The following is a 177775-nucleotide window of genomic DNA, read 5'->3' as shown; positions in this document are numbered from 1 at the left end:
CACGGTGGTCGTCAGCGTCCCGGGATAGCCCATTTCGCCTGCGGGACTGACATATTCGAGCTTGAGGGCGACGCTGTCGCCACCGTTCTTTGGACTGGCCCGCCACACCTTCGTATCGAACCCCGCGGTGCCGCCATGCAGGCTGTTGCCGTTGTTGTTGGTCGGCACGTGATACTCGTTGCCGTTCAACGTGAACCCCCCCTTGGTGATCCGGTTGCCGTAGCGGCCGACGATCGCACCGAAATAGGTCTTGGCGGATCCCGTGTTGTTCACGTAACCGTCCAGGGTCGGAAAGCCCAGCACCACATTGCCGACGTTTCCGGTGCGATCGGGGACCTCGATGGACTGAATGATGCCGCCGTAGTTCAGGATTCGCACACGCATGCCGCGCCCACTGGTGAGCTCGTAGCGGGTCACCGGGTTGCCGTCCACCTGACCGAACGGCTCGCTGGTGATCGACGGCGGTCGGGCGGGGGTCGAGGCTTCGCCACTGTCCGTGGTGGAGCTGCTACACGCCGCCAAGCCCGCCACACCGGCGATGGCGATCGGTCGAAGTAATCGTCTGCCGCGCATCGGCTCTCCTCACACTCGTACCGAACATAGCGCCAGTAACGCGCGGATCGATTGATCGGAACACTGAGCCTTGCCGGCGTCGACCTGGCACGTCCTCGGTTACGCTCACCTGGTGGCCGGCGGATACATCAGGGCTACCGACAGTGACCGCGACGAGACAGGACGAGTGCTGGACGCGGCGCTCAGCGACGGCCAGCTCTCGATGGAGGAATATCGCCAACGGGTAAGCGCCGCGCGCCGTGCCGCCACTGTCGGCGAGCTCGAGTCGCTCGTGGAAGACCTGCAGATCCACAGCGCCCCTGCCCAGCCCCCGAAGCCGGCCAGTCGACGGGGCATCCTGGTAGCCGGCGTCGCGGTGTTGGCGCTCGCGGGCCTCGGTATCGGTTGGAAAGTGCTCGGCAACACCACTTCGTCGTCGCCATCCGCGCCACCTCCGAGCGCCACCAGCACCGTGGCGGTCACCCCGACCACGCCACCGCCACCACCGCTGCAACTGCAGACCGTCGACGGGCTGACGGGGCTATTGGCGCAAATGCGGAAAGAGATCGGTGACACCATGGGCTACCGGCTGGTGGTCTACGCCGATCACGCGGACCTCGACCGTCCCGACCCACAAGACACGCACGACTCGGTGATTTACCACTACACCGGCAGCGGCTGGGCCAAGCAGGGCGCCAGTGCCATCCCGCCCAGCTCGATCGCCGGTGACCTGAGCAAGTTCAACGTGCCGGAAGTGGTCAATGTAATGCGCGGGGCGCCGCAGGCCGTCCAGGTGCCCGGCGCCAACAACACCTTCTTGATGATCGAATCCGGCAAGGACGGCATCCTCGCCTTGTCGGTCTACGTATTCAGGGACCGCGACGGCGGCTATATCGAGCTCAACGCGGACGGCACCGTCCAGGCGATCAAACCTCTTACCAACTGATCCACCTTCTAGGATCTTCCCGTGGCCACCGCAAACACCCGGGCTACCGACAGCAACCGCGTCGACACCTGCCAGCTGCTCGATCTAGCGCTGAGCGACGGCCAGCTGTCGATGGAGGAGCACCGCCAGCGGGTGAGCGCTGCGACCAACGCCACCACCCTCGGCGAGCTGCAGTCGCTGGTGTCCGACCTGCAGATCCGCCGCGCCCCAGCCCAATTCCCGAACCTGAAATCGCTGGCCGGCCGCCGGGGGGTACGGATCGCCGTGCTCTTGGTGGTGGTGCTACTGGGCGTCGGCATCGCCTGGGGTCTGTACGCCGGCACGCGTGCCTCAACGCAAGATCGCGCCCAGCCGGCCGCCGCCAGCCCGGTGGTAGCCGCGCCGCAGCCACCGCCAACAGCGGCACCCACCGTGGCACCGCCGCAATCCTCGACACCGCCACCGGCGCCAGAACAACTGATGACGGTGGGAGGGCTGTCGAACGTAGTCGCACAAATTCGGACGAAGTTCGGGGACACGATGGGCTACGAGCTGCTTGTCTATCCGGAGCGCGCCGCCATCATTCGTCCCGACTCGGTCAACGCGCACAAGACCGTGGAATTCAGTTACGCGAATGGCCTCTGGGGCGCCAGCAGCAGCGCCAGCAAACCGATGGACACGACCGTTGGCGACATCGGCAAGTTCGACGTCCAGGCCGTCATCAGCGCGCTTCGCGCGGCGCCCCAGACCCTGCATGTCGACGGCGGCCACCCGGACTACATCTCCATTCAAGCTGCCGAAGACGGGACGCTGCGCATCGAGCTCTATGTCACCAACGGTTACACGGGGCGCTACCTCATGGTCAACGCCGACGGCAGCATCCGGCCGGACTTCTGATGGAGCCGACCACTTGTTGGCCAAGGTGTAGCTCGCACGTGACCTTCCCGCGACCGCGACCAAGGAGCCTCAATCTTCGTGACGGTTGTCGCGGTGATCTGTGCGCTCGCAACAGCGACATGCATCGGCTACTACGCCGGCCGGCGAGCCGGCTCGAAGCCGTCGACCTGGAAGATGCGAACGACTCGGATCGCGCTGGGTAAGCAGGCGATGAGCCTGCTCATACTGGTGGCAGTGCGCCGCGCCCGGCGACGTTTCGGGCTGAGAACCGTTGGACCGGTTGACTTCTTGCGGGCTGGGGTGGCGTGGATGCGGCCCTGACGAGGGCGCAATGTAGCCTGTGAAGCCCGTCGGCGCACCAAGAAGGGCCACTATGTCAGCACTGCAAGGCAAGGTCGCGTTCGTCACCGGTGCGTCGTCGGGCCTGGGCGCGGAAACGGCCCGGCTGTTTTCCCGCCAGGGCGCAACGGTTTTCGGCATCGGCCGCGACATCGGGCGCCTGTCCGCGGTATTCAAGGATGTGGAAAGCGGCTCGTATGCCTCGGTCGACGTTGCTTCGGCGCCGGCCTGCAAGGACGCGGTAGAGCAGTGCGTCAAGGAGTTCGGCGGACTGGACGTTCTGGTCAACGTCGCCGGCAAGCACCAGATGCGCCGAACCGAGTCGATGAGCGACGACGACTGGACCCAAGACCTCGCGGTCAACCTGAACGGACCGTTCTACCTCTGCCGGGCCGCGCTGCCCCATCTGCTGGAACGAGGCGGCAACATCGTCAACGTCGGCTCGATCGCCGGCGTCGAGGGCCAGGCGTACTCGGCCGGCTACTGCGCCGCCAAGCACGGGCTGATCGGGCTGACCCGCGCGCTGGCGGTCGAATACACCGCGGATCGCCTGCGCGTCAACGCCGTATGCCCGGGCGGCATGCTCACCCCGCAGATCGAACAGTTCAGCGCGCCGGAGAACCCGAACTACGACCTGATCCTGCGCACGGCCTCACCGCGCGGCATGATGCAGCCCCTCGACGTCGCCAACGTGATCGCGTTCCTCGCCAGCGACGCCGCGGCCGCCGTCCATGGCGCCGTTTACCGCGTCGACAACGGCAAAGGCGCGGGTTAGTACGCCAGGATCAGGGCATGGTTGTGTCCTTTCTTCTGGTGATGCGGCGTTGGCCCCTGCCCACCTCGGCGTGATCGAACGTTTCGACAAGCACGCATGCGGTCGCGCCGCTTGCGGAGCCGCCGTGAATGGTGGATGGGTCCACTGACTGGTACTGCTGAACCGGTTGGGCTATCCGTTGGGTGCTTCGAGCTCGGTCGCCAGCGTCTGTTGGGTGGCCGCCCACGACGCCAGAAGCGCTAAATTGTCAGCCGTCGGCGTGCCCGCGAGTGCGGTGTAGACGTTGAGGTGCAGGCCGGGCTCGGCGGGCAGTTCGAGGGACTCGACGTCCAAATCGAGCTGGCCCACGATCGGATGGTGCACCCGCTTGCGTCCGGACCGGCGCAGCCGCACGTCCTGAGATGCCCACCGCTGCCGGAATAGTTCACTGCACGTTGACAGTTCGCCGATTAGGGCGATCAGCTCCTCGTCGTGCGGATTGCGGCCAGCTTCCATGCGTAGCTTCGCGGCCGTGTCACGGGCAATTTGGTCGTAGTCGACAAAGAAATCTTTGGCCGCCTCGGCAGCTAGGTAGACGAACCGCGCTGTGTTCGCGGGCCGTCGGGGGTCGGCCAGCACCGGTGCATACAGCGCGCGGGCGAGTTGATTCGTGGCGAGCACGTCACATCGTCCGTTTAGGATCCAGGCCGGCGCATCGGAGATGGCGTCGAGCACCTGCTGCAGGGTCGAGCGCACCGTCAGGGCCGGCTTGTGCCGGCGTGGGCCGCTGGGCGCCCCGGATTGGCGTGCGAGGTGGAACAGGTGATCGCGCTCGGCCTCGTCGAGTTGTAAGGCAGAGGCGACCGCGTCGAGGACTCCATCGGAGGCACGGGCCAGGCTGCCGCGCTCCATGCGCACGTAGTAGTCGACTGATACCCCCGCCAGAAGCGCTACCTCCTCGCGACGCAGACCTTTGACCCGACGATTGCCGCCGTAAGCGGGCAGGCCCGCCTGCTTGGGCGTGATGCGGGCGCGACGCGAGCTGAGAAACTCCCGGATATCGGTACGCAGATTCATCGTGGCCATCCCCTCACGGTAAGCGCGTTTCGCGGTGTAAGGGAGGCACTGCGGGAACCCCGACGACCGCGTTGAGACCTGGCGTCCAGGTGTTCTCGAGGGGCCGTCGGCCGCCGGCAAAGCCTCGCGCCGACCCCTAGGGCGTACCCGTTGCGGTCGTCGCGATGCCGCCGTCGACCGGGATGATGGCGCCCGTGAGGTAGGACCCAGCCCGGCTGGCGAGAAACACGGCGATACCCGCCATGTCGTCGTCGCGGCCGAGCCGGCGCAGAGGGGCCGCCGCGGCGATCGTGTCGCCGATGGCATCGAGCGTGGACGCCATCATCTGCGACGGGAATGGTCCCGGTGCTACCGCGTTCACCGTGACGTGCTGTGGGCCCAGCTCTCTGGCAAGCACTCTGGTGAGTTGATGGAGTGCCGCTTTGCTGCTGGCGTATGAGTAATTGGGCGACTGGGCGACGTGGATGGCGGCGATACTGCCGATGTTGATGATCCGTGCGGGATCATCGGCTGTGCCCGCCCTGCGGAGCGCGGGGAGCAACGCCTGCACCAGCCAGAACGGCGACTTGAGGTTGAGGTCGATCACGGTGTCCCAGGCCTCGTCCGGGAACGTCGCTAGCGGCTCGCGCCACATTGCTCCCGCGTTGTTGACGAGGATGTCCAGGCGTTCCGAGGCGACCTTGACAAGATCAGCGAGGCGCTGACACTCGTCGTGCCTGGACAGGTCGGCGGGGATTGCTTGAACGTCACCGAATTCGGACAGTAAATGCTGTGCCTCTGCGCACCTGTCTGCCTTGCGCGAGCTGATGACGACGTGGGCGCCGGCCTGGAGAAGGCCGCGCGCTATCATCATCCCAATGCCGCTGGTGCCGCCAGTGACAACGGCGTACTTCCCACTCAGATCGAAAAGTTCTGTGTGAGTGGCGAATTGGTTGTCCGTCATTGGTCTCCGTCCCTTCTGTCGTGGAAGAATGCGTGCAGAACTACACAGCCGTTCCAGCGAGTCTCGTTACAGCTCCGCAAGCGTGGGTACCAACTGGGCTGCACGCTCGGTGAATTCCAGCGGATGACGGTCCGGTATGACATTGAGGTGCGAAATGCCGAGCGCCGCGTACCGCCGGGCGTCGGTGAGAAACTGTGCGGTGTTCTCGAGTACCTGTCCGAAGTTTAGATAAATGGCCGTCTTCCGAATGGCCTTGTAGTCTCGACCCTCGGCCTCGCAGTGCGCTCGCAGCACCGCCAGTTTATGGGCGATTTCGTCGACGTCCGTCGCGATCAGGTTGCACGCGTCGGCGTAGCGCGCAACCAACAGCAAGGTCTTGCGTTCCCCATTGCCGCCCAGCAGGATTGGTGGTCGAGATCCCGTCAAAGATGCCGGATTGCAAAGCGTTTCGTCGAGCTGGTAGTGGCTACCCCGGTATGGCCCGTTATTGTCGCTCCACATCTGCAGACAAATCTGCAGGGTCTCCTCCAGCCGTTCAAATCGCTCCTTCACCGATACGACCGGCACCCCGAGCCCACGTTGTTCGCGGTCGTGCCAGGAGGCTCCGAGTCCCTCAGCGGGGGCGACGTGCTCCGTCTGAAAGAAATGATCGACAACGCTGAACTCCGCAAACCCGTGCTCTTCAGCGAGTTCGGCCGTCGCCGCGAGGGTTGTGGCGATCATGGCTACATCGGGAGGCTCTGAAAAGTTCAAATAATGCAACCCCAGATCCATTACTTCTCCTCTGTGTAGCTGGGAGCCGACCCAACCAGGTTGACAGGCGTTTTAGATGTCCGGGAGATCCTGGTGATACAGGGACTGTGAGAGCCACCCTTTGGGCCAACTCAATCCGTTACAAGCACACCGGCGATTCGGCAAACGGGGGCCAGTCCCGGCCAACGGCACCTACGCTGCAATGACACGCCCGAGGAGGTATATGCGACCCGCGACCTATCTCATCGCCTCAACCCCCCGTTCGGGTAGTTCGCTGCTGGCCGCCGGCCTCGTCGCGACGGGAGTCGCCGGGCGGCCCGAAGAGTACTTCGCGGCGGACCATATCGCGGCCTACAAGGAAGATCTGGGGCTGCCGACGGACTGCTCGTGGGCCGAATACCTTACGAGGGTCATGGCGTTCGCGGCGACGGACAACGGCGTTTGGGGCGCCAAGATTCACTGGCGCGACGTCGTCTCGCTGGCGCAAGCGCTGGAGCACGGTGCAGACCCGGCCGCCGTTCTCGAGACGCTCTTTCCCACAGCGGTTTTCGTCAACATCATCCGCGCCGATCGGCGCGCACAGGCCATATCGCTGTTCCGCGCCGAGACCACCGGTGAATGGTTTCGTTCGCCCGGCCCGTCGGAGAAAGAACGCCCGTGGGGGCTGTATCTGGGCCGGCCGAGGCCCGACCGCCCCGCGCTGGATCTCACCGGCGCGACGCCGACGCGCGAGCAGATCGCCGAGATCGAACGCGGCCTCGCGGCCGAACAGGCGGCCTGGACCAACTACTTCACCACTCGGAGCCCCAAAGTTCTGACGGTCAGGTACGAGGAGCTCGACGCGGACTATCGCGGGGAGATTGCGCGTGTCCTAAAGTTTCTCGGCGCGGATCCCGCACAGGCCGGCAGCATTCCCACACCCCCGCTCGAGCGTCAGTCCGACCACATCAACGAACACTGGCGGCGACGAATCGAGGACGAGGGCCGCGGCTACCCGGTGCAGTGAACCTCGGCGACGCGGCCCGACGAGACCTTGGCCAGGGCGGCCGTCTGAGCGGCCGCCGCGGTCGAGCCCCAGTCGGCGCCCCAGCCGCCGGGGCCGAGAGCCAAAGCGGTGCAACCGTTTCGGGCCCATGACGCGACGGTGCAGCCCGTGCCGTGCCGCTGGCAGTTGCCCAGCGCGATGTGGGTGGCCTCCTCCATGGTGCTGGCGTTGTTGGCCCAGCCCGTCCAGCCGGTGACGGGGGAGTAGGCGATGACGGCGTAGCGGTCGACGGCGGCCGCCTGCGCGGCGGGCGACGCCACGAACGCGGCGCCGAAGAAGGCGAAGGCGGTTAAGGCGATCAGGGCGTAGATGCGGTGGCGTGTCATTGCGGAACCTCGTGAGTCGTTTTGGTGGACGAACTCACCATCCAAGGCGCCGCTTGGGGGATCCTCAAAAGATCCTTGGCGTTAGCGCGCCTTCCGCAGGTCGGCGAGCGAGTTGCGCAATCCACCGTCCAACCGGATCTGCACGGCGGCCACCGCGAGCATCACCGCCGCCGTCACCAAGTGCACCACCGCATCGGTGGTGTTGTTGGGGAAGGTGAAGACGAACGCGACCTGATGCGAGAAGAAGGCCCAAATGCCCGGCAGCGCACCGGCAATCGCAGCGGCGATCAGGTACAGCACGGCCCACGACTTGCGGAGCGCGAACACCAGGCCCGGGCCGAACAACGCCAGCCCGGCGACGGCATGCCAGCCGTTGTAGTCCATTCCTAGCAGTTGAACCGTTGGCGCACCCGGCCCGGTCGCGAAGCTGGGCTCCATGATGAACCCGACCACCGCCTGGATGACGTGCAGAACACAGATGATCAGCAGCCCGATCTGGGCAAGACTCCACCTCACATTGCACCTCCTTGTGCATGGTGGGATAGCCCAGATACTACGCTCGGTAGTAGATCCTGGCAACGACTCCGCGAGACCCCGGAGTCACTTCCGCCCGGGGAGCTTCATCATCGTGCGCACGACGGGCACCAGCGACTTCTGCCATAGCGTCGACGGAATGCCAAGGGGCGGATCGAGATTGAACACGCGCGCGGCCGCGATCGTCTGCGATTCGGTGTATTTCAGCAGGCCCTCGGCACCGTGGCGGCGGCCGACGCCCGACTGCCCCATCCCGCCCATCGGCGCGCCCAGGCTGCCCCACGCGAACGCGTAACCCTCGTCGACGTTGACCGTCCCCGACCGCAACCGGGCGGCGATCTCCTCGCCCTCGGCGGTGGACCCGGCCCACACGCTGGCGTTGAGCCCGTACTCGGTGTCGTTGGCCTTCTCGACGGCCTCGTCCACGTCGGCGACGGGGTAGATGGACACCAGCGGCCCGAACGTCTCGTTGGCCGCACACTCCATCTCCGGCGTGACGTCGGTGAGCACCGTCGGCTCGTAGAACAGCGGCCCGATGTCGGGGCGGGCCTTGCCGCCGGCAATCACCTTGGCGCCCTTTGCCTTCGCGTCGTCCACGTGGTCGGTCACGGTGTCCAGCTGGCTCGCTGAGATCAAGCTGCCCATGTCGACCGAGAAGTCATAGGCGCTGCCGAGCTTCATGTTTCGCACTTCCGCGCCGAACTTGCTGGTGAACTCGTCGGCGACGTCCTTTTCGACGTAGATCCGCTCGATGGAGATGCACAGCTGGCCCGCGTTGGAAAAGCACGCGCGGGTGGCCGCCTTGGCGGCCTTGTCCAGGTTGGCGCCCCGCGTGACGATCATCGCGTTCTTGCCACCGAGTTCGGCCGAGAACCCGATGAGCCGACGGCCCGCATGCTCGGCGAGCTGCCTGCCGGTGGCCGTCGAGCCGGTGAACATCAGGTAGTCGCAGTTCTCGATGATCGCGGTGCCGACCACCGAGCCCGGACCGGGCACGATCGCGTACAGCGCCTGGGGCAGGCCGGCTTGGTACAACAGCTCGGCGCACGCCAGTGCGCAGTACGGCGTCTGGCTGTCGGGCTTGAGCACGACCGCGTTGCCCGCCACCAGCGCGGGCACCGAGTCGGACGCGGTGAGCGTCATCGGGTAGTTCCACGGCGAGATGACGCCGACCACGCCCTTGGGTTGGTAGACAACCGTCGTCTTGCCGACCGCCGGGAGCAGCGCCTGCACCCTGCGCGGCTTCAGCAGGCCGGCGGCCACGTTCACGTAATAGTTCGCGTTCGCCATCAGGTCGACGATTTCCTCCTGCGCCGCCCATCGGGCCTTGCCCGCCTCGGCCTGCAGGAGGTCCATCAGGAACTGGCGGTTCTCGACGACCAGGTCGCGATAGCGGCGGATGACATCCACCCGCTCGGCGACCGGCCGCTTCGCCCAGTCGACCTGCGCGGCGCGGGCCTCGGCGAACGCGGCCTCGACGTCGGCGGCGGTGCCGATCGGGATCGTGGTCAGCGGTTTTCCGGTGAAAACTTCGTCGATCGTCTTGGTCTCGCGAGCGGTGATGTCCTTGATCGCGACCAGCTGGCGCAAACGGTCGAAGACCTCGGCTGACGGTGCGGGCATATCAGTACCTCCCCAAGAAGCGCAGGCGCCCAAACCACCAGCCTATGCCTGGCGGCCCCGGGTCGGTAACGGTTGGGGCACGGTCCGGTCGCCCCGCGGCACGTCATGCGGCACCTCGCCCTCGGTAATCGAGAATGCGGGACATGACGCAATCGCGGGAGGCCGACGATGGCGCGTGAGATCTCCCGCCAGGCGTTCCTGCGCGGGGCCGCCGGGGCGTTGGCCGCCGGCGCGGTATTGGGCCCGGCGCGCGCCGCCGCGGCCCCCAGTAATCCGTCCGGCTGGGACGGCCTCACCACCGCGATCGGCGGGAAGGTCGTCCTGCCGAAAGATCCCCAATTCGCCGGCGCGAAGCAGGTTTTCAACACCAACTACAACGGGTCCACGCCGGCGGCGATCGTCACCCCGACATCGGCGGCGGACGTGCAAAAGGCGATGGCCTTCGCCGCCGCCAACAACCTCAAGGTCGCCCCGCGCAGCGGCGGGCACTCCTACATCGGCGCGTCGACGGCGAACGGCGCCATGGTGTTCGACCTGCGTCAGCTGCCCGGCGGAATCAATTACGACGCCTCCACCGGTCAGGTCACCGTGACGCCCGCGACCAGTTTGTACGCGGTCCATGAGGCCCTGGCCGCGGCCGGCCGGGGCATCCCGACGGGTACCTGCCCGTCGGTGGGCGCCGCGGGGCACGCCCTGGGCGGGGGCCTGGGCGCCCAGTCGCGGCACGCGGGCCTGCTCTGCGACCAGCTGACGGCGGCGTCGGTGGTGCTACCAGGGGGTCAGGCCGTCACCGCGTCCGCGGCCAGTAACCCCGACCTGTTCTGGGCGCTGCGCGGCGGCGGGGGCGGCAACTTCGGCGTGACCACCTCGCTGACCTTCGCCACGTTCCCCACCCGCGACGTCGACGTCGTGAATCTCAACTTCCCGCCGCAGGCGTTCGCGCAGGTCCTCCTCGGGTGGCAGAACTGGCTGCGCACCGCCGACCAAAGCATGTGGGCGTTGGCCGACAACACCGTCGACGGGTTCGGCACACATCCCCGGATAATGGCGACCTGCCCGGCCGGATCGGGAAACAGCGTCGCGGCCGCGATCACCAAAGCCGTTGGGGTACAACCGACCGGAACCGACAACCACACGTTCAACTACATGGACCTGGTGCGCTACTTGGCCGTCGGCAACCTCAACCCGTCGCCGCTGGGATACGTCGGCGGATCCGACGTCTTCACGGCGATGACGCCGGCCGCCGCGCAGGGGATCGCCTCGGCGGTCGAAGCGTTTCCGCGTGGCGCCGGCCGCATGCTGGCGATCATGCATGCGCTCGACGGCGCGCTCGCCACGGTGGCTCCGGGGGCGACGGCCTTCCCGTGGCGCCGGCAGGCGTCGCTGGTGCAGTGGTACGTCGAAACGGGCGACCCGGCGGCGGCGACGAGCTGGCTCGCCACGGCACACCAAGCGGTGCAACCGTATTCGGTGGGCGGCTACGTGAACTACATCGAGGCGAACCAGCCGGCGTCGCGCTACTTCGGCCCGAACCTGTCCCGGCTCAGCGCCGTGCGGCAGAAGTACGACCCGGGCCGGGTCATGTTCTCGGGGCTCAATTTCTAGCCGACGGCGACGCGCTCCCGCAGCGGACGCGAACGCACCAGCGTCGGCCACCAGAACCACGGCCCGAGGATGCGCAGGATGCACGGCACGACGAACGACCGCACGATCAACGTGTCGAGCAGCAACCCGATGCAGACGGTGGAACCCACCTGGCCGACGGTGCGCAGATCGCTGGTGAGCATCGCCAGCATGGTGAACGCGAAAACCAAACCGGCGGAAGTCACTACACCACCGGTGCTGCCGAGCGCGCGGATCAGCCCGGTGTGGATTCCGGCGTGCAGCTCCTCTTTGACCCGGAGGATCAACAGCAGGTTGTAGTCCGAACCCACCGCCACCAGGATGATGAACGTCAGCGGCAACACCAGCCAGTGCAGCGGCAGGCCGATGAGGTGCTGCCAGACGAGGATGGAAAGCCCGAACGCCCCGGCATAGGAGAAGGCCACCGTGCCGGGGATGACAATCGCCGCCATCAGGCTTCTCGTGAGGAACAGCATGATCAAGAAGATCAGCACGAAGGCGGCGATCGCCACGATCAAAAGATCGGACGCGGCGTATTGCTTGATGTCCTTGTTCGTCGAGCCGGAACCGCCGATGTAGACCTTCGCGCCGGCCAGCGAGGTCTCCTTGAGGGCAACGGTTATCGCGTTGGGGAACTGCTCGACATGCTGCACGCCTTCCGGACCGTTGGCGTCGCCCTCGTGGGTGACGATGATCCGGGCGGCCTGGCCGTCGGGTGACATCAGCAGCTGCATGCCGGTCTTGACGTCCTCGTTGTCGAAACCCTCGTGCGGGATGTAGAAGAAGTCGTCGCTGCGGGCCTGGTCGAAGTCGAGCCCCACATTGATCTGGTCATCGAACGTCTGATTGGTCTGGGTGGTCTGCAGAGCCGACTGGCCGTAGGTGCTGACCAAAAGATTGGCCAGGGCCTCCGAGTCGTCCGCCGTGAGCTTCAGCTGCACGATGATCTGCGGCACGATCTTGTCCATCTCCTCGAGGGAGGCCTTGGCGTCGTTGATGTCAGCGGCCAGATGGTCGATGTTGTCTAGCGTGTCGAACAACGACCTGAACGCCCAGCACATGGGGATGTCGAAACAGTGCCGCTCCCAATAGAAGTAGCTCTTGATCGGTCGGAAGAAGTCGTCGAAGTTCGAGATTTCCTGATTCATCTCGTCGGTGACCCGTTGCAGATCCTCGACGGTGAGGACCGTCTTGTGCAGCTCGTCCGACAGGTTCTGGAAATAGTCGATCTCTTTGCGCGTGACCTCGACGGTGTGCTGCGTGATCTGCGCCTGCTGGTTGGTATTGGCGTTCTGCTGCTGGTTGAACGGCAGCTGCTGGCCGCTCCCGCTGCCCTGGGTGGTGAAGAGGTAAGGGATCGTGGCGTGTTCCAAAGCCCGGCCCATCGGCCGGGTGATGCTTTGCACCATCGCGACGCCGGGCAGGCGTTCGAGCGCCTTGGCCGCGCGGTCCAATGAGATGAAGTCACCCGAGTTCCGCATGTCGTGATCCGACTCGATCATCAGCATCTCGGAGAACAGCTTGCTCTTCGGGAAATGCCGATCCGCCGCCTGGAAGCCCAAATTGGCGGGCGCGTTGCGCGGCTGATACTGACGGTCGTCGTAGTTCTGCCGGTACGTCGGCACGAAGATTGCGCCGAGCAGCACGGCAGCGGCGCTGGCGAACAGGATCGGCACCGGCCACCGGACCACGCTCGCCCCGATCCGCCGATACAGGTGCGCCTTGGCCTTGCTCTTCGGGTCGAACAGCCCGAACAGGCTGCCCAGCGTCAAGAAGGCGGGCCCGAGCGTCAGCGCCGCCGCGATGGTGAACAGCATGGAGATGGCGACGGCCGGGCCCATCGTGTGGAAGTAGTTGAGCCGCGCGAACGTCAGGCAGTAACACGCCCCCGCGATCGTCAGCCCCGAGCCCAGGATGACCGGCGTGACGCTCTTGTACGCGGTGTAGAACGCCTCCTCCCGGCTTTCGCCGTCGTGCCGCGCCTCGTGATAGCGGCCCATCAGGAAGATGCCGTAGTCCGTCCCGGCCCCCAGGGTGAGCGCGACGACGATGTTCACGGCGAACGACGAGAGTTCGATGTACCCGAGATGCCCGAGGGTTGCGATGACCCCCTTCGCGACCAGCATCTCGAACAGCACCCCGGCGAGCGGCACGAACAAAGTGACGATGGAGCGGTACACCAGCAGCAGCATCCCGATGATGAGGAAGATCGTCACGATCGTGATGTCGTTCAAGCTCGAATTCGCAATCGCCACCGTGTCCGAGGCGAGCGGGGCCGCGCCGCTGACGTAGACCTTGAGCCCTGCCGGGGGCTTGTCCTTCGCGACGATGTCCCGAACGGCGGCAACGGATTCGTTCGCTTGCATCTGGCCGATATCGCCGGCGAGGCGCAACAGCACGTAGGCGCACTTGCCGCCGAGGCTCTGCGCGCCGGCCGCCGTGATCGGCTTACCCCAGAGGTCCATGGCGTACTGCACGTGTTTGGGGTCTTGCTTGAACCGGCGCATCAAGTCGTCGTAGTACTGATGGTCCGCGTCGCCGAGCGGCCGGTTGGCTTCCAGCACGATCATGGCCAGGCTGGTCGAATTGGACTCGCGGAACTTCGCGCCGATGGACAGCAGCGCCCGCTGGGACGGCGCGTAGTGCGGGACGACCGGCCCCGCGAGCTCTTCCGCGACCCGCTCCACCTGGGGCATGAAGGTGTTCGTCGACACGGCGAGCAGACCCCAGAAGGCGATGATCGGGATCGCAAGAGCGCGAACCATTCTGGGGACGAAGGGGCGCTTCGTCCGCGGCTCGCTCATGCGGATTTCACCAGGCAATAGACGTGCGCATCCTGATTGGTATCGGACTGTTCAGCGCGGACAACGCCATTCACCCGCAGTCGACAGCCGACTTGACCGCCACGAACCTGCGCCGAGATGCTGCCGGACACCACGGTGAGCGTCGTCGCCTCCGTGTGCGACCACGGCAAGGTCGTGAGATCAACCCGGTGCGGATGCCCGTTGATGTCCACCCAGACGAGCATCCCGCCTTCCCCGACGGAGCCGAACAGTTCGTACGTGAGCCGTTTGATGCTGAACTCCGGCGGTGCCGCCGGCTGATTGACGGTGATGACGGGCGGGGGCTCCGAGAACTGGTGCACCTTCCACATGGCCACCCCGCCGACACCGAGCGCGATGACGGCAACCAACGGCAACCAGACGCGCGCCAACACCCGCCTGCCCACCGGACGAGGGCTCATTCGATCACCTCTCGGAACTCGCTCGGGCCATCGTCTTCTCCCCCCGGCCCCACCCCTAGGCCAACTGCAAATAGTAGACGGTCATGTACCCAATTGACAGATGATCGTGCAAGAGTAGCGACCTTGCGGCCTGAACGCGACCGTAACGACCTGCGGGCACACCCACCGGTCGCTCACGGCAACACATGCCTCTAGGTGCTTCAGGACATCTTTTGCAGACGCCGCTTCAACCTTGCGCTGCGCAGGACTTGAGTCGTGAGATTTATGGACGCCAATATCGGAAACAACCCGAGAAACGTCCGCTCGGAGGGCGTCGCTCCGTGCAAGTGGTAGAGACTGCCGAACACGTAAAAGCAGCCCAGCGAGAACAAGGCGCCTGGGATGGCTAGCGTCAGCACCGAGCTGCGAGCGGCAAGGAGTTGCTTCGCGTAATCCAGCTCGTCCTGCGACATGGGTTCGCGCTTGCGCACCTTGCGCGTAACCGTTTTGGCGCTGCCGATTTCGTCGCTCAGCGGGGGAGGCGGCCGATCCTCCAGCCGTTTGACATGGACCGCCGCAATGGCGGCAAATACGAGCGCGAGCCCGAGCGCGAGCAGCGTCAGGAAACCGAACAGTCCCGAAGTCACCATCTCGCTCCTTCCCTCCCGGCGGTCGAAGGCCGCTCCAGACGCTACGCCACCCGCCCCGCGCGTACCGGCCGATCAAAGATAGCCGACCGGTCGGCTACTATTGTCGCCATGCCGCGCCCGCCGAACCCTGAGGTGCGCCGCCGCCTGCTCGCGGCGGGCCTGGAACTCGTGCATGCGCGCGGATTCGCCGCCAGCGGAGTCAAGGACATCACCGACGCAGCGGGTGTCCCGAAGGGTTCGTTCTATGCGTATTTCCCGAGCAAGGAGGCATTTGCCGCGGCGATCCTCGAGCATCACTGGGAAGACGTCGAGGCGCGGCTGCTGCCGATCCTGGGCGCGGACGGGCCGCCGCAGGAGCGAATCACTCGCTTCTTCCACGCGCTGGCCGACGAGCATGAGGCCGGCGACTTCGTGTTGGGCTGCCTGGTCGGCAACCTGTCGCTCGAACTCGGCGGGTCCAGCGAGCCGGTGCGCAAGGAGCTCGTGAGCATTCTCGACCGCTGGGGCGCGGCCCTCGGTCAGTGCCTGCGCTCCGGCGATCGCGGCGACCTCGAAGCGGGGGACCTGGCCTTTCGGCTGATCGAGGCGTGGGAGGGCGCGGCCCTGCGCGGGAAAGTCACCCGCAGCCGCGTCCCCTACGACCGGTTCGAGGCGGTCACCGTCCCGGCGCTGCTGCACTGATCTGGCGTCCTCGGGAATGCGCTCACCAGGACGCTTGTTAGATAGACGACTGGTCATTTATATTACGAGCCCAGGAGGCCGACCGCCATGACGTCAGACCAGAAGCTAAGCCAGCACAGATTCTCGTTGAACGACGGGAGCGGCGCGATTCCGGCGCTCGGCTTCGGCACGTCGCTTTCCGACCGCAGCGAGACGCGAAACGCGGTCAAGGCCGCGGTCGAGATCGGGTTCCGCCACCTCGACGCGGCCGAGCGGTACCGCAACGAAGCGGACGTCGGCGCGGCGCTCCAAGAGTTGTTCGCCGCCGGGACCGTGCGTCGTGACGAACTGTTCGTCACCACCAAGCTGTGGAACAACAACCACCGGCCCGAAAGGGTCAAGCCCGCGCTGCAGGCCAGCCTGGACAGGCTCGGCCTGGAGACGGTCGATCTGTACCTGGTGCACACGCCGTTCGCGTTCCGGCCCGGCGACGACCAAGACCCCCGCGACCCGCACGGAGCGGTCGTCTACGACCACGGCGTCACGTTGGAGGAAACCTGGGCCGCGATGGAAGCCCTTGTGGACGAGGAGCTTTCGCGGGCGATAGGTCTGTCCGACATCGACGCGGCGGGCGCCCGCAAGATCGTCGAAACCGCCCGAATCAAGCCGGCGGTCGTGGAGGTCGAGTCGCACCCGTATCACCCGCAATGGGAACTCCACGAGTTGTGCAAGGAGCACGGGATCGTCCTGCTGGCCTTCGCCTCGCTGGGGCACGCGCTGGAACCGCGATTGCTCGACGACCCGCTCATCGTCTCGATCGCTCGGCGCGTCGGAAAGACCCCCGCGCAAGTGCTTTTGGCGTGGGGCATCCAGCGCGGCTCGGCCGTCCTCACCTCGTCCGTCAACCCGGCACGCATCGCCGAGAACTTCGACGTCAGCGCGCTTCCCGAGAGCGCGATCCGGGAGATCAACGAAAGCCTCGAAACTCGATACCGGTTCAATTCCGTTGTCGACGCCGGACAACCGGGGTTTGCCGAGGTGCCGCGGTGACATCAAGCGTCGGTTTCCACAGCGGCGAGTTGGCCGTCCAACGACAAGCCGGCGTCGAGGCGGAGGCCGCGCGGCTCGCGGCGATGGTCGGCCGCGGGCAACTACGCGCCGGCATGGCCGCGTTCCTCTCCGAGGCGCCGTTCGCGGCCATCGCCGCGCGGGACGGGTCCGGACGGCTTTGGACCTCACCACTATTGGGACCACCCGGCTTTCTGGCGGCCGCTTCGCCGGCCACCCTGCAGATCCGCACGGAGCTGCCGAGCGCCGATCCGCTGCACGGCTTAGCTTCAGGGCAGCCGGTGGGCGTCATCGCCATGAACTTCCTGACCCGCAGGCGCGCTCGCATCAACGGTGTCCTCAGCTCGACCGATGCCGGCGCGCTGACCGTCGACGTGGACCAGGCGTACGGCAACTGCCCGCAATACATCAACCAGCGCCGCGTTCGGGTCGACGGGGCGCCCGGCGACAACCGGGCCCGGCTGTACTCCGGAAAGACGTTGCGATCGGAGGACATTCGGCTCATCGAGGCGGCCGACACATTCTTTTTGGGTACCACCCACGCCACGGCCGGCAGTGACGCCTCGCACCGCGGGGGCCCGCAGGGGTTCGTCCGCGTTGCCGACGGGCGACTGTGGTGGCCCGACTACCCGGGCAACAACCTGTTCAACAGCTTCGGAAACCTGGCCGCCGACCCGTCGGCGGGCCTGCTGTTCGTCGACTTCGGCGCCGGGATCACGCTCCAGCTCTCCGGCAGCGCGACCGTCTGCTGGGACGACCCGGACGCGGCGGGCACCGGTCGCCGCGTGCAATTCACTCCGGAGTGGGTAATCACCACAGCGATACCCGCCCTCGGTGGGGCCGACCGCCGAGCCGCTAACGGAAAACCGGAATTAGACAATTAGATTTGTACCTATGCGGGACAACGACCGAGACGACCCGCGGTCCCAGCTCAACGAGATGACGACGGCTCGCGACCAGATGGAACAACTGGTGCGGGTCATCGTCGAGGTCGGCTCCGACCTGGATCTGGATTCGACGTTGCATCGGATCGTCGATGGGGCGATGCAGCTGACCGACGCCCGGTACGCGGCGCTGGGCATGCGGGCGCCCGACGGCACCCTGGCATCGTTCGTCCAGAGGGGAATCGATGCCGGCGAGGCCCGGCGGCTCGGCGACCTGTCGGTGGGCGAGGGCCTGCGCGTCGATGACCTGAGCACCCATCCGCAGGCGGCCGCGCTGCAGGCGCACGACCCGCCGCTGCGGGCGCTGCTCGGCATACCGATCACCGTGCGGGCGGCCGACTTCGGCAGCCTCTACCTGGCCGACGACCGGCCGGGCCGGGCGTTCACCGACTTCCAGGAGGCGGCCGTACGCGCGTTGGCCACGGCGGCGGCGGCCGCGATCGACAACGCGCGACTGTTCGAGCGAGAACGCGAATCTTCGAAATGGACCAAGGCCAGCCGGGAGATCACGACCGCGCTGCTGTCCGGTGACCCGCAGATGGGGCCGTTGCAGCTCATCGTCAACCGGGCGCTGGAGTTGGCTGACGCCGAACAGGCGATCTTGTTGGTTCCCCGGGAGCCCGATCTGCCCGCCGATGAGGTCGACACCCTGGTCGTGGCCGCCACGGCCGGCCGGTACGCCTCAGAGGTGATCGGCCGGCAGGTCCCCATGGACGCCTCCACCACGGGCGGCGTCGCGCGTCGCGGCCTCCCGCTGATCACCGATTCTTTCCAGTACCCAATCGAGGGGTTCACCGATGTCGGTGAACGCTCGGCGATCGTTATCCCGCTGATCGCAGACGGCAGGGTGCTCGGGGTGATTGCCGTCGCGCGCCAGCCGCAGCAGCAGGCGTTCGGCAGCGACTACCTCGAGCTCGTCAGCGACTTCGCCAGGCACGCCGCCATCGCCCTGGCGCTGGCCGCGGGCCGCGAACACGCGCTCAACCAGGAACTCGCCCAAGCCGACACCGTCGAGGACGCGGTGCACGCCGCGGCCGAGGAACTGCGCCGGCTGTGGCGGGCGCGCCGCGTCCTCGCCGTTACCTTCCCGACTCACGGGTCCGCCACCGAATCCGCCTCTGGTGAACCGTGGGTGGAATCGGTCGGCGAGCCCGCGCGGTGGGCCGACCTGCCGTCGGAGACCCGGCAGATGCTCAGCTCGTTGCGCGACGGCGACCTGCTGAGCCCCAACGCATCCGAGCGCGGCACGGCGGGGATCGCGCTGCAGCACCCCGACGGGGTGCTGGTCGTCCGGATCGACCTGGCCGAGCGACGGCCGTTCACCCTCGAGGACCAGACGCTGCTGACGGTGCTGGCGGGCCGCCTCGGCCAGGGCCTGCAACGCGTGCACCAGGTCGACCAGCAGCGCGAAACGGCCCTCGCGCTCCAACACGCGATCCTCGGCCCCGCCGACCTCCCGCACGGGTTCGCGGTTCGCTATGAGGCCGCCAGCCGCCCCCTGCAGGTGGGCGGCGACTGGTACGACGTCTTCGACCTGGACGACGGGCGCATCGCGCTGATCGTCGGGGACTGCGTCGGTCATGGCCTGGCCGCCGCCACCGTGATGGGGCAGGTGCGCAGCGCCTGCCGCGCGCTGCTGTTCGAGAACCCCAGCCCCAGCGCCGCCCTGGCGGGCCTGGACCGCTTCGCCGCGCGACTGCCCGGCGCCCAGTGCGCCACCGCCGTGTGTGCGGTGCTCAACCCCGACACCGGCGAACTGGTCTACTCGAGTGCCGGGCACCCGCCGCCCGTCCTGGTCGACGCCGACGGCAGCACCCGAATGCTTGACGATGGCCACACCATCGCGCTGGGAGTGCGAGCCGACTGGCCGCGCCCCGAAGCACGCGTGACCATCCCGCCGCGCGCGACGTTGCTGCTCTATACCGATGGGCTGGTCGAACGTCGCCGACGTCTGCTGCAGCAAGGCATTTCGCGCGCCGCCGAGCTCGTGCGGGAGGGCCGCGATTCCACACTGGAGGATCTGGCCAACCAGATCATGTCCGGATTGGCGCCGAGCGACGGCTATCAGGACGACGTTGTCCTCCTGCTCTACCGTCATCCGGCCCCGCTGGAGTTGGAGTTTCCCGCCGACGTCAGCCAGCTCGCCCCGACGCGTACCGCACTGCGCCGGTGGTTGACCCGGGCCAGGCTCGACGCGGATCAGACGATGAACGTGCTCGTCGCCGCCGGCGAAGCCGTCGCCAACGCCATCGAGCACGGTCACCGCCACAGCCCGGGCGGCATGATCAGCCTGGGCGCCACCATTTTGGTTGACCAGGTACGCCTGACCATCACCGACACCGGCTCCTGGAAAACTCCGCAGCCGGCCGCCTCAACGAATCGCGGGCGCGGCATCGCTTTGATGCGGGGGCTCATGGAAGACGTCACCATCAACCCCGAGGCCGCCGGCACCACGGTTCACCTATGCGCGAGGATCACCTGATGGCCACGTCGCTCACCCTCGACACCGCGCGCCGCCAGGACGGGCAGCTCGTGCTGACCGCGACGGGGGAGATCGACCTGAGCAACATCGACGCATTCAACCAAGCGCTCAGCAGCGCCACCGCCGAGGCCGATAGCAACGGCGGCATGTTCACCGTCGACCTCAGCGCGGTGGAGTATCTGGACAGCTCCGCCATCAACGCCCTATTCGCCCGGGCCGGCCACATCGACGTCATCGCCCACCCCCTGGTGATGCCCGTCCTCACCGTGAGCGGCATCACGGAGCTCGTCACCGTCGAACCCGCGCCGCCGGCAGTCGAACGCTGACGCGATGCTCCGTGGAAAGTCGGTACTCGTAACGGGTTCCACGTCCGGCATCGGCATGGGCATCGCGCGCGCGTTCGCCGCCGAGGGCGCGAACGTGACCCTCAACGGCTTCGGTGACCCGGCGGCCATTGAGCGGCAACGGCGCGACATCGAGGAGACGTTCGGCGTGACCGCTGCCTATTCTGCGGCCGACGTGACCAAGCCGCGGGAGATCGCCGACATGATCGCCGGTGCCGAAAAGGCCTTCGGCGCAATCGATGTCCTCGTCAACAATGCGGGCATCCAGTACGTGGCGAAGGTGGAGGAATTCCCGGTCGAGAAGTGGGACGCCGTCCTCGCGACGAATTTGTCGGCCGCCTTCCACACTTGTCGGTGCGCATTGCCCGGGATGAAAAGCCGTGGCTGGGGCCGGATCATCAACATCGCTTCGGCGCACGGCCTCGTCGCCAGCGCCGAGAAGGCGGCATATGTCGCGGCCAAGCACGGGCTCGTCGGACTGACCAAGGTGGTGGCGATCGAGACCGCCGACCACGGCATCACGTGCAACGCGATCTGTCCGGGCTGGGTGATGACGCCCCTGATCGCCCAGCAGATCCAAGCTCGCGCCGACGCGGCGGGCAAGACGTTCGAAGAGACCAAGCCGGAATTCGTCGGCGAAAAGCAGCCGATGACGCGCTACACCCAACCGGAGGACATCGGCGCGCTCGCGGTGTTCCTGGCCGGCGATGCGGCCGCCACCATCACCGGCGCCAGCTATTCGATCGACGGCGGCTGGACAGCCCAATAGGCGAAATACGTCACGGCGCCGAGCGTTTCGCTGCCCGGCGCAATAAAAGCCGTTTGACGGCTGTCGCTCGGGGCGCCGCCCGCGGATGAGGCTATTCGGCCGGTGCCGTTGCTGAAAAACGGAGTTTTCATAGGCATTTCGGCAATATCCGATTAAGATCCTATTGCTCCGGTCAACGGGCGACCGTCGCGGTGCACCGGCGGGAGGCACATATGTCATATCTGGTGACGGCTCCAGAACAACTGCAGTCTGCGGCCGAAGGTTTGTCCGGTATCCGCACGTTACTGTCCGGGTCCGCCGCCTCGGCCGCGGCGCCCACGACGGCGGTGGCCGCTGCGGCCCAGGACGAGGTATCTGCTTTGGTCGCAACGCTATTCAGCGATTTCGGCCAGGACTTTCAAGCCATCAGCGCCCAGGCCAACGCGTTTCACGAGGAGTTCGTCGGCTTGATTAGCGCGGGTGCGGGCGCCTACCTCGGCACCGAGGCGGCCAACGCCGCGGCCGCCGCCGCGGCCGACCTGGACCTCTCGTCGTTCCTCGGCGGCAGCGCGAGCCTGAACCTGAACGGCGGCGTGGTGACCCTGCCGCCGATCCTCGGTGGTGGCGTGTTCAGCGTGCCATCGCTCATCACCGGGGGCGTGCTGGATCTGCCGCCGATCTTGGGCGGAGCAGAATTGACCGTGCCCCCGATCTCGGCCGTCGGGTCCTCGATCGCGACCGCCTTGAGCCCGATCGTCACCGGCGGCGTGGTGGCCCTGCCCGCGTTCCTGGGCGGTGGCGAGCTGACCGTGCCGTCGATCCTCGTCGGCGGCGTGATCGACCTGCCCGCAACCCTCGGCGGTGGCGTGCTGGGATTGCCGTCGATCATCACCGGTGGGCTGCTGAGCCTGCCCTCCAGCCTGGGCGGCGGCGTGTTCACCGTGCCCCCGATCACCACCGTGTTGACGCCAATCCTCGACGGTGGCGCGGTGACCGTGCCAACGTTCCTGGGCGGGGGGCAGCTGAGCATCCCGTCGATTCTGACCGGCGGCGTGCTGAGCCTGCCCCCGATTGCCGGCGGCGGGGACGTGAGCATCCCGTCGATCCTGACGGGCGGCGTGCTGAGCCTGCCCTCGAGTGTCGGCGGCGGGGACGTCGGGATCCCCTCGATCATCACCGGCGGCACGCTGACCCTGCCCCCGAGCCTCGGCGGCGATCAGCTGACGGTGCCCCCGATCACCGGTAGCCTGCTGGGCCTCCTTCTCGGCTGACCGCAATCTCGAAGGCGCCGTTGATCACTCGGACGGCGCGGGCGTCATCGACCCGATGAAGTACGTCTCGTGACCGGTCGGGTAGCCGCCGCCGTTGGTGGCGATGTGAACGTGGTCGTAGTGGTTCAGCGTTTCGTTGCCCAGGTTCGACATCCAGCTCGGCGCGCCGACGCCCGGGTAGATCTTCTGGCGCCAGATCACGTGGTTGATTCCCCACCGTTTCGCGTTCGCCAGGGCGTACCCGGCGATTTCGTTGCCGAGCTGGATGCCTTCCGGGCTGGCGTGGTTGGGGATCATCACGTCGATCGCGAGCCCGTTGGGGTGCCACGGCAGGGGATCCTCGCGATAGCCATAGATGGTGGTGATCTCCGGGAACAGCACGCTGATGGCGCGGGCCGCCCAGATCGTCTTGACCTGCAACCGCTGCTCCGACGCGACGCCGGGAGACAACGGGAACAGGAATTGCTGGGCGGCGGCGGGCGCGCCCGCGGCCAGCTTTTCCACCTCCGCGGGGCTGGCGATCTGCGGCGCCGGACCCGCCGGCGGCGGCGCGGCGACCGGGCCGGGGGCGGCCGCGGCGATCGGCGGCACGGACGGCGCGGCCGCCTGGGCCGCGGCCGGATTGCCGGGCGGCTTGGCGCCCTGGGCGTAGATGGGCTTGGTGCCCTGGGCGTAGATGATGGCGGCCGAGACCACCAGCGAGGCCGCCAACGCCAACCAGCGGCTCCTGCCAATGGCTAACACGCCTTTGCGCACGAACAGCAGCTTAGCGCCGTGAGTGACGTCCGCGGCAATCTTTTTCGAAGAATCAGGGCACCATCCAGGACAGCACCGAGGCCTGCAGCCCCGACAGCGCGCAAATGAAGACCAAGAACAACAGGCTCCAAATGAGGACCCGGCGGAAGATGTCGCCTTCCTTGCCGTGCACGCCGACTGCCGCCGCACCGATGGCGAGGTTTTGCGGCGAGATCATCTTGCCGAGCACACCGCCGGAGCTGTTGCCGGCGGCCATCAGCACCGGGGACAGTCCCGCCTTGGTGGCGGCGGTCACCTGCAGGGCGCCGAACAAGGGATTCGACGACGTGTCGGATCCCGTCACCGCCACACCGAGCCAGCCCAGGATGGGGGAGATCAGCGCGAAGGCGCCCCCCGCCCCGGCCATCCAGGTGCCAAGGGTGATGGTCTGCCCGGACGCGTTCATCACGAATGCCAGTGCCAGCACGGCCATTACGGTGACGATGGCCCATCGCAGCTGATGCAGTGTCGCCCCGTAGGCGCGGAGCGCCCTGCCCACCGACAGGCGAAGCGCGACCATGGTGAGCACGCCGGCCACCAGCATCTGGGTCCCCGGCGTAGTGAGCAGATTCAAGGTGAAGTTCGGCAGCGACGACGGGGCGCCCTTGGCGGTGTAGAGGTGCAGGCCCGGCCAGTGCACGACGAAGGTCGCCTTGTCGAGGAGCCGCTTCACGGCCGAGATTTGGCAAATCACGAACACGGCGATGACGATCGCGTAGGGCGCGTACGCGCGCAGTACCTGGGCCTGGGAGTCGGGAGTCACGCTGCGCTCGGCGAAGTCCGGGGTCGGCGTCTCGGCCGCGCCGCCGGCAATCACCGGCGCGCCAACGTGTTCTGCGCGGCGGGGCCTGATGCGCACCACCGCGACGACCGCGCCCGCCGACAGCAGGGACGCGATCACGTCGGCCAGCGGCACCGACACGAAGTTTGAGGTCGCGTATTGGCCCAGGCCGAAAACTACGCCGCCCGCCACCGCGGGGATCCATGTTTCGCGGACGCCGCGCCGGCCGTCGACGATGGCGACCAGCGCCAGGGGGACGAAGACCGCCAGGATCGGGGTTTGGCGCCCGACCATCGCGCCGAGCGTGTCGGTCGGCAGCCCTGACGTCTTGGCGAGCGTGATGATGGGCGTGGCCATCGCGCCGAATGCCACCGGCGCGGTATTGGCGACCAGCGCGAGCACCGCCGCCTTGATCGGCTTGAATCCCAGCGCCAGCAGCATCACCGAGGTGACCGCCACCGGCGTGCCGAACCCGGCCAGCGCTTCGAGCAACGCGCCGAACGAAAACGCGATGATGATCGCCTGGATCCGGTGATCGTCACTGACCGTCGCGAAGCTTCGGCGCAGCACATCGAAATGGCCTGTCTCCACCGTCATCTGGTACACCCAGATCGCGTTGATCACGATCCAGAGGATCGGAAAGAACCCGAACACCGCGCCCTCGGCGCCCGCGAGTGCCGCCTGCCCGACCGGCATGCCGTAGACCGCGGTCGCGATCGCGATCGCGACGGCCAGCGACACCGCCGATGCCAGCCAGGCCCGCAGCCGCAACACCCCGAGCATCACGAACAGCGCGGCCAGCGGCAGGGCGGCCACCAGGGAGCTCCAAGCCAGCGAGTGGGCGACGGGATCGAGTATCTGGCGATACATGGTGCGCACCTTCCGGACGGAAGGGTGTACGCGCTGTCCGGTAACCAAACCCCTTGAGCGGCAACGGGACTCGATGGCCGGCGTGGCACGCCACCGTGAGGGAAGTCGTTGTCGTAACTGTGCTCTACAAGGCACTCTATATCCGCGCGCGTCAATCGCAGCGTTGCGTTTTGGTGCGGAGGCCTTTCGCGACGTTGTTAGCCGCGGCGCCTTTCAGCGTTCACTTCGAATTTATCCGGGCGACAGGCTCTTTGCGCCGCCACAGGTAGATGCCGAGCGCGAGGACCAGCACGAACGGTATGTCGGTGAGGAACTTGCTCCAGTAGTGATCGAACTCGGTGGCCGCCTGGGCGGCCATCAACAACCCGTGAACGAGATTGGCCCACATGGTGAAACTGAGAAACGACGTGTAGCCGTTTGGGTTGCCGGCGGCGCGCAGCAGGAAGATCCCCCACACGACGTAGATCACCAGCAGCATCGGGGGAACGTGCAAATGTTCGCTCCCGCAACGCACGTCGTTCCAGATCGTCCAGTTCAACGCGCCGCCGTGCTCGGCCAGCAGCGGCGACTGCGCGACGAAGCCGACGAACAGCGGCACAAAGATCGCCAGCGTCAGCACGCCGTAGATACGCAGAAACACCCGGAAAGCCCTCGGGCCTCGCGGCGGGGCTTGTTTGTCGATTCCGGTCGCGCTCATTTTTGTTGTCCTTTCTTCTACGCCATCACCGGCAAGTCGAAACGTCCCAGCGACGCGACGTCCATGAACGCCACGACGTGGGAGATGCCCTGTGCGGCAACGGTGAGCACGTGCAACGAGTGCAGCCGCTGCCCGCCGGCCGGACCGGTGTACAACGCCGCCGTCGGCTGCCCGTTGGCCGAGGTCCGGATGACCGACGCCCCGCCCAACACGCGCATCCGTCCCCCGAGGAACCCCCCGACGTCGTGCACACCCCGAAACCAGGTGAGAAATGGCGGCATTTCGTACATCGCGTCCTCGGTCAGCACTGCCATGAGCCCGGCCACGTCGGCGTTTTCGAACGCGGCCACGTACCGGTCGAGCAGCTCTCGTTGCCGGGCCTCCGACGGCTCGAGCACGCTGTCGTGGTCGGCCGGCAGCCGCGAACGCGCCCGCTGCAGCGCGCTGTTGACCGCCGCGACACTGAGCTCCAGCACAGCCGCGACCTCGGCCGCGCTCAGGCTCAGCACGTCGCGCAAGATCAGCACCGCCCGTTGGCGGGGCGTAAGCGCCTGCAACGCTGCGACGAACGCCAACCGCATTGTGTGACGCCCGGCGACCACCGCGGCGGGATCCGCCAGGGAGCCGGTCAGCGCCGAATCGGGCGCCGGCTGCAACCAGGCCAGCTCCGCCGAGCCGGCCTGCACGGCGGCGAAGACATCCATCGCCGGACCGGTGAGGTCCGACGGCAGCGGGCGGCGGTTGTGTCGCTCTATCCCCTTGAGGAAGGCGCGGGTGGCGATGCGATACAGCCACGTGCGCAGCGACGAGCGTCCCTCGAAACGGTCATAGGCGCGCCACGCCTCGAGGTACACGTCCTGCACGATCTCCTCGGCGTCGTCCAGCGAGCCGAGCATTCGGTAGCCGTAGGCGATCAGCTCGCGCCGGAACGGCTCGGCCAGCCGGCCGAAGTCCTCGTTGGTGTCAGTGGTGGTGGGCATGGCCGTCCGATGCTCCGTAGGTGTCGTGCCACGGCCAGGCGTTGATGTAGCGCTGGCGGCCCAGCGGGGTCAGGTCCAGCAAGCGGTAGGTGCTGAGCATGACGTCGGCGCCCACCCCGTAGGCCGAATAGGTGTGGAAGACCGCGCCGTCGTCTTGAACGAAAACGCTGATGCCCTGGCCGTCGGCGCCGTCGGCGGCCGCGTAGTCCAGGCCCTCCCGCAGCAGCGTGGCCTTGTCCTTGTAGTTGTATTCGACCGGCGCGACCGACTCGTCGCTGGTGACGTGGAAGTCGTAGTTGAAGTCGCTGCCGTGCGATGAGTAGAACGGCAGCCGCCAGCCCATCCGCGCCTTGAACCGGCTCAGCCGCGGGTACGGAGCCCGCGATACGAGCGCCAGCGTGGTGTCCGCGCCTTCGGTGAGGTGGACGGGGTCGGGCATGTTGTCGACGGCAAAGGAACAACTAGGGCAGCCGTCGTCGATGTCGTGCAGCCACATGAAGTGGTAGACGATTAGCTGGCTGCGGCCGTCGAACAGGTCGATCAGCCGTGCGCGGCCGCCGGGGCCCTCGAAGACGTAGTCCTTGTCGACGGGCACCGCCGGCAGGTCGCGGCGTTTCTCGGCCAGGGCGGCCAGCTGCCGGCTCGCGGCCTTCTCCTCGGCCAACAGCTCCAGCCGCGCGGCACGCCACTCCTGCCGGGGAGCGATGCGCGAAATCTTCATCGAGATCTGCCTCCTTTCACCAGATATTGAGGATCGGCCGGGCCGAAACTCATCGCTTCCTGCCGAAGTAGGCGCCGATCAGCACGGCGCGGCTGATCACCGGCGGTGTCGCGAGGCGCTTGTCCAGCTCGCGGTGGAACTCCCGGTCGGCGGCGCAACCCGCGAAGGGGTCTGCGGTGCCGTCGAACACGGCGACGTGCAGGAAACCCGTTAAGTCCTCGAACTGGAACGCCTGGTAGTCCAGGCCGCCGGGATCGCGGCCCCTGAGCTCGTCGACGACCCGCTCGATCAACGCCCGGTTGTGCGCGGCCGAGTTTGCGTTGGTGTGGTACTGCACCACGGCGGCTCTGCGCATTCCGGTCACCCCAATCGGCCCGTCCGCGCCAGCCGGCGCGGCAGGTCCTCGACGTCGCCGGTCGCGCCGATGACGGTGACCGGTCCACTAGGCATCCCGGTGGGCCTCCTGCGCTACCCCGAACGCGGTTCGGTGTTGGCCAATGAACGCTTCCAGCGACTGCGGCGCGACGCCGCCAATGGTTTCGACGACGTCGGTCACCGCGTCGAAACCACCGCGTTGGTGACTCTCGGCCACCCGCGAGAGGTGCTCGATCAAATACGGAGTCATGACGTCGACCTGCGCCAGGGCCTGCCTCCAGGCCTCGCCCGGGATGTCGACGTATTCGACGGGGCGGCCCAGCACCCGGCTGAAGACGCCGGCCTGCTGCGTCATCGTCAACGACGCCGGTCCGGTGGGCAGATACGTCTTGCCACGGTGCTCGGCCGGATCGATCAAGATGCCGACGATCACGCGCGCGAGGTCTTCGCCCCCGATCGGGGCGTGGGCCCCGCCGCCGTACGGAAGATAAATCTTGCCCTGGGCGCGAACGGTCGGGGCCGCGACGTTGAAGAGATTCTCCAGAAAAAACGGGGGCCGCAGGTGCGTGACGCCGATTCCGGAGCGGTCCAGCACCCGCTCGGCCACCCAATGTGCGCGAGCCGCGGGGCTGCGATGATCGGGGCCCGCCGTGATTTGAGACATGTTCACCACGGATTGCAAGCCCGCCTCCGCGCCGGCCACGGCGAAGGTCGCGGTGGCCTCCAGCAGTCCTTCGGCCAGCGGATACGTGAAGTACGCGCGCTGGACCCCGTCCAGCGCGGCGCGCACGTCGCGGTAGTCGCGGAGATCGCCGACGGCGATCTCGGCCCCGAGCCGCCTGAGTTGGTCAGCCCGTTCATCGGAGCGACGAACGAACGCGCGCACCGGCAGCCCGCGTGCGAGCAGTTGTCGTGCCGTGTAATTGCCAGTAGCTCCGTGGCTTCCGCCCGCACCCGCAATCAGGTAGCGCGTGGGCGTCTCCTGCGCCATCTTTGTTTCCTTTCGTCGGCAAACACGCTGAACGCCTATACAGAGGCGGCGTGCCGCTCAAACTCATCGGCGCTGTCATTTCCGGTGCGCCCGTTTCGTCGTACGAGGCCGACGTCGGGGAAGGAAGCCGTCATGCCCAGCACCTGACGGCTAGGGTATGACGGCCGGTCGGTGCTGGTGTGGCTCCAGGGACCTGAACTGGAACGCTGTGGAGAAGGAGTGTCGTGCTGTCGAGAATCACCGGTCTCGCCATCGTCGCGCCGCGCCGCGTCATCGCCGCTGCCGTCTTCGTCATGATCGCCACCGCGATCTTCGGCATCCCGGTGAGCAAGTCCCTCCTGCCCGGCGGGTGGTTCGATCCCGGCGCGGAATCGTCGCGGGCGTCGGCATTGCTCTCCCAGAAGTTCGGCCAGGGCGACATGGTCATGCTGATCACGGTGACCTCCGACAGCGGCGCGCGGGCCCCCCGGGCGACGGCGGTCGGCACCGATCTCGTTCGGCGGCTGCAGAATTCGCCCCACATGGGGCAGGTGCAATCCGCGTGGACCGCGCCACCGGCCGCGGCGCCCGCGTTCGTCAGCAAGGACGGCAAGACGGGCCTGATCGTGGCCGCGATTTCCGGCGGCGAGGCCAACGCCCAGAAAAACGCCGAGCGCCTATCGCACGAACTCGCCCACGACCGCGACGGCGTCACGGTGCGCTTCGGCGGCGAGGCAACCGTCACCTGGGAGGTGGACGAGCAAACCCGGGACGACCTCTTGGTCATGGAATCGCTGGCGCTGCCGCTGAGTTTTGTGGTGCTGGTCTGGATCTTCGGGGGGTTGTTCGCCGCGGCGCTGCCGGTGGCCGTCGGCGGGTTCGCGATCCTCGGTGCGATGGCATCGTTGCGCGCGGTCTCGCTGTTCGCCAACGTGTCGATCTTCGCGCTGAATCTGACCGTCGCGATGGGCGCCGCGCTGGCAATCGATTACACGCTGCTTATCCTCAGCCGCTTTCGGGATGAGTTGGCGGACGGCCAAACTCGCGACGCGGCGCTGATCCGCACGATGGCGACGGCCGGCCGCACGGTGTTGTTCTCGGCGCTGACGGGGGCGCTGTCGATGCCACGATGGCGCTGTTCCCGCAATACTTCCTGAAATCGTTCGCCTATGCGGGTGTCGCGGTGGTCGCGTTCGCGGTGGCCGCCGCGGTCGTCGTGACGCCGGCGGCGATCGCGCTGCTGGGCGAGCGACTCGATTCGCTGGACGCACGCCGGCTCGCGCGGCGGCTCCTGCGGCGGCCCGCGCTCGAGCCGGCTCCGGTCGAGCGCCGCATTTGGTATCGATGGACGAGGTGCGTCACGCGCCACGCGGCGCCGATCGTGATCGCCATCGTCGCGCTGCTGTTGCTGCTCGGCTCACCCTTCCGCGAGGTGCGGTGGGGCGTCGTCGACGACCGGGTCCTGCCCACCTCGGCGTCGGCGCGCCAGATCGGCGACCAGTTACGCGCCGGCTTCCCGGGCAGCGGTGTCCCCGACGTTACCGTCGTGCTCCCGAACGCGACCGGACTCGGCCCGGCCGACCTCGACGCCTACGCCGCCGCGCTGTCGCGGGTCCCGGACGTGTCGTCGGTATCCGCGCCGGGCGGCACGTTCGTCGGCGGCCGGCCGGCGGGGCCGCCGACGGGGCCGTGCGCCGTCACAGACGGCGCCGCCTTCATGACCGTGGGCACGACGGCGCCGCTGTATTCCGCCGCCTCGAACGCGCAGCTGGACCGGCTGCACGCCGTCGCGACCCCGTCGGGGCGGCCGGTGCAGCTCGCGGGCGCCGCGCAGAGCAATCGCGACACCGTGCACGCGATCACGACGCACCTGCCGCTGGTGCTCACCATCATCGCCGTGATCACGCTGGTGCTGGTCTTCCTGATGACCGGGAGCGCGGTGCTGCCCTTCGAGGCGCTGGTGACGAACACCCTGTCGCTGGCCGCGGCATTCGGCGCGGTGGTGTGGGTGTTTCAGCAGGGGCACCTCGGCGGGCTCGGCACCGCGGCGACCGGCACGATCGGGGTCGACCTGCCGGTGTTGTTGTTCTGCATAACTTTTGGGCTTTCCATGGACTACGAGGTCTTCCTGATCGCGCGGATCCGCGAGTATTGGCTCGCCTCACACCGGGGCTGGGGCGCGAACGACCGGAGCATCGCGCTCGGCGTGGCCCACACCGGCCGGGTGACCACCGCCGCGGCGCTGATCATGGCGATCTCCTTCGTGGCGCTGATGGCCGCGCAGGTGTCGCTCATGCGGCTGTTCGGGTTCGGGCTCACGGTCGCGGTGCTGGTCGACGCGACGCTGGTGCGGATGCTGCTGGTGCCCGCGGTCATGTACGTCCTCGGCCGGGCCAACTGGTGGGCGCCCGAATGGTTGGCCCGGCTGCATGACCGGGTCGGGTTCAGCGAGAGCGGGACGGTTACTCAAACAACCGATTAGCGGGCGATCAGCCGCCGGATGTTGTTCGGCGTGCAAAGCGGGCCGCGGCGGGGCGAGCCCGTCTGATCAAACGGCGATGGCCTGATCGGCCGCCGGCTCGGAGAGCGGTCGGCGGCCGGTCAACAGGAGCAGCGCGAGTTCCTGCGCCGCGAACCGTTCGACGAGAAGGGGGACGTACTCGCGCACCGGCCTGCCCTCGAACCGGGCATGAACACCCCCCACGACCGCGGTCACGGTTTCGGCCGGGATGGTCGAATACTTGCTGGTCAACCGATCGGCCACCTGAGCGATGATCGTCTGTTCACTCAACTCGATCACCGCGCCAGATTCGCATGGGCTTCACGGCGAAGTCAAACACCGTTAACGACGCGCCCGCGGGCCCTTCGGCGCGCCATAGCTGAGTATTGTGTACTATACCGAGAATGGCGGAAAAACTCCCGGCCAAGCTGGCCGGCCACCCCACCGTGAAGAAGGTGAGCTCCCGCCAGAAGCGGAGCCCCGGCGTGCTCGACGCCGATTGGCTGAGCGAGCTGTGCCTGGCCGCCGGCGCCGACGACGTCGCGTTCGCCGGCGTGGACAACCCCGATCTGGCATCAGAGGTCGAGCATGTCCAGGCCGCGCTGCCGGGGGCCAGGAGCTACATCTCGCTGGTGGTCAAGATGAACCGCGACAATGTCCGCTCGACGGCCCGCAGCGTCGCGAACCAGGAGTTCCACCGCAGTGGCGAAATCCTCAACGAGTCGGCACACCGCATCGTGCGCCGGCTGCAGGACGCCGGTTATCGGGCCCTGAACCCGTCGGCGACGTTCCCGATGGAGATGGACAACTTCCCCGGCCGCATCTGGGTGGTGGCGCACAAGCCCGTCGCCGTCGCCGCGGGCCTTGGCGTTATGGGCATCCACCGCAACGTGATTCACCCCAGGTTCGGCAACTTCATCCTGCTCGGCACGATCTTGGTGGACGCGCCGATCAGCAGCTACGGCGAGCCGCTGGATTACAGCCCTTGCCTCGAGTGCAAGTTGTGCGTGGCGGCGTGTCCGGTCGGCGCGATCGGAAAGGACGGCGATTTCGACTTCGTCTCTTGCTCGGTGCACAACTACCGAGAGTTCATGGGTGGGTTCACCGACTGGGTGCAGACCATCGCGGACAGCGCCGACGCGGACGACTTCCGTTCGCGGGTCAGCGATTCGGAGAACGCGTCGATGTGGCAGAGCCTGTCGTTCAAGCCGAACTACAAAGCCGCCTACTGCCTGGCGGTGTGCCCGGCGGGGGAGGAGGTCATCGAGCCCTACCTCGAGAACCGAAAGGGTTTCATGGACTTGGTGCTGAAACCGCTTCAGGACAAGAAGGAAACCCTGTACGTGCTGCCGAACTCGCGGGCGAAGGCGCACGCCGAACGCCGCTATCCGCACAAGCCGGTGAAGGTCGTCGACAGCGGTATCCGGGGCCGCTAGGGATTGAGGGCGACAACGTCTACGTACGCGCCTCGAGTGCCGCCGGTTTCCAGCGAGGTGACGGAAGACCAGGTGGACCTGTGGTCCGCGTGACCGGCGCGCGCGCCTTACCCGGTGGTCGTCCGGTATTGCGGGCAGTACGCGGACGACGACAGCCCCAGGAAGAAGCCGGCCTGCCTGGCCGAGAGGTTCGCGTCCTTCATCAGCTTCATCACCAGCAGGGGGCGCGTCGTGCCCTGGTCGAGCAGGGCACACATGTTGCGGCCCAGCTGGATGGCCACGGTGTTGTCGGAGATCGGGATCGCCTGGCTCGCAAGGGCCGCGATGAAAGCGTCATCGTTCGGGTCGGCCGACGCCGGCGCGGCGGCGCACAGCACGGCCGCGATGAATGTCGACCACGTCGCAAGACCTACCCTCGCGTGGGCCACGGTTCCTCATTTATGCGGGCGAATTTGCGTCCAGTCAAAAATAACGCGGCCGCACCTCAGGGCGACAGCAGAAAGTCCTCAGACGCGAAGTCGGGCTCACATCATCGGCGGGAACGGGACCATCCAGTTCATCGAGTTGTCGGTCTTTCCCCGGTATTGGGGGCAGTAGGCGGCCACAGAAAGTCCGACGAAGTAGCCGGCTTGCTTCGGGTTGAGATCGGTGTCCTTCACTATCCGCATCGCCGCCGCGGTCGACGGCTCGCCCTTATCGAATGCGGCGCACACCGTGTGACCCATCGAAACGGCGGTGCCCCGGTCGGACATGGCGATCCCGTTTTTCGCGAGGGCCGCGACGAACGCGTCGTCGATCGGCTCCGCCGAGGCGGGCGCCGCGCCGAGCAGCGCGACCGCGGACAGTAGGACCCCGCAGGCCGTCGACCACGCGCTCGTGCCGGTCATGGCCTCCCTCGAAACGGGTGAATCGGCTCCAAGTCAAGAACGACTTGGTTGAACGGTAACCGAAATCTGCACATCCCTCTCGCCGAGCGGCCGCAAGAATTCCGCAAGAACTTCGCGACGAAGCGGCAAGCGCCCGGGAGCAACGTATGGGTTGCCGGTCACGGCCACCGGCCCGCACGAAAAGTTCGCGAGAAAAGTGTCCGACCGCGGGGGAGCGGTGGCTCTTACCAATGCGAGCGGCCCACCGGGCCCCGGTCGGAGATCTTGGGACCGGTAGCGGCCCGGTACGGGTCAACTTGCACACAACTACAGACCACTAAACCCGAGAGGAAACCCCGGTGAGCACCGACCTCGACAACGCGCCGACACAGCGCACGCGCGGCATCAGCACGCTGACCCCGGTGAGCGAGCCCCGCATCGCTCACCGCGGCTGCTACGCGTCGGGATCGCGCGCGCTCGCGGTGACCGAGACGTCGACGCTCCCCCGGATCAGGGTCGTCGCCCCCGCCGCCACTCCGGTGCCCGCGGCAACCAAGGCTCCGCGCAAGTGGCAGGGCCTCTACGCGCTGAAGCCGTGGTACACCCGCCGCTTGACCCCGATCGTGAACGTCGCGGTGCGCCGGAACATCTCACCGGACGTCTTCACCCTCGCCGGCGTGCTGGCGGCGGGCGTGGCCGGAGTGACGGTCGCGCTGGGATGGTGGCCCCTGACGGCCGTGTTCCTGGCGCTGCGGCTGGCCGGGGCCAACCTCGACGGCGCGGTCGCCCGCGCTCGCGGCGTGAGCCGGCCGTGGGGATTCGTCGTCAACGAGATCGGCGATCGCGCCTCGGACCTGTTGACCTTCGCGGGCCTCGCGGTGTGGGCGGCGCGGCAGCGCGGCCCGGGCCTGCACTGGCTGTCCTGGCCGGTGATCATGGTGCTGGTGGCCGCGCTGGCCGCGACGCTGCCCACTTTCGCCTCGCTGGCCGGAGCCGCCGCCGGCGCGCCGCGCCGCAACGGTGGCCCGCTCGGCAAGACCGAGCGCTGCCTGTTCGTTTTCTTGGCCACCGCCTTCCCGGTCATCCTGCCGGTGGTGTCGACCCAGCTGGTGAACGGCTCGCTGATCACCACCGCGCTGCGGCTGCGGGCCGCCCACCGGGAGCTGGCGGCCAAGCGCCAGGACGGGCCGGCCGCGCAGGCCGCGCAGGAATTGGCGGTGCTGGCATCATGACCGCGACCCGGATCAGCAGCGTGCTGCGACACCGGCTGTGGCGGGCGGTGTGCGCCGTGTCCGGCGGGCTGACCGTCACCGGCCGCTGGCGCGTGCCGGGCGGCTGCGTGGTGGTGGCCAACCACTCCTCGCACGCCGACACCGCGGTGCTGCTGGCCGCGCTGCCAGCCGGCACCCAGCCGGTGTTCGCCGCGGCGGCCGACTACTGGTTCGACGTGCCGGTGCGCCGGTTCGTTGCGTCCTCGCTGATCGGCATTCTGCCCGTGCGGCGGTCCGGGAAGGACACCTACGCCCAGCTGCTGGCCGCGGCCCGACCGGCGCTGAAGGCCGGACGCACCGTCGTCATCTACCCCGAGGGCACCCGGTCGACGGACGGGAACATCGCCGAATTCCGTTCCGGCGCTGTCCGGTTGGCGCGCGACTGCGGCGTGCCGATCGTCCCGGTCGCGGTGCTGGGCACCGCGGAGGTGCTGCCCAAGGGCGCGAGCTTCATCTCCCACGCGCCGATGCAGGTCCGCATCGGGGGGCCCGTCGACCCGGCGCTCACGTCCGCGGCGCAGCTGCGGGAGCAGGTCATCGGCTTGCGGGACGGCTTCTCTCCCCAGCCGCTCGATCTGCTGCACGCCGCGTGACGCGGCCGGTCAGCCGAGGAGATAGGCCAGCGGGAGGACCAGCAACAGCGAATCGATCCGGTCGAGCAGGCCGCCGAAGCCCGGCAGCCAGGTACCCGCGTCCTTGACCTGGGCCTGCCGCTTCACCATCGATTCGACGAGGTCGCCGAGCACCCCGCCGAACGCCACCGCCACCAGCAGGCCGAGGGTCATCGTGCCCAGCAAGGTCAGCACCAGAAACGCGCCCACCACCGCGCCGACCAACCCGCCGACAGTCTTGTTGGGGCTCAACGGGGACAACGGCTTTCGCGCCCACCGGAAGTAACGCAGCCCCTTCCCGCCACACCAGGCCGCGACGTCGGTGGCCGCCGCCGCGAAGCACACCAGATAGGCGTCGGACCACAACGTCACCAGGTGCGCCAAGGACCAACAGATCCACACCGAACCGAACGCGGTGAAGGTGGTCCGCCTGCTCCCGTGTTCGACATCGCCGCTGAACACCGAGGGCAACGCGCATGCCAGCACGATGATCGGCGCGAGCCGCAGCAGCGGCGGATGCAGCCAGGCCGCAAGCGGATACAGCACGGCCAGCGCCAGCAGCAGGTACGTGTCGACCTTGCCGAGTTTCACCAGGCGCGCGTACTCGAACACCGCGACCACGGCCAGCGCGGCCGCCAGCGTCGCGGTGGTGCCCCGCCCAATCCAGATCGGGATGCCGACCACCGGCGCGATCATCACCCACGTCGTCCACCGCCGGATCAGTTCACGCCGGCGCGACGCCAGCACCACGACGCCGGCGATCACCAGGATCACCACGGTGACCCACAGGAAGAACACCGACCGCGCGTACAGGTGCACGTGCAGCGGACCGATGTCGAAGTTGAGCGGCAACCGCCGATCGATGTGCAGGATCCGCAGGTAGTAGTCGACCAGCATCAGCGTGGACCGTCCACATCAGCCTCCCAGCAAACTGCGGTCCAGGAAACGATAAGCCGTCCTGGCCGATCCAGGAAATGAAATCGCGGTATCGGGCTCGGTGTCGGCTACCTACGGTCGGGGCCGGGGCGCGCGCGTGGGTACGGCTCGCGGTAGGGTCAAAGAAGTGTGTGGACTCACCGGTGAGGTTCGACTCGACGGCCGGGTTCCCGACCTAGCGGCGGTGTCAGCAATGGCTGCCGTCATGGCGCCCAGGGGGCCGGACGCGGCGGGGGCCTGGTCACAGGGCCGGGTCGCCCTGGGTCATCGCCGCCTCAAAATCATCGACCTGACCGAAGCCGGCGCACAGCCGATGGTCGACTCGGAGCTCGGCCTGGCTGTCGCCTGGAACGGCTGCATCTACAACTACAAGGAACTGCGGCGCGAGCTCACTGACCACGGCTACCGATTCTTCTCGCACAGCGACACCGAGGTTCTGCTCAAGGCCTACCACCGCTGGGGCGACGACTTCGTCAGCCATCTGTACGGGATGTTCGCCTTCGTCATCGTCGAACGCGACAGTGGGCGGGTGCTGCTCGGCCGGGACCGGCTCGGCATCAAACCGCTGTACCTGAGCGAGGACGGTCATCGGATCCGGTTCGCGTCGACGCTTCCCGCGCTCATGGCCGGTGGCGGCCTGGACACCCGGATCGATCCCGTTGCGCTGCACCACTACATGACGTTCCACTCGGTGGTGCCGCCGCCGCTGACGATTCTGCGCGGCGTGCGCAAGATCCCGCCCGCCTCGCTGCTCGCCATCGAGCCCGACGGCCGGCGCAGCACCACCACCTACTGGACGCCGGACTTCACCAGGCGCGCCGACCGCTCCGATTGGTCGGAACGCGACTGGGAGGACGCGGTGCTGTCCACGCTGCGGGTCGCGGTCGAGCGCCGGCTGGTGGCCGACGTCCCCGTCGGCTGCCTGCTGTCCGGCGGGGTCGACTCCAGCCTCATCGTCGGTCTGCTCGCCGAGGCGGGCCAGCACGGGCTGTCGACGTTCTCGATCGGCTTCGAGTCGGCGGGCGGCGTCGAGGGCGACGAGTTCCGCTGGTCGGACATCATCGCCCGGCGATTCGAAACCGACCACCACCAGATCCGCATCGGGACCGACCGGATGCTGCCCGCGCTGGACGGCGCGATCGCCGCCATGAGCGAGCCGATGGTCAGCCACGATTGCGTCGCGTTCTACCTGCTGAGCCAGGAGGTCGCGCGTCACGTGAAGGTGGTGCAGTCGGGTCAGGGCGCCGACGAGGTGTTCGCGGGCTACCACTGGTACCCGCCGATGGGTTCGCCGGCGGCCGCGACGCTGGACGGGGCGGTCGCCGAATACCGCGGCGCCTTCTTCGACCGCGATTCGGCCGAGCTGGCGGGCCTGCTGGGGTCGGGCAACCTCGCGCCGGGCGACCCCAGCCAGCGCTTTGTCTCCGAACACTTCGCGCGCGCCGGCGCCGAAACCGGCATCGACCGCGCGCTGCGGCTGGACACGACCGTGATGCTGGTGGACGACCCGGTGAAACGGGTGGACAACATGACCATGGCCTGGGGATTGGAGGGCCGGGTTCCGTTCCTCGATCACGAGCTGGTCGAGCTGGCGGCGACCTGCCCCCCGGAGCTCAAGATCGCCCACGACGGCAAGGGTGTCCTCAAACAGGCTGCGCGACGGGTGATCCCGTCGGAGGTCATCGACCGGCCCAAGGGCTACTTCCCGGTCCCCGCGTTGACTCACCTCGAAGGGCCCTACCTGGACATGGTTCGCGACGCGCTCTACGCGCCGGTCGCCAAGGAGCGCGGGCTGTTCAACTCCGAAGCGGTCGACGCCCTGCTGGCCGACCCGAACGGCAAGCTCACCCCGCTGCGCGGCAACGAACTCTGGCAGATCGCCCTCCTCGAGCTGTGGCTGCAGCGTCATGGCGTGACGGGCCCGGCCGCATGACCGCCGTCGACCCCTCCGAGGATCACACCGAGGCCATCACCATGGGCCTGCACGACGCCTCCCCGCCGGAGCTGGTCGACGCGATGGCCAAGGATGTCGAGCTCGAAATGGGTTGGGGCCGACTGATTTTCGGCCAGACCTTCGCGGACGCGGAGACCCTGGCCGAGACCCTGCGCCGCGAGGTCGCCGGGCGGCGCGACATCTGCATCTACGCGCGCGAGTCCCACGTGGTGGTCGCCGGGGCGCCGACCGAACTTTTCATCGACCCGAGCCACACCTACCGGCTGCGCTTCACGGGCCATCCAGACGAGGAACGGCTGGCGCCGTCGCCGGTCGGCATGACGGTGCGCACCCTGAACGACCCGGACGACGCCGATGCCATGAACCGGGTGTTCGTGCGGTGCGGCATGGTGCCCGCGCCGGTCGAGACGATCTGGGACAACCACCTGCACCAGGATGCGGTCACCTACCTGCTCGCGGTGCGCGACGACGACGGTGCCGTGGTGGGCACCGTGACCGGCGTCGACCACGAGTTGCTCTTCTCCGATCCCGAGGAGGGCTCGAGCCTGTGGACGCTGGCCGTCGATCCCGCCGCGGCGCTTCCCGGGGTGGGTGAGGCCCTGACCCGGGCGGTGGCCGATCACTTCCGGCGCGCGGGCCGGGCCTACATGGACCTGTCGGTGGCGCACGACAACGCCGCGGCCATCGGCCTTTACGAGAAGCTCGGCTTCGTCCGCGTTCCGGTGCTGGCCATCAAGCGGAAGAACGCGATCAACGAGCCGCTGTTCACCGCGCCCCCGGAGACCGTCGAGGACCTCAACCCCTACGCGCGGATCATCGCCGACGAGGCGATGCGCCGCGGAATCTGGGTCGAGGTCCTGGACGCCGAGACCGGCGAGATGCGGCTCACCCACGGCGGTCGCAGCGTGATCACCCGCGAATCGCTGTCCGAGTTCACCTCGGCGGTCGCGATGTGCCGTTGCGACGACAAACGTTTGACGCGGCGGCTGGTCTCGGAGGCGGGCATCACAGTGCCGCGCGCGCGCCTGGCCACCTTCGACGACGGCGACTTCGCCTTCCTGCAGGAGGTCGGCGAGGTCGTCGTGAAACCCACCCGCGGGGAGCAGGGCAAGGGGATCACCGTGGGGGTGTCGGCCGAACGGGGCCCCGACGAGCTCGCCGCGGCGGTGGCGCGGGCGCGCCAGCACTACCCGGAGGTCCTCATCGAGGAACGCGTCGACGGTGACGACCTCCGCCTGGTGGTGATCAACGGCCGGGTCGTCGCCGCCGCGCTGCGCAGGCCGCCCGAGATCATCGGCACGGGTGACCACACCGTGCGGGACCTGATCGCGGCCGAGAGCCGCCGCCGCTCGGCGGCCACCGGGGGCGAGTCCAAGATCCCGATCGACGACATCACCGAGGCGACCGTGGCCGAGGCCGGCTGGCAGCTGGACGACGTACTGCCGCAAGGGAATCGGCTGCGCGTGCGGCGCACCGCCAACCTGCATCAGGGCGGCACGATCCACGATGTCACCGCCCAGGTGAACCCGGAACTGTGCCGCGTCGCGGTGGCGGCGGCCGAGGCGATCGGCATCCCGGTGACGGGCATCGACCTGCTGGTGCCCGACGTCACCGGGGCCGACTATGCGTTCATCGAAGCCAACGAGCGACCGGGGCTCGCCAACCACGAACCCCAACCCACGGCCGCGGCATTCATCGACTACCTGTTCCCCGGTCAGCCGGGCCAGCCACCGGCGTGGACTCCCGAGGAGTCGCGCTCTGACCGGGACTGAGCTTGCGATACGCCTTGTTTGGGTAGTTCTCTGCTCACCCGGATAGGAGTCATATGAGCGCAGGCGTGCAAACCGGCACCATCACCACCCATATCCCGGCGCGGCTGGACCGGCTGCCCTGGTCGCGGTTTCACTGGCGCGTCGTCATCGGACTTGGCGGCGTCTGGATCCTCGACGGCCTCGAGGTCACCATGGTGGGCAACGTGTCGTCTCGCCTCACCGAGAAAGGCAGCGGCATCGGCCTCAACCCCGCGCAGATCGGTGTGGCGGCGGCGTTCTACATCGCCGGGGCCTGCCTGGGCGCGCTCGTGTTCGGTCACCTGACCGACCGGTTCGGGCGGCGCAACCTGTTCATCCTGACGCTCGTGGTGTATCTGACCGCCACCGTCGCGACCGCGTTCGCCTTCGCGCCTTGGTATTTCTTCATCGCCCGCTTCTTCACCGGCGCGGGCATAGGCGGCGAGTACGCCGCGATCAATTCGGCGATCGACGAATTGATCCCCGCCCGGGTGCGCGGTCGGGTGGACCTGGTGATCAACGGGACCTACTGGCTGGGCTCGGCCGCCGGCGCGGCCGGGGCGCTGGTCCTGCTGGACACGTCGAACTTCGCGCCGAACATCGGCTGGCGGCTGGCCTTCGGCGTCGGCGCCATCTTCGGCATCTTCGTCCTGCTGGTCCGGCGCAACGTTCCCGAGAGTCCGCGCTGGTTGTTCATCCACGGTCGCGCGGAGGAGGCCGAGCGGGTGGTCGGCGAGATCGAAGGCGAGGTGCGGCGGGGGAGCGACAAACCGCTGCCCGAACCGGCGGGCCGGCCCCTCAAAGTTCGTCAGCGCGAGACGATTTCGTTCCGGGAAATCGCGAGGGTGGCGTTCACGATGTATCCGCGTCGCGCGGTGCTGGGGCTTGCGCTGTTCATCGGGCAGGCATTCCTCTACAACGGCGTCACGTTCAACCTGGGCACGCTGTTGAGCGGCTTCTACGGTGTCCCGTCCGGCAAGGTGCCGGTGTTCTTCATCCTCTGGGCGGCAAGCAATTTCATCGGGCCCCTGGCGCTGGGGCACCTGTTCGACACCATCGGCCGCAAACCGATGATCACGGCGACCTACATCGGCTCCGCCGTGGTGGCCGTCGTCCTCGCGGTCGTGTTCGTCACCCAGACCGGCGGCGCCTGGACGTTCATCGCGATCCTGGCGGTGGCGTTCTTCCTGGCGTCGGCGGGCGCCAGCGCGGCGTACTTGACGGTGAGCGAGATCTTCCCGATGGAGACCCGGGCGCTGGCGATCGCGTTCTTCTACGCGGTGGGAACGGCGATCGGCGGCATCAGCGGCCCGTTGTTGTTCGGTCAGCTGATCGATTCCGGACAGCGCGGTCAGGTGGCCTGGTCGTTCCTCATCGGCGCGGCGGTAATGGCGATCGCGGGCCTGGTCGAGCTGTGGCTCGGCGTCGCGGCCGAACGGCGCCCGCTCGAGGAGCTGGCGATGCCCTTGACGGTGGCCGACGCCGAGCGCGAGGAATAGCCGCCGCCAGCGATAGCCGTTGCGTTGGGTGTGCATCGTGGGCGTTGCGTGTGAGCCCCGGGCGGGCAAATCGCCGAAATTCCGCCCCAGGCGCCCACTGAAAACCGCTGGTTCACACTCAAAACCCTCAGCTCACGTTCGACACGACGACGCGCAGGGAGATCCCCGCCACATGCTCCGTCCAGCCGCGGGCGACGGCCGTTTCGGGAGTGCCGGCAGGAATATAGAAAGCAATATAGAATATAGACATGGCGTTGAGCATCAAAGATCCGGAGGCCGATCGGCTCGCCAGGGAACTCGCGGCTCGAACAGGCGAGACTTTGACGGAGGCTGTCGTCGTGGCGTTGCGGGAACGACTCGCTCGCGAGACCGGGCGCACGAGGTCCATACCCCTGCGTGAAGAGTTGGCCGCCATCCGCCGTCGCTGCGCGGCGCTCCCGGTCCTCGACGGCCGAAGCGCGGATGAGATCCTCGGCTTCGACGAGCACGGTTTGCCCTCCTGATGGTGATCGACACTTCAGCGCTGGTTGCGATGCTGACCGATGAACTCGAGGCCGACCGGTTCGAGGCGGTTGTCGCGGCAGACCCCGTCCGGCTGATGTCGACAGCGTCGTACCTGGAGACGGCGATCGTGATCGAAACGCGATTCGGTGAGCCCGGAGGGCGCGAGTTGGATCTGTGGTTGCATCGGGCCGCCGTCGACCTTGTCGGCGTCGATGTCGATCAGGCCGATGCCGCCCGAGTCGCCTACCGAAGGTATGGCAAGGGGCGCCATCGCGCCGGCCTCAACTATGGTGACTGCTTCTCCTATGCGCTTGCCAAGATCAGCGGCGAGCCCCTCCTCTTCAAAGGCAACGACTTCAGGCACACCGACATCGGAGTGGCGCTCGCTGAGTGCTAGTCGACCGAGTCGAGCGTTGCGACTCCTCTGCGCCAAGCGTTCAACACGTCCTCGACGCGTGGGCGCACCCGATCTCGGGCTCTTGCGCGGTCAACGCCCGACATCAGCAGCTGGTCGTAGTTCGTGTCGAGGTGTCGGACGGATGCCGCGACCGCGAGGCGGAGGGCGGCCGGGTCGAATGCTCGCGCGGCGGCGCTTCGACCGACCCGACCGCTACCGCGCATCGCCGCATGCCGCGCTATGTCGTCGGCCCGGGCAGGAGGACAACCCGGAAACAGCTCACGGATCGCGGCGGCGAACTCGGCCTGCAACTCTAGATCCTCCGATGCGCGCCGTGCCTGGTCCCGCTCTCGGCGACGGGAGCGGGCTTCGGCATCCGATAGGCACTCGAGCTCGGCACGTTCGATTGCGTCGGCCTCTGCCAGAATGCCCTGCCGCTCATAGCGATTGCGCGCACGGCTCCACCGCACCACGACGGCCGACAGGCCGCTGCTTTTTTGGGCGCGTCTAGTCAGCGCGGCGTCACCGGACGGCAGGAAGACGAGGTGACCGAGGTCGGCGCAGTCAAGGCACAGGGGCCCGCCGTCTTCCATCTTCAGCAAGCCGCCGCTGCCCCTGCAGGAGATGCACGTCCACTTCTTGACGGGCGAGATCACCAGGAGATCCGGCGACCGGTCGTTCGGCTTGGTCATAAGGGCTTTCTCGCATTCGGGTGTGCACGGTGGACCCAGACACAGCCCGCGTCTCATGATCGAAACCATCGCGGAGCCACCGTTGACATCGGCGTAACAAGTTTGCCATCGAACGTTCCTACTGTTGGGCGGTCCACTTTCCGGCATGGAAATCGTGGGCCCCCCACAGCGATAGGAACTCAATTGAGCGGAAACGCGGTTCGCCTGCAGGCGATCAACAACGTCGAGGCGTATGTCCCCCCAGCCATCAGTTTCGTAGCTGGCGAAGCCCCCGGCGAGATCTTCGGCTCCAACGTCTTCACCAAGGCCGAGATGCAGGCGCGGCTGCCCAAGGCGGTGTACAAGTCCGTCGTGGCGACCATCGAGAAGGGCGCCAAGCTCGACCCCGCGGTCGCCGACACCGTCGCGGTGGCGATGAAGGACTGGGCGCTGGAAAAGGGCGCCACCCACTACGCCCACGTCTTCTATCCGATGACCGGCCTGACCGCCGAGAAGCACGACAGCTTCCTGGAGCCGGTCTCCGACGGGACGACGCTCGCCGAGTTCGCCGGCAAGACGCTGATCCAGGGTGAGCCGGACGCCTCGAGCTTCCCGTCGGGCGGACTGCGCAGCACGTTCGAGGCGCGCGGCTACACCGGCTGGGACGTGACCAGCCCCGCCTACATCCTGGAGAACCCGAACGGCAACACCCTTTGCATCCCAACGATTTTCGTCTCGATGACCGGCGAGGCGCTGGACTACAAGACGCCGCTGCTGCGCAGCCAGCAGGCCATGGGTGTGCACGCCGAGCGCATCCTGGCGCTGTTCGGTCACAAGGACCTGAACAAGGTGGTGTCGTTCTGTGGTCCCGAGCAGGAGTACTTCCTGGTCGATCGGCACTTCTTCTTGGCGCGACCCGACCTGGTGAACGCCGGTCGCACGCTGTTCGGCGCCAAGCCGCCGAAGGGCCAGGAGTTCGACGACCACTACTTCGGCGCGGTGCCCGAGCGTGTGCTGGGCTTCATGATGGACACCGAGCGGGAACTGTTCAAACTCGGCATCCCCGCCAAGACCCGGCACAACGAGGTGGCCCCCGGCCAGTTCGAGGTGGCGCCCATGTTCGAGCGGGCCAACATCGCCTCCGACCACCAGCAGCTGCTGATGACCGTCTTCAAGACGATCGCCAAGAAGCACGGCATGGAATGCCTCTTCCACGAGAAGCCGTTCGCGGGCGTCAACGGATCGGGCAAGCACGTCAACTTCTCGGTGGGCAACGCGGAGCTGGGCTCGCTGCTGGTTCCGGGCGACACCCCGCACGAGAACGCCCAGTTCCTGGTGTTCTGCGCCGCGGTGATCCGCGCCGTGCACAAGTTCGCCGGGCTGCTGCGTGTTTCGGTCGCGTCGGCCACCAACGACCACCGCTTGGGCGCCAACGAGGCGCCGCCGGCGATCATCTCGATCTTCCTCGGTGAACAGCTCGCCGACGTGTTCGAGCAGATCGCCAAGGGCGCGGCCACCTCCTCAAAGGGCAAGGGCACCATGATCATCGGTGTCGACACGCTGCCCCCGCTGCCGACCGACGCGGGTGACCGCAACCGCACCAGCCCGTTCGCGTTCACCGGCAACCGGTTCGAGTTCCGTGCCCCCGGCTCGGGCCAGACGGTTGCCGTGCCGATGATCATCCTGAACACGATCATGGCCGACTCGTTCGATTACATGGCCACGATCCTGGAAGAGGCCGTGGACAAGGGCGAGGACTTCGACAAGGCGGTCCAGAGACTGCTGACCGACGTCATCACCGAGCACGGCGCGGTGGTCTTCAACGGGGACGGGTATTCGGACAACTGGCAGATCGAGGCGGCCGAGCGCGGGTTGCCGAACCTCAAGACCTCGCTGGACGCCATTCCGGAGCTGATCAAGCCCGAAGCCGTTGAACTCTTCGGCAAATACGGCGTGTTCAACGAGCGCGAGCTGCACAGCCGCTACGAGGTCCGCTTGGAGCAGTACGCGTTGACCATCGGGGTCGAGGCGAAGCTGGCGTTGGAGCTGGGGACAACGGTGATCCTGCCCGCCGCGATCCGCTACCAGACCGAGCTCGCACAGAACGTGGCGAGCCTGAAGGCGGCCGGAATCGAGCCGAGTTTGGCTGCACTGGAATCGGTTTCGGGGCCGATCGCCGATCTCGAAGCCGCGCTCGGCGCGCTGAAGGCGGCGCTGGCGGACCACTCGGCATCGTCGGCGCTCGAGGAGGCGACGCAGGCCCAGAAAGAGCTGCTGCCCGCGATGGCGGCGGTGCGCACGGCGGCCGACACGCTGGAAAGCGTTGTCGCCGACGACCTGTGGCCGCTTCCCACCTACCAGGAGATGCTTTACATCCTGTGATAGACATCGTCGGGCGTGGGGGCCGGCCGCGCCAGCGGCGGTGATCCGCGGCCCCCACGCCCGACGATCCACGCGCGACGCGAGCGCAAGAATTTCGCAAGAAACTCGCCAACTTCTGCCAAGTGCTGTGCCGCAACCTTTCCGCTGACGGGCCTTGCCCCCGTAACAGACCGGAAAGGGACACAAAGTGCCGCAAAGCCGCGAAGACAAGACTTACGATTCGGCCATGTCGCTCGAAGTTGGCCAGGTATTCGCCGGGTATACGATCCTGCGGCTGCTGGGTTCGGGCGGCATGGGCCAGGTCTATTTGGCGGCGCACCCGCGACTGCCGCGCGAGGACGCGCTCAAAGTGCTGCCGCCCGACCTCACCGCCGACGCGGAGTTTCGCGCCCGGTTCGTGCGCGAGGCCGACCTGGCGGCGGGCTTGTCGCATCCGCACATCGTGCGGGTGCACGACCGCGGCGAAGAGGACGGCCATTTCTGGATTTCGATGGCCTACGTGCCCGGCACCGATGCGGGCCGGCTGTTGCGCGGAAGCTACCCCGGCGGAATGCCGCTCGACGAGGTGGTGCCGATCATCACCGCGGTCGCCGAGGCGCTGGATTACGCGCACCATCGCGGCCTGCTGCACCGCGACGTCAAGCCGGCCAACATCCTGCTGGCCGAACCCGACGGCCAGGAGCGACGGGTGTTTCTGGCCGACTTCGGGATCGCCCGGCGCATCGAGGACGCGACCGGGCTGACCGCGACCAACATGACGGTCGGCACGGCGGCCTACGCGGCGCCCGAGCAGCTCAAGGGCGAGCCGATCGACGGGCGCGCGGACCAATACGCCCTGGCCTGCACCGCATTTCACCTGCTGACCGGCGCGCAGCCGTATGTCGACTCCAATCCCGCCGTGGTGATCAGCCAGCACGTCAACGCCCCGCCGCCGTCGATCGGTGCGCAGCGACCGGAGTTGGCCCTGCTCGATCCGGTGTTCGCTACCGCGATGGCCAAGGAGCCGTCCGGCCGGTTCGCCAGCTGCGGGGAGTTCGCCGCCCACCTCGGCGGGCAGCCGCTGCCGAGCTTCGCCTATGCCGACGAGATCCCGGCCCGCCCGGACAGCGCAATCACCCAACCCTCGTTCGGCGTGGCCGCGCCGACCGTCCCGCTGCGGCCGAAGCCGGCAACCTGGAAACGTTGGAGCCGAAGGCCGGCGGTACTGATCCCCGCCCTGGCAGGCGTCGCGCTGCTGATCGCCGGCGGAGTCTTCGCCTCCCAGAAGCTCACCCAGTCCAACAAGCCGGCGAACACCGCGGCGCCCACGGCCAGCCCCGGTCCCAAGGCGCCGCCGCCCAACACGGGCCCCTTCACGGGCGTCTACCGGGCCGACTTCGCCCGGATCACCAGCATCGAAGGCATGCCACCCCCGGGCGCCGCGCCGTCGGGCGAAACCTGGGCCGTTAGTTCGGCGTGCCGCCCAACCGGTTGCGTGGCGACCGCGACGCGCCTGACCGGCGAGACCATGCAGGTGCCGACGATCGTGTTCGATCAGGTCGACGGAACGTGGCGGGCCGTCACCGCCGGCACGAGCACGTGCGGCGGTGGCAACGCCGAAGGCGAGATCTGGGAAACGTTCACGCTGCAACCCCGTCCCGACGGCACGCTCGCGGGGGAGGCCACCGAGATCATGGCCAAGGGCTGCGCCAACAAACGCAACGTGACCTTCACCCGCACCGGAGACGTCGACCTCGGCAGCGTGGCCGACCCGAACGCGCTGCCGCCGCGGGTGGCGTCACCGGCCGAAGCGGTGCACGGCCACTACCACGAATCCGATGTCACGCCAACCGGATTCAAAGGCCAGCAGGACTACGTCGTCCGCACGGACTGCCTGCGCACCGGCGATCGGTGCATGAGCTTCTTCCACGCACCCCCGGCGTCCGCCATGGCGTTGGTGTTCGGCGGCGGGGAGTGGATCTACGACCGCGAGTTCGACGGCCGCTGCTCGAAGGGCGGCACGGCGCACGTGCGGATCGTCGCGCATTTCCCGATGCCGCAACCGGCCCAGGACCCGATCGCGTTGCTCACCGGGCACGGCCACGAGGACGTGGCGAATTCCGCGGGGACCAACTGCGGCAGCACGGACGTCGACGCGAAGTTCGCGCGCACCGGCGACTAGCGGCCTCCGCGGCGTGAGGGTCTAGAGCCAAGGCGGGCAACGGTTTATCGGCCACGGGGCGGACCCATCATGCCGCCCGGTCCCATCATGCAGCCGCCCATCATCTGCTGCATCATGGCGGGCATTCCCTGCTCGACGAACCCGGTAACCTCGCGCGCGTGGGCGCGAATGGCGTCGGTGAGGGCGGGATCCTCGGAAGTCTCCTCGGCGGTCACACCCGTTGCGGTGAAGGTGAATTGGCGGCGATAGCCGTTCGCGCGGCGAAACAGCGTCGGCAGGCTCTGGCTCATGCATGTCACCTCCGTACCTTGATCGAGGTGGGCGTACATGCTCGAGACATGCGCCTGGAGTTGGGCGGCAAGTTCCGGCGAGCTCGATTGGGTGGTGGTGCGCACCCCGCCCGGGATCTCTTCCACCGTGCGGCTGATTTCCCGGTGCCGCATGAACATCTCCATATAGCGGCTCATGTCCACCGAACCCGCACCCATGAAACCGCATCCGTCGGCCAGCCGGATACCCGCGGACGGCGACGCGACGACGCTGCGGCGGGCCGCCTGCACGCCTAACACGCTGCCCGCACCCAGCGCACCGAGCGTGGCAAGCGCCGCCCGTCGGCTGAACTTGACCATGACGTTCCCTCCAAATCCGGAGTCGCTTCGCCAAGCTGACCAGATCCAGACCTCCCATACTAGGGCCAATAGTCCCTACCCCCGAGGGGTATATGTGTGCGATCCTTCGAACCATGACAGACACACCTGAACCCACGATCGAACCGACCCCCGTGAGCGAGCAACCCCGCTACGGCAACCGATACGGCGCGCCCAGCCGTCTAGGACAAGCCGCGGCGTGGGTTGTCATCGTCGCCGGCGTGGTCTTCATCGTCGGGTCGATCTTGTTCTGGGGCCTGTTCCTGGGCTGGTCCGCCGGCGCCCACTCCGGCTGGCACCGGGGCTATTACGGCGGCCATGAGGGCAGCTGCCCGATGATGGGCCAGGGCGGAATGGGCGGAATGATGGGCCCGGGCGGAATGATGGGTCCCGGCGGAATGATGGGTCCTGGCGGAATGATGGGTCCGTCGCAAACGCCTTCACCGGCGCCGTCCACGCCGCATCCCTAGCGAACGGGCGGACGTGCGGCGGAATCTCCCACCGCCGCAACCCCATTTCGTGGGTTACCCGAGCAGCTTGGTGAGCCAGGTCGGATCCTGGTAGTTGATCGACCTGGTGCCGTCCCACACGAACGGCGTGCCGGTGGCGTTGAGTCCGGTCAGCGTCGCGTCCCCGGCCGCGGCCTTGGCCTTCGCGGTGCCGACGTCATCGCCGCCCTTGATGCAGTCGATCACGCTGGCGTCGACGCCGACGGTCTTGGCCAGCTGGGCCAGTTCGCCGTCGGTGCGGTCCTCGGGGGCGTCCTCCGCGGGCTGGAAGTTGCTGGCGAACAGGCCCGAGTAGAAGTTCATGTAGAGCTTCGGATCGTTCTGCCCCGCAACGCAATACGTCGCGGCAACCGCGCGCGACGAGTAGTTCTTGCTGTGCGACTTGTCGTCGAGGAAGTTGAGCAGGTGATAGCGCACCGCGAGCTTCTTGTTGTTCACCGCGCTGTCGATGTCACCGGCGTTCGACCGGATGAAGCTGCCGCACGGCGGGCAGATCGGCTCGTTGAAGATGTCGATCGTCGTCGGGGCGGCCGAGCTGCCGATGGACACACCGTCGTCGAGCACCTTGAGCTCCACCGCGTCCGGCGGAGGCGCCGCCGACGTCGGCGTGGCGGGCCGGGTCGACGGGGACGCCGACTCCCAGGGATGGGCGGCGACGACCGCCAAGCCGACCACCACGGCGACCACCACCGCCACGGCGGCGCCGATCCACAGCAAGGGCTTCCGATTGCTCGGTGGCGGCTGCCCCCATAGCGGGGCGCCGACGCTGCCCATGTCGCCCGTGCCCCAGGTGGGAGTGCCGGGCCATCCCGTCGGCTGCGGCACCGGTCCACCGCCCACCGGTGTCCCCGGAGCCGATCCCGTGGGCCACGCCGGGGCCTGGGGCGGCGCGTGGTTCGCCATGACGGACGGGGGCATGGCTGCGAAACCGCTGGGCGGCTGGCCGGCGAACGAGGCCGGCAGCTTCGCCACCTGGCTGCGTTCGAGAATGTCGGTGGCCCGATCCTGATCGGGCGTGGCGAGCGCGGCGTACGCGGCCGCCGACAGGTCACCACAGGTGGCGTAGCGCGCCGCGGGATCCTTGGCCATGCCGCGCGCGATCACGCCGTCGAAGGCCACCGGAATGCTCGGGCGCGCGGCGCTGGGGCGCGGGATCGCCTGGTTGAGGTGGGCCCCCATCACGCTGATGGTGTCGCCCGTGTAGGGCGGGGCGCCGGTCAAGCACTCATACAAGACGCAGGCCAGCGCGTAGATGTCGGCCCGATAGGTGACTTCGGTTTCGCTGAACCGTTCCGGGGCCATGTATTTCACGGTGCCTACGGTGGTGCCGAACTGGGTCAGCTTTTCGTCGGACGTGGCGCTGGCGATCCCGAAATCGACGAGATACGCGAAATCGTCGGCGCTGACGAGGATGTTCTCCGGCTTCACGTCGCGATGCATCACCCCGGCCGCGTGCGCGGCGTCGAGCGCCGAGCCGATCTGGCGCACGATCGCCACCGCCCGTGGCGGGGACAGCGGTCCGAAACGGCTCAGCGTGGCGGCCAGGTTGTTGCCGTCGATCAGGCGCATGTCGACGTAGAGCTGCCCGTCGATTTCGCCGAAGTCGTGGATCGGCACGACGTGCGGTTCCTGCAGCCGCCCCGCGGTGCGGGCCTCGCGCTGCATTCGCGAGCGGAAGACGGGATCGCTGGACAGCGTCTGCGACATCAGCTTGAGCGCCACGATGCGTTCCCGCACCGTGTCCTCGGCCTCGTAGACGTCGCCCATGCCGCCGCGGCCGACCAGCCGCCGCAGCCGATACGGCCCGAACTGCGAGCCCTCCCGCGAATCCGCGGTCGTGTCACCCATCGCCGACTCCTCACCCGCCGCCACGCGCCGCAAAACCCACACCGAAGCGCGGCGTGCCAGGCATAAGGCTAATGGTTCGGGCAACCGCGGGGCACGCTGAATTGCCAGAAAGCCAGCTAATTCCCGGTCGGCTGGCTACGGACTCCGGGGTCGGGGATCACCGGCATTCCTCTTCGCCGGTCTTTTCGCTGAGCCCCTCCCGTGACAGCGCCCGGACGAAGCCGTAGGCCTGCATGCCCGCCGGGCCGGGATTTCTGACGATCCAGTCGTTGATCTTTCCCAGGGCGGAGGCCAAATCGTCACGCCTTACCCGGATCAGATAGGTCTTGCGGTCGTCCTGCGGATCGTCGATCGACTCGGCGACGGCGACGGGGTTGCGGAAAGCGTAGGCGATCCCGTGCACGGAATCGTTGTTCAGCGCCCATTGCAGCTCGCTGGGCCGCAGCCGGTTCACCGCCAGATTGCGGTATTCGTCCTCGCCGTTTGAATCCTTCACGTCGCCCGCCAACCTCCTCTCTGTGCCCGCGAGAAGAAGTCGGACGGCGATGGACTGAAGATTGTGTCGCGCAGGCAATTCGATGAAATTTTCCCCAAGCTCTCATCATAGGAAGCCCAGTGCGTCGCTGCATGCCGAGCGAGCGTCCAGCAATCGCGAAGGCACTGACGCCGACCGGCCGCGGCGACGTAGAGTAACCGGCGAGGCAAATCAGATTGTCTGCGCCGGCTGCGAGGACTCATGACCGAAGAACGCATCGAGACCCGCCGCACCATCGGAGCCCCGGCCGCCGACATCTTCGCGGTGTTGTGCGACCCGCAGGGCCACGTGTCCATCGATTCCTCGGGCATGCTCCAGGACGCCGAGGGTGACCCGGTGACGGGCATCGGCGACAGCTTCGTGGTGCACATGGACCGCGAGTCGCTCAACGACTATCCGCAGCTCGGCAAATACGACGTCACCGTCGACATCAAGGAGTTCGAGAAGGATCGGCTAATTTCGTGGACGATCCTCGGCCAGATCCGCCCCCAGATAGGCCACGTCTACGGCTACCGGCTCGAGCCGGCCGAAGGCGGCGCGTCCACCGTGGTCACCTCGTTCTACGACTGGTCGAACATCGACCCGCAGTGGCGCGACGCCGGGATTTTTCCGGTCCTCTCCGAGGGTGCGCTGCGGGCAACCCTGGGCATCCTCGACCGGACGGTCCGCCGAGGTTATCCCCGGGGCTGACCGCCCGCTCAGCGGCGATACTTCAGGAACACGTAGTCGTCGTAGGCCAAGGCGTGCTCGAGCCGCATCTCGACCGGCACGGACAGCCGTGCGGGCCGCCGGCTGCCGACGGGCTGGCTCCCCGCGAGCATGGGGGCCACCGTCACACAGATTTCGGTGACGGCGTCGGCCTCCACCAGCTCGTCGAGCAGGGTCGGCCCGCCCTCGCACAGGATGCGGTCCATGCCCTGGGAGCGCAGCAGGTCGACGGCCCGCGCCACATCGACGGAGTCCTCGCCGGCCACCAGGATCCGCCGGCGCGCGTCGTGGCGGGCGGCCGAGCGCGCACAGGTGACCAGGATCGGGGGCTGGTCGGGATCGCTGAACAGCCTGGCGGGCAGGTTCCCCGTGCGGGTGATCACGGCGATCGGCGGCGGGGCGCCCCGGTGCGCATCGACGAGCCGCACGGGGCCGTAGTTCTCGGCGCGCGCCGTGCCCGCGCCGACCAGAACCACGTCCGCGAAGCCGCGCAGGATCCTGAGCAGCCGTTGATCGGTGGGACAGGACAGCGGGCCGGCCCGACCGGTGAACGCCGCGGCGCCGTCGGCGCTGAAGATCATGTTGGCGCGCACGCCCGGTAGGGGATCGGCGTAGAACGACGCGAGTTCGGCGATGTCGCCGACGGCGCCCACCCGGGGCGTCACCTCAGGCCTCGTGGCCCGGTTCCAGATGGCGGACGTCGCCGAAGGACACCCACTGCTCGAGCTCTCGCGGAGGTTGGCCGTCCACCGGTTCGAGCAGGTGCCCGACGTGGTCACCCAGGGGGAAGCGGTCGAGGATCTTGCCGGCGAACCAGGCGGCCGCGTCGTCGAGAATGGGCAGCTGCGCCGGCCCGCGATGCCAGGAGCACCGGTCGAACTTGTTGATGTCGTCGCCGGTCTGGCTGCCGAACAACTCCGCGACACCGAGATGCTCGCGGTCGAACACGTGCACCGCCAGGTGGCTGGCGCCCGCGGCCACCCGGAACGTGTGGTTCTTCCTGGACAACCCGACCAGGAAACGCGGTGGATGGATGCTGGCCTGGCTGGCGAAACCGACCAGACAGCCGGCCGGCACACCGTCGGCCTGGGTGGTTACCACGAACATCGGATAGTTCAGCAGCGCCACCAGCTTTTCGAATGCGTCTGTCCCGGGCTCGGTCACCCGGTCAGTCTTCCCGTTCGGACCGCCCGGGAATCGCGTACGCCGCGGCGCCGATCCCCAGCACCGCCGTCCCGGACAGCACCGAAGACAGCGGCAGCGCGAATGCCAGCACCACGCACCCGACCAGCCCGACCACCGGGATCGCGCGCGGCGGGCGGCCCTCGTCGGGCCTCAGCGTGAACGCCGAGGCGTTGGCGACCGCGTAGTAGATGAGCACCGCGAACGAGGAAAACCCGATCGCCCCCCGCAGGTCGGCGGTCGCGGCCAACACCGCCACCACGACGCCGATCAGCAGCTCGGCGCGGTGGGGGACGCCGAACCTGGGGTGCACGGCGGTGAGAGCGTGGGGGAAGTGATGGTCGCGCGCCATAGCCAATGTGGTCCGCGAGACCCCCAGGATCAGCGCCAGCAGCGAGCCCAGCGCCGCGACCGCCGCGCCGACCTGCACGACCGGCGCCAGCCAGGCCATCCCCGCCATTCGCACCGCCTCGGACAGCGGCGCGGACGCCTCGGCCAGGCGCCGCGGCCCCAACGCGGCGAGCGCCGCGACGGCCACCAGCGCGTAGACGGCCAGCGCGATCGCCAGTGCCAGCGGGATGGCCCGGGGGATCGTGCGCGCCGGGTCGCGCACCTCCTCGCCCAGCGTGGCGATGCGCGCGTAACCGGCAAAGGCGAAAAACAGCAGTCCTGCCGCCTGGATCACGCCGCCGACCGTGACTCCCGCCATGTGCAGGCGCTCGGCGCTGACGCTGTGGGAGGTGAAGACGGCGACGACGACCGCGGCCAGCACCGCCAGGACCACCGCGACGATGATCCGGGTCAGCCACGCCGACTTCTGCACCCCGACGTAGTTCACCGCTGTCAGCGCGACCACCGCGGCGACGGCCACCGCATGCGCCTGCGCCGGCCAGGCGTAGGTGCCGACGGTCAGGGCCATCGCCGCGCACGAGGCGGTCTTGCCGACGACGAAGCCCCAACCCGCCAGATAGCCCCAGAAGTCGCCGAGCCGCTTGCGCCCGTACAGATAGGTGCCGCCGGAGGCCGGGTAGAGGGCGGCCAGCCGCGCGGAGGAAGTGGCGTTGCAGTAGGCCACGACCGCCGCCAACGCCAGCCCCAACAGCAGACCGGAGCCGGCGGCGCGTGCCGCCGGGCCGAGCGCCGCGAAGATGCCGGCGCCGATCATCGAGCCCAGCCCGATCACCACCGCGTCGAACACGCCCAGGGTCCGGCGCAGCTCGTTCACGGCGCCTAACCTATCAAATCAGTTTGATGTATTCTCCATGAGGTGGCGGCAACCAAGCGCGCGGACGTTCCCCCGCTGATGCAGATGGCGTCGCACCCGGTGCGGTGGGCGTTGCTCGCCGAGCTCGCCGCGGGCGACCACCGGGTACGGGAATTGGCCGCCGCCGTCGGCGAGCCGCAAAACCTGGTGTCGTATCACCTGCGGCTGTTGCGCTCGGCGGGGCTGATCGACGCGCGGCGCAGCAATTTCGATGCCCGCGACACCTACTACCACCTGAACCTGGCGGGGTGCACGGCGCAATTCGCCGGGGCGGCAAGCGCTTTGCATCCGGCGCTCGCACCCGCTGGCACCATCCGGCCGGCCGGGTCGGTGCTGTTCTTGTGTTCCGGCAACAGTGCGCGCTCGCCGATGGCCGAGGCGCTGCTGCGGAAGAAGGGCGCGGGCCGCGTCCGTGCCGCGAGCGCGGGCAGCCATCCCAAATCCCAGATTCACCCGAACGCGGTGCGGATCATGCGCGACCTGTACGACATCGACCTCGGGGGCGGCCGGCCCCGGCCGTTGGCCGCGGTCGCCCGTCGCCGCTTCGATTGCGTGATCACGCTGTGCGACAAGGTCCGCGAATACGCCGACGAGCACGGCGTGGCCACCACGATGCATTGGAGCCTGCCGGACCCATCCGCCCCGGGCCGGGCGAGCTACCCCGAATTCCGGCGCGTGGCAAGCGAACTGAACGACCGGATCGAATTCCTGCTGCCCACCCTCGCCCGGGAGCGGTGATGATGCCGTTCGACCGACGCCGCTTCCTCGGCGGGCTGGCGATGATCACGGCGAGCGGGGCCGCCGGCGTCGCGGCGGCCTGTTCACGAACGACGCCGCCCGGACCGTCCACCGGCAAGCCCGATTACACGCTGCGGATAGGCACCGGAAAGGTGGAGCTGGCGCCCGGCCACGCCGCGACGACCCTGACCTACAACGGCCAATTCCCCGGTCCCTTGCTGCGGTTCAAGGAGGGGCAACGGACATGGCTGGACATCTTCAACGACACCGACGCCCCCGAGCAGCTGCACTGGCACGGACAGCACGTGGGTGTCGACGTCGACGGCTCGGCCGAGGAGGGCACCCCCGACATCCCGGCACACGGCATGCGGCGCATTTCGTTTGTGCCCGGCCCGGCGGGCTTCCGCTTCTATCACACCCACGTCGTGCCGCGGGCCGATCTGTCCCGCGGCCAGTACAGCGGCCTCGTCGGCCCGGTCTATATCGAACCCAAGGAGAACCCCGGCGCCTACGACCAAGAGGTCTTCCTGACGCTCAAGGAGTTCGAGCCCAGTTTCAGCCACGGGGGCGACATGGCCAGCGAATTCCTGGCCGGCGAACCGGATGCCGACCTCAAGGAGAAGGGCGAGGCGTCGATGGCGGCCTCGCTGGCGCGCGGCGAGCCGAAGGGCTTCGAGGTCAGCTACGGTGCCTTCGCCGTCAACGGGCGCATGCTCGGCCACGGCGACCCCATCCGCGTCCGGCCCGGACAGCGGGTGCTGTTGCATGTCCTGAACGGCAGCGCCACCGAATCCCGCAGCCTGGCCCTGCCCGGGCACACCTTCAACGTCGTCGCGCTGGACGGCAACCCGGTGCCCAATCCGGCGCCGGTACCGGTGCTGTGGCTCGGTGCGGCCGAACGCATTTCGGCGGTCGTCAACATGACCAACCCGGGCGTGTGGGTGCTCGGTGACCTGTCCGACGACGACCGCGGCAACGGCATGGGGGTGGTGGTGGAATACGCCGGGCGCGGCGGCGATCCCCAATGGGCCGCGCCCGCGCCGTTCAAGTGGGATTACCGGCTGTTCGCGCCGCCGAGCCCCGCGCCGGCGCCGCCGCCGGAGCGCACCATCGAGATGCTGATCGAGAAGCGCAACGCGGCCGACAACGGCTTCAACGTCTGGATGTTCAACGGCACGGCGTTTTCCATGGAGACCAATCAGCCCGTGCTCGATCTGCAGCGCGACAAGCGCTATCGGATCCGGTTCCGCAACGCCACCGACGACCTGCACCCGATGCACCTGCACCGCCACACCTTCGAAATCACCCACATCGCCGGCACACCGACCGCCGGCGTGCGCAAGGACGTCGCGATGCTGGGCGGGTACCAAAGCATGGAGATCGATTTCGTCGCCGATCAGCCAGGGCTGTCGCTGCTGCACTGCCATCAGCAGATCCACATGGACTACGGGCTCATGCTGCTGCTCAACAGCCACTGATCCGCGCGGCGTGCATCTACGATTCGGCCATGGCGCTCGAGACGGGTCAGGTGTTTGCCGGATACACCATCCTGCGGCCGCTGGGCTCCGGTGGCATGGGGCAGGTGTATCTGGCCTCGCACCCGCGGTTACCGCGCCAGGACGCGCTGAAGGTGCTGCCGACCGAAGTCACCGCCGATCTCCAGTACCGAGAGCGATTCGAGCGGGAAGCGGAGCTGGCCGCGGGGCTGTCCCACCCACACATCGTGGGGATCCACGACCGCGGTGAATATCAGGGCCAATTCTGGATCTCGATGGAATACGTGCCCGGCACCGACGTGGCCCGGCTGTTGCGCGAGCAATTCCCGGGCGGGATGCCCGTCGACGACGCGATGGCGATCATCAACGCGGTCGCCTCGGCGCTCGATTACGCGCATCACCGGGGCCTGCTGCACCGCGACGTGAAGCCGGCCAACATTCTGGTGACCGACGCGGACGGACAGCCGCGGCGAATCTTCCTGGCCGACTTCGGGATAGCCCGGCGCGTCGACGACGCGGCGGGACTGACCACGACCAGGATGGCGGTGGGCACTGCGGCCTACGCGGCGCCCGAGCAGTTGATGGCCGGGTTGGTCGACGGCCGCGCCGATCAATACGCCTTGGCGTGCACCGCATTTCATCTGCTGGCCGGGTCGCCGCCGTTCGGCGGCCCCAACCTCGCGGTGGTGATCGGCCAACACGTCAGCGCCGCGGCGCCGTCGATCGGTGCCCACCGCCCGGAGCTGACCGGCGCGGATCCCGTCTTCGCCACCGCGCTGGCCAAGGACCCGGCCGGCCGGTTCAACAGCTGCGGGGAGTTCGCCCGGGAATTGGGCCGGCACCTCGAGATGGCCGACTTGGATGCCCAACAAGCGTCGGGCCCGACTGTGCTTGCGCCGCAATGGGTGAAACCCTCCGTCTGGAGGCGGGTGGGCCGCCGCCCCGCTGTCCTCGTCGCGGCCCTGGCCGGGATCGCGTTGCTGGTCGCGGCCGGCGTCGTCGCACTGCTGAAGTTCACCGGTCCGGGCAGCCCGGCCCCGCCGGCGAGCCCCTTCATCGGCACCTATCGGGCCGAGTTCGGGCCGAACATCGCCCTCGACGACGTTCCGGACGCGGGTTCCCCGCCGGCGCTGACGAGCACCTATGGCCTGCGCTCGGTGTGCCGCCCCGCCGGCTGCGTGATGACCGCGTCCCGCCTCGGCGGGGAAACCGTGGCGCAACCGACGATGGTGTTCGACCAGATCGGCGCGGCCTGGATCGCGGTCGCCGTCGCGCCCGACGCGTGCCGCGAGGCAACCGCGGAATTCTGGCAGGTTTTCACGCTGCGGCCCCGTCCCGACGGCGGCCTCGACGGCGAATACACCTCGACCGCCGCCAACGCCTGCGCCAACAAGCGCACCGTGTCCTTCACGCGTACCGGCGACGTCGACGTGAAAACCCTTCCCGACCCGGGCGCCCAGCCGCCGCGGGTGGCGTCACCGGCCCAGGGGCTGCGTGGCCGCTACCGCGTCACTCGAACCTTCGCGAACGGCCTGCCGCAGCAGCAGTTGAACACCGCGGTCAGGACCGACTGCCTGCGTACCGCCGATCGGTGCATGAGCTACTTCCACGAACCGTCGGCCGACCAGCCGCTGGTATTCGGAGACGGACGCTGGACCTGGAACGTCGACGCCGACGTCACCTGCCCGCACTCCGGCGGCACCGCGCGCATGAAATCCAACGGGGTGTATCCGCTGCCTCAACCGCCCGGGGACCCCATCGCCAAGCTCGCCGGCCGCGCTCACCAGGAACAGAGCGCGCCGTGCGAGCTCAACACGGACTTCGACGAAACCTTCACGCGCACCGGCGATTAAGGGGGAAGGGCGGCGCACCACGTTTGCCCGGACGGCGCGGTTCCGTATTCGTGGCGAATTTAGGTGCCGCTGGGGCTTGAGCATTTACGATTTGCCCATGTCGCTCGAGACGGGTCAGGTGTTTGCCGGGTACACGATCGTGCGGGTGCTGGGCGCGGGCGGGATGGGCCAGGTGTACCTGGCGGCGCATCCCCGACTGCCGCGCGAGGACGCGTTGAAGGTCCTGCCAGCCGACCTGACGGGCGACCCGGAGTTTCGGGGCCGCTTCATGCGTGAGGCCGAGTTGGCGGCCGGGTTGTCCCATCCGCACATCGTGACGATCCACGACCGCGGCGAAGAGGACGGTCAATTCTGGATCTCAATGGATTACGTGGCCGGCACGGATGCGGGCCGGCTGCTGCGCGACAACCCGGGCGGGATGCCGCTCGGAGACGTGGTGGCGATCATCACGGCGGTCGGGTCGGCGCTGGATTACGCGCATGGAAGGGGGTTGCTGCACCGTGACGTCAAGCCCGCCAACATCTTGCTCACCGACCCCGACGGTCAGGCGCGGCGGGTGTATCTCGCCGATTTCGGGCTGGCGCGCCACATCGATGACGCGACCGGGCTGACCGCGACCAACATGACGGTCGGCACCGTGGCCTACGTGGCGCCCGAGCAACTGAAGGGAGAGCGGGTCGACGGGCGCGCGGATCAATATGCGTTGGCCTGCACCGCTTTTCACCTGCTCACCGGCTCGCCGCCGTACGCCGATTCCAACCCCGCCATCGTGATCAGCCAACACATCAACGCCGCCCCGCCCTCGATCGCGGCGCGCCGCCCCGAGCTCGCGGCGCTGGATCCCGTGTTCGCCACCGCGATGGCCAAGGAGCCATCCGCACGGTTCGGCAGCTGCCGCGAATTCGCCGACCAACTGGCCCGCCAGCTGGGCCCGGGCTTCGCCCAGCCCGGCGACATTCCATTCCCGGACACCCAACCGCGGATCGACGCGACTCTCCCCGCCATGCGACCGCGCCGGCGCCCCCGGGCGCTCATCGGCGCCCTGGTGGGCATCGCGTCGCTCGTCGTCGCCGGTGGTGTCTTCGCGGGCGTGAAGCTTCTCCGGCACCCCGGTCCGGGCCACACCGCCCCGACCAATCCCACCGCCGCGCCGGGAAATACCGCCGCCGCGACGCCGAACACCGGCCCCTTCACCGGTGTCTACCAGGTGCGCTTCGGCCAGGGCACCACCCTCGAGGGTGTCCCGGGGCAGGGCGCGGCCCCGGAAACGGACACGTACGCCGTCCGCTCGGCCTGCGGGTCGAGCGGTTGCCGGGCGACCGCGCAACGCGTCAGCGGCGAGCTGAGGCTCGCACCGAACGCGGTGTTCGACGAGGTGGACGGGAGCTGGCTGGCCGTGACCATCGGCTCGGACAAGTGCCGAAACGCCCCGGCCGAGGTGTGGCAGGTCTTGACGCTGCAGCCGCGGCCGGACGGCACCTTCGTCGGCGAATACCGCGGGGCCTCTGCCAACGCCTGCAACGAAAAGCGGACGGTGACCTTCACCCGCTCCGGCGACGTCGACATCAACAAGCTCCCCGACCCGAACGCGCTACCGCCGCGGGTGGGCTCGCCGGCCGCAGCGCTGCACGGCCGCTACCACCTGGTCCGAAAATTCAAGGCCAGGATCGCGCCACAGCAGACCGACCAGGCCGTCATCACCGACTGCCTGCGCACCGGCGAGCGGTGCATGAGCTATTTCCACTCGAAAACGATTGACACACCGCTGGTGTTCGAGGGCGGGACCTGGACCCTGCACGTCGAGCACGACGACAACGATCCGGGCTGCGGCGGCGCCGTCTACGCGCGAGCCACCGGCCAGTATGCGCTGCCGCAGCCGCCGCAGGATCCGATCACGCAGCTGATCGGCCACGACCATCTGGACGAGTCGTCGGGCCGCTCCGACTGCCAATGGAGCGTTGACTTCGACGAAACATACACGCGCACAGGCGATTAGCGCCATCTGATCGGTACCGGCCGCCCGCGAGCGCCTCAATGAGGCGCGACGACACCTCCGGTCGTACAGTTAGGCATGTCGCATCCGATGGACCCGGGCCCGCCGCCCCCATACCAACCACCCCCGCCCCAGGGTGGATACCCGCCGCCTTACCCGGGGCCGTACCCGCCGGCGCCCTATCCGCCGCCGTACCCGCCGAGTCCGTATCCCGCGCCATACCCGCCCGGCCCCTACCCGCCACCGGGCTACGCGCAACCGCCGCAGGCCCAGACGACCAGCGGATTCGCCATCGCCTCACTGATTTTCGGCGCTTGCGGGGGAATCCTGCTCGGCGTCATCTTCGGTCTCATCGCGCTGGGCAAAACGAAACCCGGTGGGCAGCGCGGACGAGGATTGGCGATCGGCGGGCTCGTGCTGTCCGGCGCGTGGGCGGTCGGCATCGCCGTCCTCATCGCGGTGGTCGCCCTGTCGCCGACGCACACGGTCAACGCGCGGGACATCAAGGTCGGGGACTGCTTCGCCGAGCTGCCGAGGGGGAACAGAATCTCCTCGGTCGACACCACCAGCTGCGACCGGCCCCATGCGGCGGAGGTGGCCGGGATCGTGACCATTCCCGACGGCCCGTTCCCGGGCGAGTCCGGCTTCGGCGCCTACGGCAAGGACTGCAAGGACGACTTGGCGTCGTACTCGCCGACGGCGCTGCTGGATCCCGACATCGACCTCGCGATCATGCCGCCCACGCGGGAATCGTGGCAGCGCGGGGACCGCGCCATGGTGTGCGTCGCGACGTTCACCACCAAGCGAACCGGGTCCATCAAGAGCTGAGTACCCGAAGCGGCTGATTTTCGCGGATCCCGCGATACATGCCCCATCGGACGATCCACGGCATCACCACCCGCTCTACCGACCACGACGGGAACCGAAACGAGTGGCCCGTGGGGAAGAAAACCTCGAGCCCGTTGGGCTGGATGCCCACCAACGAACCCCACCGCCGCCCCGGAGTCCGGAAAGCGCGCAACTCCCGGCCGGCGAACTCGGCGCGAATATTGCTTGCTACCAACGAATCTCCCCGATTGCGGGCCGAGCTGCGCAGCGGGTCGGTGGCCGCGACGTCGCCGACCGCGAACACGCCGGGGTGACCGGGCACCCGCAGCTGGGGTGTCACGCGAACGAAGCCGCGTTCGTCGAGGAGTTCCGGTGGCAGCCAGTCGGTGTTGGGCCGCACCCGGCCTATCGCCCAGAGCACGGCGTCGGCGGCTGCCGGGGGTTGGCCGGTGCTCCAGTGGACCGGTTCCCCGGTGATCTCCTCACCCGAGAAGCCGTCGGCGATCTGGGCGCGGTGGCCGGGGTGCAGGCCCACGCCGAGGTCGGTCAATCGGTCGCGGATGCGCCGCCACGTCGCCGGGTGATACTCGCCCAACGCCCGTTCGCCGGGGAAGAACAGGTCCACCCGCTTGCCCGGCCAGGTGGTCGCGATGTTCACGGCGCTGCTCACCGCGGCCGCCCCGCCCCCCACGACGATCACCGACTCGGCGGCCGCCAGCCGGTCGTGGGCGGCGCGCAGCTCGGCGCCGATCTCGTCGGGCGACTGCAGGGTCGGGCGGCGCCAGAAGCCGTTGCTGACGCCGGTCGAGATGACGAGCGCGTCGTACTCCTCGGCAACGGGCGTGCCGTCTTCGCTCCGGCCCAACACCGTTCGAGCCGCAAGGTCGAGGCCGGTCAGCGTCGCCTGCACCGTGCGCACGCCGTCGAGGCGGCGGAACCTGTCGAACGGGATCCAGTAGTCGCGGGCCCAGTCCTCGGGGCGGGAGAGCCGGACCCCGAGTTCCTGTCCGCTGACCAGGGCGGGCTTGGCGGAGATCCCGACGACGTCGGCGTGCCGGGCCAGGCGGATGGCGGTCAGGACACCGACATCTCCCAGTCCGGCGACGACGACGCGCTTGGGTTTCGGAATCACGCGCGGGGCGATTCGCTTGCGCCGCTGCGGGTTTCGGTCGGCCGGGCCGCTACGACGGCGTCCATGCGGGCCTCCTTACGCGCGTGGTGGGCAAACTGTAACACGTTCTAGGTATGCGCCATCGGGCGTCGGAACGCGGGGAGCCGCATCAGTAGCATGAGCCAGCGGCGCGCGCCGCCACGGCACCGAAAGGAACGGGTCCCATGACGACACAGGCCGATGCCCATCGCCACAGTCCGCAACTGATTCCGCGGCGGCTGCTGCGGGGCGGCCAGGTGCACCACCCGGCCGTCCTGGAGGAGGCCCGGAGGCGAGGCGAGGACCTCCAGCTGCGCCTGGCCGACCGGATCACCGCGTTCGCCGGGTCGATGAACTTTGTCTGGCTACATGCGGCCCTGTTCGGGGTGTGGATGCTGTTCCTGGAGGCCAATCCATGGCCGACCCTGACTCTGGCCGTGTCGCTCGAAGCGATCTTCCTGTCGACCTTCGTGATGATCGGCCAGAACCGCCAGGCGGCGTTCCAGCAGGCCCGGGCCGATCATGACTACCAGATGGAGGACTTGGAGCTGAAGACCAACACCGAGCTCACCCGCGAGATCCATCTCCTCAAGCAGGAACTGCACCGGCGCTATATCGGACCGCCGAGCTGACAACGGCTACGACACGCAGCGAAAAGCGTTGCAAGAGCGGGTGGTGACATGAACGACCGCTCTAATGTGGGGGAGCAGATGTTGGAACTACACGCGACGATGCGACCACGTGTGGACGCCGCGCTGCGTGCCGCGGCGCGTGCGACGGCACCCCGCCCCGCGGCGGCCAGGCGGGCCGCCAAGGACCTGCAGCAAAACCTCGGGCCGGCGGTCGGCGCCGAGATCCGCTGGGCGTTCACGCCGCCCCGCAACTGGCTGATGGGCGTGGTGGCCAACGTCGTCTTCGCCGCTGCCTGGTTGCTGGTGCAGCCACTCACGCCCGGGCGCCACCACCACGACTGGGCCGTCCTGGTCGGCACGTATTTCTCCTCCTGGGTCCTCGCGGACGTCACCACCACCAACCTGCTCGGCGCCGACCACTACCGCGTCCAACAGGCGTTGTCCGACGGGGTGCCGTTCTGGCGAGTGCTCTTGATCAAGAACCTGGCGCTGCTGGCGATCGTCGGGCTGCCGACGTTGCTGACGGCGATGGTCCTCACCCTGTGGTTCCAAACGCCCGCGAGCCTGGCGGTGACGATCCCCACCGTCGCGGTGCCTATCGTGTCCTGGCTCGGCGTCGGTAACTTCTTCTCGGTGGTGCACCCGGTGAGCGTCGAGCCGCTGCTGCGGCGGTGGCGGCAGCGTGGCGATCGTCGCCGCACCGGCGCCTGGATCTTAGCGCTGACCCTGCCGTATGCGCTGTACTACGTCGCCGACCCGATGAACGGGGTGGAGCATCGCCTGCTGTGGACGAAAGTCCCCGCCTTGATCTGGCCGGTGTTCGGGCGCGACACGAAAAGCTTCGTGCACCTGGCCATCGCCACCGCGGTGTGGATGGTGGGAACCGTCGCCGCCCTGGTGTGGGTGCGCAAGCGGGGGGTCGAGATCAGGTGAGCCTCAGCTGGAGGAGCCGGGCGCTCCCGGCGGTTATTCGGCTGACGCGGGCGCGCACCTATCGCAGCGCGCAAACCGCCCGCGATCACATCGACCGGCGCGCCGCGCATCCACAGTTCTACGGGCCCCCGCCGGGGTTGCCCAAGGAGGTCAACCTGCACCTGGACCGGCATTCGGTCTGGCCGATCTACACCCTTACCTCCGGCGCCTCGCGCACCGCACAGCGCACGGTCGTCTACCTGCACGGAGGGGCCTGGGTCAACGAAATCGCTTCGCAGCATTGGAAATTGGCGGCCCAGATCGCCGCCGGCGCGCGAGTGCAAGTGGTCGTGCCGATCTATCCGTTGGTGCCGTTCACCACCGCGGCCGAAGTGGTCCCCACGATCGCCGAACTGGTGGCCGAAAAGGCGGCAGCCGACCACTCCGTGTGCCTGGCCGGTGATTCCGCCGGGGGACAGATGGCGTTGTCGGTCGCGTTGATGCTGCGCGACGAGCGCAGCCTGGTCCTGTCCGAAACCGTGCTGATCTCGCCCGTCCTGGACGTGTCGCTGACCAACCCGTTGATCGACGCGGTCGACGATCCGTGGCTGACGCGGGTGGGCCTGCTGGAGTTCGCCGGCCGCTGGTGTGGTGACCTCCCGATGACCGACCCGATGGTCAGCCCCCTGAACGCCGACCTGTCCGGCCTGGGACCGCTGACCGTGTTCAGCGGCACCCGCGACATCCTCAACCCCGACGCGCGACTGCTGGCCGAAAAGGCCGCGGCGGCCGGCGTGCACATCGACTACCACGAACAGCCCGGCTTGGTGCACGTCTACCCCCTCACTCCTACACGGGAAGGCCGCGCCGCACGAGCGCTCATCGTCGATCGGTTGCGGGAGAACTAATCCCACACCGGACAAATCCGGTCCGGCGGTGCAATGATTGGCGTCACCGTTGAGCCCGGCTAAATCGGTGAGCCACACACGCATTCATCGCCTTCAGCAGAGAGGGAAACACAATGACTGAACAGCCGTCCCCCGGGTGGTACCCGGATCCGAGCGGCCAGCCCGGCCAAATGTATTGGGACGGCCAGCAATGGCACGCGAACACCGCTGCCGCCGGCTCGGGCGTCGCCCCGTACGGCGGCGCGCCGTTCGGCGTCGACCCCTACGGCCGGCCGCTGTCGGACAAGAGCAAGCTGCTCGCCGGGCTGCTGCAGATCTTCGTCGGCAGTTTCGGGGTCGGTCGCTTCTACCTCGGCTACACCAACATCGGCATCGCCCAAATCGCGGTGTCCTGGCTGACCTGCGGGATCGGTGCCGTCTGGCCACTGATCGACGGAATCATGATCCTCGTCGGCAAGGTGCCCGACTCGGAGGGGCGCCCGCTGCGCGACTGACGAGCATGGCCGGGCCTCGCATGTGGCCGCGCGTATTCTCGCGTTTGCGGGTGCAGTTCGGTCAACAGGGGAGGATCCGCCCATGACGACGCCCAACCGGCCCGGTTGGTACGACGATCCACAAGACCCCAACGCCCAGCGTTACTGGGACGGTCGGACCTGGACCCCGCAGCGACAGCGCAAACCCGATGCGCGGGCCCCGCGACCGCCGGTCAGCCACCCGCAGCAACCCCCGCCCTCTGCCGCGCCGACCCAGGTCACACCGCTGCAGCCCCCGCCGCCCCGCCCGCCCGGGTCTAATCTGCCCTCGGCGGCGCAGACCCGCGCGGCGCCCCTGCCGCCCCTGCCCCCGCGCCCGCCGGCGCCGACGGGGCCGCCGCGGCCGCCTCAGCCGGCCAATCGACCGCCCCCGCCACCCGGCTATTCACCGCCCGGCTCACAACGATGGACGCCACCCGGTCCGCCGAATCCGGACGCCGGCGGACCCAAGGTCCCCGAGAGCCTTGCGGCGGTGAAGTCCGTCGCGGCAGGGATGTCGGTGCCCGCCTGGATCGTGTTCGGTGGACTTCTCGTCACCGTCATCTCGATCTTCCTGCCGTTCGCGACGGTCAGCCTCAAGCTGTTCGGCAGGACTCTGAGCTCGCACGGGGCGGCCGCAGACGGAACGGCCAAGTTCGTCGTCATCCTGTTGGTCGTCGTGGCCGGGTTTCTAGCGTTGCCGGCGCTGTGGGGATCCCGAATGCCGGCCAGCCGGCTCATCGGACTCAGCGTGGTGGTCGGCCTGCTGGGTGCCCTGACGTTCGTCTCGTTCCACACCGTGTCCACCAAGAACAACGAGGGCGAAGGCTTCGTGACCGTCACGCCGGCGTTCGGGCTGATGGTGTACGCGGCGGCGGTCATCGTCACCGCCGTGGGCGTCGTGCTGCTGTGGATGGATCGGGCGAAGACCAGATAGGCCGAAGCGCGACGCGGCAATTCGATGTCCCGGCCAGCGGTCTTCCGGGCGCGTTCGCGCGACCGGCGTTGTTAATCTTGCGAAATGGACGACAGCGACAAGCGGGTGAAGTCGGCGCTCGCCGCCACCAGCTGGGCGCTGCTGGGCATGATGTCCTACGAAGAGGAAGTCTCCGGTTACGACCTCAAAAAATGGATCGACTGGAGCGTCGACCTGTACTACTGGAGCCCGTCGTACAGCCAGATCTACACCGAGCTGAAGAAGCTCGAGGGCCTGGGTCTGGTGACGTCGCGGGTCGAACACGACGAGGGCGCCCGCAGCCGGCGGCTCTACAAGATCACCCCGGCCGGGATGGCGGCCGTCACCCAGTGGACTAATGATGCACCGGTGGATCCGCCGGTACTCAAGCACAGCGTGCTGCTGCGAGTTACGTTCGGGCACCTCAGCAACCCGGCCCGACTCAAGGAACTGCTGCAGGAGCACGTCGCCTACGCCGAAGCCCGGCACCAGAAAGCGGTCGAGGACGCCGAGGGGGCCGAGGCGGAACCGGCCTGGGCGTATTCGGTGATCGCCCTGCGCTGGGCGGCCAAGTACTACGCCGCGGAGCGTGAGTTCGCGCTGGAACTGATGAAGGACATCGACGAGGCCGACGCCATCATCCAGAAGGCCGCTAAGAGCGGTTTCGGTACACCACGGCCCACGCCCGGCTACTGGCGTGAAATCGAGAAGCAGGTAGAGGCCAAGCGCACGGCTGACTAGGGCCTGCCGGCCGCGTCGAGCGCCGCGATGTAGGCGTAGACCAGTCCCTGCGCGATCGTCGCGCCCGCCCCCGGGTACGTCGTGCCAAACGCGTTGGCGGCGGTATTGCCGATCGCGTACAGCCCGGCGATTGCGCTCCCGTCCTCGCGGAGGACCCGCGCCCGCCCGTCTGCCTTCAGGCCTCCGCAGGTGCCCAGATCGCTGAGCACCAATTTCACGGCGTAGAACGGGCCCTTGACCAGCGGACGCAAGTTGGGGTTCGGGGTTATCGTGGGGTCTCCGTAGTAGCGGTCATAAGCGCTGCGGCCCCGGCCGAAATCGGGATCCTCACCGGCGCAGGCGCTTTCGTTGAAGCGGGTCATCGTCTGGACGAACTCCGTCACAGGAACGCCGATGTGTCCGGCCAGTCCGGCGAGGCTGCCGGCCCGCGCGGCGATGCCCGCGTCGTACCACGATTGCGGAAGCGGCATCCGCGGAAACAGTTCCGCGCCAAACACATAGCTGTTGCGGTACTGCTGATCGAAGACGATCCACATCGCTTCGATCGGGCTGCCCGACCGCTCCAGTGCGAGCAACTGCTGGCCGAATGACATGTAGTCGGTCGACTCGTTGCAGAACCGGTGGCCGTGTTGGTCCACGATCAGGCAACCGGGAAGTGACCGCTCGGCGAGCATCACTACGGGCGGCTTGCCGGGTAGCGGCGCGACGGCCGGGAACCACCACGCCTGATCCATCAAATCGATGTCCGCGCCGAGCTCTTGCGCCGCGCGGATGCCGTCGCCGGTATTGGATTCGGCGCCCAGACTGAAGTTGGCGCCCAGCGACTCCGACTGGAATTTCCACCGCATATCCATGCTGTGGTCGAAACCGCCGGTGGCCAACACAACCCCGCGCCGAGCGGTGACCGTCACCTCGCGACCATCGTGGTTCAAGACCGCGCCGCTGACACGGCTGCCGTCGCCGTCAAGGCGCAGCAGCGTGGTGTCGGTCCACACCGGGATGCCGGCGCGCAGCACGCCCGCGAACAGCCCGGCCGTCAGCCCCTGGCCACCCGCCGCGTAGCGGCGGCCCAGCAGACGGCCGCCAAACCCCTGGACCACCCGCTTGGCGAACGTCGGAATGCCCTTGCGGGGCATCCGAACCACCAGGTTCATCCAGCGGTAGTCGGCACCGGTCGTCGGGATCGAGACGCCGGCCTCGAGCACGCCTGGTCTCAACCGGGTGCGATACTCGCCGAGAATCGACGTGTCCAGTGGCAGGCACTCGCAGGTGCGTCCGGCCGCGCTGCCACCGGGCTCCTCGGGGTGGTAGTCGGAGTAATCGCGGGCCCAGAAGAGCCGCAGCGGCGTCGTGCGGCGCAGCATTTCGACCGTCGCGGACAGGTGGGTCAGAAAGCCGGCGGAACGCTCCGCCGGCGCCGAGCCGGCCACCACCGCGTCGAGATAGGTCGCGGCTCGCTCGGCGGTGTCGTTGGCGCCGGCATCGGCCAGGACCGGCCCCGCGGGCAACCACAGGGCGCCCCCGGACCGGGCGGTCGAGCCGCCCACGTGGGACGACTTCTCGACGATAAGCACCGACAACCCCAGCTCATGCGCGGCCAGCGCGGCGGCCATGCCGGTGCCCGAGCCGATCACCAGCAGGTCGACCGAGGTATCGGACACCGCTAGCCCGGCGGGAATCGTCGTGCTGTGCTCAGTCACTCTGAGAACGGTATGCCGCACCGACGCGGCGTTGGAAGAGCCCTCCTGATGAGTGGAACACGCCGCCACCGCCGCTCCGCCCGCGGGCTTCAATGGCGCATATGACATCGCAGTCCGACGCCGGCGAAGTTCGGCTCATAGAAGCGCAGGCCACGCCGACGCGGTTTGCCCGTGGCTGGCACTGCCTGGGTCTGGTCAGAGACTTCGATGACGGCAAGCCACACGCGATCAACGCCTTCGGGCAGACGCTTGTCGTGTTCCGCAGCGCGGACGGCAACATCAACGTCCTCGACGGCTTCTGCCGGCACATGGGCGGTGACCTCTCGCAGGGCGAGGTCAAGGGCAACGAGATCGCGTGCCCGTTCCATGACTGGCGCTGGGGCGGCGACGGACGGTGCAAGCAAGTTCCGTACAGCAGGCGCACCCCGCGGCTAGCCCGCACGCAGGCCTGGACCGCGCTCGAGCAGGACGGCATGTTGTTCGTGTGGAACGACCCGGAACGCAAACCGCCTCCAGCTGAGGTCGGTATCCCTCGCATCGAGGGTGCCACCAGCGCCGACTGGACCGACTGGCACTGGTACACCACGGTTGTGAACACCAACTGCCGCGAAATCATCGACAACGTCGTGGATATGGCGCACTTCTTCTATATTCACGGCTCGTTGCCCACGCATTTCAAGAACATCTTCGAAGGACACGTGGCGACGCAGTACATGAACAGTGCGGGCCGCCCTGACCTCGGCGGCACCGAAGGTGCGCGGATGCTCGGTACCACCTCGGTGGCCTCCTACTGGGGTCCGTCCTTCATGGTCGACGACCTGATCTACCACTACGCCGACGCCGACCACCACACGGTGCTCATCAATTGCCACTACCCGATCGATGCGAATTCCTTTGTGCTGCAATATGGCATCATCGTCAAGAAGTCCGAAGCGTTGCCGGCCGATCTCGCGATGCAGACCGCGACCAGTCTCGGCGACTTCGTCAAGCTGGGTTTCGAGCAGGATGTGCAGATCTGGCGCCACAAGGCGCGAATCGATAACCCGCTCCTGGTCGAGGAGGACGGTCCGGTGTATCAGCTGCGTCGTTGGTACCAACAGTTTTATGTCGATATCGCCGACGTGCAGCCAGACATGGTGGAACGTTTCGAGTTCGAGCTGGACACCACTCGGCCCTATGAAGCGTGGATGAAACAGGTCGAGGCGAACATGGCCGCCCAGCCGTGATGACGCGGGATTCACCGATCAGGGAAGACAACCGCCTGGACGATATGCCGATGATTCCGTTGGTCTGCCAGACCTGCGGTGCGCGAGTGCTGGCGAGAAAAAGCAGCTGGAATCAAACGAGCGTGCAGTGGACCGCCGACGCGACCGCCCGGTGTGTCGAACGTCTTGACGCGGAGCGGATCTCGGCACCGGGTAGCCGGGGGGTATTCCTCGCCTGCTCGGCGCTGGGCGAGTCGATAGCCGACGCGGTGCGGAGCGGATCGTTGCCGATCGTCGATGAAACCGTTGACGCCACACCGTAATTCGGTAATTATCCCTTTTCCAGCGTGAACTGGCACAAATCGGTGTAGCCGTCGCGGAACAACTGGGAGCAGCCGGTCAGATACCGCATGTAGCGGTCATAAACCTCTTCGGATTGGATCGCGATCGCTTCGCTCTTGTGCGCTTCGAGGGCCGCCGCCCACATGTCGAGCGTCCTCTTGTAGTGCGGCCGCAGCCGATGGATCCGGCTAACGCTGAACCCGACCTTCGTGGAATTCTCCTCGACCATTTCCACCGTCGGCAGCCGCCCGCCGGGGAAGATCTCTTCCAGAAGGAATTTCACGAAGCGGATATGCCACATCGTCAACGGAAGGTTGCGCTGCCGGATCTGCTCGCGGCTCAACACCACGATCGTATGGAGGAGCATCGTGCCGTCGGCCGGCAATAGGTTATAGGCCCACTTGAAGAAAGGGGCGTGGCGGTCGTAGCCGAAATGCTCGAGCGGACCGATCGCCACGATCCGGTCCACCGGCTCGTGAAACTGCTCCCAGCCCTGCAGTAGCACCCGCTTGGAACGGGGGCTGTTCGATGCCGCGAGCTGCTGTTCGACGTAGGCAACTTGGTTCCTGCTCAGGGTCAGGCCTACGACGTCGACGTCGTATTTCTCCAAAGCACGAAGCATCGCCGAACCCCAACCGCAGCCCACGTCGAGCAATTTCATCCCGGGCCGCAGGCCAAGTTTGCCCAGCGCCAGGTCGATCTTGGCGATCTGGGCCTCTTCCAGCGTCATGTCGTCACGCTCGAAGTACGCGCAGGTGTACGTGCGTGTCGGGTCTAGGAACAGCGCGAAGAAGTCATCGGACAGGTCGTAGTGGGCCTGCACGTCTTCGAAGTGGGGCCGCAGGCGTTGAGCACTTTCGGGCATGCGTCCTCTCGCAACGGCTCGGGCGGGTAGCCCCCGCCGCTTCATGCCGGCGTGGGTCGCCGCGACTAATCCGCACCATTCGGTAAGGGAGGCTACACGAATTCGGCCCCGCAAAGGGGTAGCGAAACCAGGGGATTTTCGGCATCTTTTGTCGCCGGCGACTCGGTTCTCAACGCCGACGATCATTGCGCCATCGCACGAGGCCGCCATCGTGATCGGAAAACGATGCCCGCCACAATGACCTCATTGATGCCAGGCGATTTCCACGCAATCGTTTGCGATCGCGGAATCCGACACCCGTGACTCGGTGACTTCCCCGATTCGCCAGCAGAGTTCAGGCGTGCGCGCCGCCGTCGATCCGGATTTCGGTGCCGGTGACGAACGCGCCGTCGTCAGAGGCCACCATGGCGATCACCGACGCGACGGCGCTCGGGTCACCCAGGACCGGGTTGTCCTTCCCGTGCAGGAGCGGGGTCTGTTTGGCCCAGAGGCCGAGGTCGTAGCCGTCGGGCATCTTGTCCAGGGTGCTCAGCGCGAGGGACGTGGAGACCCCGCCGGGTTGGATGTTGACTGCACGCAGCCCCTGTTTGGAGTACTCGAGCGCCAGCGAGTGCGTGAATGACAACACTCCGCCTTTGCTGGCGGCATAGGCGGCCATGTAGGGATGCGCGAACGACGCCGCGGTGGAGGTGAAGTTCACCACCACGCCGCGACCGGAGTCCAGCAGCGCCGGAAGCGCCTGCCGGGTCATCAGAAAGGTGCCCGTCAGGTTGACCGCCAGGGTGTCGTTCCAGTCGGCCAAGGTGTGCTCGTGCGTGTTGGCGCAGCGCTGGATGCCGGCGGCATTGACCAGCACTTCCAGCCCGCCGAGCCGGCCCAGCGCAGCATTCACTGCGGCCGTTACGGCACCCTCGTCGGAAATGTCGAGGACGGCGGTGGTCAGTCGCTCACCGGTGCCGGCATCCTCGGCGGCGGCCGCGGTTCGTGCCAGCCCGTCCGCCGAGACGTCGTAAGCCACGACCGTGGCGCCCTCATCGAGCAGCCGGGCCACGGTGGCCTGCCCGATTCCGGAACCAGCTCCGGTCACAACGACGCGTCTGTCTGCGAAACGATCCATCAAACAAGCCCTTTCGTTCATGCTGGCTGGAAGGCGCTGAGTGGGGCTTCCTCGGGGTAGGCCGCCGGGCCGCCGAGGTCGTATGCGGCGTTGAGGGCGCTGACGAACCCCGGATCGTGCAGCGGTTCGCTGGGGATGTCGAGCTTGACGCCCTTGGTCTCGAGGTCGTCGACCATGATGTCGATGGCCTTCTCGACCGAAAGGTCGTCGGAGCCTTCCATGTTCTTCTTCAGCTCGTCGTAGTCTGCGAACACCTCGGCCGACCAGTGCACCAGGAAACGCAGTTCGTCGGTGTGGTGGCGCGCGATGACGTTGTCACCGTTCTTCAGTAACCAGTAGTCGCGGTGACCCGGGTCGCCGGTAAACATCGTGTCGAACGCCAGGCCAGCCGGAATCTGTTGAGCCAGAGGTCCGTTGGCCTCACCGCGGTGTACCATCATCTCGTTCTGGACGACGATGCCGCGGTTGTTGATCGGGGGCAGGATGCGCTTGGGCGCCCTGAGCGGCCCATCGGGCCAGTAGGTGAAGCCGCTGCCGGCATCCAAGGAGAACCAGGTGATTACCTGGGCCATCTTGATCAGGTAGTCCTGGAAAAGCCCGGATTTGCCCATAACGCTGGTGAGCCAGGTTGGGGCATTCTCGTGCCGCACACCGCGGAAACTCGGCGAATCCAGGTGCCCCGGGTCGCGGTTTGCGCACGGACCGTTGATGTTGAACAGCATCAGCTGCGGCTTGGCGTATTCGGCTTTCCAGTAGGCCTTGGCCAGCTCGAGGAAGCGCTCGTTGTAGAAGCAGTCATGCAGTTGCGGGTAGAGCACCGCGCCGTAATTGGCCAGGTAGCCGCGGAACGTCGGGGTCAGGAACAAATCCAGCGACGGAGTGAATCCTTCCGGGAACATCCCGCTCATCGTGGCCATCAGCTCGTCGGCCGACGCGAAGTGTTGGGCGATGATCAGCTTCCACGGGCCTTCCGTCCGCACCACGTCGAGCATCCGCTCGCGCTGGTCGTCGGTGTAGACGTCGTCGATTTCGCGTGGCGGTGCGGCCGGCCGCAGCACGTCGGAAAGCGCCATTCGCCGCTCGTCGGTGAGCATCAGCTGTCTCCTTTGCAGTTCTGCAATCGATCGATTGTGGGCGGGGTCAGCGCGATACGGCCGATCGTTGCCCGGTCACCGGGACGTCAAAAACGAACGGGATGGCTGAACTTGGCCCGCAGCAGCGCGCCAATCTCGGCGATGGCCAACCGGCCGCGCGCCGTCACGTCGGAGCGCATCAAAAACCCGTGGTACAAGCCCGGATAGCGGGTGCATGTCGTCTGCACGTCTGCGTCGCGCAGCCGATCGGCGTACCGCTCGCCCCAGTCGCGGATGGGATCGCAACCGCCGGTCACCACGATCGCCGGCGGAAGTCCGGACAGATCCGAGGCATAGGCCGGCACCAGGTAGGGGTCGGTGGGCGGACCCGCGTCACCGTCGACGAGCGCGTGCATGTAGTCGATGTCGTCGCGCGCAAGTAGCGGCGCATCAGCCAGCGCGGCAATGGAAGTGACGGACATGTCGCGATCCAGCCCGGGATACGCCAGCACCTGCGCACAGATCGCCGGTCCGCCGCCGTCCCGGGCGGCCAGCGCGACTGCCGCGGCGAGCGAGCCACCGGCGCTGTCGCCGACCACCGCGAGCCGTTCGGGGTCGACGCCCAGCACGGCGGCGTTTCGGGAAACCCATTCGGTCGCCGCATAGGCGTCGTCGAACTGCGCCGGCGGCGGGAACTCCGGGGCCAACCGGTACTCGACAGCCACGGCGGTGGCTCCTGACGCCGACGCGAGCTCACGCGCCAGCGGTTCGAACGAGTGATTGGAGCCCATCACCAACCCGCCGCCGTGGAAGTAGACGAGCACCGGTTGCGCCGGGTCATCGATGGGACGGTAAATGCGTGCCGGGATGGCTCCGGCCGGTCCGGGGATGGAAGCCTCAGTGATGCAGGCCATTTCGGGCATTGCGTCGGGCAGGGGAGCGGATTCCAGACCCGCGCGCACCGCCGCCAAGCCACGTCGGCGCATGGGCGGGATCTCACCGAAGGATGCGACGCGCGCCGCGGCGTCGGGATCCAGTGCGGGCGTCGCCATGTCAGCGCTTTGTCGCGCCGAAGCGGCTTTCGGTGCGCAGCGCCGGGGGGCGTTGTGAGGCAAGCACATCGGCCCGCTCGGCCATCGCGGCGCCCACCGTGTCGGCGTGGGTGTGTAGGTAGAAGCGACCGTCGGTGGCCTGCTGGAACAACGTCTTGGCGGCTTCCCTCGGGTCCATGGCCGAGCCTTTGAGATCCAGCATCGCCGAGCGTTGCGCCTCGGCGGCGACCACGTCACCGGCACCGCCGGCATCGATCCCGCCGGCCGATTCGAAGATGTTGGACGACACGGGGCCGGGCAGCACGGCCTGCACGTGAATGTGATTGGCGTGTCCAGCGGATTCGACCTCCAGATACAGGCACTCGGTCAACGCCAGCACCGCATGCTTGCTGACGATGTAGGGGGCCTGCAGCGGAATCGCCACCACCGCGCCGACCGACGCGACGTTCCACACCCACGCCGGCTCCCCGGTGGCCATCATCTTCGGCAGGAAAGCCCGCACGCCGTAAAAGACGCCGCTGACGTTGATGTCGATGGTCCGCTGCCAATTGGCCACCGGGGTGTCCCACAGATAGCCGAACTGTTCGACGCCGGCGTTGTTGACCAGCAAGCGCACCGCGCCGACGTCCCGGTAGACCCGCTCGGCGAGGTCCTGCACGGCGTCGGGGTCGCGCACGTCGCAGACGACGTCGACCGCCGACCCACCCGCGGCACGCAGTTCGTCGGCAACCGACGCGGCCGCCGGCCCGTCGATGTCTGCCAGCACCACGGTCATCCCCAGCCCGCCGGCATGGCGCGCCAACCCGGCACCGAGGCCGGAGCCGGCTCCGGTGATGACGGCGACCCCGCCGGAAAATGCTTCTCCGGCAGTCACGAACTCGCGGTGCTGTCGACGGCCAACTCCGACAGCAGCACCGAGTTGGTGGCGTCGAGGACGACGTCCATCTCGGTGAACTGAAGGCCACCGGCCCCACGGCGGACGCCCACGTTGACGACCCCGCTGGACACGGCGAACGGCACGAAGCTGGCGATCTGGTTGACGAAGATGTAGAACCGCGCCCGGGTGACGTCACCGTCGGTGCCGGTGCGATGCACATTCGTGGCGTGGTGGCGCAACGGATACGGGCTCTGCTTGCGGTGCTCCGTCAGCCATTCCATCACCGCTTCGCGGCCGCGGAGCTCCGGTGACATCAGTTCCTCGAAAGGACTTGCGCCGGAGTCGCTTCGGGTCAGGTAGCGCACGTCCTCGGCGTAGCCGGCCGCCATCTCGTCATAGTGGGCCTCGTCGTAGTGGTACCAGAAGCCGGCGATGAACTCCTGCAATTCGGGCAGCGTGATGTCGTTGGCCATGGAGCCAGTCAACTCCGGGTGTGGCCCGGGTGACAGGCCAGATGCCCGGTCAGTGGAACATGCTCTCTGGCAGCGGTCACCGGCCTCGCGCGAGGATATGCGCTCCTATCGCGGACCGACTGGAACGGGCGACAGTGATGCAAGTGTCATCTCGATGCCCATTCGCAACCCGGATTTCAAGCGGCGGAAGTTGCCGTCCTGCACCCAGCGAACGTATGCGTGTCTGCAGCATTGGATCACGAGTTGCGCTGGCAGTTCGCGGTGAAAGGGGTCCGCACCGAGATCGAACCGTGCGGCAAGAAACTCTGAGATGGGCTCGGCCAGGTTTTGCCCCCAATCAAGCCAACGCAGTCGGTACTGCGGATCTTTGATCATCAGCGCCAGGAACCGGCGGTCCGTCTCAACCTGCCCGCGCTTGGGGACTTCGGTGCTGAACGCCTCCACCAACGTGTCGACGGCATTACTCGTGGGTGGCGCATCTCGGAGGACTTGGACGCTCAGCCTGCCGAACTCGCGAAACAGCGGCATGACGACGTCTTCTTTGACCGGAAAGTGGCGATGGAAGGTGCGAGGCGCGATGCCGGCGGCCTCGCAGATGCGCTCGACGGTCGCCGACGTCGAACCTTCGGTCAAAAAGATGTCGCGCGCAGCCGTCGCGATATCCAGGCGGAGCTGCTCCGCGCGCCGTTCGCTCAAAGTCGGCTTGGCGGACGCAGTCACGTCAGGCTCCTTTTTCCGCCCGCGGCTGAACGGTCCGCGCGCATCGTAACCGGGAGCAGTATGGGACCGTGGCCGACTCGAGCCAGATGGCATCGCCTATCCCACTGAGCGGGCATCCTGAGTGATCCTTCGGTGACGGGTGTGCAAACCTACCTGTGTCAGATTCTGCCAGATAATGCAGAATCTGACAGTCAATCGGCGCCACGAGATCGATTCCCGGAGGGCCCGACATCCGCTACAGAGGAGGAACTCCAATGACCGTGGCAGAAGGTGACCTGAATTATGACGACTACACGCACGACTTCATGGGCAAAGTCGGCAACATTCAGGATTTCTCGAGGGGGTTCCTGCTGAGGCTGGCTCGCGTCTTCGAGGACACCCTGAACTTCGTTCCCTACGCGCATGTAACCACCTACGCGCCGAAGGTAGGTATCAACACTGCCATGGACGTTGCCGCCGAGGTGTCGCGCGCTGGCATGCGTCAGGTAATGCCCATGGGCCGTTTCATCGCACCGCCACGGTGGGATTGGAAAAATGCGCAGTATCAAGCCATCCCGTTCGATGTCCAAACGGAGGACCTCACAAAAGAAGCGCTCATCCGGCTGATAAAGACCTACTGGGACCAGTATCTCAAGGGGCATAACTACTTTATCGATCAGTGGACGAAGATCATCCCGGAAGAGGAAGTCTGGCTGGGTCTGCCAGACATGTATCAACTGATCATCGATTACGAATACCCCAAGCTGGCCAAGGTGCTCGGGATCGAGCCGGTGCATGTCGTCGATTACCTCAAATTGGCCTGCCTCAGCATCGACGGGACGCTCGGCTACGGCGGTGAGTACATCGTGCACAATCCCGACCACGTGGTCCTCAACATGCGTCGATGCGAAGTGCTGCAAAAATACACCGACGAAGGCCTCTACCCACCGGCACGTGCTTGGATGAACTGCACGTTCGAGCAACGGATTTCTGCGCCGTTCTTTCCCGGATGCAAACTTGACATCAACTTGCCGCCAAAGGATTTCAAGTTCGCCCAGGGCGAGCCGTTCTGCATCTGGACCTACACCCGGGGCGAGGAAAACCACCGAGCTGCCGCGGCCGCGCCCGACCCCCGGGCCAGCGCCATGAAAAAGATCCCGATCATCCCGGTGTCCTGACCGATTCCGCAGCCTCGGCCCGGTTAGCGGTCGCTGAACCGAAACGTTCTCGCAGCTCGCGTTTGAGCAGCTTGCCGCTCGGATTTTTCGGCAACGAATCGACGAAGAAGAAGCGCTTGGGCGTCTTGAATCCGGCGAGGTGCGCCCGACAATGCGCGACGAGGTTTTCCTCGGTCAGCGTTACGCCGTCGCGGGGAACGATCGCCGCCACCACTGCCTCGACCCACACCGGGTGCGCCAGGCCGAAGACCGCGACCTCTCGAATGCCGCTGTGGCGGTAGAGGACCTCCTCGACCTCGCGGCTTGCGACGTTCTCACCGCCGGTCTTGATCATGTCTTTTTTGCGGTCGACGACGTGCAACAGCCCGTGCTCGTCGTAGAAGCCCAGGTCGCCCGAGTGGAACCAGCCGCCCCGGAAGGCATCGGCGGTGCGTTCCGGGTCATCGAGGTAGCCGAGCATCAAATGGGGGCTGCGGTGCGCGATTTCTCCGACGACTCCGGTGGCGACCGGGCTGTCGTCGGTGTCGAGGATTGCCGTCTCCACGTTGGCGACGGGGCGCCCGGCGGAGCCGGGGTGTGCGTCCTGTTCATCGGGGCCCAGCGCGGAGGCCAGCGGTGCCATTTCCGTCTGTCCGTAAAAATTCCACAGCCGCAAATTGGGCAGCCGTTGCCGCATCTCGGCCAGGATCTCGACCGGCATCGCCGAGGCGCCGTAGTAGCCCTTGCGCAAGCTCGACAGGTCCACCTCATCGAACACCGGCGATCGCAGCAGCGAGATCCACACCGTCGGGGGAGCGAAGTAGTTGGTGACCTCGTACCGCTCGATCGTGCGCAGCACCGTTTCTGGTTCCGGTCCCGGCAAGATGATGCTGGTCGCGCCGAGGTAGATGTCGGTGGCCAGGAAGTTGTCCAGCTGCGCGCAGTGATAGAGCGGCAACGAGTGGATTTCGACGTCGTCATGGGCCATCTCGCCGGCCAGAACGGTGCTCACGTACTGCCACATCAGGCTGCGGCTGGTGTGCATGGCTGCCTTTGGATGGGACTCGGTGCCGCTCGTGTACATCAGCCGCACCAGCTGGTCGTCGTCGACGTGCAAGTCGGGCGCCGCGGTGTCGGTGATCAGCCACCGCGCGAAATCGTCCCAGCCGGACGGGCTGTGGTGACCGGAGGGCACGAGAGCGACGCGGGCTTTGACCACGCCACCGCGCCGCATCGCCTCTTCCGCCCTCGCCGCCAAATCCGCTTCGACAATGAATCCGCTGGCCCGGCTGTTGCCGAGGATGTAGGAGATCTCCTCGGCGGTCAGCATGAAGTTGACCGGGACCAGGGCCACCCCGGCGCGGGCCGTCGCGAAGGCCAGCACGGCATACTGCCAGCAGTTGTGCGACAGGAGAACGATGCGATCCCCGAGCCCAAAGCCGTTGTCGTGCAACGCTGCCGCTGCGCGGTCGACCAGCCTGTCGAACTCGGCGAAACTCAGCACGACGTCGCCGTCGATCACCGCGGTCTTGTCCGGGTGCCGGCGAGCCGACCGGCGAGGGATATCGCCGAGCCCGTGGCTGCGCGCCCGCGCGATGATCGCGTCCAGGTCGTCGGACTGCATGTCCGCCACGTTAGGCGCCGACATGGAGTCGGGGGCCGTCGGCGTCCCGCTGAGTAGACAGGGACCTGCACATCTGTGCGGACGGCCCCGATACTCGTTGGCATGAGCGCTGGTGTCCCCGTCACGACTGAAACCACCGGACGGGTGGATTTGGATCCTGACGAGCTGCGGGCCAACCTTTGCCAGGCGGACCCTGGCGTGCTGGTCGCCGTGCTGGCGCAACTGACCGGCGACCCGGCGGTGGTTGACCGGTTCGCGGCGAAGATCTCTCACGTGCCCGACCCGCCGGAGCAGGCCGGTGCCACCGACCCCGAGACGGCCGCAGCGCTCGTCGATGCGGTGGTCGCGGCACTGCGTTCATCCCGCGCGGCCACCGCCGTACCCGCCGATGACCCGCAGCTGTTCGCGCGGATCGCGCCGGTGGCACTCGGGGGAGCGGTCGGCGCGGAGTACATCCCACTGCTGTTGGAGCAGGGCGGGTTTCAGCCGTCACAACCAGTACTGCCGCGCACCGCCAAGCTCCCAGATGGCTTTCGGGTCGCGATCGTCGGGGCGGGAATCGCCGGGCTGACCGCCGCGCTGGAGTTGGCCGATGCCGGCATCGACTACCAGATCTTCGACCGAAACGACGAAGTCGGGGGCACCTGGTACACCACCACCTATCCGGGCATCGGCGTGGACACACCGTCGGCGTACTACTCGCTGTCGCGCGATATCAACGGCGATTGGTCCAGCTACTACCCGATGGGCGCGGAGTATCAGTCCTACCTGGTTTCGGTGGCCGATAAGAACGATCTGCGGAAGCGCACCCGGTTCGGTACCGAGGTCGAAGCACTCTGGTGGGACGACACACGCAGGCAATGGCAGATCCACTCGGTCGGCCCCGACGGTGCCCGGGATGTGAGTTATGCCAACGTGGTGATCCCGGCCGCCGGATATCTCAACCGGCCCCGCTGGCCGGATCTGCCTGGCCGCGAGACGTTCTCGGGGCTGTCCGTCCATTCCGCGCGGTGGGATCCCGACCTTGATTTGACGGGTAAGAGGGTCGCCGTCATCGGCGCCGGTTGCACCGCGGTACAGATCATCGATGCCTGCGTGGACCAAGTCGCGCACCTGACCGTGTTCCAACGTCAGCCGCATTGGGTGGCGCCCCGGAGACGGGCGTCCGACGACGTTCCCGAATACCAGCGCTGGCTGGGCAGCCGGCTGCCGTACTACGCGAATTGGATACGGCTCAAATCATATTGGGGCACGGCGGACAACAACTACCCGGTGATCCTGCATGACCCGGAATGGGCGGCCGAACACCGGTCGATCTCTCCGGCGAACGATGCCTTGCTGCGGATGTGCCTCGACTACATCGATCGGGTATTCGGTGCCGGCAGCGAACTCGCCCGCAAGGTGACTCCCGACTTCGCTCCCTACGGTAAGCGGATCATCCGCGATCCCGGCGGTTATTACGCCGCGCTGGCGCGGGAGCATGTGGTCGTTGAGGCCAGCGAGCCGGCCCGGGTCAACGAGGCTGGAATCGTGACACCCGACGGTCGGCAGATCGACCTCGACGTCATCATCTACGCGACCGGCTACTACCTGGATTTCCTTTCCACCGTGGACATCCGGGGCCGCGGCGGCAGGACGCTGAGCCAGGAGTGGGGGGACATCCCGCGCTCCTACCGCGGCGGGATGGTGCCCGGCTTCCCGAACATGTTCATTTCCTCGGCGCCCAACTACAGCCCGGGGCACGGGGCCGGCCATAACTTCGGCGTCGAGGTGATGGTGCACTACGTCATGGAGTGCCTGCAATTGATGGCCCTGCGCAAAGCCGCCACGATCGAGGTGACGCAGGGCGCCTACGAGCGCTATGTCGCCGATATCGATGCGACCATGGCCCACACCGTCTGGTGCCATACCCCGTCCGCCCATACCTACTACCGCTCCGGAGGAGGGCGGATCGTGACCGCCTTCCCGTATCGCCTGATCGACTTCTGGCGCGATCATAGGGCCCCGCTCGAAGCGGACCTCACGCTGCGATGAGCCGGTTACTCTGCGGCAAAACGGCTTTGGTAACGGGCAGCAGCCGGGGAATCGGCCGCGCAATCGCCCAGCGGCTGGCCGCCGAAGGCGCCACCGTGGCGGTCACGGCCCGGTCGCACACACCGTCCTCGTCGGTGCGCGCCGGAACGACTTCCGCGCTGCCGGGCACCATCGACGAGACCATCGAGCTGATCGAGGCGGCCGGTGGCCAGGCGTTCGGCGTCGCGGCCAACCTGGAGGACGCCGAGCAGCGCGACGGGTTGATCGACGCGGTCCTCGACCGCACCGGCCGGATCGACATCCTGGTCAACAACGCCGGTTTCGCCGACTACTCCTTGGTCGAGGACATGAGCCTGGAAACCTTTGACCGCACCGTGGAACACTACCTGCGGGTTCCATTCATCCTCACGAAATCCGCTGTGCCGCACATGCGCAAGCAAGGTGCGGGCTGGATCGTCAACATCGGCTCGGTCACGGGCGTCCCGCCGGTGCGGCCGTACCGGGACTACAACAAGACGGCCGGCGACGTCGTCTACGCGGCCATGAAGGCCGCCCTGCACCGGTTCACCCAGGGCATGGCCGCCGAACTGCTCGACGCCAACATCGCGGTCAACTGCGTCGGCCCGTCCACGGCGGTCCGCACACCCGGTGCGGCACAGCTGATCCCGGAGTCTTTCCCGACCGAACCCGTCGAGTACCTGGCCGAGACCGTATTGGCGATGTGCCACCTGCCCGCGGCCGAGCGCACCGGACTGGTCGCGTTCAGCCTGCACTATCCGTGGTCGCAACAGTTGCCGGTGCACAGCCTCGACGGCGACGAGTTGTTCCCGCCCCTGCAACCTCCCCCGACGGCGAACCCCAATATTTTGCCCGCCGGTCTGTAGATCACGGCGCTTCCACCGGCGACCCGATTGCCCTATCGCTTCGGCAAAAACTGTGGCAGACCCGATCACGAACGATGACGTCGGGACATTCGGGATCGAACCAGCGATCCACGTGGGCCCAGTGAATCGGGTGCATCAGATACGGCCCCATCAGGCCGTCGACGTCGGTGAAGAGCTGTTCGAACACGTGGGTCCACGACGAGACGCCGGACGCGTTCACCACACGGCTGAGCTGCCAATCGGTGATGGTCCGTATGTATTTCGGCATCAGCCGCAGATCGGCCTCAAACCGGGCGACGGTCGCCGCGTCGGTGCCGGACGCCACGCTCAGCAGCAAGGTGCGATAGACGGTCCCGGGTTTCGCCGACCAACCCGTGCTGGCGGGGCAACCGACGTAGGTGGCCCCGTTGACGCGACGGACCGCGGGGTCGCCGAGGACGTCGTCGAAACACGCCGCAGCAGAGTCCCATTCAGCCGCATCGGTGAACCGCAGGTGCATCAGGATGTCACCGCCGTTGCGGGCACCCGGGAGCGTCGGTTCCACCAGACTGCGTTCGCCGCTTACCTGCGCGGCCGCGCCGCGAAGCGCCGCCAGCACCCGGTCGCGGTCGCCCTCGGCGACGTCGACCAGCCTGGTGACGTTAAACATCGCAGAGCCCGTCGACATCATCCGCGGCCGCTGCGAACGACCGTGATCGCTCATGCACCAATTCGGCTATGCGCGACCAGAATTCGCCCAGCGCCGGGTCCGCCCTGCCCTCCCAGGTCATCTCCCACCAGGCCGGCGCGCTCGGCAGCGTCCAGGTGATGGTCACCGTGTTCGTCTGATCGTCGAACCAAATGGGGGGGCTGACCAAGACGTCCCGCAGCGTCATGCCGCGATCGCGCGCGCCGGGCGCGTACTCGTGGAGGTAGGCGTCGACGAACCGACGCGCACAACCCGGCTTGGTGATCGCACGGTCGATCACGAAGATTTGGCCATCTGCCATCATCCGACCGTATGGCACGCACCGAACGGCGCGCGTTCGGTTCCCGACCATCGGGAGGCGTCAGGGCCCTATCGCCGCAGGATGTCGGCGAGCGCGACGGCGGCCTCCTCCCGGGCCCGGTGTGCGAGGTCGAGCATAGGCATCGTCATGAAACCGTGAATGCCACCGTCGTAACGCAATTGGACTGTCGGCACGCCGGCAGCCCGAAGCGCGTCGGCGAAGACCAGTCCTTCGTCGCGCAGCGGATCGTGTCCGGCTATGACCATCACGGCGGGTGGTAGCCCATCCAGCTCGGCGTTCATGGGTGTGGCATACGGGTGTTCTCGGTCGGCCGGCAACGGCACGTACTGATCCCAATACCACTGCAGAGCCGGCTTCGGGTTGTAGAAGCCGTGGCCGAATAACCGATAGGACTCGTTCTGGAAGTTCGCCGCCAGCACCGGGTAGATCAGGAACTGGGCGGCCAGCAGCGGGTCGCCCCGGTCGCGTGCCATCAGCGCGGTGACGGCGGCCAGGTTGCCGCCGGCGCTATCGCCACCCACCGCCAGGCGGTCGGGATCGCCGCCGAGGTCGGACGCGTTGTGCGCCGCCCATCGGATGACGGTGTAAACATCGTCGGCCGCTGCCGGCCAGCGGTGCTCCGGCGCCAGCCGGTAGCCCACCGAGATCACCACGGCGGGAATGCGATTCGCGATGTCGCGGCAAAGCGCGTCGTGGCTGTCCAGGTCGCAGAACACGAAACCGCCGCCGTGGGCGTATACCAAAATCGGTAGGCTCGTGTCCCGGCTGTCGGGCCGGTAGACACGGATCGGAATGTCGGCGCCCGGTCCTTCGATCATGTCGTCGCGGACCTCGTCGACCTGCTGGGGCTTGGCGGGTGGCACGAACCTGGAGCGGATCAGTGCCCGGGCCTCCGCACCGCTCATGGTGTGCACCGGCGGGAAGCCGGCGTCGAGCATCTCGATCAGGGGCGCGAGCTGCGGATCGAGGGTCACGCGTACCGCAGCGCCGGACGGGCCGGGCGCAGCGGCCGCAGCGGCTGCAGGGCCGGCGCGACGCGCTGGGGGCCGTCCTCGACGTTCCGCCAGATGCCCATCGCGGTCATGCGCACGGGGGCGGCCAGTCGCTGGTCGAACATCATGCGGTTCATCGGACCGCACACCGACACCGCGGCTATGACTTTTTGGCCCTCGCCGGGGCCCCCGCCGATCGGCGCTGCCACGCAACCGAATCCGAGCAGCGACTCCTCGCGCTCGAACGCGATTCCGTGGGCGCGCACCTTGGCCAGCTCGACGGCGAGCTGCGCGCCGCCGGAGATCGAGTATTTCGTCTTGCGAACCCGCAGATCGAGCTCGGCATCGTCGTCGCGGTAGGCGAGGATCGCCTTCCCAACCGCGGTACAGTGCGCGGGCTGGCGACCGCCCACCCGAGTGGGTATCCGCTGGTCGCCGATCTTGTCCAGGTAGACGACGTCCGCGCCGTCCAAGACCGCCAGGTGTACGACAAGCCCTGTGGCGCGGTGCAACTCGCCGAGCAAGGGGCCGGCCGCCCGCACCAGGCGATCCTGGTGCACGGCCAGCGAGCCCAGCTCCACCAGGCGCATGCCCAGTTCGTAGTCACGGCCGCTGCGGCGCAGCCACCGCAGCTGCACCAGGCGCTCGAGCATGCGGTGCGCCGACGATCGGGGCAGGCCGGTGCGACGCACGATCTGCGCCAGCGTTAGCCGGCCCGGTCCGTCGAACGCGTCGAGGACCAGCGAGATGCGGTCGATCACGGCCGTAGGAGTCTCGACAGTCCTGACGGCTGATGTCATCGGATCTCCATCTATCTGGATGGCATATTCCTATTAGGAATATAGTCCTATCACACCAGTGTGGCCTCTGTCACGCACGGCGGTAAAAACCCCAAGCTTTTAGGCGGTGCCGTTAGCCGCGAAAGATGTCAAGCGAGCCGACGTGGGCTCGATTGGTCTTGAATCGTTCCCTCAATTTCCACGAACCATCGGAGCGCCGTTCCCACGTGTCCGTGTAGTCGCCGAGCGTGTAGAACCGGATCGAGGGATCGGCGTCCGAACTCAGATGAACATCGTGGACGTAGGCGCGACTGATCGCGGTGTCTCCGTCGACATCGATGACGACGTTGGCAAGCAGGTGTTGGGTGGGACCGCAGTTGTCGAGGAACTCGCGGATCAGCCCGATCATCGCCGCGCTGCCGTACAGCCGTCCGGTCCCGAGATCGCCCTCTGCGTCGTCGGTCAGGATCTCGGCCATCGCCGTCCAATCGCGCTCGTCCATCGCGCGGGCGAATCGCGTCAACGTTCGTTCGATGTCACGCTCATCGAGCAAAACTCGTAGTCGATCACTGTCCATCGGGTGTTCCTCGAAGGAAAAGGGCTCAGCCCTTGGCCGCGGACCGGCCCGCGCGGCGGCCGTAGAAGCTGCCGTCGCCGAGCGAGATGCCACTGGCGTAACCCCACGCGGCCAGTCCCGCCGTCGAACGGCCCGCGGCGAACAGTCCCGGGATGGGCTCGCCGCTGACGTGCAGGACCTCGGCGTCCAACGTGGTGGACAGCCCGCCCAGCGTGAAGCCGCCGGTGTTCTCCCGCAGGTCGATGGCCCCGACGGGCGACCCGATCGGCCTGAGCCACTCGGGCTTCTTGTGCAGCAGCGGATCCTCGCCGCGCGCGGCGCCCTCGTTGTAGGCGGCCACCGTCGCCTGCAGCGAACCGGGGGCCAGGCCCATGTCGCGTTCGAGCTCGGCCACGGTATCGGCCACCCAAGTCGCCGGGCGCAGCATGAACTTCGGTGACCACGAGGCCATCGCCTCCTGCTGCGCCTCGTCGTCGATGATCAGAAAAGCGGTGTTGTCCTGCTGGTACAGCGTGAGCTGCCCGACCCGGCCCGGGTAGGTGTCCTCGGCGACGTAGCGCTGGCCGCGGCCGTTGACCAGGATGCCGCGCACCAGTTGCTGAGGATCGATGAAGATCGCGACCTCGGTGGCGTCCATGTGGGCCAGATCGGCGCCCAGCGCCTGCGCCATCCGGATCGCCTGCCCGTCGTGCTGCTCGATCGAGGCGGCCGGGCGCCCGGCGATCCGCGGGGCGTACCGCGCCACCATGGCGTCGTTGTAGGCGAAGCTGCCCGTCGCGAGCACGACCCCACGGCGGGCGCGAACCGTCATCTCCGCGCCGTACTGGCGGGCGCGGATGCCGACGACCCTGCCGTCGGACTCGACGATCAGGCTTTGCACGCGGACGTCGTACAGCGCCCGCGCGCCGGCCGCCGTGGCCGTCTCGACGAGGGGCTTCATCAGCATGTAGCCGGCGCTCGCCTCACCCTGCTTCTTGTTCTGCATCTGCGGGACGTGCCCGCGCGGGGCGGGAGTGGCGATGGTGTTGAACGGGTAGGCGTTTTCACCGCCGCTGTACATCAGCCCCTGGTCGCCCATCGGCTCCCAGCCGGGCTCGGAGAAGAACTCCGCCTTGAACGGCACGCCGCAGCCGACGAGCCAGTCGAAGTGCGCGACGCTGCCCGCGCAGTAATCGGCGATCCGGTTCTCGTCGGCGCCGGGGCCCATCGCCACGTTGAGGAAGGCCGCCATGTTGTCGACGGAATCGCTGAAGCCACAGGCGGTTTGCAGCGCGGTGCCGCCGCCGAGGTAGATGAATCCGCCGGCCATCGCCGCCGCACCGCCCCACGACCCGGTGCGCTCCAACACCAGCACGTCGGCGCCGGAGCGGGCCGCTTCGACCGCCGCGGCGGCGCCGGCCACCCCGTAGCCTGCGATGACGACGTCGGCCTCCTGATCCCACGACGTGATCGACGACGCCGGGATGGGGGTGACGTCCGTGTCGGGCGTCATAGCCGCATCGCCGCGGGCATCTCGCCGGTCCACTGGTGACCCCAGTAGCTGTCCGCGGTGATTTCCTCTGCGGTGTAATAGGTTTCGTTGACGCGCATGCCGTCGGTGCCGAACTCGATGTCCCAATCGCCGGGCGCCCGGACGTAGAAGGAGATCATCTTGTCGTTGGTGTGACGGCCCAGCGTGGAGGACAACTGGAAACCCTCTGCGTTGACCCGGTCCAGCGCCTGGCCCACCGCGTCGAGCGTGTCGACCTCCACCATGATGTGAACGACGCGCGGGTCGCGCAGGTGCGCGGCCGGCACGATCGCCAGGCTGTGGTGGCGTTCGTTGATGCCGAGGAAGCGAACCCGCACCGGGCCGAACTCTTTCGGCAGCGGCACCCGGAACGCGCCGCGGGAACGGAAACCCAAGACGTCGGTGTAGAAGTCGAACAGCCCATTGGGGTCCATCGCGGGCAGCACGACATGGCCGAGCCCCTGATCGCCGGTGACGAACTTCGCGCCGAAAGGCGTGATCACCGGGCTGTGGTCGAGCACGGGGCCGTGAAACACCTCGAGCGTGTGGCCCGCGGGATCCTCGAACGCGATCGCCTCCTCGACGCGGCGCTCCTCGGCCTCGTCGAGCGAGAGCTGCTTGAACGCGATGCCGGCGCCGTCAAGGGTGGCCTTGACCCGTTGCAGCGCCGCACGATCGCGCACCTCCCAGCCGATGGTGAGCACCCGCTCCGTCTCGCCGGGAACGACGACGATCCGGGCCGCGCGTTCGTCCATGCGCAGGTACAGCGCCGACGGGTCGGATCCCTTTCCCTCCGCGAAACCCAGGACGGCGAAGGCGAAATGCCGCCACCGGTCGACGTCGTTCGTCGAAATGGTGATGTAGCCAAGGCTTTTCAAGTCGCTCACTGACACTCCTAGATCAGGGCCCGCAGCGGGCCTTCCGGCGGGTCGATGCCCAGCGAACTCAGCGCCGACGCGTGATAAGTGGTGCCGGGCACGTGGATGGCATGCAGCTGGCCCACGTGCACGTCACGCCAATACCGCTGCAGGGGCTTGTCCATCCGGGCCGCGTTTCCGCCGGAGCGGGCGAAGATTTCGTCGACCGCCGCGACGGCGCGCCACACCGCACGCACCTGGGTCCGGCGACCGGCCGCCCGGTCCGCGAACGACACCTCCTTGCCGGCGGCGACCATGTCGTAGATGCGGTCGGCGTTGGTCAGCAGCTCCTGGCGGGCGGCATTGATGTCGGCCGCCGCCTCGCCGATGGCGTGCATGACGTACGGGTCATCCTTGATCGCGGTCCCGGTGGCGCCCACGCGCTCTCGCTGGTAGTCCAGGTGCGCGGCCAGCGCGCCCTCGGCGATGCCGATGGTGGCCGCGGAAATGCCCAGCGGGAACATCGTCGACCACGGCATCAGGTACAGCGGCTCGGTCATGCCGGCCTCGCGCTGGGCGGTGCCGTCCATCACCTTGGTCGCGTCCATGGTCCGGTAGGTCGGGACGAACGCATCCTTGACGATGACGTCCTTGGAGCCGGTTCCGCGCAGCCCCACCACATTCCACGAGTCCTCGACGATCTCGTAGTCCTTGCGGGGCAGGATCATGTGCAGCATCTGCGGCGGCATCAGCGGTATGCCCTGCTCGTTGCCGAGCATCGCGCCCAGGATGATCCAGTCGCAATGGTCGGTGCCCGAGCTGAACTGCCAGCGGCCGTTGAAGATGTAGCCGCCGTCGACCGGCCTCGCCACGCCCTGCGGCGCGTACGGGGACGCCATCCAGGTGTCGACGTCATCGGCCCACACCTCGGCAGCCACCTTCGGATCGGCGTAGGCGAGCTGGTAAGGGTGCACGCCCACCACGCCGACGATCCAGCCGGCGGCCGGATCCAGTGCCGCGGTGGCCATGGTCGTTTCGGCGAACTCGCGGGGATGGACCTCGAACCCTTGGTAGCTCTTGGGTTGCAGCAGCCGGATCAGCCCGGCCCCTTTCATGAGCTTGACGGTGTCGTCGGTGAGCCGGCCGATCCGCTCGGCTTCGGCGGCCTGGTCGCGCAACTGGTCGGCCATGGCCACAACCTGATCAAGTACCCGCTCGCTCATTTCTTCGTCCTTACTTCTGGGGGCATATTGAATGGTTTACCGCAGTCCAGGCGCCGACTCGCCGCTGATCCCGATCAGCGGACGAAATTGGGTCATAACTCGGCATGGGGGGTGTTGTCAACGAAGTGCCTACATACGCACTTCGGGCCCAACCGGCGCTCCTACACTTTCGCGAGTAGTCCGGCGTCGATCACGATCTGTGTCCCGGTGATGTAGCGCGCTTCGTCGGAGGCCAAGAACACGACGGCGTTGCTGACATCGACGGGCTCGATCCACGGCACCGGTAGCAGGTGGCGAGCTTTCAGCACCTCGGCGGCGTCCTCCGCCGACGGATTGTCCAAGTCGGGCCGCAGCCGTCGAAACGTGGCTTCGTTGAGCACCATCGCGGTCGCGACCGCGCCGGGGTGAACGGTGTTGACGCGAATACCTCGGGGTCCCAACTCGTTGGCGAGCGTGCGTGCCAGTCCTACCACGGCGTGCTTGCTGGCCGTGTAGGCGGCGGTGTTCGCGGTGCCCCGAATACCGTTGGTGGAACTGACGATGACGACGGATCCGCCCCGCTCGCCGATGTGGGGCGCACTGGCCTTGACGGTGTGCCAGACACCCGTGAGGTTGACATCCAGCACCTGTTGCCAGCTTTCGGGGCTGATCTCCCAGGCCGGGGCGCCCGCCGGATGAATCCCCGCATTCGCGACGACGACGTCGATGCGACCGAGTTCGGCGACGGCGGCATCGACCGCGGCCGCCACGGCGCCGAAGTCGCCGACGTCGGCCAGACCGGTCACGGCGCGCACCCCACGCGCGGCGACGGCGGCGGCCGTCTGTTCGAGGTCGCCGGCCGCCTCGGGCACATCCAGCGCGATGACGTCGGCGCCGCCCTCGGCCAAGCGCTCACAGTGGCAACGTCCGCTGCCCCGGGCGGCCCCGGTCACCAAGGCCACGCGACCGCGCAGGCCCGACATCAAGATTCCTTGACCAGCGAGAACCCCTTGTAGCCTGCCTCGGCGACCTCGGCGCAGATGTCGAGATAGACCCCGAACCCGCCGATGAAGAGCATGAACACGCGCGGCTTCCCGGGCACGTTCGCACCGAGATACCAGGAGTTGGCCTTGGTGAACAAGCTGGCGTCGGCCCGGCGCGCCAACTCGGCGACCCAGTCATCGACCGCGTCCGGGGTCGCCTCGATCGCGGCGTAGCCGTGGGCGTCGAGGTAGGCGATGCAGTCGGCGATCCAGTTCACGTGCGCCTCGGCGTGCAGCACCATGTTGGCCAGGACCGCGGGAGCGCCCGGGCCACACACCACGAAGAGGTTGGGGAACCCGTCGATGCCCAAGCCGAGGTAGGTACGAGGTCCGTCGCGCCAATGGTCTCGGAGCCGCCGGCCGCCCCGGCCAACGACGTCGATCTTGGCCAGCGCACCGGTCATCGCGTCGAAGCCGGTCGCGAACACGATGATGTCGACGTCGTAGTGGGCGTCGGTGGTGTCGATCCCGGTCGGGGTGATCGACTCGATCGGTGTGTTGCGCACGCTGACCAGCTTCACGTTGGGCCGGTTGAACGTTTGAAAGTAGTTGGTGTCGGTGCAGATTCGCTTGGTGCCGATCGGGTGGTCGTTGGGGATGAGCAATTCGGCCACGGACGGGTCTTCGATGACGGCGCGGACCTTCTCTTCGTAGAACTTGCGCGCCTCGTCGTTGGCGGCCTGGTCGATCATCTGGTCCGCGAAGGTCTTTGAGAAAAGCACCCCGCCAAGATCCCAGCGCTTCTCGAATGCCGCGCGGCGTTCCTCCGGAGTGGCCTCCATCGTGAGCTTGGGATGCGCCACGTGGGGCGAACCGCCGGAACTGCGCCATGACGCCCGTCGCCGTTGCGCGTAATTGGCCTTCACCTCGGCGCGGTCAGCATCGGTGAGCGGCCGGTTGCCGGCCGGCACACTGTAATTCGGCGTGCGCTGGAAGACATACAGCTGGGACGCGGCCTCGGCGATGATCGGAATCGACTGGATCCCAGACGATCCGGTGCCGATGACCGCTACCCGCTTGCCGGTGAAGTCCACCGGCTCGTGCGGCCACGATGCGGTGTGGTAGACCTCCCCGGCGAAGCTTTCCAATCCGGGGAATGGGGGAGTCAACGCCGCCGACAGGGGACCGGTTGCCATTACGCAGAACCGCGTATCGACCTGCTCGCCACCGTCGGCGGTTACCGTCCAGCGCATGCTCTGCTCGTCGAACACCGCCGACGTCACACGCGCGTTCAAGGTTACGTGGCGGCGCAGGTCCAGTCGGTCGGCGACCCAGTTGATGTAAGCCAGGATTTCGGCCTGGGTTGCGTACTTCTCCGACCAGTCCCATTCCTGCTGCAGTTCGTCCGAAAACGAATAGCAATAGTCCACGCTCTCAACGTCGCATCGGGCACCCGGATATCGGTTGAAGTACCAGGTACCGCCGACGTCGGGTCCGCTCTCGAACACCCGGACGCTCAGCCCGTCCGACCGCAGCTTGTGCGCCGCGTAGAGGCCCGCGAAGCCCGCACCGACGACAACGGCATCTACTTCCGGGGCTACCCGCCGATCACTGCCAACGCTCACAAGTGCCTACGGTAGGCCGTGGTGGGCGCAGGCAGGGGCTGCGTCCCGGTGACCGGACGCCGGGACAGCGGCTTCCCGGCCATCGGAATCCAGCCGTCGCCGCGGCCGGCCGCCTCGTAAGAATTGCGATATGCCAGAAGTCGCAAGGCGTGACATCGCCGTGCACACCGACGCGTTGGCCGCCACCGTCGAGGTCGACTTGGACGGCGAGGTCCATCGGCTGCTGTGGCCGCGTGACAAATCCCTCGTGGATACGATGCTCGACGCGCGGATCGACGTGCCACATTCGTGCCGCGAGGGCCACTGCGGCTCGTGCGTGGCCACCCTGGTGTCGGGGGAGGTGGACATGGTCGGTGGCGACGTTCTCGGACCCCAGGACCGTGCCGAAGGCTTGATCCTTTGCTGCCAGGCTCGCCCGCTCGGTGACCACGTCCACGTCGAGTTCTAGCACCGCATGAACAAGCGTCTGGAAGGTAAGGTCGCGCTGATCACCGGGGCGGCGCGGGGGATCGGGCGCGCCCAGGCGGTGCGCTTCGCGCAGGAGGGCGCCGACATCGTGGCGCTCGATGTGTGCGGGCCGATCGACACCGTGGTGGTCCCGCACAGCACGATCGCCGACCTCGACGAGACGGCTGCGATGGTCTCGCAGATCGGTCAGCGGGTGCACACCGAGACGGTCGACGTGCGGGACCTCGCGGGTGTCCAAGCCGCCACCGACCGCGGCGTGCAGCGGTTCGGCGGATTGGACGCGGTGTGCGCGACCGCCGGAATCACGTCGCGCGGCATGGCGCTCGAGCTGGACGAAAAGGCCTGGCGCACCATGCTGGACGTCAACCTCACCGGTGTGTGGCACACGTGCCGGGCCGGTGCGCCGCACCTGATTGCGCGCGGCGCCGGCGCGATGATCCTCACCAATTCCATTGCCGGGTTGCGCGGTCTCGTCGGTGTAGCGCACTACACGGCGGCCAAGCACGGCGTGGTAGGCCTGATGCAAAGCATGGCCAAAGAGCTTGCGCCGCATAATGTTCGGGTGAACTGCGTGCACCCCACCAACGTCGACACCCCGCTGATCCAGAACGACGCGGTGCGCAGCGCCTTTCGTCCCGACTTGGACCGGCCGCCGACTCGTGCCGAGTTCGCCGAGGCGGCACGGAACATGAACATGCTTCCCGTTCCGTGGGTCGATCCGATCGACGTGGCGAACGCCGCGTTGTTCTTGGCGTCCGACGAGGCGCGCTACATCACCTCGGTGACCTTGCCTGTGGACGCCGGAGCCACTCAACGATAGGTGAAAGCATGGCGGGGCCACGGCGGTGAAATGCTCGGTGCGCGCACACTCGGCGGCGCATTACATCGACCACGTATCAGCCCTGCGGGACCTGGCGAAGGATGAGGAAGGAATCGGGTCATGACAGATATCGACGACCTCGCGGCACGGCTTCGCCGTCTCGAGGACGAACGCCGGGCTGAAGGGCGCGGCGGCACCGGTGCTGGGCGCGGGGCCGATGTGAGGGGTTGTCCGATGGTGAAGCCGGCAGATGACGCGCGTTCGCGGCAGACCGGGCTGATTAAAGGGGTGGCCAGTGGTGGCTCATGACAAGGTCGACGGCACGCCGGTGGGGTACGAGTCGCTGACCGGATCAGTACGCCGGCTCATCGATGCGACCATCCGTACCGAGGTGGACGCCGCAGCTTTAGCGGCGGCCAAAGCCCACATCGACTGCGCGGTGGGAGAGTTGAGCGCAGCCCTGATGCCGGGCTCATTCGGTCTGCGCGAAGCCGCCGACGGACAATCCATGGCCTCAGGCAACGTCGCGATCGGGGTACGCAATCCCGTCGCGCCGCCCCTGGTGATACACCGCGACGATGAAGGCGAAGTGTGGACTGAGGTCACCCTCGGTGCCGCTTACGAGGGTCCGCCCGGTCACCTTCACGGCGGCGTGTGCGCGCTGATTCTTGACCACGTCCTCGGCGCAACCGCGCACCGGCCAGGACGTCCGGCGTATACCGGCACGCTCACCCTGCGTTATCTGCGGGGAACGCCGTTGGGTCTCCTACGTGCGAGAGCGCGCGTTGATCGCATCGATGGCGCAAAGACCTTCGCGGTGGGCCACATCGCCGACGGCGAGGGAACGACCGTCACCGCCGAGGGGGTGTTCATCACCCCGCGATGACAGCGTGGAGCCATTGTGGGACAAGGACCTTGATGGGCGGTCACACCGCTTGGTGGAGGCCAAGGCCGGCTCCCGCTGAACGAGACGTCTAGCGTTCGATAGCTATCGGCTGGGGGGACTATTACGATCAGTCACATTCCCGTCGAGGAGATGAATTCATGGCCGCGCCTGAGACTCTTTCCCGCTACACCGTCATTTCCGCGGATACCCACGCCGGGGCCGACCTCTACGATTACAAGCCTTATCTACCTCAGGCGTTCCATGACGACTTCGATGCCTGGGCCAAGACCTACGCGAGCCCATTTGACGATCTGATCATCGCCACCGCGAAGCGCAATTGGGACGACGAGTTGCGAATTTCCGAGATGAATGACGACGGAGTGGCGGCGGAGCTGTTGCTTCCGAACACCGTTCCGCCGTTCTTCCCGACATCTCCCAACATCACCATTTCGCTGCCACAGACTCGAGAAGACTTCGAACGTCGATGGGCGGGTGTACAGGCGCACAACCGTTGGCAAGTTGACTTCTGTTCTCTCGCGCCCGCGCGGCGACGAGGGCTGATTCAGATCTTCCCCAACGACGTGGAAGCCGCATTGGACGAAATACGGTGGGGGCACCAGAAAGATTGCTTTGGTGGAGTGCTGTTGCCCGCGGTCTCGCCCGGCGACCCCAACGTCGCTCCGCTATTTCACACCCGCTACGAGCCCATCTGGGAATTGTGCAGCCAACTCGATCTGACGATCGTGCAGCACGGGGGTCCGGGAAGTCCCGCGATGCCGATGGATCAGCCGGCGTCGAATGCGGTGCTCATCACGGAGATGGCGCTGTGGGCCCAGCGCACCCTCGGGCATCTGATATTGGCCGGAGTATTCGAACGCCATCCCGAGCTGCGTTTCGTGCCTACGGAGCAGGGGACCCTCTGGGTGCAACAGCAGCTGATGACCCTGGATGCGATGGTGCCGACGCTGAAGACGGAAGCCGGTAACCGCACCTACGGCATGTTCGGCGGGTCCTCCGTCGATGGGCTAACCCTGACACCAACGCAGTACGTTCAGCGGAATTGCTACCTCGCCAGCGAATTGACGCCCTTCGAGTCGGGCATGATCGACTTCATGGGCGCTGACCACATACTTTGGGGTAGCGACTACCCCCACGAGGAGGGCTTCGCTCCGCATTCGAAGCTGGCCATCCGGTGGGCCCTGCACGACCGATCCGAAGACGAATGCCGGAAAATTCTCTCCGAGAACGCCGGTCGGCTGTATGGATTCGACCTCGACGGCCTGGCGCCGATCGCAGCCGAAATCGGCCCGACGGTGGCCGAAGTGCACACGCCCCTGGAGAAGACCGGCTATCACGCCCCGGCCGCCTTCGGCTACCGGCCCTTTGAAGGCGGGCTCGCATTGAAACGGCTCGCGCCGCAACGCCAGTAGACGCGCGAGGCCGCCATTTCGCGGGACGCCCAATACCGCGCATTACAACCGCGAGCAAGGGGCAGATCACCGATAGCCAAGGAATCACCCTCGGTGCGCAAGGCGTATTCATAAACCCGCGCGACGCCCGTGACTGAGGGCATCACGGGCGATCGGTGACAGTCTCCGCGGGGATCCGATGCCGCTGTCGGTCCACCAATTTCAGTGCGCGCGCGGCCTTCGCGGGAGCCATCAAGACCGCGGTATGCGGCGCCCGGGATCCGCTGTGCTGCGCTGGTGGTGGGGCGGACGTGGCGGGCTCGTCGAGTTCCGGGTCATCGGTGCGTGGTGACTGTTCGTCCCGACGGCCCGACCGCAACCGGTTGGTGGCGGCGACGGCGAGGACGGCGGCCGTGGCGGTGCCCAGCCCCTGCGCCCAGCCCACCGGGCCGACCGGCGTGCAGCCGAGGAGTTGGCTGATCCCCGGGGTGGTGATCATCGCCGTGAACGCGGCGAAGGAGCCGGCGGCGGTGAGCAGCACCAGAGGCGCGTGTGAATCGACCACGGTCTGGCCCAGCTCGACGGCGACCAACGAGATCAATGCGACGGTGGAGGCCCGCTGCGGCAGCCCGGTCACGGAGGCCATCACCCAGGCCGTCGAGGCGGCGGTGGCGGTGAGCGCCCCCCGTGCCGCCACGGTTCGCATGAGCGCGCGCTCGTCGATGCCGTGCCCCACCCGTTGCACCGGCCCCGCCGGAGTGCTGACGGCGACCGCGGTCGCGGGCAACGCGTCGGTGAGCATGTTGATCAGCAGCAACTGCCGGGTGTTCAGCGGCGAGGTCCCGGTGAGCGCCGTGCCGATGACCGAGAAGATCACCTCGCCAGCGTTGCCGCCGAGCAGGCCGGCCACGGCCGCCTGGACCCCGCGCCACAGCCGGCGCCCCTCGTCGATGGCGGCCACCAGCGTCTCGATCCGGCCTTCGGTCAGGACCAGGTCGGCGGTGGTATGGGCGGAGTCGCTGCCGCGCGCCACCACACCGACGCCGACGCTCGCCGCCCGGATCGCGGCGGCGTCGTTGGCGCCGTCGCCCACCATGGCGCACACCCGCCCCGCGCGTTCGAGCGTCTGGACGACCTGCACCTTGTTCTCCGGCGACATCCGGGCGAAGATCACCCGCTCGGACACCGCGCGCTGCTGATCCTGCCGAGACAACCCGTTCCATTCGGACCCGGTGATCACCTGGTCCGCGCTCACCGGCACCCCCAGTTCGCGGGCGATCGCAGTGGCGGTGACGGGATGGTCGCCAGTGATCAGCCGGATGGCCACGCCGCGGGCGGCCAGGTCCGCCAGCAGCTGTGGCGCCTGGGGGCGCGGGGTGTCCGAGAGGCCCAGGAACCCGGTCAGCGTCAAGCCCATCTTGCACAGTCCGGTGATGTTGTCGGGGTCTTTCCGCAGCGCTCGCGCCTGCGCCGCGCTCAGGCGGCGTTGGGCCACCGCGATGGTCCGCAGTCCCGCGGTCGTCAGGGCGGCGACCGCGTCATCCACCTCCGCGCCGACTTCCCCGCACGCCGCCAAGATCACTTCCGGCGCGCCCTTGACGGTCAGCTGCGTACCCGTCACCGAAGCCGAGAAGGCCCTGCCGGAGCGGAACGGCAGGTGCGCGTCGGGATCGGGTCGGGGGCCGGAGCCCGCCACCACGTCCGCCGCCTTGATGATGGCTTCGTCAGTGGCGTGGACGTGGGGATTGCCGTCGTCCGCCGGTGCGGCCTGGGCGGCGCACCACAGGACGTCGTCGCGGGAATGGCCCGCCACCGGGTGCACCTCGGCGACGCGGAGGCGGTTCTCGCTCAGCGTTCCAGTCTTGTCGAAGCAGACCACCTCGACGCGGCCAAGCGCCTCGGCGGCGCGCGGCACCCGCACGAGCGCCCCGGATTCGCCCAGCCGCTGGGCCGACGCGGATTGGGCGAGGGTGGCCATCAGCGGCATGCCCTCGGGGATGGCCGCCACGGCGACGGCGATGGCGCTGCCGAGGGCTTGGCGCAGGCCACCGGCGCGCAGCAGGCCGAGGGCACCGACCACGATGCCGCCGCCCGCGCTGAACGGGAAGGCGCGGCTCATCAGCTGGCTGAGTTGATGGTGCAGGCCGACGGTCGGCAGTTCACCGGACGCCAGCTCGGCCGCGCGACGGCTCTGGGTGTCGGCCCCGACGGCGGTAACCAGCGCGACCGCGGTGCCGGCCACCACGGTGGTGCCGGCGTAGATCATGCAGCGGCGCTCGGCGAGCTCGGCCCCAGGCGTGGCCTCGACCTGCTTCTGGACCGACAGGGATTCACCGGTCAGCGACGATTCGTCGACCTCGAGGTCGTGCGCCTCGATCACCCGGGCGTCGGCGGGCACCACCTCGTCGCTGCGTACCTCGATCACGTCGCCGGGCCGCAGCTGCTCGATGACGACTTCTCGGTAGCCGCGTGGGGCGTCGGGCCCCTGGGTCAGCACGCGGGCCGGCGGGGTCTGCTGAGCGAGCAGGCGGTTCAGCCGGTTCTCGGCCCGAAGCTGTTGGGCCGTCGACAGCAACGCGTTCCCGGTCAGCACGGTGCCGACCAGTACCGCGTCGGTCGGCGACCCCAGCACCGCGGTGGCCGCCGAACACAATCCGAGGATTGGCGTCAACGGGTCACCGGTCAGCTCGGCGACCGCGGCCCTGGCGAACTCCCACGCCGCGGCGGGGAACCGAGCGCCGTCCTGGTCGGAAACCGTTGTGGCAGGGGGCTCGTCGGGGTCACGGAGCGCCGCCAGCACCTCGCGGACCCGCTCCGGCGACATCGCGTGCCACTCGAATGCCGGCACCGGCCGGGGAACCGGCGTGCGAATCGTGCCGAGCGCCAACAGGTATCCCGACAGCAGACCCGCGACGGCGCCGATGGTCACCGGGCCCGGCCCGCGCAACCTGCGCACCCCGGGCACCATGAACAGCGCGCCCAGCGCCGAGGCGCCCACCGAGATGGCGATGCCCTGCTGGCTCGCCCTCCTGGCCGCCGGTAGCGCATGCAGCACCCGCCACGCTCCGGCCAGGTCGTCGAGCATCAGGTCCGCGTTCCAGGGCGGTGGAGCATCCGTGTCCTGCCTGATCCCCAGCGCCACGTCGGCGCCCGAAAGGGCCTGCGCGCCAAAGGATGACAACACCGCGACGGTGTGCCCGTCCCGTTGCAGCGCGGACACCGCGTCGGCGAGCGCGCGGTCGATGTCGCCGTCGCCGGCCGGTTGGACGTCGTCGAACGCGGGACGCAGGTCACCGAGCAGGTCGGTGTCAACGGACACCAGGCGCGTACCGGAGTCGCGCGCCCGGGTGATCAGAGCCGACGCGAGCGGGTGGGGCGCCGGGGCGATGAGCGCCTCGACGGCGTCGCCGCCTTCGGCTTCGTCGGTGGCGCGCACGGGAATGCGGTGCCAGCCCGGGGCCGGGTCGTCATCGAGCAGCTCTTGTGCGCGGGTCCAGACCTCCTGCAGGTCACCGTCGCGGGCGTCGCGGACGCGAACCACCCGCATCTGATCGCCGCACAGCACGCGTGGATCGATCAGCACCGCGTCGACCTTGTCGAGCCGTCGCAGGCTTTCCGGCCGCAGCGGTAGCACCGCGTGCCGGTCGGCCAGGCCGCGCCCGAGGGTGGTGGCGAACGCCTCGTGCGTGGTGCGCATCGCCTTCGGCGAAGTCGCCAGCGCGGCGTTCGACGCCATGGTGACGTTGCGCGTGAGCGCCCCCGTCAGGCCGACACCGATCAGCTGCGCCCACGCCACGCGCTTCCCATGGCGTTCGATCGAGCCCTCTGGGGCGGGAACCGCGCGCGGCAAGTGGTGCAGTTCCGATTCGTCGGCATGCCGGGCCAATTCCGGCTCGTAGCGGGCCCATGCCCGCGCGGCGGCCCGGGACTCCGCGGCCTTGAAACCTTGCATCGCCAGGTCGACGGACAGCTTCGCCGGTGACAACGTGACGACATGCGCGCCGGTGCCGAACACCGACAATGCAGTGTCCGTGGCGCCGGGGCCGATCCCGCTCTCGAGCGCACGCCGCAGCCACGGTTGGTGATTCGCGATCGCCGACACGGCCTCGACGGCGATCGGGGCAGCCGGCAACCGCAACGCCCGGCCGGCGACCGCGACCGCGAACCCGGCGGCGTTCACGGCGACCATCGCGCCGCGGGTGAGCAACAGCAGCCCGTCGCCGGGCAGGCTGCCACGCCGGGTTGAGTCGCTTGCCCCGTAATCCTTTTCGAGGTCATCGAGCACAGAGCAGAGGTGGTCGAGCGACGCCGCGTCGTCGTCGATCTCGACAACCGCTCGCGACAACGGACGGTTCAGGCTGACCCGCGTGACGCCGGGCTGGGCCTGCAGCGCAGCAACGACGGCGTGGCCACGCGGCTCCCCGCTCATACCGTCGACGCCGCGCACCTCGATCCACAGGCGGCCGTCGCCGCGCCCACACCGCCGGCTCAGCGTGGAGCGGGAAACCACACCCGAGAGCGCCTTTGCGCCCACGCGGACGGGCAGCGCGACGACATCAAGGCCGGCGGCGGCCAACTTGGCGGCCGCGTCGCCAAGTCCCGCGGCGGCCCCGAGCCCCGTCGAGATGACCCGCAGCGGCGAAATCTGTCGCACGCGCAACCCCTTTCAAACACCAGACGAATGGTTGCTTCGCGGTTATTCGCGAGACGAGGCCGCTGATCGACGTTGGTCGCGGCTGCAAACCCGACCAACCTACCCCGGGGTCAAGTGCCCAGCAACTTGAGAGGGTGCGCGTAAAAAACATGTAAAAAGTGATTGCAGCTGTTAGGGGGGCGCCGATCAAAGTGTTCGGTCCGCCTGATTCATCGATTTAGCAAACCCCAATGCGCCGTTGTGGTTACGCCTGCTGCTGATTGAAGCCGGTCAGTCTTTGATGCTCATGCCGTCCGTCCTAACGTGTGGGCGTCAGGCGATGAGGAGGACGACCATGAATGAGATCGACAAGCTGTCCGCGCGGCTGCGCCGACTCGAAGACGAACGCGACATCGCCCGGCTGATCGCCTCGTACGGTCCGGCGGTGGACGCCGGGGACCCGGACGCCGCCGCGCGGCTGTGGGCGATCGACGGCGTCTATGACGTCGACGGCTTGCGCATGGAGAGCCGGGCGGACGTGCGTGCCATGATCGCCTCGGAGGCCCACCAGAAGCTGGTGGCCAGGGGCTGCAGCCACTTCCTCGGGCCTTGCGTCGTCACGCTCGACGGCGACGAGGCGGTGGCGGTATGCGAATCCCTGGTGCTCATCCGCGAGGGCATCGAAAAGGGGGCGTATCGCGTATGGCGCGCAACCGCCCATCATTTCGTGTTGCGACGGGCCGAAGACGGCTGGCAGATCACTACCCGCACCAGCCGAGTCCTCGACGGTAATCCGGACGCGCATGCGCTGTTGCTGAAGGGCGTCGCGGGATCTGTCTAGCGAGCCAGAAAAGCCAGCACCGTACTTTCGAACGCCTGCCTGGCCTCGATCATGGCCCAGTGCCCCGAGTTCGGGAAGATGTGCAGTTCGGCGTTCGGGATGGTGCGCATCGGGAGGAGCGCCATGTCGAGCGGGCTCACCCGGTCGTCGCGGCCCCACGTCAGCAGCGTCGGCGCCGCCAGCTTGTGCATCACCGCCCACGGCATCGGCCGGTCCGAGGTGGCCATCCCGGCGTTCATCGCGGCGAACGCGGCCTTGCCGTACATCCGGCGGGCGGCGTCCAGGGCCACGGGATCGGTTGCGAGCGCCCAGCGTTCCTCGATCAGCTCGTCGGTCACCAGGGACTGCTCGTACACCATCGACTTCAGCCAGTCGACCAGCCGCTGGCGCGTCGGGTCCTCGACGAACTCCTGCAACAGCCGGATGCCCTCACTGGGGCTGGGGCTGAAGATGTTGGTGCCGATGCCGCCGATGGTCACCAGCCGGTCGACGCGGCCGGGATTCTGGATCGCGAAGTTGATGCCGACGCCGCCACCCATCGAGTTGCCGACGATGTGCGCCTTTTCGATACCGAGCGCGTCGAGGAAGGGCCCGACGGTGCCGAACGCCATGACCATCGGGTGGCCGCCGAAGTCGTCGCTGACGCCGAATCCGGGGAACTCCAGGACCAGGCAACGGTACTGTTCGGCGAACGTCGGCAATATCCCGCGAAAGTTACGCCAGCCGGTGACCCCGGGACCCGAGCCGTGCAGGAACAGCAGCGCCGGCGCGGAATCCGGGCCGCAGTCGTAGTAGCGCAATGCGCCCTTCGGAGTTCCGATTTCGCGCAGGTCTCGTTCAACGAGTTCAGAAGTGTTGGCCACGGGTGTCACCCTGCCATGCCGCCCCGGCCGGCGGGAGCGATGTCCCGCCGATCGGTCATCTAGAGTCTGGGGCCATGTCAGGCCGCTTGCTGATGACCGGCGTCGACGCGTCCGGGCGGTCGTGCGCGGCGCGGGACGAACCCGTCACGCTGCACGGGGACGCCGGTCGCGGCGGCCTGCTCTATTCGGTGCTGTACGCGGCGCCGTCCCTGCCGTCCATCGCGGCGGGCGGGCGAGCCGCCGACCTCCTCGACCTGGTGGTCGCGCCCGGCGCGCTGCGCTGGACGATGATCGAGTACGCCCCGGGCGCCGAGTTCGCCATGCACCACACCGACACCATCGATTTCGACGTCGTCCTCGCGGGCTCGGTGGACCTGATCCTCGACGACGGCGCGCACCCGTTGGCCGTCGGGGACAGCGCGGTCATCACCGGCGTCGACCACGCCTGGCGCGCGGGCCCGGACGGGTGCCGGCTCGCCGTGTTGACGATCGGCGCCTCGGCGCCGGCCTGAGACACAGCCGCGCCGAACGCTAGCCCGCACCGGGCGGGGCGCAATCCAGCAATTCCTTGAGCGCCGCGGGAAACGCGTCGGCGAGCGTCCACAGGTCCGGCACGAGGTCGGGGCAGGAAATGATGCCGATACCCAGCCGGCCGTTGAGCGACATGACGGTCACGTTGAGCCCGCCGCCCGCGATGATCGGCCCGAGCGGATACATGGCGTCGACCCGGCAACCCAGGAAATACAGCTGCTCCTGCGGACCCGGCACATTGGACATCACCAGGTTGTGCGGCGGCTTCTCGGGCAACGGTATTCGCGGCAGCAGCTTCATCGCGGCGCCGAACATGGTCTGCCCGGCCACCTGCGTCCAGTCCTGCAGCAGGGTCGGGCCCATCGCGGCGGCGTGGTCCTTCGCGCAGGCATTGCCTTCAGCGATGCTGACCAGTCGCTGGGCCGGGTCGCCGATGTGGGTTTCGAGCCGGCACAGCATCCACGTGGTCTGGTTTCGGCCCGGCCGGTCGGACCTGCCCCGCACCGACACCGGCACGCTGGCCACCATCGGGCTGTCCGGCAGCTCGCCGCGGTCCGACATGAACTGCCGCAGCGCCCCCGCGCACAGGGCCGTCACCACGTCGTTGATCGTCACGCCGAACCGGTTCTTGACCGTCTTGACGTCGTCGAGGTCCACGGTGGTCAGCGCGACGTTGCGGCGCCGGCTGAACGGGCCGTTGAACGGCGTCGGCGGCGCGGCGAACGGGGCGGCCATGGTGGGCCCACCGCCGCGCGCGCGCAGGATGGTTTGCCCGAGCGTCAGCACGGTCGCCGGTACCACCTTGGCCAGCCGCCACGGTCGCAACGCGGCTCCTATCAGCCCCGACGCGGCGATCTGCAGGGGACTCGCGGCGCCGGCGCGCTCCGCCGGGTTGGGCGGCGGCGCGTCGGCCACGGTGCTGCACAGCTGGGCCAGCAGGTTGGCGCCGCCGACCCCGTCGACGACCGCGTGGTGGGCCTTGAGGACGACCGAGAGTGCCTCGGTGCCGTGCAGGCCCTCGATCACCCACATTTCCCACAGCGGGCGGTCGCGATCGAGCGCCAGACCCGCGACGTGCCCGCAGATCTCCGCTAACTCCTTCGGTCCGCCGGGCGAGGGAAGCGCCACGTGGTGCAGGTGGCGAGACAGGTCGAAGCGATCGTCGTCGACCCAGACCGGATGGTCGAGGTTCAGTTGGCTGTCGGCCAGCTTGAGGCGGAATTCGGGCACCGCGTCGACGCGTGTCGACAGCGCCCTCCGGAACCCCTCGAATGTGTACCCCCCGGGTTTCGTTTCCGGGCTGAGCTCCAAGACGCAGCAAACATTCAATGGCTGCGTCGGTGATTCCAGGTACAAAAAGAACGCGTCCAGCCCACTAAGTCGTTGCATTCCCCGCCCATCTCATTCACACGGTCGTGACCCCTGGTCATATGACCGGCGGTCAACCCCGGACCCCGACGACACACAGCATCAGAGCAGACCGCAATCTCTATGATGTGATCCCTAATCTGTAGCCGTTGGGCGGCATGTGGCAAACATCTGGGCGATACATTTAACGAAATCGCCATCAAGATTCATCTGACCGCCCCCGGGTCAGCGGGCCATGGTCGAATCCGGGGCCGCCCAGTCGGTTGACACCTTGCGATGTTTGATCAGCCAGGTGCCGCCCTCGGGCACCAGGACGTCGCGATAGCGGCCGAAATGGTCGAGCCCGATCTGGGTGACCACGGTGAAGTACGACGAGACCCGCGCCTCGTCGGGTGTGAGCCCGGTGAAGAGCACGTTGGCGACGTTGTGCCGGACGACGGGCTTGATGTCGACGTCGTGGGCGACGTTGCGCGTGACGCCGCCGAGGAACGAAACGATCGCGGCTCGCCCGCGCAGCGGATGCAGGCCGCGTATCTCGAGGACGCCGTCGACGCAGAACGTCTCCGCGAGACCGTCGAGGCGGCCGGCGTCGCCCGACCAGTTGTACCGCGCGAGCGTGTCCCGAATGCGCTCACGGGCGACCAATTCCCACATCTCCACCGCCGTGAGCCTAATCCGCGAAAGTGCAACCGCGGGAGGGCCTTTACCTCACGAGATAAGGCCGGAAGCCACGCTGGGCTGCCGGGGTGACCCCGTTCAGGTCGAAGACGGCGATGAGGGCGCGCAAGAGGGCGGGGGACCAGTCGTCGAAATGCTGCGCATCCATGCGATCGAGTAATTCGCCGCGGAGGTGCTCGATGCCGGTGGGCTCCTGGTGATCGGTCATGTCGTGAACGACGCTAGGAGCCGCGTCAGGCGCTTGTACAGCCAACTGGCCAGATTCAAATGCCATTCTTGCCCGATATGTATTGGGAATGAATCGCCCCGCACGACGGTATAAGCACGCATGAAACTCAACGACGCCGCGCGCGATCTCATCGGCAAGGGTGCCGACGCCACCCTGGTCACCATCAATCCCGACGGCAGCCCCCAGGTGAGCGTGGTCTGGGTCGCGCTGCAGTCGACGCCCGACGGGGACGAACTGGTCACCGCGCACCTCGCCGAACACAAGAAGGTGCGCAACGTCCGCAACGATCCCCGCGTGGCCGTCACGATCCTGGCGCTGGACAAGGCCGGCCAGGGCATGCGGCCCTACCTGTCCGTCGCGGGGACCGCACGAATCGTCGAGGGCGGGGCGCCCGAGCTCCTGACGGAGCTCAACCCCGTCCTGGGCGATCCGAACATGAATTTCCCGCCGGAGGGCGCGCCACCGGGATTCCTCACGCGCATCCGCATCGACAAGGTCGGCGGTATCGGCCCCTGGACGTCCTGAAGTAGTCGGTGCCTGCCGGCGCGTGAATCCAGGGCTTTCAGCGTGTACAAGTGGCGGGAATCGCGCGATCTTCCCACCCAGGATTCACACGCAAGGCCCACAATTCACACCCAACGCCGACGGCCGACTAGTCGGCGTACCCCCGCAGCAGGCTGCGGGTCCGGGCCCGGCCCTCTTCGGATGTGTCGAATGCATAGGCGACGAACTCGTCGACCCCGGCCGCGCGCAGCTCGTCGAGGCGTGCGGTGACGACCGTCTCGTCGCCGATGATGGCCGCATCCTGGGGGTCGCGGTAGCCCTCGCGATCGAGCATTGCCCGGTAGGACGGCAGTTGCCCGTAGAGCGCGAACTGCTCGGCGGCCTGTGCGCGCAGCCTCTCGACCTCGTCGGTGACCGCGATCGGAAGCGAGGCCGCCACCCGCACCGCGCCCTCCGGACGACCGGCCTCGGTGGCCGCGCGGCGAAGCGTGGGCCCGACGTGTTCGGCGAGGGTCTTGGGCCCGGTCATCCACGTCTCCGTCCCCGCGCAGCGCCGCCCCGTCAGCCGCAGCAGTTGCGGACCCAGGGCCGCGATGTACACCGGTGGCGTTGGGGCGCCGGGAACGCGCACCGCCCCGCGGGTGGTCACCGTCTCGCCCGTGGCGTTGGCGTCCTTCCCATCCAGCAAGGGCAGCAGGCCGTCGAGGTATTCGCCGAGCCTGCGCACCGGCTTGTCCCACGGGATCCCCCACATTCCCTCGGTGACCATGCGATGGGTCATGCCCAGCCCGAGGACGAATCGGCCACCGGAGATCAAGCTGAGGGTGAGGGCGCGCTGGGCCATCAGCATGGGGTGCTGGTTCTGAATGGGCAGCACGCCGGTCGCCACCTCGATCGTGTCCACCTCGCGGAACGCGATCGCAAGCACCGCCAAAACGTCAGCCTGCCAGGGCATTTGAGCCACCCAGGCGCGGCGGAATCCCTCGTCACGCAGCTGCGCGAGTTCCGATACGTAGTCGTCGACCAGCGACCCTTCCGGGTCGTCGCCGAGGAAGCAATTCACGCTGATTTGCACCTGTGTTCCTCTCGTTCGCCTTCTGCAAGATGGTACTTCCGCTACCTGTGGTAGCGGAATACAGTGGGTGGGTGACGACCGGCGATGACGGCAGGCATCTGCGCACCTGCCCACTGTGTGAAGCCATGTGCGGCTTGGAAATTCAGGTGGAGGGCGGCAAAGTCGCCAGCATCCGCGGCAACCGCGACGACGTCTGGAGCCGCGGGCACCTGTGCCCGAAGGGGGTGTCGCTGGCCGCGGTGCACGAGGACCCGGACCGCATCCGCCGCCCGATGGTCAAGTTCGACGGGCAGTGGCACGAGGTCAGCTGGGACGCGGCGTTTCGGCGGTGCTCCGAGCTGCTGACGCCGGTGATCGAGAAGTACGGGATCGGCGCGGTCACCGCCTATACCGGTAACCCGCTGGCGCACTCGTTTTCGCTGGCCCGGTATGCCGGAGTGCTGATGGGCATGTCCGGGATGCCGGTCACGTATTCGCCGGGCACCGTCGACCAGTGGCCCAAGAACCTCTCGTCGCATCTGATGTACGGCCTGTGGTGGAACTTCCCCGTGCCGGACATCGAGCGCACCGACCTAATGGTGATCATGGGCGCCAACCCCGCCGCGTCGCAGGGGTCGCTGCTGGCCGCGCCCGACGTGATGGGCCTGATCGCCGGGATTCGCAAGCGCGGCAAGGTGATCGTGATCGACCCGGTGCGCACCCAGACCGCGGCCCAGGCCGACGAGTGGCTCCCGATCGTCCCGGGCACCGACGCGGCGCTGTTGCTGGCCGTGGCGCACACCCTGTTCGACGAGGGCCTGGTCAATGCGGGACCGCACGTCGACGGCCTCGACACGATGCGCCGGGTCGCCGCCCAGTGGCCGCCGGAGCGGGTGAGCGCGGTCACCGGGATCGGCGAAGACCGGATCCGGCGGCTGGCCCGCGAACTCGCCGGCACCAAGCGATCGGTGGTGTACGGGCGAATCGGGTTGTGCAATCAGGAGTTTGGCAGCCTGGCCAGCTGGCTGGTCGACGTGATCAACATTCTGACCGGCCACTTCGATACCCCGGGCGGCGCGATGTTCCCCAGGCCGGCGGCCTGGTCGATCACCACGCAGCCACTGCCCGGCCTGGAGGGCGGCCTCCCGGAGTTCGGCCGATGGCACACGCGGGTGCGTGGCGCGAAGGAGGTTCTCGGGCAGGCCCCGGTGTCGTGCATGGCCGAAGAGATCGCCACACCCGGCGAAGGTCAGCTCAAGGCGCTGATCACCGTCGCCGGCAACCCCGTGTTGTCGACGCCCGGCGGCGACAAGCTCGACGAGGTGCTGCCGATGCTGGAAGCGATGATCTCCGTTGACCTTTGGCTCAACGAGACGACGCGGCACGCGGACGTGATCCTGCCCGGGCTGTCCCCGCTCGAGCAGCCGCACCACGACGACCTGATCCTGCTTTTCGCGATCCACAGCATCGCCAACTACTCGGCACCCGTATTCGATCCGGGCGATCGCCCGCACGAATGGGAGATCCTGATCCGGCTGACCGGCCTGTGCACCGGGACGCCGGCCGAGGACGTCGACGTCGCCGCGATCGACGACGGATTCTTCGACTACCTTGCCTTCACGCACGGGGTTGACGGCGCGGAGATCCGCAAGCTCTACGATCACGGCGGCCCGGAGCGGATGCTCGACCTGACGCTGCGAACCGGGCCCTTCGGGGACCAGTACGGCAAGAACCCGGGCGGGCTCACCCTGGACATGCTCAAGGCGAATCCGAACGGAATCGACTTCGGGCCGATGGTGCCGCAGCTTCCCGACATCCTGGGCACCCTCGACAAAAAAATCCACCTCGCCCCGCAATACCTGCTCGATGACCTGCCGCGCCTCGCGGCGCGCATGGAGCGCCCGGCCGAGCCGCTGGTCCTCGTCAGCCGCCGGCACCTGCGATCGAACAACACCTGGATGCACAACGTGCCCGCGCTGATGAAGGGCAGGGACCGGTGCACGCTGCTGATCCATCCCGACGACGCGGCCCGCTGCGGCGTCGCCGACGGCGATGTCGTCACGGTGAAGTCAGCGGCCGGCGAGATCAAAGTGCCCGTCGAGGTCACCGACGCGATCAAGCCCGGGGTGGTGTCGATGCCCCACGGCTGGGGGCATGGCAAGCCGGGCACCCGCATGTCGGTGGCCAACGGTTCGCCGGGCGCCAACACCAACGTGCTGTCCCCGCCGACGTTCCTCGACGAGCCGTCCGGCAACGGCGCCCTCAACGGCATCCCGGTGACGATCATCGACGATCAAGCCCGGTTTCGGCCCGCGCAAACGGTGTGAGCTTGGCGCGATTTCACAGCTGATCGCTAACAACGATCCAGCGTGCTGCTAACGCGATCCCGCAGCATTGCGGGATCGCGGCCAACAGGCAGATGGTGTTCGTTCAAACGCTTTTCGCCGGGGTCGCTACGGTCGCGACGCTGGCGTTGTTCTATGCGGCGCAGCCCGATGACGCGAAAATCGTTGGTGCGTCGATGAACTTGGCGGACCGCGGCTTCGCCACCGATGGCGACGACGACGAAGCCCAACTGCAGCAACAGCTGCAGATTCAGCAGTCGGAACAACAGGCCACCCTGTCGGTCCCCGGAAGCTAACTCAGCGTCGCGGCGGTGCGTTGCTGCCGCGCCGCCCGGATACCGGCGAATCCGAAGACAATCCCCATACTCATTGCCGCGGCGAGACTGAGCCACGAATACCACGTCACGCCCGTGTGTGGCGGCGAGACGAAGCTGTCCTGCAGCCCCGGCAGAAATGTCGGCAGCAGGTGTCCGTAGGTTGATGCCAAGGCCGTGCCGAACCCCACGGTGATCGCCGCCTGCGGCGCCCACCGCCGGCGTGCCAACACCATGAACACGGCGATCGCGATCGACAACGCCTCCGCGCCCCCACCGATCATCACCAGCATGGTCGCAGCCGACATCCCACGTCGGACGTGATCCACGGCGTGCGTCCCGAACCCGATCGCCAAGGCGACAGCGCTCCATCGTAGAAACTCCTGCGGGCCGGGCGATCCCGGACGATTCGACATCACAACTCTCCGTTCGCTATTGGCCGACTGCTTAACGCCGCTTGGATTTCGATCGCCACCTGTTGCGGGTTGTCCAGCGGGAACAGGGTGCGAGCGCCGGTGATCTCAACGAGTCGTGCGTCGGGGAACGCGTCGCACAACCGATGGGCAAGTTGGATGGGGAAGAACCGGTCCGCGTCGCCCCAGAGCACCACGACCGGTTTGGCGAATCGCCCAAACCGGGTCGACACCTCTACCAACTCGTCCGGGTCGACGCCACGCAGGAACTTGGCGGCGTCACGCCGTATGCCGCGATCGGCCAGGGCGGGCGTGACCCAGCGGCGAGTCAGGGCCGGATCCAGGGGTTTGGACACGTTCTGGCCCTGCACGCGTTGACGAATCCAGGCGGGCCGCATGAGCGACATCAGCGCATAAATGCCCGCGGCTCGTCGGCCCAGTCTGAAGACCGGCATCAACGAAGCGGGCGGGAACTGATCGAACGCGTCGCCGTCGGTCAGCACGAGTTGAGCTATCCGGCTGTCGTCAATGTCGATCACGAACTGGCACAGGGCAGTTCCGGTGTCGTTTCCCACCAGCGTGACGTCGGTGAGCCCGAGCTCTTCCAGGAAGGCGATGACCAGCCGCGCCACCCCACGTGGACGTAGATCCGCATCGGGTCTGAGCGCTATGGAGTGTGACCCCAGGGGAAGGTCGAGCGCGTAGGAGCGTATGCCGCGTGCGGCGAGGTCGTCGGCTACCCGACTCCAAACCTCGTAGTTGACCATCAGCCCGTGCAGGAACACGACGGGTGCACGCGAACTGTCAGCCGGTCCGGCGAGTCGGTACTGAACCGCCCCGTGGGGCAGGTCGATGATGGGCATCGAGAACTCCTGAGATACGATCCAACGAAACATACATACCGTATGTACTAACATACATACGGTATGTACGAGAGGCAAGGCCTATGAACGCCACCCGCCGAACCCAAGCCGAACGCGCCGCCGAAACCCGCGAGGCCCTGATCGCGGCGGCACGGCCGCTGTTCGCCGAGCACGGATTCAGTGAGGTGGCCTTGGAGACGATCGTGCGCGCGGCGGGCGTGACGCGGGGCGCGCTGTACCACCATTTCGCCGACAAGACCGAGTTGTTCGCGGCGGTGTTCGAGCGCGTGGAGGGAGAGCTGGCCGCGCGGATGGGCGACGCGATCGCGGCCTCGGGACAAACCGATCCACTGGAAGTGATGCGGCTCGGTGTGGGCTTCTGGCTCGACGCATGCTCGGATCAGGAGGTGCAACGGATCGTGTTGGTCGACGCCCCTGGCGTCTTGGGCTCGTCACGGTGGAGCGAGATCGGCAACCGTTACAACATCGGCCTGGTGCGGGAACTGCTCAGCGGCGCCATTGAGAGCGGCCGCATTCCGCCCCAGCCCGTCGAGGCGACCGCGTTGACCATGTTGGGCGCGATGCGGGAGGCGACGCTCTACATTGCTCGCGCGGAGGGACACGATCAGGCCCGCCGCGACGCGGGTGCCGTGATGAACCGACTGATCGATGCCCTCGCCGCGGAAAGCACTCGGCGCTGAAACGCCGGGCCACCAACTGTTTTCGCGGCAGCGAACGCAGCTGCCGAGCGGCCCTTCGGCGTATCCTTTCTCGCGCGGTTCATTTCGGCCGGCGATTTCACACCGGGGCCGAGATGTAATGTGGTTCACCTTTCATAGCATCTGATGAACCTTCGACGGCTCCATAGTCGTCGGGTGGGTATGACTGCAACAACGTATTCCACATCGGCGAACCATGCCGCCGCTCACGGGCGAGGGGCCCCGCGCATCGCGGGAACCGCGGTGGCCTTCACGCCGAACCGCTACGACCAGGAAGAGGTGGCGCGCGAGCTCACCGAGTTCTCGGAGCCGGGTTTCATGCGTTTCGCGCAGACCACGGGGGTCGACCATCGCAGCCTCGCGCTGCCGCTGTCGCGTTACCCGCGGCTGAGCGGATTCACCGAGGCGAACGACGCCTACCTCGAGGTCGCCGTCGACCTGGGGGAGCGGGCCATACGAAAGGCGCTGGCCGCGGCGGAGATTCAACCCGACGAGGTGGACGCCATCGTGATGGTCTCCAGCACGGGGATCGCGGTGCCGACCATCGACGCGCGGTTGATGTCACGCGTCGGGTTGCGGCCCAACATCAAGCGCCTGCCGCTATTCGGACTCGGCTGTGTCGCGGGCGCGGCCGGCATGGCGCGGGTGCACGACTACCTGCGCGGCTACCCGGGGGATGTGGCCGTGCTGCTGTCGGTGGAGCTGTGTTCGCTCACGCTGCAACGCGACGACACCTCGATCCCGGCCCTGATCGGTGTGTCGCTGTTCGGCGACGGTGCGGCCGCGGTGGTCGCCGTCGGCGCCGATCGAATCAGGCCGGGCCGCAACGCGCGTCGGGGCCCGCGGGTCCTGGCCACGCGCAGTCGCGTGATTCCCGAGACCGTCGATGTCATGGGCTGGAATGTCAGCTCCAGCGGCTTCCAGCTGGTGATGTCGCGGGACGTCCCGAAGATGGCCGACGACTATCTGCGCGCGGAGGTCGACGGCTTCCTGGGCGACCATGATCTGTCCATTGCGGATGTCTCGACGTGGGTCTGCCATCCCGGCGGCCCGAAGGTGCTCGATTCGATCGAGGACGCGCTGGGTCTGCCGCCGGAATCGGTGGCGCACAGCCGAGAATCGATGCGGGAGAACGGAAATATCTCGTCGGCGTCGGTGCTCGACGTGCTGCGCCGGACGGTGGCCGAACCGCCGCCGCCGGGATCCCTCGGGGTGATGCTCGCGATGGGTCCGGGCTTCAGCTTCGAGTTGCTGCTCCTGCAGTGGTGAGGGGGTAAACCATGTACTACTACCTGTTCATCCTCGCGATCGGAGCCGAGCGGCTCGTCGAGCTGGCGGTCGCCCAGCGAAACGCCAAGTGGTCGTTCGCCCACGGGGGCAAGGAGTTCGGCCGCGACCACTATCCCGCGATGGTCAGCATGCATACGCTGCTTCTGGTTTCGTGCATCGTGGAGGTGTGGACCATGGGCCGCCCGTTCATCCCCTTGCTGGGATGGCCGATGCTCGGCGTCGTGGTGCTCAGCACCGTGGTCCGCTGGCGGTGTGTCGCGGTGCTCGGCAAACGCTGGAATCCGCGACTCATCGTGCTCCCGGGCGCGCCGCTGGTCTCCGATGGGCTGTACCGATGGGTCCGTCACCCCAACTACACCGCGGTCACGGCGGAGGTCGCCGCGCTGCCGCTTGTTCATTCGGCGTGGCTGACCGCGATCGTGTTCAGTGCGGCGAACGCCCTGGTGCTCGCGGTGCGCATCCGCGCCGAGAACGCCGCGCTGGGTTACGCCTAGCAATCATGGCGCTACGGGACGATTCGTCCATTCCCGGCCGGCCCGGCGCGACGAGCGGAACCAGCCGCCCGCCGCGCCGGTGCCGCCGTCGGTCGGGATGGTGTGGCCGGTGACGAATGCCGACAGCTCCGAGGCGAGGAAAAGGATGACGCGGGCCTGGTCCTCCGGCAACCCCATCCGCCCGACCGGCACCCACCGCGGCCACTGAGTCTGCTCGTCCGCGGAGAGCCACTGCGAGTAGGGCACCTGCAGCGATTCGGTGACGTCGGGGCCGATCGCGTTGACCCGCACCCCGTCGCGGCCCACCTGCACCGCCAGGCTGCGGGTGAAGTGGATGACGGCGGCCTTGAAGGCCGCATAGACCGGATCCTCGGGGTAGCCGCGCAACCCCTCGACCGACGAGACGTTGACGATGGCGCCGGCCCGCTGCTCGATCATCGCGGGCAGGAACGCGTGCGTGACGAGGAAAACGTGGTGCAGGTTGATGCGGTACAGGTCGTCCCACAGTTGCGCGTCGGTGTCGACGAAATTGCCCGGGTGACGCAGCCAGTGCCCCACGTTGTTCACCAGCACGTCCACCCGGCCGTAGCGATCCAGCACCGTCCGCGCCAAGGCGCTGACCTGCGTCTCGTCCCGGACATCGGTCACGGCCGCCAGGCCCGAGCCTCCCGAAGCCGCGATCTGGTCGACGACGCGTTCGGCGCGGGCGGCGTCGATGTCGGCGATAACCACCCGGGCGCCGTGCTGGGCGAACAGGAGCGCGGTTGCCGCGCCGATACCACCGCCACCGCCGGTCACGACCGCGACCTTGCCGGCCAGCAGCGCGGCGGACTGAACTGCCTCTTCCATGGCTCATATCTTGGGCCACCCGGGTCGGCGCCGGCGCAGTTACCCACCTTCCCCGCGCACCAAACAGTGAGGAAGCCGACATTTGCCGGGGATTCAGCGCGCGTTTTTCCCGATTTGGGCCGGGTACCCGGTTCAGCTCCACGGAAGACGAATACAAATGCTGACGAAGCCAGATCGACGCCGCATATTGCCAAGCCACGCAATCAACCGGCGGGTGCACCATCGGCACAGTCCGCAATCTTTTGCGGTGTCGTTGGCCAGTCGGCTTATCGTCAAGAACATCGTGCGCGCCTGGGCCATTCAGCCGAATTTGCATTGGCCCCTGGGATACGTCGACGACTTTGCGGGTTTGCTGCGGAATTTCCCGTCCGCGGCGAGCATCGAACCGGTGCGCCTTGACGGCTGCGCCGCCGAATGGGTTCGCGCGCCGGGCGTCTCGTCGCAGCGGGCGATTCTCTACCTCCACGGCGGTGCGTTCCTGACCTGCGGCCTCAACACGCACCGATCCCTGGTGACCCACCTGTCGAAGGCGGCGGACGCCGCGGTGCTGACCGTCGGATACCGAAAGCTGCCGTCGCATCAGATCGCCGACGCGATCGAAGACGGAATGTGCGGGCTCCGCTGGCTGCGGGACCGCGGCTATGACGGGGACCGGGTGGTGGTGACCGGGGACTCGGCCGGGGGATACCTCGCGTTCATGACCACCCTCGCCGCCATCCGGACCGGCATGCTCAGGCCGGCCGGCGTCGCGGCGATCTCGCCGTTCACCGACGCGGACCCGACCCGAAAGCTGCGGCACCGCATATGCCCGCAGGTGCTCGATGTTCACCCGCGGGGCGTTGTCGATGTTCGCCCGGTACCTCGGCGAGGTGCGCGTTCCGCAGGGCAGGGGGACGTCCGCGCGTCGCGTCGAGTCGCCGGTTGACGCGGACCTTTCCGCATTGCCGCCGGTAACCATCCACGCCAGCTCCGACGAATTGTTGCTTCCCGACGCCGAGCTCATGGCGGAACGGTTGCAATTCAGCGGAGTTCGCTGCGACCTTCACCTGTGGGACGGCCAAATCCACGACTTCCCGCTGGCCGCCGACGTATTGCCGGAAGGGAGGCGGGCCATTCGATATCTCGGGGATTTCATCAAAGAAGTCACCGGGGGAGCGAGCCGCGTGCCTTACGTCGCGGCGGCGGGATAGCCGATATTTCGGTATCGAAGTCATTCGGGCGGCCCATATCGGGCCGTTTTTCGCGCCGCCCGAGTTTCTCACTGCGGGACGGTCCCGCAATTCCCGCCAGCCGGACGCGGTCGTCCTCCAGCGGAACCGGCCGTCGCCGCCGCGTCCACGGCGGCTACCCGGGCCACGAGCCGAGGCCGTGAAAGGCGCTGAGCACTTGGCCTGCAATCGGGCCCGCTGCCGATACAGTTGGTCATCGTGAGCCCACCAGCCCCGCCAGTGCTGACCGTGCGGTACGAGGGATCGGAGCGCACCTTCGCAGCAGGCACCGACGTCGTAATCGGGCGTGATCTTCGCGCGGACGTCCGCGTCGCACACCCGCTGATCTCCCGGACGCACCTCATCGTGCGTTTCGACCAGGGACGATGGATGGCCATCGACAACGGCAGCCTCAACGGGCTCTACGTTCACAACCGTCGCGTGCCGGTCGTCGACATCCAGGACGGCCTGCGGGTCAACATCGGCAACCCGGACGGTCCCGCGCTGACCTTCGAGGTCGGCCGCCACCAGGGTTCGGCCGGGCGGCCGCCCCTGACCACGTCGATACCGATTTACACCGCGAGCACACCGAGCGCCCCCGTGTCCCAGAGCCAGCCACAGCACGTCAGCCCGCACTGGCCGGGCCAACCCCCGCAGTCGCCCTCGGCCCCGGTCCGCCAGCCGACACATCCGCCGAGCGCGCCCCGGCCGATCCACCCGCCCAGCGGGCCGCAGCCAATTCATCCGCCCACCGGGCCGCAGCCGTGGCAGCCGAGCGGCGGACATCCGACGGGAGCGCCGAGCGAACCGCTGCAGGCGCCAAAGATCTACCGGGCACAACCCATGCAGGTGCCGCCGGCGGAGTCCGAGACCGGCCGCGTCGCCGAGCCGGCGGGCGTCGAGACCGGCCGCGTCCCCGATGCCGCCAATATCGCCACGTCGATGATGAAGATCCTGCGGCCCGGCCGAACCGGGTTGGTGTCGATGCCCGGCGCGGTCAAGATCGGCCGGGCCAACGACAACGACATCGTCATTCCCGAGGTGCTGGCGTCGCGCCACCACGCGACCCTGATTCCGACGCCGCAGGGCACCGAGATCCACGACAACCGCAGCATCAACGGAACTTTCGTCAACGGCGCCCGGGTGGAAACGGCCGTGCTGCACGAGGGCGACGTCGTCACGATCGGCAACATCGACCTCGTTTTCGCCGGCGGCACGCTGGCGCGCCGCGATGAGACCGCGACCGCGACGCGCGGCGGCGGCCTCGACGTGCGCGGGGTGACGTGGACGATCGAGAACAACAAGGTCCTGCTCGACGACATCTCGCTGGGCGCCCAGCCGGGAACGCTGACCGCCGTCATCGGCCCGTCGGGCGCGGGAAAATCGACGTTCGCGCGGCTGGTGGCCGGCTACACGCACCCGACCAAGGGCACCGTGGCCTTCGAGGGGCACAACGTTCACGCGGAATACGCCTCGCTGCGCAGCAGGATCGGGATGGTGCCGCAGGACGACGTGGTGCACGGGCAGCTGACCGTGCAGCAGGCGTTGATGTATGCGGCCGAGCTGCGGCTGCCACCCGACACCACCAAGGACGACCGTGCGCAGGTGGTGGCCCGGGTGCTCGAGGAGCTCGAGATGACCCAGCACCTGCACACCCGGGTCGACAAGCTGTCCGGCGGCCAGCGCAAGCGCGCGTCGGTGGCGCTGGAGCTGCTGACCGGGCCGTCGCTGCTGATCCTGGACGAGCCGACCTCCGGCCTGGACCCGGCCCTGGACCGACAGGTGATGACGATGCTGCGGCAGCTGGCCGACGCCGGTCGCGTGGTGCTCGTGGTCACCCACTCGCTGACCTACCTGGACGTCTGCGATCAGGTCCTGCTGCTGGCGCCCGGCGGAAAGACCGCATTCTGCGGGCCGCCGAGCCAAATCGGTTCCGCGATGGGCACCACGAACTGGGCCGACATCTTCAGCACGGTCGCGGGCGACCCCGACGGCGCCAAGGCGCGCTACCTGGCGCGGACGGGCCCGCCCCCACCGCCGCCGCCGGCGGAGAAACCGGCCGAAATTGGCGACCCGTCGCACACCAGCCTGTTCCGGCAGTTCTCCACGATCGCGCGGCGGCAGGTGCGGTTGATCGTGTCCGACCGCGGCTATTTCGTCTTCCTGGCGCTGCTGCCGTTCATCATGGGCTCGCTATCGATGTCGGTGCCCGGCGATGTGGGCTTCGGCAGACCGGACCCGATGGGCGCCGCGCCCACCGAGCCCGGGCAGATTCTGGTGCTGCTCAACGTCGGCGCGGTGTTCATGGGAACGGCGCTGACGATCCGCGATCTGATCGGCGAGCGCGCCATCTTCCTGCGCGAGCAGGCGGTCGGCCTGTCGACGTCGGCGTACCTGTTGGCGAAGGTTTTCGTGTACACGGTGTTCGCGGTCATTCAGTCCGCGATCGTCACCGTCATCGCGATCGTCGGGAAGGGCGGTCCGACGCAGGGTGCGGTGGCGTTGGGCATTCCCAACCTGGAGCTGTTCGTCGACGTCGCCATGACGACCGTCGCCTCGGCGATGCTCGGGCTGGTGCTGTCATCCATCGCGAAGTCCAACGAACAGATCATGCCCCTGCTGGTCGTCGCGGTCATGTCGCAGCTGGTGTTCTCCGGCGGCATGATCCCCGTGACCGATCGGGTCGGCCTGGACCAAATGTCTTGGGCCACACCGGCGAGATGGGGCTTCGCCACGTCGGCGTCCACCGTTGACCTGCTCAGCCTGCAGGACAAAGTCCCGTCGGTGCCGCACGACTCGCACTGGCGTCACACGGCCGGCGCATGGTGGTTCGACATGGGCATGTTGGTATTGCTCAGCGCCGTGTACCTGGGCTTCGTGCGCTGGAAGATTCGGCTCAGGGGCGGCTGATCGATCGCGGGTTGGGGTGTGTACTGGCGGCTTTCAGTGTGTAGCCGGGGCGGCCAAATCGCGATTTTCCCGCCCTACGTTCACACCCAAAACCCTGGGCTCACACCGAAAGCCCTGGGGCAACAACCTAGGCGCCCTTGCGGACCACCTGTTCGGCGGCGGCGCGCATCCGGTCCGACAGCTGAAGCAGGGCGTGCTCGCCGACCCCGTGCGGCACCGTGTAGGCGAGTTGCCGCAGCTCGAGGGCGCAATCGCGCAACTCCTGGCGGAGGCGTGTCTCAAGGGTGGGCATGGCTTCTTCCTCTACGCGTGGGGGCTGAGCAAAATTCTCGCAGCCCGGCCATGTATCCGCGATGTGGGCGAAGCGTTTTTACGGGAGATTGACAGCGTTTTTACATCCGGTGAACGCGTGTTACCGATCAGGGGCGCACGGCGACGAACGTCTCGTTGGGCACGCCGGCGGCCAGCCCGTCGACGTCGAAGGGTTCGCGCAGCCGCGCGTGCAGCTTCGCGGGATCCGTGATCAGGCTGATCTCCGCGGTCTGCCGCGCGAACAGGCGCCCGAAAAGCGGGTAAAGCCAACGCATTAACGCCCGCTCGGAGCGGGTGCAGCGCGCCGCGCAGTAGCCGACGTGGCCGAGTTCGTCGGTGAGGATCTCGGTGTAGAGCCGATCGATCCGCGCGGCCACGTCCGGCTCGTCGGCGAACAACTCGACGCCAACCCGGCGCAACTCGTCAAACATGATGCAGCCCGCCATCTCTCCCGCGCCGACGAACGGGAATCCGATGCGTTCGGGCAGGAAAACTTCCATCTTGACGAATTGCCGCATCACGAACGGCGGCACCACGACCTGGAACGGCAGCCCGAACATGTCCAACACGTAGCTCAGCAGGCGGGTGTGGTAGTGCTCCTCGAGCGCCAGATACACCCGCTCGGGCGGCTGGTCCGCGCCGCCGATCCGTCCGTACGTATCGCCCAGGTCCACGCCGAATCGCTCCGCCTGGTTCAGTTTCGCGGTGGCCAACAGGAACAGCATCTCGCGGGGCAGCCCCGACTCGGGTCGGCGGCGGCGCAGGTTTCGCAGGAACACGCGCTGATCGATGTGCCGGCTGGAGCGAATCGGGTCGGCCGTCAGCGACCCGAAGAATTCCTCCCGGCTGGAAAGTCGGCGATGCAGCAGATCCGCGTCGCCGTCCCGACGTACCAGAAAGTCCCGGTATTCCTCGATGGCCGTGCTGGTCATGACGCCTCCATTCCGTTGACGATGGTCTTGACGTATCGATCCAGGAGCGCCGCACGTGACCGCGGTGCCGTTGCTGTGGTGACCAGCAATGCGAACAGGCCGGTCAGGAAGATGACGCCGAGTTCACCGGCGTCCGCATCGGGCGACACCCGTTGCGCGGCCTGCGCTTCGGCGATCGCGGCGATCACGAACTCTGCCAGCGGGTGCTCACCGAGTTCGTCCTCGATGGGGCGCGTCGCCGAGAAGTGCAGCCCCAGCATGTCCCTGAAGACGACCGGCCCGAGCCGCTCCTCGGCCGCAAGCACCTGGCGCACCAGCGACGTCAGCATCGCCCTCAGGTCGCCGGGCGCGCCGGTTTCGGCGGCCAGCATCGCGACGATCTTGGACTCCTCGTCGCGTTCCAGCTCGGCCAGCACGTGTTCCTTGGTCGGGAAATGGAAATAGAACGTGCCCCGCGCCACCCCCACCGCCGAAGCGATCGCGGCGACGTCGGTGCCCGCCAATCCCGAGCGCGCGATCTCGGCGACCGTGGCATCGAACAGGCGCGCCCGCGTCTGCAGCCGCTGCGCCTCCCGCGCGCTCATGACCGACGTCGTCGAAGGCATGCGAGCGAAACTACCCCTTTCGTTGACGGGCGTCAATGACGGTCGTCAGCAGCGATCGACGCCCGGCCAATGGGAACGGCATCTGGCGGTGCCGATGGTGGCTGAGCACACTGAGAGGGCACATAACTCATCTGGGGCAAAGGGGCCGGGATGGATTTCGAGCTCGACGCCGCGCAACGCGCGTGGCTGACCGAGGTTCGCGGATTCCTCCAGGAGCACGTCACCGACGAGCTGCGGGCCGAACTAGCGCAGCACGACCTGGAATTCCCCGACGGCGAGGTGGCCCGGTTTCGCCGCAAGGTCGGCGAGAAGGGCTGGTTCGGCCTCAACTGGCCGCGCGAGTACGGCGGGCTCGGCCTCGGCGCCGTGCATCAGCACCTGCTGATGAGCGAGTTCGAATATTGGGGCGTGCCCGGACCCGACCTGACGGTCACCTCGGTGGCGCCGATGATCATGCGCCACGGCACCGAGCGGAACAAGGCCGAGTGGCTACCGCGGATCGCCACGGGCGAAATGGTCTGCGCCGTCGGCTATTCGGAGCCCGACGCGGGAACCGACCTGGCCAGCCTGCGCACGCGCGCCACCCTCGACGGGCAGCACTGGGTGATCAACGGCACCAAGATCTGGAACAGCGGCGCCCAGCGCGCCACCCACGAATGGCTGTGCGTGCGCACCGATCCGGATGCCGCGCGCCATCGCGGGATTTCGGTCATCATCGTGCCGATCGACAGCCCGGGCGTCGCGATCCGCCCGCTCTACGCGTGGTCCGGCTATCGCACCAACGAGGTGCGATTCGACGACGTGCGCGTCCCCGTCACCAACCTGATCGGCGAAGTCAACCGGGGTTGGACCTACATCACCGGCGCCCTCGACCTGGAACGAGGTGCGCTGACCAACGCCGGCGATCTGCGCCGCGCCGTCGACGACTTGCACGAACTGGCGCTCCGGCCGCGCCGGGACGGGACGATGCCCGCGCACGAACCGGCCCTGCGCCGCCGCCTGGCGCGGGCCGAGGCAGACGTGGAGGCGGCCACGCTGATGGGCTACGAGGCCGCGTCCATCCTGGACGGCGGGGTCATCCCGACCGTGGAGGTCAGCGTCGAGAAGGTCTTCACCAGCGAATTGCGCCAGCGCATAGCCGAATTGGCGCTCGATGTGCTGGGGCCGGACGGCCTGCTGGCGCATCGCAGCCGGGATGCGCCGTTGGGCGGCAAGTTCGAGCGGCTCTACCGGGCCGCCCCGTTGATGCGTTTCGGTGGGGGCACCAACGAAGTCCTGCGCGACATCATCGCCCAGCGCGGCCACGGGATGCCGTCATATGGACGTTAGGCCGACCGCCGAGCGGCGCGAGTTCGCCGCGACCCTGCGCGCGCTGCTGTCGGCCGAGAGCCCGATCGGCCTGGTGCGCGGCCTGAGCGAACCCGGGACCGACCGAAGCGCCCCCGCCCTGTGGAAGGCGTTGGCCGACGCCGGTGTCTTCGGGCTGGCCGTCGCCCTCGAGCACGGCGGGTCCGGGGGCTCCCTGGAAGATCTCGCCGTGTTCTACACCGAGGCCGGGCGCGCGCTGTGCCCGACGACGGCGCACAGCACGATCGCGGCCGTGTTGGCGGTCGATCAGCTTGGCGCCCAACGCGCCAAGGCCGAGTGGCTGCCGCGGCTGACGAGCGGCGGCATTCGCGGCACCACCGCGTTGTGCAACGCCCGCGACGCCGCCGTCATCGCGCCGGTGCTCCGCGCCGAACCGGACTCGACCGGCGGCTGGCGGCTGACCGGCACCGTGGACTACGTCCCCGACGCCGACTTGGCCGACGTCGTCGTGGTGTCCGCCGCCGCCGGCGAGCGCACGCGCGCCTTCGTCGCGGACACGCACGCGGGCGGCCTGAGCATCGAGCCGCTCGCGACGGCCGGCGGGCACCGGGCGTGCACGCTGCGCTTCGACGGCGTGGTCGTCGACGCCGGCGCGCTGCTCGGCGATGCCGACCCGCGGGATCTGCGCCGCGTCGCCAACACCGCGGTGGCGCTGGGATCCCTCGACCTGGTCGGGGTCGGGCAGGCCGTGCTGGGCCGCACCGTGGAATACACCAAGCTGCGTCACCAGTTCGGCCGCCCGATCGCCTCGTTCCAGGCGGCCCAGCACCTGATCGCCAACATGCACATCGCCTTGGCCGCGGCGCGATTGGCCGCGCACTCCGCGGTGTTCTGGCTGGCCCGCGGTCACGTGGCGACCCGGCAAACGGCGATCGCGCGCATGCACGCGGCCACCGCGGCCCGGCTGATCACCCTCGACGCCCACCAATTGCACGGCGGGATGGGCTATGTCACCGAAACCGACCTGCACCTGTGGAGCGAACGGGCGCGGCTGGGCTCGACGCTCGGCGGCGGAGCCGACACCGCCGCGGGGTGGCTGGAAGCGATCCTTCAGGAGGGCGCCGATGAGTGAGGAAACCTTGATCGACGCCGAGTCGGCGTCGCGGGTGGGCGCCGTCGCCGCGTCCGCCAGCGGCGAGGTGAACCGGCGCGACTGGCAGCGCTGGGCCGCGGCGGTCGGTGACCACAACCCGTTGTGGTTCGACCCGGAGTACGCCCGGGCCAACGGCTTTCGCGACATCATCTGCCCCCCGCTGTTCCTGCAATACGCGGTGCTGGGTGTCACCCGCCTGGACGGGCTGCGGGCCGACGGATCCTCCGGAGCGGCCTCGGGCAGCCTCGCTTTTCCGCGCGCCCCCAAGCGGATGGCCGGCGGCGAGAGCTTCACCTTCCACCTGCCGGCCTACCACCGCGACGAGATCGAGATGGTGCGAACCATCGAATCCATCGTCGAAAAGCAGGGCCGGTCGGGCAGATTCGTGCTCGTCACCTGGCACACCGTGTACCGAAACCAGCACGACGATCTCGTGGCCGAGGCGTCGACGTCGATGATCGCGCGACCCTAGGAGCACCAATGGAAGGCCGGCAGGTGTTCTACGAGGACGTCGCGGTGGGCGACCGGATGCCAACGCTCACGGTCACCGTCGACGAAACGCAACTGTTCTTCTTCAGCGCCGCCACCTACAACGGCCACCGCATCCACTACGACAAACAGTGGGCCCGCACCGTCGAGGGCTACGACGACGTGCTCGTCCACGGCCCGCTGCAGGCGGCGCTGCTGGCCCGCGCGATCGGCGACTGGATCGGCGGACGCGGCCGCCTGGTGTCCTTCTCGGTGCAGAACCGGGCCGTCGCATACCCCGGCCAGCCGCTCAGCTTCGGCGGCGAGGTCACGGGCAAACGCCTCGCCGAGAACGGCGCGGGACTCCTGGATCTCGAGATCGCTGGCCGCCGAGACGACAACGTGCTGATGCCCGGAACGGCGACCGTCGAGTTGCCCCGGCGCGGAACGCCATCGTGACCGGGCTGCGCGGCGAAGCGGCGATCATCGGGATCGCCGAGCTGCCCGCCGAAAAGCGCCCCAGCGGGCCGCCGCGGTTCACCCTCGACCAGTACGCGTTGTTGGCGAAGCTGGTCATCGAGGACGCCGGCGTCGGCCCCGCCTGCGTCAACGGCCTACTTACCCACGGCGTGGCCGAATCCGCGATGTTCGCGCCGGCCACGCTTTGCGAATACCTCGGTATGGCATTGGATTTCGGTGAGCGAGTGGATTTGGGCGGCGCCACCTCGGCGGGCATGGTGTGGCGCGCGGCGGCCGCCGTGGAGCTCGGCATCTGCGACGCGGCGCTGGCCGTGGTCCCCGGATCGGCCTCGGTGCCGCAATCCCAACGGCGCCCGCCGCCCGCGCCGAATTGGTATGGGGCGTCGTCGAACACCTACGGCTCGCCGCAGGCCGAGTTCGAGATCCCCTACGGCAACGTCGGCCAGAACGCGCCGTACGCGCAGATCGCTCAGCGCTACGCGGCCGAGTTCGGCTACGACGCCGCCGCCGTCGCCAAGATCGCGGTCGACCAACGCGCCAACGCGTGCGCGCATCCGGGCGCGGTGTTCCACGGGACGCCGATCACGGTGGACGACGTCCTGTCCAGCCCGATGATCGCCGACCCTATCCACATGCTCGAGACGGTGATGCGGGTGCACGGGGGAGCCGGCGTGCTGGTCGCCAATGCCGACGTCGCGCGCCGCGGCCGTCACCGCCCCGTGTGGATCAAGGGCTTCGGTGAGCACATCGCGTTCAAGACGCCCACCTACGCCGAGGACCTGATGCGCACGCCCATCGCGCGGGCCGCCGAGAAGGCGTTCGCGATGGCGGGGCTGAGCCGCTCCGATGTGGACGTCGCCTCGATCTACGACTGCTACACCATCACGGTGCTGATGAGCCTGGAGGACGCCGGCTTCTGCGCCAAAGGCCAAGGCATGTCCTGGATTACCGGCCGCGATCTGACCTACCGCGGCGACTTTCCGCTCAACACGGCGGGCGGTCAACTGTCCTTCGGTCAGGCCGGGATGGCCGGCGGCATGCACCACGTCGTCGACGGCACGCGCCAGATCATGGGCCGGGCCGGCGACGCGCAGGTGCCCGACTGCAACGTCGGATTCGTCACCGGCAACGGCGGAATCATGAGCGAGCAGGTCGCACTGCTGATCCGGGGGGACTAGCGTGACCGCCGAATATCCCGTGCCCGAGCCCACACCCGTGTCCCGGCCCTTCTGGGACGCCCTGGCCCAGCACCGAATCCTGGTGCAGTTCTCACCGTCGCTGCGACGCCACGTCTTCTACCCGCGCACCCTGGCCCCGGGCACCCTCGCCGACGACCTGGAATGGCGCGAAATCGACGGCGCGGGAACGCTGTACACGTTCACCGTCGCGCGCCGGCCCACCGGTCCGCCCTGGGCGGACGCGGTGCCGCAGCTGCCCGCGGTGGTCCAGTGGGACGCCGGGCCGAGGATCAGCACCGAATTAGTGGACGTCGATCCGGGCGATATCCGGATCGGAATGCGGGTCACCCCCGTGTTCTACGATCTCGACGGCGGAATCACCTTGCTGAAATACCGGCCGGCATGACCGGCGCAACGGTGCGGGCGGAGGCCACCACCCGATGACCGAGACAGTGCAGGAGCTGCTGCGCCGGCGCCGGAATGACGACACCCCCGCGGTTATCCACGGCGACCGGACCTGGACCTGGCGGCAACACCTGGCCGAGGCCGAGGCCGAGGCGGCCGCGCTCATCGGCCTCGCCGACCCGGCGCGTCCGCTGCATGTCGGCGCGCTGCTCACCAATTCGCCGGCGATGCTGCGCGCCATGGCCGCCGCCGCGCTGGGCGGCTACGTGTTGTGCGGGATCAACACCACCCGGCGCGGGGCCGGCCTGCTCGCCGACATCCGGCGCTCCGATTGCCAGATCCTCCTCGTCGACCGCGAGCACCTGTCCCTGCTGGACGGTCTGGCGCTCAACGGAATTCAAATCATCGACGTGGGCTCGACGCGCTACGCCGAGGCGGTGGCCGCGGCGCCGGCCCTCATTCCGCATCGCGAGGTCACCGCCGCGGACACGCTAATGATGATCTTCACCTCCGGCACCAGCGGCGTCCCCAAGGCCGTGCGATTCGCGCACGGCATGGCGATCATGTGCGGGACCAGCCTGATCTGGCAGTACGACGTCACCGCCCAGGACGTCTGCTACCTGTCGATGCCGCTGTTTCACTCCAACGGCATCGCCGCCGGGTGGGCGGTCGCCATCGGAAGCGGCGCCACGATGGCGCCGGCCAAGTTCTCGCCGTCACGCTTCATCGACGACGTGCGCCGCTATGAGGTGACCTACCTGAACTACGTCGGCAAGCCGCTGGCGCTGATCCTTGCCACGCCCGAACGTCCTGACGACGCCGACAACCCCCTGCGCGTCGCGTTCGGCAACGAGGCGACGGATCGCGACATCGACGAATTCGCAAGGCGTTTCGGATGCCGAGTCATCGACAGCTTCGGCTCCAGCGAGTTCGCGGTGATCGTGGTGCGCGAGGACGGCGCCCCGCGCGGCTCGATCGGCAAGCCCTACCCGGGCGTCAGCATCTACAACCCGAACACGTTGCAAGAGTGCGCCGTCGCGCGGTTCGACGAACACGGCGCACTGACCAACTTCGACGACGCCGTCGGCGAGCTCGTCAACACCCAGGGCGCCGGCCCGTTCACCGGCTACTACAACGATCCCGCCGCGACGGCGGAGCGCATGCGGCACGGCATGTACTGGTCCGGCGATCTGGCCTACCGCGACGCCGACGGCTGGATCTATCTGGCCGGCCGCACCGCCGATTGGATGCGGGTGGACGGTGAAAACCTGGCGGCGGCCCCGATCGAGCGGATCCTGGAACGGCTGCCGCAGGTCGGCCAGGTCGCCGTTTACGCCGTGCCCGACGAGCGGGTCGGCGACCAGGTGATGGCGGCCCTCGTGCTCCGTGACGAAACCCCGTTACAGCCGGCCGATTTCGAGAAATTCCTCGCCGCACAGCCCGACCTGTCGCCCAAGGCGTGGCCGCGCTACGTCCGCATCAACGACGACCTGCCCGCAACCGCCACCAACAAGATCCTCAAGCGGGAGTTGATCGCCGCCGGCGTCACCGCGCAGGGCGGGGTGCTGTGGGCACGTGAACCGCGCGGCACGAGCTATAGCGTGACGATCTGACTTAACGGGACTCGGCGGGCGTGGGCGCAATCTCGTGGAACTGTTCGGTGGCCGCTAAGGCGGGCTTCCACCATTTCGCCAGGGTCAACAATTCGGTGACCTCCTCGTCGAGGGTTGTCGCTCGGGAGCGCAGGATCTAAGGAGGGTACGTCGGGCGAAGTCCGGGCGACAAACCTCGGAAGGACACTGCATGCTGCACCGGATCACGCTGTTGGCGATCGCCGCGCCGCGGCGGGTCATCGCCGTTTCCGTGGTGTTCTTTATCGGGGCGGCGGTCTTTGGCGCCCCGGTCGTTCAGAGTCTGTCGGTGGGCGGCTTGCGGGCTCCGGGATCGGAGTCGGCCCAGGCCAGCGGGCTGTTGGCCGACGAGTTCGGTCAAAGCGATCAGCAGTTGCTGTTCATGGTGACCGCGCCCGGAGGCGCCCGCAGCGATCAAGCGCGTCGGGTCGGCACCGATATCGTCGACGACCTGCTGCGATCCCCTTACGTGTTCAACGTGTCCTCCCTGTGGACCGCGGCACCACAGGCCGCCGCCGGGCTGGTCAGCAAGGACGGCAAGTCTGGCCTGATCGTGGCCAACCTCAAGGGCGGAGAAAACAATGCACCGAAATACGCAAAAGCGCTGTCCGATCAAGTGGGCGGCAACCGGGACGGGGTCGCCGTGCGCGCCGGGGGTATGGCGATGGTCTACGCGCAGGTTAACGATCAAACCCAACGCGACCTGGCGTTGATGGAGTCCATCGCAATCCCGTTGAGCTTCCTCGTACTGGTGTGGGTGTTCGGTGGACTGCTCGCGGCAGCGTTGCCGATCGCCGTGGCGCTGATCGCCATCGTCGGTTCCATGTCGATACTGCGGTTGCTGACTTTCACCACGGACGTCTCGATTTTGGCGCTCAACCTGAGCACCGCGCTGGGCCTGGCGCTGGCCATCGACTACACGCTGTTGATCATCAGCCGCTACCGCGACGAGCTGGCCGAAGGAGCCACTCCCAACGACGCACTGATCCGGACGATGGCCACGGCCGGGCGAACCGTGCTCTTCTCCGCGACTACGGTCGCGTTGTCGATGGCCGTGATGCTGTTGTTCCCCATGTACTTCTTGAGATCGTTCGCCTATGCCGGAGTTGCAACCGTCGCATTCGCGAGTCTCGCGGCGATCATGGTGACCCCGGCAGCGATTGCCGCACTGGGGCCTCGGCTGGACTCCCTGGATGTTCGTCGGCTGGCACGTCGGGTGCTGCATCGACCCGATCCGCTGCCGCGACGACCAGAGCAGCTGTTCTGGTACCGGTCAACCAAGCTGGTGATGCGCCGAGCGGTGCCCATCGGTCTGGCAGCGCTCGCCGTCCTGCTGCTGCTGGGGTTCCCATTCCTGCATGTGAAGTGGGGCTATTCCGACGACCGCCTGTTGCCGCGCTCTGCGTCCGCCCATCAGGTGGGCGACGAGCTGCGCAGCGGTTTCGCCAACGATTCCGCGCCGGCGATACAGGTCGTCATCCGCGACGCGCGCGACCTGGATCCGGCCGACCTTGACGGCTATGCTGCCGACCTGTCTCGGGTGCCCGACGTGTCTGCGGTAGCCGCTCCGGCCGGCACCTTCATCGATGGGCACGAAGTTGGGCCACCGGCGGCCGCGACTGGGATCGCCGGCGGCAGTGCATTTTTGACCGTCGTCAGTTCCGCGCCGTTGAATTCGTCAGCCTCCGACATCCAACTCGACCGGTTACACACGATACCGGCCCCCGGTGGCCGGTCAGTCCAGCTCGCCGGCCTCGCGCAAGCCGACCGCGACAGCGTCGAAGCCATCACCTCGCGCCTGCCGCTGGCGGTCGGGTTTATCGCTGTCGTCACCTTCGTACTGCTGTTTTCGCTTACCGGTAGCGTGGTGCTGCCGCTCAAGGCGTTGATCCTCAACGTGTTATCGCTGACGGCGACGTTCGGTGCCCTGGTATGGATATTCCAAGAGGGCCACCTTGACGCCCTGGGGACCACGTCTACCGGAACGTTGATCGCCAACACGGCCGTGCTGATGTTCTGCATCGCGTTCGGCCTATCCATGGACTATGAGGTCTTCCTGGCGTCACGGATTCGCGAGTACTGGCTGGCATCGGCCCGTAGCAGCGACGCCAGCGACGCGAGCGTGGCGTTGGGCGTGGCCCGTACCGGGCGCGTGATCACCGCCGCCGCGCTGGTCATGTCAATCTCGTTTGCCGCGCTGGCCGCCTCGCAGGTGTCGTTCATGAGGATGTTCGGGCTCGGACTGACCCTGGCCGTGCTCATCGACGCCACCGTGATACGCACCGTACTGCTGCCGGTCTTCATGCACGTGCTGGGCCGGGCCAACTGGTGGACCCCCAAACCGCTGGCCTGGCTGCACAACCGGATCGGCATCAGCGAATCCGCCAGGCACGTGGCGCCCGGCTTTGCGCCTGGTTACGTGGCCGAGGATGACTAGCGGGAGCCGGTCTGTAACGGGCCGTGTGGCGCAATCGGGTTGGCCCCTAGCCGTTTTCGCATGCCCAGGCTCCGGCCCGGCTGGACCGCCCACGCAAACTGACCCGCGTCGTCGGCGTCCTGGGCTCGGTCGTCACTCAGGGCCGCTATATCGGAAATGACTCAACCGGACTCGGCCGGCGTGGGCGCCTCGCCGAACCGGGCCAATACCAGTGTTCCGGACACGGCCACAACGAATCCCGCGATCACCAGCCAGCCGAGACCGTCGCGAGCGGTGTCACCCAGCCAGACGACTCCCACGATCGCGGGAGCGATCGTTTCACCGACGACCATGGCGGCCACTGTGGTGGTCACGGATCCGCGATGCAAGGCCGATGTGAGCAAGAGGAATCCGGCGGCGCCGCCACCGGCCGCGGCGTACACGGCCGGCTGTGTGTAGAAGGCGGCCTTGGTCGGGTCGATCACGTCGATCAGCCGCACGCCGATCTCCACCACCCCGAATCCGCTTCCGGCGCAAAGCCCAAGCGCAAGCGCGCGCTCGCGATCGTGCAACCGGCCCGCGGCGGCACCGACGACGAACAAAGCGGCGACCACACCGATCAGCGCCCAGCCGAGTCCCTCGGGGGCGTGCCGAAAATGCCCCGGCCCGGCCGCGGAGGCCAGCACCGCGAGGCTCACGCAAACCACGCTGACGGCCGCCCACTCGGCCCGTGAAAGGCGCGCCGACAACACCCACGCGGACACAATGCCGGTGACCGCGATCGAGGCGGCCAGCGCCGCCGCGACGACATAGATCGGCACCAACCGCAGCGCGATCACTTGAAGCAGGAACCCGAGGACGTCAAGGCCGATACCGGCGATGTAGCGCCACTGCCGCACGGCCCGCATCAGCAGGACCGCGTCGACACCCGACTTGCTGGCGGGTTCCACCGACCGCGTCGCCACCGCCTGCAATACCGTGGCGGTGCCGTAGCACACCGAGCAACCCAGCGCGAGCAGGAACCCGATGAGCACGGTATGACAATACGAGACGAAGGGATTCTTCGATGATTGGCGTCGCGGGCAAAGTTGTCGCTATCGCAGGCGCAAGCAGCGGAATAGGGGAGGCAACCGCGCGTCTGCTCGCCGAGCGCGGCGCCAGCGTTGTCCTCGGTGCGCGTCGCGTCGAGCGCCTCGAGGAGATCGCGCGCGAGATTCGCGATGGTGGGGGAGCCGTCGTCATTTGCCAGACCGACGTGACGCGCCGCGCGGATCTCGACCAGCTGGTCGCGACGGCTTCCGGTGAATTCGGTTCCCTCGACGTACTGGTGAGCAACGCGGGGATCAGCAAGATCGGGCCGGTGTCGAACCTCGACGTCGATGGGTGGTCGGCGATGATCGACGTCAATCTGCGCGGGGTGCTGCACGGCATCGCCGCGGCCTTACCGGTCTTCCGCCGACAGGGCCGCGGCCACTTCGTGACGACCGTATCCACCGCCGGGCTGAAGATCGTCCCCACCATGGCGGTGTATGCGGCTACGAAGAATGCCGTACGTACCGTCATGGAAGGCCTGCGCCAAGAATCGACCGATGGCGTCATCCGAACCACTTCGATATCACCGGGATTCGTCGACACCGAGCTCGACGGTTCGATCGACGATGCGGCCCTGCGCGACCAGATCCGGCGGACCATGAGCGACTTCGGTTTGTCGCCGGCGGCGGTGGCGCGCGCCGTTGCATTCGCGATCGAGCAGCCCCACGACGTCGAGATTGGTGAGATCGTTATCCGCGCCACCGTCCAGGGTTAGCGGCGCAGAGGCCCGTCACATCTCCGAGATGATGTGGGCGCGCTTCGCGCTGTACTCCGAGTCGGAGATCGCGCCGGCGGCGCGCAACGCCTCGAGCTCTCTGAACCGTTCGGAAACCGGCACCGGCGGCTCCGGATACGAAAGCGCTATCGGATGCGCGGGCCGCCTGGTGTCCCGGGCGCCCCACCCCGCGCCGAGGTTGATGAGTCGCAGCGCGAAGAGCACACCGCCCGCGGTGATCGGCAGCCCGAGGTAGAGCATCCAGCCCAGCGGCAGGCCGGCGCGGCTCAGCGCGAGGTAGCGCGTCAGTAGCAGCAGGGCGATGAGCGCGCCGGACAACAGGACTGCGGCCTTGATTTTCATGCGGCAAGTGGAAACCGGGCGGGCGGCTACCGATCCCAACTGCGGCAGAGGTACTGCAGCACCAGGGCGGTGACCATCCCGTATCCCAGGTGCGGGATCAGATCGCTGACCCACCCGACGACACCCCAGGTTCGCGGGTCGGTCACGCCGAGCACGGTCATCGGACCGTTGGTGCCGATGAGGGCGATCGCCGTCGCGACCAGCGTGGCGACCACAAGGCTCGGGCGCCAGCCCAGCGCGTAGGCCAGCCCGAGGATCAGCCCCATCCCGATCCCCGCGGCATACCCGGTCAGCGCGCCGAGACCGAGCATCCGGTTGGCCAGCACGTCACCGGATCCCGGCACCGCCAGGCCGAACAGTTTCGCCATCGCTTCGACGGTCCGTTCGGGCGTCGAGCTCGTCGGCCGGCCCCGCACCGCGATGTCCAGATAGGTGATCACGTTGAGCGCGGTGGTACCGGCGGCCCCGGCGGCGGCGCCGCTGAGCAGCCCTGGCCAAAGCCGGGCAATTCGCGTGGTCCTCACTGGCGACCGCCTCATATGCTGACAGCTTGCGTCGGGTTTGACTAAAGCACCCTGTATGGCGGTGCGCATCCCGCGAACGGAAATTACAGTTGGTGACCATGACGAATCGCAAAGCCACACTGGCGGCCGCGGTATGCGGCGGCGCCGCATTGGTCTTTGCGGCAGGGTTGGGCGCTGCCGGCCCGCAGACCGGTCCCGGCGGGCCGCTGAACGTCGCAACGAGCTCTTCGTCCGCGACGGCAACCGGCAGCGACGGCGACGGCGCCATCCACGTACAGCCCGTCGGCGGGAGTCCCTGCATCATCGGGCTCAACTGTGGCTGCGTTCCGCACCGCACCTGTCCCACGCCGCACCCGCGTCCGGGGACCGCCGGCGCCAACCAGCACAACGCTCCGGCCCCGCAGAATCCGTAGCGGCCGGGCTTCGGAGACCAACCGACGAGCGGTTTCCTATCATTTGCCAATGAGCGCCGGTGAGCTGGATACCGTGGGCTCGCCGGCATTCACCGACGAGGACTCGGCCCTGTTTCGCGCGGCCGGCTGGTGGTCCGATGAGACGCTGTCGGACGCGGTACGTCGCAACGCCCAATCGTCGCCTGATCGCCCCGCCTACGTCGATCATCCCGGGACGTCGTTGGACTGGCGCGAATTCGACCATGCGGCAACCAAATTGGCCGAGCTACTCGCGGGGTTGGGCGTGGTTCGCGGTGACCGGGTCGCGGTGTGGCACGGCGATGCCGCCGCCATCCACGCGCTGTTCGTCGCGATCGAACGGTGTGGTGCCGTCGTGGTCGGCATCGGGGCGCGGGCCGGGACCCGCGAGGTCGCCGCGATACTGCGCAATTCGCAGCCAAAGATCCTGGTCAGCGATCCGCAACGCGGAGATGCCGCGGCCGGTGTGGCCAAGGAGTCCGCGGTGTCCGCCCTGGTCTTGGACGGTGATCCGGGTGCGCTGCGGCTGAACGTGGACGCGCAGCCCCGGGCGGTGGGAACGGAATCGCGACTGGGTCCCGACGACGTCTTCCTGATCAACTCCACTTCCGGGACCACCGGCCTGCCCAAGTGCGTGGTGCACACGCAGAACCGCTGGCACTACTTTCACCAGAAGGCCGTCGCGAACGGGTTGCTGACGCCAGACGACATCTTCTTGCCGGTCATCCCGACGCCCTTCGGATTTGGACTATGGACCAGCCACACCACGCCGATCTATCTCGGCGCCACCGCGGTGATCCTGCCGCGGTTCACCCCGTCGGCGGCGTGTGAGGCGATCACCCGCCACCGGGTCACCGTGCTGTGTTGTGTCAGCACGCAGCTGACGATGCTGATGGCGGACCCGGCCCGCCGCGATCACGACCTGAGTTCGCTGCGCGTCGTATTCGCGGGCGGCGAGGCGCTGCCGTACCGGCCCGCCGCCGAGTTCGAGGAGCTGACCGGCGCGAAAATCCTGCAGTTTTACGGTTCGAACGAAACCGGGTTGCTGAGCGCGACCACGCTCGACGACCCCCGCGAACGCCGGCTCCGCACGGGCGGGCGAATCGTCCCGGAGATGGCGGTGCGACTCTTCGACGGCGATCGGGACGTCACCGCGACGGGGCGCGGGCAGCCCGCCTGCCGGGGCCCGGCCACCAGCCTCGGGTACCTGGGCGGGACCGACCACGACAAGCTGTTCACCGCCGACGGGTGGATGCGCATGGGCGACATCTGCGAGATCGACGCGGAAGGCTATCTGAGCGTCACCGGACGAACCTCGGATTTCATCGTGCGCGGCGGCAAGAACATCAGCGCCAGCCAGGTCGAGGACGCCGCCACCACCCACCCCGCGATCGCGGTGGCGGCGGCCGTCGCCATGCCCGATCCGGTGTTCGGTGAAAAGGTTTGCCTCTACACCGAACTCGTCGATTCCCGGGCCATCGACCTGCCGGAGCTCGTCGAGCACCTGTTGGCGCTGGGCGTCTCGAAGGAACTGCTGCCCGAACGGCTCATCGTGCTCGACGAGCTTCCCCGATCGTCCGGCGGCAAGATTGCCAAAGGCCAGCTCCGCGCGGATATTCGAATCAGGACGGAGGCGGATCATGAACGCTCCTAACGCACGTCGAGGCGGCATCGAGGTCTGGGCACCGTCGGTGGTGCCCCCGATCGGCGTCGACCTGTCGAACGAGCAGGCCCTCGCGGTGGCCTTCCGGCATCTCGCCGGCATCGGGTTCGCGGAAAACATGGCCGGACACATCACCTGGCAACTCGACGGCCAAACGGACATGTTCGTCAACCCGTGGGGGCTGTGGTGGCAGGAGCTCACCGCCTCGGACATCTGCGTGGTGGACAGCGAGGCCCGCGTCGTCCGCGGTCGATGGGACGTCACCCCGGCCATCCACATCCACACCGAACTGCACCGCGTGCGCGACGACGCCCGCGTCGTCATCCACAACCACCCCTACTACGTGTGCGTGCTCGCCGCGCTGGGCAGGCTCCCCGAACTGGTCCACCAAACCGGTTCGCTGTATCTCGACGACCTGTGCCTGGTCGAGTCCTACGACGGGGAAATCGACAGCCCGGCCCGCGCCGCCGATCTCGCCGCGCGCATCGGGGGCGCCAACCTCACCATCCTGGCCAACCACGGCGTCATCGCAACGGGTCGCAACCTGCCGGAGGCGGTCTACCGGGCGGCATCGATCGAACGGGTCTGCAAGCTGGCCTACGACGTCATGCTTACCGGCCGGGAACCGGTGAAGATGAATTGGTCGGACATGGCCGGCATGCAGCGGTCGCTGATCGAACGCGCCGCCGACGTGTACTGGGCGGGGGCGGCCCGGATGACCATCAAGGCCGATTCGGATGTCCTCAATTGAGCGGCCGTGGATTGTGCGGCCACGGCGCTGAGTGTGCATTCAGGGCGCGGTTCGGCCGCGATTCCCGCCCTGGGCACACAGTCAATGCCGCTGGCGCACACTCAAGTGCCCTGTCCCGCAAGGAGACTGACGAGTGAAATCGATCGATGAGCTGGCCGGCGACCTGAAGTTCACGACGGCGAAGACCGGCGACGATCGCTCGGTCACGTTCCTGCCCGACCCGCCCCGCGCCCCGCGCCGGTACACGGTGATCTCGGCGGACGACCACATCGTCGAACCGCCCGACACCTTCACCGGGCGCCTGCCCCGGAAGTTCGCCGACCGCGCCCCAAAGGTCGTGGAGACCGGGACCGGGGGACAGACGTGGGTCTACGACGGCCGGGAACTGCCCAACGTCGGGTTCAACGCCGTGGTGGGGCGGCCGGTGGCCGAATACGGCTTCGAGCCGGTCCGGTTCGACGAGATGCGCAGGGGCGCATGGGATATCCACGAGCGGGTCAAGGACATGGACCTGAACGGCATCTACGCCTCACTCAACTTTCCCTCGTTCCTGCCGGGATTCGCCGGCCAGCGGCTACAACAGGTCACCACCGATCGCGACCTGGCGCTGGCCTCGGTGCGGGCATGGAACGACTGGCACCTCGAGGTCTGGGCGGGCTCGTATCCCGAACGCATCATTGCCTGCCAGCTGCCCTGGCTGCTGGACCCCGAGCTCGGCGCGAAGATGATCTATGAGAACGCCGAACGCGGCTTTCACGCCGTCACTTTCAGCGAGAACCCGGCGATGCTCGGATTGCCCAGCATCCACTCCGGCCACTGGGATCCGATGATGGCGGCCTGCGCCGAGACGGACACCGTGGTGAACCTGCACATCGGGTCCTCCGGATCCTCACCGTCCACCACCGACGACGCGCCGCCGGACGTCCAGGGCGTGCTGTTCTTCGCCTATGCCATTTCCGCGGCGGTCGACTGGTTGTACTCCGGCCTGCCCAGCAGATTCCCCGACCTGAAGATCTGCCTGTCGGAGGGCGGAATCGGCTGGGTCGCCGGGCTGCTGGACCGCCTGGACCACATGCTCAGCTACCACGCGATGTACGGCACCTGGCAGGCCATGGGCGAAAGGCTGACTCCCGCAGAGGTTTTCACCCGAAACTTCTGGTTCTGCGCGGTGGAGGACAAATCGTCGTTCGTGCAGCGCGATCGGATCGGCGTGGACAACATCATGCTGGAAGCCGACTACCCGCACTGCGATTCCACCTGGCCGCACACCCAGGAGACGATTCACGAGCAAATCGGCGATTTGCCCGCGGACGTGATCCGAAAGTTCAGCTGGGAGAACGCCTCTCGGTTGTACCGCCACCCGGTGCCGACCGAGGTCCAGCGCAATCCCGACGCGTTCTAGGCGTTCTGGCGCTGCCGCTCGTGCGGGCAGGGACAGCCGGTATCGTCGAGGGCCGCATACCGCGGCGACGCGACCACCGACGACGACACCGGCGAGGACACCGAAGCAAGGGAGGGTTTCGTGCACGGCGGCGCCGCGACCCAGTCCATGAACGTCCATATCGCGGCCACCCAAGCGATCAGTAGCAGGGCCGTCGCGATCGCGTGGACCAGCAGGTGAAGGGCGTATCCGGACGGGGATTGCGGTGAACCATCGCCAGCTGCAACCGTTTTGAACGTCGCTATTCCCATCAGGACAGGCCCCCTCTTCGAATCATCGGCTTCGGTCGCCACAAAATCTGCTCGATACTGTTTCGGAGCGACGCCCGTCGCGGATGGCGAACGTGCCGCTCCGAATCAGCGCAATGCGCAAAAGCGCTGGTCGTGTCGATCTCGGACGCGCGTTTTGAACCGCAGGCCTTTGGGTAGCCGACGTGGGACGTCGGTCGCCGCGTTGCGCGCCCGGTCGTCGACAAAAGCAGTGGGGATTGGCAGGGCGAATGAACACCCTCGCGTTGCTGGCCGGCCGCTACGAACTGCGCGGCAGGCTTGGCCTGGGAGGCATGGCCGAAGTTCGCGACGGCTGGGACACCCGACTGAACCGGTCCATCGCCATCAAGCTCCTGCACCCGATTTTCAACGCGGAGCCCGACATTCGGCACCGGTTCGACGCGGAGGCGCGCGCGGCCGCCGCGCTGAACCATCCGAACATCGTGGCGGTCCACGACAGCGGCGAGCACGAGGGCATACCTTTCATCGTGATGGAGCGGTTGCCCGGCACTTCGCTGGCCGATCTGATAGCCCGTGGTCCCCTTCTGCCGCCGCACGTCCGCGCCACGCTCGACAACGTTCTCGCCGCACTGTCGGTCGCGCACCGCGCGGCGATCCTGCACCGGGACATCAAGCCGGGAAACATCCTGGTCGGCGCCGACGGCGCGGCCATGAAGGTCGCGGACTTCGGCATCGCCAAGACCCAGGAGGCGGCGCACACGCGAACGGGCCAGGTCTTCGGCACCATTGCCTACCTGAGCCCCCAGCGGCTCGCCGGAGCGCCCGCCAGCGTGGTCGATGACCTTTATGCCGTCGGGGTGGTCGGCTACGAGGCACTCGCGGGGCATCGGCCCTTCCCGCAGGAGAACATGGGCGCACTGGCCCGCGCCATCTTGCATGACCGGCCGCCGCCACTCGCCCTGCTGCGGCCCGACGTCGATCCCGCCCTGATCACGGCGATCGAACGCGCGATGGCGCCGGATCCGCGGCAGCGGTTCGGCAGTGCCGAGGAAATGCGGGGAGTCCTGCACGGCCGGGGGGCGCCGCTGATGGCCGGGGTGCCGCTCGCCGCCCCGCGGCGCCCGGCGACGAAGGTGCTCGAGATGCCCGTGCCGGCGCGCGGTCCACGGCTGACGAGCCGCACCAGGAAGGCGCTCGTCGCCCTGGCCGTCCTGGCGGCGATGATCGTCCTCCCGTTCGCGATCGCGTCGGATCCGGCGCCCTCGAACGCGCCCGCCAAGCCGGTCACCACCAGCACCCCGTCGCCGGTGCCGATGCCGGTCAGCAACCCGGTTCCCCCACCGCCTCCCACTGAACAGCCGCCGGGTCCGCCACGGCACGGGCCGGGCAAAGGCCACGGCAAGGGACACGGCGGCGGGAGAGACTAGGGCATTCGCGCGGCGGTCCCGGCCGACGATCACCCCGTGAACAGAATGCGCAAAAGCTCAAAATCGTTTGTTCCGTGGCTATTGCGCACAAGCGCGTCAGCGCCGTCATCGCTCCGTAGCGTCGAGTGCAACGAGGTGTCGAGACCCCCTCGACATCGACACCGACCAGGAGCCCACCGTGTTCACTCAGCCGGAAATGACGACGGGATCAAACGCGTACCGCGCGCCGACCGCTGCGCTTCCGCAGCGACTGCCCACTCCGCGCGACGGGTACGTCGAGCGCACGGTGATCACCGGCGACGGCGTGCGGCTCGCGGTCCGCGACTACGGCGCGGCCGGCGCCCGCGACCACACCGTCGTCCTGCTGCACGGTCTGTGCTTGACGCAGTCGAGCTGGGCCCTCCAGGTTCGCCACCTGGTGCGCCGGTGGGGCGACAGCGTGCGAATCATCACCTACGACCACCGCGGCCACGGGCGTTCCACCGGGGCCGACATGCACACCTACCGGATCGACCGGCTCGCCGCCGACCTCGCCGACATCCTGACCGCGCTGCGAGTGAGCGGGCCGCTGACGCTGGCGGGGCACTCGATGGGCGGGATGACGGCGCTGGCCTATCTGGGCGGTCCCGCGGCCGGCCGCCCGCTGCAACCGCAGGGGCTCGTCCTGGTGGCCACGGCGGCGGGCCGGCTTGCCGAGCGGGGGCTGGGCCGCTTGCTGGCCGGCCGGGCCACGGGAGCGCTGTTCGATCTGGTGCACCACATGCCGCGACGGGCGACGGACCAGGCGATCAACGGGCTGGTCCGGCCCGTCTGCGAGGGCCTCATCAGATATTCCGGCGTCGAGCGCAACGGCGCCGCGGCGGTCACGCAATCCGCCATCCGCACGATTTCGTTGACCACCGCGGCCGGTTTCCTGCCCAGCCTGAAGCAATACGACCAGTACGACGCGCTCGCCGCGACCGCCGCCAACACGGTCGTCATCAGCGGCGGAGCGGACCGAACCACGCCGGCCGACCACGCGCGCGACCTGGCCGCGGCCATCCCCGGTGCCACCCACGTGCACCGGCCCACCGCCGGGCACATGCTCCTCGAAGAGGACGCGGAGTGCGTCAGCGACGCGATCGACCGCGTGATGTCCATGGGGCACCGAACCGCCCGTGGCGCGGCGAGTTGAGTGCCGGGCAGGCGACCCGAATGTTATGTCCGTGCAAATTCTTTTTCTTTGCTGAGCGGAAAACCGGCACGGCTGGCTAACGTCGGGCCATCAGCAAACGGCTGCAGGCTCCGCCCCAGCGGCGGAAGCGAATTGGAGGTGCATGATGAGGAAGACCGTTGCCGCCGGTGTTCTGGCGTTCTGTGGCCTGATGACCACCGGCGTCGGCGTCAGCAACGCCGAGGAAATCCAGGTCGAAGGCAACTACGCGACCCAGGCCGCGTGCGAGGTGGACGGCCCCCACGTCGAGGTGAACCACCCCGGCACGTTCACCCATTTCCAGTGCGTTCAGCACTCCGACGGCCTCTGGTACCTGTATCTGAGCAACTGATCCGCGGCCCGGATTAGCCGGTCAGAGATCGGAGGCCAAGCGCCGCAGGATGTCGGCCGCGGGCTCCGCGGTGGCGTGCCGATACCCGGTGCCCGCCCACAGGTGGACGTAGTCGGGCTTGCCCGCCGCGGCCGCGGCCTTGCGCATCGGGCTGGTGAGGTAGTGAATCGCCGGATAGCCGAGCGGCGCCTGCGCCTCGTGGGCGTCGATGAACGCGTTGCGCAGGCCGCGGGCCGGGCGGCCGGTAAAGGCCCGGGTGATCACGGTTTCGGTGTAGGCGGGGTCGGTGAGGGCCGCCTGGTGGGTGGCCGAGGCGCCGCTCTCGGTGGCGCGTAGCAGAACCGTCCCGACCGCGGCCGCCGCGGCGCCGGCACGGATCACGTCGGCCACCGCGGCGGGAGTGGCCAGCCCGCCGGCGGCCATCACCGGCAGCGATACCGTCGCGACGATCTGTGCGACGAGGTCGACGATCGGGACCGGTGTCAACGGCTTGCGCGGCGAGAGCGTGCCCGAATGCCCGCCCGCCGTCGCCGCCTGCACGGCAAGCATGTCAACCCCGGCGTCGCGCGCTTGCGCCGCCTCGTCGGGCGTCGTCACGGTCTGCACAACAACGGTATTGGCCTTTCGCAGGGCGGCGATCACGTCGGCCGGCGGTATCCCGAACGTGAACGACACCATCGGCACCGGGTCGTCGAGCAACAGCGCGATCTTCTCGTCGAACCGGTCGGTGTCGTCGATCGGCTCGGTGGGAAGCGTTAGACCGAACTGGTCGGCCTCCTTCTGGACGATCGCGGCGTAGGCGCGATAGCTGTCGGGGTCGACGGGCAGGGGATTAGGCGCAAAGACGTTGATCCCGAACGGAATTCCCTCGGCGCGGACCTTCTTGATCTCGGCCTCGACGGCGTCGACCGTCTTGTACCCTGCCGCCAGCATGCCCAGCGCGCCGGCCTGGGTCGCGGCGGACACCATCGCCGACGTGGTGGGCCCGCCGGCCATCGGGGCGGCGACCAGCGGTATCGACATCCCAAACTGTTCCAGCATCCCAGTCCCCCTTCCGAGTCCGGATCACGGGCTGCCTTGAGAATATCGGCGGGGCATTGCCATTCCATCCCGGCCATTCCATCCCGGCGCCGGACCTGACAGGATGCTTCACCGTGAAGCGGCCCAACTTTCTAGTAATCGTGGCGGACGACCTCGGTTATTCCGATATCGGTGCGTTCGGCGGCGAGATCAAGACGCCGAACCTGGACCGGCTGGCCTACGCCGGGGTCCGGTTCACCGATTTCCACTCCGCCCCGGCCTGCTCGCCCACCCGGGCGATGCTGCTGACCGGGACTGACCACCACCTCGCCGGCATCGGCACGATGCTCGAGGTCGCGATGCCCGAGTTCCGCGGCGCCCCGGGCTACGAGGGCTACCTGAACGACCGGGTGGTCGCCCTGCCCGAGCTGTTGCGCGACGCCGGATACCTGACGCTGATGTCGGGCAAGTGGCACCTGGGCGACACCATCGAAAGGTCGCCGTGGGCGCGCGGATTCGAGCGCTCGTTCGCGCTGCTGCCGGCCGGCGCCAGCCACTACGGCCCCGCCACCGGTGGCGGGTTCTCGCCCGTGGCAACGCTTTACACCGAGGACGACCATTTCGTCACCGTCGGCGACGACTTCTACTCGTCCGATTTCTACGTCGACACGCTGTTGGGCTACTTCCGCGAGCGCCGCGCGGACGACGACCGCCCGTTCTTCGCCTACTTGCCTTTTCAGGCGCCGCACTGGCCGTTGCAGGCGCCGGCGGAGTCCATCGCGACCTACCACGGCCGCTACGACGCCGGTCCGGACGAATTGCGCGAGGCGCGCCTGGAGGCGCTGAAGAAGCTCGGCCTGTGCCCGTTCGACGTCGAGGCGCACCCGGTCGTGGCCGACGGCGCCCCCGAGTGGGCCGACATGACGGATGACGAGCGCGCCCGCTCGGCCCGCAGCATGGAGGTCTACGCCGCGATGGTGGACCGGATGGATCAGAACATCGGCCGGGTCATCGACTACCTGGCCGACACCGGCGAACTGGACAACACCGTCGTGATCTTCCTGTCCGACAACGGCGCGGAGGGCGCGATGGTCGAGGCGATGCCGCTGCGCGGCGCCCAAATCGTCGCACAGATCGAAAAGTACTGCGACAACAGCCTCGACAACCTGGGTGGCCCCACCTCGTTCATCTGGTACGGCCCGCGCTGGGCGCAAGCGGCCACCGCGCCGTCGCGCCTGCACAAGGCGTTCACCACCGAAGGCGGGATCCGGGTGGTCGGGTTCGTCACCTGGCCCGGTTTTGCCCGGCAGGCCGAAATCGGCACTGCCTTCACGACGGTCATGGACATCGCCCCGACGGTGCTCGAGCTCGCCGGCGTCGCGCACCCGCGCACCGCCTACCGGGGCCGCGACGTCGAACCCATGCGGGGCCGCTCGCTGGTGTCGTACCTGTCGGGCGAAGCCGAAACGGTTCACGGCGCGGACACCAGCACCGGTTGGGAGTTGTTCGGGCGCAGGGCGATTCGGCAGGGCGACTGGAAGGCCGTCTATCTGCCGGCGCCGTACGGTCCCGGCGCCTGGCAACTCTACGACCTGTCCGGCGACCCGGGCGAGATCGAAGATCTGGCCGCCTCGCAGCCCGACAAGCTGACCGAGCTGCTGGCGCTGTGGGATCGCTACGTCGAGGAGACCGGCGTCATCCTGGACCCCATCTCGGTGTTCGACGCGGACCTGTAAGGCGCGGGGACCGGCCTCGATGTCGGCGATAGCCGTCGCAGACGGCCGAGTGCTAGCGTCGGCTCCGTGTCAGCAGACGGCAACCCCATCCGAATCGGCATCTTGGGGGCGGCCCGCATCGCGCCTTTGGCCGTCGTCAATCCAGCCAAGCAGCACAGCCAGGTAGAGGTGGCCGCCGTGGCGGCCCGCGACCCGGAGCGTGGGCGGGCCTTCGCCGCCAAACACGGCATCCCGCGGGTGCACGAAAGCTACGACGCGCTGATCGCCGACCCCGCCGTCGACGCGGTCTACAACCCGCTGCCGAACGGCCTGCACGGCAAGTGGACGCGGGCCGCGCTGGCCGCGGGCAAGCACGTCCTGTGCGAAAAGCCTTTCACCGCCAACGCCGCCGAGGCACGCGAGATCGCCGAGATCGCCGCGAATTCGGACCGGGTGGTGATGGAGGCCTTCCACTATCGCTACCACCCGCTGACCCGGCGCGTCGAGGAGATCATCGCCTCCGGCGAGCTCGGCAAGCTCACCCGGGTGGAGGCCGCCATGTGCTTCCCCCTGCCGAGGTTCGCCGACATCCGCTACAACTATTCGCTTGCCGGCGGGGCGCTGATGGACGCGGGGTGCTACTCGGTGCACATGGTCCGCACCTTCGGTGGTTCAACGCCGGAGGTCGTTTCGGCGCGCGCCAAATTGCGCGATCCGCAGGTGGACCGCGCCATGACGGCCGAGGTGAAGTTCGCCGGCGGGCACACCGGCCGGGTCCGGTGTTCGATGTGGTCGACGCAGCTGCTGCAGATCAGCGCGCACGTGGTCGGCGAACACGGTGAGCTTCGCGTCTTGAACCCGGTGTTGCCCAGCCTTTTCCACCGGCTCACGATCCGATCACACGACGGGCGGCGCGTCGAACGCTTTTCGCGCCGGCCCTCCTACGCCTACCAGCTCGACGCCTTCGCCGCGTCGGTCCTGCGCGGCGAACCGGTCAAGACAACCCCGGAAGACGCGATCGAAAACATGACCGTTATCGACGCGATCTACCGTGCCGCGGGCCTTCCGCTTCGCGAACCGAGCTGACCGCTAACCCGTTGACCGGGCGGCCACGTCGGACAACAAGCGGCGCGCCGCCTCGACGCAGGGGCGCAGGCGATCGATCGGGCTGACGCCGGCCAGTGCCAACGACCTTCTCGGGACCTCGATTTCGATCACGACGTCGGCGGGAAGCGCGGAAAGGATTTCGGGTAGCGGCAATTCGCCCTCGCCCGGAACCATGCGCTCGAACATGGCTTCCTCCATGTAGTTGTCGCCGCGCGGCCGCAGGGTCGTGTCGTTGACTTGGGCATAGCCGATGTGATCGGGGTCGATGGCCGCGACGTCCGCGGCGGTCGAACCGGATCTCACGAGGTGCATCGTGTCGATCAACAGCCGAAAGTCGGGCCGCGCGACGTGTTCCCGGGCGGCCAGCGCGGTGGGCAGGTCGCCCACGGTCAGACCCGGTACCGGTTCGACGACCGTCTGGATTTCGCGTTGGGCGGCGAGCTCCGTCAGGGCCGCGAACTGGTCGAACGTGCGGCCGAGGTCGGGGTCGAGGCTCACGACGTTGATCCGCGGAACCGCGAGCTCGGCCAGCGCGTCGAGATCGCTTGTGAATTCGCTCATCTCGGCGCCGGGCAGGACCAAAAACCCGTCGCCCAGCGAGATCGTGACGCCACGGTGGTCCATCGCGGCCCGCACGTCTCGCCGCAGCGCCGCGTCCTTCAGCGAGAAGGGCGGATAGCCCAGCGGTACCAGCGGAAGCCCCCGCACCACGGCCGACATGTACCTGCAACCGAGGTCGGCTGTGAGATCGACGAATTCCACTGGCGGAAGTCCGAATCCGCCGAGGAAGCCGATGCCGAGGCGACCCATGCTACGCGGGGCGTCCGGCCAATTGCGCCAACTGGTCGGCGGCCTGGGCCGTCTGGGTGGTCAACGCGATCTTGCCGGAGGTGACCGGCTCTACGATGATCGGCGCCTCCAGAACCAGATCGTCGCGGATAAAGGCAACGTGGTCCTGCAGGTGGGTGGCGGTGAATGTCGCCCAGGCCCCCGCGGACAGCGGGTCCATGGTCAAGCTCACCTCGTAGAAGCCGGACGTCAGTGACGCCGGCGGGTCCACGTGGATCAGGGCCAGTCGCATCGTCTCGGGACCCAACGTATACAGCGTCGTCCGGGCGAGGTCGCAGGTAACCAGGACGCCGGTCGGTGCCACCGGAGCGTTCGGATTCGCGGCGGGGCACTTGTTGGGCGTCGTCGGTTGGGACTTCTGCACCGGCCGAACCGGTAAGGGCTGGATCCTCACCGTGGGCGCCGATCGGGTGGTCGTCGGTGCCGCGGCGGTGGTCGGCGTGGTGGGGGAGTTGTGGTGTGGCGCCGCGTGGCAGCCGCACATCACCGCGCCCAGCAGCAGCGCGCTCGTCAGGCCGCCGGCGCCCCGGGATGCGCGGTGAATCATTGCACCAGACTTTCATCCGGGAACCCGTTGCACCGGCGCGACACGCTCTTTACGGACACTACGAATATAGAGTAGTCTCCCGCTCCGGGACACCTTGAATGGACAAACGACGAAAGCCCAACCCCACCGAACGCCGCCGCGACCTTTGCGATGCGGCGATCCACCTCTTGTCTCACGACGGGGCCAAGGGGCTGAGCCATCTCAAAGTCGACCGCCAGGCCGGGGTCCCGGACGGCACCACCTCGTTCTATTTCCGGACCCGCTCGGCGCTGCTGCGCGCCGTGGCCGAGCGGCTGGCGGAGCTGGACCTGGCGAGCCTGCAGTCGGTGGCGGACGAGGCCGACGGCGCGGACGGTCGGCCAAACAGCCCGTCGCCGTCGCGGTTGTCGCAGGTGGTGATTCAGGCCGGCCACGAGCCGCAGCTGTCGCGGACCCGGGCCCGCTACGAGCTGACCATGCAGGCCACCCGCGACCCCGCGGTGGCGGCGATTCTGCAGCAGGCCACGGACGCATTCACGAAGCTGCACCGCGAAATCCTGGTGCAGCTCATGCCGCGCGGCGCCGAGCTGGAGCCGGCCGTGGTCGAGGATCTGAGCAACGTCACGCTCACCTTCATCAACGGCCTGTTGCTGCGCTTCGCCCACGGCGACCGAGTCGTCGACAGTCCCGAACAGCTCGACGGGATCCTGACGGCGATGGCCACCGGCATCCTGAAGAACCCGAACAAGGGCCGGCTGACCGGAACCGGTGCGCCCGGATGAGTTCCGTGTCGTCGTCTTGCCAGGGCACCCGCCGTATGGTTCTCTACGAGAATAGAGTAAACCCGCTGTATTTAAGCGAAGCGTATAAATTGCGCCGCGGCGGATATCTCGATGCTTATACGAAAATGTCAGCCGTAGGAGGGATTTCGTGACGGTGAGCACGGACAGCGATGTCCATTTCGACCCATACGACGTCGAGCTGATTGCCGACCCGTATCCGATGTTCGCGCGCCTGCGGGACGAGGCGCCGCTGTACTACAACGCCGAATATGACTTCTTCGCGTTGAGCCGGTACGCCGATGTCAACAAGGCCCTCGTCGACCACGGCACCTATAGCTCCGCCCGGGGCGTGATCCTCGAGCTGATCAAGGCCAACCTCGAAATCCCTTCGGGCATGCTGATCTTCGAGGACCCACCGATCCACGACGTACACCGCAAGCTGCTGTCGCGAATGTTCACCCCACGCAAGATCAACGCGCTGGAGCCGATGATCCGGGACTTCTGCGCGCAGCTCCTGGATCCCCTGGTGGGTTCGGGGCGATTCGACTTCGTCACCGATCTCGGCGCGATCATGCCGATGAAGGTCATCAGCACGCTGCTCGGCATCCCCGAAGACGACCAGGAGTACATCCGCGACCGCGGCAACGCGCAGCTTCGCACCGAGGCCGGCAAGCCGATGAAGGCCGCGGAGCACGGCCTGTCCGTCGGCGAACAGTTCGAGGCCTACATCGACTGGCGCGCCGACAATCCGTCCGATGACATCATGACCGATCTGCTCAATGTCGAGTTCGTCGACGAGACCGGCACCACGCGACGGCTGACCCGTAGCGAGATCCTGGTGTACCTCAACGTCGTTGCCGGAGCGGGCAACGAAACCACGACCCGGCTGATCGGTTGGGCGGGCAAGGTGCTCGCCGAGCATCCCGATCAGCGCCGCGAGCTCGTGCGAAACCCCGGCCTCATCCCGCAGGCGATCGAGGAGCTGCTGCGCTACGAGCCGCCCGCCCCACACATGGCCCGGTACGTGACCCGCGACGTCACCCTGTACGACCAGACGGTGCCCGAGGGCAGCGTCATGATGACGCTCCTCGGGTCCGCCTGCCGCGACGAGCGGCAGTTCGGGCCCGACGCCGGCCGGTTCGATATCCATCGCGAAGCCCGGCCCCACCTCACCTTCAGCGTGGGCACGCACTTCTGCCTGGGCTCGGCGCTGGCCCGACTGGAAGGCCGGATCGCGCTGGAGGAAGTCCTCAAACGCTTTCCGGAGTGGGACGTCGACCTGGCCAACGCCAAGCTGAGCCCGACGTCGTCGGTGCGGGGCTGGGAAACCTTGCCGACCGTGGTGCCCTGATGACGGGCCGGGTAGAAGGGAAGGTCGCCTTCATCACCGGGGCCGCCCGGGGGCAGGGCCGCAGTCACGCGGTGCGCCTGGCGCAGGAGGGCGCCGACATCATCGCGATCGACGTCTGCGGACCGATCGAAAACCTGGCCTACCCGCACTCCACGCCGGAGGATCTCGCCGAAACCGCCGACCTGGTGAAGGGTCACAACCGTCGCATCGTGACCGCACAGGTCGACGTGCGCGACTACGACGCGCTCAAGGCCGCGGTCGACAGCGGCGTCGAGCAACTCGGGCGTCTCGACATCATCGTCGCCAACGCGGGCATCGGCACATTCGGCAACAAGCTGCACAAGATTCGCGAGAACGTCTGGCAGGACATGATCGACGTGAACCTTTCCGGCGTCTGGCACACCGTGAAAGCCGGTGTGCCGCACATCATCGCCGGCGGGCGCGGCGGCTCGATCGTGCTCACCGGCTCGGTCGGATCGCACAAGGCCATGGCCTACACCGGCCACTACATCGCCGCGAAGCACGGCGTGATCGGCCTGATGCGCGCATTCGCGGTCGAGCTGGGCCAGCACATGATCCGGGTGAATTCCGTGCACCCCAGCCAGGTCAACACGCCGATGACGATGAACGAAGTCACGTTTCGCCTCTTTCGGCCGGACCTGGAGAATCCCGGACCCGACGACTTCGCGCCGTTCTCGCAGATGACCCACACGCTGCCGGTGCCCTGGGTGGAAGCCGCCGACATCAGCAACGCCGTCCTGTTCCTCGCCTCTGACGAATCCCGTTATGTCACCGGCGTTTCGCTGCCCGTCGACGCGGGTGCCTTGCTCAAGTAGAGAAGTGGAGAAGAACCCATGCCCGAGTACGACTACGAGAAGCTGAAGAAGGAAGCCGAGCAGTACATCAAGTTCGAGAAGGACAAGAAGAATCGGATCGCCTACATCACGTTCGACCGACCCGACGCCCAGAACGCCACCACGTTGGGCATGCGGCAGAACTACGCCGACCTGATCCACAAGTGCAACGTCGACGACGACGTCAAGGTCGTCGTGATCCGCGGCGAGGGCGAGGATTTCGGCAGCGGCGGGGACCTACCCGAGCAACGCCCGATGCTGGAGAACCCCGGCCTGCCGCTGCTGCACGAGCTCGCCATCAACGACGACGACGTCAAGTACCCGCCGGGCGGATCGTACCGCTACCTGTCCACCGTCACGGACTTCTACGCCAAGGCCCGCGCGGGAAACCGCCCGCTGCAAGAGCTTCGGAAGATCAGCATCATCGAGGCCAAGGGCTACTGCTACGGGTGGCATTTCTATCAGGCCGGCGACGCCGATCTGGTGGTGTCCTCCGATGACGCCCTTTTCGGTCACCCCGCGTTCCGCTACGTGGGCTGGGGCCCACGCCTGTGGTGGTGGGCGGAGACGATGGGGCTGCGGAAGTTCTCCGAAATGCTGTTCACCGGGCGGCCGTTCAGCGCGAAAGAGATGTACGAGTGCGGTTTCGTCAACAGCGTGGTGCCCCGCGACAAGCTGGAAGAAGAGACGCTGAAATACGCGATGGCGTGCTCGCGCTCCCGGCCCACGGACACCGTCGCGGTGCAGAAGACCTTCCTGGAGCTGTACAAGCAGCACAAGGGCGAGTACTTCGGCAGCCTGCTCACCGGCATGGTCGAGGGAATGTTGCCGCTGATCCAAAACGACGCGCAGGAGGTCGACCTCACCGACGGCACCTTCGAAAAGGGCCTCAACAACGTGGTGAAGGACAATGACCTGAACTTCCCGCCGGAATGGCGCCTGAGCCGCTCGGGACGGAAGAAGCCCTGACCGCACTGACGGGCTTCCGGATCGTTGAGTTGGCCGAGACGGTCGCGGGGGAGTACTGCGGAAAGCTACTGGCCGATTTCGGCGCCGAGGTGATCAAGGTCGAGGCGCCGGAATGCGGCAGCCGCACACGCGCGATGGCCCCCTTCCTCGCCGACGGGCCAGAAGGCAGCGCGCTGTTCGCCTACCTCAACACCAACAAGCGCTCCGTCGTCCTCGACGACGAGCGCTTGCAAGCGCTGATCGCTTCGGCCGACGCGGTCATCGAAGACCGCGAGTCGGGCCGCTCCGAACGGCATCCGTCCGTGGTGTTCTGCTCGATCACCCCGTTCGGCGTCGCCGCGCCCGCCGAGTTCGGAAACGCCAAGAGCCTGAACGTTTTCCACGCCAGCGGCTGGGGGTATCACACCCCGAGTCACGCCGATCCGGGCAAGCCGCCGTTGCAGGGACCGGGGCGCTTCCTGGCGGACTACGAGGCGGGATTGGATGCGGCGCTGTGTGTCGCGTCGGCGCTGTTCGGGCGGCTGCACACCGGTCGGGGCGAGTGCATCGACGTCTCGGAGCACGCGGTGCTGGTCTCCCGCGCCGACTGCATCCTGGGCCGATTCATCACCGGGGAGGTTCCGGCAGCAGGCCGCCGTGACGATTACGACCAGGCGGGCCCGGCGTCATTCTTCGCCTGCGCCGACGGCTTCGTCTACCTGTACATGACCAGCCGCGCCCATTGGAGCGGCCTGAAAGAACTGCTGGGCCATCCCGACTGGCTGGACGCCTTCGAGGACGACTGGCTGGAGTTCTCCGTCACGGCCGAAAAGGTCGACGCGTTTCGGCGGCGTTTCGCCGCATGGGTCCGGATCATGCCCAAAGAGGCGGCCGCCGAGCGAGCCCAGCGGCTGGGGGTGCCGTTGGTCCCGGTCAACGAGGCCGGGGATCTGCACCATTCGCCGCAATACCGCCACCGGCGGTTCTTCCAGCAGATGCGTCATCCCGCGTTGGGCGATGCGGTGTATCCCACCGTTCCGTACGCCCTGGGCGCGTCGCCGGCCCGAATCACCTCCGCCGCACCCACTCTCGGCGAGCACACGGACGCGGTCCGCGACGGGCTCGGCGTGCCACGCACACCGCCGTCGGTCAGGGCGCCGCAACTCAAGCCACCCAAACGGCCGCGCGGCGGACCGCTGGAGGGAGTCCGCGTCGTCGAGCTCACCAAGGTGTGGGCCGGTCCGTATGCCGGCAAGCTCCTGGCGCAGCTGGGCGCCGAAGTGATCAAGATCGAAACCGCCAGCGCCCCCGAGGAGATGCGGGCCTACGGCGGCACGGACATCAATCACGCCCCATACTTTCTCAGCATCAACCACGAGATCCTCAGCGTGGAGCTCGACATCAAGTCAAACGAGGGCATGGCGCGCCTGCGCGAGCTGATTGCGCGCGCCGACATCGTCGTCAACAACCTGCGGCCGGGCGCGATGGAGCGCCAGGGCTTGGGTTATGAACAGCTCGCGGCGATCAAGCCGGACATCATCTCGGTGTCGATCAAGATGTGGGGCAACGACGGGCCGCTTGGGCATCAAACCGGTTACGCCCCATGCTTCGCCGCGCTGGCCGGCCTGGCGTCGCTGGTCGGCTACCCGGGCGGGCCGCCCCTGGGGACGAGCATGCGCTACGGGGATTCCACCGTCGGGGCCGCCGCCGCCTACGCCGCCGTGGTCGCGTTGCTGCATCGGGAGCTGACCGGCGAGGGCCAGTTCGTCGACCTGTCGGCGGTAGAGACGCTGTCCTCGATGGTCGGCGACTGCCTCCTTGAACAAAGCCTCACCGGAAAACGCTTGGGCCCCAACGGAAACAAACATCCCGACATGTGCCCACACGGCTGCTACCCGTGCAGGGACGATTCGTGGATCGCCGTGGCCGTGGCCGACGACGCCGAATGGCGGCGGCTGTGCGAGGTATTGGGCGGCGCCGAGCTGGTTATCGATGCGCGCTACGCCACGATGCAGGCCCGGCACCGCCACGCCGACGCGCTGGACGACGCGCTCGCGGCGCTCACCCGCAAGCACGACGCAGAGGATTTGGCGCAGCGCCTGCGGGCCGCGGGGGTTCCCGCGTGCAAGAGTGCCACCGTGATCGACACGATCGGCGATCAGCGTTTGTGGGATCGCGAGCTGTTCCGCTTCGTCACGGATAATCGCGAAGGCCAGCGCCCGGTAATCGGGCCGTCGTGGCAGCTGGCGCGGTCCCCGGCGCGAATCGAACGCGGCGCACCGGACTTGGGGGAGGACGCCGACTACGTCCTGCGGGAGATCCTGGGCGCGGGATCAACGACGGGAGGCGCGAGGTGACGGCCACCCTGGCGAATACCGCGGCCCTGGTGACGGGCGCCAGCAGCGGTATCGGAGCCGCTACGGCGAAGGCGCTGGCGGCAGAAGGCGCCGCGGTGGCGCTCCTCGCGCGTCGGGCCGACCGGCTCGCCGACGTCAAGGCGGAGATCGAATCTGCGGGCGGCACCGCGCTGGTCGTCACCGCCGACGTGACCGACGCCGAGGACGTATCGGCGGCCGTGCAGCGCACACTCGCCGAGTTGGGGCGCCTCGACACCGTGGTCAACAACGCCGGGCTGATGCGGTCCGGCCCCGCGGCCGAGGCCCGCCTGCAGGATTGGGACGACATGGTGGCGGTGAATGTTCAGGGCGTCCTTTACGTCACTCGCGCCGCGCTCCCGCACCTGATCGAGGCGGCCGGCAGCTCACCGCGCGGCGTCGCCGATCTGGTCACCATCAGTTCCACCGGCGGCTGGGTGGCCCGCCCGAACACCGCGGTCTACTCGCTGACCAAATTCGGGGTGAACGCGTTCAGCGAGGGGATCCGCCAAGAGGTGCTCGGGAGCCGGGTGCGCGTCGGGGTGGTGGCTCCCGGGACCGTCGACACCGAGATCTTCGGCCACCTTTCCGCCCCGTCGCGAGAGGCCGTCGCGCGCCAGACGGCCGGCATGGTCAAGTTGCGGCCCGAAGACATCGCCGACGCGGTGCTGTACATGGTGACGCGCGATCGCCGGGTCGCCGTCAACCACATGTTGGTGCGCGCGGCGGAACAGACTTGGTGATTTACGGCGAGCAGTTCGGCCTCGCGATCCCGGCCGACCCCAACGCTTTACGAGGCGGCGGCGCGCGGCTTCTGACGGAGGCGTTCCGGGCTTCGGGTGTGCTCGCCGACGGCAACGCGGTCGCGGCCGTTACGGAGCTCCGCGAGGTGGCGGGGGGCAGCACGGGACGCAAGGTCGTGCTGTCGGTCGAATACGCCAGGCCGCGTATCGGTCTGCACACCGACCTGTTCGTGAAGTTCTCCCGTGATCTCGACAACCCGGTGCGCGACAAGGGAAGGACGCAAATGGAGCCGGAGGTCCGGTTCGCCGCGCTGTCCCGAACACCCGGGTTTCCCATCGCGGTCCCCGCGGTGCAGTTCGGCGACTACGACCGCGAGACCGGCACGGGAATCCTGATCACCGAACGAATCCCATTCGGCCGCGGCAGAATCGAGCGCCAGTACCACAAGTGCCTTGACTACGACATGCCCGACGCAATCGGCCACTACCGCGCGCTGCTGACCGCTCTGGGGCGCCTCGCCGGCACCTATGGGTCCGGTCGCCTGCCGGGGCAGCTGGCCGCGCAATTCCCGCTCGATGTGCGGGCCGCGACCGTGGGGGACCGCGCACCGGTGCGCGCCGACAAGTTGGACCGGCGCGTGTCCCGGCTGACCGGATTTGTGGAAGCTAACCCCGGGTTGCTGCCCGCCAACGTCGGCTCACCGAAGTTCCTGGCACGCCTGCGCGAAGAGGTGCCGCGGGTCGCGCGCCACGAGCACACGATCATGCGCCAGCTGGCCGACGACTCTGACTACGTGGCGCTGTGCCACTGGAACGCCAACATCGACAACGCGTGGTTTTGGCGCGACGGCGTACTGCGCTGCGGCTTGCTGGACTGGGGATGCGTCGGCCAGATGAACATGGGCATGGCGATCTGGGGTGCCTTGTCCGGCGCCGAAACCGATTTGTGGAATGAGCATTTCGACGAGCTGCTGGAATTGTTCGTATCGGAGGTTGAGCGCGTCGGTGGCCCGCGCCTGGATCCGGACCGGCTGCGCCGGCACACGCTGCTGTACGCGGCGGCGATGGGGGTCGCGTGGCTGCTCGACGTGCCAGCGTTGATCCGCGCGCGCTTCGGCGACTCCGCACCGGGGAGCCGCATGGATCCGCGGATCGCCGATGACGAGAGCGTGCGTGCGCCGCTGCAGATGCTCGCGAACGTGCTGAATCTTTGGGAACGGCATTGCATGGAATCCCCTGTGTCACTTTAGTTTCAGTGGTCACAAATCGGGATTTGTTGTCGGTGTGCGTTCGTACGATTCGGGTATGGGTTCGGGCAGTCGTGAGGAGATCGTCGAGGTGTTCGGCGATCTCAAGGGGGTCCTAAAACGGCTGGGGGATTTGTCCTTTGACATGTTGACTACCCCGGAAAGACTTTCGGCCCTCGAACATCTGGAATCCTTCGCGCGCGGGCTGCGCACCCCGCAGCACACGCTGATCAATCAGGTCGGGGCGCAGGCCAGCGCCGAAGAGCTGGGCGGCACGCTGCGTGGCGCGCTGGCCGATCGGCTGCGCATCACCAAGGCCGAGGCGGCCCGGCGCATCGACGAAGCCGAGGATTTAGGTGAACGCCGCGCGCTCACGGGTGAGTCGTTGCCGCCGCTTATGCCCGCGACCGCGAGCGCCCAACGCGAGGGGTTGATCGGCGAGGGGCATGTGCGGGTGATCCGCAGCTTCTTCGCCCACCTGCCCACCGACGTGGACGGCTGCACCCGGGAGGCTGCCGAGGCCGACCTGGCCGGCAAGGCGAGCCAGTATCGGCCAGATGAGTTAGCCAAATACGCCAAGCGGATCATGGACTGGCTGCATCCCGACGGGGAATTCAACGACGCCGAGCGGGCCCGCAAGCGCGGGATCGTGCTCGGCAAGCAGGAATTCGATGGCATGTCGCGCATCAGCGGGCTGGTCACTCCCGAATTGCGGGCGGCCATCGAGGCCATGTTGGCCAAGCTGGCCGCCCCCGGGGCCTGCAACCCCGACGACGACATACCCGTGGTCGAGGAGAGTCCGGACGAGGAGGCGGTGCGCCGCGACACCCGGTCCCAGGCTCAGCGCAACCACGACGCCGTGCTGGCCGCAATGCGTGCCCTGTTCGCCTCGGGAAAGCTGGGCACCCACAACGGGTTACCGGTGTCGATCGTGGCGATGACGACGCTCAAGGAGCTGGAGGCCGCCACCGGCAAGGCGCTGACCGGCGGCGGCACCCTGGTGCCGATGTCGGATGTGATCCGCTGGGCCGGCCACGCCCACCACTATCTGGCGATCTTCGATGGGGCCAAGCCCCTGGCGCTCTACCACACCAAGCGCCTGGCCTCACCGGCACAGCGAATCATGCTCTACGCCAAGGATCGCGGCTGCACCAAACCCGGCTGCGACGCCCCGGCCTATCACAGCCAGGTCCACCACGTCACCGGCTGGAAAACCACCCGCCGCACCGACATCGACGACCTCACCCTGGCCTGCGGCCCCGACAACCGCCTCGCCGAACAAGGCTGGACCACCCGCACCAACGCCCGAGGCGAAACCGAATGGCTACCCCCGCCCCACCTGGACCGCGGCCAACCCCGCACCAACAGCTTTCACCACCCCGAACGATTCCTGCGCGACACCGACGACGACGAACCGGTTTGACAGCAAGGGCTGCTGGTCAGCACCTCCGCGCCGCCGTCGGTGATGTGGACGGTGTCGCGGCGGAGCACCGCGCCGACGCCCTCTTGCCACACGTAGCCGGTGATCGCCAGCACCATCCCGGCGTCGAGGCGGTCGTCTTCGCCTGCGCTCAACAGTGTTTCGGAGACGACGGGCGGATCTAAACCCAATCCCAAACCGTGCGCGACGGGCATGGGCGGTACCGGCTCACCGGCGGCATGGTAGGCCGTGAGCAGCCCGGCCGCGGGCGCGCCGGGGCGACAGGCCGCGATCATCTTGTCGAACAACGCATCCGACCGTTCGAACAGCTTCCGTGTCGAGCCGTTGGCCTCCTCACCCGCCGGCCAGGTTCGGCCGACTTCGCCGACGTACCCGTCCGCCAGCGCACCCGCGGCGAAGGCGACGAGGTCGCCGGGCCGTACCTCGCTGTGGCCGCGTCGCCACGGCTGTTCGCGCGAAGTCACCCACGCGACGTCCTGGGTGGCCGGCGTGCTGACGCCGCCGGCGGCCATGGCCTCCAGCGCGGCCCCGGCGAGCGTCCGCTCCGACACCCCGGGCCGCAATTCCCCGACGGCGGCGGCGAGTCCGTGTTCCGCCACGCGCAGGGCCGGACCCATCGCCGCGATCTCATCGGGCGTCTTGATGCGGCGCGCCGTCCGCATGGCCGGTTCGCCGTCGACGAGCTCGGCGTTGGGGAAGGCCTCTGGCAGCAACGCCGCGAAAGTCGGTGTGATGGCGTCGGTTCCGACCCGTTGCGCTGTCTCGGCCCCGTCAATCTTCTTCAACACGTCGATCAGGGTCATCGGGTTCCAGGCCAACCCGTAGAGGTGATCGTGGCCGATCTCCTCGGGGACTCCCTCGTCATCGGTGCTGTTGAGGTAGATGTCACCGGTGGCGCGGACCACGACGCACATCGGACCGAACGGACGTGTGCCGGCGATCCAGAGCTGGGGGGCACCGGTCACGTAACGAATGTTGGATTGTCGCCCCAGCACCAGGATGTCGAGATCGTGTGCGGCCATCTGGGCCAGCGCCCGTTCCCGACGTCCCGTCCGCAACCCCACGGGGTCGGGCGAAATTTCAGTCGTCATAGAGGGAGCCATAGGGGGAGTAGGGGTAGTCGGTGATCGGCGTGTAGCCGTCTTCGGTGATCACCACGATCTCCTCACTGCGATAGCCGCCCGTGCCGTCTTCCCACACCACCGGCTCGAGCACCAGCACCATGCCGGGCGCAAAGACGAAGTTGTCGTCGAACTCCTCGCCGAGATCGGTTCCGATCATGGGTGCCTCGGCCGGATAGGTGCCGATGCCGTGACCGAGGTAGAAGTGCGGCAGCCACGGCTTGCGACCTCCGTTGGCGGCGATCGCCGCCCGCGCCAGATCGCCCGACGTGACGCCCGCCTTGGTCACCTGGAGCACGGCATCAAGGATGGCCTTCCACTGGCGAAACTGGTCCTGCTGCCGCGGCGAGGGCGGGTCGCCGACCACCCACGTCCGCCCGAAGTCCGAGCAGTATCCGGCGTAGCTGATGCTGATGTCGGTCCACAGCACGTCACCGGCGGCCAGCTCGCGAGCCGAGGGGAGCAGGGGCAACGCGAGGTCGCCGTGGGTCGTCCAGACACCGGCCTCCCGCGAGCTGGGCATCACCTGCCAGATGGCCTCGAGCATGTTGGTGGTGGCGCCCAGCTCGAACGCGCGCCGAACCAGCTTGGCCGACAGATCGATCTGGCGCACGCCCGGCGCCAACCCCGCTTGCACGTCGACGACCGCCTGTTCGGTGATGCGGCAGGCCCGGCGAAGGCAGGACAGCTCGTCGCGCGTCTTGACCAACTGCGCGGCGCCGAGCACGATCGCGGCATCCGACGGCGGCCCGGCGGGAAAGAGCGTGGCCGCCGATCGCCGCATCGCGCCGGTGAGCTCGTCGACGGCGACGGCCGCGCCCCGCGGGATCAGGTCGGCCAGCGTCCGGGCGAAATCCCGCACACCGCTGTCGAATTCCAGATAAACGGGACCGTGCAGATGGTCGTCGGGTACCGGCGGATCCCGTGGTTCCAGCGAAGCCCCGGCGCGAAACGGCATGAACAGATGCGGGTGTTCGTCGTCGGCCAGCACGACGGCCACCGGACGCTCCACGTGCGACAGGCCCGCGTCGATCAAGGGCCAGCTGGCGCCCGTCGCGTACCCCACATAGCCGTTCATCAGCAGGATGAGCGCATCGACGCCGTGGTCGGCCATGGCGGCGCGCAGCCGCGCGCCGGTCTCGGCGCGCATCCGTGCGAAGTCTGGCTCGTCGGGAATGTCGATTACCGCGCCGCGGGCGCTGAGTACGTTGGTCATCTCACCACCTGTATCACCCGGGGTACGTGACGCCGGTGAGTCGTTCGGACATCTGCCACAGTCGCCCCATGTCGGCCCCGCTACGAGCCAAGCCGGGGACTCCGGCCAGGGTGACACCGCCCCCGGCGGTTTCGTAAAGGCCGCGCGGCCCGTAATAGGTGCCGCCGCGGGCGTCCGGCGACGCCGCCGCGTACAGAGTCGGCTTGATGCCTTCGTCGACGTCGAGCCACATGAACGGCAGTAGCCGCCACGTGAGCCGGGTCAGGCGGGCCTGCAGGGTCCGCCTGTCGCGGCCGTAGGACACCCCGCTGAGCAGGTTGGTCTTGCTCAGCCCGGGATGGGCCGCGTTGGACATCAAGCGCCAGCCGCCGAGGCGGCTGCGCCGTTCCAGTTCCATCGCGAACATCAGTTGCGCCAGCTTGGCCATCCCGTAGGAGCGCATGGGTCGGTAACCATGTTGGGCGTTGGGATCGCTGAAGTCGAGGCTTCGCTGGGTTGCGGCGATGCTGCTGACGGTCACCACCCGCGCGGATTTCGCCGCGCGTAGCAACGGCAGCACGTGTCCGGTCAGCGCGAAATGGCCCAGATGGTTTGTGCCGAACTGTAATTCGAATCCATCGCGCGTCTCCTGGCGCTGCGGCGGCGTCATGACGCCCGCGTTGTTGATCAGGATGTCGATCGGCCGGCCCTCCGCGACCAGCTCATCGCCCAGCGCCGCCACGCTGCGCAGCGATGACAGGTCCAGATGCCGGATGGTCAGCTTGGCCCGTGGCGCCTTCCGGCGGATCTCGGCGATCGCGGCTTCGCCCTTGGTCCGGCAGCGAACCGCCACCACCACGTCGGCGCCCGCGGCCGCCAGCCTCGTCGCCAGGCCGAGCCCGAGCCCGCTGTTGGCGCCGGTGACGACGGCGCATCTGCCGGACAGATCGGGCACGTCAAGGCGCAGGTCCGGCTTCACCATGTCACGGGGAGCTCGTACACGCCGTAGGCCAATGTGTCGTGTTTGAAGGGAAGCTCCTCGAGGGGCACGGCCAACCGCAGCGTCGGGACCCGGCGCAGCAGGGTGGGCAGGACGATCTGCAATTCCATCCGGGCCAGTTGCTGGCCCACGCATTGGTGGCGGCCGTAGCCGAAGCCGACGTGCGCGCCGTCCTCGCGCAGCAGGTCCAGCCGGTCCGGGTTGGGGAATTGGCGGGCATCCCAGTTGGCCGGCGCGACATCGAGGATGATGCCCTCGCCGGCCCGGATGGTCTCGCCGCCGACCTCGATGTCCTCCACGGCGATGCGCCGCTGACCCGTCTGGATGATGCTCAGGTACCGCATCAATTCCTCGACCGCGTTGGCGATCACCTTCGGGTCGTCGGCGTCGCGCAGCAGCGCCCTCTGGTCGGGATGCTCCAGCAACGCCGCGACGCTCAGGCTGATCATGTTCGCGGTGGTCTCGTGACCGGCGATCAGCACGCCGAGGGCCAGTTGCGTCGCCTCTCGCACGCTGAGCTCCTCGCCATTGACCCGTTCGGCGAGGTCGGACACCAAATCCTCTGAGGGGCTTTGCATTTTGGCGCGGATCAGGTTCGCCAGGTATTTCGCTAACGAGGCGGCCCCTTTGGCCGTGTCCTCCTCGGTCGCGTAGCGGCCCGTGCCCCGTTGGGCTTGTTCCTGGAAGAAGTCCGCGTCGTCGTAGGGGACGCCCAACATCTCGCTGATGACCAGCGACGGCACGGGCAGCGCCAGGGTGCTGACGATGTCACCGGGGTTGGGACCGGCCAGCAGCGCGTCGATGTGCTCGTCGGCGATCTTCTGCACCGCCGGGCGCAGCGCTTCGACCCGCTTGAAGGTGAAGGGTTTTGACAACATCCGGCGAAACCGGGTGTGTTCTTCGGCGTCCGAGGTGAAGACGGAACGCGGCCGGGTGTGGACCGTCGCCAGCATGCCCGCGTTCCAGTGCGGGTAGCCCGGCAGCCGGTCGTCGACGCTGGTGCGCGAGTCCGTGAACAACGCGCGGATCGCCTCGTAGCCATGGATCAGCCAGGGGGTGCTGCCGTCCCAGATCCGCACCCTGCTCAGTTGCCTGGTGTCGTTGAGCGCCAGGGCCTCCGGCGGCGGCGCGAACGGGCAGCCCGGTGCGCGCGTCATCGGAAACTCCGGGACGCCGGTTGCGGTGGTGATGTCGGTCATCCTGCTCCTCGGTTGCCATCCGCCGCGTTCACGTGCACCGGCGCGCGCCACAGGCCGACGATGGCGTCGATCAGGCCCTCCCCGGCGACCGGCCAGCTCGAACGCGACCGCGGACCGTGCTCGGCCAGCGCGCCCTCATGCTCGGCGCAGGTATGCATCAGCAGATTGCGGACCATCGCGATCCGTTCGTTGCGCACCCGCTTGGGCAGGTCGGGAAGGCAGCGGGTGATGCCGTCGATCGTCCGCACCAGCAGCGGCGACGTCAGAGCATCCTTGGTCACGACATGGCGATAGGTGGGATCGGCCATCGCCTGGGCGGCGAACCGGGCATACCAGCTGGGCGTCCCCAGCGCGGCCAGGTGATCGGTGAGTGGGCGCACCAGCGTGCCCACCCAATCGCGGAGCTCGGTCGAATCGCCGATGTCGGCCAGCATCTGCGCGCGCAGCTCTTCGATCGGCTCCCGGTGCTTGCTTTCGATGGCCCGGAGCAGGTCGGTCCTGGTTCCGAAGTGGTAGCACGCCGCGGCGTTGTTGCCCTGCCCCGCCGCCTCGCTGATCTGCCGGTTGGACACGGCATACATGCCACGCTCGGCGAACAGCACCTCCGCGGCCGACAAGATCGCCTCGCGGGTGCCGGTCGACCTCCCGGAGCGGGCCATCCTCTGAGCGGTCATCGACCCAGTGAACACCGCGCACAACGTTAAATCAAGCCATTTATTTAACTCCCACCGCGGGAGCAGTCGCGGACCGAAATCGGGGGCGGTCCGGACGAATTGACCCGCCCGCGCCGGACTAGAGTACGCGTGTGAATCCGCTGCAGCGGGTGGCGCGAAACCCGACCGCATACACGTGGCTGATCCTGCGGGGGCGACCGGTCGCCGAAGGGATCGAAGCCCTGCTCCGGTTCGCAACCAACGGACGCCTCGGGGTCTTGGACGTGACCGGCGTACCCAACATCCAGGTGACCACCTCGGGGCGCAAGACGGGCCTCGCCCGGACGGCCACCGTGCAGTGCGTCCCCGACGGGGATTCGCTGCTCGTGGTCGGGTCCAATTGGGGCCTCGCCCGTCACCCGTCGTGGTCGGCGAATCTCAGAGCGACGCAACGGGTCACCGTTCGCAGGCGCGGGCACCGCTTCGTCGCGAAGGTGCAATTGCTCAGCGGCGAGGAGCGCGACGAAGCGTGGGCGCGGGTGGTCGCGCACTGGCCGAATTATCAGATCGCCCAGGACCGCGCCGGCGGACGCCAGTTCCGGCTCTTTCGTCTGACGCCGACCGACTGACCGGCGCTCAGCCGGCCAGTCCGGTCTTGATCGCCGCGTCTTGTTTCTGGCCGACGTCGGTGACGACGTCCGGAGCCACGAGCGCGTCGGGCGGGCCGTCGAATTCGAGCTCGGCGAACGCCTTTCCCTCGGTGAACATCAGTACGGTGACGCTCTTGGAGCCGTCGGGCGAGGGTCCCGAGATCGTGGTCCCGCCGGTTCCGATCGAGATCGGGTCGGGCACGCCGTGGACATAGCCATCGGTCGACGCCTTCGCCGATTCCAGGGCGCGGACCGCGGCCGCGGGATCCGGCAGGATCTGAAGGCTGTCGTAGATGACATAGGAATCCAGGGGCGTGCGGCCCTGGTTGCGAAAGGTGGTCGTGGCGCCCGGCCGACCGTTCGGGTTGTTGACGGGCGGCGACGCCGTGAAACTCTCCGGCGCACTGATGTCGCCGGCCCGGATCAACAACCCGGTGTAGTCGGGCGGGTCGGCGAGCGCGATCGGCGGGGTCCCGGTCAGCGTCGCGGCGATCAGCGCCGGGGCGCCCCAGCGGGCGCCGCGCGCCATCACGCCGGACCGAGCACGTCGAAGATCAACTTCCCGTACATCGCCATGCGGTCCGAACCGAGAATGCCCGGCCCCATTTTGTTCATGACGTAGGCGACGGTGGCCTTCCGGTCGGGCCACATCAACACCATCGAGCCGCCCCACCCGCCCCAGAAGCAGATCTTCTCGTCGGGAACGTAGGGGAGCGCGTCCTTTTGGGGAAGCCCGTATCCGAGGCCCCAGCGCAGCGGCGCGGGCAGCACGAGGTCCACGCCACTGGCCTGTTCCTCGAAGATCTTCTCGACGGTCTCGGGCTTTAGCAGCCGAACCCCACGAGCCTTGCCGCCCAACGAAATCACCGACAGGATCGTGGCCAGCGACCGTGCGTTCCCGTGGCCGTTCAGAGCGCCCATGTCGGCGTCGCGCCAGGCCGGCGTGTTGGCGGCATCGGCGTTGGGCGGCGGGCCGCTGAAGGTTCTGCGCATCGGGCTGTCCTCGGGGAGCGCCGCGAGCGGCAGCGCCAGGGGAGGCGGCGGCACGATCTCGGCGATGCGGTCGTAATCGGCACGCACCGCGCCGATTTGGAAGTCGGCGTCCAGTGGGCCGGCGATTTCGTCGCGGACGAACTCCTTCAGCGTTTGGCCCGTGACGCGGCGAATCAGCTCACCGATGAGATGGCCCTGGTTGTGGGCGTGATATCCCGACGCGGTTCCGGGCTCCCACCACGGCGCCTGCGCCGCCAGCGCCGCCGTGGCCTTGTCCCAGTCGTACATGTCCTCGGTGTCGAACGGCGGGTCCCAGCCGGACACACCGGATGTGTGCGACAGGATGTGGCGAATCTCGATGTCCTGCTTGCCGTTTGCGGCGAATTCCGGCCAGTAGGCGGCCAGCGGTGCGGTCGGCTCGATCAGGCCGCGGTCGATGAGCATCAGGGCGGCCAGGCTGGTGACGGTCTTCGTGGAGCTCCACACGTTGACGATGGTGTCCTCGGCCCAGGCGGTCGTCCGTGCCGCGTCGGTGAAGCCGCCCCAGATATCGACGACGGTTTCGCCGCCGATGTCGATGGCGATGCACGCGCCGACCTCTTCGCCGGAGGAGATGTTGTCGGCCAGCGCGGCCCGGACCTCGTCGAAGCGGTCGTCGCAGTGCCCGTTAATGACGCTCGTCACCACGAACGGAACATATGCGACGGTGCAGCCGGGGGCAAGGGTGCTACCCAGCGCCCTGGCTGGTGATGTGCGACAGCAGGTCCCGCGCGACCCCGGCGGGCGGTGTGCGTCCGCCCACCCAGATGGCGCGCAGTTGGCGTCGGAGGTCCAACTCCGGGACGTCCACCGTGCGCAGCCGTCCGATCGCCAGGTCGTCGGCGACGGCCAGCCGGCTCATCACGGCGGGCCCGGCGCCGGCCGCAACGGCGGCGCGCACCGCGGCAGCGGAGGACAGCTCGAGGACCGGCTCCGCCTGTCGTGTCGAGTCGCCCAGCGCGTGGCGCAGCGCGGCGGTGAGCGAATCGCGTGTCCCCGATCCGGGTTCGCGGGTCACCAGCGGTGTCCGGCTCAGTTCCGAAGCGGTGATCGGTCGCTGGCGCTGCGCCCACTTGTGATTCGGGGGAACGATCAGCACGAGGTCGTCGTGCCCAACCACTCGGCTGCGCAATCCCTTTGGGGCGTGCGGGGTCTCGATGAATCCGAGGTCGGCCTTCCCGTCGCTGACGGCGGTGATCGCCTGGTCGCTGTTGGTGGCGGTCATGATGACTTCGGGCGTCGCCGCGCCCAGCCGGCCCGCCGCAACCTGTAGCGATACCAGCCAGCGCGGCATGAGCTGTTCGGCGATCGTCAGGCTGGCCGCCACTTTGACGCGCTTGCGCCTCTCGGATCGCAGTGACGCCAACCCTGCGTCGACGTATTGGGCGACGTCGAGCAGCCGATCCGCCCATTCGGCAACGACGACTCCGGCCGGCGTCAGCCGCGAACCGCGCGGGGTGCGCACGACGAGCGCGATGCCGGTCTGCGCTTCGATCGATGCCAGCCGCGCCGAAATGGCCTGCTGTGTCAGCCCGAATTCCCGGCCCGCGGCGGCCAGGCTGCCGGTCCGGGCGATCGCCGTAAAGATCTCGAATGCGGACAGGTCGGGCATGTGAGTGCTGAGCGGCATGACCATCCTCCGGCGGGCACAAGGCGGCTTTGTGGCATCTGGGCCTGCCACAAGTAAAGCTTGTGACCCCACAAAATTCACCCCCCTGGCCGCGGGTGTTCGGCTGGGGAACCATTGGTTACATGACAACGAGCGCCATGGCCCCGGCCACTGCATCGTGGGGCAAGCGCGACGACATGGTCGTGCGGGGGCGCCTGCCGTACAACGCTGAACCGCCGCCGGCGGTCCTGGCCGACAGCGACATCACCCCGATCGACGCGTTCTACGCCCGCAACCACGGCCGGTTCCCCGATATCCCGCCGCAGCAGTGGCGGCTGGCGGTCAACGGGCTGGTGGACAGGCCACTCGCGTTGACGTATGAGCAGCTCACCACCGAATTCGACCACCACGACGTGGTGGCAACCCTGGCCTGCGCCGGCAACCGGCGCGCCGAGATGCTGCGGGTGCGGCCCATACCGGGCAAGGATCCATGGGCGCACGGTGCGATCTCGACGGCCGAATGGCGCGGTGTCCGGCTGGCGGACGTCCTCGCGGCCGCCGGGACGCGCCAGGACGATGGGCTGCACGTCGCCTTCCAAGCCCCGGACGTCGCGCGGGAAGCCCGGCCCGTCCAGGCCTACGGCGGCTCGATCCCCCTGGGTAAGGCGATGTCGCCGGAAGTGCTGCTGGCGTTGCAGATGAATGGCGAACCGCTGCCGCGCGCCCATGGCGGCCCGGTCCGGGTGGTGGTGCCCGGGTATATCGGGGCGCGCAGCGTCAAATGGGTCACGGCCGTCACGGTGCAACGCCGTGCGTCGGACAACTACTTCCAGGCGCATGACTACCGCATCCTGCCCCCGGACGCCGACCCCGACGCCGCCGCCGGCGGCGAGGGCATCGCGTTGTCGTCGTTGGCGCTGAACTGCGACATCCTCGATCCCACCGACGGCGACCGGGTGGCCCGGGGCCCGTTGACCATCCGCGGCTACGGAATCGCGGGCGGCGGCCGCAGCGTCGAACGCGTCGACGTGTCCCTCGACGACGGACTCACCTGGCGCCGGGCCGACCTGCACCGCGCGCCCAGCAAGTGGTCCTGGCGGCCGTGGTCGCTGGCCGTCGACGCCGAGCCCGGGCCATTGCGCATCACCGCCCGCGCCTGGGACGACACCGGTACCGCCCAGCCGGAGTCGGCGGCGTCGCTGTGGAACCCGCGCGGATACGCCAACAACGCGTGGGCGCGGGTGGCCCTGAGGGTGGTGTGAGGCTCGCCGCCGTGGCCGCTACGTCCCGTTGGACTTCTGCAGCCGCGCGATCTCGCCGCCCCACACCGACTGCGCGCCCGCATCGCCGGTGCGATAGACCTGGATCGTCGACGAGATGCCCACGGCGAGAACGATTATCGCGGCGATGAGATGGCCGAGCACCCGTCGCTTCTCGGATCGGCGTTCGACCACGCGCAGCACGACGAGCCCGATCGCGACCACCAGCATGGCGGCGGCGAAATAGACCATGGTGCCGCCCCGTTCGGCATGTTCCTGCAGGATCGGGCTGGGCTTTTTCCTCAGGTCATAGAGCCATTCCCCGGCGTTGACGGTGATGGGCGTGATCACCATCGTCGCAACGGCCAGCGCCAGCGTGAGCCACATCAGCTGGCCCCACCGGGCCGGCCGCCATAGGCCGCACACGATTTCGAACAAGGCTGTCAGCGGAACGAGCACCACCACCAGATGCAGCAATAAGGCATGAGCAGGCAGGCCGTTGATGACGTTCATACGTCAGCCGCCAAGCCCCTTCTTCACCGCGTCGTCTTGCTTCTGGGCGACGTCGGTGACGAAGTCCTGCGGCGGTAGCGAGTCGACCGGCCCGTCGAATTCGAGCGTGACGAACGCTTTGCCCTCGGTGAACAACAGCACCAAGATCCCCTTGGAGTTGTCCGGTGCGTTCCCGGACACCGTCGTTCCGCCGGTTCCGACGTTGAACGGTTGCGTCGTCGGATTCTTGATGTTGCCGCCCTGCGCGCCCTTGGCCGCGTTCAGCGCGTTCGTGGCGGCGCCGGGGTCGGCGAGCACCTGGATGGTGTCCTTGATGACGTGGCTGTTGTCGTCGGTGCTGAAGGTGATGGCGGCGCCCGGCTGCCCGTTCGGGTTGCTCGTCGGGGGGGCGGCGTTGAACTGTATCGGGGCGTTGATATCGGTCGCCTTGATCAACCAACCGGTGTAGTCGATCGCGGGTGCCGCGGGCGCGGAAGTGGGAGCCGCGCTGCCGGTACCCGACGCCGGGCCGGAGGAGCCCGACTTCGACGTCGATGACGTCGAGGGCGCCGGCTTACTGCCGCAGCCGGCCACCGACGCCGTCAGCGCCGTGGCCACCGCAACGCCGGCGACTATCGTCCGAGACGTCCGAGAAACCCTCATCGCATCGCGCCCCTTCCAGGCTGATTCCGGCGACACAGTCGACCCGTGCCCGAATCGCACAGTACATCGCCGGGGGCCACCGAAGGACCTACCGGGCCGCGCCGTTGGGAATGACCTACCCCAGTTGGTCGCGCAGGCAGCGCAGCGTGTGGGCCAGGATGCGGGAGACTTGCATCTGCGACACGCCGATGCGCTCGGCGATCTGGCTTTGGGTCATCGACTCGAAGAACCGCATGTGCAGCACCTGACGTTCCCGCTCGGGCAGCGCGCCCACGATGGCACGCACGGCTTCGCGGTTGGTGATGTGCTCGATTTGCGGATCGACGTCGCCGACGGCGTCGGCTACCAGGCGCGGCTTGCCGGAGTCGTCGGCTCCAAGCGGTGCATCCAGGGAGTCGAGCCGATAGGCATCGCCGGCGACAAGGCATTCGATGATTTCCTCGCGCGGCACGTCCAGCACCCGAGATAGCTCGCCGGCGGTGGGGGCGCGCCCCAGTTTTTGTGCCAAGTCGCTTGTGGTGCGACTGATTTGGACATGCAGCTCGCGCAAGCGCCGCGGCACCCGCATGCCCCAGCTGTAGTCACGGAAGTACCGGCGGACCTCGCCCATCATGGTGGGGACCGCGAAGCCGATGAAGCTGGGGCCCTTGTCCGGATCGAAGCGGTTGATGGCGTTCATCAACCCGAGGCGGGCGACCTGAGTCAGATCGTCGAGGCCTTCGCCACGCCGCGCGAAGTGGCTGGCCACATGGTCCGCCAGCGGTAGGCAACGGGCGACGATGCGTTCGCGCTGACGGCCATATTCATGCGATTCTGCGGGCATCTGGCGCAGCGCGACGAACATCTCGACAACGTCGTCGTAGGAATCGTCCGTTTCTCTGCTGGCTTGTCGGGTGGGTCGGGATGGGGTCGCTACGCCGGTCATCGGCTAGGACGCGTCGCGAAAAGGTCTGTGCAGGAAGGGGTTTGCATTATTGGCCCACTTTCGGGTCGTGTGCAGCAGGGCATCGCAGAAATGCGCACAATCGCCTCCGCTACACCTGTATCCGCCGGACAAGTCGGTGATCAGCGCACGCAGCGATAACGAGAGGGTGACCGGAGTTTCTCGCCGGAGCCACGCCATACTCAGCAGCCGTGCGGCTGGCTGACCGCTTTTAGCTAAACGGCGACATGTCCAGAACGGACTTCACTGGTGACTATACGCCTCATCGGGCCCACCCGCGATTGCTCAGCTCAGAGGGACCGGGAGCGAAGCATTGTTCAGTTTTCGAAGTTCGCTGACCGGTGCCAGGACGAGCCTTGTCGCTGGATGTTCGGCCGGCGGCAATGTCGCGAGGGTAGCCGGGGCGCACCCCAGTTACGGGCTTCTCATTCTCGGACCGCCTGGGTACTGTTCGGCACATGTTTGTCACCGCCGCGCGCGAGCTGTTGCTCGCCGCCGAGAAGCCCGCGCGCACAGGGCATTCGGAGGATTCTGAGGCGCACGCCGATGTCTGATCCGCTGCTTGACGGGCGCGGCGTGGTGGTGTCGGGCGGCAGCCGCGGCGTCGGACGCGCGGTCGCCGAACTGCTGTGCGACCTCGGCGCCGGCGTGGTGATCAACGGGCGCGACGCGGACGCCGTGGCCGAGACCGTGGCGGCGATATCGCGCGCCGGCGGGCGAGTAACCCCGGTGGTCGGGGCCGCGGACAACGAGCGCACCGCGAACGCGCTCGTCGACGCGTGCGTGAGCACGTACGGGCGGTTGGACGCCCTGATCAACTGCGCCGGGATCGCCGAGCCCGCCGGTTCGTCGATCCTGAACATCTCGCCGGAGGAATTCGACCGCCTGATCAGCGGGCACCTGGGTACGGCGTTTCACACGTGCCGCGTCGCCGCCCGCGTCATGGCGGCGCAAGGGCACGGATCGATCGTCAACACCAGCTCGGTGGCGTTTCTCGGTGACTACGGCGGCACGGGTTACCCGGCGGGCAAGGGCGCCGTCAACGCGCTGACGATGGCCATCGCGGCGGAACTGAAGCCTCACGGGGTGCGGGCGAACGTGGTGTGCCCGGGCGCCCGGACGCGGCTGTCCACCGGTCCCGAGTACGAGGAGCACATCGCGGACCTGCACCGCCGCGGGTTGCTCGACGATATGACGATGCGGGCCTCGCTCGATAGCGCCCCGGCCGCCTTCGTGGCCCCGCTCTATGCCTATCTCGCCAGCGACTTGTCCCGCGGTGTGACGGGGCGGATCTTGGTGGCCGCGGGCGGATTCGTCGGCAGCTTCGACCGGCCCACGCCGCGCGTGCTCGGATACCGCGATCACCACGACGCCGAACCGTGGTCGGTCGACGACATGCACAAGATGGTCGGCAGTGACCGCGTTCGGTGAACCGACGGGCGTGCGGGCACGTATCCAATGAAGTGACGAGCCGCAGCCACGGGACGGCCTCGGTCGCGGGGGCGCCGCGGATGCGCGCGCTCCGGATACTTGTCATCGGCGCCGGCGTGAGCGGAATTTCCGTCGCGCGCGGGCTGCTGCGCGACGGCCACGACGTCACGGTCTTCGATCAGCGCAAGGACACGCGCGCCGGCGGCGGCGCGGTGACGATCTGGTCCAACGGCGAGACGGTGCTGCGGCAGCTGGGCGTGAACATGGCCGGGGCCGGCCAACTACTTTCCCGGGTGCGGGTGCTGACCTCCCGGGGACACCAACTGGCGAGCCTGGACGTGGACGCGATGGTGGACCGGCTGGGCGCTCCCGTGCGGATGGTGCCGCGTCGCGTCCTGCTGGAACGGCTGCTGGACGGCTTCCCCGGCGATCGCATCCGCTGCGACGCCCGCGCGGCGCGGGTCGTGACGAAACCCGACGGGGTCCAGGTCGAATTCGACGACGGCAGCGTGGCCCGGGGCGACCTGGTGATCGGCGCCGATGGCCTGCACTCCGTCGTTCGCGACGTCGTCGGCGCCCCCGCCGCGGACCCGACGGGTTGGTGCAGCTGGCAGGGGCTCGTCACACTCCCCGGCCTCGTCGACAGGCGGGTGGCGATGATCGTCATCGGTGAGCGCGGCAACACCGGCGTGTGGCCGGCCGGGGGTTGCGACGTTCAGTGGTGGTTCGACCTGCCCTGGTCCCGGGACTTCGTCAGGCCGCGCCGCCCGATCGAGGCGATTCGGTCGAATTTTTCCGGGTGGTCCGACACCGTCGACCTTGTGCTGCGCAGCCTGACGGACGAGGACCTGGCGGGTTCGCCCTACCCGCACTTTCGGCACCCCCGGCTTCCCCCGCTGGTCCCGGGTCCGGTGACGTTGCTGGGCGACGCCGCGCACGCCATGCCGCCCACGCTCGCGCAGGGAACCAATCAGGCGCTGCTCGACACCATGGTGCTGTGCAAGGAGCTGTCGGATGCCCGCGAGTGGGCAAACGCCGGCGCCACCGAGCTCCCCAGGGAGATTTGCGCGGCCCTGCGCCGGTACGAGAAGGCCCGGCGGCGCCGGGTCGGCGCCGTATCCCGGGTCGCGGCGCTGCAGGTGGCCCACGGGGAGTCTGTGCTGTGGCCGGCGACGATGATCCCCGACCGGGTACACACCTGGATGCTGACCACGTTTCTGCGGTGCACGAGTCATCGCCGGCTGTCGGCGGCGATCGATCGGGGCCTCGGGACGGCGATGCCGATCGCGTCGTGCCGCCGATGAATGCGCCCGCGACGGTGCGTGACGCCGACGGTCCCGTGCGGGTGCGCGGCGATCTCGAGGCGCCGTCACGCTGGCTCTGGGTCGTCAAGTGGTGCGTGCTGGCCGTCCCGCACTACCCCATACTGATCCTTCTCTATCTGGTGTATCCGCTGCTGACGATCGTCGCCGGCGTGGCGATCCTGATCGCGGGGCGCTACCCGCGCCCGATCTTCGCCTTCAACGTCGGGGTGCTGCGCTGGTCGTGGCGGGTCATGAACTACCGCTTTCCGATGAACACCACCGACAGGTACCCGCCCTTCGCGTTGGGCTCGAGGCGCGACTATCCCGGCGACCTGGTGGTGGACTACCCGGAGCGCCTGAGCCGCTGGGCCGTGCTGGTGAAGTGGTGGCTGCTCGGGCTCCCGCAGATACTGCTGTGCTGGGCGATGGAGCCACTGCTGCAGGTGCTTTGCGTCATCAACGCGGTGTGGTTGCTGTGCAAGGGGTCCATTCATCCCGGCATGTTCGACCTGCTGATGGGGATCGTTCGGTGGCGCTACCGGGTGGCGGTGTATGTATCGTTGATGAGTGACGAGTATCCGCCGTTCCGACTGGATCTAGGTGGCAGATAACGCGCGAAAATCCTTTATTCCCATACATATATCGGTTCGGTCAGCCGATGTTCGACCGGCTCTTCTACAACCGGTATCGCCGGGCGGCGATCGCAAACGCGACCGGCCGGCTGCTGATGGTCGGGCTGGGACCGGGGACCGATCTGAAGTTCGTGCCACCCGCGGTGACGTCGGTCACCGCCGTGGAGCCGGTGGCCGCATTCCGGCGAATGGCGTCGCGCGTTGCCGATCGACACGGCATCGCCGTCGACATCGTGGAGGGCACGGGGGAGTTGATTCCCTTCCCGGACAACAGCTTTGATTCGGTCCACATCGGGCTGGTGCTGTGCTCGGTCGACGACGTGGCCGCGACGCTGGGGGAGATCCGCCGGGTGCTGGCCCCGCGGGGCAGGTTGGTCGTGCTCGAGCACGTCCGCGGGGACGGGGCGACGGGCCGGTTCCAGGACCTGGTCGCGCGGCCGTGGTCCTGGTTTGCCGCGGGCTGCCATCCGAACCGCCGGACCGTCGATGCCATCGCCGCGGCCGGCTTCGACACCTCGCGGCTGCGCAGGATCCGGACCCCGGTGCCGTTCCCGTGCAAGCCGCACCTGCAGGGCTTCGCCACCGTGATCGGCGATGTCGGCTAGACCCGCATTGAACTATCCCGGCCCCTATTTCGTGTAGTCGTAGACGCTGCTTGTTGTCGTGCTGGCGTTGTCGTGCTGACTGCGCCGGCCCGGCCGTCGCGGCCCTCACGGAAGGGACTGGGGTCATGAATTTCTCGGTATTGCCACCGGAGATCAACTCGGCGCGAATCTTCTCGGGTGCGGGTTCCGGTCCGATGCTGGAGGCGGCCGCGGCATGGGACGCGTTGGCCTCCGAGCTGGGGTCGGCGGCGTCGTCGTTCTCGTCGGTCACCTCGGGCCTCACCCAGCAGGCGTGGCGGGGGCCGGCGGCTGCGGCGATGACGGCCGCGGCGGCCCCGTACACGGGGTGGCTGAGCGCGGCGGCGAACCAGGCGATGGGCGCGGCCGGACAGGCCCGGACGGTGGCCGGCGCGTTCGAGACGGCGTTGGCGGCCACGGTGCATCCGTTGCAGGTGACGGCCAACCGAAATGGGTTCGTGCAGTTGGTGATGTCGAATCTCTTCGGCCAGAACGCGCCGGCGATCGCCGCCGCCGAGGCCGAGTACGAGCAGATGTGGGCCCAGGATGTCGCCGCGATGGTCGGCTATCACGCCGGCGCCTCGGCCGCCGGCGGGGCGCTGGGGCCGTTGCACAGCCTGGCCACCCAGCTCGCGTCGGCGCTGGGCCTCAGCCCGGTCACCAACCCCGTCGCGAGCGACCCGGACTTCATGAGTCAGACCACCAATTTCGGCGGCCTGTTCTCAACCACGTCTCTCGCCGATCCTGACGACAATCACTTTGTCGCGACCAACATCTCGAGCCCGCTCTTCACGGCCGCGGTGACCTCCGGGTTGGAGCCTACATCGGGGCTGGGCGCGCCCGGGCAGACGATCTTCACGTTCCAGAGCCCGGTCGCCCCGTTCCTGAACAGTTCGTTCGCCCTGCCGGTGACGGATCCGCTGGCGCCGCTGTTCACCGCGCTTCTCCCGCTCGGCTTCTGATCGTCCGCGGGCATCGGAGGGGAGTGCCCGCGCCGAGATTGCCGCTACGGTCGCGATTCGCGCCGGACCGCAGCCATGACGGCAATCTCGGCGCGCGTTCCTACTCGACGCTGACGGCTTCGATGATGTTGAGCCGTGCCGCTCGCCGCGCGGGCGGCACCGAGCCGAGCAGGCTGATCGCCAGCGCCCCGAGCGTGAACGCACCTGCCATCCAGCTGGGCCGGAATGTGACCTGGAAGTTCATCATGTCGCCGCTGACCAGGCTGAACAGCCATTGGTCCGCCATCCCGAACAGCAGCCCCAGTGCGCCGCCGACGACGCCGATGCCGGTCGCCTCGGCGAGGACCATCCGCAGGATGGACCGTCGGCTGGATCCCATCGCCCGCAGCACGCCGATCTCGCGGCGCCGTTCCAGCACCGAGAGCGTCAGCGTGTTGAGCAGCGCGACCGCGGCCACCAACACGACGATGATCCATACGGCGTTCGCGATGAACATGCTCTGGTGCATCGGGGCCTGAAGCCCCGCCAGCTTGGCGCGCCCGTCGTACACGTAGTTCGGCGCGGGCACCGCGCGGTGCACGTCGGCGAGGAGGCGACCGGCGTCCGCTCCCGGAGCCGCGGCGATCTCGAGCGTGGTCGTCACGGGGCGGTCGAACCAGGCGCGCAGTTGATCGAGGCCCATCCCGACCGTGCCGATCACGGTGGAGAAGTACGGCACCAGGGCCAGCACGGTCGTCTGCTGCGCGCCGTGTGGGGTTTGCATCCGCAGTTGGCCGCCGACCCGGACGTGCAGTGTCCTGCCCAGGTTCTGCGTAAGCACCACGCCCCGGCCGGCGAGCACCTGTTCGCGGATCCGCGAGTCGAGCGCGCGGTACAGCGGATCGGCCGTGCCGGCGGAAAAGCCGTCGAGCATCACGCGGGTGCCGCCCACTTCGGCGAACCCGAGCGCGCCCTGGGTGACGCGCCGCACGCCCGGCAACGCGGCCAGCGTCTCCGAAAGGCCCTGCGGCAGAGCGTCCGTGGGATAGCTGTCGGGGGAGTTCGCGCTCACCCAGACCGGGACGGCGGCGACCGGGGCGAAGATGCCCCGCGCCGAGGAGATCATGTCGGCGTTGGTTCCGGTGATGGTGACGGTGGTGACCACCGCGATGAGCACCGTCATCACGGTCGCCCACACCCGGCGCGGCGCCCGCTGGACGGTCGCCGCCGCGAGGGCCCCGACGGAGCCGAACACCCGTGCCGCCGCGGCGGTGGCGTTGACGATGGGCGCGGTCAGCGCGAATCCAAGCGCTACCTCGGCGGAGAACACCGCCGCCATCGCGACGAACGCGAGGACGCCCCGCTGATTGACGACGACCGCGATCGATGCGGCGAAGACAGCGAGCGCGCCGACCCCGCTCGCGACGCGCAGCCACCGCGGCACGCGGTCCGCGGCCGAAACGCCGACCGGCGCCAGCGCCTCGATGGGTGCGACCTTGTACACCTGCCGCGCGGCCATCGCCGATGCCACGACGCTGGTGAGCGCCGTCGCCGCGACGGCGGCCGGTATCGCGTAGCCCGGCAGCCAGTACTCGATGCGGGCCTCCAGTCCCTGGGTCATGGCCGGCGGCAATCGGCCGATCGCGATGCGGCCCATGACGATCCCGAGGGCCGAGCCCAACGCCCCGCCGATGATGCCGAGGATCGCCGCCTCCGCGAGCATGTCGCGGACGATGGTGGCGCGTCGGCCGCCGATCGCGCGCAGCATCGAAATGACCGGCCGCCGTTGGGTGATCGCCATGGTCATCGTGGTGTAGATCAGGAACGCGCCGACCATCAGGGCGACCATCGCCCCCATCAGGGCCATGTAGTTCATCAGCTTGACGCCGTCACCGGCCCGGGTGGCCCGCATGCTGGGCTCCGCGACGATCGCCCGGCCGTTGACCGCGGCGGTGATCGCGGAGCGAACCCGGGCGAGGTCGGCGCCGGGTTTGGTGGTGATCAGGATGGAGTCGAGCTGGCCCGCGCGTCCGGTGATGTTCTGCGCCAAGGCAAGCGGGGCGAGGACGTAGTGCCCGCCGTTGAGCGCGGCGACCTGCCTGCCCGCGAGGACCTCGCCGATGGTCACCGGCCTCGACCCCAGTTGGAACGTTTCCCCCTTGGCGTGGCCGACGCCCGGTCCGACACGCACGGCGTCGGCCGGTCCGGTCGGGCCGGGCGATCCGCTCTTCAACGCGTCCTTGAGTGCGCCGCCCAGCGCGGCCAGGCGCTCGTCGGCGCCGAACAGCAGGACCGGGCCCGACGAGGTGGGCGCCGACGTCCGGATCATCGGTGCCGCCGTCGCGACCCCGGGGACCGCGGCGACGTCGGCGGTGATCGTGTCGGGAAAGCCCGCGTCGGTGATGCCCGACACCTCCAACGAGGCGATGCCCGCGATGCCGTCGGCGAGCCGGTTGACCGATCCGCTGATCGAGCCGAAGATGCCGAACACCGCGACCAGATACATTGCGGACACCGCCATTACGGCGACGGATGCGCTCGTGCGACGGCGATGCACCGCGAGCTCGCGCAGGCTGAACAGGCGCAGCCGGCTCGCAGCGGCGGCAATCGCCGAGCCCGCTGTCACACCATGACCTCCGACCGCTGGTCGGCGCCGACCCGCCCGTCCTGCAGCATGATCACCCGGTCGGTCGCCGCCGCGGCCTCCGAATTGTGGGTCACCATCACCACCAGCCGGCCCCGGCCGGGCTCGTGGGCCACCTCCCCGAGCAGCGCCAGGATCGACGCGCCCGTAGCGGAGTCGAGGTTCCCGGTCGGTTCGTCGGCGAGGATCAGCGGGGGGTCCATCATCAACGCGCGCGCGACGGCGACCCGCTGCATTTGGCCGCCGGACAACTCGGCGGGCCGGTGCTCGGTCCGGTTGCCGAGCCCGACGCGCTCCAACAGCCGAATCGCGTCCGGTTTGGCCCGGCCCAGCCGGACGCCGTCGAGCAGCCTCGGCACCGCGACGTTCTCCCACGCCGACAGGGTCGGCAACAGGTTGAAGAACTGAAATATGAAGCCGACGCGATGGTGGCGAAACTGCGACTGCTGCTCATCGCTGAGCCGGCCGATCTCGTCGCCGTCGAATTCGATCGACCCCGAATCGGGGGAGTCCAGGGCACCCAACAGATGCAGCAGGGTGCTTTTGCCCGCGCCCGACGGCCCGACCACCGAAACGAAGTGACCGCCCTCGAGGCGCAGGTTGATCCCGTCGAGGGCCCGCACGGATTGGCCGCCGACCCGGTATTCGCGCACCACGTCGCGCAGTTCGATGGTCAGCGGATTGTGATTGCTGCCGTTGTCGATCCGTCCGAACATGACCCTCCCCGCGCCCACCCCGTACCGCAAAAAACGCTGGTACTTGAGATCACGAGGCTGCGCCGCGATCGGTTCATCGCGGCGCTCGAGAGCGGCCCCGGCGAGTTTGGGATGTGAAACGCGAACCCGCGTCCTACGCTGTCCTCCGGACCGCAGGAAGGTGCCCCAGAAAGGTGTTGTCAATGCAACCGAACCCGCTTGACCCAGTCGCGAGCGAGAGGCTGTCGCACGCAGGCAAGGTGTTCACGACCGATCTGTCGATCAACGAATTCGCCTTGCTGCACGGGGCCGGATTCGAACCGATCGAGCTCGTGATGGGCGTTTCGGTCTATCACGTGGGCTACCAGTTCACCGGCATCAGGCAGCAGTCCGAGCTGCCGGTGCTCACCGAGGCGACGTACCGCGCGCGCTGGAACGCGATGTCGCGGATGCAGGCGGAGGCCGATTCGTTGGGGGCCGACGGCGTGGTCGGCGTGCGCCTGGAGTGGCGTCATCAGGGGGAGGGCGAGCACCTCGAGTTCATCGCGGTCGGCACCGCGGTGCGATACACGGCGAAGCCGGGCGCATATCGACGCCCCAACGGGCAGGCGTTCACCAGCCACCTTTCCGGCCAGGACCTGACGACGCTGTTGCGATCCGGCTTCGCCCCCGTCGCGTTCGTGATGGGCAACTGCGTGTTTCACGTTGCGGTGCAAGGGTTTATGCAGATGCTCAAGCAGGCGGGACGCAACGCCGAGATGCCGCAATGGACCCAGGGCAGCTACCAATCCCGGGAGCTGGCGATGTCGCGGATGCAGAGCGAGGCCGAGCGCGACGGCGCGAACGGCGTCGTCGGGGTGCATTTCGCGATCTCGAACTACGCGTGGGGACATCACACAGTGGAGTTCTACGTGGCGGGCACGGCGGTGCGTCGCAGCGGCGAGCCGCAGACCCTGACCCCGTCGTTCGTGCTGCCGATGAGTGACTGATGACCGTGTTCGACCACGAGCGGGTCAGTCACGCCGTCGGGTCCGCCCTATCGGGACCCGGCGGCGTCGCGCTGGTGGTCAAGGTGTTCGGCGGCGTTCCCGGGGTGATCGTCACGCCAGCGCGGCGCGGCCTGTTCCGCTCGCAGCCGGAACGGATCCAAATCGGCGACTGGCGCTACGAGCTGACCCTCGACGGCCGGCTGAGTGCCGCCCACGTGGTGAACGGCGTGGCCATCGCCGAGGAGGTCCTCGCCGCCGGCGCCGTCGGTCCGCACATCGCCCGCGCGCTCGGCCAATTGGTGAGCGGTTACGGCCCGACGATCATCCCCAACATCGACGCGGCCCTCGAAGCCCTCGACACCGGCGCCGGTCCCCGCTTCTGACTTCCTCGCGCGCGACGACTTTCGGGCGCGGCGGGGGTCTATACCGGCGTCATCTCTGCCGGGTATTGGAGGCTCACATGTTCGAAGGCGCCACCCGCGACGCTCTCTGGTCGGCGGCCCACGCGGAGCGCGCCGCGCTCGCCGACGATCTCGCCGGCCTGGACGACGCGCAATGGGCGCAGCCGTCGCTGTGCGGGCAGTGGGTCATCGAGGACGTGGTCGCCCACCTCACGGCCGCCGCGAGCACCGGCCCACTGCGCTGGTTCGCCAGCGCCCTGGGCGCTCGATTCGACTTCGACGTGCACAACGCGCGGCGCCTGGCCGAGCACCGCGGCGCAACCCCCGCCGAGACACTCGAACGGTTCCGGCGCGTCGTCACCAGCACCACCGCGCCGCTGGGACCGACCGCCGCGTGGCTGGGCGAGGTCGTCGTGCACGCCCAGGACATCCGGCGGCCCCTCGGACTCCCGCGCACGCCGCCGGTAGACACCGTCGCCCCGGTAGCGGAGTTTTATGCCCAGCGGGACTTTGCGGTACGCAGCCGGAGCGCGATCGATGGTCTGCGGTTGGAGGCGACCGACGGTTCCTTCGCCACCGGCGCCGGCCCGCTGGTTAGCGGCACCACGCTGGCGCTGACGATGGCGATGGCGGGGCGCCAGGCCTACTGCGACGATCTCGCCGGCCCGGGTGTCCCCGCGCTGCGCGCCCGTTGCGCTGCGGGCTGACGCACTTTCACTCGCCTTGGCGAACAGCCACGCACCGTCTTGTTTGGCCGCGTCGCCTATTGAGAAAAGTGAGAACGCTGTTGAATGCTTGGTGGGCGCCAAGCCCGGCCCGCGAGGAGGCTGTCATGACCTACGACCTGATCATCCGGGGCGGAACCGTGGTTGACGGCACCGGCGCGCCGGCGCGGACCGCCGACGTCGCGGTCACCGACGGGATCGTCGCGGAGGTCGGCCGCGTCGAGGGCACCGCCAAGCGCACCGTCGAGGCCGACGGGCTAACCGTGACACCGGGATTCGTCGACGTGCACACCCATTACGACGGGCAGGCCACGTGGGACGCGCACCTCACCCCTTCGTGCTGGCACGGCGTGACGACGGCGATCATGGGCAATTGCGGCATCGGTTTCGCGCCCGTGCGGCCCGACCGGCACGCCTGGCTCGTCGACCTGATGGAAGGCGTCGAGGACATCCCGGGCTCCGCGCTGTCCGAGGGCATCACCTGGGAGTGGGAATCCTTCGGCGAGTATCTGGACGCCCTCGAACGGATGCCGCGCGCGGTGGACGTAGCGGCCCAGATCCCGCACGCGGCCGTCCGCGGCTTCGTGATGGGTGACCGCGCGCACGATACCGCGACGGCCGTTGACCTCGACGCGATGAGCGGGATCGTCGCCGACGGCCTGCGAGCCGGGGCGGTGGGCATGTCGTTCGGACGCACGGCAGGGCATCGCAGCGCGTCGGGCGAACCCGTCCCGGGAACCTACTCCGAAGAAGAGGAACTCGCCGCGCTGATGGCCGTGATGGCGGAGGTGGGTTCCGGTGTGCTGCAAGTGGTTCCGGCCGGTGTGGGCGGCGCGATGGGAGGCGACCAGCGCCACTCGATCGACGCCGAGGTCGAGTGGATCACCAGGCTCGGGCGCCAATACCGGATACCGCTCACCTTCCTGGCGATGGTCAACGAGCAGGATCCGCACGATTGGCGGCACTGGTTCGCGGCGGTGCACGAGGCCAACGCGGCCGGTGCGGCGATCCGGCCGCAGGTCGCCAGCCGGGCCTTCGGAATGTTGATGGGCCACCAGTCGCGGATGAATCCCTTCCGGCACCGCGCGACATACCGCCCGCTGATGGAACTGCCGCTGGCGCAGCGCGTTCGACGGCTCCGCGATCCGGAGGTGCGGGCGCAAATCCTGGCCGACGCGCCCGAGCCGACGCCCGAACCCTCGGCGGACCAACTGAACAAACACATCTTCAAGCGCCTGTATCCACTCGGCGAAGCGCTCGACTACGAACCCGCGCCCGGGGACAGCATCGCCGCGATCGCCGAACGGGAGCGCCGTGACCCCTGGGAGGTCACCTACGACGTGCTGCTCGGCGCGCAGGGGCGCGAATTCCTGCTGCTGCCCCTGCTCAACTACGCCGGCAACAACTACGACCACCTCTACAACATGATGGCGGACCCGGTGAGCCTGCAGGGGCTCGGCGACGGCGGGGCGCACTGCGGGATCATCTGCGACGCCAGCATGACGACATATCTGCTGTCGCATTGGGTGGGCAAGCGGACGCGCGGGCCGGGCCTGTCGCTTCAGGCCGCGGTCCACCGCCTCACCGGCGACCCGGCAAGTTTCTACGGGCTGGGCGATCGCGGCGTGCTCGCGCCCGGGCGGCGCGCCGACATCAACCTGATCGACCTGGACCGGCTGCGGCTGCATTACCCGGAGCGGGTCGAGGACCTGCCCGGCGGCGCGGGCCGGTTGATCCAGCGCTCGGAGGGCTACGTCGAGACGATGGTGCGCGGCCAGACCGTCGTCGCCGAAGGCGAACTGACCGACGCCCGGCCCGGCGGTCTGGTCCGGGGGCGCAGGCCGTCGGCTGTCTAGGTCCTC

General features: G+C 67.9%; 170 protein-coding genes and 4 pseudogenes. 93 read left to right on the top strand and 81 right to left on the bottom strand.

Annotation, left to right across the window (positions count from 1 at the left end; all coding sequences use genetic code 11):
• The coding region (locus AC5Y2S_RS25720; RefSeq protein ID WP_499959229.1) for an aldose epimerase family protein at window positions 1–573 on the bottom strand (573 nt) is incomplete at its 3' end.
• Between the two features lie 112 nt (window positions 574–685).
• On the opposite strand from AC5Y2S_RS25720, the gene AC5Y2S_RS25715 reads away from it, so the two are divergent.
• The 4 genes from AC5Y2S_RS25715 (at window position 686) to AC5Y2S_RS25700 (ending at window position 3488) form a co-directional block, all read left to right on the top strand.
• A complete protein-coding gene (locus AC5Y2S_RS25715) occupies window positions 686–1498 on the top strand; it encodes a DUF1707 SHOCT-like domain-containing protein (protein ID WP_499959228.1) in 813 nt (270 codons plus the stop codon).
• 21 nt (window positions 1499–1519) lie between these two features.
• On the top strand, window positions 1520–2374 hold the full coding sequence (locus tag AC5Y2S_RS25710) for a DUF1707 SHOCT-like domain-containing protein (RefSeq protein ID WP_499959227.1): 855 nt from the start codon (window positions 1520–1522) through the stop codon (window positions 2372–2374).
• 78 nt (window positions 2375–2452) lie between these two features.
• On the top strand, window positions 2453–2695 hold the full coding sequence (locus AC5Y2S_RS25705; protein ID WP_499959226.1) for a hypothetical protein: 243 nt from the start codon (window positions 2453–2455) through the stop codon (window positions 2693–2695).
• Between the two features lie 52 nt (window positions 2696–2747).
• Window positions 2748–3488 carry an SDR family NAD(P)-dependent oxidoreductase gene (locus tag AC5Y2S_RS25700; RefSeq protein ID WP_499959225.1) on the top strand — a complete coding sequence of 247 codons (741 nt, stop codon included), beginning with the start codon at window positions 2748–2750 and terminating at the stop codon, window positions 3486–3488.
• Between the two features lie 171 nt (window positions 3489–3659).
• On the opposite strand, the gene AC5Y2S_RS25695 is transcribed toward AC5Y2S_RS25700, so the two are convergent.
• The 3 genes from AC5Y2S_RS25695 to AC5Y2S_RS25685 form a co-directional block, all read right to left on the bottom strand.
• Window positions 3660–4553, bottom strand: a complete 894-nt coding sequence (locus AC5Y2S_RS25695) for a helix-turn-helix transcriptional regulator (protein WP_499959223.1) — start codon at window positions 4551–4553, stop codon at window positions 3660–3662.
• 127 nt (window positions 4554–4680) lie between these two features.
• The gene (locus tag AC5Y2S_RS25690; RefSeq protein ID WP_499959221.1) at window positions 4681–5487 is read right to left on the bottom strand and encodes an SDR family oxidoreductase; all 807 of its coding nucleotides are present in this window, start codon (window positions 5485–5487) and stop codon (window positions 4681–4683) included.
• Window positions 5488–5553: 66 nt separating this feature from the next.
• Window positions 5554–6261 carry an LLM class flavin-dependent oxidoreductase gene (locus tag AC5Y2S_RS25685; protein ID WP_499959220.1) on the bottom strand — a complete coding sequence of 236 codons (708 nt, stop codon included), beginning with the start codon at window positions 6259–6261 and terminating at the stop codon, window positions 5554–5556.
• A gap of 202 nt (window positions 6262–6463) precedes the next feature.
• On the opposite strand from AC5Y2S_RS25685, the gene AC5Y2S_RS25680 reads away from it, so the two are divergent.
• Window positions 6464–7246 (top strand): Stf0 family sulfotransferase, encoded by a 783-nt coding sequence (locus AC5Y2S_RS25680; protein ID WP_499959219.1) that lies wholly within the window; start codon window positions 6464–6466, stop codon window positions 7244–7246.
• Here AC5Y2S_RS25680 and AC5Y2S_RS25675 read toward each other — a convergent pair.
• The 3 genes from AC5Y2S_RS25675 to AC5Y2S_RS25665 all read right to left on the bottom strand — a co-directional run bounded on the left by AC5Y2S_RS25675 (window position 7231) and on the right by AC5Y2S_RS25665 (window position 9768).
• Window positions 7231–7611 carry a DUF4189 domain-containing protein gene (locus AC5Y2S_RS25675; RefSeq protein ID WP_499959217.1) on the bottom strand — a complete coding sequence of 127 codons (381 nt, stop codon included), beginning with the start codon at window positions 7609–7611 and terminating at the stop codon, window positions 7231–7233. The genes AC5Y2S_RS25680 and AC5Y2S_RS25675 overlap by 16 nt on opposite strands.
• An 81-nt stretch (window positions 7612–7692) precedes the next feature.
• Window positions 7693–8127: a DUF4383 domain-containing protein gene (locus AC5Y2S_RS25670; protein ID WP_499959215.1), complete on the bottom strand. Its 435-nt coding sequence runs from the start codon at window positions 8125–8127 to the stop codon at window positions 7693–7695.
• Between the two features lie 84 nt (window positions 8128–8211).
• On the bottom strand, window positions 8212–9768 hold the full coding sequence (locus tag AC5Y2S_RS25665; RefSeq protein ID WP_499959213.1) for a succinic semialdehyde dehydrogenase: 1557 nt from the start codon (window positions 9766–9768) through the stop codon (window positions 8212–8214).
• Window positions 9769–9936: 168 nt separating this feature from the next.
• On the opposite strand from AC5Y2S_RS25665, the gene AC5Y2S_RS25660 reads away from it, so the two are divergent.
• Window positions 9937–11373 carry an FAD-binding oxidoreductase gene (locus AC5Y2S_RS25660; RefSeq protein ID WP_499959211.1) on the top strand — a complete coding sequence of 479 codons (1437 nt, stop codon included), beginning with the start codon at window positions 9937–9939 and terminating at the stop codon, window positions 11371–11373.
• Here the strand turns inward: AC5Y2S_RS25660 and AC5Y2S_RS25655 are convergent.
• The 3 genes from AC5Y2S_RS25655 to AC5Y2S_RS25645 form a co-directional block, all read right to left on the bottom strand.
• Window positions 11370–14156, bottom strand: a complete 2787-nt coding sequence (locus tag AC5Y2S_RS25655; protein WP_499959210.1) for an MMPL/RND family transporter — start codon at window positions 14154–14156, stop codon at window positions 11370–11372. The two genes, AC5Y2S_RS25660 and AC5Y2S_RS25655, sit on opposite strands and share 4 nt — an antisense overlap.
• Before the next feature lie 35 nt (window positions 14157–14191).
• Window positions 14192–14635, bottom strand: a complete 444-nt coding sequence (locus tag AC5Y2S_RS25650) for an MmpS family transport accessory protein (RefSeq protein WP_499959208.1) — start codon at window positions 14633–14635, stop codon at window positions 14192–14194.
• Between the two features lie 200 nt (window positions 14636–14835).
• Window positions 14836–15264 carry a hypothetical protein gene (locus AC5Y2S_RS25645; protein WP_499959206.1) on the bottom strand — a complete coding sequence of 143 codons (429 nt, stop codon included), beginning with the start codon at window positions 15262–15264 and terminating at the stop codon, window positions 14836–14838.
• Between the two features lie 108 nt (window positions 15265–15372).
• On the opposite strand from AC5Y2S_RS25645, the gene AC5Y2S_RS25640 reads away from it, so the two are divergent.
• The 7 genes from AC5Y2S_RS25640 (at window position 15373) to AC5Y2S_RS25610 (ending at window position 22781) form a co-directional block, all read left to right on the top strand.
• On the top strand, window positions 15373–15945 hold the full coding sequence (locus AC5Y2S_RS25640) for a TetR/AcrR family transcriptional regulator (protein ID WP_499959204.1): 573 nt from the start codon (window positions 15373–15375) through the stop codon (window positions 15943–15945).
• Window positions 15946–16071: 126 nt separating this feature from the next.
• On the top strand, window positions 16072–16974 hold the full coding sequence (locus AC5Y2S_RS25635) for an aldo/keto reductase (protein ID WP_499959202.1): 903 nt from the start codon (window positions 16072–16074) through the stop codon (window positions 16972–16974).
• Window positions 16971–17876, top strand: coding sequence for a pyridoxamine 5'-phosphate oxidase family protein (locus tag AC5Y2S_RS25630; protein ID WP_499959201.1), 906 nt, complete (start codon window positions 16971–16973; stop codon window positions 17874–17876). The genes AC5Y2S_RS25635 and AC5Y2S_RS25630 overlap by 4 nt, the downstream gene beginning before the upstream one ends.
• Before the next feature lie 10 nt (window positions 17877–17886).
• Window positions 17887–20418: a SpoIIE family protein phosphatase gene (locus tag AC5Y2S_RS25625; RefSeq protein ID WP_499959199.1), complete on the top strand. Its 2532-nt coding sequence runs from the start codon at window positions 17887–17889 to the stop codon at window positions 20416–20418.
• Complete coding sequence (locus AC5Y2S_RS25620) at window positions 20418–20744, top strand: STAS domain-containing protein (RefSeq protein WP_499959198.1); 327 nt, start codon at window positions 20418–20420, stop codon at window positions 20742–20744. The genes AC5Y2S_RS25625 and AC5Y2S_RS25620 overlap by 1 nt, the downstream gene beginning before the upstream one ends.
• Window positions 20745–20748: 4 nt before the next feature.
• Window positions 20749–21531, top strand: coding sequence for a 3-hydroxybutyrate dehydrogenase (locus AC5Y2S_RS25615; protein WP_499959197.1), 783 nt, complete (start codon window positions 20749–20751; stop codon window positions 21529–21531).
• A gap of 212 nt (window positions 21532–21743) precedes the next feature.
• Window positions 21744–22781: a PE family protein gene (locus AC5Y2S_RS25610; protein ID WP_499959196.1), complete on the top strand. Its 1038-nt coding sequence runs from the start codon at window positions 21744–21746 to the stop codon at window positions 22779–22781.
• Between the two features lie 24 nt (window positions 22782–22805).
• Here the strand turns inward: AC5Y2S_RS25610 and AC5Y2S_RS25605 are convergent, their stop codons facing one another.
• From AC5Y2S_RS25605 to AC5Y2S_RS25575, 7 genes are all read right to left on the bottom strand, one after another.
• The gene (locus AC5Y2S_RS25605) at window positions 22806–23546 is read right to left on the bottom strand and encodes a VldE C-terminal domain-containing protein (protein ID WP_499959245.1); all 741 of its coding nucleotides are present in this window, start codon (window positions 23544–23546) and stop codon (window positions 22806–22808) included.
• 43 nt (window positions 23547–23589) lie between these two features.
• Window positions 23590–25227 (bottom strand): L-lactate permease, encoded by a 1638-nt coding sequence (locus tag AC5Y2S_RS25600; protein ID WP_499959194.1) that lies wholly within the window; start codon window positions 25225–25227, stop codon window positions 23590–23592.
• 220 nt (window positions 25228–25447) lie between these two features.
• Complete coding sequence (locus AC5Y2S_RS25595; RefSeq protein ID WP_499959192.1) at window positions 25448–25924, bottom strand: DUF6632 domain-containing protein; 477 nt, start codon at window positions 25922–25924, stop codon at window positions 25448–25450.
• A 17-nt stretch (window positions 25925–25941) separates the two neighbouring features.
• Window positions 25942–26904, bottom strand: a complete 963-nt coding sequence (locus AC5Y2S_RS25590) for an RNA polymerase subunit sigma-70 (protein WP_499959191.1) — start codon at window positions 26902–26904, stop codon at window positions 25942–25944.
• Window positions 26888–27625, bottom strand: a complete 738-nt coding sequence (locus AC5Y2S_RS25585) for a DUF899 domain-containing protein (RefSeq protein ID WP_499959190.1) — start codon at window positions 27623–27625, stop codon at window positions 26888–26890. The genes AC5Y2S_RS25590 and AC5Y2S_RS25585 overlap by 17 nt, the downstream gene beginning before the upstream one ends.
• A 49-nt stretch (window positions 27626–27674) precedes the next feature.
• Complete coding sequence (locus tag AC5Y2S_RS25580; RefSeq protein ID WP_499959189.1) at window positions 27675–27980, bottom strand: hypothetical protein; 306 nt, start codon at window positions 27978–27980, stop codon at window positions 27675–27677.
• Between the two features lie 87 nt (window positions 27981–28067).
• On the bottom strand, window positions 28068–28991 hold the full coding sequence (locus tag AC5Y2S_RS25575; protein WP_499959187.1) for an NmrA family NAD(P)-binding protein: 924 nt from the start codon (window positions 28989–28991) through the stop codon (window positions 28068–28070).
• 224 nt (window positions 28992–29215) lie between these two features.
• Between AC5Y2S_RS25575 and AC5Y2S_RS25570 the strand changes: the two are divergent.
• Window positions 29216–31452 (top strand): annotated as a pseudogene (locus AC5Y2S_RS25570) (MMPL family transporter).
• Between the two features lie 66 nt (window positions 31453–31518).
• On the opposite strand, the gene AC5Y2S_RS25565 reads toward AC5Y2S_RS25570, so the two are convergent.
• Window positions 31519–31770: a three-helix bundle dimerization domain-containing protein gene (locus AC5Y2S_RS25565; protein WP_499959186.1), complete on the bottom strand. Its 252-nt coding sequence runs from the start codon at window positions 31768–31770 to the stop codon at window positions 31519–31521.
• Window positions 31771–31874: 104 nt separating this feature from the next.
• Between AC5Y2S_RS25565 and AC5Y2S_RS25560 the strand changes: the two genes are divergently transcribed.
• Window positions 31875–32906, top strand: coding sequence for an epoxyqueuosine reductase (locus AC5Y2S_RS25560; RefSeq protein WP_499959185.1), 1032 nt, complete (start codon window positions 31875–31877; stop codon window positions 32904–32906).
• 107 nt (window positions 32907–33013) lie between these two features.
• Here AC5Y2S_RS25560 and AC5Y2S_RS25555 read toward each other — a convergent pair whose 3' ends face one another.
• Together AC5Y2S_RS25555 and AC5Y2S_RS25550 are read right to left on the bottom strand one after the other, a co-directional pair.
• On the bottom strand, window positions 33014–33334 hold the full coding sequence (locus AC5Y2S_RS25555) for a DUF732 domain-containing protein (protein WP_499959184.1): 321 nt from the start codon (window positions 33332–33334) through the stop codon (window positions 33014–33016).
• Between the two features lie 96 nt (window positions 33335–33430).
• Window positions 33431–33793, bottom strand: coding sequence for a DUF732 domain-containing protein (locus AC5Y2S_RS25550; protein ID WP_499959182.1), 363 nt, complete (start codon window positions 33791–33793; stop codon window positions 33431–33433).
• A gap of 338 nt (window positions 33794–34131) precedes the next feature.
• Here AC5Y2S_RS25550 and AC5Y2S_RS25545 point away from each other — a divergent pair, with 338 nt between their 5' ends.
• Window positions 34132–35004, top strand: a complete 873-nt coding sequence (locus AC5Y2S_RS25545) for a CDP-alcohol phosphatidyltransferase family protein (protein ID WP_499959181.1) — start codon at window positions 34132–34134, stop codon at window positions 35002–35004.
• Window positions 35001–35636 (top strand): lysophospholipid acyltransferase family protein, encoded by a 636-nt coding sequence (locus AC5Y2S_RS25540; RefSeq protein ID WP_499959179.1) that lies wholly within the window; start codon window positions 35001–35003, stop codon window positions 35634–35636. Before AC5Y2S_RS25545 ends, AC5Y2S_RS25540 begins: the two co-directional genes overlap by 4 nt.
• 9 nt (window positions 35637–35645) lie before the next feature.
• On the opposite strand, the gene AC5Y2S_RS25535 is transcribed toward AC5Y2S_RS25540, so the two are convergent.
• A complete protein-coding gene (locus AC5Y2S_RS25535; protein ID WP_499959178.1) occupies window positions 35646–36551 on the bottom strand; it encodes a phosphatidate cytidylyltransferase in 906 nt (301 codons plus the stop codon).
• 166 nt (window positions 36552–36717) lie between these two features.
• Between AC5Y2S_RS25535 and AC5Y2S_RS25530 the strand changes: the two genes are divergently transcribed.
• The 5 genes from AC5Y2S_RS25530 (at window position 36718) to AC5Y2S_RS25510 (ending at window position 42734) form a co-directional block, all read left to right on the top strand.
• Window positions 36718–38523, top strand: a complete 1806-nt coding sequence (locus AC5Y2S_RS25530) for an N-acetylglutaminylglutamine amidotransferase (protein ID WP_499959177.1) — start codon at window positions 36718–36720, stop codon at window positions 38521–38523.
• Window positions 38520–40316, top strand: coding sequence for an N-acetylglutaminylglutamine synthetase (gene ngg, locus AC5Y2S_RS25525; RefSeq protein WP_499959175.1), 1797 nt, complete (start codon window positions 38520–38522; stop codon window positions 40314–40316). The genes AC5Y2S_RS25530 and ngg overlap by 4 nt, the downstream gene beginning before the upstream one ends.
• Before the next feature lie 53 nt (window positions 40317–40369).
• The gene (locus AC5Y2S_RS25520) at window positions 40370–41833 is read left to right on the top strand and encodes an MFS transporter (RefSeq protein ID WP_499959174.1); all 1464 of its coding nucleotides are present in this window, start codon (window positions 40370–40372) and stop codon (window positions 41831–41833) included.
• A gap of 248 nt (window positions 41834–42081) precedes the next feature.
• Window positions 42082–42336, top strand: coding sequence for a type II toxin-antitoxin system VapB family antitoxin (locus AC5Y2S_RS25515; protein WP_499959173.1), 255 nt, complete (start codon window positions 42082–42084; stop codon window positions 42334–42336).
• Window positions 42336–42734, top strand: a complete 399-nt coding sequence (locus tag AC5Y2S_RS25510; RefSeq protein ID WP_499959171.1) for a type II toxin-antitoxin system VapC family toxin — start codon at window positions 42336–42338, stop codon at window positions 42732–42734. The genes AC5Y2S_RS25515 and AC5Y2S_RS25510 overlap by 1 nt, the downstream gene beginning before the upstream one ends.
• On the opposite strand, the pseudogene AC5Y2S_RS25505 reads toward AC5Y2S_RS25510, so the two are convergent.
• A pseudogene (locus AC5Y2S_RS25505) lies at window positions 42731–43408 on the bottom strand (DUF2293 domain-containing protein); the annotation flags it as partial. The gene AC5Y2S_RS25510 and the pseudogene AC5Y2S_RS25505 overlap by 4 nt on opposite strands.
• Window positions 43409–43609: 201 nt before the next feature.
• On the opposite strand from AC5Y2S_RS25505, the gene AC5Y2S_RS25500 reads away from it, so the two are divergent.
• Entirely contained in the window at window positions 43610–45787 is a 2178-nt protein-coding gene (locus AC5Y2S_RS25500; RefSeq protein ID WP_499959169.1) for a glutamine synthetase III family protein, read from the top strand.
• A gap of 226 nt (window positions 45788–46013) precedes the next feature.
• The gene (locus tag AC5Y2S_RS25495) at window positions 46014–47948 is read left to right on the top strand and encodes a serine/threonine-protein kinase (RefSeq protein ID WP_499959168.1); all 1935 of its coding nucleotides are present in this window, start codon (window positions 46014–46016) and stop codon (window positions 47946–47948) included.
• Window positions 47949–47992: 44 nt separating this feature from the next.
• Here the strand turns inward: AC5Y2S_RS25495 and AC5Y2S_RS25490 are convergent, their stop codons facing one another.
• Complete coding sequence (locus AC5Y2S_RS25490; protein ID WP_499959166.1) at window positions 47993–48577, bottom strand: hypothetical protein; 585 nt, start codon at window positions 48575–48577, stop codon at window positions 47993–47995.
• Window positions 48578–48690: 113 nt separating this feature from the next.
• Between AC5Y2S_RS25490 and AC5Y2S_RS25485 the strand changes: the two genes are divergently transcribed.
• On the top strand, window positions 48691–49065 hold the full coding sequence (locus tag AC5Y2S_RS25485) for a hypothetical protein (protein WP_499959164.1): 375 nt from the start codon (window positions 48691–48693) through the stop codon (window positions 49063–49065).
• A 54-nt stretch (window positions 49066–49119) separates the two neighbouring features.
• On the opposite strand, the gene AC5Y2S_RS25480 is transcribed toward AC5Y2S_RS25485, so the two are convergent.
• The gene (locus tag AC5Y2S_RS25480; protein WP_499959162.1) at window positions 49120–50952 is read right to left on the bottom strand and encodes a serine/threonine protein kinase PknE; all 1833 of its coding nucleotides are present in this window, start codon (window positions 50950–50952) and stop codon (window positions 49120–49122) included.
• Window positions 50953–51109: 157 nt separating this feature from the next.
• A complete protein-coding gene (locus tag AC5Y2S_RS25475) occupies window positions 51110–51406 on the bottom strand; it encodes a hypothetical protein (RefSeq protein ID WP_499906888.1) in 297 nt (98 codons plus the stop codon).
• Window positions 51407–51688: 282 nt separating this feature from the next.
• Between AC5Y2S_RS25475 and AC5Y2S_RS25470 the strand changes: the two genes are divergently transcribed.
• Complete coding sequence (locus AC5Y2S_RS25470) at window positions 51689–52177, top strand: SRPBCC family protein (RefSeq protein WP_499906692.1); 489 nt, start codon at window positions 51689–51691, stop codon at window positions 52175–52177.
• A gap of 8 nt (window positions 52178–52185) precedes the next feature.
• On the opposite strand, the gene AC5Y2S_RS25465 is transcribed toward AC5Y2S_RS25470, so the two are convergent.
• From AC5Y2S_RS25465 to AC5Y2S_RS25455, 3 genes are read right to left on the bottom strand one after another with little or no spacing between them, the layout of a single operon-like run.
• Window positions 52186–52860: a pyrimidine reductase family protein gene (locus AC5Y2S_RS25465; RefSeq protein ID WP_499959160.1), complete on the bottom strand. Its 675-nt coding sequence runs from the start codon at window positions 52858–52860 to the stop codon at window positions 52186–52188.
• A gap of 1 nt (window position 52861) precedes the next feature.
• The gene (locus AC5Y2S_RS25460) at window positions 52862–53359 is read right to left on the bottom strand and encodes a flavin reductase family protein (RefSeq protein WP_499959159.1); all 498 of its coding nucleotides are present in this window, start codon (window positions 53357–53359) and stop codon (window positions 52862–52864) included.
• A 4-nt stretch (window positions 53360–53363) separates the two neighbouring features.
• Window positions 53364–54602 carry an APC family permease gene (locus tag AC5Y2S_RS25455; protein ID WP_499959158.1) on the bottom strand — a complete coding sequence of 413 codons (1239 nt, stop codon included), beginning with the start codon at window positions 54600–54602 and terminating at the stop codon, window positions 53364–53366.
• A 42-nt stretch (window positions 54603–54644) separates the two neighbouring features.
• On the opposite strand from AC5Y2S_RS25455, the gene AC5Y2S_RS25450 reads away from it, so the two are divergent.
• The 5 genes from AC5Y2S_RS25450 (at window position 54645) to AC5Y2S_RS25430 (ending at window position 61549) form a co-directional block, all read left to right on the top strand.
• Window positions 54645–55379, top strand: coding sequence for an arsenate reductase/protein-tyrosine-phosphatase family protein (locus AC5Y2S_RS25450; RefSeq protein WP_499959156.1), 735 nt, complete (start codon window positions 54645–54647; stop codon window positions 55377–55379).
• Entirely contained in the window at window positions 55376–56857 is a 1482-nt protein-coding gene (locus AC5Y2S_RS25445; protein ID WP_499959154.1) for a multicopper oxidase family protein, read from the top strand. Before AC5Y2S_RS25450 ends, AC5Y2S_RS25445 begins: the two co-directional genes overlap by 4 nt.
• A 29-nt stretch (window positions 56858–56886) precedes the next feature.
• Window positions 56887–58728: a serine/threonine-protein kinase gene (locus AC5Y2S_RS25440; protein WP_499959152.1), complete on the top strand. Its 1842-nt coding sequence runs from the start codon at window positions 56887–56889 to the stop codon at window positions 58726–58728.
• Window positions 58729–58825: 97 nt separating this feature from the next.
• Window positions 58826–60724: a serine/threonine-protein kinase gene (locus tag AC5Y2S_RS25435; RefSeq protein WP_499959150.1), complete on the top strand. Its 1899-nt coding sequence runs from the start codon at window positions 58826–58828 to the stop codon at window positions 60722–60724.
• A 75-nt stretch (window positions 60725–60799) separates the two neighbouring features.
• Window positions 60800–61549: a DUF4190 domain-containing protein gene (locus AC5Y2S_RS25430; protein WP_499959148.1), complete on the top strand. Its 750-nt coding sequence runs from the start codon at window positions 60800–60802 to the stop codon at window positions 61547–61549.
• Here AC5Y2S_RS25430 and AC5Y2S_RS25425 read toward each other — a convergent pair.
• Window positions 61539–62678, bottom strand: coding sequence for an NAD(P)/FAD-dependent oxidoreductase (locus AC5Y2S_RS25425; RefSeq protein ID WP_499959244.1), 1140 nt, complete (start codon window positions 62676–62678; stop codon window positions 61539–61541). The genes AC5Y2S_RS25430 and AC5Y2S_RS25425 overlap by 11 nt on opposite strands.
• A 206-nt stretch (window positions 62679–62884) precedes the next feature.
• Between AC5Y2S_RS25425 and AC5Y2S_RS25420 the strand changes: the two genes are divergently transcribed.
• The 6 genes from AC5Y2S_RS25420 (at window position 62885) to AC5Y2S_RS25395 (ending at window position 67359) form a co-directional block, all read left to right on the top strand.
• Complete coding sequence (locus tag AC5Y2S_RS25420) at window positions 62885–63331, top strand: DUF1003 domain-containing protein (RefSeq protein WP_499959147.1); 447 nt, start codon at window positions 62885–62887, stop codon at window positions 63329–63331.
• A gap of 99 nt (window positions 63332–63430) precedes the next feature.
• A complete protein-coding gene (locus AC5Y2S_RS25415) occupies window positions 63431–64264 on the top strand; it encodes a hypothetical protein (protein ID WP_499959243.1) in 834 nt (277 codons plus the stop codon).
• Window positions 64261–65151, top strand: a complete 891-nt coding sequence (locus tag AC5Y2S_RS25410) for an alpha/beta hydrolase (RefSeq protein WP_499959146.1) — start codon at window positions 64261–64263, stop codon at window positions 65149–65151. The genes AC5Y2S_RS25415 and AC5Y2S_RS25410 overlap by 4 nt, the downstream gene beginning before the upstream one ends.
• Window positions 65152–65264: 113 nt before the next feature.
• Window positions 65265–65645, top strand: coding sequence for an NINE protein (locus AC5Y2S_RS25405; protein ID WP_499959145.1), 381 nt, complete (start codon window positions 65265–65267; stop codon window positions 65643–65645).
• A gap of 82 nt (window positions 65646–65727) precedes the next feature.
• Complete coding sequence (locus tag AC5Y2S_RS25400; RefSeq protein ID WP_499959144.1) at window positions 65728–66600, top strand: DUF2510 domain-containing protein; 873 nt, start codon at window positions 65728–65730, stop codon at window positions 66598–66600.
• A gap of 84 nt (window positions 66601–66684) precedes the next feature.
• Window positions 66685–67359 (top strand): PadR family transcriptional regulator, encoded by a 675-nt coding sequence (locus AC5Y2S_RS25395; protein ID WP_499959143.1) that lies wholly within the window; start codon window positions 66685–66687, stop codon window positions 67357–67359.
• Here AC5Y2S_RS25395 and AC5Y2S_RS25390 read toward each other — a convergent pair.
• Complete coding sequence (locus tag AC5Y2S_RS25390; RefSeq protein WP_499959142.1) at window positions 67356–69059, bottom strand: 3-ketosteroid-delta-1-dehydrogenase; 1704 nt, start codon at window positions 69057–69059, stop codon at window positions 67356–67358. The two genes, AC5Y2S_RS25395 and AC5Y2S_RS25390, sit on opposite strands and share 4 nt — an antisense overlap.
• Window positions 69060–69160: 101 nt before the next feature.
• Between AC5Y2S_RS25390 and AC5Y2S_RS25385 the strand changes: the two genes are divergently transcribed.
• Complete coding sequence (locus tag AC5Y2S_RS25385; protein WP_499959141.1) at window positions 69161–70285, top strand: 3-ketosteroid-9-alpha-monooxygenase, oxygenase component; 1125 nt, start codon at window positions 69161–69163, stop codon at window positions 70283–70285.
• Window positions 70285–70587 (top strand): ferredoxin, encoded by a 303-nt coding sequence (locus AC5Y2S_RS25380; protein ID WP_499959242.1) that lies wholly within the window; start codon window positions 70285–70287, stop codon window positions 70585–70587. The genes AC5Y2S_RS25385 and AC5Y2S_RS25380 overlap by 1 nt, the downstream gene beginning before the upstream one ends.
• A gap of 8 nt (window positions 70588–70595) precedes the next feature.
• On the opposite strand, the gene AC5Y2S_RS25375 is transcribed toward AC5Y2S_RS25380, so the two are convergent.
• The 7 genes from AC5Y2S_RS25375 to AC5Y2S_RS25345 all read right to left on the bottom strand — a co-directional run bounded on the left by AC5Y2S_RS25375 (window position 70596) and on the right by AC5Y2S_RS25345 (window position 76783).
• The gene (locus AC5Y2S_RS25375; RefSeq protein ID WP_499959241.1) at window positions 70596–71471 is read right to left on the bottom strand and encodes a cyclopropane mycolic acid synthase family methyltransferase; all 876 of its coding nucleotides are present in this window, start codon (window positions 71469–71471) and stop codon (window positions 70596–70598) included.
• Window positions 71472–71805: 334 nt separating this feature from the next.
• Window positions 71806–72588 (bottom strand): SDR family NAD(P)-dependent oxidoreductase, encoded by a 783-nt coding sequence (locus tag AC5Y2S_RS25370; RefSeq protein ID WP_499959140.1) that lies wholly within the window; start codon window positions 72586–72588, stop codon window positions 71806–71808.
• 17 nt (window positions 72589–72605) lie between these two features.
• The gene (locus AC5Y2S_RS25365) at window positions 72606–73682 is read right to left on the bottom strand and encodes a hypothetical protein (RefSeq protein WP_499959139.1); all 1077 of its coding nucleotides are present in this window, start codon (window positions 73680–73682) and stop codon (window positions 72606–72608) included.
• A gap of 86 nt (window positions 73683–73768) precedes the next feature.
• Window positions 73769–74713: an alpha/beta hydrolase gene (locus AC5Y2S_RS25360; RefSeq protein WP_499959138.1), complete on the bottom strand. Its 945-nt coding sequence runs from the start codon at window positions 74711–74713 to the stop codon at window positions 73769–73771.
• 1 nt (window position 74714) lies between these two features.
• Window positions 74715–75587 carry an SDR family NAD(P)-dependent oxidoreductase gene (locus AC5Y2S_RS25355; RefSeq protein ID WP_499959137.1) on the bottom strand — a complete coding sequence of 291 codons (873 nt, stop codon included), beginning with the start codon at window positions 75585–75587 and terminating at the stop codon, window positions 74715–74717.
• Window positions 75584–76063, bottom strand: coding sequence for a nuclear transport factor 2 family protein (locus AC5Y2S_RS25350; protein WP_499959136.1), 480 nt, complete (start codon window positions 76061–76063; stop codon window positions 75584–75586). The genes AC5Y2S_RS25355 and AC5Y2S_RS25350 overlap by 4 nt, the downstream gene beginning before the upstream one ends.
• 105 nt (window positions 76064–76168) lie before the next feature.
• Entirely contained in the window at window positions 76169–76783 is a 615-nt protein-coding gene (locus AC5Y2S_RS25345) for a TetR/AcrR family transcriptional regulator (protein ID WP_499959135.1), read from the bottom strand.
• A gap of 254 nt (window positions 76784–77037) precedes the next feature.
• Here AC5Y2S_RS25345 and AC5Y2S_RS25340 point away from each other — a divergent pair, with 254 nt between their 5' ends.
• Window positions 77038–77940 carry a hypothetical protein gene (locus AC5Y2S_RS25340; protein WP_499959134.1) on the top strand — a complete coding sequence of 301 codons (903 nt, stop codon included), beginning with the start codon at window positions 77038–77040 and terminating at the stop codon, window positions 77938–77940.
• Here the strand turns inward: AC5Y2S_RS25340 and AC5Y2S_RS25335 are convergent.
• Window positions 77924–79543 (bottom strand): acyl-CoA synthetase, encoded by a 1620-nt coding sequence (locus AC5Y2S_RS25335; RefSeq protein WP_499959133.1) that lies wholly within the window; start codon window positions 79541–79543, stop codon window positions 77924–77926. The genes AC5Y2S_RS25340 and AC5Y2S_RS25335 overlap by 17 nt on opposite strands.
• A gap of 102 nt (window positions 79544–79645) precedes the next feature.
• On the opposite strand from AC5Y2S_RS25335, the gene AC5Y2S_RS25330 reads away from it, so the two are divergent.
• The gene (locus AC5Y2S_RS25330; RefSeq protein ID WP_499959132.1) at window positions 79646–81577 is read left to right on the top strand and encodes a flavin-containing monooxygenase; all 1932 of its coding nucleotides are present in this window, start codon (window positions 79646–79648) and stop codon (window positions 81575–81577) included.
• Window positions 81574–82461, top strand: coding sequence for an SDR family oxidoreductase (locus AC5Y2S_RS25325; protein ID WP_499959131.1), 888 nt, complete (start codon window positions 81574–81576; stop codon window positions 82459–82461). The genes AC5Y2S_RS25330 and AC5Y2S_RS25325 overlap by 4 nt, the downstream gene beginning before the upstream one ends.
• 1 nt (window position 82462) lies before the next feature.
• Here the strand turns inward: AC5Y2S_RS25325 and AC5Y2S_RS25320 are convergent, their stop codons facing one another.
• From AC5Y2S_RS25320 to AC5Y2S_RS25275, 10 genes are all read right to left on the bottom strand, one after another.
• Complete coding sequence (locus AC5Y2S_RS25320; RefSeq protein ID WP_499959130.1) at window positions 82463–83110, bottom strand: Dabb family protein; 648 nt, start codon at window positions 83108–83110, stop codon at window positions 82463–82465.
• On the bottom strand, window positions 83103–83450 hold the full coding sequence (locus AC5Y2S_RS25315) for a hypothetical protein (RefSeq protein ID WP_499959129.1): 348 nt from the start codon (window positions 83448–83450) through the stop codon (window positions 83103–83105). Before AC5Y2S_RS25315 ends, AC5Y2S_RS25320 begins: the two co-directional genes overlap by 8 nt.
• Before the next feature lie 68 nt (window positions 83451–83518).
• Window positions 83519–84445 carry a LipP1 family hormone-sensitive lipase gene (gene lipP1 / locus AC5Y2S_RS25310; protein WP_499959128.1) on the bottom strand — a complete coding sequence of 309 codons (927 nt, stop codon included), beginning with the start codon at window positions 84443–84445 and terminating at the stop codon, window positions 83519–83521.
• Complete coding sequence (locus AC5Y2S_RS25305) at window positions 84442–85263, bottom strand: IclR family transcriptional regulator (RefSeq protein WP_499959127.1); 822 nt, start codon at window positions 85261–85263, stop codon at window positions 84442–84444. The genes lipP1 and AC5Y2S_RS25305 overlap by 4 nt, the downstream gene beginning before the upstream one ends.
• Window positions 85264–85375: 112 nt before the next feature.
• Window positions 85376–85819, bottom strand: coding sequence for a nuclear transport factor 2 family protein (locus tag AC5Y2S_RS25300; RefSeq protein WP_499959126.1), 444 nt, complete (start codon window positions 85817–85819; stop codon window positions 85376–85378).
• A gap of 25 nt (window positions 85820–85844) precedes the next feature.
• Entirely contained in the window at window positions 85845–87311 is a 1467-nt protein-coding gene (locus tag AC5Y2S_RS25295; protein ID WP_499959124.1) for an FAD-dependent oxidoreductase, read from the bottom strand.
• Window positions 87308–88216, bottom strand: a complete 909-nt coding sequence (gene bphC, locus AC5Y2S_RS25290) for a biphenyl-2,3-diol 1,2-dioxygenase (protein WP_499959123.1) — start codon at window positions 88214–88216, stop codon at window positions 87308–87310. Before bphC ends, AC5Y2S_RS25295 begins: the two co-directional genes overlap by 4 nt.
• Before the next feature lie 8 nt (window positions 88217–88224).
• Entirely contained in the window at window positions 88225–89409 is a 1185-nt protein-coding gene (locus AC5Y2S_RS25285; RefSeq protein ID WP_499959122.1) for an acyl-CoA dehydrogenase family protein, read from the bottom strand.
• Window positions 89410–89570: 161 nt separating this feature from the next.
• A complete protein-coding gene (locus AC5Y2S_RS25280) occupies window positions 89571–90371 on the bottom strand; it encodes a mycofactocin-coupled SDR family oxidoreductase (RefSeq protein WP_499959120.1) in 801 nt (266 codons plus the stop codon).
• Window positions 90371–91996 (bottom strand): flavin-containing monooxygenase, encoded by a 1626-nt coding sequence (locus AC5Y2S_RS25275; RefSeq protein ID WP_499959119.1) that lies wholly within the window; start codon window positions 91994–91996, stop codon window positions 90371–90373. The genes AC5Y2S_RS25280 and AC5Y2S_RS25275 overlap by 1 nt, the downstream gene beginning before the upstream one ends.
• A 130-nt stretch (window positions 91997–92126) precedes the next feature.
• On the opposite strand from AC5Y2S_RS25275, the gene AC5Y2S_RS25270 reads away from it, so the two are divergent.
• From AC5Y2S_RS25270 to AC5Y2S_RS25250, 5 genes are all read left to right on the top strand, one after another.
• Window positions 92127–92444 carry a 2Fe-2S iron-sulfur cluster-binding protein gene (locus AC5Y2S_RS25270; protein ID WP_499959117.1) on the top strand — a complete coding sequence of 106 codons (318 nt, stop codon included), beginning with the start codon at window positions 92127–92129 and terminating at the stop codon, window positions 92442–92444.
• Window positions 92445–92450: 6 nt separating this feature from the next.
• The gene (locus AC5Y2S_RS25265; protein ID WP_499959116.1) at window positions 92451–93284 is read left to right on the top strand and encodes a mycofactocin-coupled SDR family oxidoreductase; all 834 of its coding nucleotides are present in this window, start codon (window positions 92451–92453) and stop codon (window positions 93282–93284) included.
• A gap of 120 nt (window positions 93285–93404) precedes the next feature.
• Window positions 93405–93593 carry a hypothetical protein gene (locus AC5Y2S_RS25260; protein ID WP_499959114.1) on the top strand — a complete coding sequence of 63 codons (189 nt, stop codon included), beginning with the start codon at window positions 93405–93407 and terminating at the stop codon, window positions 93591–93593.
• A complete protein-coding gene (locus AC5Y2S_RS25255; protein WP_499959113.1) occupies window positions 93580–94170 on the top strand; it encodes a PaaI family thioesterase in 591 nt (196 codons plus the stop codon). Before AC5Y2S_RS25260 ends, AC5Y2S_RS25255 begins: the two co-directional genes overlap by 14 nt.
• A 158-nt stretch (window positions 94171–94328) precedes the next feature.
• Window positions 94329–95600, top strand: coding sequence for an amidohydrolase family protein (locus AC5Y2S_RS25250; protein WP_499959111.1), 1272 nt, complete (start codon window positions 94329–94331; stop codon window positions 95598–95600).
• Between the two features lie 142 nt (window positions 95601–95742).
• Here the strand turns inward: AC5Y2S_RS25250 and AC5Y2S_RS25245 are convergent, their stop codons facing one another.
• Window positions 95743–100233, bottom strand: coding sequence for an HAD-IC family P-type ATPase (locus AC5Y2S_RS25245; protein WP_499959110.1), 4491 nt, complete (start codon window positions 100231–100233; stop codon window positions 95743–95745).
• A gap of 334 nt (window positions 100234–100567) precedes the next feature.
• Here AC5Y2S_RS25245 and AC5Y2S_RS25240 point away from each other — a divergent pair, with 334 nt between their 5' ends.
• Window positions 100568–101053: a nuclear transport factor 2 family protein gene (locus AC5Y2S_RS25240; protein ID WP_499959108.1), complete on the top strand. Its 486-nt coding sequence runs from the start codon at window positions 100568–100570 to the stop codon at window positions 101051–101053.
• Here the strand turns inward: AC5Y2S_RS25240 and AC5Y2S_RS25235 are convergent.
• A complete protein-coding gene (locus tag AC5Y2S_RS25235) occupies window positions 101050–101916 on the bottom strand; it encodes an alpha/beta fold hydrolase (RefSeq protein ID WP_499959106.1) in 867 nt (288 codons plus the stop codon). The genes AC5Y2S_RS25240 and AC5Y2S_RS25235 overlap by 4 nt on opposite strands.
• A 74-nt stretch (window positions 101917–101990) precedes the next feature.
• Between AC5Y2S_RS25235 and AC5Y2S_RS25230 the strand changes: the two genes are divergently transcribed.
• Window positions 101991–102428, top strand: a complete 438-nt coding sequence (locus AC5Y2S_RS25230) for a cupin domain-containing protein (RefSeq protein ID WP_499959104.1) — start codon at window positions 101991–101993, stop codon at window positions 102426–102428.
• Between the two features lie 19 nt (window positions 102429–102447).
• On the opposite strand, the gene AC5Y2S_RS25225 is transcribed toward AC5Y2S_RS25230, so the two are convergent.
• The 3 genes from AC5Y2S_RS25225 to AC5Y2S_RS25215 all read right to left on the bottom strand — a co-directional run bounded on the left by AC5Y2S_RS25225 (window position 102448) and on the right by AC5Y2S_RS25215 (window position 104701).
• Entirely contained in the window at window positions 102448–103836 is a 1389-nt protein-coding gene (locus tag AC5Y2S_RS25225; protein ID WP_499959102.1) for a WS/DGAT/MGAT family O-acyltransferase, read from the bottom strand.
• 204 nt (window positions 103837–104040) lie between these two features.
• Window positions 104041–104475: a nuclear transport factor 2 family protein gene (locus AC5Y2S_RS25220; RefSeq protein WP_499959101.1), complete on the bottom strand. Its 435-nt coding sequence runs from the start codon at window positions 104473–104475 to the stop codon at window positions 104041–104043.
• A gap of 43 nt (window positions 104476–104518) precedes the next feature.
• Window positions 104519–104701, bottom strand: a complete 183-nt coding sequence (locus AC5Y2S_RS25215) for a hypothetical protein (protein WP_499906640.1) — start codon at window positions 104699–104701, stop codon at window positions 104519–104521.
• A 120-nt stretch (window positions 104702–104821) separates the two neighbouring features.
• On the opposite strand from AC5Y2S_RS25215, the gene AC5Y2S_RS25210 reads away from it, so the two are divergent.
• A complete protein-coding gene (locus tag AC5Y2S_RS25210) occupies window positions 104822–105247 on the top strand; it encodes a PPOX class F420-dependent oxidoreductase (RefSeq protein WP_499959099.1) in 426 nt (141 codons plus the stop codon).
• 127 nt (window positions 105248–105374) lie between these two features.
• On the opposite strand, the gene AC5Y2S_RS25205 is transcribed toward AC5Y2S_RS25210, so the two are convergent.
• Window positions 105375–106289: a TIGR03564 family F420-dependent LLM class oxidoreductase gene (locus AC5Y2S_RS25205; RefSeq protein WP_499959240.1), complete on the bottom strand. Its 915-nt coding sequence runs from the start codon at window positions 106287–106289 to the stop codon at window positions 105375–105377.
• An 83-nt stretch (window positions 106290–106372) separates the two neighbouring features.
• On the opposite strand from AC5Y2S_RS25205, the gene AC5Y2S_RS25200 reads away from it, so the two are divergent.
• On the top strand, window positions 106373–108607 hold the full coding sequence (locus tag AC5Y2S_RS25200) for a molybdopterin oxidoreductase family protein (protein ID WP_499959097.1): 2235 nt from the start codon (window positions 106373–106375) through the stop codon (window positions 108605–108607).
• Between the two features lie 26 nt (window positions 108608–108633).
• Here AC5Y2S_RS25200 and AC5Y2S_RS25195 read toward each other — a convergent pair whose 3' ends face one another.
• The 3 genes from AC5Y2S_RS25195 to AC5Y2S_RS25185 form a co-directional block, all read right to left on the bottom strand.
• Window positions 108634–108891, bottom strand: coding sequence for a hypothetical protein (locus tag AC5Y2S_RS25195; RefSeq protein ID WP_499959095.1), 258 nt, complete (start codon window positions 108889–108891; stop codon window positions 108634–108636).
• Between the two features lie 26 nt (window positions 108892–108917).
• Complete coding sequence (locus tag AC5Y2S_RS25190) at window positions 108918–109232, bottom strand: hypothetical protein (protein WP_499959094.1); 315 nt, start codon at window positions 109230–109232, stop codon at window positions 108918–108920.
• Between the two features lie 122 nt (window positions 109233–109354).
• On the bottom strand, window positions 109355–110215 hold the full coding sequence (locus AC5Y2S_RS25185) for an alpha/beta fold hydrolase (RefSeq protein WP_499959092.1): 861 nt from the start codon (window positions 110213–110215) through the stop codon (window positions 109355–109357).
• 83 nt (window positions 110216–110298) lie between these two features.
• Here AC5Y2S_RS25185 and AC5Y2S_RS25180 point away from each other — a divergent pair, with 83 nt between their 5' ends.
• From AC5Y2S_RS25180 to AC5Y2S_RS25170, 3 genes are all read left to right on the top strand, one after another.
• Window positions 110299–110916 (top strand): TetR/AcrR family transcriptional regulator, encoded by a 618-nt coding sequence (locus AC5Y2S_RS25180; RefSeq protein WP_499959091.1) that lies wholly within the window; start codon window positions 110299–110301, stop codon window positions 110914–110916.
• 180 nt (window positions 110917–111096) lie between these two features.
• Window positions 111097–112203, top strand: coding sequence for a type III polyketide synthase (locus tag AC5Y2S_RS25175; RefSeq protein WP_499959239.1), 1107 nt, complete (start codon window positions 111097–111099; stop codon window positions 112201–112203).
• Between the two features lie 11 nt (window positions 112204–112214).
• Window positions 112215–112718, top strand: a complete 504-nt coding sequence (locus AC5Y2S_RS25170; RefSeq protein ID WP_499959090.1) for an isoprenylcysteine carboxyl methyltransferase family protein — start codon at window positions 112215–112217, stop codon at window positions 112716–112718.
• 3 nt (window positions 112719–112721) lie between these two features.
• Here the strand turns inward: AC5Y2S_RS25170 and AC5Y2S_RS25165 are convergent, their stop codons facing one another.
• Window positions 112722–113567 (bottom strand): SDR family NAD(P)-dependent oxidoreductase, encoded by an 846-nt coding sequence (locus AC5Y2S_RS25165; protein ID WP_499959089.1) that lies wholly within the window; start codon window positions 113565–113567, stop codon window positions 112722–112724.
• A 157-nt stretch (window positions 113568–113724) separates the two neighbouring features.
• On the opposite strand from AC5Y2S_RS25165, the pseudogene AC5Y2S_RS25160 reads away from it, so the two are divergent.
• Both AC5Y2S_RS25160 and AC5Y2S_RS25155 read left to right on the top strand, forming a co-directional pair.
• Window positions 113725–114757: pseudogene (locus AC5Y2S_RS25160) on the top strand (alpha/beta hydrolase).
• A gap of 228 nt (window positions 114758–114985) precedes the next feature.
• Window positions 114986–117685 (top strand): FHA domain-containing protein, encoded by a 2700-nt coding sequence (locus AC5Y2S_RS25155; RefSeq protein ID WP_499959088.1) that lies wholly within the window; start codon window positions 114986–114988, stop codon window positions 117683–117685.
• Window positions 117686–117812: 127 nt separating this feature from the next.
• On the opposite strand, the gene AC5Y2S_RS25150 is transcribed toward AC5Y2S_RS25155, so the two are convergent.
• From AC5Y2S_RS25150 to AC5Y2S_RS25140, 3 genes are all read right to left on the bottom strand, one after another.
• Window positions 117813–117977 carry a hypothetical protein gene (locus tag AC5Y2S_RS25150; protein WP_197508680.1) on the bottom strand — a complete coding sequence of 55 codons (165 nt, stop codon included), beginning with the start codon at window positions 117975–117977 and terminating at the stop codon, window positions 117813–117815.
• A gap of 127 nt (window positions 117978–118104) precedes the next feature.
• A complete protein-coding gene (locus AC5Y2S_RS25145) occupies window positions 118105–118929 on the bottom strand; it encodes a hypothetical protein (RefSeq protein ID WP_499906618.1) in 825 nt (274 codons plus the stop codon).
• Window positions 118926–119534, bottom strand: coding sequence for a TetR/AcrR family transcriptional regulator (locus AC5Y2S_RS25140; RefSeq protein WP_499959087.1), 609 nt, complete (start codon window positions 119532–119534; stop codon window positions 118926–118928). Before AC5Y2S_RS25140 ends, AC5Y2S_RS25145 begins: the two co-directional genes overlap by 4 nt.
• A gap of 150 nt (window positions 119535–119684) precedes the next feature.
• Here AC5Y2S_RS25140 and AC5Y2S_RS25135 point away from each other — a divergent pair, with 150 nt between their 5' ends.
• The 8 genes from AC5Y2S_RS25135 (at window position 119685) to AC5Y2S_RS25100 (ending at window position 128594) form a co-directional block, all read left to right on the top strand.
• Window positions 119685–120863 carry an acyl-CoA dehydrogenase family protein gene (locus tag AC5Y2S_RS25135; RefSeq protein ID WP_499959086.1) on the top strand — a complete coding sequence of 393 codons (1179 nt, stop codon included), beginning with the start codon at window positions 119685–119687 and terminating at the stop codon, window positions 120861–120863.
• On the top strand, window positions 120853–121974 hold the full coding sequence (locus tag AC5Y2S_RS25130; RefSeq protein WP_499959085.1) for an acyl-CoA dehydrogenase family protein: 1122 nt from the start codon (window positions 120853–120855) through the stop codon (window positions 121972–121974). The genes AC5Y2S_RS25135 and AC5Y2S_RS25130 overlap by 11 nt, the downstream gene beginning before the upstream one ends.
• A complete protein-coding gene (locus AC5Y2S_RS25125) occupies window positions 121967–122467 on the top strand; it encodes a MaoC family dehydratase (RefSeq protein WP_499959084.1) in 501 nt (166 codons plus the stop codon). Before AC5Y2S_RS25130 ends, AC5Y2S_RS25125 begins: the two co-directional genes overlap by 8 nt.
• Before the next feature lie 8 nt (window positions 122468–122475).
• Window positions 122476–122922 (top strand): MaoC family dehydratase, encoded by a 447-nt coding sequence (locus AC5Y2S_RS25120; RefSeq protein ID WP_499959083.1) that lies wholly within the window; start codon window positions 122476–122478, stop codon window positions 122920–122922.
• Complete coding sequence (locus AC5Y2S_RS25115; RefSeq protein ID WP_499959082.1) at window positions 122919–124121, top strand: thiolase family protein; 1203 nt, start codon at window positions 122919–122921, stop codon at window positions 124119–124121. Before AC5Y2S_RS25120 ends, AC5Y2S_RS25115 begins: the two co-directional genes overlap by 4 nt.
• Before the next feature lies 1 nt (window position 124122).
• On the top strand, window positions 124123–124527 hold the full coding sequence (locus tag AC5Y2S_RS25110) for a Zn-ribbon domain-containing OB-fold protein (RefSeq protein ID WP_499959080.1): 405 nt from the start codon (window positions 124123–124125) through the stop codon (window positions 124525–124527).
• A gap of 34 nt (window positions 124528–124561) precedes the next feature.
• A complete protein-coding gene (gene fadD1 / locus AC5Y2S_RS25105; protein WP_499959079.1) occupies window positions 124562–126139 on the top strand; it encodes a fatty-acid--CoA ligase FadD1 in 1578 nt (525 codons plus the stop codon).
• Between the two features lie 190 nt (window positions 126140–126329).
• Window positions 126330–128594, top strand: coding sequence for an MMPL family transporter (locus tag AC5Y2S_RS25100; protein ID WP_499959078.1), 2265 nt, complete (start codon window positions 126330–126332; stop codon window positions 128592–128594).
• Window positions 128595–128755: 161 nt separating this feature from the next.
• Here AC5Y2S_RS25100 and AC5Y2S_RS25095 read toward each other — a convergent pair whose 3' ends face one another.
• The gene (locus AC5Y2S_RS25095) at window positions 128756–129607 is read right to left on the bottom strand and encodes a DMT family transporter (protein WP_499906554.1); all 852 of its coding nucleotides are present in this window, start codon (window positions 129605–129607) and stop codon (window positions 128756–128758) included.
• A gap of 32 nt (window positions 129608–129639) precedes the next feature.
• Between AC5Y2S_RS25095 and AC5Y2S_RS25090 the strand changes: the two genes are divergently transcribed.
• Window positions 129640–130380 (top strand): SDR family oxidoreductase, encoded by a 741-nt coding sequence (locus AC5Y2S_RS25090; protein ID WP_499959077.1) that lies wholly within the window; start codon window positions 129640–129642, stop codon window positions 130378–130380.
• A 15-nt stretch (window positions 130381–130395) separates the two neighbouring features.
• On the opposite strand, the gene AC5Y2S_RS25085 is transcribed toward AC5Y2S_RS25090, so the two are convergent.
• Both AC5Y2S_RS25085 and AC5Y2S_RS25080 read right to left on the bottom strand, forming a co-directional pair.
• Entirely contained in the window at window positions 130396–130743 is a 348-nt protein-coding gene (locus AC5Y2S_RS25085; RefSeq protein ID WP_499959076.1) for a hypothetical protein, read from the bottom strand.
• 26 nt (window positions 130744–130769) lie between these two features.
• On the bottom strand, window positions 130770–131267 hold the full coding sequence (locus AC5Y2S_RS25080; protein WP_499959075.1) for a hypothetical protein: 498 nt from the start codon (window positions 131265–131267) through the stop codon (window positions 130770–130772).
• 98 nt (window positions 131268–131365) lie between these two features.
• Between AC5Y2S_RS25080 and AC5Y2S_RS25075 the strand changes: the two genes are divergently transcribed.
• The 4 genes from AC5Y2S_RS25075 to AC5Y2S_RS25060 all read left to right on the top strand — a co-directional run bounded on the left by AC5Y2S_RS25075 (window position 131366) and on the right by AC5Y2S_RS25060 (window position 135514).
• Window positions 131366–131680 (top strand): hypothetical protein, encoded by a 315-nt coding sequence (locus AC5Y2S_RS25075; RefSeq protein ID WP_499959074.1) that lies wholly within the window; start codon window positions 131366–131368, stop codon window positions 131678–131680.
• A gap of 49 nt (window positions 131681–131729) precedes the next feature.
• Window positions 131730–133352, top strand: coding sequence for a class I adenylate-forming enzyme family protein (locus AC5Y2S_RS25070; protein WP_499959073.1), 1623 nt, complete (start codon window positions 131730–131732; stop codon window positions 133350–133352).
• Window positions 133339–134112: a class II aldolase/adducin family protein gene (locus AC5Y2S_RS25065; RefSeq protein ID WP_499959072.1), complete on the top strand. Its 774-nt coding sequence runs from the start codon at window positions 133339–133341 to the stop codon at window positions 134110–134112. Before AC5Y2S_RS25070 ends, AC5Y2S_RS25065 begins: the two co-directional genes overlap by 14 nt.
• 133 nt (window positions 134113–134245) lie before the next feature.
• A complete protein-coding gene (locus AC5Y2S_RS25060) occupies window positions 134246–135514 on the top strand; it encodes an amidohydrolase family protein (protein WP_499959070.1) in 1269 nt (422 codons plus the stop codon).
• Here the strand turns inward: AC5Y2S_RS25060 and AC5Y2S_RS25055 are convergent.
• Window positions 135511–135804, bottom strand: a complete 294-nt coding sequence (locus AC5Y2S_RS25055) for a hypothetical protein (protein WP_499959068.1) — start codon at window positions 135802–135804, stop codon at window positions 135511–135513. The two genes, AC5Y2S_RS25060 and AC5Y2S_RS25055, sit on opposite strands and share 4 nt — an antisense overlap.
• A 248-nt stretch (window positions 135805–136052) precedes the next feature.
• On the opposite strand from AC5Y2S_RS25055, the gene AC5Y2S_RS25050 reads away from it, so the two are divergent.
• From AC5Y2S_RS25050 to AC5Y2S_RS25040, 3 genes are all read left to right on the top strand, one after another.
• Window positions 136053–137210 carry a serine/threonine-protein kinase gene (locus tag AC5Y2S_RS25050; protein ID WP_499959066.1) on the top strand — a complete coding sequence of 386 codons (1158 nt, stop codon included), beginning with the start codon at window positions 136053–136055 and terminating at the stop codon, window positions 137208–137210.
• Between the two features lie 178 nt (window positions 137211–137388).
• A complete protein-coding gene (locus AC5Y2S_RS25045) occupies window positions 137389–138384 on the top strand; it encodes an alpha/beta fold hydrolase (RefSeq protein ID WP_499959065.1) in 996 nt (331 codons plus the stop codon).
• A 145-nt stretch (window positions 138385–138529) separates the two neighbouring features.
• Window positions 138530–138754: a hypothetical protein gene (locus tag AC5Y2S_RS25040; protein ID WP_499959064.1), complete on the top strand. Its 225-nt coding sequence runs from the start codon at window positions 138530–138532 to the stop codon at window positions 138752–138754.
• Between the two features lie 21 nt (window positions 138755–138775).
• Here AC5Y2S_RS25040 and AC5Y2S_RS25035 read toward each other — a convergent pair whose 3' ends face one another.
• Window positions 138776–139795: an NAD(P)H-dependent flavin oxidoreductase gene (locus AC5Y2S_RS25035; RefSeq protein ID WP_499906582.1), complete on the bottom strand. Its 1020-nt coding sequence runs from the start codon at window positions 139793–139795 to the stop codon at window positions 138776–138778.
• Window positions 139796–139908: 113 nt separating this feature from the next.
• On the opposite strand from AC5Y2S_RS25035, the gene AC5Y2S_RS25030 reads away from it, so the two are divergent.
• Together AC5Y2S_RS25030 and AC5Y2S_RS25025 are read left to right on the top strand one after the other, a co-directional pair.
• Window positions 139909–141510, top strand: coding sequence for an arylsulfatase (locus tag AC5Y2S_RS25030; protein WP_499959062.1), 1602 nt, complete (start codon window positions 139909–139911; stop codon window positions 141508–141510).
• A gap of 66 nt (window positions 141511–141576) precedes the next feature.
• Complete coding sequence (locus tag AC5Y2S_RS25025; protein ID WP_499959060.1) at window positions 141577–142575, top strand: Gfo/Idh/MocA family protein; 999 nt, start codon at window positions 141577–141579, stop codon at window positions 142573–142575.
• Window positions 142576–142578: 3 nt separating this feature from the next.
• Here the strand turns inward: AC5Y2S_RS25025 and AC5Y2S_RS25020 are convergent, their stop codons facing one another.
• Both AC5Y2S_RS25020 and AC5Y2S_RS25015 read right to left on the bottom strand, forming a co-directional pair.
• Window positions 142579–143406 (bottom strand): sugar phosphate isomerase/epimerase family protein, encoded by an 828-nt coding sequence (locus AC5Y2S_RS25020; protein ID WP_499959058.1) that lies wholly within the window; start codon window positions 143404–143406, stop codon window positions 142579–142581.
• A gap of 1 nt (window position 143407) precedes the next feature.
• Window positions 143408–143992 carry a SecDF P1 head subdomain-containing protein gene (locus tag AC5Y2S_RS25015; protein ID WP_499959056.1) on the bottom strand — a complete coding sequence of 195 codons (585 nt, stop codon included), beginning with the start codon at window positions 143990–143992 and terminating at the stop codon, window positions 143408–143410.
• A 98-nt stretch (window positions 143993–144090) separates the two neighbouring features.
• Here AC5Y2S_RS25015 and AC5Y2S_RS25010 point away from each other — a divergent pair, with 98 nt between their 5' ends.
• From AC5Y2S_RS25010 to AC5Y2S_RS24975, 8 genes are all read left to right on the top strand, one after another.
• Window positions 144091–144753: a TetR/AcrR family transcriptional regulator gene (locus AC5Y2S_RS25010; protein ID WP_499959055.1), complete on the top strand. Its 663-nt coding sequence runs from the start codon at window positions 144091–144093 to the stop codon at window positions 144751–144753.
• A 148-nt stretch (window positions 144754–144901) separates the two neighbouring features.
• Window positions 144902–146104: a cytochrome P450 gene (locus AC5Y2S_RS25005; protein WP_499959053.1), complete on the top strand. Its 1203-nt coding sequence runs from the start codon at window positions 144902–144904 to the stop codon at window positions 146102–146104.
• Window positions 146104–146940 (top strand): mycofactocin-coupled SDR family oxidoreductase, encoded by an 837-nt coding sequence (locus AC5Y2S_RS25000; RefSeq protein ID WP_499959051.1) that lies wholly within the window; start codon window positions 146104–146106, stop codon window positions 146938–146940. The genes AC5Y2S_RS25005 and AC5Y2S_RS25000 overlap by 1 nt, the downstream gene beginning before the upstream one ends.
• An 18-nt stretch (window positions 146941–146958) precedes the next feature.
• Window positions 146959–147927: an enoyl-CoA hydratase/isomerase family protein gene (locus AC5Y2S_RS24995; protein ID WP_499906598.1), complete on the top strand. Its 969-nt coding sequence runs from the start codon at window positions 146959–146961 to the stop codon at window positions 147925–147927.
• Window positions 147924–150263, top strand: a complete 2340-nt coding sequence (locus AC5Y2S_RS24990) for a CaiB/BaiF CoA transferase family protein (RefSeq protein WP_499959237.1) — start codon at window positions 147924–147926, stop codon at window positions 150261–150263. The genes AC5Y2S_RS24995 and AC5Y2S_RS24990 overlap by 4 nt, the downstream gene beginning before the upstream one ends.
• A complete protein-coding gene (locus AC5Y2S_RS24985; RefSeq protein ID WP_499959050.1) occupies window positions 150260–151024 on the top strand; it encodes an SDR family NAD(P)-dependent oxidoreductase in 765 nt (254 codons plus the stop codon). Before AC5Y2S_RS24990 ends, AC5Y2S_RS24985 begins: the two co-directional genes overlap by 4 nt.
• Window positions 151024–152274: a hypothetical protein gene (locus tag AC5Y2S_RS24980; protein ID WP_499959235.1), complete on the top strand. Its 1251-nt coding sequence runs from the start codon at window positions 151024–151026 to the stop codon at window positions 152272–152274. Before AC5Y2S_RS24985 ends, AC5Y2S_RS24980 begins: the two co-directional genes overlap by 1 nt.
• Before the next feature lie 55 nt (window positions 152275–152329).
• Window positions 152330–153694, top strand: a complete 1365-nt coding sequence (locus tag AC5Y2S_RS24975; RefSeq protein WP_499959049.1) for an HNH endonuclease signature motif containing protein — start codon at window positions 152330–152332, stop codon at window positions 153692–153694.
• On the opposite strand, the gene AC5Y2S_RS24970 is transcribed toward AC5Y2S_RS24975, so the two are convergent.
• From AC5Y2S_RS24970 to AC5Y2S_RS24950, 5 genes are read right to left on the bottom strand one after another with little or no spacing between them, the layout of a single operon-like run.
• The gene (locus AC5Y2S_RS24970) at window positions 153643–154803 is read right to left on the bottom strand and encodes a M24 family metallopeptidase (RefSeq protein WP_499959047.1); all 1161 of its coding nucleotides are present in this window, start codon (window positions 154801–154803) and stop codon (window positions 153643–153645) included. The genes AC5Y2S_RS24975 and AC5Y2S_RS24970 overlap by 52 nt on opposite strands.
• Complete coding sequence (locus AC5Y2S_RS24965; protein ID WP_499959045.1) at window positions 154793–156049, bottom strand: M24 family metallopeptidase; 1257 nt, start codon at window positions 156047–156049, stop codon at window positions 154793–154795. The genes AC5Y2S_RS24970 and AC5Y2S_RS24965 overlap by 11 nt, the downstream gene beginning before the upstream one ends.
• A gap of 13 nt (window positions 156050–156062) precedes the next feature.
• Window positions 156063–157010: an SDR family oxidoreductase gene (locus AC5Y2S_RS24960; protein ID WP_499959043.1), complete on the bottom strand. Its 948-nt coding sequence runs from the start codon at window positions 157008–157010 to the stop codon at window positions 156063–156065.
• Complete coding sequence (locus AC5Y2S_RS24955; protein ID WP_499959042.1) at window positions 157004–158227, bottom strand: cytochrome P450; 1224 nt, start codon at window positions 158225–158227, stop codon at window positions 157004–157006. The genes AC5Y2S_RS24960 and AC5Y2S_RS24955 overlap by 7 nt, the downstream gene beginning before the upstream one ends.
• Window positions 158224–158916, bottom strand: a complete 693-nt coding sequence (locus AC5Y2S_RS24950) for a TetR/AcrR family transcriptional regulator (RefSeq protein ID WP_499959041.1) — start codon at window positions 158914–158916, stop codon at window positions 158224–158226. Before AC5Y2S_RS24950 ends, AC5Y2S_RS24955 begins: the two co-directional genes overlap by 4 nt.
• Window positions 158917–159032: 116 nt before the next feature.
• On the opposite strand from AC5Y2S_RS24950, the gene AC5Y2S_RS24945 reads away from it, so the two are divergent.
• Window positions 159033–159509 carry a nitroreductase family deazaflavin-dependent oxidoreductase gene (locus AC5Y2S_RS24945; protein WP_499959040.1) on the top strand — a complete coding sequence of 159 codons (477 nt, stop codon included), beginning with the start codon at window positions 159033–159035 and terminating at the stop codon, window positions 159507–159509.
• A 7-nt stretch (window positions 159510–159516) separates the two neighbouring features.
• Here the strand turns inward: AC5Y2S_RS24945 and AC5Y2S_RS24940 are convergent, their stop codons facing one another.
• The 3 genes from AC5Y2S_RS24940 to AC5Y2S_RS24930 are packed head-to-tail and all read right to left on the bottom strand — an operon-like array spanning window position 159517 to window position 162192.
• Window positions 159517–160059, bottom strand: a complete 543-nt coding sequence (locus tag AC5Y2S_RS24940; protein ID WP_499959039.1) for a hypothetical protein — start codon at window positions 160057–160059, stop codon at window positions 159517–159519.
• Window positions 160059–161207: a serine hydrolase domain-containing protein gene (locus AC5Y2S_RS24935; RefSeq protein ID WP_499959038.1), complete on the bottom strand. Its 1149-nt coding sequence runs from the start codon at window positions 161205–161207 to the stop codon at window positions 160059–160061. Before AC5Y2S_RS24935 ends, AC5Y2S_RS24940 begins: the two co-directional genes overlap by 1 nt.
• 43 nt (window positions 161208–161250) lie before the next feature.
• On the bottom strand, window positions 161251–162192 hold the full coding sequence (locus AC5Y2S_RS24930; protein WP_499959036.1) for a LysR family transcriptional regulator: 942 nt from the start codon (window positions 162190–162192) through the stop codon (window positions 161251–161253).
• Between the two features lie 122 nt (window positions 162193–162314).
• On the opposite strand from AC5Y2S_RS24930, the gene AC5Y2S_RS24925 reads away from it, so the two are divergent.
• Window positions 162315–163433 carry a sulfite oxidase gene (locus tag AC5Y2S_RS24925; RefSeq protein ID WP_499959034.1) on the top strand — a complete coding sequence of 373 codons (1119 nt, stop codon included), beginning with the start codon at window positions 162315–162317 and terminating at the stop codon, window positions 163431–163433.
• 18 nt (window positions 163434–163451) lie between these two features.
• Here AC5Y2S_RS24925 and AC5Y2S_RS24920 read toward each other — a convergent pair whose 3' ends face one another.
• The 3 genes from AC5Y2S_RS24920 to AC5Y2S_RS24910 all read right to left on the bottom strand — a co-directional run bounded on the left by AC5Y2S_RS24920 (window position 163452) and on the right by AC5Y2S_RS24910 (window position 165510).
• Entirely contained in the window at window positions 163452–163943 is a 492-nt protein-coding gene (locus tag AC5Y2S_RS24920; protein WP_499959032.1) for a DUF2231 domain-containing protein, read from the bottom strand.
• Window positions 163944–163946: 3 nt separating this feature from the next.
• On the bottom strand, window positions 163947–164558 hold the full coding sequence (locus AC5Y2S_RS24915) for a hypothetical protein (RefSeq protein WP_499959234.1): 612 nt from the start codon (window positions 164556–164558) through the stop codon (window positions 163947–163949).
• Between the two features lie 142 nt (window positions 164559–164700).
• Window positions 164701–165510, bottom strand: coding sequence for a SigB/SigF/SigG family RNA polymerase sigma factor (locus AC5Y2S_RS24910; protein WP_499906524.1), 810 nt, complete (start codon window positions 165508–165510; stop codon window positions 164701–164703).
• A gap of 564 nt (window positions 165511–166074) precedes the next feature.
• Between AC5Y2S_RS24910 and AC5Y2S_RS24905 the strand changes: the two genes are divergently transcribed.
• The 5 genes and pseudogenes from AC5Y2S_RS24905 to AC5Y2S_RS24885 form a co-directional block, all read left to right on the top strand.
• The gene (locus tag AC5Y2S_RS24905) at window positions 166075–166959 is read left to right on the top strand and encodes an SDR family NAD(P)-dependent oxidoreductase (RefSeq protein ID WP_499959030.1); all 885 of its coding nucleotides are present in this window, start codon (window positions 166075–166077) and stop codon (window positions 166957–166959) included.
• 80 nt (window positions 166960–167039) lie between these two features.
• Window positions 167040–168263, top strand: coding sequence for an FAD-dependent oxidoreductase (locus AC5Y2S_RS24900; RefSeq protein WP_499959233.1), 1224 nt, complete (start codon window positions 167040–167042; stop codon window positions 168261–168263).
• Window positions 168264–168304: 41 nt separating this feature from the next.
• Window positions 168305–168874, top strand: a complete 570-nt coding sequence (locus AC5Y2S_RS24895) for a DUF4389 domain-containing protein (protein ID WP_499959232.1) — start codon at window positions 168305–168307, stop codon at window positions 168872–168874.
• A gap of 47 nt (window positions 168875–168921) precedes the next feature.
• Window positions 168922–169500 carry a class I SAM-dependent methyltransferase gene (locus AC5Y2S_RS24890; protein ID WP_499959029.1) on the top strand — a complete coding sequence of 193 codons (579 nt, stop codon included), beginning with the start codon at window positions 168922–168924 and terminating at the stop codon, window positions 169498–169500.
• Window positions 169501–169625: 125 nt separating this feature from the next.
• Window positions 169626–170165: pseudogene (locus AC5Y2S_RS24885) on the top strand (PPE family protein); the annotation flags it as partial.
• Window positions 170166–170580: 415 nt separating this feature from the next.
• On the opposite strand, the gene AC5Y2S_RS24880 reads toward AC5Y2S_RS24885, so the two are convergent.
• Together AC5Y2S_RS24880 and AC5Y2S_RS24875 are read right to left on the bottom strand one after the other, a co-directional pair.
• The gene (locus tag AC5Y2S_RS24880; protein WP_499959027.1) at window positions 170581–173085 is read right to left on the bottom strand and encodes an FtsX-like permease family protein; all 2505 of its coding nucleotides are present in this window, start codon (window positions 173083–173085) and stop codon (window positions 170581–170583) included.
• Window positions 173082–173780, bottom strand: coding sequence for an ABC transporter ATP-binding protein (locus tag AC5Y2S_RS24875; protein WP_499959231.1), 699 nt, complete (start codon window positions 173778–173780; stop codon window positions 173082–173084). The genes AC5Y2S_RS24880 and AC5Y2S_RS24875 overlap by 4 nt, the downstream gene beginning before the upstream one ends.
• A 221-nt stretch (window positions 173781–174001) precedes the next feature.
• On the opposite strand from AC5Y2S_RS24875, the gene AC5Y2S_RS24870 reads away from it, so the two are divergent.
• The 4 genes from AC5Y2S_RS24870 (at window position 174002) to AC5Y2S_RS24855 (ending at window position 177769) form a co-directional block, all read left to right on the top strand.
• On the top strand, window positions 174002–174787 hold the full coding sequence (locus tag AC5Y2S_RS24870; protein WP_499959025.1) for a heavy metal-binding domain-containing protein: 786 nt from the start codon (window positions 174002–174004) through the stop codon (window positions 174785–174787).
• Window positions 174787–175170, top strand: a complete 384-nt coding sequence (locus AC5Y2S_RS24865) for a DUF5073 family protein (protein ID WP_499959023.1) — start codon at window positions 174787–174789, stop codon at window positions 175168–175170. The genes AC5Y2S_RS24870 and AC5Y2S_RS24865 overlap by 1 nt, the downstream gene beginning before the upstream one ends.
• A gap of 77 nt (window positions 175171–175247) precedes the next feature.
• A complete protein-coding gene (locus AC5Y2S_RS24860) occupies window positions 175248–175895 on the top strand; it encodes a maleylpyruvate isomerase family mycothiol-dependent enzyme (protein WP_499959021.1) in 648 nt (215 codons plus the stop codon).
• A 125-nt stretch (window positions 175896–176020) separates the two neighbouring features.
• Window positions 176021–177769: an N-acyl-D-amino-acid deacylase family protein gene (locus AC5Y2S_RS24855; protein WP_499959019.1), complete on the top strand. Its 1749-nt coding sequence runs from the start codon at window positions 176021–176023 to the stop codon at window positions 177767–177769.
• Window positions 177770–177775: the final 6 nt, after the last annotated feature.

The sequence above is a fragment of the Mycobacterium sp. NGS69 genome, from assembly GCF_059812165.1.
Note: the sequence above shows the minus strand (reverse complement) of the source record. Positions and strands in the feature narration are given on the sequence as shown.

Excerpts from the sequence above, each read along its gene's own strand:
- AC5Y2S_RS25700 (WP_499959225.1), top strand. The coding sequence starts at position 2,748 with ATGTCAGCACTGCAAGGCAAGGTCGCGTTCGTCACCGGTGCGTCGTCG.
- AC5Y2S_RS25695 (WP_499959223.1), bottom strand. The coding sequence starts at position 4,553 with ATGGCCACGATGAATCTGCGTACCGATATCCGGGAGTTTCTCAGCTCG.
- AC5Y2S_RS25690 (WP_499959221.1), bottom strand. The coding sequence starts at position 5,487 with ATGACGGACAACCAATTCGCCACTCACACAGAACTTTTCGATCTGAGT.
- AC5Y2S_RS25685 (WP_499959220.1), bottom strand. The coding sequence starts at position 6,261 with ATGGATCTGGGGTTGCATTATTTGAACTTTTCAGAGCCTCCCGATGTA.
- AC5Y2S_RS25680 (WP_499959219.1), top strand. The coding sequence starts at position 6,464 with ATGCGACCCGCGACCTATCTCATCGCCTCAACCCCCCGTTCGGGTAGT.
- AC5Y2S_RS25675 (WP_499959217.1), bottom strand. The coding sequence starts at position 7,611 with ATGACACGCCACCGCATCTACGCCCTGATCGCCTTAACCGCCTTCGCC.
- AC5Y2S_RS25665 (WP_499959213.1), bottom strand. The coding sequence starts at position 9,768 with ATGCCCGCACCGTCAGCCGAGGTCTTCGACCGTTTGCGCCAGCTGGTC.
- AC5Y2S_RS25660 (WP_499959211.1), top strand. The coding sequence starts at position 9,937 with ATGGCGCGTGAGATCTCCCGCCAGGCGTTCCTGCGCGGGGCCGCCGGG.
- AC5Y2S_RS25655 (WP_499959210.1), bottom strand. The coding sequence starts at position 14,156 with ATGGTTCGCGCTCTTGCGATCCCGATCATCGCCTTCTGGGGTCTGCTC.
- AC5Y2S_RS25650 (WP_499959208.1), bottom strand. The coding sequence starts at position 14,635 with ATGAGCCCTCGTCCGGTGGGCAGGCGGGTGTTGGCGCGCGTCTGGTTG.
- AC5Y2S_RS25645 (WP_499959206.1), bottom strand. The coding sequence starts at position 15,264 with ATGGTGACTTCGGGACTGTTCGGTTTCCTGACGCTGCTCGCGCTCGGG.
- AC5Y2S_RS25640 (WP_499959204.1), top strand. The coding sequence starts at position 15,373 with ATGCCGCGCCCGCCGAACCCTGAGGTGCGCCGCCGCCTGCTCGCGGCG.
- AC5Y2S_RS25625 (WP_499959199.1), top strand. The coding sequence starts at position 17,887 with ATGCGGGACAACGACCGAGACGACCCGCGGTCCCAGCTCAACGAGATG.
- AC5Y2S_RS25620 (WP_499959198.1), top strand. The coding sequence starts at position 20,418 with ATGGCCACGTCGCTCACCCTCGACACCGCGCGCCGCCAGGACGGGCAG.
- AC5Y2S_RS25615 (WP_499959197.1), top strand. The coding sequence starts at position 20,749 with ATGCTCCGTGGAAAGTCGGTACTCGTAACGGGTTCCACGTCCGGCATC.
- AC5Y2S_RS25610 (WP_499959196.1), top strand. The coding sequence starts at position 21,744 with ATGTCATATCTGGTGACGGCTCCAGAACAACTGCAGTCTGCGGCCGAA.
- AC5Y2S_RS25600 (WP_499959194.1), bottom strand. The coding sequence starts at position 25,227 with ATGTATCGCCAGATACTCGATCCCGTCGCCCACTCGCTGGCTTGGAGC.
- AC5Y2S_RS25595 (WP_499959192.1), bottom strand. The coding sequence starts at position 25,924 with ATGAGCGCGACCGGAATCGACAAACAAGCCCCGCCGCGAGGCCCGAGG.
- AC5Y2S_RS25590 (WP_499959191.1), bottom strand. The coding sequence starts at position 26,904 with ATGCCCACCACCACTGACACCAACGAGGACTTCGGCCGGCTGGCCGAG.
- AC5Y2S_RS25585 (WP_499959190.1), bottom strand. The coding sequence starts at position 27,625 with ATGAAGATTTCGCGCATCGCTCCCCGGCAGGAGTGGCGTGCCGCGCGG.
- AC5Y2S_RS25580 (WP_499959189.1), bottom strand. The coding sequence starts at position 27,980 with ATGCGCAGAGCCGCCGTGGTGCAGTACCACACCAACGCAAACTCGGCC.
- AC5Y2S_RS25575 (WP_499959187.1), bottom strand. The coding sequence starts at position 28,991 with ATGGCGCAGGAGACGCCCACGCGCTACCTGATTGCGGGTGCGGGCGGA.
- AC5Y2S_RS25560 (WP_499959185.1), top strand. The coding sequence starts at position 31,875 with ATGGCGGAAAAACTCCCGGCCAAGCTGGCCGGCCACCCCACCGTGAAG.
- AC5Y2S_RS25550 (WP_499959182.1), bottom strand. The coding sequence starts at position 33,793 with ATGACCGGCACGAGCGCGTGGTCGACGGCCTGCGGGGTCCTACTGTCC.
- AC5Y2S_RS25540 (WP_499959179.1), top strand. The coding sequence starts at position 35,001 with ATGACCGCGACCCGGATCAGCAGCGTGCTGCGACACCGGCTGTGGCGG.
- AC5Y2S_RS25535 (WP_499959178.1), bottom strand. The coding sequence starts at position 36,551 with ATGCTGGTCGACTACTACCTGCGGATCCTGCACATCGATCGGCGGTTG.
- ngg (WP_499959175.1), top strand. The coding sequence starts at position 38,520 with ATGACCGCCGTCGACCCCTCCGAGGATCACACCGAGGCCATCACCATG.
- AC5Y2S_RS25520 (WP_499959174.1), top strand. The coding sequence starts at position 40,370 with ATGAGCGCAGGCGTGCAAACCGGCACCATCACCACCCATATCCCGGCG.
- AC5Y2S_RS25515 (WP_499959173.1), top strand. The coding sequence starts at position 42,082 with ATGGCGTTGAGCATCAAAGATCCGGAGGCCGATCGGCTCGCCAGGGAA.
- AC5Y2S_RS25510 (WP_499959171.1), top strand. The coding sequence starts at position 42,336 with ATGGTGATCGACACTTCAGCGCTGGTTGCGATGCTGACCGATGAACTC.
- AC5Y2S_RS25495 (WP_499959168.1), top strand. The coding sequence starts at position 46,014 with ATGTCGCTCGAAGTTGGCCAGGTATTCGCCGGGTATACGATCCTGCGG.
- AC5Y2S_RS25490 (WP_499959166.1), bottom strand. The coding sequence starts at position 48,577 with ATGGTCAAGTTCAGCCGACGGGCGGCGCTTGCCACGCTCGGTGCGCTG.
- AC5Y2S_RS25485 (WP_499959164.1), top strand. The coding sequence starts at position 48,691 with ATGACAGACACACCTGAACCCACGATCGAACCGACCCCCGTGAGCGAG.
- AC5Y2S_RS25480 (WP_499959162.1), bottom strand. The coding sequence starts at position 50,952 with ATGGGTGACACGACCGCGGATTCGCGGGAGGGCTCGCAGTTCGGGCCG.
- AC5Y2S_RS25470 (WP_499906692.1), top strand. The coding sequence starts at position 51,689 with ATGACCGAAGAACGCATCGAGACCCGCCGCACCATCGGAGCCCCGGCC.
- AC5Y2S_RS25440 (WP_499959152.1), top strand. The coding sequence starts at position 56,887 with ATGGCGCTCGAGACGGGTCAGGTGTTTGCCGGATACACCATCCTGCGG.
- AC5Y2S_RS25435 (WP_499959150.1), top strand. The coding sequence starts at position 58,826 with ATGTCGCTCGAGACGGGTCAGGTGTTTGCCGGGTACACGATCGTGCGG.
- AC5Y2S_RS25430 (WP_499959148.1), top strand. The coding sequence starts at position 60,800 with ATGTCGCATCCGATGGACCCGGGCCCGCCGCCCCCATACCAACCACCC.
- AC5Y2S_RS25420 (WP_499959147.1), top strand. The coding sequence starts at position 62,885 with ATGACGACACAGGCCGATGCCCATCGCCACAGTCCGCAACTGATTCCG.
- AC5Y2S_RS25415 (WP_499959243.1), top strand. The coding sequence starts at position 63,431 with ATGCGACCACGTGTGGACGCCGCGCTGCGTGCCGCGGCGCGTGCGACG.
- AC5Y2S_RS25405 (WP_499959145.1), top strand. The coding sequence starts at position 65,265 with ATGACTGAACAGCCGTCCCCCGGGTGGTACCCGGATCCGAGCGGCCAG.
- AC5Y2S_RS25400 (WP_499959144.1), top strand. The coding sequence starts at position 65,728 with ATGACGACGCCCAACCGGCCCGGTTGGTACGACGATCCACAAGACCCC.
- AC5Y2S_RS25395 (WP_499959143.1), top strand. The coding sequence starts at position 66,685 with ATGGACGACAGCGACAAGCGGGTGAAGTCGGCGCTCGCCGCCACCAGC.
- AC5Y2S_RS25385 (WP_499959141.1), top strand. The coding sequence starts at position 69,161 with ATGACATCGCAGTCCGACGCCGGCGAAGTTCGGCTCATAGAAGCGCAG.
- AC5Y2S_RS25380 (WP_499959242.1), top strand. The coding sequence starts at position 70,285 with ATGACGCGGGATTCACCGATCAGGGAAGACAACCGCCTGGACGATATG.
- AC5Y2S_RS25375 (WP_499959241.1), bottom strand. The coding sequence starts at position 71,471 with ATGCCCGAAAGTGCTCAACGCCTGCGGCCCCACTTCGAAGACGTGCAG.
- AC5Y2S_RS25370 (WP_499959140.1), bottom strand. The coding sequence starts at position 72,588 with ATGGATCGTTTCGCAGACAGACGCGTCGTTGTGACCGGAGCTGGTTCC.
- AC5Y2S_RS25365 (WP_499959139.1), bottom strand. The coding sequence starts at position 73,682 with ATGCTCACCGACGAGCGGCGAATGGCGCTTTCCGACGTGCTGCGGCCG.
- AC5Y2S_RS25360 (WP_499959138.1), bottom strand. The coding sequence starts at position 74,713 with ATGGCGACGCCCGCACTGGATCCCGACGCCGCGGCGCGCGTCGCATCC.
- AC5Y2S_RS25350 (WP_499959136.1), bottom strand. The coding sequence starts at position 76,063 with ATGGCCAACGACATCACGCTGCCCGAATTGCAGGAGTTCATCGCCGGC.
- AC5Y2S_RS25340 (WP_499959134.1), top strand. The coding sequence starts at position 77,038 with ATGACCGTGGCAGAAGGTGACCTGAATTATGACGACTACACGCACGAC.
- AC5Y2S_RS25335 (WP_499959133.1), bottom strand. The coding sequence starts at position 79,543 with ATGCAGTCCGACGACCTGGACGCGATCATCGCGCGGGCGCGCAGCCAC.
- AC5Y2S_RS25330 (WP_499959132.1), top strand. The coding sequence starts at position 79,646 with ATGAGCGCTGGTGTCCCCGTCACGACTGAAACCACCGGACGGGTGGAT.
- AC5Y2S_RS25325 (WP_499959131.1), top strand. The coding sequence starts at position 81,574 with ATGAGCCGGTTACTCTGCGGCAAAACGGCTTTGGTAACGGGCAGCAGC.
- AC5Y2S_RS25320 (WP_499959130.1), bottom strand. The coding sequence starts at position 83,110 with ATGTTTAACGTCACCAGGCTGGTCGACGTCGCCGAGGGCGACCGCGAC.
- AC5Y2S_RS25315 (WP_499959129.1), bottom strand. The coding sequence starts at position 83,450 with ATGGCAGATGGCCAAATCTTCGTGATCGACCGTGCGATCACCAAGCCG.
- AC5Y2S_RS25305 (WP_499959127.1), bottom strand. The coding sequence starts at position 85,263 with ATGACATCAGCCGTCAGGACTGTCGAGACTCCTACGGCCGTGATCGAC.
- AC5Y2S_RS25300 (WP_499959126.1), bottom strand. The coding sequence starts at position 85,819 with ATGGACAGTGATCGACTACGAGTTTTGCTCGATGAGCGTGACATCGAA.
- AC5Y2S_RS25295 (WP_499959124.1), bottom strand. The coding sequence starts at position 87,311 with ATGACGCCCGACACGGACGTCACCCCCATCCCGGCGTCGTCGATCACG.
- AC5Y2S_RS25285 (WP_499959122.1), bottom strand. The coding sequence starts at position 89,409 with ATGAGCGAGCGGGTACTTGATCAGGTTGTGGCCATGGCCGACCAGTTG.
- AC5Y2S_RS25280 (WP_499959120.1), bottom strand. The coding sequence starts at position 90,371 with ATGTCGGGCCTGCGCGGTCGCGTGGCCTTGGTGACCGGGGCCGCCCGG.
- AC5Y2S_RS25270 (WP_499959117.1), top strand. The coding sequence starts at position 92,127 with ATGCCAGAAGTCGCAAGGCGTGACATCGCCGTGCACACCGACGCGTTG.
- AC5Y2S_RS25265 (WP_499959116.1), top strand. The coding sequence starts at position 92,451 with ATGAACAAGCGTCTGGAAGGTAAGGTCGCGCTGATCACCGGGGCGGCG.
- AC5Y2S_RS25260 (WP_499959114.1), top strand. The coding sequence starts at position 93,405 with ATGACAGATATCGACGACCTCGCGGCACGGCTTCGCCGTCTCGAGGAC.
- AC5Y2S_RS25250 (WP_499959111.1), top strand. The coding sequence starts at position 94,329 with ATGGCCGCGCCTGAGACTCTTTCCCGCTACACCGTCATTTCCGCGGAT.
- AC5Y2S_RS25240 (WP_499959108.1), top strand. The coding sequence starts at position 100,568 with ATGAATGAGATCGACAAGCTGTCCGCGCGGCTGCGCCGACTCGAAGAC.
- AC5Y2S_RS25230 (WP_499959104.1), top strand. The coding sequence starts at position 101,991 with ATGTCAGGCCGCTTGCTGATGACCGGCGTCGACGCGTCCGGGCGGTCG.
- AC5Y2S_RS25225 (WP_499959102.1), bottom strand. The coding sequence starts at position 103,836 with ATGCAACGACTTAGTGGGCTGGACGCGTTCTTTTTGTACCTGGAATCA.
- AC5Y2S_RS25215 (WP_499906640.1), bottom strand. The coding sequence starts at position 104,701 with ATGACCGATCACCAGGAGCCCACCGGCATCGAGCACCTCCGCGGCGAA.
- AC5Y2S_RS25210 (WP_499959099.1), top strand. The coding sequence starts at position 104,822 with ATGAAACTCAACGACGCCGCGCGCGATCTCATCGGCAAGGGTGCCGAC.
- AC5Y2S_RS25190 (WP_499959094.1), bottom strand. The coding sequence starts at position 109,232 with ATGCTGGTGATGATCGGTGGGGGCGCGGAGGCGTTGTCGATCGCGATC.
- AC5Y2S_RS25185 (WP_499959092.1), bottom strand. The coding sequence starts at position 110,215 with ATGCCCATCATCGACCTGCCCCACGGGGCGGTTCAGTACCGACTCGCC.
- AC5Y2S_RS25180 (WP_499959091.1), top strand. The coding sequence starts at position 110,299 with ATGAACGCCACCCGCCGAACCCAAGCCGAACGCGCCGCCGAAACCCGC.
- AC5Y2S_RS25175 (WP_499959239.1), top strand. The coding sequence starts at position 111,097 with ATGACTGCAACAACGTATTCCACATCGGCGAACCATGCCGCCGCTCAC.
- AC5Y2S_RS25170 (WP_499959090.1), top strand. The coding sequence starts at position 112,215 with ATGTACTACTACCTGTTCATCCTCGCGATCGGAGCCGAGCGGCTCGTC.
- AC5Y2S_RS25165 (WP_499959089.1), bottom strand. The coding sequence starts at position 113,567 with ATGGAAGAGGCAGTTCAGTCCGCCGCGCTGCTGGCCGGCAAGGTCGCG.
- AC5Y2S_RS25150 (WP_197508680.1), bottom strand. The coding sequence starts at position 117,977 with ATGCCCACCCTTGAGACACGCCTCCGCCAGGAGTTGCGCGATTGCGCC.
- AC5Y2S_RS25145 (WP_499906618.1), bottom strand. The coding sequence starts at position 118,929 with ATGACCAGCACGGCCATCGAGGAATACCGGGACTTTCTGGTACGTCGG.
- AC5Y2S_RS25140 (WP_499959087.1), bottom strand. The coding sequence starts at position 119,534 with ATGCCTTCGACGACGTCGGTCATGAGCGCGCGGGAGGCGCAGCGGCTG.
- AC5Y2S_RS25135 (WP_499959086.1), top strand. The coding sequence starts at position 119,685 with ATGGATTTCGAGCTCGACGCCGCGCAACGCGCGTGGCTGACCGAGGTT.
- AC5Y2S_RS25130 (WP_499959085.1), top strand. The coding sequence starts at position 120,853 with ATGGACGTTAGGCCGACCGCCGAGCGGCGCGAGTTCGCCGCGACCCTG.
- AC5Y2S_RS25125 (WP_499959084.1), top strand. The coding sequence starts at position 121,967 with ATGAGTGAGGAAACCTTGATCGACGCCGAGTCGGCGTCGCGGGTGGGC.
- AC5Y2S_RS25120 (WP_499959083.1), top strand. The coding sequence starts at position 122,476 with ATGGAAGGCCGGCAGGTGTTCTACGAGGACGTCGCGGTGGGCGACCGG.
- fadD1 (WP_499959079.1), top strand. The coding sequence starts at position 124,562 with ATGACCGAGACAGTGCAGGAGCTGCTGCGCCGGCGCCGGAATGACGAC.
- AC5Y2S_RS25100 (WP_499959078.1), top strand. The coding sequence starts at position 126,330 with ATGCTGCACCGGATCACGCTGTTGGCGATCGCCGCGCCGCGGCGGGTC.
- AC5Y2S_RS25090 (WP_499959077.1), top strand. The coding sequence starts at position 129,640 with ATGATTGGCGTCGCGGGCAAAGTTGTCGCTATCGCAGGCGCAAGCAGC.
- AC5Y2S_RS25085 (WP_499959076.1), bottom strand. The coding sequence starts at position 130,743 with ATGAAAATCAAGGCCGCAGTCCTGTTGTCCGGCGCGCTCATCGCCCTG.
- AC5Y2S_RS25075 (WP_499959074.1), top strand. The coding sequence starts at position 131,366 with ATGACGAATCGCAAAGCCACACTGGCGGCCGCGGTATGCGGCGGCGCC.
- AC5Y2S_RS25070 (WP_499959073.1), top strand. The coding sequence starts at position 131,730 with ATGAGCGCCGGTGAGCTGGATACCGTGGGCTCGCCGGCATTCACCGAC.
- AC5Y2S_RS25065 (WP_499959072.1), top strand. The coding sequence starts at position 133,339 with ATGAACGCTCCTAACGCACGTCGAGGCGGCATCGAGGTCTGGGCACCG.
- AC5Y2S_RS25055 (WP_499959068.1), bottom strand. The coding sequence starts at position 135,804 with ATGGGAATAGCGACGTTCAAAACGGTTGCAGCTGGCGATGGTTCACCG.
- AC5Y2S_RS25050 (WP_499959066.1), top strand. The coding sequence starts at position 136,053 with ATGAACACCCTCGCGTTGCTGGCCGGCCGCTACGAACTGCGCGGCAGG.
- AC5Y2S_RS25040 (WP_499959064.1), top strand. The coding sequence starts at position 138,530 with ATGAGGAAGACCGTTGCCGCCGGTGTTCTGGCGTTCTGTGGCCTGATG.
- AC5Y2S_RS25035 (WP_499906582.1), bottom strand. The coding sequence starts at position 139,795 with ATGCTGGAACAGTTTGGGATGTCGATACCGCTGGTCGCCGCCCCGATG.
- AC5Y2S_RS25020 (WP_499959058.1), bottom strand. The coding sequence starts at position 143,406 with ATGGGTCGCCTCGGCATCGGCTTCCTCGGCGGATTCGGACTTCCGCCA.
- AC5Y2S_RS25015 (WP_499959056.1), bottom strand. The coding sequence starts at position 143,992 with ATGATTCACCGCGCATCCCGGGGCGCCGGCGGCCTGACGAGCGCGCTG.
- AC5Y2S_RS25010 (WP_499959055.1), top strand. The coding sequence starts at position 144,091 with ATGGACAAACGACGAAAGCCCAACCCCACCGAACGCCGCCGCGACCTT.
- AC5Y2S_RS25000 (WP_499959051.1), top strand. The coding sequence starts at position 146,104 with ATGACGGGCCGGGTAGAAGGGAAGGTCGCCTTCATCACCGGGGCCGCC.
- AC5Y2S_RS24995 (WP_499906598.1), top strand. The coding sequence starts at position 146,959 with ATGCCCGAGTACGACTACGAGAAGCTGAAGAAGGAAGCCGAGCAGTAC.
- AC5Y2S_RS24975 (WP_499959049.1), top strand. The coding sequence starts at position 152,330 with ATGGGTTCGGGCAGTCGTGAGGAGATCGTCGAGGTGTTCGGCGATCTC.
- AC5Y2S_RS24970 (WP_499959047.1), bottom strand. The coding sequence starts at position 154,803 with ATGACGACTGAAATTTCGCCCGACCCCGTGGGGTTGCGGACGGGACGT.
- AC5Y2S_RS24965 (WP_499959045.1), bottom strand. The coding sequence starts at position 156,049 with ATGACCAACGTACTCAGCGCCCGCGGCGCGGTAATCGACATTCCCGAC.
- AC5Y2S_RS24960 (WP_499959043.1), bottom strand. The coding sequence starts at position 157,010 with ATGGTGAAGCCGGACCTGCGCCTTGACGTGCCCGATCTGTCCGGCAGA.
- AC5Y2S_RS24955 (WP_499959042.1), bottom strand. The coding sequence starts at position 158,227 with ATGACCGACATCACCACCGCAACCGGCGTCCCGGAGTTTCCGATGACG.
- AC5Y2S_RS24940 (WP_499959039.1), bottom strand. The coding sequence starts at position 160,059 with ATGGCGCGCGGCGCCCGCTGGGGCGCCCCGGCGCTGATCGCCGCGACG.
- AC5Y2S_RS24930 (WP_499959036.1), bottom strand. The coding sequence starts at position 162,192 with ATGCCGCTCAGCACTCACATGCCCGACCTGTCCGCATTCGAGATCTTT.
- AC5Y2S_RS24925 (WP_499959034.1), top strand. The coding sequence starts at position 162,315 with ATGACAACGAGCGCCATGGCCCCGGCCACTGCATCGTGGGGCAAGCGC.
- AC5Y2S_RS24920 (WP_499959032.1), bottom strand. The coding sequence starts at position 163,943 with ATGAACGTCATCAACGGCCTGCCTGCTCATGCCTTATTGCTGCATCTG.
- AC5Y2S_RS24910 (WP_499906524.1), bottom strand. The coding sequence starts at position 165,510 with ATGACCGGCGTAGCGACCCCATCCCGACCCACCCGACAAGCCAGCAGA.
- AC5Y2S_RS24905 (WP_499959030.1), top strand. The coding sequence starts at position 166,075 with ATGTCTGATCCGCTGCTTGACGGGCGCGGCGTGGTGGTGTCGGGCGGC.
- AC5Y2S_RS24900 (WP_499959233.1), top strand. The coding sequence starts at position 167,040 with ATGCGCGCGCTCCGGATACTTGTCATCGGCGCCGGCGTGAGCGGAATT.
- AC5Y2S_RS24890 (WP_499959029.1), top strand. The coding sequence starts at position 168,922 with ATGTTCGACCGGCTCTTCTACAACCGGTATCGCCGGGCGGCGATCGCA.
- AC5Y2S_RS24870 (WP_499959025.1), top strand. The coding sequence starts at position 174,002 with ATGCAACCGAACCCGCTTGACCCAGTCGCGAGCGAGAGGCTGTCGCAC.
- AC5Y2S_RS24865 (WP_499959023.1), top strand. The coding sequence starts at position 174,787 with ATGACCGTGTTCGACCACGAGCGGGTCAGTCACGCCGTCGGGTCCGCC.
- AC5Y2S_RS24860 (WP_499959021.1), top strand. The coding sequence starts at position 175,248 with ATGTTCGAAGGCGCCACCCGCGACGCTCTCTGGTCGGCGGCCCACGCG.
- AC5Y2S_RS24855 (WP_499959019.1), top strand. The coding sequence starts at position 176,021 with ATGACCTACGACCTGATCATCCGGGGCGGAACCGTGGTTGACGGCACC.